Source organism: Lonsdalea quercina subsp. quercina, from assembly GCF_000688655.1.
In the GTDB taxonomy this organism is placed as follows: Bacteria; Pseudomonadota; Gammaproteobacteria; order Enterobacterales; family Enterobacteriaceae; genus Lonsdalea; species Lonsdalea quercina.
The window spans coordinates 57,672-262,852 of record NZ_JIBO01000015.1; the positions used below are offsets into that span (position 1 = coordinate 57,672).

At 55.8% G+C, this 205,181-nt stretch carries 180 protein-coding genes, 1 tRNA gene, 1 rRNA gene and 4 pseudogenes (1 of these 186 only partly in view); 97 read left to right on the forward strand and 89 right to left on the reverse strand.

The window, feature by feature from the left end; all coding sequences use genetic code 11:
* From aegA to RZ35_RS13550, 3 genes are all read right to left on the reverse strand, one after another.
* Positions 1–1,077, reverse strand: partial view of a formate-dependent uric acid utilization protein AegA gene (gene aegA, locus RZ35_RS13540; RefSeq protein ID WP_026743796.1) — the 5' portion only. Its footprint begins 930 nt before the window's first position; only the first 1,077 of its 2,007 coding nucleotides appear in the window; the start codon lies at positions 1,075–1,077; its stop codon lies off the left edge, out of view.
* Between the two features lie 459 nt (positions 1,078–1,536).
* Positions 1,537–2,637 carry an FUSC family protein gene (locus RZ35_RS13545; protein WP_026743797.1) on the reverse strand — a complete coding sequence of 367 codons (1,101 nt, stop codon included), beginning with the start codon at positions 2,635–2,637 and terminating at the stop codon, positions 1,537–1,539.
* A 450-nt stretch (positions 2,638–3,087) separates the two neighbouring features.
* Positions 3,088–4,011 carry a DMT family transporter gene (locus RZ35_RS13550; RefSeq protein ID WP_026743798.1) on the reverse strand — a complete coding sequence of 308 codons (924 nt, stop codon included), beginning with the start codon at positions 4,009–4,011 and terminating at the stop codon, positions 3,088–3,090.
* Between the two features lie 338 nt (positions 4,012–4,349).
* Between RZ35_RS13550 and RZ35_RS13555 the strand changes: the two genes are divergently transcribed.
* The 3 genes from RZ35_RS13555 to RZ35_RS13565 are packed head-to-tail and all read left to right on the forward strand — an operon-like array spanning position 4,350 to position 6,892.
* A complete protein-coding gene (locus RZ35_RS13555) occupies positions 4,350–5,192 on the forward strand; it encodes a transporter substrate-binding domain-containing protein (RefSeq protein WP_026743799.1) in 843 nt (280 codons plus the stop codon).
* 9 nt (positions 5,193–5,201) lie between these two features.
* Positions 5,202–5,906 carry a 5-oxoprolinase subunit PxpB gene (pxpB, locus tag RZ35_RS13560; RefSeq protein ID WP_051625587.1) on the forward strand — a complete coding sequence of 235 codons (705 nt, stop codon included), beginning with the start codon at positions 5,202–5,204 and terminating at the stop codon, positions 5,904–5,906.
* Positions 5,903–6,892: a 5-oxoprolinase subunit C family protein gene (locus RZ35_RS13565; RefSeq protein ID WP_026743801.1), complete on the forward strand. Its 990-nt coding sequence runs from the start codon at positions 5,903–5,905 to the stop codon at positions 6,890–6,892. The genes pxpB and RZ35_RS13565 overlap by 4 nt, the downstream gene beginning before the upstream one ends.
* 266 nt (positions 6,893–7,158) lie before the next feature.
* Here the strand turns inward: RZ35_RS13565 and RZ35_RS13570 are convergent, their stop codons facing one another.
* Positions 7,159–8,361, reverse strand: a complete 1,203-nt coding sequence (locus RZ35_RS13570; protein WP_026743802.1) for a pyridoxal phosphate-dependent aminotransferase — start codon at positions 8,359–8,361, stop codon at positions 7,159–7,161.
* 381 nt (positions 8,362–8,742) lie between these two features.
* Here RZ35_RS13570 and nac point away from each other — a divergent pair, with 381 nt between their 5' ends.
* The 7 genes from nac (at position 8,743) to RZ35_RS13605 (ending at position 14,259) form a co-directional block, all read left to right on the forward strand.
* Positions 8,743–9,666, forward strand: a complete 924-nt coding sequence (gene nac, locus RZ35_RS13575) for a nitrogen assimilation transcriptional regulator NAC (RefSeq protein WP_026743803.1) — start codon at positions 8,743–8,745, stop codon at positions 9,664–9,666.
* 253 nt (positions 9,667–9,919) lie between these two features.
* Positions 9,920–10,348, forward strand: a complete 429-nt coding sequence (locus RZ35_RS13580; protein ID WP_036153461.1) for an acetyl-CoA carboxylase biotin carboxyl carrier protein — start codon at positions 9,920–9,922, stop codon at positions 10,346–10,348.
* A 2-nt stretch (positions 10,349–10,350) separates the two neighbouring features.
* Positions 10,351–11,148 carry a 5-oxoprolinase subunit PxpA gene (locus tag RZ35_RS13585; protein WP_026743805.1) on the forward strand — a complete coding sequence of 266 codons (798 nt, stop codon included), beginning with the start codon at positions 10,351–10,353 and terminating at the stop codon, positions 11,146–11,148.
* A gap of 118 nt (positions 11,149–11,266) precedes the next feature.
* A complete protein-coding gene (locus RZ35_RS13590) occupies positions 11,267–12,019 on the forward strand; it encodes an SDR family oxidoreductase (RefSeq protein ID WP_026743806.1) in 753 nt (250 codons plus the stop codon).
* Positions 12,020–12,055: 36 nt separating this feature from the next.
* On the forward strand, positions 12,056–12,751 hold the full coding sequence (locus tag RZ35_RS13595; RefSeq protein WP_026743807.1) for an amino acid ABC transporter permease: 696 nt from the start codon (positions 12,056–12,058) through the stop codon (positions 12,749–12,751).
* Positions 12,752–12,755: 4 nt separating this feature from the next.
* On the forward strand, positions 12,756–13,511 hold the full coding sequence (locus tag RZ35_RS13600) for an amino acid ABC transporter permease (RefSeq protein ID WP_026743808.1): 756 nt from the start codon (positions 12,756–12,758) through the stop codon (positions 13,509–13,511).
* A gap of 10 nt (positions 13,512–13,521) precedes the next feature.
* On the forward strand, positions 13,522–14,259 hold the full coding sequence (locus RZ35_RS13605) for an amino acid ABC transporter ATP-binding protein (protein ID WP_026743809.1): 738 nt from the start codon (positions 13,522–13,524) through the stop codon (positions 14,257–14,259).
* 129 nt (positions 14,260–14,388) lie between these two features.
* On the opposite strand, the gene kdpC is transcribed toward RZ35_RS13605, so the two are convergent.
* The 4 genes from kdpC to kdpF form a co-directional block, all read right to left on the reverse strand.
* Positions 14,389–14,982 carry a potassium-transporting ATPase subunit KdpC gene (gene kdpC / locus RZ35_RS13610; RefSeq protein ID WP_026743810.1) on the reverse strand — a complete coding sequence of 198 codons (594 nt, stop codon included), beginning with the start codon at positions 14,980–14,982 and terminating at the stop codon, positions 14,389–14,391.
* A gap of 11 nt (positions 14,983–14,993) precedes the next feature.
* Entirely contained in the window at positions 14,994–17,042 is a 2,049-nt protein-coding gene (gene kdpB / locus RZ35_RS13615) for a potassium-transporting ATPase subunit KdpB (protein WP_026743811.1), read from the reverse strand.
* 30 nt (positions 17,043–17,072) lie between these two features.
* Positions 17,073–18,746, reverse strand: a complete 1,674-nt coding sequence (kdpA, locus tag RZ35_RS13620; protein ID WP_026743812.1) for a potassium-transporting ATPase subunit KdpA — start codon at positions 18,744–18,746, stop codon at positions 17,073–17,075.
* A complete protein-coding gene (kdpF, locus tag RZ35_RS17455) occupies positions 18,746–18,835 on the reverse strand; it encodes a K(+)-transporting ATPase subunit F (protein ID WP_071999802.1) in 90 nt (29 codons plus the stop codon). The genes kdpA and kdpF overlap by 1 nt, the downstream gene beginning before the upstream one ends.
* A gap of 162 nt (positions 18,836–18,997) precedes the next feature.
* On the opposite strand from kdpF, the pseudogene RZ35_RS18360 reads away from it, so the two are divergent.
* Positions 18,998–19,265: pseudogene (locus RZ35_RS18360) on the forward strand (helix-turn-helix domain-containing protein).
* Positions 19,265–19,543 carry a HipA N-terminal domain-containing protein gene (locus RZ35_RS13625; RefSeq protein WP_026743813.1) on the forward strand — a complete coding sequence of 93 codons (279 nt, stop codon included), beginning with the start codon at positions 19,265–19,267 and terminating at the stop codon, positions 19,541–19,543. Before RZ35_RS18360 ends, RZ35_RS13625 begins: the two are co-directional and overlap by 1 nt.
* Positions 19,544–19,640: 97 nt before the next feature.
* Here the strand turns inward: RZ35_RS13625 and mnmE are convergent, their stop codons facing one another.
* From mnmE to rpmH, 5 genes are all read right to left on the reverse strand, one after another.
* On the reverse strand, positions 19,641–21,005 hold the full coding sequence (mnmE, locus tag RZ35_RS13630) for a tRNA uridine-5-carboxymethylaminomethyl(34) synthesis GTPase MnmE (protein WP_026743814.1): 1,365 nt from the start codon (positions 21,003–21,005) through the stop codon (positions 19,641–19,643).
* Positions 21,006–21,087: 82 nt separating this feature from the next.
* On the reverse strand, positions 21,088–22,722 hold the full coding sequence (gene yidC, locus RZ35_RS13635; RefSeq protein ID WP_026743815.1) for a membrane protein insertase YidC: 1,635 nt from the start codon (positions 22,720–22,722) through the stop codon (positions 21,088–21,090).
* 2 nt (positions 22,723–22,724) lie between these two features.
* Positions 22,725–22,982 (reverse strand): membrane protein insertion efficiency factor YidD, encoded by a 258-nt coding sequence (yidD, locus tag RZ35_RS17465; RefSeq protein WP_071999803.1) that lies wholly within the window; start codon positions 22,980–22,982, stop codon positions 22,725–22,727.
* Entirely contained in the window at positions 22,946–23,305 is a 360-nt protein-coding gene (rnpA, locus tag RZ35_RS13640) for a ribonuclease P protein component (RefSeq protein WP_071999804.1), read from the reverse strand. The genes yidD and rnpA overlap by 37 nt, the downstream gene beginning before the upstream one ends.
* An 18-nt stretch (positions 23,306–23,323) precedes the next feature.
* A complete protein-coding gene (gene rpmH, locus RZ35_RS13645; protein WP_015842368.1) occupies positions 23,324–23,464 on the reverse strand; it encodes a 50S ribosomal protein L34 in 141 nt (46 codons plus the stop codon).
* 665 nt (positions 23,465–24,129) lie between these two features.
* On the opposite strand from rpmH, the gene dnaA reads away from it, so the two are divergent.
* The 5 genes from dnaA to RZ35_RS13670 all read left to right on the forward strand — a co-directional run bounded on the left by dnaA (position 24,130) and on the right by RZ35_RS13670 (position 32,043).
* Positions 24,130–25,530 carry a chromosomal replication initiator protein DnaA gene (dnaA, locus tag RZ35_RS13650; protein WP_051616362.1) on the forward strand — a complete coding sequence of 467 codons (1,401 nt, stop codon included), beginning with the start codon at positions 24,130–24,132 and terminating at the stop codon, positions 25,528–25,530.
* A gap of 4 nt (positions 25,531–25,534) precedes the next feature.
* A complete protein-coding gene (gene dnaN / locus RZ35_RS13655) occupies positions 25,535–26,635 on the forward strand; it encodes a DNA polymerase III subunit beta (RefSeq protein WP_026743816.1) in 1,101 nt (366 codons plus the stop codon).
* Positions 26,636–26,767: 132 nt separating this feature from the next.
* Positions 26,768–27,853 carry a DNA replication/repair protein RecF gene (recF, locus tag RZ35_RS13660; RefSeq protein ID WP_026743817.1) on the forward strand — a complete coding sequence of 362 codons (1,086 nt, stop codon included), beginning with the start codon at positions 26,768–26,770 and terminating at the stop codon, positions 27,851–27,853.
* Between the two features lie 18 nt (positions 27,854–27,871).
* Positions 27,872–30,286, forward strand: a complete 2,415-nt coding sequence (gyrB, locus tag RZ35_RS13665) for a DNA topoisomerase (ATP-hydrolyzing) subunit B (protein WP_026743818.1) — start codon at positions 27,872–27,874, stop codon at positions 30,284–30,286.
* A gap of 584 nt (positions 30,287–30,870) precedes the next feature.
* Positions 30,871–32,043 (forward strand): alginate lyase family protein, encoded by a 1,173-nt coding sequence (locus tag RZ35_RS13670; RefSeq protein ID WP_036153472.1) that lies wholly within the window; start codon positions 30,871–30,873, stop codon positions 32,041–32,043.
* Between the two features lie 124 nt (positions 32,044–32,167).
* On the opposite strand, the gene rsmJ is transcribed toward RZ35_RS13670, so the two are convergent.
* The 3 genes from rsmJ to RZ35_RS18470 form a co-directional block, all read right to left on the reverse strand.
* The gene (gene rsmJ, locus RZ35_RS13675) at positions 32,168–32,917 is read right to left on the reverse strand and encodes a 16S rRNA (guanine(1516)-N(2))-methyltransferase RsmJ (RefSeq protein WP_026743820.1); all 750 of its coding nucleotides are present in this window, start codon (positions 32,915–32,917) and stop codon (positions 32,168–32,170) included.
* On the reverse strand, positions 32,914–34,956 hold the full coding sequence (gene prlC / locus RZ35_RS13680) for an oligopeptidase A (RefSeq protein WP_026743821.1): 2,043 nt from the start codon (positions 34,954–34,956) through the stop codon (positions 32,914–32,916). The genes rsmJ and prlC overlap by 4 nt, the downstream gene beginning before the upstream one ends.
* A 92-nt stretch (positions 34,957–35,048) precedes the next feature.
* Positions 35,049–35,183, reverse strand: a complete 135-nt coding sequence (locus RZ35_RS18470; protein ID WP_268748631.1) for a hypothetical protein — start codon at positions 35,181–35,183, stop codon at positions 35,049–35,051.
* Between the two features lie 354 nt (positions 35,184–35,537).
* Between RZ35_RS18470 and RZ35_RS13690 the strand changes: the two genes are divergently transcribed.
* Complete coding sequence (locus RZ35_RS13690; RefSeq protein ID WP_026743823.1) at positions 35,538–36,983, forward strand: glycoside hydrolase family 32 protein; 1,446 nt, start codon at positions 35,538–35,540, stop codon at positions 36,981–36,983.
* Between the two features lie 264 nt (positions 36,984–37,247).
* The gene (locus tag RZ35_RS13695) at positions 37,248–38,090 is read left to right on the forward strand and encodes a 23S rRNA (adenine(2030)-N(6))-methyltransferase RlmJ (protein WP_026743824.1); all 843 of its coding nucleotides are present in this window, start codon (positions 37,248–37,250) and stop codon (positions 38,088–38,090) included.
* A gap of 40 nt (positions 38,091–38,130) precedes the next feature.
* Here RZ35_RS13695 and rnz read toward each other — a convergent pair whose 3' ends face one another.
* On the reverse strand, positions 38,131–39,045 hold the full coding sequence (gene rnz, locus RZ35_RS13700) for a ribonuclease Z (RefSeq protein ID WP_026743825.1): 915 nt from the start codon (positions 39,043–39,045) through the stop codon (positions 38,131–38,133).
* A gap of 19 nt (positions 39,046–39,064) precedes the next feature.
* Positions 39,065–40,648: an RNA repair transcriptional activator RtcR gene (rtcR, locus tag RZ35_RS13705; RefSeq protein WP_026743826.1), complete on the reverse strand. Its 1,584-nt coding sequence runs from the start codon at positions 40,646–40,648 to the stop codon at positions 39,065–39,067.
* 499 nt (positions 40,649–41,147) lie between these two features.
* Between rtcR and RZ35_RS13710 the strand changes: the two genes are divergently transcribed.
* From RZ35_RS13710 to RZ35_RS13725, 4 genes are all read left to right on the forward strand, one after another.
* Positions 41,148–42,284: a slipin family protein gene (locus RZ35_RS13710; RefSeq protein WP_026743827.1), complete on the forward strand. Its 1,137-nt coding sequence runs from the start codon at positions 41,148–41,150 to the stop codon at positions 42,282–42,284.
* A gap of 45 nt (positions 42,285–42,329) precedes the next feature.
* Positions 42,330–43,124 (forward strand): nucleotidyltransferase domain-containing protein, encoded by a 795-nt coding sequence (locus RZ35_RS13715; RefSeq protein ID WP_026743828.1) that lies wholly within the window; start codon positions 42,330–42,332, stop codon positions 43,122–43,124.
* A gap of 166 nt (positions 43,125–43,290) precedes the next feature.
* The gene (gene gorA / locus RZ35_RS13720; protein WP_026743829.1) at positions 43,291–44,643 is read left to right on the forward strand and encodes a glutathione-disulfide reductase; all 1,353 of its coding nucleotides are present in this window, start codon (positions 43,291–43,293) and stop codon (positions 44,641–44,643) included.
* 218 nt (positions 44,644–44,861) lie between these two features.
* Positions 44,862–45,362 carry a DUF1543 domain-containing protein gene (locus RZ35_RS13725; protein ID WP_026743830.1) on the forward strand — a complete coding sequence of 167 codons (501 nt, stop codon included), beginning with the start codon at positions 44,862–44,864 and terminating at the stop codon, positions 45,360–45,362.
* Between the two features lie 272 nt (positions 45,363–45,634).
* Here the strand turns inward: RZ35_RS13725 and RZ35_RS13730 are convergent, their stop codons facing one another.
* The 3 genes from RZ35_RS13730 to RZ35_RS13740 all read right to left on the reverse strand — a co-directional run bounded on the left by RZ35_RS13730 (position 45,635) and on the right by RZ35_RS13740 (position 47,653).
* Positions 45,635–46,897, reverse strand: coding sequence for a PTS ascorbate transporter subunit IIC (locus RZ35_RS13730; protein ID WP_026743831.1), 1,263 nt, complete (start codon positions 46,895–46,897; stop codon positions 45,635–45,637).
* Positions 46,898–46,929: 32 nt separating this feature from the next.
* The gene (locus tag RZ35_RS13735) at positions 46,930–47,196 is read right to left on the reverse strand and encodes a PTS sugar transporter subunit IIB (RefSeq protein ID WP_026743832.1); all 267 of its coding nucleotides are present in this window, start codon (positions 47,194–47,196) and stop codon (positions 46,930–46,932) included.
* A gap of 13 nt (positions 47,197–47,209) precedes the next feature.
* A complete protein-coding gene (locus RZ35_RS13740; protein WP_026743833.1) occupies positions 47,210–47,653 on the reverse strand; it encodes a PTS sugar transporter subunit IIA in 444 nt (147 codons plus the stop codon).
* 274 nt (positions 47,654–47,927) lie between these two features.
* On the opposite strand from RZ35_RS13740, the gene RZ35_RS13745 reads away from it, so the two are divergent.
* On the forward strand, positions 47,928–48,953 hold the full coding sequence (locus RZ35_RS13745) for a LacI family DNA-binding transcriptional regulator (RefSeq protein WP_026743834.1): 1,026 nt from the start codon (positions 47,928–47,930) through the stop codon (positions 48,951–48,953).
* Positions 48,954–48,990: 37 nt separating this feature from the next.
* On the opposite strand, the gene RZ35_RS13750 is transcribed toward RZ35_RS13745, so the two are convergent.
* A complete protein-coding gene (locus RZ35_RS13750; RefSeq protein WP_026743835.1) occupies positions 48,991–50,115 on the reverse strand; it encodes an aminotransferase class V-fold PLP-dependent enzyme in 1,125 nt (374 codons plus the stop codon).
* A gap of 341 nt (positions 50,116–50,456) precedes the next feature.
* Between RZ35_RS13750 and glk the strand changes: the two genes are divergently transcribed.
* Positions 50,457–51,425, forward strand: coding sequence for a glucokinase (gene glk / locus RZ35_RS13755; protein WP_026743836.1), 969 nt, complete (start codon positions 50,457–50,459; stop codon positions 51,423–51,425).
* Here glk and pdxR read toward each other — a convergent pair.
* The 3 genes from pdxR to RZ35_RS13770 form a co-directional block, all read right to left on the reverse strand.
* Positions 51,413–52,930 carry a MocR-like pyridoxine biosynthesis transcription factor PdxR gene (gene pdxR / locus RZ35_RS13760; protein ID WP_051625579.1) on the reverse strand — a complete coding sequence of 506 codons (1,518 nt, stop codon included), beginning with the start codon at positions 52,928–52,930 and terminating at the stop codon, positions 51,413–51,415. The two genes, glk and pdxR, sit on opposite strands and share 13 nt — an antisense overlap.
* Before the next feature lie 88 nt (positions 52,931–53,018).
* The gene (locus RZ35_RS13765; protein ID WP_026743837.1) at positions 53,019–53,753 is read right to left on the reverse strand and encodes a carbonic anhydrase; all 735 of its coding nucleotides are present in this window, start codon (positions 53,751–53,753) and stop codon (positions 53,019–53,021) included.
* Positions 53,754–54,270: 517 nt separating this feature from the next.
* Positions 54,271–56,469: an AAA family ATPase gene (locus tag RZ35_RS13770; RefSeq protein ID WP_455709714.1), complete on the reverse strand. Its 2,199-nt coding sequence runs from the start codon at positions 56,467–56,469 to the stop codon at positions 54,271–54,273.
* Positions 56,470–56,954: 485 nt separating this feature from the next.
* On the opposite strand from RZ35_RS13770, the gene RZ35_RS13775 reads away from it, so the two are divergent.
* A complete protein-coding gene (locus RZ35_RS13775; RefSeq protein WP_026743839.1) occupies positions 56,955–57,866 on the forward strand; it encodes a hypothetical protein in 912 nt (303 codons plus the stop codon).
* Between the two features lie 281 nt (positions 57,867–58,147).
* On the opposite strand, the gene RZ35_RS13780 is transcribed toward RZ35_RS13775, so the two are convergent.
* Positions 58,148–58,912, reverse strand: coding sequence for an SDR family NAD(P)-dependent oxidoreductase (locus RZ35_RS13780; protein ID WP_026743840.1), 765 nt, complete (start codon positions 58,910–58,912; stop codon positions 58,148–58,150).
* Positions 58,913–59,161: 249 nt separating this feature from the next.
* Between RZ35_RS13780 and RZ35_RS13785 the strand changes: the two genes are divergently transcribed.
* The 10 genes from RZ35_RS13785 (at position 59,162) to RZ35_RS13830 (ending at position 71,432) form a co-directional block, all read left to right on the forward strand.
* Positions 59,162–60,478, forward strand: coding sequence for an aspartate aminotransferase family protein (locus tag RZ35_RS13785; protein WP_026743841.1), 1,317 nt, complete (start codon positions 59,162–59,164; stop codon positions 60,476–60,478).
* A 259-nt stretch (positions 60,479–60,737) separates the two neighbouring features.
* Positions 60,738–61,571, forward strand: coding sequence for an ABC transporter ATP-binding protein (locus RZ35_RS13790; RefSeq protein ID WP_074728568.1), 834 nt, complete (start codon positions 60,738–60,740; stop codon positions 61,569–61,571).
* Positions 61,572–61,875: 304 nt separating this feature from the next.
* Entirely contained in the window at positions 61,876–62,442 is a 567-nt protein-coding gene (locus tag RZ35_RS18685) for an ABC transporter permease (protein ID WP_455709715.1), read from the forward strand.
* A gap of 488 nt (positions 62,443–62,930) precedes the next feature.
* Positions 62,931–63,533: an ABC transporter permease gene (locus tag RZ35_RS18690; protein ID WP_455709716.1), complete on the forward strand. Its 603-nt coding sequence runs from the start codon at positions 62,931–62,933 to the stop codon at positions 63,531–63,533.
* A 47-nt stretch (positions 63,534–63,580) separates the two neighbouring features.
* On the forward strand, positions 63,581–64,588 hold the full coding sequence (locus RZ35_RS13805; protein ID WP_026743845.1) for an ABC transporter substrate-binding protein: 1,008 nt from the start codon (positions 63,581–63,583) through the stop codon (positions 64,586–64,588).
* Between the two features lie 73 nt (positions 64,589–64,661).
* A complete protein-coding gene (locus tag RZ35_RS13810) occupies positions 64,662–65,354 on the forward strand; it encodes a TetR/AcrR family transcriptional regulator (RefSeq protein ID WP_026743846.1) in 693 nt (230 codons plus the stop codon).
* 489 nt (positions 65,355–65,843) lie between these two features.
* A complete protein-coding gene (locus tag RZ35_RS13815) occupies positions 65,844–67,268 on the forward strand; it encodes an NAD(P)-dependent oxidoreductase (RefSeq protein WP_026743847.1) in 1,425 nt (474 codons plus the stop codon).
* Positions 67,261–68,568, forward strand: coding sequence for an NAD-dependent dihydropyrimidine dehydrogenase subunit PreA (preA, locus tag RZ35_RS13820; RefSeq protein ID WP_026743848.1), 1,308 nt, complete (start codon positions 67,261–67,263; stop codon positions 68,566–68,568). The genes RZ35_RS13815 and preA overlap by 8 nt, the downstream gene beginning before the upstream one ends.
* Before the next feature lie 84 nt (positions 68,569–68,652).
* Positions 68,653–70,104: a dihydropyrimidinase gene (gene hydA / locus RZ35_RS13825; protein WP_026743849.1), complete on the forward strand. Its 1,452-nt coding sequence runs from the start codon at positions 68,653–68,655 to the stop codon at positions 70,102–70,104.
* 44 nt (positions 70,105–70,148) lie between these two features.
* The gene (locus RZ35_RS13830; RefSeq protein WP_026743850.1) at positions 70,149–71,432 is read left to right on the forward strand and encodes a Zn-dependent hydrolase; all 1,284 of its coding nucleotides are present in this window, start codon (positions 70,149–70,151) and stop codon (positions 71,430–71,432) included.
* 151 nt (positions 71,433–71,583) lie between these two features.
* On the opposite strand, the gene RZ35_RS13835 is transcribed toward RZ35_RS13830, so the two are convergent.
* Entirely contained in the window at positions 71,584–72,840 is a 1,257-nt protein-coding gene (locus tag RZ35_RS13835; protein ID WP_026743851.1) for a valine--pyruvate transaminase, read from the reverse strand.
* 391 nt (positions 72,841–73,231) lie between these two features.
* Between RZ35_RS13835 and RZ35_RS13840 the strand changes: the two genes are divergently transcribed.
* The gene (locus RZ35_RS13840) at positions 73,232–74,440 is read left to right on the forward strand and encodes an aldose 1-epimerase family protein (RefSeq protein WP_026743852.1); all 1,209 of its coding nucleotides are present in this window, start codon (positions 73,232–73,234) and stop codon (positions 74,438–74,440) included.
* 67 nt (positions 74,441–74,507) lie between these two features.
* Here RZ35_RS13840 and ghrB read toward each other — a convergent pair whose 3' ends face one another.
* Positions 74,508–75,473, reverse strand: a complete 966-nt coding sequence (ghrB, locus tag RZ35_RS13845; protein WP_026743853.1) for a glyoxylate/hydroxypyruvate reductase GhrB — start codon at positions 75,471–75,473, stop codon at positions 74,508–74,510.
* 318 nt (positions 75,474–75,791) lie between these two features.
* Here ghrB and RZ35_RS13850 point away from each other — a divergent pair, with 318 nt between their 5' ends.
* Entirely contained in the window at positions 75,792–76,535 is a 744-nt protein-coding gene (locus tag RZ35_RS13850) for a GntR family transcriptional regulator (protein ID WP_026743854.1), read from the forward strand.
* A gap of 83 nt (positions 76,536–76,618) precedes the next feature.
* Here the strand turns inward: RZ35_RS13850 and RZ35_RS13855 are convergent, their stop codons facing one another.
* The 3 genes from RZ35_RS13855 to RZ35_RS13865 all read right to left on the reverse strand — a co-directional run bounded on the left by RZ35_RS13855 (position 76,619) and on the right by RZ35_RS13865 (position 79,922).
* A complete protein-coding gene (locus RZ35_RS13855; protein ID WP_026743855.1) occupies positions 76,619–77,641 on the reverse strand; it encodes an ADP-ribosylglycohydrolase family protein in 1,023 nt (340 codons plus the stop codon).
* 110 nt (positions 77,642–77,751) lie between these two features.
* A complete protein-coding gene (locus RZ35_RS13860) occupies positions 77,752–79,023 on the reverse strand; it encodes a nucleoside permease (protein WP_026743856.1) in 1,272 nt (423 codons plus the stop codon).
* 338 nt (positions 79,024–79,361) lie between these two features.
* Entirely contained in the window at positions 79,362–79,922 is a 561-nt protein-coding gene (locus tag RZ35_RS13865; protein ID WP_026743857.1) for a DNA-3-methyladenine glycosylase I, read from the reverse strand.
* Between the two features lie 495 nt (positions 79,923–80,417).
* Between RZ35_RS13865 and RZ35_RS13870 the strand changes: the two genes are divergently transcribed.
* The 4 genes from RZ35_RS13870 to RZ35_RS13885 all read left to right on the forward strand — a co-directional run bounded on the left by RZ35_RS13870 (position 80,418) and on the right by RZ35_RS13885 (position 85,416).
* Positions 80,418–81,224, forward strand: coding sequence for a sulfite exporter TauE/SafE family protein (locus RZ35_RS13870; RefSeq protein WP_026743858.1), 807 nt, complete (start codon positions 80,418–80,420; stop codon positions 81,222–81,224).
* A 263-nt stretch (positions 81,225–81,487) separates the two neighbouring features.
* Complete coding sequence (gene glyQ / locus RZ35_RS13875) at positions 81,488–82,402, forward strand: glycine--tRNA ligase subunit alpha (protein WP_026738508.1); 915 nt, start codon at positions 81,488–81,490, stop codon at positions 82,400–82,402.
* Between the two features lie 6 nt (positions 82,403–82,408).
* The gene (glyS, locus tag RZ35_RS13880; RefSeq protein ID WP_026743859.1) at positions 82,409–84,478 is read left to right on the forward strand and encodes a glycine--tRNA ligase subunit beta; all 2,070 of its coding nucleotides are present in this window, start codon (positions 82,409–82,411) and stop codon (positions 84,476–84,478) included.
* Positions 84,479–84,705: 227 nt separating this feature from the next.
* Positions 84,706–85,416 (forward strand): DUF3053 domain-containing protein, encoded by a 711-nt coding sequence (locus RZ35_RS13885; protein WP_026743860.1) that lies wholly within the window; start codon positions 84,706–84,708, stop codon positions 85,414–85,416.
* Positions 85,417–85,492: 76 nt separating this feature from the next.
* Here the strand turns inward: RZ35_RS13885 and RZ35_RS13890 are convergent, their stop codons facing one another.
* The 3 genes from RZ35_RS13890 to fdhD form a co-directional block, all read right to left on the reverse strand.
* On the reverse strand, positions 85,493–87,385 hold the full coding sequence (locus RZ35_RS13890; RefSeq protein ID WP_081825730.1) for a methyl-accepting chemotaxis protein: 1,893 nt from the start codon (positions 87,383–87,385) through the stop codon (positions 85,493–85,495).
* Positions 87,386–87,667: 282 nt separating this feature from the next.
* A complete protein-coding gene (gene sodA / locus RZ35_RS13895; protein WP_026743861.1) occupies positions 87,668–88,294 on the reverse strand; it encodes a superoxide dismutase [Mn] in 627 nt (208 codons plus the stop codon).
* A 211-nt stretch (positions 88,295–88,505) separates the two neighbouring features.
* Positions 88,506–89,333, reverse strand: a complete 828-nt coding sequence (gene fdhD / locus RZ35_RS13900) for a formate dehydrogenase accessory sulfurtransferase FdhD (protein ID WP_026743862.1) — start codon at positions 89,331–89,333, stop codon at positions 88,506–88,508.
* A 337-nt stretch (positions 89,334–89,670) separates the two neighbouring features.
* Between fdhD and exaC the strand changes: the two genes are divergently transcribed.
* From exaC to argG, 3 genes are all read left to right on the forward strand, one after another.
* Complete coding sequence (gene exaC, locus RZ35_RS13905; RefSeq protein ID WP_026743863.1) at positions 89,671–91,221, forward strand: acetaldehyde dehydrogenase ExaC; 1,551 nt, start codon at positions 89,671–89,673, stop codon at positions 91,219–91,221.
* 146 nt (positions 91,222–91,367) lie between these two features.
* The gene (locus RZ35_RS13910; protein WP_026743864.1) at positions 91,368–92,360 is read left to right on the forward strand and encodes an acyltransferase; all 993 of its coding nucleotides are present in this window, start codon (positions 91,368–91,370) and stop codon (positions 92,358–92,360) included.
* Between the two features lie 349 nt (positions 92,361–92,709).
* Entirely contained in the window at positions 92,710–94,062 is a 1,353-nt protein-coding gene (argG, locus tag RZ35_RS13915) for an argininosuccinate synthase (RefSeq protein ID WP_026743865.1), read from the forward strand.
* Between the two features lie 313 nt (positions 94,063–94,375).
* Here the strand turns inward: argG and RZ35_RS13920 are convergent, their stop codons facing one another.
* A complete protein-coding gene (locus RZ35_RS13920) occupies positions 94,376–94,933 on the reverse strand; it encodes a helix-turn-helix transcriptional regulator (protein WP_026738497.1) in 558 nt (185 codons plus the stop codon).
* Here RZ35_RS13920 and RZ35_RS18015 point away from each other — a divergent pair.
* Positions 94,932–95,330 (forward strand): hypothetical protein, encoded by a 399-nt coding sequence (locus RZ35_RS18015; RefSeq protein WP_139171496.1) that lies wholly within the window; start codon positions 94,932–94,934, stop codon positions 95,328–95,330. The genes RZ35_RS13920 and RZ35_RS18015 overlap by 2 nt on opposite strands.
* A 46-nt stretch (positions 95,331–95,376) precedes the next feature.
* Positions 95,377–96,183, forward strand: a complete 807-nt coding sequence (locus RZ35_RS13925) for a 4'-phosphopantetheinyl transferase family protein (protein ID WP_235195122.1) — start codon at positions 95,377–95,379, stop codon at positions 96,181–96,183.
* A gap of 564 nt (positions 96,184–96,747) precedes the next feature.
* Here the strand turns inward: RZ35_RS13925 and RZ35_RS13930 are convergent.
* From RZ35_RS13930 to RZ35_RS13960, 7 genes are all read right to left on the reverse strand, one after another.
* Positions 96,748–97,683: a beta-ketoacyl-[acyl-carrier-protein] synthase family protein gene (locus tag RZ35_RS13930; RefSeq protein ID WP_026743866.1), complete on the reverse strand. Its 936-nt coding sequence runs from the start codon at positions 97,681–97,683 to the stop codon at positions 96,748–96,750.
* A 47-nt stretch (positions 97,684–97,730) separates the two neighbouring features.
* Positions 97,731–98,033, reverse strand: coding sequence for a hypothetical protein (locus tag RZ35_RS13935; RefSeq protein WP_026743867.1), 303 nt, complete (start codon positions 98,031–98,033; stop codon positions 97,731–97,733).
* A gap of 412 nt (positions 98,034–98,445) precedes the next feature.
* The gene (locus RZ35_RS13940; RefSeq protein ID WP_051625581.1) at positions 98,446–99,213 is read right to left on the reverse strand and encodes an EAL domain-containing protein; all 768 of its coding nucleotides are present in this window, start codon (positions 99,211–99,213) and stop codon (positions 98,446–98,448) included.
* Between the two features lie 336 nt (positions 99,214–99,549).
* Positions 99,550–100,194: a 3-keto-L-gulonate-6-phosphate decarboxylase UlaD gene (locus tag RZ35_RS13945; protein ID WP_026743869.1), complete on the reverse strand. Its 645-nt coding sequence runs from the start codon at positions 100,192–100,194 to the stop codon at positions 99,550–99,552.
* Positions 100,195–100,280: 86 nt separating this feature from the next.
* Positions 100,281–100,988 (reverse strand): L-ribulose-5-phosphate 4-epimerase, encoded by a 708-nt coding sequence (locus tag RZ35_RS13950; RefSeq protein ID WP_026743870.1) that lies wholly within the window; start codon positions 100,986–100,988, stop codon positions 100,281–100,283.
* 3 nt (positions 100,989–100,991) lie between these two features.
* A complete protein-coding gene (locus RZ35_RS13955) occupies positions 100,992–101,480 on the reverse strand; it encodes a PTS sugar transporter subunit IIA (protein WP_026743871.1) in 489 nt (162 codons plus the stop codon).
* Positions 101,481–101,517: 37 nt separating this feature from the next.
* Complete coding sequence (locus RZ35_RS13960) at positions 101,518–103,266, reverse strand: PTS ascorbate-specific subunit IIBC (RefSeq protein ID WP_026743872.1); 1,749 nt, start codon at positions 103,264–103,266, stop codon at positions 101,518–101,520.
* 534 nt (positions 103,267–103,800) lie between these two features.
* Between RZ35_RS13960 and ulaG the strand changes: the two genes are divergently transcribed.
* The 3 genes from ulaG to ulaR all read left to right on the forward strand — a co-directional run bounded on the left by ulaG (position 103,801) and on the right by ulaR (position 106,627).
* Entirely contained in the window at positions 103,801–104,868 is a 1,068-nt protein-coding gene (ulaG, locus tag RZ35_RS13965; protein WP_026743873.1) for an L-ascorbate 6-phosphate lactonase, read from the forward strand.
* A 24-nt stretch (positions 104,869–104,892) separates the two neighbouring features.
* Positions 104,893–105,765 (forward strand): L-ribulose-5-phosphate 3-epimerase, encoded by an 873-nt coding sequence (locus RZ35_RS13970; protein WP_026743874.1) that lies wholly within the window; start codon positions 104,893–104,895, stop codon positions 105,763–105,765.
* Positions 105,766–105,871: 106 nt separating this feature from the next.
* Complete coding sequence (ulaR, locus tag RZ35_RS13975; RefSeq protein ID WP_026743875.1) at positions 105,872–106,627, forward strand: HTH-type transcriptional regulator UlaR; 756 nt, start codon at positions 105,872–105,874, stop codon at positions 106,625–106,627.
* A gap of 168 nt (positions 106,628–106,795) precedes the next feature.
* Here the strand turns inward: ulaR and RZ35_RS13980 are convergent, their stop codons facing one another.
* Together RZ35_RS13980 and RZ35_RS13985 are read right to left on the reverse strand one after the other, a co-directional pair.
* On the reverse strand, positions 106,796–107,134 hold the full coding sequence (locus tag RZ35_RS13980) for a Dabb family protein (RefSeq protein WP_051625582.1): 339 nt from the start codon (positions 107,132–107,134) through the stop codon (positions 106,796–106,798).
* A gap of 168 nt (positions 107,135–107,302) precedes the next feature.
* Complete coding sequence (locus tag RZ35_RS13985) at positions 107,303–108,061, reverse strand: GntR family transcriptional regulator (RefSeq protein WP_026743876.1); 759 nt, start codon at positions 108,059–108,061, stop codon at positions 107,303–107,305.
* A 234-nt stretch (positions 108,062–108,295) separates the two neighbouring features.
* Here RZ35_RS13985 and RZ35_RS13990 point away from each other — a divergent pair, with 234 nt between their 5' ends.
* The 3 genes from RZ35_RS13990 to RZ35_RS14000 are packed head-to-tail and all read left to right on the forward strand — an operon-like array spanning position 108,296 to position 110,879.
* Positions 108,296–109,075, forward strand: coding sequence for an ABC transporter substrate-binding protein (locus tag RZ35_RS13990; RefSeq protein WP_026743877.1), 780 nt, complete (start codon positions 108,296–108,298; stop codon positions 109,073–109,075).
* A gap of 3 nt (positions 109,076–109,078) precedes the next feature.
* Entirely contained in the window at positions 109,079–110,056 is a 978-nt protein-coding gene (locus tag RZ35_RS13995; protein ID WP_026743878.1) for an SIS domain-containing protein, read from the forward strand.
* Between the two features lie 10 nt (positions 110,057–110,066).
* Complete coding sequence (locus RZ35_RS14000; protein WP_026743879.1) at positions 110,067–110,879, forward strand: PfkB family carbohydrate kinase; 813 nt, start codon at positions 110,067–110,069, stop codon at positions 110,877–110,879.
* A gap of 1,201 nt (positions 110,880–112,080) precedes the next feature.
* Here the strand turns inward: RZ35_RS14000 and RZ35_RS14010 are convergent.
* Complete coding sequence (locus RZ35_RS14010) at positions 112,081–112,554, reverse strand: CesT family type III secretion system chaperone (protein ID WP_026743881.1); 474 nt, start codon at positions 112,552–112,554, stop codon at positions 112,081–112,083.
* A 683-nt stretch (positions 112,555–113,237) separates the two neighbouring features.
* Between RZ35_RS14010 and RZ35_RS14015 the strand changes: the two genes are divergently transcribed.
* From RZ35_RS14015 to RZ35_RS18020, 3 genes are all read left to right on the forward strand, one after another.
* A complete protein-coding gene (locus tag RZ35_RS14015; protein ID WP_026743882.1) occupies positions 113,238–114,512 on the forward strand; it encodes an HlyD family secretion protein in 1,275 nt (424 codons plus the stop codon).
* The gene (locus RZ35_RS14020; RefSeq protein WP_026743883.1) at positions 114,505–116,616 is read left to right on the forward strand and encodes a peptidase domain-containing ABC transporter; all 2,112 of its coding nucleotides are present in this window, start codon (positions 114,505–114,507) and stop codon (positions 116,614–116,616) included. The genes RZ35_RS14015 and RZ35_RS14020 overlap by 8 nt, the downstream gene beginning before the upstream one ends.
* Before the next feature lie 560 nt (positions 116,617–117,176).
* On the forward strand, positions 117,177–117,323 hold the full coding sequence (locus tag RZ35_RS18020) for a hypothetical protein (RefSeq protein ID WP_157755385.1): 147 nt from the start codon (positions 117,177–117,179) through the stop codon (positions 117,321–117,323).
* 317 nt (positions 117,324–117,640) lie between these two features.
* Here RZ35_RS18020 and RZ35_RS14025 read toward each other — a convergent pair whose 3' ends face one another.
* Positions 117,641–118,276, reverse strand: coding sequence for a LysE family translocator (locus RZ35_RS14025; protein WP_026743884.1), 636 nt, complete (start codon positions 118,274–118,276; stop codon positions 117,641–117,643).
* Positions 118,273–119,007, reverse strand: a complete 735-nt coding sequence (locus RZ35_RS14030) for a YqcI/YcgG family protein (protein ID WP_099049274.1) — start codon at positions 119,005–119,007, stop codon at positions 118,273–118,275. The genes RZ35_RS14025 and RZ35_RS14030 overlap by 4 nt, the downstream gene beginning before the upstream one ends.
* 161 nt (positions 119,008–119,168) lie before the next feature.
* Here RZ35_RS14030 and RZ35_RS14035 point away from each other — a divergent pair, with 161 nt between their 5' ends.
* Positions 119,169–120,086 carry a LysR substrate-binding domain-containing protein gene (locus RZ35_RS14035; RefSeq protein WP_026743886.1) on the forward strand — a complete coding sequence of 306 codons (918 nt, stop codon included), beginning with the start codon at positions 119,169–119,171 and terminating at the stop codon, positions 120,084–120,086.
* Positions 120,087–120,346: 260 nt separating this feature from the next.
* On the opposite strand, the gene RZ35_RS17470 is transcribed toward RZ35_RS14035, so the two are convergent.
* The 3 genes from RZ35_RS17470 to RZ35_RS14045 form a co-directional block, all read right to left on the reverse strand.
* Positions 120,347–120,724, reverse strand: a complete 378-nt coding sequence (locus RZ35_RS17470) for a type II toxin-antitoxin system death-on-curing family toxin (protein ID WP_235195127.1) — start codon at positions 120,722–120,724, stop codon at positions 120,347–120,349.
* Between the two features lie 62 nt (positions 120,725–120,786).
* Complete coding sequence (locus RZ35_RS14040; RefSeq protein ID WP_051625583.1) at positions 120,787–120,969, reverse strand: type II toxin-antitoxin system Phd/YefM family antitoxin; 183 nt, start codon at positions 120,967–120,969, stop codon at positions 120,787–120,789.
* A 169-nt stretch (positions 120,970–121,138) separates the two neighbouring features.
* The gene (locus tag RZ35_RS14045; protein WP_235195123.1) at positions 121,139–121,411 is read right to left on the reverse strand and encodes a hypothetical protein; all 273 of its coding nucleotides are present in this window, start codon (positions 121,409–121,411) and stop codon (positions 121,139–121,141) included.
* Positions 121,412–122,388: 977 nt separating this feature from the next.
* Between RZ35_RS14045 and RZ35_RS18365 the strand changes: the two are divergent.
* Positions 122,389–122,625 (forward strand): annotated as a pseudogene (locus tag RZ35_RS18365) (hypothetical protein); the annotation flags it as partial.
* 14 nt (positions 122,626–122,639) lie between these two features.
* Here RZ35_RS18365 and RZ35_RS14055 read toward each other — a convergent pair.
* The 3 genes and pseudogenes from RZ35_RS14055 to RZ35_RS14065 form a co-directional block, all read right to left on the reverse strand.
* Entirely contained in the window at positions 122,640–123,563 is a 924-nt protein-coding gene (locus RZ35_RS14055) for an SIR2 family protein (protein ID WP_051625584.1), read from the reverse strand.
* Between the two features lies 1 nt (position 123,564).
* Positions 123,565–124,596: a DUF4365 domain-containing protein gene (locus RZ35_RS14060; protein ID WP_157755386.1), complete on the reverse strand. Its 1,032-nt coding sequence runs from the start codon at positions 124,594–124,596 to the stop codon at positions 123,565–123,567.
* 437 nt (positions 124,597–125,033) lie between these two features.
* Positions 125,034–125,467, reverse strand: a pseudogene (locus RZ35_RS14065) (recombinase family protein); the annotation flags it as partial.
* 67 nt (positions 125,468–125,534) lie between these two features.
* On the opposite strand from RZ35_RS14065, the pseudogene RZ35_RS17855 reads away from it, so the two are divergent.
* Positions 125,535–126,650, forward strand: a pseudogene (locus tag RZ35_RS17855) (IS3 family transposase).
* Between the two features lie 333 nt (positions 126,651–126,983).
* Here RZ35_RS17855 and RZ35_RS14075 read toward each other — a convergent pair.
* The 14 genes from RZ35_RS14075 to RZ35_RS14140 all read right to left on the reverse strand — a co-directional run bounded on the left by RZ35_RS14075 (position 126,984) and on the right by RZ35_RS14140 (position 141,152).
* Complete coding sequence (locus RZ35_RS14075; protein WP_026743891.1) at positions 126,984–127,307, reverse strand: helix-turn-helix domain-containing protein; 324 nt, start codon at positions 127,305–127,307, stop codon at positions 126,984–126,986.
* 103 nt (positions 127,308–127,410) lie between these two features.
* Positions 127,411–128,274, reverse strand: a complete 864-nt coding sequence (locus RZ35_RS14080; RefSeq protein ID WP_026743892.1) for a YicC/YloC family endoribonuclease — start codon at positions 128,272–128,274, stop codon at positions 127,411–127,413.
* A 243-nt stretch (positions 128,275–128,517) separates the two neighbouring features.
* Positions 128,518–129,426 carry a LysR family transcriptional regulator gene (locus tag RZ35_RS14085; RefSeq protein ID WP_026743893.1) on the reverse strand — a complete coding sequence of 303 codons (909 nt, stop codon included), beginning with the start codon at positions 129,424–129,426 and terminating at the stop codon, positions 128,518–128,520.
* Between the two features lie 406 nt (positions 129,427–129,832).
* On the reverse strand, positions 129,833–130,795 hold the full coding sequence (locus tag RZ35_RS14090) for an isoaspartyl peptidase/L-asparaginase family protein (RefSeq protein ID WP_026743894.1): 963 nt from the start codon (positions 130,793–130,795) through the stop codon (positions 129,833–129,835).
* A 91-nt stretch (positions 130,796–130,886) separates the two neighbouring features.
* The gene (locus tag RZ35_RS14095) at positions 130,887–131,708 is read right to left on the reverse strand and encodes a M55 family metallopeptidase (RefSeq protein WP_026743895.1); all 822 of its coding nucleotides are present in this window, start codon (positions 131,706–131,708) and stop codon (positions 130,887–130,889) included.
* Between the two features lie 10 nt (positions 131,709–131,718).
* The gene (locus RZ35_RS14100) at positions 131,719–132,777 is read right to left on the reverse strand and encodes a DmpA family aminopeptidase (RefSeq protein ID WP_026743896.1); all 1,059 of its coding nucleotides are present in this window, start codon (positions 132,775–132,777) and stop codon (positions 131,719–131,721) included.
* 10 nt (positions 132,778–132,787) lie between these two features.
* The gene (locus RZ35_RS14105) at positions 132,788–133,687 is read right to left on the reverse strand and encodes an ABC transporter permease subunit (protein ID WP_026743897.1); all 900 of its coding nucleotides are present in this window, start codon (positions 133,685–133,687) and stop codon (positions 132,788–132,790) included.
* A gap of 11 nt (positions 133,688–133,698) precedes the next feature.
* Positions 133,699–134,619, reverse strand: a complete 921-nt coding sequence (locus RZ35_RS14110) for an ABC transporter permease (protein ID WP_026743898.1) — start codon at positions 134,617–134,619, stop codon at positions 133,699–133,701.
* Positions 134,620–134,636: 17 nt separating this feature from the next.
* Positions 134,637–136,178, reverse strand: coding sequence for a glutathione ABC transporter substrate-binding protein (locus tag RZ35_RS14115; protein ID WP_026743899.1), 1,542 nt, complete (start codon positions 136,176–136,178; stop codon positions 134,637–134,639).
* 41 nt (positions 136,179–136,219) lie between these two features.
* Positions 136,220–138,097: an ABC transporter ATP-binding protein gene (locus RZ35_RS14120; protein ID WP_026743900.1), complete on the reverse strand. Its 1,878-nt coding sequence runs from the start codon at positions 138,095–138,097 to the stop codon at positions 136,220–136,222.
* A 20-nt stretch (positions 138,098–138,117) separates the two neighbouring features.
* Positions 138,118–139,083, reverse strand: coding sequence for an N-acetyl-D-Glu racemase DgcA (dgcA, locus tag RZ35_RS14125; protein WP_026743901.1), 966 nt, complete (start codon positions 139,081–139,083; stop codon positions 138,118–138,120).
* A 4-nt stretch (positions 139,084–139,087) separates the two neighbouring features.
* Positions 139,088–140,095, reverse strand: a complete 1,008-nt coding sequence (dgcN, locus tag RZ35_RS14130) for an N-acetyltransferase DgcN (protein ID WP_026743902.1) — start codon at positions 140,093–140,095, stop codon at positions 139,088–139,090.
* A 318-nt stretch (positions 140,096–140,413) separates the two neighbouring features.
* Complete coding sequence (locus tag RZ35_RS14135; protein WP_026743903.1) at positions 140,414–140,755, reverse strand: DUF202 domain-containing protein; 342 nt, start codon at positions 140,753–140,755, stop codon at positions 140,414–140,416.
* A 10-nt stretch (positions 140,756–140,765) separates the two neighbouring features.
* Positions 140,766–141,152: a YidH family protein gene (locus tag RZ35_RS14140; RefSeq protein WP_026743904.1), complete on the reverse strand. Its 387-nt coding sequence runs from the start codon at positions 141,150–141,152 to the stop codon at positions 140,766–140,768.
* Between the two features lie 188 nt (positions 141,153–141,340).
* On the opposite strand from RZ35_RS14140, the gene rph reads away from it, so the two are divergent.
* Positions 141,341–142,057 carry a ribonuclease PH gene (gene rph / locus RZ35_RS14145; RefSeq protein ID WP_026743905.1) on the forward strand — a complete coding sequence of 239 codons (717 nt, stop codon included), beginning with the start codon at positions 141,341–141,343 and terminating at the stop codon, positions 142,055–142,057.
* 357 nt (positions 142,058–142,414) lie between these two features.
* Positions 142,415–143,056: an orotate phosphoribosyltransferase gene (pyrE, locus tag RZ35_RS14150; protein WP_026743906.1), complete on the forward strand. Its 642-nt coding sequence runs from the start codon at positions 142,415–142,417 to the stop codon at positions 143,054–143,056.
* Between the two features lie 45 nt (positions 143,057–143,101).
* On the opposite strand, the gene slmA is transcribed toward pyrE, so the two are convergent.
* The 3 genes from slmA to coaBC all read right to left on the reverse strand — a co-directional run bounded on the left by slmA (position 143,102) and on the right by coaBC (position 145,473).
* The gene (gene slmA, locus RZ35_RS14155; RefSeq protein ID WP_026743907.1) at positions 143,102–143,698 is read right to left on the reverse strand and encodes a nucleoid occlusion factor SlmA; all 597 of its coding nucleotides are present in this window, start codon (positions 143,696–143,698) and stop codon (positions 143,102–143,104) included.
* Positions 143,699–143,804: 106 nt separating this feature from the next.
* Positions 143,805–144,263 carry a dUTP diphosphatase gene (gene dut / locus RZ35_RS14160; RefSeq protein WP_026743908.1) on the reverse strand — a complete coding sequence of 153 codons (459 nt, stop codon included), beginning with the start codon at positions 144,261–144,263 and terminating at the stop codon, positions 143,805–143,807.
* Positions 144,247–145,473 (reverse strand): bifunctional phosphopantothenoylcysteine decarboxylase/phosphopantothenate--cysteine ligase CoaBC, encoded by a 1,227-nt coding sequence (gene coaBC / locus RZ35_RS14165; RefSeq protein ID WP_026743909.1) that lies wholly within the window; start codon positions 145,471–145,473, stop codon positions 144,247–144,249. The genes dut and coaBC overlap by 17 nt, the downstream gene beginning before the upstream one ends.
* Positions 145,474–145,668: 195 nt before the next feature.
* On the opposite strand from coaBC, the gene radC reads away from it, so the two are divergent.
* The 4 genes from radC to mutM all read left to right on the forward strand — a co-directional run bounded on the left by radC (position 145,669) and on the right by mutM (position 147,905).
* Entirely contained in the window at positions 145,669–146,334 is a 666-nt protein-coding gene (radC, locus tag RZ35_RS14170; RefSeq protein ID WP_026743910.1) for a RadC family protein, read from the forward strand.
* A 238-nt stretch (positions 146,335–146,572) separates the two neighbouring features.
* The gene (gene rpmB / locus RZ35_RS14175; RefSeq protein WP_005290060.1) at positions 146,573–146,809 is read left to right on the forward strand and encodes a 50S ribosomal protein L28; all 237 of its coding nucleotides are present in this window, start codon (positions 146,573–146,575) and stop codon (positions 146,807–146,809) included.
* A gap of 11 nt (positions 146,810–146,820) precedes the next feature.
* Positions 146,821–146,988 (forward strand): 50S ribosomal protein L33, encoded by a 168-nt coding sequence (gene rpmG, locus RZ35_RS14180; protein ID WP_026738454.1) that lies wholly within the window; start codon positions 146,821–146,823, stop codon positions 146,986–146,988.
* 107 nt (positions 146,989–147,095) lie between these two features.
* On the forward strand, positions 147,096–147,905 hold the full coding sequence (mutM, locus tag RZ35_RS14185; RefSeq protein ID WP_026743911.1) for a bifunctional DNA-formamidopyrimidine glycosylase/DNA-(apurinic or apyrimidinic site) lyase: 810 nt from the start codon (positions 147,096–147,098) through the stop codon (positions 147,903–147,905).
* Positions 147,906–147,912: 7 nt separating this feature from the next.
* Here mutM and coaD read toward each other — a convergent pair whose 3' ends face one another.
* From coaD to rfaQ, 7 genes are all read right to left on the reverse strand, one after another.
* Positions 147,913–148,392, reverse strand: a complete 480-nt coding sequence (coaD, locus tag RZ35_RS14190) for a pantetheine-phosphate adenylyltransferase (protein WP_026743912.1) — start codon at positions 148,390–148,392, stop codon at positions 147,913–147,915.
* Positions 148,382–149,155, reverse strand: coding sequence for a glycosyltransferase family 2 protein (locus RZ35_RS14195; protein WP_081825734.1), 774 nt, complete (start codon positions 149,153–149,155; stop codon positions 148,382–148,384). Before RZ35_RS14195 ends, coaD begins: the two co-directional genes overlap by 11 nt.
* Complete coding sequence (waaA, locus tag RZ35_RS14200) at positions 149,155–150,432, reverse strand: lipid IV(A) 3-deoxy-D-manno-octulosonic acid transferase (protein ID WP_026743914.1); 1,278 nt, start codon at positions 150,430–150,432, stop codon at positions 149,155–149,157. The genes RZ35_RS14195 and waaA overlap by 1 nt, the downstream gene beginning before the upstream one ends.
* Before the next feature lie 620 nt (positions 150,433–151,052).
* Entirely contained in the window at positions 151,053–151,373 is a 321-nt protein-coding gene (locus RZ35_RS14205; protein WP_026743915.1) for a hypothetical protein, read from the reverse strand.
* Positions 151,374–151,485: 112 nt separating this feature from the next.
* Positions 151,486–152,595: a glycosyltransferase gene (locus tag RZ35_RS14210; protein ID WP_026743916.1), complete on the reverse strand. Its 1,110-nt coding sequence runs from the start codon at positions 152,593–152,595 to the stop codon at positions 151,486–151,488.
* A 3-nt stretch (positions 152,596–152,598) separates the two neighbouring features.
* Positions 152,599–153,729, reverse strand: coding sequence for a glycosyltransferase family 4 protein (locus RZ35_RS14215; RefSeq protein WP_026743917.1), 1,131 nt, complete (start codon positions 153,727–153,729; stop codon positions 152,599–152,601).
* Complete coding sequence (gene rfaQ, locus RZ35_RS14220) at positions 153,726–154,796, reverse strand: putative lipopolysaccharide heptosyltransferase III (RefSeq protein ID WP_394296488.1); 1,071 nt, start codon at positions 154,794–154,796, stop codon at positions 153,726–153,728. Before rfaQ ends, RZ35_RS14215 begins: the two co-directional genes overlap by 4 nt.
* 207 nt (positions 154,797–155,003) lie before the next feature.
* Between rfaQ and RZ35_RS14225 the strand changes: the two genes are divergently transcribed.
* Both RZ35_RS14225 and RZ35_RS14230 read left to right on the forward strand, forming a co-directional pair.
* Positions 155,004–155,963 carry a polysaccharide deacetylase family protein gene (locus RZ35_RS14225; RefSeq protein WP_026743919.1) on the forward strand — a complete coding sequence of 320 codons (960 nt, stop codon included), beginning with the start codon at positions 155,004–155,006 and terminating at the stop codon, positions 155,961–155,963.
* A complete protein-coding gene (locus tag RZ35_RS14230) occupies positions 155,964–157,079 on the forward strand; it encodes a glycosyltransferase family 9 protein (protein ID WP_026743920.1) in 1,116 nt (371 codons plus the stop codon).
* A gap of 79 nt (positions 157,080–157,158) precedes the next feature.
* Here the strand turns inward: RZ35_RS14230 and RZ35_RS14235 are convergent, their stop codons facing one another.
* The 7 genes from RZ35_RS14235 to envC form a co-directional block, all read right to left on the reverse strand.
* Entirely contained in the window at positions 157,159–158,010 is an 852-nt protein-coding gene (locus RZ35_RS14235) for a glycosyltransferase family A protein (RefSeq protein ID WP_026743921.1), read from the reverse strand.
* A gap of 110 nt (positions 158,011–158,120) precedes the next feature.
* Positions 158,121–159,503 carry an O-antigen ligase family protein gene (locus RZ35_RS14240; RefSeq protein ID WP_071999806.1) on the reverse strand — a complete coding sequence of 461 codons (1,383 nt, stop codon included), beginning with the start codon at positions 159,501–159,503 and terminating at the stop codon, positions 158,121–158,123.
* A gap of 133 nt (positions 159,504–159,636) precedes the next feature.
* Positions 159,637–160,605: a lipopolysaccharide heptosyltransferase RfaC gene (gene rfaC / locus RZ35_RS14245; protein WP_026743923.1), complete on the reverse strand. Its 969-nt coding sequence runs from the start codon at positions 160,603–160,605 to the stop codon at positions 159,637–159,639.
* Positions 160,602–161,654: an ADP-heptose--LPS heptosyltransferase RfaF gene (gene rfaF, locus RZ35_RS14250; RefSeq protein WP_026743924.1), complete on the reverse strand. Its 1,053-nt coding sequence runs from the start codon at positions 161,652–161,654 to the stop codon at positions 160,602–160,604. The genes rfaC and rfaF overlap by 4 nt, the downstream gene beginning before the upstream one ends.
* Positions 161,655–161,685: 31 nt before the next feature.
* A complete protein-coding gene (gene rfaD, locus RZ35_RS14255; RefSeq protein WP_026743925.1) occupies positions 161,686–162,618 on the reverse strand; it encodes an ADP-glyceromanno-heptose 6-epimerase in 933 nt (310 codons plus the stop codon).
* Between the two features lie 98 nt (positions 162,619–162,716).
* On the reverse strand, positions 162,717–163,670 hold the full coding sequence (locus tag RZ35_RS14260) for a divergent polysaccharide deacetylase family protein (RefSeq protein ID WP_026743926.1): 954 nt from the start codon (positions 163,668–163,670) through the stop codon (positions 162,717–162,719).
* Positions 163,671–163,672: 2 nt separating this feature from the next.
* Complete coding sequence (gene envC, locus RZ35_RS14265) at positions 163,673–164,950, reverse strand: murein hydrolase activator EnvC (protein ID WP_026743927.1); 1,278 nt, start codon at positions 164,948–164,950, stop codon at positions 163,673–163,675.
* A 302-nt stretch (positions 164,951–165,252) separates the two neighbouring features.
* Between envC and RZ35_RS14270 the strand changes: the two genes are divergently transcribed.
* The 6 genes from RZ35_RS14270 (at position 165,253) to RZ35_RS14295 (ending at position 170,100) form a co-directional block, all read left to right on the forward strand.
* Positions 165,253–165,687, forward strand: a complete 435-nt coding sequence (locus RZ35_RS14270; RefSeq protein ID WP_026743928.1) for a rhodanese-like domain-containing protein — start codon at positions 165,253–165,255, stop codon at positions 165,685–165,687.
* 123 nt (positions 165,688–165,810) lie between these two features.
* Positions 165,811–166,284, forward strand: a complete 474-nt coding sequence (gene secB / locus RZ35_RS14275; RefSeq protein ID WP_026738436.1) for a protein-export chaperone SecB — start codon at positions 165,811–165,813, stop codon at positions 166,282–166,284.
* On the forward strand, positions 166,284–167,300 hold the full coding sequence (gpsA, locus tag RZ35_RS14280) for an NAD(P)H-dependent glycerol-3-phosphate dehydrogenase (protein WP_026743929.1): 1,017 nt from the start codon (positions 166,284–166,286) through the stop codon (positions 167,298–167,300). The genes secB and gpsA overlap by 1 nt, the downstream gene beginning before the upstream one ends.
* A 110-nt stretch (positions 167,301–167,410) precedes the next feature.
* Positions 167,411–168,229 carry a serine O-acetyltransferase gene (gene cysE / locus RZ35_RS14285; RefSeq protein WP_026743930.1) on the forward strand — a complete coding sequence of 273 codons (819 nt, stop codon included), beginning with the start codon at positions 167,411–167,413 and terminating at the stop codon, positions 168,227–168,229.
* A gap of 303 nt (positions 168,230–168,532) precedes the next feature.
* Positions 168,533–169,069 carry a lipid IV(A) palmitoyltransferase PagP gene (gene pagP, locus RZ35_RS14290; RefSeq protein WP_235195125.1) on the forward strand — a complete coding sequence of 179 codons (537 nt, stop codon included), beginning with the start codon at positions 168,533–168,535 and terminating at the stop codon, positions 169,067–169,069.
* Between the two features lie 131 nt (positions 169,070–169,200).
* Entirely contained in the window at positions 169,201–170,100 is a 900-nt protein-coding gene (locus RZ35_RS14295; protein ID WP_026743932.1) for a carboxylate/amino acid/amine transporter, read from the forward strand.
* On the opposite strand, the gene metR is transcribed toward RZ35_RS14295, so the two are convergent.
* Positions 170,003–170,941 (reverse strand): HTH-type transcriptional regulator MetR, encoded by a 939-nt coding sequence (gene metR, locus RZ35_RS14300; protein WP_026743933.1) that lies wholly within the window; start codon positions 170,939–170,941, stop codon positions 170,003–170,005. The genes RZ35_RS14295 and metR overlap by 98 nt on opposite strands.
* 104 nt (positions 170,942–171,045) lie before the next feature.
* On the opposite strand from metR, the gene metE reads away from it, so the two are divergent.
* Positions 171,046–173,313 (forward strand): 5-methyltetrahydropteroyltriglutamate--homocysteine S-methyltransferase, encoded by a 2,268-nt coding sequence (metE, locus tag RZ35_RS14305; protein WP_026743934.1) that lies wholly within the window; start codon positions 171,046–171,048, stop codon positions 173,311–173,313.
* A 335-nt stretch (positions 173,314–173,648) separates the two neighbouring features.
* Here metE and RZ35_RS14310 read toward each other — a convergent pair whose 3' ends face one another.
* The gene (locus RZ35_RS14310; protein WP_026743935.1) at positions 173,649–174,659 is read right to left on the reverse strand and encodes a GntR family transcriptional regulator; all 1,011 of its coding nucleotides are present in this window, start codon (positions 174,657–174,659) and stop codon (positions 173,649–173,651) included.
* Between the two features lie 689 nt (positions 174,660–175,348).
* Between RZ35_RS14310 and RZ35_RS14315 the strand changes: the two genes are divergently transcribed.
* The 3 genes from RZ35_RS14315 (at position 175,349) to RZ35_RS14330 (ending at position 179,509) form a co-directional block, all read left to right on the forward strand.
* Entirely contained in the window at positions 175,349–176,095 is a 747-nt protein-coding gene (locus tag RZ35_RS14315; protein ID WP_026743936.1) for an SDR family NAD(P)-dependent oxidoreductase, read from the forward strand.
* Between the two features lie 1,840 nt (positions 176,096–177,935).
* On the forward strand, positions 177,936–178,694 hold the full coding sequence (udp, locus tag RZ35_RS14325; protein ID WP_026743938.1) for a uridine phosphorylase: 759 nt from the start codon (positions 177,936–177,938) through the stop codon (positions 178,692–178,694).
* Between the two features lie 32 nt (positions 178,695–178,726).
* Positions 178,727–179,509 carry a tyrosine-protein phosphatase gene (locus RZ35_RS14330; protein ID WP_026743939.1) on the forward strand — a complete coding sequence of 261 codons (783 nt, stop codon included), beginning with the start codon at positions 178,727–178,729 and terminating at the stop codon, positions 179,507–179,509.
* A 153-nt stretch (positions 179,510–179,662) separates the two neighbouring features.
* On the opposite strand, the gene ppc is transcribed toward RZ35_RS14330, so the two are convergent.
* On the reverse strand, positions 179,663–182,302 hold the full coding sequence (gene ppc, locus RZ35_RS14335; protein WP_026743940.1) for a phosphoenolpyruvate carboxylase: 2,640 nt from the start codon (positions 182,300–182,302) through the stop codon (positions 179,663–179,665).
* A gap of 528 nt (positions 182,303–182,830) precedes the next feature.
* Positions 182,831–183,982: an acetylornithine deacetylase gene (gene argE / locus RZ35_RS14340; RefSeq protein WP_026743941.1), complete on the reverse strand. Its 1,152-nt coding sequence runs from the start codon at positions 183,980–183,982 to the stop codon at positions 182,831–182,833.
* 206 nt (positions 183,983–184,188) lie between these two features.
* Here argE and argC point away from each other — a divergent pair, with 206 nt between their 5' ends.
* The 12 genes from argC (at position 184,189) to hemB (ending at position 195,934) form a co-directional block, all read left to right on the forward strand.
* A complete protein-coding gene (gene argC, locus RZ35_RS14345) occupies positions 184,189–185,193 on the forward strand; it encodes an N-acetyl-gamma-glutamyl-phosphate reductase (protein WP_026743942.1) in 1,005 nt (334 codons plus the stop codon).
* Positions 185,194–185,216: 23 nt separating this feature from the next.
* On the forward strand, positions 185,217–185,990 hold the full coding sequence (argB, locus tag RZ35_RS14350; protein WP_026743943.1) for an acetylglutamate kinase: 774 nt from the start codon (positions 185,217–185,219) through the stop codon (positions 185,988–185,990).
* A gap of 118 nt (positions 185,991–186,108) precedes the next feature.
* On the forward strand, positions 186,109–187,482 hold the full coding sequence (gene argH / locus RZ35_RS14355; protein WP_026743944.1) for an argininosuccinate lyase: 1,374 nt from the start codon (positions 186,109–186,111) through the stop codon (positions 187,480–187,482).
* A gap of 170 nt (positions 187,483–187,652) precedes the next feature.
* On the forward strand, positions 187,653–189,161 hold the full coding sequence (gene rmuC / locus RZ35_RS14360) for a DNA recombination protein RmuC (RefSeq protein WP_026743945.1): 1,509 nt from the start codon (positions 187,653–187,655) through the stop codon (positions 189,159–189,161).
* A gap of 158 nt (positions 189,162–189,319) precedes the next feature.
* A complete protein-coding gene (gene ubiE / locus RZ35_RS14365) occupies positions 189,320–190,075 on the forward strand; it encodes a bifunctional demethylmenaquinone methyltransferase/2-methoxy-6-polyprenyl-1,4-benzoquinol methylase UbiE (RefSeq protein WP_026743946.1) in 756 nt (251 codons plus the stop codon).
* 14 nt (positions 190,076–190,089) lie between these two features.
* Positions 190,090–190,698, forward strand: coding sequence for a ubiquinone biosynthesis protein UbiJ (ubiJ, locus tag RZ35_RS14370; protein WP_026743947.1), 609 nt, complete (start codon positions 190,090–190,092; stop codon positions 190,696–190,698).
* Positions 190,695–192,332 carry a ubiquinone biosynthesis regulatory protein kinase UbiB gene (gene ubiB / locus RZ35_RS14375; RefSeq protein ID WP_026743948.1) on the forward strand — a complete coding sequence of 546 codons (1,638 nt, stop codon included), beginning with the start codon at positions 190,695–190,697 and terminating at the stop codon, positions 192,330–192,332. Before ubiJ ends, ubiB begins: the two co-directional genes overlap by 4 nt.
* Positions 192,333–192,410: 78 nt before the next feature.
* Entirely contained in the window at positions 192,411–192,671 is a 261-nt protein-coding gene (gene tatA, locus RZ35_RS14380) for a Sec-independent protein translocase subunit TatA (RefSeq protein ID WP_026738417.1), read from the forward strand.
* Between the two features lie 3 nt (positions 192,672–192,674).
* Positions 192,675–193,208 (forward strand): Sec-independent protein translocase protein TatB, encoded by a 534-nt coding sequence (gene tatB / locus RZ35_RS14385; protein ID WP_026743949.1) that lies wholly within the window; start codon positions 192,675–192,677, stop codon positions 193,206–193,208.
* 3 nt (positions 193,209–193,211) lie between these two features.
* Entirely contained in the window at positions 193,212–193,973 is a 762-nt protein-coding gene (gene tatC / locus RZ35_RS14390) for a Sec-independent protein translocase subunit TatC (RefSeq protein WP_026743950.1), read from the forward strand.
* A gap of 139 nt (positions 193,974–194,112) precedes the next feature.
* The gene (gene tatD / locus RZ35_RS14395; RefSeq protein WP_026743951.1) at positions 194,113–194,907 is read left to right on the forward strand and encodes a 3'-5' ssDNA/RNA exonuclease TatD; all 795 of its coding nucleotides are present in this window, start codon (positions 194,113–194,115) and stop codon (positions 194,905–194,907) included.
* 4 nt (positions 194,908–194,911) lie between these two features.
* Entirely contained in the window at positions 194,912–195,934 is a 1,023-nt protein-coding gene (gene hemB / locus RZ35_RS14400; RefSeq protein ID WP_026743952.1) for a porphobilinogen synthase, read from the forward strand.
* 12 nt (positions 195,935–195,946) lie between these two features.
* Here the strand turns inward: hemB and rfaH are convergent, their stop codons facing one another.
* Positions 195,947–196,435 carry a transcription/translation regulatory transformer protein RfaH gene (rfaH, locus tag RZ35_RS14405; RefSeq protein WP_026743953.1) on the reverse strand — a complete coding sequence of 163 codons (489 nt, stop codon included), beginning with the start codon at positions 196,433–196,435 and terminating at the stop codon, positions 195,947–195,949.
* Between the two features lie 123 nt (positions 196,436–196,558).
* Between rfaH and ubiD the strand changes: the two genes are divergently transcribed.
* From ubiD to RZ35_RS14445, 8 genes are all read left to right on the forward strand, one after another.
* Entirely contained in the window at positions 196,559–198,055 is a 1,497-nt protein-coding gene (gene ubiD, locus RZ35_RS14410; RefSeq protein ID WP_026743954.1) for a 4-hydroxy-3-polyprenylbenzoate decarboxylase, read from the forward strand.
* 54 nt (positions 198,056–198,109) lie between these two features.
* Complete coding sequence (gene fre / locus RZ35_RS14415) at positions 198,110–198,811, forward strand: NAD(P)H-flavin reductase (RefSeq protein WP_026743955.1); 702 nt, start codon at positions 198,110–198,112, stop codon at positions 198,809–198,811.
* Between the two features lie 259 nt (positions 198,812–199,070).
* Positions 199,071–200,402, forward strand: a complete 1,332-nt coding sequence (gene pepQ, locus RZ35_RS14420) for a Xaa-Pro dipeptidase (protein ID WP_026743956.1) — start codon at positions 199,071–199,073, stop codon at positions 200,400–200,402.
* Positions 200,402–201,016 carry an IMPACT family protein gene (locus RZ35_RS14425; protein ID WP_026743957.1) on the forward strand — a complete coding sequence of 205 codons (615 nt, stop codon included), beginning with the start codon at positions 200,402–200,404 and terminating at the stop codon, positions 201,014–201,016. The genes pepQ and RZ35_RS14425 overlap by 1 nt, the downstream gene beginning before the upstream one ends.
* Positions 201,017–201,061: 45 nt before the next feature.
* Positions 201,062–202,513 (forward strand): Trk system potassium transporter TrkH, encoded by a 1,452-nt coding sequence (gene trkH, locus RZ35_RS14430; RefSeq protein WP_026743958.1) that lies wholly within the window; start codon positions 201,062–201,064, stop codon positions 202,511–202,513.
* A 20-nt stretch (positions 202,514–202,533) separates the two neighbouring features.
* Positions 202,534–203,076, forward strand: coding sequence for a menaquinone-dependent protoporphyrinogen IX dehydrogenase (gene hemG / locus RZ35_RS14435; protein ID WP_026743959.1), 543 nt, complete (start codon positions 202,534–202,536; stop codon positions 203,074–203,076).
* A gap of 372 nt (positions 203,077–203,448) precedes the next feature.
* Positions 203,449–204,990, forward strand: a 16S ribosomal RNA gene (locus tag RZ35_RS14440).
* A gap of 72 nt (positions 204,991–205,062) precedes the next feature.
* Positions 205,063–205,139 (forward strand) — tRNA-Ile (locus RZ35_RS14445).
* Positions 205,140–205,181: the final 42 nt, after the last annotated feature.

Genomic DNA, 205,181 nt, shown 5'->3' on the forward strand with positions numbered 1-205,181 from the left:
CTCGGGATGCCGATCGAAGACCACCGCTTTGACGCCGTTACGCGTGAGGACATCTGCACAAGCCAGCCCGGCGGGGCCAGCGCCGATAATCGCCGCCCGTTTACCGGTCGGCTTGACCTGATTCAGATCGGGTTTCCAGCCCATTTTCAGCGCGCTGTCTGTGATGTAACGCTCGATGTTGCCGATGGTCACCGCGCCATATGCTTCTTTTCCGAGCGTACAGGCGCCTTCGCACAGACGATCCTGCGGGCAGACCCGCCCGCAGATCTCGGGCAGACTGCTGGTGCGATGCGACAGCTCCACGGCTTCCATGATGCGGCCTTCTTTCGCCAGGCGCAGAAGTTCAGGGATGTTGTTATGTAGCGGGCAAGTCCATTCGCAGACGGAGTGCTGACCGCAGGTCATGCAGCGTCCGCCTTGATCCTGGACCTGCTCCGGCGTAAAGCCCAGGTAGATTTCATTGAACGTGGAAACGCGCTCATTTAGCGGTTTCTTGATGGCGTCCATCCGCGGCCAGCCTTTGCGTTTATTCAGCAGAGGGGGGCGCGAAGGGTTATAGGGCGGCGCGGCGCGCCAGTTACCGGGCGCGGAACGCAGAGCCGTCTCGCGTTGTTTTTCCTGACGCTGTTGCTTTAGTGTGTGCTCACTAACTAAATGCAGCGCTTGGGNGGGGCAGGCTTCAACGCAAGCCTGACCTTCGGCTCTGCCGATACAGAGGTCGCATTTGTGAGCGGAGGCGGTATCCGGCGTTTTTTCTGTTGTTTCCACGGATATCGCGCCAAAGGGACAGACGACGACGCAGGTCTTACACCCAATGCATTTCTCGGCGATAACCTGAACGCTGTTCTCTTTTTTCACCAATGCCTGTGTCGGGCACATGGCGGCGCAGGGAGCGTCTTCGCAATGATGGCAGGTGACCGCCGTATGTAGCTCGGCTTTATGAAAGACGTGAATACGAGGGGAAAAGTTTTCCGCGCTTTCAGGATAAGCGCCATGGTTATGGGTAATCACACAGGCAATCTCGCAGGCTTTACAGCCGATGCAGTCCTTGGCGTTTGCGACGATAAACCGATTCATATCTTCTCCCGATAAGATCGTGTTGAAGCAGGATACGGCATTGCTTTAAGGCCGATACCGCGTCTTACTTTATCTATAAAAAAGCAAAAAGTAAGCGCTTGCTTACTTTTTGGGTGACGACCGTCACACTTTTTAATCGCCCAGCCAGAGCGAAAAGCTTGGGGCAGGTGTGGAAGTCATATCAAGGATAGCGGCTTCGTGGTCTGGCATGGAATTTTTATCCTAGCGGCTACCCGCTAGTGCTATTTTGATATAAAACAGAGAATCAAAAAGAAGAATAATCAAATTTATTCAGTACGTTATCGTATTGAGAGTCATTATCTTGTACATCAAATCCGGCGCGTAAAAAAGAGAATGAGTGCGTAGAGACTTTCAAAGGTATTCTGCGTCTCTCGAGGTCGCTTAAGGTCTGGATGAGCCGCGTAGCCAGCCGCGGGCGCGGTCAGGAGGCGAAAAGCGTTATTCGGTGCGATTCCTGACGCGCAGGTGGACATGCCTGCGCTGCTGCGTCTTCATCGTGCTCAGCAGCATGGCCAACGCATCCAGCTTGTCGATAATCTGGGTACCCAGATAGAAATAGCCGTAAATTTTGTTCTCTATCGCGATGTCGTTTCCGGCGTGCTGATTTAGCAGCGTCGAACGCAGTTCCTCCATCACATCTTGTTCGAACTCTTTATGGTGGAATTTCTTTATGGCATCAGGATCGTTAATATCGTCGCGAATAAGCGCCTGTAAAAGTTTGAAGCGGTAATCGATCGCATAATTAGTCTTTTTCGACAGCGAAGAGGCACAAATAATATGGTGACTCACAGAACAATCCCAGAAGGCTTTTTCAATCAAATTCAGATAAGAGACGATATCGAGAATGGTTTCCTGCAATGAAGCATAAGTTTTTTTATCTATTCTGGTTTCTTTCTGGGCAGGTATGGAGAGTTTTAATATATTGGAGATGGCTTTTTTATTAATACTGTTAAGATTTTTTAATTCGGGCCGGTTGAATAGATTACGCGATAAGTTAGCGCAGTAAAGCTGATGCAGATTGGATATGAGTTTATACAGCTCTATATTCCAGTGAATACTCGCTTTATGCGGTAAAATACTGGAAAAAATGACGGCGATGACGCAGCCGATAAAAACGTCGGAAATTCGCCACAGCGCGATATCCAGATTCCCGCCCGACGCGCTGACGGTCACTGAAAGCGTAATACCAATCAGTATCCCGGCATAAGGGATTTTACTCAACGTCAAATAGCCGCAGGTAAATATACCGAGGGCGATGATCACAATCATGCCCGAAAAGGTATATTTCCCGGCATAAAACGAAAGAATACCGAAAATAATGCCAATCAAGGTGCCGGTCGAGCGCTGGATAGCCCGGGGATAGACGCTGCCTTTATAGGACATCGGGCCCATGATGACGACCATGGNGATCAGGATCCATGAGACGTCTTTGACCAAATCCAGTTTTGCCAATAGGAGTAAAGCGAAAATAAAAGAAATCGTTAAGCGCAGCGCATGGAAGGTGCGATAATATTTGTATTGTAAATTCTCTACTTTCATGGTCTTTTCTTTTAAAAGCACCCGCTAAATCACTATTAACCTCTATGTTATAAAGTTAATTGTCGATCGCGAAAACCCCTATTTCCACTGGTATGAAATGATGTCATCCAACAACGGATAGAGAGGATAGCATCTTTTTTAACTAAAGTTAACAACAGGCCGGCCTCCAAAAACCCAAGCTTATTCTTATAAGAAGATAAAACTCTCCAGTAGAAGTAATAAATTGTAAACTGATATTTTTCATACTCAGGGTGAATGAAATTATTTTTCGTTGAAGGGAGTGAGAATGACTTTAATGGGCGGAGCTGTAAATAAAAAAACAGTGATTACTCTTAAGAAGAATGATCCTGGGGTGAAAATATTATCAATACATTAGGTTGAGATGATTTCTCACCGCGGATCAATCAGCGTGGCGGGTAAAAAGAGGGAGATTATTTAATAAATTCACGACTAAACAACGGAGCGCCGAATGCCCGTTTTCTTCTGACGCCGTTCACACCAGACGGTGAAGATGCCGGCGCAGGCGATGATCGCCGCGCCGGCGATGGTCGAGCCTCCCGGCACGCTATCAAGGAAGAGATACCCTATCAGCATTGACCAGACCAGCGTGGTGTAATCGAAAGGAGCCAATAGCGAGGCGTCGGCGTAGCGCAGGCTCAGGGTAATCAGTATCTGCGCCATACCGCCGAAAAAACCGCAGCCAATCAGCAGGAGGAGCTGCGGAAACGTCGGCATCAGCCAGCCGAAATACAGTGTCCCCAGACCGATAAACATCGTCATCAGCGAGAAATAAAATACGATGGCTCCGGGCTTTTCCACGCCGTTGAGGAAACGAATTTGTATCGACGAAGCGGCGGTGCAGAGCGCGGCCAGCAACGCGAAAATGGCACCGATGGCTGAGCCGGTGCCGATGCCGGAGGTCGAAGCAAAGAGAGACCCGTTGGCGCCGAGATACGCCGACAGCATCACAAGAATGCCCGAGAAGCCGACCACGACGGCCAGCCAACGATAAAAGCGGACGATCTCTTTCAACAATATCGCCGCCATGATGACGGTAAATAACGGCGCGGCGTAGCTGATGGCGGTCACGTCCGCCAACGAAATATAGACCAGCGCCAGATAGTTGAAATACATACCGCCCGTGCCGGAAAAACCACGGATGAGATGGCCAAACAAATTGCGGGTTTTGATTAAATCGAGAATATTGCCTTGAAACTTGAGCCAGATAAGCAGGGGAAATAGCGCCACGAACGAACGAAAAAAAATGACTTCGCCGGTGGGGATCGCGCCGTTTAATCCTTTGACGCATGCCAGCATTAATGTCGCGCACAGCGCCGACATTATTTTCAGGAGTACGCCCATTCTGGAATTCATTGTCTATTTTCACTCTCTGGCTGCAATATCGGCTTTCGCTTTCCTGATGCGGGAAATCGTCCTTACCATAGAGTGACTGTCTTCGCGGCCGTTAAGATAATTTCGTTCTGTCTGGATAGTTTTTCCTTATATTTATCCCCGTCATACAAATTGCATATCACCACACACACTTTCCGTCTTATACATCGGCTTTCATCACTTCTATAGTCAGACTGCTGGAAGAGTCACGCGAAGTTTTAGCGGTTATCTCTTTATTTTTAATACCTTATTTCATATCGCTTCTGCCGTGCCTGCGCAGAAGAACACTGAAAATTAATTAAAATAGCGGGGAGCTCGTGATGAAATTGAAATTGCTTTCGGGTGCCGTATTGACCCTGCCTTTGTTGACGGTGTTGTCACCCGTCGCCCAGGCGGATTTACTCGCGGATATCCACGCTCGCGGCCAGTTAAACTGTGCGGTTTACTCCGACGTGCCGCCATTCTCTTCTCCCGATCCCAAAACGCGCCAGTTGGCCGGAATGGATGTCGATCTGTGTCATGCGCTGGCGAAGGAGATGGGGGTTAAGGCCAATCTGATGCCGACCTCGATTGAGGCGCGTATCGCCGTCATCGCCACCGGCCGCGCCGATGTGCTGGTCGCCAACCTGGCGTATACCAAAACGCGCGGCAACCAAATCCAGTTCAGCGACCCGTACTATGTGGCGAAAGAGATGCTGGTGGTGAAGAAGCCGAACGAAAATAAAACGCGGGCGGACTTTAAAGATAAACGCATCAGCGCGACCAAAGGCACCACCTCCGAACAATCCATCCATCTGGCGGGCGCGAAAGCCGTCACCTTCCAGGATGCGGCCTCCGCTTTCCTGGCGCTGGAGCAGAACAAGGTGGTGGGCTTCGTCACCAACACCATGACCGCCATCAAAATGATCTCCCAGGCGAAAAAAGACGGTATCGAGCTGGGTATGATTAAAGAGCCGATGGCGCTGGAGCCGATCGGCGTCGGCATGAAAAAAGACGAGCCTGCGCTGCTGGCGGAAGTGAATCGCAGCCTGAAGGCGATGGACGACGCCGGCGCTATCGATGCTATCTGGAATACCTGGATTGGGCCGAACACCGAGTACAAGATGGTGCGCGAAGAAAAAGTGCAGCCGCTTTCAAGTCTGAAATTCGAACCGCTGGAATAACTCATGACCATGCTGTCGCGCGACGTGCCGGGGCGCGTCTCCTTGACGCTCGTCAGTCAGGGCGAGCAGGTAAACGTGTCTACGATTGGCGGCCGGGCCTATCTGGTCGATGCGCCGGGCGAGTTCGACCTGCCGGCGCAAAGGCGCATCTGGGCGCTGGCTGCGTTACTGCGGCAGCGTGACGATATCGAATCGCTGATCCCCGGCGTGACCAACCTGCTGGTGCTGTTCAAGCACATCCCGCCGGAGCCGTCCACCGTCGTCCATCTGCTGCGGGACGGTTGGGATCGTGCGCGGGCCGTTGCCTCTCAGGGAAAACTGATTGAAATTCCTGTCTGCTACGGCGGGGAGCACGCGACGGATCTGGATGCCGTGTGCGCCTTTACCGGGCTGACGGCAAAAGAGGTTATCCGCCGTCACTATCAGGGCGAGTACACGGTTTTTGCGCTCGGCAGCGCGCCGGGATTCGGCTATTTGCATGGTCTGGACCCGGCGCTGGCGACGCCACGTAAAAAAGTGCCGTCGCTAAATATGTTGAAAGGTACCGTGACCATCGGCGGTGCGCAGACGGGGGTGTCGGCGTTAACCGGACCGAACGGCTGGAACGCGATCGGCTTCGCCGATCTGCCGCTGTTCGACCCTTGGGCGGAAACGCCTGCGGTCATGGCGCCCGGAGACAACGTCCGTTTTCTGCCTGAGAGGATTGAACTGTGATTGAGGTGATGAAAACCGGTCCGTTGAATACCATTCAGGATCTTGGACGCACCGGCTTTCGCCATATCGGCGTCTCGGTCAGCGGGGTGATGGATGCACTGGCGCTGCGCGTCGGCAATATTATGCTCGGCAATGACGAAAATGCGGCCGGGATTGAGGTTCAACTTTTCCCTTTTCGCGTCCGTTTCACCGCTGATGGCGCCATCGCCCTGACCGGCGCCGATTGCCGCGCCGCGCTGGATGGCAAAGCGCTGCCGCCCTGGTGGGCCTGCGAGGTGCAGGCCGGGCAGGTGTTGGAGATGTCCTATCCTCGCCGTGGCGCTCGGGGTTATCTGTGTGTGGCGGGGGGGATTGATGTGCCTGTGGTTATGGGATCGCGGAGCACCGCGCTGCGCGGCAACTTCGGCGGACTGGATGGCCGCCCGTTGACGCAAGGCGACCGTTTGCCGGCGGGAAACGCGACGTCGTGTTCGCTACCAACCGGCGGTATTGGCGCGGTGCCGCCTGACGAGGCCCTGGCTGATATCTTTCCTGTCAGCCCGGAAGGCGTCATTCAACTACGGGCGATCCCCTCCGGCGAATTCGATCTGTTTGCCCACGACGCCGCGCGGTTCTGGTCGCAGTCGTGGATCATATCCCGGCACAGCGACCGTACCGGCTATCGCCTGAGCGGCGAGCCGCTCGTCCCGTCCCGNACGGTGGAAATGCGCTCCTACGGGTTAATCCCCGGCATTGTGCAGGTGCCTCCGGCGGGAGAACCCATTATTCAGCTGAGCGACGCCAATACGGCGGGCGGCTATCCTAAAATTGCGGGCGTCATCGAAGACGACCTCTGGCGATTGGGCCAGGCGCAGGCGGGCGATCGCCTGCAATTGGTTGAAAGCGATGCCGCCGAGGCGATTGCCGTCAACCGCGCAGTGAACGCGTATCTGCTTGGCGTCTCCCGCTGTTGTCATCAGGTTGCTGCCGCGGCGCTGAACGGATAGATCGCCGCGGGTCAGCTTTTCATGCCGCGCAGCCGTCCATCAGGCCGCAGCACCACCGTTGGCGGGCTGCCGCCACGTCTTTTCGATGATCGTTTCTCCCTGCTTCCGCGCCGTGCTCCCCCAATGACTCCTTATAAATAACGCCGAGTCTGGCGGCATGACGTGCCGCTGAAAGGGATCCTGTGGGCGTCGGTTGCGACCTGCGGGCATAAAAAACGGGGCGCAAAATCGGCCCCGTTAATTTGTCGGCATCGTTGAAACGGCGTTTAACGCATCCCTTCGCAAAAGGTCGCCAGACGGTCGCAGCCTTTTTGCAGTATCTCCATGCTGGTCGCATAAGAGAGGCGGAAGAACGGACTCATGCCGTAGGCCGCGCCCTGTACCGTCACCACGTGGTGCTCTTCCATCAGCGCCATCACGAAGTCGGCGTCGTTGGCGATAAAGCGGCCGCCTTGGGTGGTTTTGCCGATAAACGCGGCGATGTTCACAAACAGGTAAAACGCGCCCTGAGGTTTGTGGCACAGCAGGCCGTGAATGGAGGTCAGGCGCTCCAGGACATAGTCGCGCCGCTGGCGATAAATCTCCGCGCGTTCTTTCAGCAGATCCTGCGGGCCGTTCAGGACCGCGACGGCCGCCGCCTGAGTAAGCGTGGTCACGCCGCCGGCGTTCTGTGTATTGACGTTGCTCATCGCTTTAATCAGAGCGCTCGGTCCGCCGCAGAAGCCCAGCCGCCAGCCGGTCATCGACCAGGCTTTTGAGACGCCATTGACCGTCAGGACGCGATCTTGCAGGCGGGGTTCGACTTCCGCCATCGTATAAAAAGTCACGTCGTCGTAAATCAAATGCTCATAAATATCGTCGCTCAGGATCCAAATGTCGGGATGTCGCAGCATGACGTCCGCGATGCCCTGCAAATCGGCCCGGCTGGCGACCGAACCGGTGGGGTTGCTGGGGTAATTAAGCAGCAGCCATTTGGTTTTCGCGGTGATGGCCGCTTCGATGTCTTCCGGGTAAGGCTTGAAGTTGTTTTCCTGCGGACAGGCCACGGAGACCGGAACGCCGCCTGCGAATTTCACGATATCGGCATAGCTGATCCACGACGGAGACGGCAGCAGCACTTCGTCGCCCGGATTGATCGTCGCCATAAAGGCGTTGAAGATTATCTGCTTGGCGCCGCCGGCGGTAATGATCTGACTGATGTCGTAGTCCAGATGGTTGTCGCGCTTGAACTTGCGCTGAATAGCCGCGCGCAGCGCCGGTGTCCCGTCGGTGGGCGGATAGCGGGTATCGCCCGCCAGCGCGGCGGCGTAGGCGGCCTCCGTGGCATGTGGCGGNGTGGGAAAATCCGGCTCGCCGGTCGATAAGCCAATAACGTGGATACCTTGTGCGGCGAGGTCCCGCGCTTTCTGCGTCATAGCCACAGAAGCGGAAACGGTGACATTTTTCAGGCGATCGGCAATTTCAGGCATGTGCGGAGATTCCAGTCAGTCAGGGGCGTCATGCCGGTGAGGCCTGCCACGGCAGGATCAGGCGAGCGGCACGGTGCGAAAGCAGGTCGATGAATGACCCAGGTCGGGAAGAGCATAAAAGTGAATTCAGCGCAGAGGCTAATAGCGCTTTGTTGTGGTGACATAACTTAACGCGATGGTTGTGCGTGCTGGGGCAACGGAAGGGGTTGCCGTCTTGCTTCACCATGGTGCAAACGGAGGGGCGGAGCGCGCAAAATACGGCGAGCCAATAGGGCCTAACCGGCTGAAACCCTGGTCTCTATCGCGCCTTGTGCACGGTCGTTCGCGTTGGCCCCAATCTTGCTTTGATTAAGGTCAAGATCCCGCAGTGAGGAAGCCACTATGAATCTCCGTCGACTTAAATACTTCATCAAGATCGTTGACGTGGGCAGCCTGACGCAGGCCGCCGATGTTCTTCATATCGCGCAACCCGCTCTCAGCCAGCAGTTGGCGACGCTGGAAGGCGAGGTCAATCAGCAGCTGTTAATCCGCACCAAACGCGGCGTCACGCCGACCGAAGCGGGCAAAATTCTTTACACGCACGCACAGGCGATCCTGCGCCAGTGCGATCAGGCGCAAGTCGCCATCGACGGCGCCGGGCTGACCATGTCGGGCAGCGTGTCCGTCGGTCTGGCCCCGGGGACGGCCGCCCAGCAGCTGGCGCTGCCGCTGATGAAGGAAGTGCATCGGCTGCATCCCGGCATCGTGCTGTATTTCAATGAAAACTTCGGCACGACGCTGAGTGAACTCATCATGAACGGGCGTATGGATATGGCGGTGATTTACGGTAGCCGCGAGATCCACGGCCTGCGCTTTATGCCGCTGATGAAGGAAGACCTCTATTTCGTCTGTCCGCACGTGCTGGACGCGCCGAAAAGCAGCATTTCGCTGGCTGACGTCGCGCGCTACGACCTGTTCCTGCCGCGAATCTACAATACGATGCGCAAGGGGGTGGACGATGCCTTTGTTCAGGCGGGCGTATCCTACAAGGTTAACTGTGAAATCGAGTCGCAAACCACGCTGAATGCCGCCGTGGGCGAAGGATTGGGCTGTACGATCATGCCCGAGTCCGCCGCCCGCGGCATGCTACAGGCCAGCAACGCCTGGATGGCGAAGATCGTCGATCCGAACATTCAGGTCTCCCTGACGTTTTGCATGTCGGACCATCTGCCGCTCTCGCAGCCCGCGAAAGTCGTCAAAGACATCCTGTTATCGCTGATGGTGAAACGCACCACGGACANCCGTCCGCTGGCGCTGGTGGGGTAATAAGTCTCCCTTATCGTCGCAAAGCGAAACCCTCTTACCGAATCAACCTGTCGCCACGTTAGAGTGCGGATATCCCCAGTAAGCCGGGGCGACGGGCGGTTGTCGGACGTCGGCGACAGGCGACGATTCCGGTCATATTGACGTGTTGCCTGCCAACGTCCTCCTTCCTGTAGTGACCGCCTGTCTGTCCAGCTATCCACGGGAAGCGCCCGTCGCGTGGCGTAATGATGTCGGACGAGTTGACAGGATATTTATGCAAAACAGCCCATTAGCACTCCGGGAGCTACGTGCGGTGGCCCACACGATGCGCCGCTCGGGGTTAACCCAGATAGAGTTCGGCGGCAGCGATTACCATGTTCGCCTGAGGTTTGAACCGGCTTGCGATGCCTCGGCTGCGATGTCCGCGAGCGCGCGGGCAGACGAAGAGGGGCCGCAGACGGAGATTCTGCGGGCCTGCCTGCCCGGCACGGTTTATTTGCAGTATCCGGGACGCGAAGAGACGTTTGTTTCGCTCGGCGCCTCAGTCCGGCAAGGCGCGCTGCTGGCGCTGTTGAAGGTTGGGCTGGCCTACCTGCCTGTGCTGAGTCCGGCCGATGGCACGGTAACGTCGATGCCGGTCAGACAAGGGGATGCGGTCGAGTATGACAGCGTCATTCTCACCCTGAGAAAAACAGAGGCTTAATGATGAAATCGATAGATTTGAATGCCGATATCGGCGAAGGCTTCGGCGATTATCAGATTGCGGACGATGCGGCGCTGATGCCGCTGATCACCTCGGCCAACGTCGCCTGTGGTTTCCATGCTGGCGACGCGGCGATCATGGCGAAANCCGTCGCGCTGGCCAAACAGCATCATGTCGATCTCGGCGCGCACGTCGGGTTTCCCGATCTCATGGGATTCGGCCGCCGCCGGATGCAGATTGAACACGACACGCTGGCGCATTACGTCACCTATCAGCTCGGCGCCCTGTCGGCGTTCGCGCACGCGGCGCGTTACCCGCTGACTCATATGAGCTTTCACGGCGCTCTCGGCAACATGGTGTCAGAGGATGAAGCGCTGGCGGACGTCCTGCTCCGTGCGGTCAAAACCTTTGATCCGAATATGATTATCAGCACGATGGCGGGAAATGCGGTGGATCGCGTGGCGCGACGCCTTGGCTTACGCGTGGTGTGCGTTTTTCTGGCCGATCGCGCCTATGAAAGCGACGGACTACTGGTCAGCCGCGCCAAGCCGGGCGCGGTCATTCACGATACGGAACAGGTCAAGGCGCGTGTTCGCCGTTTGCTGACGGAAGGCACCATTGAGAGCATCGATGGCGATACGCTGACGCTCGACGTCTCCTCGATTCTGGTGCACGGAGATACGCCTGAGGCGATCGAGATGGTCAAAACGCTGCGCGCGACGATTGAAGAAACCGGCCTGCGTATTGCGCCGGTCTCCGAGCAAATTCGCCAGCAGAGCTGGGAGCAAACCGCGTTATAAGTCGCCCTTATCGCCTCAAACCGTTTATGTCTTATGCTTGCTTGTCTTTACTGGATAGAGTCGAAAAAAGGGCCGGTCTCCCATACAGGAAGGCCCGCCGATGATCAGGAGAGTTGAAATGCCGTTTTCAGATTACAAAACCGCGCTGGTGACCGGCGCATCCGCCGGGATGGGCGAAGCGATTGTCGAACGTCTGTGTCAGGAAGGACTGACGGTGCATGCCGTGGCGCGTCGTGAAGAGCAACTGGCGGCGCTGGCCGCGCGTACCGGCTGTATTCCTCATGCTATCGATGTCAGCGACACGGACGCCCTGACGCGCCTGTGCAGTGAAATCCAAATCGATGTGCTGGTGAACAACGCCGGCGTTTCCCGGTCTGGTTCCATTCTGGATGCCGACGAAGAGGTGATCGACACGCTGGTGGACGTCAACCTGCGAGCGGTGCTGCACCTCAGCCGCCTGGTGGTGCCAGGTATGAAGGAGCGAAACTGCGGACACGTCATTAACGTCAGTTCTATTGCCGCAGTTTACAACTTCAACGGCAACTCCATTTATCACGCGACCAAAGCGGGCGTCCATGCCCTCTCTCGCCAACTGCGGTTGGATTGTTACGGCAAAATGGTGCGGGTAACCGAGCTTTGTCCCGGCCGTGTGGCTACCGACATCATCGGTATCGCGATGGGCGATATTGAAGACGCTCGCCGTCGCTACATTGATGGTTTCGATTTACCGACGCCGAAAGATATCGCGGATACCGTGGCTTTCGTCCTCTCCGCACCGGTCAACGTGAACTTCGGCCATATTGAAATTACGCCGACCACGCAGGTGATGGGCGGCTTGTCGACCATGCGTCCGGGCGATTCCGTCGAGTAAATATAAGTACTATCAGGCGCTGAGGGAGATTAAACGATGACGCTCGATTTTTCCGCTGTTTTCACCGGTCAATTTGGATCGATGCTCGGCGAGGGGGCCATCGTTACCCTGAAGCTAGCGCTGGGGTCCTGGCTGCTGGCCATGATGCTGGCGCTATTATTGGTCGTGATCCGCCTGACGCATAAGCGCACGGCGGTCTTCCTGGTGTCGGCCTACGTGTCTTACCACCGTAATGTGCCGACGCTAATTCAGCTGATGATGTGGTACTTCGCTATTCCCACGCTGTTGCCGGAGTCGGTGCAGATGTGGATCAACGACTTCAATGCGGAGTTCCTCTTCTCCATGTTCGCACTTGGCCTATGTCAGGCCGCCTATTTCTCCGAAGACATCCGCAGCGGACTGCGGGCGATCCCCGACGGGCAGAACGAGGCGGCGCGCGCGCTGGGCATGAGCTACGGTCGTGCGATGCGACTGGTGATCCTGCCGCAGGGGTTGCGCAATTCACTGCCGTCGTTAATCAATCACACCGTGCTGTTGTTTAAGAACACCAGTCTGGCGATGGTCATCGGCGTCGCGGAGCTGACCTACGTCACCCGAGATATCGAAAACCAGACGTTCCGCACCTTCGAATCCTATCTGGTGGCCTCTATCGGCTATTTGGTCTTCTCTTTGCTGCTGATGGGGGCTGGCGCTCTGCTGGCTCGCCATTTCCAGCGCGTCTATGCGAGGTAATCCCGTGGCTGATATCTTCACGATTTTGCACGACAACGGGATGCTGTTTCTGATGGGCCAGTATCCGAATGGTCCCCTCGGCGGCGTGCTGTGTACGTTATTGATCTCCGTGCTGGCGATGTTGTTCGCTTTCCCGGTCGGCATGCTGTTGGGCATGGCGCGCATTTCTCCTTTTCGCTGGATACGCTGGCCGGCGGCCTGCTGGGTCTACGCGCTGCGCGGCATTCCGCTGCTGATGGTGGTGTTCTGGACCTATTTCTGCGTCCCTTTGCTGATCGGCCATAACATCAGCGGCTTCGCGACGATGCTGTGCACGCTGGTGATTTATGAAAGCGCCTACATCGCCGAGATCATTCGCGGCGGCATTCAGGCGCTGCCGTCCGGGCAGTACGAAGCGTCCCGCGCGTTGGGCATGAGTTACGTCAAAACGTTCCGCATGGTGATCCTGCCGCAGGCGCTCTACAACACCTTGCCCAGTCTGGTGAGCCAACTGGTGTCCATCATCAAGGACAGCACGCTGGGCTATGTGATCAATGTGCCGGAGCTGACCTTTGCCGCCAATCAGGTCAACAACCAGCTGCTGACCAAGCCGTTTCAGGTGTTCGCGATTGTGGCGCTGAGTTACTACGTCATTTGTTTTAGCCTGACCTGGCTGGCTAACCGGCTGGAAGCGCGCGTGGCGCGCAAGCGACGTAATGAAACCCCCGCCGGCCCGCCAGCCCAGAAAACCGAATTATTGACCGAAACACCGTCGCTATAAGGAATGCATGATGAGACCGATGATTATGTTTAACCGGGTCAGCAAATGGTATGGCGATTATCAGGCGTTGACTGAATTGAATGCCGAGATCAAAAGCGGCGAGGTCGTGGTGGTCTGCGGGCCGTCGGGGTCTGGCAAATCAACGCTGATCCGGACGGTCAACCGACTGGAGCCGATTGAAAAAGGACAAATCCTGTTCGACGGCATTGATATACACGGCACCAGCACCCGTCTCAACCAGCTGCGCACCCGCATTGGCTTTGTGTTCCAGAATTTCAATCTGTTCCCGCATGTCTCGGTGATGGATAACATCATGATGTCGCCGGTGAAGGTGCTGGGCGTCAAACGTTCGGAAGCGCGCAAACATGCGGGCGAACTGCTGGAGCGCGTCGGGCTGTCGCACAAGGCGAATGCCTATCCGGCCCAGCTTTCCGGGGGGCAGCAGCAGCGCGTGGCGATAGCGCGCGCGTTGGCGATGAAGCCGCCGGTCATGCTGTTCGATGAACCGACCTCGGCGCTGGACCCGGAGATGGTGGGGGAGGTGCTGAACGTGATGCGCGGGCTGGCGCAGGAAGGCATGACGATGATGTGCGTGACCCATGAGATGAATTTCGCCCGCGAAGTGGCGGACACCGTCTGGTTCATGGATCAGGGGCAGATTCTGGAGAAGGCCGCGCCCGAAAACTTCTTCCGAACGCCGCAACATCCCCGCGCGCAGCGCTTTTTGAGCGATCTGCGCCAACACTAAGGTTCATCCATCGTGGAACGACATCGCGCCGTCGCGGGTTAATACGACGGCGCGATCCTGTTTCTTCTTTCGATTCTTCGCTTCCCCGGAGTTGCTCGATTCACGTCGCCGCGTGAGTTTCGTCCTATTTCACTCCCGTTTTTGAGTCGAATCTTTCTGCATATCGTCCAGCGCCATATTCAACGCCAGCACATTGACCACCGGTTCGCCCAGAAAGTCGGGGCGCGGCGGCTGCGTATGCTCATCCACCAGCCGCCGTACGTCGCTTGCCGATAGATGGCGGGCCGACGCCACCCTGGGGGCCTGCCATAGCGCGGCCTGCGGCGAGATCTGCGGGTCCAGACCGCTGCCGGAGGCGGTGACCAGCTCGACGGGAACCGGGCCGCCCGCCTGCGGATTGGCGGCGCGCAGGTCCGCCACGCGCTGTTTGATGGCTTCGTCCTGCGCCGGATTGCTCACCGCCAGATTGCTGCCGGAAGAGGCCAGCGGGTTGTACGGCGTGCCGACGGTTGCCGACGGGCGACCGTGGAAATAATCCGCCCGAGTGAAGTGCTGGCCGATCAGCGCTGAGCCTCGAAGCTGCCCGTCACGTACGATCAGCGACCCGCCGGCGGTGTCCGGAAAGGCCCACAGGGATAACGACGTCGTCAACAGCGGATAGGCTGCGCCGGTGATGACGGCCAGCAGGCAAAACAGGGTAAGCGTGGGACGTATCAGGTTCATACTTTGGCTCCTCAGCCCAGACCCAGAACGGTCAACAGCATGTCGATCAGTTTGATGCCGATAAACGGCGTCGCGAGTCCGCCCGCGCCGTAAATCCACAGGTTACGGCTCAGCAGCGACGCCGCGGACATCGGCCGGTAGCGAACGCCTTTGAGCGCAAGCGGGATCAGCAGCACGATAATCAGCGCATTAAAGATCACGGCAGAAAGGATGGCCGAGTTCGGCGAATGCAGTTGCATCACATTCAGCTTGTCGAGCGCCGGATAGGTCGCTGCGAACGCCGCAGGGATGATGGCGAAATACTTGGCCACATCGTTGGCGATACTGAAGGNGGTCAGCGAGCCTCGGGTCATCAACATTTGTTTACCGATACGCACGNCCTCCAGCAGCTTGGTGGGATTGGAGTCCAAATCCACCATATTGCCCGCTTCCTTGGCCGCCTGCGTGCCCGAGTTCATCGCCACCGCCACGTCTGCCTGCGCCAGCGCGGGCGCATCGTTGGTGCCGTCGCCGGTCATGGCGACCATGCGGCCCTCGGCCTGATATTGGCGGATCAGGGCCAGTTTGGCTTCCGGCGTCGCCTCTGATAAAAAGTCATCGACCCCGGCCTCGGCGGCGATGGCGGCCGCGGTCAGCGGGTTGTCGCCGGTGACCATCACGGTTTTGATCCCCATCCGGCGCAGTTCCGCAAAGCGTTCCCTGATGCCGCCTTTGACGATGTCTTTCAGCGCCACCACCCCCATCACGGCGTTATCCTCCGCCACGATCAGCGGCGTTCCGCCGGAGCGGGCGACCGACTCCACCTGCGCGTTGACCGCCGCGGGGAACTGCCCACCCTGTCTCTCGATGTGACGGCGAATGGCGTCGGCCGCGCCTTTACGCAATCTCTTCGAACCGATATTCACGCCGCTCATGCGGGTCTGCGCGGAAAAGGGGATGAACGTGGCGTTCAGGCTTTGCAGGTCGCGTTCGCGCAGGTTGAACTTCTGCTTGGCCAGCACCACGATGCTGCGGCCTTCCGGGGTTTCATCCGCCAGCGACGCGAGCTGAGCGGCGTTCGCCAGCGCCTCTTCCGTGATGCCGGGCGCGGGCAGAAACTGGCTGGCCTGTCGGTTGCCCAGCGTGATGGTGCCGGTTTTGTCCAGCAGCAGCACATCGACATCTCCCGCCGCTTCTACTGCGCGCCCGCTGGTGGCGATTACATTCGCGGCCAGCATCCGGCTCATTCCCGCAATCCCAATTGCCGACAGCAGCGCGCCGATGGTGGTGGGGATCAGGCAGACCAGCAGGGCCACCAGCACGATGACGCTGACCGGCGTACCGCTCCAGGCTGAGAAGGGGTAGAGCGTCGCGGTCGCCAGCAAAAAGACGATGGTCAGCGCGATCAGCAGGATGGAAAGCGCGATCTCATTGGGCGTTTTGCGACGCTTGGCCCCTTCCACCATCGCGATCATCCGGTCCAGAAAAGTTTCGCCGGGGTTGACGCTGCACTGGATCACCAGCCAGTCGGAGAGGATGCGCGTTCCGCCCGTGACGGAAGCGAAATCGCCCCCGGCCTCGCGAATAACGGGCGCGGATTCGCCGGTGATGGCGCTTTCATCCACGGAAGCACCGCCCGCCAACACTTCGCCGTCGCAGGGGATGATGTCGCCGGCTTCCACCAGCACCCCATCGCCTTTTCGCAGGCTTTCGGCCATGACCTGCTGGTTCGGCGCGTCGTGTTTCGGCTCCGCCAGTTTTTTCGCCCAGCGGGTGCGTTTGATGCCTTTCAGACTCTCGGCCTGCGCCTTGCTGCGCCCCTCGGCCAGCGCTTCGGCGTAGTTGGCGAACAGCACGGTAAACCACAGCCATAGGCCGATCGCCGCGGTGAACGTCAGTTCCCCCGTCAGCCAACCCATGCCCGTGCCGACGGCCAGCAGCGTCGCCAGAATACTGCCCAGGAATACGACAAACATCACCGGATTGCGATATTGCATCCGGGGGTCCAGCTTCCTGAATGACTCGACCAGCGCGGCGCGCCACAGCGGGTTGCGAGGCTGGGAAAGCGTGTTAAGTCCCATAAAATGTGTCTCCGGCAATGAATAACGCCATCACTGCAAATGTTCGATAATTGGCCCCAGGGCCAGCGATGGAATGAAGGTCAGCGCCCCGACCAGCAGCACGGTGCCGATAATCAGCCCGACAAACAGCGCGCCGTGGGTCGGCAGCGTCCCGACGCTGGCGGGCTGCGTAGGTCGACTTGCCAGTGAGCCGGCGATCGCCAGGACAGGGATAATGGGGGCGAAGCGGCCAATCAGCATGGCGGCCCCCAGCAACAGGTTGTAGAAGGGCGNGTTCGCGGACAGCCCGGCGAACGCGCTGCCGTTATTGTTAGCGACGGACGTGAGCGCATACAGCACCTCGGTAAAACCGTGGGGGNCGGGGTTGAATATGCCGGCTTGGCCTGCGTCGGTCATCATCGCCCACGCGGTGCCAAGCAGGACCAGCGTCGGGGCGATCAGGATGGCGATCGCCGTCNTTTTCATTTCCGGTACGCCGATTTTTTTCCCAAGATACTCCGGCGTGCGGCCAATCATCAGTCCGGCGACAAACACCGCCAGCAGCACGTTCATCAGCATGCCGTACAGGCCGGAACCTNCGCCGCCGAACACCACTTCGCCGATCTGCATCAGCCACAGCGGCACCAATCCGCCCAACGCGGNGAAGGAGTCGTGCATCGCGTTCACCGCGCCGCTTGAGGCCGCCGTTGTAATGACCGCGAACAACGCGGATTGCAGGATGCCGAAGCGGCTCTCTTTGCCTTCCCAATTCAGCGCGCTGTCCGCACCGTAGGCGGCCAGATGCGGATTGCCATCGACTTCGGCCCACATGACCACGGCGGCGGCGACCACGAACATCGNCAGCATCGCCCACAGCACGGTGTGCCCTTGTCGGGTATCGCGGATCGCCCGGCCAAACGCCAGACACAGCGCGGCGGGGATCAGCAACATCGCCAGCATTTGCACGAAGTTCGTCAACGCCGTCGGATTCTCGAACGGATGCGCCGAGTTGGCGTTAAACAGCCCCCCGCCGTTGACGCCGAGCATTTTGATGGCTTCCTGCGAGGCTACCGGCCCCATCGGCAGTGTTTGCTGCACGCCTTCCAGCGTAGTGAAGGTCAGATAAGGGCTGAGGTTTTGCGGCACGCCCTGACTGACCATCAACAGCGCCGTCAGCAGAGACAGCGGCAGCAGTACGAACAGCGTCGTTCGCGTCAGGTCGCGCCACGCGTTGCCCAGCTTGTCGGTGGCGTGACGGGCGAACCCGCGAATCAGCGCGAACAGCACCGCGAAACCGGTCGCCGCCGAGAGGAAGTTCTGCACGGTCAGCCCCATCATCGTGCTGAAGTGGCTGAGGGTGCTTTCCCCGGCGTAGGCCTGCCAGTTGGTGTTGCTGACGAAACTGATGGCCGTATTCAGCGCCAGATGCCACGACAGCCCCGACAGTCCTTGCGGATTAAGCGGTAGCGATCCCTGAAGCATTAGGATGGCGAACAACATGACGATGCCCAGCAGGTTGAACGCCAGCACCGCCGCCAGATATTGACGCCAGTTCATGTCGCCGTCCGAGATGCCGCACAGTCGCCAGATAGCACGCTCAGTTCCCGCCGTGCCCGGCAGCGTTCTGTCATGAATGAGTCCCGTCAGCAGGCGTCCCAGCGGTTGGGCCAATAGCAGCAGCGCCGTCAGGTAGACGGCGAGGAGTAAAACAGCGTCGGCGGCCATCACAGCGCCTCCGCATGAAACAGGGCGTAAAACAGGTAGCCCAGTAACAAAAAGACCAGCACGATGCCGGCGATGATTCCTGCGCTCACGGTGATTCTCCAGGTGTGAAGGGAACACGGAGGAGGGTAGAGAAAGGGACATAAAAATGTCGTCAAATTGCGGAAGGGCGGTATAAAAATTTTGTATAAATGGCGGAAAACCGGCGTTTCGCTGGAAGGATATTCACGCGCTAAAACCGGTAAGGTGAAATAATGAAGGTCACCAACAGTAAACAGCTCAGTTGTTATATGAAAGATGTCCGTATTACGCAGAAGCTTTCACAAGCGAAAGTGGCGACTAACAGTGGGCATTCGTCAGGATACGATATCCAGCCTTGAACACCGTCCGGACTCCACCAAGCTGGACACCTTCTTCAAGATACTGTCAGCATTAAATTCAGAACTCACCGTTTCCCCAAGAAATGCGGATGCTGCTGACGGGGTTTCTATTGCAACATCATCCTGGAAGGAAGAGTGGTGATGGCTTCTCACGATGTTTATATGAATGGCTACCGGGTGGGTGTTTTCACCAAAACAGGTAGTGGGGCGCATCATTTTTCTTATGACGAAAACTGGCTGGGATTATCGGACAGCCGCCCCATTTCACTTTCTATGCCATTACGTCATCAGGCCTATAAAGGGGACGAAGTTTATAACTTCTTTGACAATTTGCTGCCGGATAACCCGGATATCAGAAGACGAATTGTCTCTAGGCATCACGCAGATTCTATCCAGCCGTTTGACCTACTGGCGTGGTAATGACGGTCTTGAACAGTGGTTGAAGCGATAAAAAATCCCGCATAACAAGGCGCTGTGCGGGATGAGTGGAAGTAAGTGGACGCTTACGGACTTAGCGTTACTTGCCGATGCAGAAGCTGGAGAATATGCGGCCCAATAAGTCGTCGGAGGTGAATTCCCCGGTGATCTCGCTGAGCGCCTGTTGCGATAGCCTCAGTTCTTCCGCTAACAGCTCGCCCGCGTAAGCGCTGACCAGCTGTTCACGGCCTTGTTCGAGATGTTCGGCCGCGCTTTCCAACGCTTGTAGATGGCGGCGGCGGGCCAGAAAGCCGCTTTCAGTGCTGCTGGTAAAGCCCATGCTCTCTTTCAGATGATTGCGCAGCAGATCTACGCCCTCCCCGGTACGCGCCGACAGCCTGATGAGCGAGTGGGTGCTCATATCCTCGATACCGAGCGTTTCTCCGGTGATGTCCGCTTTGTTGCGCACCACGGTGATCGGCAACGTTTTCGGTAGGCGCGCCATAAACTCCGGCCAGAGGGCGGCAGGTTCGCTGGCCTCGGTGGTGGTGCCGTCCACCATAAACAGCACCCGATCGGCCTGCTCGATTTCCTGCCAGGCGCGCTCGATACCGATACGTTCCACTTCGTCGTTGGCATCGCGCAGACCGGCGGTATCGATGATGTGCAGCGGCATGCCGTCAATATGAATGTGTTCGCGCAGCACGTCGCGCGTGGTGCCTGCGATATCGGTGACGATAGCCGCCTCTCGGCCTGCCAGCGCGTTCAGCAGGCTGGACTTACCGGCGTTAGGGCGGCCGGCGATGACCACTTTCATGCCCTCGCGCAGCAGACTGCCCTGTCGGGCTTCGGCCCGGACGCCATTCAAATCGGCGATGACCGCGTTGAGCTGAGCCTCAATTTTGCCGTCGGAAAGGAAATCAATTTCCTCATCCGGGAAATCAATCGCCGCTTCAACATAGATGCGAAGGTGCGTCAACGCGTCGACCAACTGATGAATTCGACTGGAGAAAACGCCCTGCAGGGAGTTCACGGCGGAGCGTGCGGCCTGTTCTGAGCTGGCGTCGATCAGGTCGGCGATGGCTTCCGCCTGCGCCAAATCCAGCTTATCGTTGAGGAAAGCGCGCTCTGAGAACTCGCCCGGACGGGCGATGCGTACGCCCGGCAGCGTCAGGATGCGCTTCAGCAGCAGGTCCAGAATCACCGGGCCGCCGTGTCCCTGTAATTCCAGCACGTCTTCGCCGGTGAACGAGTTCGGATTGGGAAACCACAGGGCAATGCCCTGATCGAGCACGCTGCCGTCGGCGTCCATGAAAGGCAGGTAGTCTGCATAACGCGGACGCGGCAGTTTTCCCAGCACGGCTTGCGCCACGGCCGNCGCGGCGGAACCGGAAATACGCAGAATACCTACGCCGCCGCGTCCCGGAGGCGTGGCTTGGGCGACGATGGTGNCGGTATGGCTCATGATCATCTCTCTAAATTACATAAAAAAATAAGGCGGTCAGTGACCGCCTTACGTTAGAAATGAGGTTGGCAATCAGCCAGCGTTATTTCTTCTCACGGCTGTGTAAGCCCCGTTTCTCCAGCCCGCGGTAGATCAGCTGCTGCTGAGCGATGGTCACCAGGTTGCTGACGATATAGTACAGCACCAGACCTGATGGGAACCACAGGAAGAACACGGTGAAGATGACCGGCATGTAGGTCATGATCTTCTGCTGCATCGGATCGGTGACCGTCGTCGGCGACATCTTCTGGATGAAGAACATGGTCAGACCCATCAGGATCGGCAGCACGTAGTACGGGTCCTGAGCAGACAGGTCATGGATCCACAGCGCGAACGGCGCATGACGCAGCTCCACGGAGCCCATCAGCATGTAGTACAACGCCAGGAAGATCGGCATCTGAATCAGCAGCGGGAAGCAGCCGCCCAACGGGTTGACCTTCTCAGCCTTGTACAGCGCCATCATTTCCTGACTCATACGCTGTTTGTCGTCACCGATGCGCTCGCGCATCGCCTGCAGCTTCGGCTGCAGCATGCGCATTTTGGCCATTGAGGTGTACTGCGCTTTGGTCAGCGGGTACATGATGCCGCGCACGATGAAGGTGATGGCGATAATGGAGAAGCCCCAGTTACCGATAAAGCCGTGCAGGAATTTCAGCAGTTTGAACAGCGGCTGAGAGATGAACCACAGCCAGCCGTAGTCAACGGTCAAGTCCAGATGGGGCGCGACCGCGGCCATTTTGTCCTGAATTTCCGGTCCGACCCACAGCGTAGCTTGCAGCTGTTGCTGGCTGCCAGGCTGAACGACGACCGGGGCGGCTTTGAAGCCGATGGCCGCCTGACCGTTGCCCAGATTGGCGCTGTAGAACGTGTTGTTGCTGTTGGCCTGCGGAACCCACGCGGTGGCGAAATACTGTTGCAGCATGGCGACCCAGCCGCCCTGCGTCACGATGTTCAGCGACTCTTTCATATCACTGAAGCTGTATTTTTTGTATTTCTCGTCGCTGGAAGAGAAGGCGGCGCCGCGGTAGGTATGAAGCGCAAAGTTGCTGCTTCCGGTGTCGCGGTGCGAAGGCAGATCGATGGACTGCTTCAACTGGCCGAACAGCGCCAGCTCCAGCGGTTGAGCGCTGGCGTTGTTGACGCCGTATTCAACGCCCAGCGCATAGTCGCTGCGTTTAAGCACGAATGTCTTGGTGAAGGTCGCGCCGTTGGCGTCGGTATAGGTCAGCGGGATGCGAAGTTCACTCTGACCGTCGGTCAGTTCGAAATGATCCTGAGTCGCTTGATACAGAGGACGCGCGCCGTTCGCCGGATTGTCCGGACCATTTTTCCCGGTCAGACCGCTCTGCGCCTGATAGACGAAGGACGGTGTCGTTTCCAGCAGCTGGAAAGGCTCGTTGGAGCCCAGCGTTGCCGGGTAAGACAGCAGCTTGGCCTGCTCGATGTCGCCGCCGCGGGTGTTGATCGTCAGGGACAGTACGTCGGTCTTCACCGTGATCAGTTTACCCTGACCACTGGCGGGGACGCCCTGGTTGGCGGCATCGCCGACTGCATTGTTCGTAGACTGTTGCGTGGTCTGTGTTGTGGCCGGCGGATTTTTGTCCGTTTCCCAGGCCTGCCAGATCATGAACGTTACGAATAGCAGAGCGATGAGAAGAAGATTGCGTTGCGAATCCATCGTTAATGTTCTCTGTTATTGTCGGTTTTTGGCGGTACGGGGTCATCACCACCAGGGTTCAAAGGGTGGCATTTTAATACGCGTTTCAGCGCCAACCAACAGCCTTTTATCATGCCGAATCTGCGTATTGCCTCAATGCCATATTGGGAACACGTCGGGTGGAAACGACAGTGCGGTCCCAGCAGTGGACTGATAAAGCGCTGATATCCGCGTATCAACCCGATCAGCAGGCGGGAGCCAATCGACAGTGCCGACGCCATAATTTTTCCAACGCTTCCGTCAGCGCTCGGTTATCCAGGTCGGCCACGCCTTTTTTCGCGATGATGATAAAGTCCATGGCAGGCAACTGGTGCTGATGCAGGCGGAAACTTTCGCGCGTCAGACGTTTGATGCGGTTGCGTTCATGAGCCCGTTTAACATGCTTTTTGGCGACGGTAAGACCGATGCGGGGATGCCCCAGCGTATTCAGGCGGCCGAGAATGGTAATTTGCGGCGTGCCAGCCCGTTGAGGTTGCTGGAAGACGAAAGAGAAATGGCTGGGAGTTAACAAACGTAACTCCCTGGGAAAAGCGAGCTTAACCACTCGTTGGGTTAGCTTTTATTACTTAGAAACGGACAGACGAGCACGGCCTTTCGCACGACGGCGGGCCAGAACCTGACGACCATTTTTGGTGGCCATACGAGCACGGAAACCGTGGCTACGGTTACGCTTCAGTACGGACGGTTGGAAAGTGCGTTTCATGGCGATTTCTACCTAAACTTGATTAAAACTTCATAGTTAACGCGTTTGGCTACTCGGCGTGAAGAAAATGACCGACGCCTCAATCGCATATACATATATATAAAAAGAGGCGGGATTGTAATAATTGTACAGTCCCGAGTCAATTAACATCCGCGTTTCACCTACCCAATGTTTCCCGCTTAAGGAAACACCTCTGCCTAACCCAGCACAGCGTGCAGGCGCCACGCGCAGGGCGGGAATTATACGTACTCCATGGTAAAGCGCAAGGATCGAGCCTCGATCCTGGTGAGAAGATCATGATCTCCCTCACCGCCAATGGTGAAAAATACATCTATCCTTATAGACGCTTGGGGGCAGCCCGCCGGGTGTGGGTAACCTCAATCATGACCTCCGTACCTCAGTGTCCGGGCAGGTAGAGGGAATAAGGATAGCCTGTGGATAAAAAGGATCAAAACTGTGCAGAAGGGGAAGATCTCTGTGGGCGTTTAGGTTATGATCCGCCGTCCCGCTAGCGATCCTCCGTCGGGATCGTCACGGTATGCCGCATCAATGCGCGGCGCACGCTGGCTCTTCTGATCCGGGGAGCGGGTGCCAAAAATCATGAGTTACATAACTAACGATTCTGTTTCTTTTCTTTGTTTTATCTTGTTCGAGTGGAGTCCGCCGTGTCACTTTCGCTTTGGCAGCAGTGTCTTGCCCGTTTGCAGGATGAATTACCTGCCACAGAATTCAGTATGTGGATACGCCCATTGCAGGCGGAACTGAGTGACAACACTCTGGCGCTTTACGCCCCTAATCGCTTCGTGCTGGATTGGGTGCGTGACAAATATCTCAATAATATCAATGGACTGCTGAACGATTTCTGTGGTCTGGATGCTCCTCTGCTGCGGTTCGAAGTGGGTAGCAAACCGGCGATGGCAACGGTTGCTCCGGCGGGCAACGCTGCTGCTACCGTGATCCCCGCAGCTGCGCCGCAGGCTCGTCCGGTTTCTTCTCCGGTTCGTCCGAGCTGGGATGCGCCGTCCCTACATGCCGAGCACACCTATCGCTCCAACGTTAACCCGAAGCACACGTTTGATAATTTCGTCGAAGGTAAATCCAACCAGCTGGCGCGGGCCGCTGCGCGGCAAGTGGCGGATAATCCGGGCGGGGCCTATAACCCGCTGTTTTTGTATGGCGGCACCGGTTTAGGTAAAACGCACTTATTACATGCAGTAGGGAACGGCATCATGGCTCGCAAAGCCAATGCTAAAGTGGTCTACATGCATTCGGAGCGTTTCGTGCAGGATATGGTGAAAGCCTTGCAGAACAACGCGATAGAAGAGTTCAAACGGTACTACCGTTCGGTCGATGCGCTGCTGATCGATGATATTCAGTTTTTTGCCAACAAAGAACGTTCTCAGGAAGAGTTTTTCCACACGTTTAATGCGTTGCTGGAAGGAAATCAGCAGATTATTTTGACTTCAGACCGCTATCCAAAAGAGATCAACGGNGTGGAAGATCGCCTGAAGTCCCGTTTCGGCTGGGGGCTGACGGTCGCCATCGAACCGCCTGAGCTGGAAACCCGCGTGGCGATCTTGATGAAAAAGGCGGATGAGAACGATATCCGTCTGCCTGGAGAAGTCGCCTTCTTTATTGCCAAGCGCCTGCGTTCCAACGTACGTGAGCTGGAAGGGGCGCTGAACCGCGTCATCGCCAACGCTAACTTTACCGGACGTTCCATCACGATCGATTTCGTGCGTGAAGCGCTGCGCGACCTGCTGGCGTTGCAGGAAAAACTGGTCACTATCGACAACATTCAGAAGACCGTAGCGGAATATTATAAAATCAAAGTCGCCGATCTTTTGTCCAAACGTCGCTCGCGCTCGGTGGCTCGTCCACGTCAGATGGCGATGGCGTTGGCAAAAGAATTGACGAATCACAGCCTGCCGGAAATCGGTGATGCTTTTGGCGGTCGAGACCACACCACCGTGCTGCATGCCTGTCGCAAGATTGAGCAGCTGCGCGAGGAAAGTCACGACATTAAAGAAGATTTTTCCAATTTAATCAGAACATTATCTTCCTAATATCATGAAATTTATTATTGAACGCGAGCATCTGTTAAAACCCCTACAGCAGGTTAGCAGTCCCTTGGGAGGCCGGCCGACGTTGCCGATCCTGGGGAATCTGTTATTGCAGGTCAGTGAAGGTCGGCTGTCGCTGACCGGCACCGATCTGGAAATGGAAATGGTGGCGCACGTGGCGCTGACTCAGCCCCACGAAGCAGGCGCGACCACGGTGCCGGCCCGCAAGCTGTTCGACATCTGTCGCGGTTTGCCGGACGGCGCCGAAATCACCATTATGCTGGACGGCGATCGTATGTTGGTGCGCTCCGGGCGCAGCCGCTTTTCGCTGTCCACGCTGCCGGCGGAAGACTTTCCCAATCTGGATGACTGGCAGAGCGAGGTGGAGTTTTCTCTGCCGCAGGCCACGTTGAAGCGCCTGATCGAAGCAACCCAGTTCTCCATGGCGCATCAGGATGTGCGTTACTACCTCAACGGTATGCTGTTCGAGACCGAAGGGGAAGAGCTGCGCACCGTGTCGACCGACGGCCACCGTCTGGCGGTTTGCTCGATGCCGGTCGGTCAGCAATTGCCGTCCCATTCGGTGATCGTCCCGCGTAAAGGCGTGATGGAGCTGGTGCGCTTGCTGGACGGCGGCGATACGCCGTTGCAACTGCAAATCGGCAGCAACAACATTCGTGCGCACGTCGGCGATTTCATCTTTACGTCTAAGCTGGTTGACGGCCGTTTCCCGGACTATCGTCGCGTATTGCCGAAAAACCCCGACAAAACGCTCGAAGCCAGCTGCGATCTGCTCAAACAGGCGTTTTCTCGCGCGGCGATTCTGTCCAACGAGAAGTTTCGCGGCGTTCGTCTGTATCTGAACAAAGATCAGCTGAAAATTACCGCGAACAACCCGGAGCAGGAAGAAGCTGAAGAAATTCTGGACGTCGAATACGGCGGTACGGAAATGGAGATTGGCTTCAACGTCAGCTACGTACTGGATGTGCTGAACGCACTGAAATGCGAAGACGTGCGTATGCTGCTGACCGACTCCGTTTCCAGCGTACAGATTGAAGATAGCGCCAGTCCGGCCGCAGCGTATGTGGTCATGCCGATGCGTCTGTAGTTGCGCGATGGGTGGAAAACGGCCAGGCGCCGTTTTAGGTACGCCAGCGTGTCGGGCGGCATGCGGTTCGCAAAATGCGATCGTATGTCCCTGGCATCAGGCTGAAAGGCAGCGACGCTGAATGGTTGTAAAATGGCACTGACCCGTCTTCTCATCCGAGATTTTCGCAATATTGAATCTGCCGATTTGGCGTTGCTCCCCGGTTTCAATTTTCTGGTTGGCGCTAACGGCAGCGGCAAAACCAGCGTGCTTGAAGCGATTTACACGTTGGGCCACGGCCGCGCCTTCCGCAGTATTCAGGCGGGGCGGGTGATTNGTCATGAACAGCCAGAATTCGTGTTGCACGGCAGAATCGACGGCCACGAGCGAGAGCGCTCCGTCGGTCTGAGCAAGAACCGTCAAGGCGACAGTAAGGTTCGTATTGATGGCAGCGATGGTCATCGCGTCGCTGAACTGGCGCAATTGCTGCCGATTCAGCTGATTACCCCGGAAGGATTTACCCTTCTCAACGGCGGCCCGAAATTTCGCCGGGCCTTTCTGGACTGGGGCTGCTTTCATCAGGAGCCTGGTTTTTTCCACGCCTGGAACAATCTGAAACGTCTGTTGCGTCAGCGCAATGCAGCGCTGCGCCAAACCAGTCACTATGGGCAGATGCGGGCATGGGATCAGGAGTTAGTACCGCTGGCGGAGCAGATAAGCCAATGGAGAGCCGCATATAGCGACGCCATTGTGGACGATATCGGAGCCACCTGCGGCCAGTTTTTACCGGAGTTTTCCCTGAGCTTTTCCTTCCAGCGCGGCTGGGATCGGGAGAGTGATTACGCAGAGCTGCTGGAGCGCCATTTCGAGCGTGATCGAATGCTGGGCTATACCGCCTTCGGACCGCACAAGGCGGACTTCCGCATTCGCGCCGGCGGCGTCGCGGTAGAGGATATGTTGTCGCGCGGTCAGTTAAAGCTGTTGATGTGCGCTCTAAGATTGGCGCAGGGTGAATTTCTGACCCGCAACAGCGGACTCAAGTGCGTCTACCTCATCGACGACTTCGCCTCGGAGCTGGACAGCGCCCGACGACGCCTGTTGGCGGAACGGCTGAAAGCCACACAGGCACAGGTCTTCGTCAGCGCAATCAGCGCTGAACAGATAGGCGATATGGTCGGTGAAAATGGCAAGATGTTCCGCGTAGAACAGGGTAAAATAACCGTTCAATCACAGGACTAAAATGAGCGAGAAACGTTGATGTCGAATTCTTATGACTCCTCAAGTATCAAGGTATTAAAAGGGCTGGATGCAGTTCGTAAGCGCCCGGGTATGTATATCGGCGATACGGATGACGGAACCGGTCTGCATCATATGGTATTCGAGGTGGTGGACAACGCTATCGACGAAGCGCTCGCAGGCTACTGTAAAGNCATTATCGTCACCATCCATAGCGACAATTCCGTGTCGGTACAGGATGATGGCCGTGGGATCCCAACCGGTCTTCACGAAGAAGAAGGCGTGTCAGCCGCTGAAGTCATCATGACGGTGCTGCATGCCGGCGGTAAATTTGATGATAACTCCTACAAAGTTTCCGGCGGTTTGCACGGTGTAGGGGTTTCCGTGGTCAACGCCCTGTCGGAAAAACTTGAGCTGACCATTCGCCGCGAAGGCAAAATTCATCAACAGACCTACAACCACGGCGTGCCGTTCGCGCCCCTGAGCGTGGTGGGTGAAGCTGAAAAATCCGGGACTACCGTCCGTTTCTGGCCGAGCACCGAAACCTTCACCAACGTGCTGGAATTCGAATACGACATTCTGGCNAAGCGTCTGCGTGAGCTGTCGTTCCTTAATTCCGGTGTTTCCATCCGTCTGCGTGACGAACGTGAAAAAGATAAATCCGNCCACTTCCATTACGATGGCGGCATCAAAGCGTTTGTCGATTACCTGAACCGCAATAAAACGCCGATTCACCCGAACGTGTTCTATTTCTCCACGGTGAAAGACGATATCGGGGTGGAAGTCGCTTTGCAGTGGAACGACGGTTTCCAGGAAAATATCTACTGTTTTACCAACAACATTCCGCAGCGTGACGGCGGTACGCATCTGGCCGGTTTCCGCGCCGCCATGACGCGTACCCTAAACACCTACATGGATAAAGAAGGCTACAGCAAGAAAGCGAAAATCAGCGCGACCGGCGATGACGCCCGCGAAGGCCTGATTGCTGTGGTCTCGGTGAAAGTGCCCGATCCGAAGTTCTCTTCTCAGACCAAAGACAAGCTGGTTTCGTCGGAAGTGAAGACGGCCGTTGAGTCGCTGATGAACGAAAAACTGGTGGATTACCTGATGGAGAATCCATCAGACGCCAAAATCGTGGTCGGCAAAATCATCGACGCCGCGCGAGCGCGCGAGGCTGCTCGTCGTGCCCGCGATATGACGCGACGCAAAGGCGCGCTCGACCTGGCCGGTCTGCCGGGCAAACTGGCGGATTGTCAGGAACGCGATCCGGCGCTGTCTGAACTGTNCCTGGTGGAAGGGGACTCCGCGGGCGGCTCTGCGAAGCAGGGGCGTAACCGCAGGAACCAGGCGATTCTCCCGCTGAAGGGTAAAATCCTGAACGTGGAGAAGGCGCGTTTCGACAAAATGCTGTCGTCGCAGGAAGTCGCCACGTTGATTACGGCGTTAGGTTGCGGCATCGGTCGTGACGAATACAATCCGGACAAGCTGCGCTACCACAGCATCATCATCATGACCGATGCCGACGTCGATGGTTCGCACATCCGTACGCTGCTGTTGACGTTCTTCTATCGTCAGATGCCGGAAATCATCGAACGCGGGCATGTCTACATCGCTCAGCCGCCGCTGTACAAGGTGAAGAAAGGGAAGCAGGAGCAGTACATCAAGGATGACGAAGCGATGGATCAGTATCAGATCGCGTTGGCATTGGATGGCGCGACTCTGCATACCAACGCTCATGCGCCGGCAATGGCGGGNGAGCCGCTGGAACGACTGGTCGCCGAGCATTACGCCGTGCAGAAAATGATGGGTCGTATGGAGCGTCGTTACCCGCGCCCGCTGCTGAACGCGTTGATCTACCAGCCGTCCCTGACCGAAGCCACGCTGTCTGACCGCGAGCAGGTGCAGCACTGGATGGAAACGCTGGTGACGCGGCTGACCGAGCAGGAAAAACACGGCAGCACCTACAGCTTCGTGATCCACGATACTGAAGAAGGGCGTCACGAGCCGCGACTGCGTGTGCGTACCCACGGTGTCGATACCGACTATCCGCTGGATACCGCGTTTGTGACGGGTAACGAATACCGCAAAATCAATCAACTGGGCGAAAAGCTGCGCGGCCTGATTGAGGAAGACGCTTTCGTGGAACGCGGCGAGCGCAAGTTGCCTATCGTCAGCTTCGAGCAGGCGCTGGAGTGGCTGGTGAAAGAGNCTCNTCGTGGTCTGGCGGTTCAGCGCTATAAAGGTCTGGGCGAGATGAACCCGGAACAGCTGTGGGAAACCACGATGGATCCGGAAGGTCGTCGTATGTTGCGCGTCACCGTGAAGGATGCGATTACGGCCGACGAGTTGTTCACTACGCTGATGGGGGATGCCGTTGAACCCCGTCGCGCCTTTATCGAAGAAAACGCCCTCAAGGCGGCAAACATCGATATCTGATAGCGCTCAAAGGCAATCAATCTGTATACGAAAAAAGCTTCGCCCTGTGCGGAGCTTTTTTATTACCCCTCTCAAATGCGCATTTTGGGAAGACGGAAGATCGCCCCGACAAATTGATGGCCCGCATCTCCCTACACGCCAGAGGATTCGCCTCAGGCTCATGCCGGTAAGGCCAACTTGCCCTTACCGCAACGTTTCTTCTCTCAGCGTGTCGCAGTATTATTGGGAAACCAATGGAAACTTACTTGTTGTACCTGCGATCGCTTTGGCATCGGCGGATCCAAAGGATCGCCGTTTGAGGCGAAGGGGAGATGACAATGGCATCATTTCGATGACGTTATGTGGCATGAGCGAGATAGCGGCTGCGGGTTCTTTTATTGAAATAGACAAGAGCTTGGCTGAAAGTGGTTATTCCACGGGCGTTCATATCGGGCGAACCGTCGTTTTCTATTTATAATTGGTCACTCTCCTGAATTAGGGAATATTAAAAGCATAATTCCACGAATTACGGAGCATGAAATTATTATCTAATACTCGTGTGATATTCTTTTGATGAAAATAATATCACAGGGACGTAATTGCGTATGCTCATCAAAAACTCGGCAGGTTTACTGCTATCGTTCGCTATGTTGCTATCCCCTCTTTCCGGCTGGTCTGCGGAGATATTCAAACATCCGGGCATGCTCAGCACCAGCGACGATTTCGCCAGAATGGCGACGCAGGTGAATCAGCAGTCCGAGCCTTGGTTCAAGGGATTCCAGCAGCTGAAACTTTCGCTTGGCTGGCAGCCTCGCGCCGTCGACATCGTGTATCGGGGACGAAATAGCGAGCATAGTGAAAATTATCCTCAATTATACAGAGATATAGCCATCGCCTACTCCCATGCGCTGTACTGGAAGGTCACGGGTGATGAGGCTTACGCCAACAGCGCCGTCGCCATTCTGAACGCCTGGGGCAGCACGTTGAAAGCGATTAGAGGCTCCACCGATGCCGCGCTCGCGGCGGGAATTTATGGCTACGAACTGGCGAATACCGCAGAAATAATGCGGGACTATCCGGGATGGAGCGCAAGCGATTTCGACACCTTCAAAAAGATGATGGAAACGGTCTTTCTCCCTATTAATTTGGATTTTATCGCGCGTCATAACAATACGAAAATCGACCACTATTGGGCAAACTGGGATTTAGCGCAGTTAAGTTCCATTATGGCTATCGGTATTTTATTAGACAGAAAAGATCTCTACGACCGCGCCGTCGACTATTACAAAAACGGCGAGGGAAATGGCGCGATTGGAAAACTGGTCTGGATACTTTATCCCGAACAGGGCATGGGACAAATACAGGAAAGCGGCAGAGATCAGGCACACTCAATATTAGATATCGCGCTGGCGGGCGTGATATGCCAAATGGCCTGGAATCAGGGCGATGATTTATTCAGTTATGACGACAACCGGCTGATGAAGGGGGCGGAATATGTCGCGGCCTATAATCTCGGTAAATCGGTTCCCTACACAACCTACACCAATAGCGATGTGACCCAAACGCAAATTTCTGAGCGCGCAAGAGGCGAGGTCAGAGCGATTTGGGAACTGCTCTATAACCACTACATTGTGCTGAAAGGCCTCAACAGCCCCAATATCACCGAGATAGCGACCAACATTCGGCCTGAAGGCGGTCCCTGGTTCTATGGCGCATATCCGGGGAGCTTTGACCAGCTGGGCTATGGCACGCTGCTGTTTACGCTGGGAGAAGAGTAACGGCTCGCCGGGGCGCGGTTGGCACATCCCGGCGGCATCGAGTATCACGTTCCTTCGTCGTCCTGGCGTTTCCGTCGCTTTAGACCAAGGCAAAGAAATGCATATTGGGAAACCAGTTGGAAACTTAGTGCGTCGGCAGGTAGAAGTCGAAGCGATGGCTCTTTGTTTCCAGCATGGACTGCGCGGGAACGCCCGCGAGCGGCGGCGCATAGTCAGGGCGTTTGACCACCNCGCGCTTTTTCGCCAGTGAGCGTGCCGGGGCCAGCAGCGCGTCGGCATCGTCGTCGGCGCCGACCAGCGTCTGGAATACCCGCATTTCCTTTTTCACCAGCGCGCTTTTCTGCCGGTGAGGAAACATCGGATCGAGATAGACAACGTCGGGCGGCGGCTCGATGTCTTTCAGCCTCTCGGCGCTGGAAGCATGCAGCAGCGTCAGACGCTCCTTTAACCAGCCGCCGATTTCTCCGTCCTGATAACCGCGCCGAAGACCATCGTCCAATAGCGCCGCGACGACCGGGTGCCGCTCCACCATACGAACCCGACAGCCGAGCGAGGCCAGCACGAAAGCGTCGCGTCCCAGCCCCGCGGTGGCGTCCACGACATCAGGCAGATAGCCTTTCTTGATGCCGACGGCTCGGGCGACCGCTTCGCCGCGCCCGCCGCCGAAGCGGCGCCGGTGCGCCAACGTGCCGCCGACGAAATCCACGCAGATGGCGCCCAGCTTCGGCTCGTCCTGCTTACGCAGCTCAAGTCGTTCGGGCGTTAAGACCAGCGCGAAAGGCTGGCTGTCATCCTCTGTCAGTCCCCAGCGCGCGGCCAGAGCGTCGAGGGCGCCTTTATCGGCGCCCTCTTCGGTCATCAGGCCGATCTTCATCCCTTGATGCCGTAGTGTTTCAGCATGGCGTCCAGTTGCGGTTCACGGCCGCGGAAGCGTTTGAACAGCTCCATCGGCTCTTCGGAACCGCCGCGAGACAGGATGTTGTCGAGGAACGACTGGCCGGTGGTGCGGTTGAAAATGCCTTCCTCTTCAAAGCGAGAGAAGGCGTCCGCCGCCAGCACGTCGGCCCACAGGTAGCTGTAGTAGCCCGCGGCATAGCCGCCCGCGAAGATATGGCTGAAGGCGTGCGGAAAACGGTTCCAGCTCGGGCTGGGCATAACGGCGNCCTGAGCCTTGACGTCGGCCAGCGTCGGCAGGATCTGCGCGCCTTTCGCCGGGTCATATTCGGTATGCAGGCGGAAGTCGAACAGGCCGAACTCCAGCTGACGCAGGATAAACAGCGCCGCCTGATAGTTCTTGNCCGCCAGCATTTTATCCAGCATCTCCTTCGGCAGCGGCTCGCCGGTTTCGTAGTGGCCGGAGATAAACGCCAGCGCATCAGGCTCCCAGCACCAATTTTCCATGAACTGGCTCGGCAGCTCGACGGCATCCCACGGCACCCCGCTAATGCCGGTGACGCCCGCGGCTTCGACCAGCGTCAGCATGTGGTGCAGGCCGTGACCGAATTCGTGGAACAGCGTTGTCACTTCATCATGCGTGAACAGCGCCGGTTTGCCGTTGACCGGACGGTTGAAGTTACAGGTCAGGTAAGCGACCGGTTTTTGCAGCTCGCCGTTGGCGAGGCGCATACGGCTGACGCAGTCGTTCATCCAGGCGCCGCCGCGTTTGTTTTCGCGCGCATATAGATCGAGGTAGAAGCTGCCGCGCAGTTCGCCGCTTTCATCGAACAGATCGAAGAAACGCACTTCCGGATGCCAGACATCGACGTCTTTGCGCTCTTTCGCCGTGATGCCGTAGATGCGGTTGACGACTTCGAACAGTCCGTTGAGCACGCGCTCTTCCGGGAAATAGGGACGCAACTGCTCGTCGCTGATGGCGTAGAGATGCTGTTTCTGCTGTTCGCTGTAGTAGCTGACGTCCCACGGATTCAGCTCGTCCNCGCCATAATGTTGCTTAGCGAAGGCGCGCAGTTCGGCCAGTTCCTGCTCGGCCTGCGGACGTGCGCGTTTAGCCAGATCGGTCAGGAAGTCCAGCACCTGCTGCGGGTTTTCCGCCATTTTCGTGACCAGCGATTTATCGGCATAGCTCGAATAGCCGAGCAACTGCGCCTGTTCATGGCGCAGCGCCATTTTTTCAGCCATCACTTCGGTGTTGTCCCACTTACCGGCGTTCGGCCCCTGATCGGAGGCGCGGGTGGCGTACGCGCGATACATCTCTTCGCGCAGCGCGGCGTTGGAGCAGTAGGTCATGACCGGCAGGTAGCTCGGCATGTCGAGCGTCAGCAGCCAGCCGTCTTGTTCTTTGGCTTCGGCCTGCGCTTTGGCGGCCGCCAGCGCGCTTTCCGGCAGACCGGCCAGCTCATTGACGTCGGTGATCAGCTTGGACCAGCCCATCGTGGCGTCCAGCACGTTGTTGCTAAAGATTGAACTCAGTTCGGAAAGCCGCGCGGAGATTTCACCGTAGCGTTTCTGCTTCTCGGCGGGCAGCGCGATACCGGACAGTTCAAAGCCGATCAGCGCATTTTCCACGGCTTTTTTCTGTGCCGTATCCAGGGAGTCGAAATGTTCGCCGTCACGTAGATTGCGATGGGCGCGATACAGGCCGGCATGCTGTCCCACCCAGGTGCCGTATTCGGACAGCAGCGGCAGGCNCTGCTCGTAAGCGCTGCGCAGTTCGGGGCTGTTCTGTACCGCATTCAGATGGCCGATAGGGGAGAAGATACGCTCCAGTCGATCGTCGATTTCCGCCAGCGGCTGACAAAGATTCTCCCAGGTAAATGGACCAGGCTGCGCCACAACCTGTTCCACCGTTTTGCGACAGTCGTCCAGCGCGCTTTGGATTGCGGGAACAATATCGTCGGTTTTGATCTGAGAAAACGGGGGCAGGGTAAACGGGGTAAGTAATGGATTTGTCATGGCACGGTCCTGAATAGTAATGATGATCGATCCCTTGTCCCGGTGGCCGACAAGGCTGACATAATTTGCAGATTACATTCTAAGATGGGGTTTCAGGCCACGAAAATCAATGTTTGGGCAAGAATGGCGTAGTACCCGCGCCCGGCATAGGGAAACAGTGAAGAAGATTCGCGCAGAATGGTGAAAGCTCGGGCGGTGGCGCTATCGCAACCCTGCCAGGAATGCATAAAACCTGATCCCGATCGGTTCGCTGAATATCGCGTTTTTTGCTCGATGATATAACGAAAGGAGAGGGAGAGATAGCGTCAGGCCGCGCCTTTGTTGTGTCGAATGTTCCTTTTTATCAAGTTGATTTTTATGTCTAATTTGATTATTCCCTGTTGAAAACCGGGTTTATCTGCCACGCTTGATGAAAGGCGCCGCCCATTTTACCGGTTCCGCGTCCGCTTTTGTGTGCCGTGCCGAAATCGGCCTGACGAGCGGAGCGGAACGCGATGATTCAGGTCTGCCGCGATATCGCGTTCAGCGCGTCTCGCCGTCCTTACAGGCCGTCATGCAAGTCAGACAGAGTGAGAACAANAATGATTAATCCCGTCGATCGCGCCAGCGAGGCGCAGCCGGAATACGCCAACGTCAACCACACCTTTTATCCGACATTCCATCTGGCGCCACCGGCGGGATGGATGAACGATCCCAACGGGCTGATCTTCCATCAGGGGCGCTACCACGCGTTCTATCAGCATTACCCCTATGAGCCGAAATGGGGACCGATGCACTGGGGACACGCCACCAGCGAGGACATGATCCGCTGGCAGCACCAGCCCATTGCGCTATTTCCCGGCGGTGAGAACGAGCCGGACCGCGACGGCTGCTTTTCCGGCTGTGCCGTGGATGATGATGGCGTTCTGAGCCTGATTTATACCGGCCATGTCGTCCTGCCTTCCTCTCCCGAAGAGGGCGAGAAATTACGGCAGGNGCAGTGCCTCGCCATCAGCCACGATGGCCTGCATTTCGAAAAACAGGGCGCTATTCTGCTGCCGCCTCCCGGCATCATGCACTTTCGCGATCCCAAAGNGTGGCGTGAGAACGGCGTCTGGTGGATGGTCGTCGGTGCCCGCAACGAACAAGGTCAGGGACAGGTGCTGCTCTATCGCGGCGAGAGCCTGCGCGAGTGGACGTTCGACCGCGTGCTGGCGGAGAGCGACGGCGCGCTGGGTTACATGTGGGAGTGCCCGGACTTCTTCCCGCTGGGCGACGAGTGGCTGCTGATGTTCTCGCCGCAGGGCGTCTCGCCGAACGGTTATCACTATCGCAATTTATTCCAGAGCGGCTGTCTGCGCGGCCACTGGCGGCCGGGAGATGATTTCGACATCACGGAGCCGTTCGCTGAGGTGGACCTCGGCCATGACTTCTATGCGCCGCAGTCGTTTCTGGCCGCTGACGGTCGCCGAATTGTTCTGGGATGGATGGATATGTGGGAGTCGCCGATGCCCTCGCAGCGTGATCACTGGGCGGGCTGCATGACGCTGCCCCGGGAGCTGAGCCTCGAAGACGGGCAGCTGCGGGTGCGCCCGGTACGGGAGGTCGAGTCGCTGCGGCGCGACGGACGGGTTATCGAACCGCAATGGATCGACTCNCAGCCGCAGCCGCTAGCGGAACATAGCGATGTGCGGGAGCTGATGTTGCGCTGGGATCTGAACGACAGCACCGCCGAACGTTATGGTCTGATGCTCGGGGAGGGTATGCGCCTGTTTGTGGACACGCAGTCCGGGCGTCTGGTGCTGGAGCGCAATTACCCCGAATATGGCCTGAGCGGCTATCGCAGCGCGCCGTTGCCGGCGCAGTCCGAGCTATCGCTGCGGATTTTCATCGATCGCTCCTCGATAGAAGTCTTTGTCGGAGAGGGGGAACGCTGCCTGAGTTCGCGCATCTACCCGCAGCCGGACCGGCGTGAGCTACGACTGTTCGCCGATCATGGACGTGCGCATCTCGTCGGGGGAGACAACTGGTCTCTGCTAGGGGGGTAACGGTCTGAAGGGCGTCGGGCGTGTGGCCCACGCTGCGGTTCTTTCAGCTTCGGGAAAGGGAACCGGTTTTCAGGTGCCCGCCGGGCTGACCCTCACGATCCGCGCCGATAAACCCGTTAAGATCTTATCCAATGACCAGAAGAGGGCCAATCTGTTTTATACTCCCCCGCTGCACCCCGTTGTTTTTGCCGCGCTGCGGCGAGGGTGGGGGAAAGACGGCGCGTCGGCCCCACCCACGACTTAATCACTGGATAATCATTACCCATGCTCAGCTACCGCCACAGTTTTCACGCCGGCAATCACGCCGACGTGCTCAAGCACACCGTTCAAAGCCTGATCCTCAGCGCTCTGGCGGAGAAAGATAAACCGTTCCTGTACCTCGATACGCACGCCGGGGCAGGTCGCTACAAGCTGCAAAGCGAACACGCCGAGCGCACAGCCGAATATCAGGCGGGGATTGCCCGCATCTGGCAGCGGGACGACGTGCCTGACGAGCTGGAAGCCTATATGCAGGTGGTGCGTAACTACAACCCGCAGGGGCAGCTGCGTTACTACCCCGGCTCCCCGCTGGTCGCCCGTCATCTGCTGCGCGATCATGACCGCCTGAGTCTGAGCGAACTGCACCCGAGCGACTTCCCGCTGCTGCGTCAGGAGTTCCAGCGCGACAACCGCGCTCGCGTAGTGCGTGAAGACGGCTATCAGCAGCTGAAAGCCCAACTGCCGCCGCCGTCCCGCCGCGGGCTGGTGCTGATCGACCCGCCTTACGAGCTAAAAAGCGATTATCAGGCGGTGGTGAAAGGCATTCAGGAGGGCTACCGCCGCTTCGCCACCGGCGTGTATGCGCTGTGGTACCCGGTCGTATTGCGTCAGCAGATTAAACGGCTGCTGAAAGATCTGGAAGCGACCGGCATCCGCCGGATCCTGCAAATCGAACTGGCTGTGCTGCCGGACAGCGATCGCCACGGCATGACCGCCTCCGGCATGATCGTCATCAACCCGCCGTGGAAGCTGGAAGCGCAGATGAAAAGCGTGCTGCCGTGGCTGCATCAAGTGCTGGTGCCGGAAGGCACCGGGCACACGCGCGTAGAATGGGTCGTGCCGGAGTAACCTCGGCTGAGCCAATGCGCTGCGGGGCAATGGCGGTGAATCACACCCGAAAGCTCCCCAAGTCGGTGGCCATTTCCGTGGCCGGGAAAATCGCGCGGCACTCCGCCAGCAGCCGTTCGTTGTCTTCCTGACCGTATCGCGCGCTGATATGGGTGATAATCAAGCGTTTTGCGCCCGCGTCACGGGCCAGCGTCGCCGCCTGTTCCGTCGTGGAATGGCCGCGCTCGCTGGCGCGATCGGCCATACTGGCTTCCACCGTCGCTTCGTGCACCATCACATCCACCCCGGCGGCCAGCAAGCATCCCGCCTCCGAGGGGCGAGTATCGCCGAATATCGCGAGCGAACGGCCCGGCGTGGNCGGTCCGAGGTAATCGGCGCCGTTTAAGATNCGTCCATCCTCCAGCGTGACGGACTCGCCGCGCTTCAGTGTCTGAAACCATGAACCGGGGCGAATGCCCTCTTCCATCAGCCGCTCCACATCCAGCGCGCCGGGTTTGGGCCGCTCGTCGATGCGATAGCCGACGCAGGTTAACGTATGCGACATCGGATAGGCCGTCACCACGCGGTGTTCGTCCTCGCAAACCGGCCCGGAGGTGACCTCGACTACCTCCATTGGATAGGTGAGATAAGAGCCGCTCAGGCTCAGCGCATTGTCGACAAACGTTTTCAGGCCGGCGGGACCGTAGAGCGTCAGCGGCGCCTGACAACCGGCCATAGAGCGGGAGCACAGCAGGCCGGGCAGGCCAAACAGGTGGTCGCCATGCAGGTGCGTGATGAAAATTTTCTCGATCTTGCTGGCGCTTAAACGCGTATGCAGTATCTGATGCTGCGTGCCTTCTCCGCAGTCAAACAGCCAGAAGGCGGGGCGCGGGCCTTGCAGGTCCAGCGCCAGGCTGGCCACGTTGCGCGCTTTCGTCGGGACGCCTGCGCTGGTGCCCAAAAATATCAGTTCCATGGTGAAACACTCCGATCAATTAACGGTGTTTGACGTCATCCCAGCGTAAAGCGAACCGCGCCAGATACTTGCGCAGCCGGTCGGCGTCATTCGGCTGTTTTTTCTGCTGGCGAGAGACGGCGAAGAGCTGGCGGCCCGCTTCCGACAGGCTGCTGGCCTGACGGCAAACGTTCAGCACGCTTTCCAACTGGAGGCGGTCAAACAGATCGCATTCGCCGACGCTCTCAGGCAGCGGCGCGCTTGGGGCATCGCCGGGCGCCCACTGCCGCTGGAGACGCAGAATCTCTTCATCGACCAGCGCGCGTGTAATGCGGCCATTATCCGCTAATGTCGCCATTCTGACGACGCTGGCGCCCAATTCTCTAAAATTGCCGCGCCACGGGGCCTGCGGCGAGCAGGCGAACCCCAGAAAGCGCTGGCGCGCTTCACGGTCGAAACGGACTTGCAGCTGCTGGGTCTCTGCAAAGCGCTGTAGCTCAAAGTCGATATTAGGCTCGATATCTTCACGCCGCTCGGCCAGTCCCGGAAGGGGAAAGGTCCACATGTTGATGCGCGCGTAGAGATCGTCACGGAAACGGCCAGCCGCGACCCAGCGTGGCATATCGCGATGCGTACCGGCGATCAGTTGAAAATCGCTGCTGACTTCCTTATCCGAGCCGAAGGGAAAAAAAGTTTTCTCTTCAATCGCTTTCAGCAGCATGGCCTGTTCATCCAGCCCCAGCTCGCCGATTTCATCCAGAAACAGGATGCCGCCGTCCGCTTCCCTCAGCAGCCCGGTGCGCGCCTGCTGGGCGCCGGTAAAAGCCCCGCGAGCGTGCCCAAACAGCGTTGACATCGCATTGTCTCCCCGCAGCGTAGCGCAGTTAACGGCGACAAAGCGCCCGGAAACCTGATGGCGCGCGGCTTTTAATTCATAGATCCGCCGGGCCAGAAAGGATTTTCCCGCGCCGGTCGGACCGGTGAGCAGCAACGGNGCGGAGGAGCGCAGCGCGACGCGTTCGATTTGGTCGATCAACGCGTTGTACGCCGGATTCCGTGTCGCAATACCCGCTTTTAAAAACGAAGTCGAAGCCTGCTGCTCACGCTGAAAACGGCTCGTCAACGTGGCGTAGCGACTGAGATCGAGATCGATAATCGAATAAACGCCAGCGGGAGAAGGCGAGCCTTCTTTACGGGAGGCCGGACTGGTCTGCAACAGGCTGGCAGGCAGGTAGCGGGCCTCCGTCAGCAGAAACCAACAGATCTGTGCGACGTGGGTGCCGGTGGTGATGTGCACCAGATACTCTTCGTTTTCCGTGTCGAACGAATAACGGGCGGCGAAGTCAAGGTACGTGGTATAGACCTCCTCGAAATCCCAGGCATCCTGCAAATCGATGGCATGCAGACGCACCTCCGTGCCGGGCGAAAGCGCGTTGATATCCGCTTGAACCTGTTCCGCCAGACCGCTATTGCGCGGTTGGTACAGTAACTCCAGCCGGTCCACCGGCATGTCCGGTTGTTGGCATAGCGCGACGGTTGGCCGCCATTTGCTCCAGCGGTTGGCCCGTTTGCCGCGTTTATCCAATACGGTGCCTAGCGTGCCAATCACCACTCTACGTTTCATGTTTATCCTAATTTATAAATCCTTAGCTATAAGGATAATTCATCCGGGTTGTCCCGAACAGCACGACACGAGAAAAACAAAATAAAAACTCAATATTATCAGTATATTGAGTTTTTATTTTGCGGTTTCCTTCCTGTTGGCACGCATCTCGCAATACCTTTCCCGTCGATTCGCCAGTTTGCAGTGGTTCAGCACCACGCCGGCATTCAAGGAGCGGCTTCGTACCGCTTTCCTGTGGATGTTCCGTCAGGCATCGCAGACGCAATGAAAGGTTAACTCGGGTTCGAATCCCGAATATCGCACCTCGATATTGATAATGAAAAATAACCCTCCCGCCACCGGGACATTGACGGTGGCCTCACGGGAGACCGACCGACGCGCCGGGCGGCAGGCAGAAGGCTAACGCGTTCCATCAGGAACCCGTGCGCTTTCCCCCTGCGGCTTCGCCCCGACGTCCGTCTTCACGTGTGCCGGAGGGATCATCAGGAGAAAGAGATTCATGTTTAAGNCCATCACCATTCGTAAAGGTCAGTTGGGTTTGGTAAGCCAAGACGGCGATTACCTGCGGGTATTGGAAGCGGGTCGACACCGGCTTTCCCGTTGGTTCAACCGACAGAAAATCGACATTATTTCTTTGGATGGGGCTGAAGTGCTGGCGCCGCTGGACGACTATCTGCGCCAGTACCATCCGGAGTGGGTAAAACAGTATTGCCTGGACGTCGTGTTGCCGGAAGAGGCGATCGGGCTTCGCTACGATCACGATGTGTTGCAGGAAATCTTGCCGCCTGCCACGCGCCGACTTTACTGGCGTAAGGACGAGCATCAGCGCGTCGATCAGGTAAAAACCGACGACATCCGGGTGCCGGATGCGCTGGTGTCCGCCCTGTTGCAGCCGACGCTGCGTCAGCGACAGGTCATTGGGCATGCTGGCGTCTTGCTGGCGCAGGTTCCGGCCTGGCATTTGGGCCTTTTAAAAGTAGATGGCGCGGCGCAGGAACTGTTGCCGCCGGGCGTCAGCGGCTACTGGCGTTTTAATCACTGCGTGGAAGTGGAGCTGGTGGACACCCGCCAGCAGGCGCTGGAGGTGAGCGGGCAGGAGATTTTGACGCGCGATAAGGTCAATCTTCGGCTGAATCTGGTGGCCAACTGGCGCTACAGCGACATTTTGACGGCGTACGGTCAGTTAACGAAACCGGTGGATTCGCTTTACCGCGAACTGCAATTTGCGTTGCGTGAAGCCGTGGGCACTCGCACGCTGGATGAGCTGCTGGAAAACAAGCACACCATCGATGAACGGGTGAATGCCCTGGTCTGTGAAAAAATGGCCGGTTACGGCATCGACGTCGTTTCGCTGGGCGTGAAGGACATCGTGCTGCCGGGCGATATGAAAACCATTTTGTCTCAGGTAGTGGAAGCGGAAAAGGCGGCGCAGGCCAACGTGATACGACGCCGGGAAGAGACGTCGGCGACGCGTTCCCTGCTGAATACCGCCAAAGTGATGGAAAACAACCCGGTCGCCCTGCGGTTGAAAGAGCTGGAAACGCTGGAACGGGTGGCGGAACGCATTGATAAGATTTCCGTGTTCGGCGGATTGGATCAGGTGTTGAACGGATTGGTGAATTTAAAGGGCGCATAGCGTGCTGCGGGGCAGCGGCGATATGTCGAAAAGGAGAGCAGGGATATGACAGTAGTACCTCAGGGCGTTAGCGAAAAAATGAAACACCAAATCAAAGCGGCGCTGGACGAAGTGGAAAAGGAATTTGATGTCCGCATCCTGTACGCCTGCGAGTCCGGCAGCCGCGGCTGGGGATTCGCCTCGCCGGACAGTGATTATGATGTCCGATTCATCTACGTTCATCCGCCGGAGTGGTATCTGCGGGTTGAGCCGCAGCGTGATGTGATCGAACGTCCGCTGACGTCGGAGTTGGACGTGTGCGGTTGGGAATGGCGAAAGGCGTTGGCGCTATTGAACCGGGGCAACCCCACGCTGATCGAATGGCTGGACTCACCCGTGATCTACCGACAGGACGATGTCGCGACAGACCGGCTGCGCCAGTTAATCCCCGGCTGTTTTTCCGCGCTCAAGGCAAGTCATCATTACCTCTCCATTGCGCGTAAGAACTTTCGTACCTATTTGCAGGATGAGCGCGTGCGGCTGAAAAAGTACTTTTACGTCCTGCGCTCGCTGCTGGCGGTGCAGTGGATTGCCGAAGGGAAAGGGGCGCCGCCCATGCAGTTCGAGGTGTTGCTGAACGCGATGGTGACCGATCCGGCGTTGCTGGCGGAGGTTCGCGCGCTGTTGAAACTGAAATGCAGCGCGGTGGAAACGGATATGGTCGAGCGGCAACCGCATATCCATGCGTTTATCGCACGGTCGCTGGAGACCGCGATAGTCACATCGCAACCGGCAAAGGATGAACGCATCAATGCCGCGTTGGATCGCCTGCTGTTCGAAACCGTGATGACAGGCGTTTGACGTTGCGCGAGGCCCCGTAAGGCGGCCTCGCCTATTGCACTGATTTCAAAAATCTCCCCAAGGCGCTCGGCGTTTCTGACTACAATCATGCTGCGATCTTTGCCGGAATCAGATCTCTGGCGTTACACTCTCTATAACTTTTCATTCACACAACCTGGATTTCCCAATGACTAAACATTATGACTATCTCGCCATTGGCGGCGGCAGCGGCGGCATTGCCTCCATTAACCGTGCGGCCATGTACGGCAAGAAATGCGCGTTGATTGAAGCCAAATATCTGGGCGGGACCTGTGTGAACGTGGGCTGCGTACCGAAAAAGGTGATGTGGCATGCGGCGCAGATCGCCGAGGCTATCCATAACTACGGCCCTGACTATGGTTTTGACGTCACGGTTAACGGCTTCAACTGGGACACGCTGGTGAAAAACCGCAGTGCCTATATTGACCGTATTCATCACTCTTATGACAACGTGCTGGGTAAGAACCAGGTTGAGGTGATCCGTGGTTTTGCCCGATTTGTGGATGCGCACACGGTGGAAGTGAACGGCGAGGAGATCACCGCCGACCATATTCTGATCGCCACCGGCGGCCGTCCGACGTTGCCGGATGTGCCCGGTGCCGAATATGGCATTAACTCCGACGGGTTCTTTGAACTGGATGCGCTGCCGCGTCGCGTCGCCGTTGTCGGCGCAGGCTACATCGCCGTGGAAATCGCCGGCGTGCTGAACGCGCTGGGGGCGGAAACTCACCTGTTCGTACGTAAACATGCGCCGCTGCGCCAGTTCGACCCGCTGATTGTGGATACGCTGGTGGAAGTCATGAAGGCCGAAGGCCCGTCGCTGCACACGGAGTCGACGCCTAAAGCGGTGGTAAAAAATGCCGACGGCAGCCTGACGTTGCAGCTGGAAGACGGCAAATCGCAGACGGTGGACTGCCTGATTTGGGCCATTGGGCGTCAACCCGCCACCGATAACCTCAACCTTCAGGCGGCGGGCGTCGCGCTGGACGATCGCGGCTATGTGCAGGTCGATAAATTCCAGAACACCAACGTTTCCGGCATTTACGCCGTGGGCGACAACACCGGCGCGGTGGAGCTGACGCCGGTCGCGGTGGCGGCGGGGCGTCGTCTGTCGGAGCGCCTGTTCAACAACAAGCCGAACGAGCACTTGGACTACACCAACATTCCTACCGTGGTATTCAGCCACCCGCCTATCGGCACCGTCGGGTTGACTGAACCGCAGGCGCGCGAGAAGTACGGCGACGAGCAGGTCAATGTCTATCAATCTTCCTTCACCGCGATGTACACCGCCGTCACGCAGCACCGTCAGCCGTGCCGCATGAAATTGGTGTGTGTCGGTCCGGAAGAGAAAGTGGTGGGCGTTCACGGCATCGGTTTCGGCGTGGATGAAATGCTACAGGGCTTCGCCGTCGCGGTGAAAATGGGGGCCACCAAGCAAGATTTCGACAACACTGTCGCCATTCATCCGACCGGGGCGGAAGAGTTCGTCACCATGCGCTAACAAAACGCCGCGCGTCAGGCGCTGACGACGACTTCGTCATCATCAAAGCCGGGCTTCAGCGCCCGGCTTTTTGCCACCAAGACCGTGTAAAAATGCGGTTCTCGCCGTGTTGTGCAATGCTTTATCCCGTTTGGGATTTCAATGTTCGGGGAGAACGACGCGTCTGCCGATCACGCGCGTGATTGCCATGTCATCACTATCAGGGAGACCGGGATCTCATGCCCATGCTTTTTCTTTTCTACGTCGGCGGTAGCGCGCCAGGCGCCAATATCGAATTGCACGATGTTCAGTTTGCCGCGGTAAACCAACCGGAAGAGGCTTTCCCCCTCCTTAAGGCAGCCTGGTTCGGCGACAAAAAACAGATCCACGTCGACAGCTACACGCCGATTCCGTGGGCCAACGGCTATGACATCACGCTGAGCAAGACGCCCTCGACATCGACTCAGCGGCTCTGGTTCATCAATATGGGCGGCTACCTGCCGGGCGAGCCTGCGGAATTGCACCAGTTCGGCTTGTTTGTCGCCCCGACGGCGGATGAGGCGAAGATGCAGGCCAAAAAAGTCCTGTTGCAAGACACGTTCAAACAGCACAAAGACGACCTGCGGGATGTGGATGATTGCCTGCTGCTGCAACAGCTGAACGGATGGCATATCCATCTGACGCCCAACGCGCACGGCACCCCTGCCGCTCCGCTCTGGCAGGGGTATCTGCCGATTTAATACCCGATGCTGGCGCAGGCTAGAACGACTTGCGCAGGAGGGTTTTTTATCGTGGAGGATCTGCACATCTGCCTGTGCTATGACCCTCAAGGTGGGGCAGCGTTGATAGGGTGTGATGCGTTTGCGAAAAGCGGGATGATTCAGTTTTTTTTGAACTTAATCAGCCGGTTAACATGGCGGTAGAGCCGGGCTGCTCGGGCGGTGATGCGTATTATGTCTTCATGGAAAGGGAGCGGCGCAGACTGACACTGTCCACGCCGCCTGCGGCATGCTTAGTGGAACAGCGTAACCACGTTGCCGAGAATGATCCCCACAATGCCGAAGTCAGCGTCGCCGAAGGTGGTGGCCGCCAGGCCCAGCGAACCCATCAGCGGCAGCAGAATCGCGGGCAGGAAGGAGATCAGCAAACCTTGTACGAAGGCGCCGATCACCGCGCCGCGGCGTCCGCCCGTGATGTTGCCGTAAATTCCGGCGGTCGCGCCGCAGAAGAAGTGCGGGACCAGCCCGGGGACGATCACGCTCAGGCCGAACAGCGGGCAGAGGAACATGCTGATCAGACCGGCCAGGAAGCTACACAGGAAACCGATAATTACGGCGTTCGGCGCGAACGGGAACACGGTCGGGCAGTCCAGCGCGGGCTTGGCGTCTTTCACCAGTTTGTCCGCAATGCCCTTAAACGCGGGCACGATTTCCGCAATCACCATCCGCACCCCGGCCAGAATGACGTAGACCCCGGCGGCGAAGGTGATGGACTGAATAATGGCGAAGATCAGGTAATTCTGTCCGCCGCTCACCTGGCTTTCGGTGTACGCCTTGCCCGCAAACAGCGTCAGCACAATGAACAGAATCATCATGGTCAGCGAAATCGCTACCGAAGAGTCGCGCAGGAAGTTCAGGGTTTTCGGCACCTTCAGCTCTTCCGTGGACGGGCTGCCTTTTCCGACGACCTTACCCACCAGCGCGGCCAGCAGATAACCGGCGGAGCCGAAGTGGCCGATAGCCAAATCATCCGACTGGGTGATTTTTCGGGTAAAGGGCTGCAAGATGGCCGGGCTGATAACCATCAGCGCGCCGAGAATCAAAGCGCCTGTGGCGATCAGGCTGATGCCGCGCATCCCGCCGGTGGACAGAATCACCGCCAGCATCGCCGCCATATACAGCGTGTGGTGGCCGGTCAGGAAGATATATTTCAGCGGCGTAATCCGCGCCAGAATAATGTTCACGATCATGCCGAAGACCATGATCATGGCGGTTTCCGTGCCGAAATTGGCCTGCGCCAGCGCCGCCNCCACGTCGTTGTTGGGGACGACGCCGTGCATATTAAAGGAGTGCGTGAACAGCTGACTGAACACCGTCAGCGTGGAGGCAATGACATTGGCCCCGGCGATGAGAATCAAAAATCCCATGATGGTTTTCAGCGTGCCGGAAACCACCTCAGAGAACGGTTTCTTTTGCAGCATCAGCCCCAACAGGGAAAACAGCCCTACCAGGATAGCGGGCGTACCCAGCACATCCTTCATAATAAACTGCAACATAAGCGACTCCGTTAGCGCGACTGGGCGCGCCGTTACAGGTTGGCAGCCAGAATTTCTCTGATCTGGTTGTTATCCAACAGGTTGGTCAGGCCGAATATTTGGGCGTCGGAGCCTTGTATCTGTTCCACGATGTCCTTGGCGCCCAGAATGATATCCGGGTGTTCCGACTTGGCGGAGGTCAGATCGGTATGGCTCACTTCTGCTTCCTTACCCATTTCCGCCAGAAGNTTTTTGACGTTCATTTCGACAATAAAGCTGCTGCCTAGCCCGTTGCCGCACACAATAAGGATCTTTTTCATCACAAGCCTCGTCTCAATAGTTTTCGATAACCGCCTGAATAGCGGGAAGGGAAGAGGCGGTCAGCAGCTGTTGCAGACTTTCTTCGTCGCTGAACAGCGCCGCCAGCTCGGTAATCATCCTGATGTGTTCGTCTCCAGATAAGGCGCACAGCATGATCACGACCGTCACCGGATCGTTTTCCGCCGATTCGAAATTCACCCCCTTGCGGATACACAGCAAGGACAGCCCGTTCTTGCGGGCGCCCTGCTCGGGCCGCGCGTGGGGCAGCGCCAGTCCGGGCGCGATCACATAGTAGGGGCCTGACGTCTGATGGGTCGCGACAATCGCCTCGATATAGTCCTGAGTGATCGCGTCGTCGGCCAGCAGCGGTTCCGCCGCCAGCATGAGAGCCTCCTGCCAGTGGGAAACACGGTCCACGATGTGAATGGTCTTGGGCGTCAGCCATGTAGCGAGCATGTCTACCTCTTGACTCTGGGAAGGGGTGACTCAATGTAGGTGAAATATCGACCACCTTTCTGTGATAGGTTTCGCAAAGTTAGCGCTAACATTGTGGGGAAGAGGCGAATAATGCGCGTAGTGAGACGTCGCTGACGAATGTGACGACCAGGCCGGTTATCTCGCCCGTAGCGGTGTTACCCTAAGACCGAGCGCATCGGATTGAGGGGGCATTTCGGTTCCCAAGGGCGGCGAAGCGGCAACGACGGCGGACGAGAAAAGGGAGGCGGTAAGGATGAGAGAAAAGCGGCGNCGTAACACCGGGAAGAGCACGCTGGCCGATGTCGCCCGGCGGGTGGGCGTCAGCGCGATGACGGCGTCCCGGGCGCTGCGGATGCCGGAGAAAGTCTCGCCCGTGCTGCGCGAGAAAATCGCGACGGCGATCGCGGAGTTGGATTACGTGCCTAATCTGGCGGCGAGCGCGCTGGCTTCCGCCACGTCGCGACTGATCCTCATGGTGGTGCCCTCGTTCGCTACGCCAGGATGCGCGCAGGTGTCGGAAGCACTGCAAGCGGTCCTGAAAGAAGCGGAGTACAGCATGATGCTGGTCGAGGCGAACCACTCCGCCAGCGGCGAACGACAGCTCATCGAACGCCTGCTCGCTTACCATCCTGCCGCGATGGTGCATTTCAACTTTGACAGCACGGACGAAGGACGCCGACTGCTGATCAATGCCGGACTGCCGGTGATGCAGGTGGGAGCACTCCCTGCGCAGCCGCTGAATGTCGGCGTGGGCGTCGACTATGCAGAGGCGGTGGCGGCGCTGGCGCATCAACTGTCGCAGAGCGGCTACCGGCATCTGGGATTGTTGTGCAGCCAGACCAGCCCGACGATCCTCAAACAAATCATGCACGGCTGGCACAGCGCGATGCTGGCCGTCAATCATTCGCCGCATCGGGTTATCGCCGCCACGGAGCCGCCGACGTTCGCCACCGGTCATCAGCGGCTGCCGGAAATCCGCATGACCTGGCCGGAGCTGGACGCGCTGATCTGTACCACGGACGAAGTCGCCTGCGGAGTGATCATGGCCTGCCATGCGGAAGGGGTGGATGTGCCCAGCCAGCTGGCGGNGGCCAGCATCGGCGGCGGCGACCTTTCCGCCGTGTGCTCGCCGCCGCTCACCACGGTCGCGCTGCCGTATCGACAGATGGGCCGGTTGGCGGGTGAACAGCTGCTGGCGGCGTTGGCGGGGGAGGAGGTTGAGGCGAGGCAGCCGCTTCCGGCCTCGTTGGTGGTACGGGCCAGCACCCGCCAACGCTAGACGATGCGCTGTCTGGCATTGGCGGGCCGGGCGTCGATTAAGCGACGTTGAACTCGCCGCTGGCAATCAGAAAGTCGATCAGCGCGGTCAGTTTTTTCACATCGTCGAGCGCGATGTTATGGAACAGGGCGATACGCAGCTGGTTGCGTCCCAGCGCCCGATACCCCTCAATGCCATGCACCAGCCCTTGCTCGTCCAGATAGCGGGTCAGCTTATCGACGGAGACGGCGTCCGCCACGTCGATCGCCGCGACGGTGGTGGAGCGGAAAGCAGGATCTTCCACGTAAGGCGTCAGATAGTCTCTGTCGGTGGCCCACTGATACAGATGCTCCGCCTTGGCGGCGGCCTGACGCTGGACTTCGGCAAACCCGAGCGCGTTCATCCGCTTCAGCTGTTCGGCGAACAGAAATAACGTAACGGTCGCCGGCGTGTTGTAGGTCTGCTGCTGTTCGCTGTTGTTGAGCGCGATCTGCCAGTCGGCGAAGACGGGAATGTAGCGCGTCTTGTCGGNGGCAATTTCCGCGATCCGCGCTCTCGCTTTTGGCGACAGGATGGCGACGAACAGGCCGCCTTCGCTGGCGAAGACCTTCTGCGGGGAGAACAGGAACACGTCGACGCGCGACAGGTCGCAGGCGATCTGACCGGCGCCGCTGGTCGCATCCACGGCCAATAGACAATCATCACCCACTTCGGGCAGCGTGGTGTTCATCACGCCGGTGGAGGTCTCATTCAGCGTACAGGTCACGACGTCGGCGTCAGCGGTGCTGAACTCGTGGTGTCCTTGCCCGTAAGGCACCTCCAGGCTGGCCGCCTCAATCCACGGAATGCGCTTGGACGCTTTAAACCATTTCCCTGAGAACTCACCGCAGACGTGGNGAACGATTCGCTGCTTCACCATTCCCAGCCCGACCATATCGAACAGTAGCGTTGCGCCGCCGTTGCCCAGCACGATGCTGTAGTCGTCCGGGACGGACAGCAGGGAACGCAGTCCTTCCTGAATGTCGCCGCACAGTGCGCGAACCGGCGCTTTACGGTGGCTGGTGCCGAGCAGGTGGGGACCCTTGTCCATCAGGCGCGTTAAATCATCAAGGTGAATGAGCGAAGGGCCGCAGCCGAAGCGAGGATCGGCGGGGATAAGGGCCTCCGGAATGGTGAGCGTCATGCGTATCTCCTTAGGGAATGAGCTAATTTTTCTTTTAAATGAAGATACGCAGGATGGGCGTAAAGCGATACGGAAATTTTATCGCGGCGCAGCGGAGTCGGACGTATCCGGCTAGATTTGTGTCAAGGGGCGAGATAACCTTATCGAAACGTATTCCGTCGTGAAACCGGTACCTATTTGCGGAGACGCTGAGCGTCCATCTTATTGCTTCGCGCAGAATGCGTCTTTCTGCGCTCAGGCCTTCTCCCCGCAAGAATCGCGGCGTTTCGCTGCGCTGCCGGGTTATCGGCCAGCCATTTTCCCGCCGGGATACGCAGGCATCTAATCGGAGAATAGAAAATATGCACCAGTATGCATTGGTGGGTGACGTGGGTGGAACAAACGCCCGCCTGGCGCTTTGTCAGTTGGATGACGGGGCGATTTCGCGCAGCAAACAGTATTCGGTCAACGACTTTCCGAGCCTGGAAGCGGTGATCAACGATTTTCTGTCGGAGCATAGCGAACTCACGGTCAAAAGCGGCTGTATCGCCATTGCCTGTCCGGTCGTCGACGACTGGGTGGAGATGACCAATCATGACTGGGCCTTTTCGATAGTCAAACTGCAACAGCAGCTAGGGTTCGACCGTCTGGATGTCATCAATGATTTCACGGCGGTCAGCATGGCGATCCCGGTGCTGCGGGAAGAGGACGTGATCCAACTCGGCGGCGGTAGCGCCGAAGCGGGCAAACCCGTGGCGGTGTACGGTGCGGGAACGGGACTGGGCGTGGCTCACCTCTTGCCGGTCGCAGGTCGGTGGATTAGCCTCCCCGGCGAAGGCGGCCATGTGGACTTCGCCCCGAACAGCGAAGAAGAAGATGCCATTCTGTCCGTGCTGCGCCATGACATCGGTCACGTGTCGGCGGAACGGGTGCTTTCCGGTCCGGGTCTGGTCAATATCTACCGCGCGGNGGTGAAGTCCGACGGCCGTACGCCGGAGGAACTGAGTCCGAAGGCGGTGTCGGAGCGGGCGCTGGCGGACGACTGTCTGGATTGTCGTCGTGCGCTGTCGCTGTTTTGCGTGATGCTGGGGCGCTTCGGCGGCAATCTGGCGCTGACGATGGGGACGTTCGGCGGCGTCTATATTGCGGGGGGAATAGTGCCTCGCTTTATGGAGTTCTTCCGCCACTCCGGCTTCCGGGCGGCCTTCGAAGACAAGGGGCGCTTCAAAGACTATCTTGCGCCGATCCCGGTCTTCATGATCTCCCATAAACAGCCCGGCCTGCTGGGTGCCGGCGCCTATCTGCGTCAGCAGTTGGGCTACACCCTCTGAAGCTTGCTGGCCGCGATATCGGGGTCGCCCAACGTGCGGAAAGTTTCCGCCAAACGGGCGATGCCCGGCGCGATCTGCACCTCATCGATAGCGTGAAAGCCTAACCGGAAAAAGTTGTCTGGCGCATTGGAACCCAAAAAATGTGCCTGTCCCGGTTCAATCAACACCCCCCTATGCGCAGCCCGCCACGCCAGCTGATGCGTATCGACACCCTCCGGCGCCTGTAGCCAAAACGCGTTGGCATGTTCGCTCCCGTCCATTCGACGACAGGCGGGCAAGTCATGCTCCAGCGCTTCGTTCAACCTGTGCCACCGGCGCGCGGAGTCTTCGCGATAGCGGTGCAGATAGGCCTCGTAATAGCCCTGCGCCAGAAAATGGGCCATCTGATGTTGAATGTTGGTCGGCGGATGACGGTAGGACAGGCGACGCAGCGCCCGCAGCTCGTCAATCAGCTCCGCGGGAGCCACCAGATACCCCAGCCGTAGACCGGGCGATAGCGACTTGGACAAACTGCTGACGTAAATCACCCGGTTATGCACATCGCTGGCCTTCAGCGCGGCGCGCGGCTGCGGGTCAAGGTTGGTTTCCGAGTCGTAATCATCTTCGATAATGATCCGATCGTGCAGTCGCGCATACTCCAGCAGCCTGGTACGGCGCGCGTTGCTCATCCGAATGCCGGTGGGCGCCTGATGGCTGGGCGTGACGTAAAAGTAGTCGCAGCCGTCAGAGGCGGCGTTCAATTGCAGGCCTTCGTGGTCCAGGCTATGCGGCACGATCTGCGCGCCCTGGAGCGCAAAGGTGTTCACCGCTTCGCGAAAAACAGGATTCTCCACCGCCACACGCGTGCGGTGGTTAAACAGCAGCTGCGACAGCAGCGAAAGCGCGTTTTGCGAGCCGAGGGTGATCAGGATTTCATCGGCTTGGGCGATGATGCCGCGCTTGGGCAAAATCCGCTGTCGAACCTGTTCAATCAGCAGCGGCACGTCCTGATCGATATGGTCGTACAGCCAGCGATGGTCGCGGTGCAGGCCGGTGATGCGACGGGTGGTTTCACGCCACTGTTCGAGCGGAAAAAGTTGGGTATTCGGCTGGCCGTAGATAAACGGGAAGGGGTAGTCCATCCAGAGCGCCGGTTTCATGATGGCGAAAAAACCGCTTGGGCTGACGTTGAGCCGTTTGCTCCAGTCAGGCGACTGCTGTATTTCGTCAGGGGGCGTCTGTTGGCGGCGGATCTCGGCGAGCGTCTCGGGCTGGTGATAGTCCGGATGCAGAAAATAGCCGCTACGGGGGCGGCTGACCAGATAGCCGTCGTTCAGCAGGCTTTCATACACCAGCGCCACGGTGTTGCGCGAAATGGCGAGCTGGTTCGATAGCTTCCGACAAGACGGCAACGCCTCTTCAACTGGGAATACGCCCGTGAGAATGGCGTCTATCAGCTTTTCGCGCAGCTGCTCTTGCAGGCTCCGGCTGGCGACAAAATCGATATGCAGACAGCGATCGATCATCCTGTGGTCCTCATGGGTCTGAACGGCCTTAGAATGAAAGTAGCAATATCCATACCGACTCGCTCGCCGCGGCGGAGCCTGCCCGGAATTAATCGATCACGACACGTCCGTGCAGCGGCTGAGGCGGACGATTATTGTGATGATGCATGACGGCGCTAAAGCGTTGGATCTGCTGTTCGGAGACGGTTTGCGGATGTTTTAGCACCATCCAGCGCACGCCTTCGGTGCAGGGCGGGGTGGTCAGCGAGCCGCTATAGCGGTAGTAGCTCAGATTCTGCGGAAGCAGCTTACGCAGCTGAATATGGGCGGTCAGGGCGTTTTCGTGAGCCACCTCGGTCGGCATCTGCTGCCAGATTTTGTCCAGCTCCGGGTTGGGTGCGCCTAAGCGATACATGACGGCGACGACAACCGCTTCGCCCTGAGCGTTGGTATGCACGAAGTGCCCTTCAAACGGAAAGGCTTTCCCATCAATTTGATTTTCACTTGGTGAGTGAAAATGAAACTGTTGCAGGGTAAAGGCTTCGCCGTCGACCGTTAAGGTGTCGCCTTTTTTATCTTCGACTTCGATCGTATGGCCGTTATTAATCACGCGCAGGCTGTCTTCCGGACTGAAATGCAGCTGCAACGGCTTCTGATGCGTATGCTGAACGCTGGTGATATTAATGGGCGATTGATACATACCGTCGCCGCAGGTATGGAAATCAGCGCCCCAATGAGCCGGATCGTGTTCCCCTTCGTAAGACCAATGAGCATGCTCTGCGCTCAATACCGGTGATGAACAGGCCAGAAATAAGCTGGCTGTAAATAATGGGATATATTTCATTAACAACTTTAACCTTATCATAAACTTATGGGGCTAAATTATACTGCGTTGTTAATCATGGGGTTAGTGATAAATCCTTATTATTTGTATGCCCTTAAGCCAAGGGGTAAACCGCTTGAGGCAACGGGATAATGGGGACGGTAGATTTGTTCCGAGTGTGCTCTATATCCGGTAATAGTTTTGGCCGTGCTTATAGCTCTCTGGCTGTAGATCTTTATACGGACCACATTGCAAAGAGGAAATCGAGAAAGTGGCCCTAATAAGAATAGGCTGCATCAGAAAAATTATTACGATATTTAATATTACGCTCCGTGACTGAACATAATGGTTATTTCGATGGCCTATATGTTTGTTTTTATCTGAGTGCTCATAGAAATATACGCGATCTTAAGGGCCGCTAAGTGCCAGGAGCGGACGATGCTGACGTCGTTCTGTGTTAATTTAGGGTAGCAGTTCATACCCTCACAAAGGGATCTAAAAACTGGCTCATACCAAGAAAATGAGCCAGTTGAGATGATTACTTCAGTGCAGCGTTTATAGCATTTATGAGATTCGTGCAGCCTTGGATCTCATTAGCAGATAGGTCAGTGATCGAATGATTTCGAGACCATCTCAAGAAAGCCTTAGCTAATTTATACTTGGAAAAATCCTTTCCAATTTCATTTTGAAATAAATTAATAATAGGCTTACCCTCAGCACTTGCCACCGCTGTGGTTAAGTCCCAGTTTAGTTCCGACTTTGCTATATCTATTAATGTATCTCTGAGGAGATCTTCGATTTCTGCCTTTTCAATTTTAGGAACTGTAAAATCTGATGTTCGAAGGATTCTTTTATTGCTAAGGCGATGGACCAGAATTTCCTGATTTGCTGCTTGATCACCAGCATTATCTGAGTCAAGTAATGCTGCGACCTTTAAGTTGTGTGAAGTAAGAATTGTCGCGAAGTAAACGACTTTGCTTGCTGTGTTGGCTGGTACAAGCGCGATCTTTTCGTGCAGGAATGTTTTTCCTCCATCCTTAAGTAGGCCGGATATGGCTTCGACATACCAATAATCTGTCAAACCTTCTAAAATCAAATTACGCTGGTTTGCAAATAGACTCTGAGCTAAATCATACCCAAGCGCTTCCTGTAACGGTAAAAGTGCTGCAGGATCACTGGAGGACACAGTTGTGTGTACTTTCGTACCAACAGTCCTATCAGTCAGTTCAACAACTCTAACAATATCGAGTTCATCCGGGCCAACTAGAAATGGTGAATGAGTTGAGTACAAGGTCTGATTTTTATCGGCAAGTAATGAGATAGTTTTTCTAAACTCTCTTTGCTTCAGGGCATGGAGGCTAACTCCTGGCTCATCTAATAGGAGTATCGTATTCTTATGTTTACCTTTTGCCTCAGCAAAGAAAACTATGAAGAACGATACTAGCCACTGAAAACCCTCGGAGCGCTGGTCGAGTTCAACCTCAACGCCTATATTGTCTTCGACAACTACTTTAAGATATTGTCCGTCGGCAGTCAGCTTGAGCCTGCTTGCCTCTGCTTTGTTATCATCAGGATTCCATACTCTGATTACTTGCTGGGTTAATTCAACACTGGCTGCATTGAGCTCATAGCTACGCTGGTCCAGCCTTTCTCTGAAAACTTCAAGATCTGTCGAAGTGTGGCTTNGATCGGTTGCTTTTCCGAGTTCAGAAAGTTCCTGTGCAGTAAAACCAAGCAATCTGAGCAGACAACTGTTGCCGTAATCATATGCATCATCATCGAGACTATTAGATTCGAGCCGTTTAGCGAGATTTCCTAAATGGATGATAGGCTTCACTCGGAAGTAATTGCTGTAAAGTACAAATACAGGTTTATTCTGGTCTAAATATTCAAGAAAACTGCGGATGCCAATTGATAAATTCAGTTTTGACTCAATCATTTCCCAACGTTTTAATTCTTTTTCATCTTCTTCATCAATAAATGGAAGCTTTTCCTCCAGCCACTTCTTTAAAATCTCAGAGTCAGCGTTTAAATATTTATCCTGTGCCCAGCCATTCGTTATTTTACTAAGACTTTCTGAATGCGGCTTTGCTTCACCCGTAGCACTCGATCTATCTAAATGAGCAGTTAGCCTTATTAGGTCATTTTTTATATCATTATAAGTTGGAGATTCGAAACCTATTAAACTATGACTGGCATTATTGTTTAAATACCGAGTAAAAGTGTAACTGATTGAACTGCCTTTGATTTGATCTGGTGCATGCTCTAAATCAAAGTCTTCAAGGTCAAAGACTGCGGTGACGACTTTCACCTTATTCGGATCTAGATCCCCTCGGCTGATTTTTGTATATTGAGCTCTCGGGTAGTCGCGTAGGGGTTTGAATTTTTTTGTACCTACTGGTGGATTAATTTGTTGTATCGCTTGAAGAATTGCTGTTTTACCTGCTTCATTTGGGCCAACTAGAATTGTTTTAAGCCTTTCAATATCAAACTCACCGGTATCTAGGATGCTCCGATAGTTTTGCACTCGAACTTTACTTAAACGCATAGCCAATCCTTTTGAAGTGTGTGTATTAATTCTTACAGTAAAATCTTGCTTTACCCGTAATAATAAAATAAGCAGCTGAGAATTTGTCTTAATATGACGGATTAAACTGTTCAACACTGAATAGCTGCGCTTAATACCGCTAAACCTGCCGTTTACTGATAGGTGGAATGTTGCGTATGGGCAACACATTTCAAGCCCTATGCAGCACGGTCAGGCAGAGGAAACAACGCTGATACCTTGCCCTGTAAGGGGTGGCCGAAAGTGGAGCACTATTCCGCGCAGCTATCTAGTCGCTATGACTTATAGTAATTGTAATGGACAATTCAAGCTGTTGAAACCGCAGAATCGCTTTAGCTTCGATATTTTTTTAATGAGTTGATATGAATATCAATCATATGTGTCAAGGTCCGCTCCTCGCTCATAGCCGCCTGTTAATGCGGGACTGAGCGGCTGAGTACTATAAACGGTCGTTGCTTACATCATAGATGATATTATCTCGGACGTCAGTTCACTAGTTAACATTAAATCGGTAAAATATAATGACGTTAAGCTTATTAAAATATTAAAGGTATTCTTTAATTTTTCGAATGGTGATGCTTTAGAATGGGCTGGTCCGCAATAATTCACGTACTTATCATCCCAACTAAACTAATTAGCTTTCATAAAGGAACGTGATGAAAATTAATTATAAAGAAATCCTTAATAATCAACTTGATGAATTTTATAACAAGATAACTCATCTGAAGAACTTTCAGGCGGTAATCAGGGGGAATACGGCCAGTCTTTTAAGCAACTTAAGTGAGAAAAAGAAGCGTATTGAAGATAAGAAGAATGATCCTGAAATTGATGAATCCATAAAAAGCTTTTTTGGGTTACAACTACGTTGTTTTTCCTTTCCGTCCCCTTACTCAGGGATCCGTGAATTTATTGGTCATCGAAATGATGCTGTTGAGGAGCAAACCTATCTACTCTTACTTCATAAAAATAAGCAATATCAGTGGCTATTAGTAGAAGCTTACGAGGTTTTTGAAGATTTCATCAAATCGATATATGGATGTGTTGGTTATATCAATCCTTCATTTTGGCCTGCCAGTGACTTCGGGGATATTGCTATTAAAGATATTCCCTCACAGAATCTGAAGTGGTTTAATGTACAAGCAACAAAAAAGAAAAAGGCACCCAAGAGTATCTTGAATCAATTCCGAGAAAAACTACCAGCACTTGTAGATATCGAGATAAACAACAAAACGTCTACTAACTATCGGCTTGCTGTGACAATGATAGAAAATTTTAGACATGTCATTGTCCACCGAAATGGCAACTTTGGAGATAAAGAAGAATTTATTAGACAAGTTATAGCCTGTTCAGGTGTGCCTAAAAAAAATCACGAAGCAGCGATTCAGTATATCCTCAAGTACACAAGAAAATTGAAAGACGTTGATGTTATATATCTCCTTGAAAAAGAAGGGCCATATCCATTTATCTTTTATGACGTATTGGATCAACTAATAGATGTTTTACTCGCGTATGCTTTTATCATTAAATGTGAACTGGACAAATATCTATTATCAACAATAGATGATTAATAACACAAAAATTTTCTAATAAATATCATTGTGAAAATAACATTGGGATACATTTGGGAGGAACTTATTTAGTACAAAGATACAGGTTATAATTTTTAATCACCTTCAATGTATGCACCAAATATCAGGTCAAAGTCTCATCCACACAAAAACTTCAACACTATATCCCTGTCGAACCGCAACTTCCCCTCCAATAAACATCAAAACGCCGCATTAACTGTCTACACTCACCTGAAAGCTTCCCCCGCGCCATCCCATACAGCAAGGGGGAAACCCCACCGTCAGCTGGGATCGCGGTCAATAGCGAACGCGGACCAGGCCTGACGCACTGGCATCACTTCCACGCGGTTGATATTGATATGGTCCGGCAGCGTGGCGATATAGAAGATCTGCTCTGCGATATCTTCCGCCGTCAGCGGCGTGGTGTTGCGGTACAGCTGGTCGGAGGCGGCCTGATCGCCCTTGGTCCTGACCAGCGTGAATTCGGTTTCGGCGATGCCGGGGGCCAAATCGGTGACGCGCACGCCGGTGCCTTGCAGGTCGCAGCGCAGGTTATAGCTGAACTGTTTTACAAACGCCTTAGAGGCGCCGTAGACGTGGCTGCCGGGGTAAGGCCATTGGCCGGCGATGGAGCCGAGATTGATGATGCTGGCCCCTTTGCCGGTGTTGATCAGCGTCGGCAGCAGCGCGTGGGTGACGTTCACCAGCCCTTTGACGTTGGTGTCGATCATGGTGTGCCAGTCTTCCAGCGCGACCGTCTGGGAAGGCTGCGGGGCCAGCGCCAGCCCGGCGTTATTGACCAGCGTTTTCNCCGCCTTGAAGTCGGCGGGCAAGTTGTCCACCAGCGCCTGAACGGCGGCGGCATCGCGGACGTCCAGCGTCGCGATATAGGTCGGCGTTTTCGGGGATAGCTCGTCGTACAGCGTTTGCAGGCGCTCCGCCCGACGCCCGGTGAGGATCAACGACCAGCCCTGCGCGGCGAAGTGGCGGGNGGCGGCCTGTCCGAATCCGGAGGTGGCGCCGGTGATAAAAACAATGTTTGGCATGAAACGTTTTCTCCCCTCAATCAAATGGTCCGTGGGCCAGCGGTGCGCGCCACGGCGAAAAAATGACTTTACGAATCCCGGCGGCGGCGTCATAGGGCCAGTTGGGAAAAAGCGCCGGGACACCTTCTGACCCGACGATTATCCGTAACTGGCTCTATCGCATCCGCCGGATTTGTTTTTAGTCTGCCAGAGAGAGAACNATCCCTATAGCCGCCGACCGTAAAAAGGGTCGCAGAGGAGGATACGAAGATGACTGCACCATCAAACGCCACGGTCCGTCAGCTCGACAGACAGTATGTTTTTCACTCCTGGTCGGCGCAGGGCGGCTTAAACCCGCTGGTGATTGCGGGCGGCGAGGGCTGCCGCCTGTGGGATTACGACGGGAAGACCTACCTGGATTTCAGCAGTCAGCTGGTGAATACCAATATCGGCGCTCAGCATCCAAAAGTCGTGGCCGCCATCAAAGCGCAGGCGGATCAGCTGACGACGATTGCGCCCGCGACGGCCAATCTGGCACGCGGCGAGGCGGCGAAACGCATTGTCTCGCTGGCGCCGGAGAACTTCAGCAAGGTGTTCTTCACCAACGCGGGTGCCGACGCCAATGAGAACGCCATTCGTATGGCACGTCTGTTCACAGGAAGGGACAAGATTCTTTCCAGCTACCGTTCCTATCACGGCAACACCGGCAGCGCGATTGGCGCCACCGGCGACTGGCGGCGGTTGCCGAACGACTATTTCCGCGGCCATATCCACTTTTTCACGCCGTACCTGTACCGCAGCGAGTTTCACGCCACCACCGAGGAAGAGGAGTGCCAGGCGGCGCTGCATCACCTGCGCCGAATTATCGAGTGCGAAGGCCCCGGCACCATCGCCGCCATTCTGCTGGAAACCATCCCCGGCACGGCGGGAATTTTGATGCCGCCGCCGGGCTATCTGGCGGGCGTGTCCGCACTGGCGCGCGAGTTCGGCATCCTCCTGATTATGGATGAGGTGATGGCCGGGTTCGGTCGTACCGGTCGCTGGTTTACCTTCGACCACTACGGCATCACGCCGGATCTGATCACCTTCGCCAAGGGCGTGAACTCCGGCTATGTGCCTGCGGGCGGGGTGATCATTTCCGATCCGATCGCTCATTTCTTCGATGACAGAGTGTTTCCCGGCGGGCTGACCTACTCCGGGCATCCGCTGGCGATGGCGGCGATTGTCGCAACGTTGGACGCGATGGTGGAAGAAGGCATTGTCGATAACGCCGCGCAGGTGGGCGAAACCGTGCTGGCACCAGGATTGCGCCATCTGGCGGAAAAATACGATATCGTCGGCGAAACGCGCGGAAAAGGCGTGTTCCACGCGCTGGAATTGGTGACCGATCCGATAGCCAAAACGCCGATGCCCGCCGACAAAATGGCGCAGCTCAAGGCCGACCTGTACGCGCGCGGCTTGCTCGGTTTTCTGGCTGAAAACCGCGTACACGTTGTGCCGCCGTGCGTGGTGACGGCCAACGAGGCCCGGCAGGGGCTGGCGATTATTGACGACGCGCTCGCCGCACTGACCGCAACCCTCGACTGATCTCTACCGCTTATCCCGCTGCTGCGTCGCAGCGGGGTATTCCGGCTTCCCGCACCGTGTTCTCTTGCTCTATATCAACGCAAATGTGCCGCTATTTGCACCAATTTAGCCATAAATTATCGATATATTGCCGACAACGTCAGCAATCCTGCGTGTTTCGTAAGGTTATCCGGCGTGGAGAGATAATGGCACGGAAATCGCATGCATTCGCAGTGGAAAAGCTAACCACCCGGTCAACATTGCCAGAGGGAGAACCGCCATGAGCCAATTTCTGTCCGCTGAGGAACCCTCCGTTTTGACGCTGAAGTCCGCGACGGCCAGACCCGCCGTGGTGGTGCGCGACGCCAACATCATCTATCCCTCGGTCGATCGGCCAGTGCATGCGCTAAAAGATATCAATCTGACCATCCGGCAAGGCGAGTTTGTGTCGTTTATCGGGCCGTCCGGCTGTGGGAAAACCACGTTGCTGCGCGCCATCGCCGATCTGGAACCGTTGACTTCCGGCGAAGTGCGGGTCAACGACATGACGCCTTCCGAGGCGCGGCAGGCAGGCGCCTACGGCTACGTGTTCCAGTCGCCGGTGCTGCTGCCCTGGCGCACGGTGCTGGCGAATGTAATGCTGCCGCTGCAAATCCAGGGACGTCCGCCCGTCCAGAGCGAGGCCATCGCGCTTGAACAGCTGGCGCGGGTCGGGCTGGCGGGTTTCGAGAAGAAATTTCCGTGGCAGTTGTCCGGCGGGATGCAGCAGCGCGTCTCCATCGCCCGCGCGTTAGGGTTCTCACCGCAGATCCTGATGATGGATGAGCCGTTCGGCGCGCTGGACGAACTGACGCGCGACAACCTCAACCAGCAGCTACAGCAGCTGTGGTACGCCGAACAGCGCACGATGGTCTTCGTTACCCACTCGATCGCGGAAGCGGTCTATCTCTCTACCCGCATCGTCGTGATGTCGCCGCGTCCCGGCCGCATCGTCAACGTGCTGACGTCGCCGCTGCCGCCTGAGCGAGATCTGTCGCTGCGCGACACGCCTGAATTTATTCGTCTGGCGCAAGAGGTGCGGGAAGCGTTGGTGGAGGGGCACCATGAACATTAACGCGTTGCGTTATCACGCGCTGCCGATAGGCGTGGTTCTGGTCGCCGCCGTGATCAGCTGGTATCTGCTCGCCATCGTCCTCAATGCGCCGGGCGCGATTGAACGCACGCTGGCGCCGAAGGGCGACTGGGTCTGGCGCGATCTGGTGAGCGTCACGTTGTCCATGTCGCGTCCGGTGCTGCCCGCACCGCATCAAATCATCGCGGATATCTGGACCAGCCTGACGCGCTGGCCGGTCACTTCGCCGCGCAACCTGCTGCTCCACACCTGGGTCACGGCCAGCGCCGCGCTGACCGGCTTTGCGATGGGGATCGTGCTGGGCATGGTGCTTGCGGTGTGTATCGTCCNCTCCCGTACGCTCGATAAAGCGCTGCTGCCGTGGATTGTGGCGTCGCAAACCGTGCCCGTGCTGGCCATCGCGCCCATCGTGCTGATTATTTTGGGCAGCATGGGGATGACGGGACTGCTGCCGAAAGCCGTCATCGCCATGTACCTGTGCTTTTTCCCGGTGACGATCGCCGCCGNTCAGGGACTGCGGTCGCCGCAGAAAATGGAGATGGAGCTGGTGCGCACCTATGCCGCCAGCCGGGTCGACACCTTTTGGATGGTGCGGCTGCCGTCGTCGCTGCCGTATTTGTTTCCCGCCTTTCGCGTCGCCATTGCCAGCGGGCTGGTGGGTACGATGGTCGCCGAGCTGCCGACCGGCGCGCAGGCCGGACTGGGCGCACGTTTGCTGACCGGTTCTTACTACGGCAACACCATCCAGATCTGGTCGGCGCTGGTCATGGCGTCTTTGCTAGGACTGGCGCTGACGGCGTTGGTCGGCCAGACAGAGCGTCTGGTGATGACGTCGCGCAAGGGGGGACGATGAAAGCCAAAGCGATATCAGGCGTGGTGATGCTGGTCGCCGCGCTGACGATGGTGCTGTTGGCGTTCAGTCAATGGCTGATGACCGGCGATGTCGCCGACCGTTACCTTCTGCTCGGCGTGATCGTGTTTGCGCTGACTGGCGTGCTGCTGGGACTTTCTCCGTCATCGTCGCTGTGGCGCTGGCTGCTGCTGATGGTGCCTGTCGAGGGCGCGGCGGGCTGGCTTATCGTCCAAGGCGGCGGCGGTGCCGCCTACTGGCTTGCGCTGACGGCGGNCGCGTTGCTGGCGTGTTTAAGCGTACAGCGGCTGGCGGGCGTCAGCGACGTCGCCCTACCGTCCAGTCTGGTGGCGACGCTGTTTGGCCTGTGGGTGCTCTACTTCTGGCAACTGCTGGTGACCGTATTCGCCGTGCCGCAGGTGCTGCTGCCCACGCCGCTGGATATTGCGCGTGCGCTGTATGAGGGCGCGGATCTGCTGGCGGGCGACGTGATGCAGACGGTAGTGAAATCGGTGCTGATTGGCTATGCGCTGGGCTGCGGACTGGGTTTCCTCGTCGCCCTGATGATCGACCGGCTGCCGTTTTTACAACGCGGGCTGCTGCCGCTGGCCAATCTGACCAGCACTATTCCGCTGGTGGGCGTTGCGCCTATCGCCGTGATGTGGTTCGGCTTCGACTGGCCTTCGAAGGCGGCGGTGATCGTGCTGGTGACGTTCTTCCCGGCGCTGGTCAGCACACTGGCGGGGCTGCAGGCCAGCGGGAAAATGGAGCGTGAGCTGATGTATTGCTACGCCGCGAGTCCGCGTCAGNCGCTGTTTTCATTGCGTTTGCCCGCCGCGCTGCCGTTCATTTTCGGCGCGCTGAAGGTGAATGCCACGCTGGCGCTGATCAGTGCGATTGTGGCGGAATTTTTCGGCTCGCCGACGGCCGGACTGGGGTTCCGCATCTCGACGGAGGCGGCGCGCATGCATATGGCGACCGTTTGGGCGGCGATTGTCGTGGCGTCGGTCGTCGGGTCGCTGGCGTATGCTCTGCTGGTCAGGCTGGAGAAAAAAATCAATTTCTGGCACCCCGCCGTACGCGGTATGTCGTAGTCGCGGTGCGGCCGCTGTGTGTTCACTTAACGCTGAGGATACCTCTGATGATCAAACGTTCTGCTATTCGTCGTGGACTGTGGTTGACCGCATTGTCTCTATGCGGCTNTTTGTCGGCGTATGCCGCCGAGAAAGTCACGCTCCAGCTGAAGTGGGTGCCGCAGGCGCAGTTTGCGGGTTACTACGTTGCGCAGGAGAAGGGCTACTACCAGGATGAAGGGCTGGATGTGGTCATCAAAGCCGGCGGTACGGATATCTCGCCGGTGCAGGTGATCGCCGGCAAGTCGGCGGACGTGATCGTCAACTGGATGCCGGATGCGCTGGCGGCGCGTGAAGCGGGCGTGCCGCTGGTCAACATCGCGCAGATATTCGACCGCTCCGGCATGATGCTGACCTGCAAAAAATCGAGCGGCGTGAGCACGCCGGCCGATCTAAAGGGGAAAACGCTGGGCGTCTGGTTCGGCGGCAACGAGTACCCGTTCTTTAACTGGATGAACAAGCTGGGCTACAAGCCCGATGTGGATATCAAGGTCCTGAAACAAGGGTTTAATGTCGATCCGCTGCTGCAAAATCAGGCGGCCTGCATTTCCACCATGAACTATAACGAGTACGGGCAGCTGATTGACGCGGGCATGAAACCGGACGATCTGGTCACGTTCCCGTATGAGGATCAGGGCGTTTCCACGCTGGAGGATGGCCTGTACGTACTGGGACCGAGCCTCGGCGATCCGGCGTTCGTCGCCAAAATGGCCAAATTCCTGAAGGCATCGTACCAGGGCTGGAACTACGCGGTATCTCATCCGCAGGAAGCGGCGGAGATTATCGTCGAGCAGGATGCGTCGGGCGCGGCCACGGTAGAAGCGCAACAGCGTCAGATGGAGAACGTCGCCAAGCTGATCACGCATGCCAACACACCGCAAATCGGCTACCTCGACCCGGCGGCCTATCGCCGTACGGNGGACGTGCTGCTCAACAGCGGCGGCACGCCGGTCATCAAAAAAGATCCGGGCGATGCCGCCATGAGCCATGTCGTGTGGGACGCCGCGGCGAAATAGCGAAGGTGACTCAGGACGGATTGTCGCCGCCAGGGATGGCGGTCGTTGCAGTATAGCCGTGGGAACGTGAATGATGTGGAACAGTAAAGTGTCAGACGAACACACCTCCTCGCGTCCGATAGGGTCGCGAATCGCCGAACGCGGCGAAGACACGGAAAAAGGGCGCATCCGGCAGGATAATGAGGCCATCATTTTGCAGGCGGCGGAGCGGATCTTCGCGCGCTTTGGCTTCAAAGGGGCCACGATGTCGCTGATTGCCGAGGCGGCGGGTTTGCCCAAGGCCAACCTGCACTACTACTTCGGCAACAAAGAAACGCTGTATGACAGAGTGCTGGATGGCACGCTGCATGACTGGCTGGCGCCGTTGGATGATTTTCACCCGCAGGCCGATCCGAAAACGGCGATTGAACACTACATAATTCATAAGATTCGCTTTAGTTTTGAACATCCCGAGGCGTCGCGGCTGTTCGCCAACGAAATCTTGCAGGGCGCACCGAGGGTGCAGGCGCGTTTGCAGACGGAGCTGCGCCAGTTGGTGGACGAGAAAGCGGCGGTGCTGGAAGGCTGGATCGCCGCCGGGCGTATGAAGTCGCTGGATGCCCGTCNCTTCTTTTTCTCCGTCTGGTCGATGACGCAGACCTACGCGGATTTCTCGGTGCAGATCGCCGCCGTGATGGGCGAAAACGTGGGATCTGCCGCCGCGCAGCAGCGCGCCACCGATCATGTGCTGAGCTGCGTATTTCGCATCTGCGGGCTGGAGGCCTAGTGCTGTCCTTCTTTTGCAGCAGTTTTGCAGATTAAAAACACTTCGCTGAATACCCTGTGCTGGACGGGTCGATGCGTTGCCGTCAACCTGTCGTTATTTTCCACGAACATCGCTTTTTGTAACCTTCCCACGCTCTTCGTTTAATTGCCCCCCCCGAAAGATCGTAGTTGACCNCTTTTGCTGCAAAAAAGGGGGTAAATGCACCAAATAGAGACGATCAAGTCGCCATCGTGAAAAGTTATGGCTTGATAACCCCTTGTTTTGCACGGATTAGCCTCTTGGGCAAAAGCTGGCACATAAATCGCATCATTTATTTAGAAAACCTAACCAGTTGGTCAGGATTTATTCTCGCGCCGTGGCGCGCCAGCGACGCCGCTCTGTTCTCTCAAGGGTCATGACGATCACGAGGCAACCCGGCGATAGCGCGCGCCAGCTTAGAACATTGCACGCCCCTGTTTCCGACAGGGATTGGACAGAGGAGTTCGACGCATGAAAAACCAGACCCCTGTGGGGGTAAATACCCCCGGCATCCGAGCTGAACGGCTCAGGCGGGAGGAGTACGCTCGCCAGTTTGGCGACAGCGCACCGCCGCTGACCGCCACTCAGGCCGTGATTGAAGCGGACCGCTGTTACTACTGCTTCGACGCGCCCTGCACGCGCTCATGTCCGGCGGATATCGACGTACCGAGTTTCATTCACCGCATCGCGCAGGACAACGTGCGTGGGGCCGCCGAGGCCATTTTGCGTGAGAACGTGCTGGGCGGCATGTGCGCCCGGGTCTGTCCGACGGAGACGCTGTGCGAACAGGCATGCGTGCGCCACGATCAGGACGGCAAACCGGTGAAAATCGGTCTGCTGCAACGCTTCGCGACCGACGCCTACTTCGCCAATCCGGGGCGGCCGCTATTTATGCGCGCCGCCGCCACTGGCAAAAAAGTCGCGGTGGTGGGGGCGGGACCGGCCGGATTGACCGTCGCCCATCGGCTGGCGGTGAGCGGTCATCACGTGGTGATCTTCGACGCCCGGCCCAAACCCGGCGGCCTGAACGAATACGGGTTGGCGGCGTACAAGACGACCGACGACTTCGCCCAGAAAGAGATCGCCTGGCTGCTGTCCGTCGGCGGCATTGAGCTGCGTCTCGGCCAGCGGCTGGGTCGCGACATGACGCTGGAGCAGCTGCGCGCCGGGTTCGATGCGGTGTTCCTTGGCATGGGGCTTGCGGGCGTTAATGCGCTGGGTATCCAAGAAACGCCGCTGTCTGGCGTGCGGGAAGCGGTCGACTTTATTGCGGAGCTGCGTCAGGCCGCCGATTTCAGCCGGGTGCCCGTTGGCCGTGAGGTGGTGGTGATTGGCGGCGGGATGACCGCCGTCGATGCGGCGGTGCAGGCCAAAAAGCTGGGCGCTCGCGAGGTCACGCTGGTCTACCGCCGCAGCGAGGCGGAGATGAAAGCCTCGCCCCACGAACAGGCGTGGGCCAAACAGTGCGGCGTCACCCTGCGTTTCTGGTCTGCGCCGCAGGCTATCCACGGTGAAAACGGCGTGGTGACGGGCGTGTCGTTCACCGTGATGCAACGGGAAGACGGCAAGCTCGTCGCCAGCGGGGAAACCTATACGCTGCCCGCGGACATGGTCCTGAAGGCGATCGGGCAGACCTACGACCCGGCGCCCGCCGGTGACGCTATTCGGCTCATAGATCGGCGCATCGCGACGGATGACGCGGGGCGAACGTCCCTACCGGGCGTCTGGGCGGGCGGCGACTGCTGCGCGGGCGGACTGGATCTGACGGTGGATGCGGTACGGCAGGGCAAAATCGCCGCCCGCGATATCGATTTGGCCTTAACCGTGTCGGGGCGCCAGGTCGTCAACGACGCATCGATTTCTGTATTGCTGGACCGGGGGTGCGCGCATGGCTGATCTCAGTACCGAATTCCTGGGCATCAAAAGNCCGAATCCTTTCTGGCTGGCGTCCGCGCCGCCGACGGACAAAGAGTACAACGTGGCGCGGGCGTTCGAAGCCGGCTGGGGCGGCGTGGTGTGGAAAACGCTGGGTATCGACCCGCATGTGGTCAACGTCAGCGGCCCGCGCTACGGCACCTTGCTGGGGGCCGACCGGCGGGNGCTCGGCCTGAATAACATCGAGCTGATCACCGATCGCTCGCTGCACGTCAATCTGGAAGAGATCGCCCGTGTGAAGCGCAACTGGCCGGATCGCGCCGTGATTGTGTCGATTATGGTGCCGTGCGAAGAAGCGTCCTGGAAATATATCCTGCCGCTGGTGGAGCAAACCGGCGCAGACGGCATTGAGCTGAACTTCGGTTGCCCGCACGGCATGAGCGAGCGCGGCATGGGGGCCGCGGTGGGGCAGGTGCCGGAGTACATCGAGCAGGTGACGCGTTGGTGCAAGCAGTACTGTAGCCTGCCGACCCTCGTCAAACTGACGCCCAACATTACCGATATCCGCTATCCGGCTCGCGCGGCCCGGCGCGGCGGCGCTGATGCGGTATCGTTGATTAATACCATCAATTCGGTGATAGGGGTGGACCTCGATCAGATGAGTATTCACCCCAACACCGGCGGCAAAGGCTCACACGGCGGCTATTGCGGCCCGGCGGTAAAGCCGATTGCGCTCAACATGGTGGCGGAAATCGCCCGCGATCCGGACACCGTGGGATTACCCCTCTCCGGCATCGGCGGCATTTCCACCTGGCGCGACGCCGCCGAATTCATCTCGCTGGGCTGCGGCACGGTGCAGGTGTGTACGGCGGTCATGGTGCACGGCTTCCCAATCGTGCGCGACATGATCAACGGGTTAAGCCACTTCATGGATGAGAAGGGCTACCGCACGCTGGAGGACTTCCGCGGACGCGCCGTGAGCAGCGTCACGGACTGGCGCTATCTCAATTTGAACCACGTCGACAAGGCGGTGATTGATCAGTCGAAGTGCATCAAGTGCGGGCGCTGCCATCTGGCCTGTGAAGATACCTCCCATCAGGCCATCACCCACACGAAAGAGGGCGAACGCCATTTTGAAGTCAAAGAGGCAGACTGCGTGGGCTGCAACCTGTGCGTCTCTATTTGTCCGGTGGAAGGGTGCATCACGCTGCGCAGCCTGGCGCCCGGCGAGGTGGATGAGCGAACCGGCCACGTCGTCAGCGAGCAATACGCCAACTGGACCACGCATCCCAATAATCCGATGGCGACCGAGGCGCTCTGACCCGCCGCGCGCGTTTTCATCACTGACGGNGGCGGCTTCCGCGGCGAGCGGGTGCGATCACCGGCGAAAAAGAGGGAGATAACGATGAGTCACACTCTGTTGATTAAAGGCGGCACCGTCGTCAATGCCGACCGCCAGTTCCGCGCCGACGTCCTGTGCGTCGACGGCGNGATTGCGGCCGTGGGCGATGCGGCCCAATTCGATGTGCCGGCGGGTGCCGAGGTGGTGGACGCTGGCGGCCTGTACGTCATGCCGGGGGGCATCGACCCGCATACGCACATGAATTTCCCATTTATGGGCACCGTCACGGTGGATGATTTTTACAGCGGCACGGCGGCGGCGCTGGCGGGCGGTACGACCACCATCATCGACTTTGTGATCCCGAATCCCCAACAGTCGCTGATGGAAGCCTACCGTCAGTGGCGCGGCTGGGCGGAAAAATCGGCGGCCGACTATAGCTTCCACGTGGCGATCACCTGGTGGGACGAAAGCGTGCGCCGGGATATGGGTACGCTGGTGCGGGAAGAGGGCGTGAACAGCTTCAAGCACTTTATGGCCTATAAGAACGCCATCATGTGCGACGACGAAACGTTGATGAACAGTTTTCGCCGCGCGCTGGAACTGGGGGCGATGCCGACGGTGCACGCCGAAAACGGCGAGATGGTGCATCTGTTGCAACAGCAGGTCTTGTCGCAAGGGATTGTCGGGCCGGAAGGACACCCTCTGTCGCGACCGCCGGAGGTCGAGGGTGAAGCCGCCAATCGCGCTATTACCATCGCCAACGTGCTGGGCGTGCCGATTTACGTGGTGCATGTTTCCTGCCAGGAGTCGGCGGAGGTCATTGCCCGCGCCCGCGCACGAGGTCAGCGGGTCTACGGCGAGGTGCTGGCCGGTCACCTGACGATCGACGACAGCGTGTACCGCGACCCGGACATTCGCAAGGCGGCGGCGCACGTCATGAGTCCGCCGTTTCGCCCCAAAGGCCACCAGGAGGCGCTGTGGCGCGGCTTGCAATCCGGCCAACTGCACACGACGGCGACGGATCACTGTACGTTTTGCGCCAGCCAGAAAGCGGCGGACGGCGGCGATTTTACCAAGATCCCCAACGGCTGCGGCGGCGTGGAAGAGCGTATGGCGGTGGTGTGGGACGGCGGTGTTAACAGCGGGCGTCTGACGCCCAGCGAATTCGTGGCCGTCACCTCCGCCAACACCGCGCGGCTGTTCAATCTCTATCCGCGTAAAGGCTGTGTGACGACGGGCGCGGATGCCGATCTGGTGCTGTGGGACCCGAACGGCAGCAAAACGCTCTCCGCCAAGACCCATCACTCCCGCAACGATTTCAACGTGTTTGAAGGGCGCACGGTGACCGGGATACCGGCGTACACCATCAGCCAGGGCGTTGTGGTCTGGGCCGATGGCGACCTGCGGGCGCAGGAAGGGGCCGGTCGTTACATCAAGCGTCCGGCATTGGGTCCGGACTTCAGCGCGGCCGCCGCATGGGAAAAAGCCCGCGCGCCGCAGAGCGTTCAGCGCTAACGGCTGAACAGAAACAGTGAAGCATTGACCGTGAGGAAGCGACGATGAGTAATGACATATTTACGGTAGCGGACACCGTGACGACGGCCGACATGCGGGTCAACGGCGAACGCCTGTGGGAATCATTGATGGAACTGGCGCAGATTGGCGCAACCCCGAAAGGCGGCGTGTGCCGTCTGACGCTGACCGACCTCGACCGGCAAGGCCGCGATCTGCTGGTGAGCTGGGGCAAGGACGCCGGACTGTCGGTGGTGGTGGATAACATCGGCAACGTCTTTATGCGCCGTCCCGGACGCAATAACGCGCTGCCGCCGATTGTCGCCGGCAGCCATATCGATACTCAGCCGACCGGCGGCAAGTTCGACGGCAACTTCGGCGTGCTGTCTGCGCTGGAGGTCATTCGCACGCTGAACGATCAGAAAATTGAAACCGAAGCGCCGGTCGAGGTGGTGTCCTGGACCAACGAAGAAGGCTCCCGCTTCGTGCCGGTCATGATGGGGTCAGGGGTGTTTGCCGGGGTATTCCCGCTGGAATACGCTTATGCCGCCACGGACGTGGACGGCAAGACGGTCAAGGACGAGCTGGAGAAAATCGGCTACGTCGGGCCGCAAACGCCGGGCGATCATCCCATCGGCGCCTACTTTGAAGCGCATATCGAACAGGGGCCGATTCTTGAGGATCAAGACATCGACATCGGCGTCGTGCAGGCGGTGCTGGGGATTCGCTGGTATGACTGCGTGGTGACGGGCATGGAGTCTCACGCGGGGCCGACGCCGATGGCGATGCGCAAAGATGCGTTGCAGGTTGCCACGCGCATCATGCAGGAGGTGATCAACATCGCCGACCGCTTCTCGCCNCACGGCCGCGGCACGGTCGGGATGGTGCAGGTGCATCCCANCAGCCGTAATGTGGTGCCCGGCAGCGTGAAGTTTTCCATCGATTTCCGCAATATTGACGATGCATCGGTGGCGCAGATGGATGAGGCGCTAAAAGCCTATATCGAGAGCCTGATGACGGAAACCGGTCTGGATATTCAGCTGACGCAGGTCTCGGATTATCCCGCCGCGCCGTTCCATCCGGAATGTAAAGACGCGGNACGGCGTGCGGCGCAGGCGCTGGGCTATTCGCATATGGATATCGTGNCCGGCGCGGGCCACGACGCGGTTTACATGAGTATGCTGGCGCCGACGGGCATGATTTTCATCCCGTGCAAGGACGGTATCAGCCACAACGAAATCGAATACTCTTCGCCTGAGCAGGTGACGGCGGGCGCTAATGTGCTCTTGCATGCGGTGCTGGAGACGGCGGGCGTTGCAGGGCGCGGTTAAGCGTCGGCGCGGCATAAAAGATTCAGCCCACGGCGGCGAGAGCCTGTGGGCTGAACGGGCGCCTGGATGGCGAGTATATGCGAACGTGCTCTGCAATACGCGTGATGACGCACGTGACGCAACCCGGCGACAGCGCCGAGCGCGCGCGTATTTACACCACCGTTTCCTGCATGGCGCGTTCTACTTCTTCCGCCAGAACCGCGATCCCCTGCTCAATCTTCTCCGGCTCCGGCACATAGTTCATGCGCAGACACTGGTAAGCGTGCGGCCACTCCTGCGCCAGTCCGGGGAAGAAGNGGTGGCCGGGAACCATCAACACGCCGCGTTGCTTCAATCTCTGATACAGCGACTCGGTGGTGATGGGCAAATCTTTGAACCACAGCCACAGGAAAATCGCCCCTTCCGGCTTGTGGATCAGACAGCGATCCTCCGGCAGATAACGGCGGATAATCTCGATGGTGTGCTTAACGCGCTGTTGATAAAACGGACGCACGACGTCGTTAGACAGNCTTAGCAGGTCGCCGCGCTGGATCATTTCATGCGCGATGGCGGGGCCGATAGAGCCGGGCGCCAGGTTGATGATGCCGTTCATATTGCTCATCGCTTCAATCACCTCTTCGGCCGCGATGACGATACCGCAGCGCGAGCCGGGCAGGCCCAGTTTGGAGAGGCTCATGCACAGAATGATATTCTGGTTCCATAGCGGCGTGGCGTCGCTGAAGATGATGCCGGGAAACGGGACGCCGTAGGCGTTGTCGATAATCAGCGGGATTTCATGCTGGCGGGCCATCGCGTCCAACTGACGCAGTTCGTCGTCGGTCAGCACATTGCCGGTCGGGTTGGTCGGGCGTGAGACGCAGATCGCCCCAATATCGTCGGTAATATGCAGCTGTTCGAAATCGACGTGGTATTTGAACTGGCCTTCCGGNAGCAGCTCTATCTGCGGGCGCACTGAGACGAACATGTCTTCGTCCAGGCCGGAATCGGCGTAGCCGATATACTCCGGCGCCAGCGGAAACATCACCTTGCTGCGGCTGCCGTCGCTTTTTTGTCCGCCAAAGAGATTAAATAAGTGGAAAAATGCACTCTGACTGCCATTTGTCAGAGCAATATTCTGTGGGCCTATCTCCCACCCCAACGTCTCGCGCAGCAGGTCGGCCAGCGCATTCAGGAACGTATCTTTTCCCTGCGGGCCATCATAGTTGCATAGCGCATCGGTCAGTCTGCCCTGTTCCAGCAGGTCGCCGCACAGGGATTTGAAGTAGTCATCCATGGCCGGAATATGTGCGGGGTTTCCGCCGCCAAGCATGATGGCGCCGGGCGTGCGCAGCCCATTGTTCAGGTCGTCCATCAGTTGAGTAATACCGGAGCGGCGGGTGAATTTGTTGCCAAAGACGGAAAAGTTCATAGCTTGTCAATAAATGCTGAAACACGAATGAGGCCGCCACCTTACCCCGTGTATTATCCCGGTGCAACGCGGGATGCATATCGCTTTCTTCGTTTATTCCAGTGATATTTCTTATGGCAGCATAAAATATCGTCGCGTTTAATTTAGCTTTGTGGTCGTTCCTGAGTGTGATGCTGGAGGCTGAAACCGCGTCAGCAACGATCGGTTTCACCTCCCACTTTTAGTGCAAAAAATTCAAAAACACTTAACAATTCTGTGACTCCTTCGGCAAATCCATGCCAAAAAAACGGCATAACGACACGCAGTGATAGCAATCACATTTTGGCCGGTTCGGCATTTGTAGTCTTCACTGGTAAGAGCTAAATCAATTCAGCCACTGAGGATGCATAGCATGAAAAAGTTATTGGCTTTGGGCGTGTCCCTGGCGTTGGTGTCCTGGCAGATTTCCGCGCAAACGTTTGTGCTGACTGATGCTGAAGCTAACGTCGAAAAGGGCAACTGGAAGGTCGGTAGTGATACGCTGAAGGGGAAGGGTTCGGCTTTCAGCATTGAGCAGAAAGTGCTGCACGGAGGGCGTCAGGAGGGCAGTAAAATTATCACTATCACCAGCCCTGACGGACTGCAAATTACGCTAAGCCCGACGCGCGGTATGGATTTGCTGCATGTGACGGGCAAAAATATCCGCCTTGGGTGGGATTCGCCGGTCGATGAGGTCGTCAACCCGAATACAATCACGCTGGAAAGCCGCAACGGATTGGGGTGGCTTGAAGGTTTTAATGAAATGATGGNGCGCTGCGGTTATGAATGGACCGGCCACCCGGTGACCAGCGACGGCATGCTGTATACCCTGCACGGTCGCGCAGGCAATACGCCCGCATCCAAGGTGGTGGTGGACATCGACGACAAGGCGCCGCATACGATTGTTATACGCGGCCTGCTGAAAGAAAACAGCTTCAAGAAATCCAATCTGGAGACATGGACTGAACTGCGTTATGTTCCCGGCAGTGAGTCGTTTACTATCCATGATGTGTTGACCAATAAGGCGGATTATCCGCGCGACTACCAAATTATCTATCACAGCAACTTCGGCAAGCCGATTCTCGAACAGGGCGCTCGCTTTGTCGCGCCGGTTAAAGAGATCTCTCCTTTCAACGACTATGCAAAGCCCGGTCTTAAAGATTGGGCGACCTATCAAGGTCCGACCAAAGACTTTGATGAGATGGTGTTTAATGTATCCCCTTATGCGGATAAAGATGGCAAGACGCTGGCGGCACTCGTGAACAAGGCGGGTGACAAGGGGGTATCGATTGCGTTCGATACCCGCCAACTGCCGGTGTTGTCTCTATGGAAGAATACGGATACCGAAAAGCAGGGCTATGTGACTGGTATTGAGCCAGGCACCAGCTATGCCTATCCGGTGACCGTCGAGCGTAAAATGGGTCGCGTCAATCAGTTGCAACCTGGGCAAAGTACGACGTTTGAACTGACTTATAGTTTGTTGAGCAACGCGGATGCGGTGCAGAAAACAGAACAGCGGGTAAAAGAGATCCAGGGGAGTCAACCGACGGCGGTCACGGAGACGCCGATGGCGGTGGAATAATTTCTGCGGTTTTGGTTCTTCTGACATCCCCGGTCAGCGAAAGCTGCCGGGGATGTGGACATTCAGGTCATGAACGTGACGAGGGCGGATTGACGCAGTTTTCTTTTACGTCGCTGGTCAGCGCGGCAATCAAGTTATCCACTGCACAGGCGGCCATGGCATAACGGGTTTCGTGGGTGGCGGAACCGATATGCGGCAGCGCAACCACGTTGGGCAGCGTCAGCAGCGGCGAGTCCGCCGGCAGCGGTTCGGTTTCGAAGACGTCCAGGCCGGCGCCGCGCAGTTGGCCGTTACGCAGCGCGTCGATCAGGGCGGCTTCATCGACGACGGGACCACGCCCGATGTTGATCAAGATGGCTCCAGGCTTCATTTTCGCCAGTCGTTCGCGATTGAGCAGGTGGCGAGTTTGCGGGGTTAGCGGCAGCGTGATGCAGAGGAAATCTGACTCGGCCAGCAAGGTCTCTAACGTGTTGTATTGGGCGTTGAAGCGCTGTTCGGCTTCAGGATGATGATGGCGGGCGTGATAACGGACAGGCATGTTGAAACCCAGGTGGGCGCGTTGCGCGACCGCCATGCCGATGCGGCCCATGCCCAGTATGCCTATTGTTTTGTGATGAACATCTACGCCGAACCAGTCGCTGCCGATGCTGCGTTGCCACTCTCCGGCTTTGACGCGTTCTGCGGACTCGAGTGCACGCCGGGCGGTCATGAGCATGAGGGCGATTACCGTATCCGCCACGGTATCGGTCAATACGGTAGGCGTGTGCATCAGCAGCGCATTTTTTTGATTTAACGCGGCGACGTCGATATTGTCATACCCGACAGAGACGGTCGAAACCGCTCTCAGGCGCGGCAGGTGGGAAAGGAACGCTTGATCGATTTGACCGCCGGCCCCGATCAGCCCTTCAGCGTTTGCCAGGGCCGGGTGGCCAGTCGGTGGAAGGCTCTGAAACTCATTGACTGTGAAGTGAGACGACAGGCGAGCGTGTAAATCTTCGGGGATGCGACTGTATAGGATAATTTCAGGTTTCATGATTTAGCTCCGCTATGACGGGGGATCGTCGAAAGATTGGAGAAATAACCCGTAGAAGGGGACTGAGTCTTAAAGAATACTGCAAATTTAGTGAATCAAATTAAAAGAAATAGTGTCGTATGATCAGTACCGCGCTCGTCATGGTTTTACAATAGGTTGACCTTTTGCCCATTTTTTAGGGCATTACATTTGTTAGGAGGTGGGAGAGAAGCAAGGAATACACAGCTGGCTGGATGGCTAAGCTTTTGAGTTACAAGGGACTATTTAACAAGGAAAGCGTCGATGACGCTTTATCCNCCATGGATATAGGAGGAAGAAATGGACACATATTCAGCCCTGGTAGAGCGGTTGCAGCACCGTTTACAGCAGAGGGACCATACGCCCCTCTACGTGAAATTCAGTGATGCTTTGCAACAGGCTGTTCAAAATGGCGATTTGCGCGAGGGAGATTTTCTACCCAGCGAACGTGAATTCTGCCGTCTGCTAGGCATTTCCCGCATCACCGTACGCAACGCATTGAAACTACTGGAATCACGTAACGTAGTCGTGCGGACGCGGGGATACGGTACCTACATCAATTTCCAAATGGAATATCAAATCGGGAGCGCCGCCAGCTTTAGCTGTCAGGTGACGGGTAAGGGTAAAAATCCGGGTACGATGTGGCTGGAAAAGAAGGTGGTGCCGTGTAACGAAGAGGTGGCGGAACAGCTGGCGCTACCGCCGGATACGCCGGTTTATTGCCTGCTACGCCATCGTTTCATCGAAGACGAACCCGTTTCAATCGTGACATCCTATGTCCCTACCACGCTGATAGGCGATCCGGAAGAGATCGGGGTTTCACTCTATGCCTACTTTAAAGCTCAGAATATTTCGCCGCAGCATACGCGTAACTGGGTGACAGCCAAGGCGTCGGATGAGCACTTCATTTCTGTGATGAATATTAAGGCATCCGTACCGATGCTGGTGCTCAAACAGCAGGTCTGTGACAGGGCAGGCGTACCTATCGAGTTCAGCATTAATCATTGTCGTGCCGACCGATACGTCTTCGTGTCCGAGCAGTAACGACGAACCTGACGATCTGAGTCATCGTCGATAAACGCCGATAGCGGGACCGGTGATTGACCGTCCCGCTATCGAATGTTCCCTTAAACGTCCTTCCTCTTTTCCCGTTGCAAGCGCAGCGTCAGTAATTGGCGAGCATAAGTGTTGATATTGCAATGATTGACGTCATCAAGTTGATGACGCCATTGCGGATCGATCGCCTCCACGCCATGCAGCGCGCCGCAAATCGCGGTCGCCATCGCCCCGATTGTGTCGGTATCGCCACCCAGATTAGCGCACAGCACGGCGCAGCGATTGGGCTGCGTTCCGGCTAGTTCCAGCATGGCGATGGCCGCCGGGACCGAGTCCAGAATATCGCTGGTCGTGCCCAGCAGCTGGTAAATGCGATCCATCTTACTTTCCGTCCCACCGGAGTCTTTGGCAATACTCAGCGCCAACTCGATACGCGCGGCCATAGACGCATGATAGGTTGTCACCCGCTTTTCCTGGGCCGCTCTCGCGACGGCCGGAAGTTGGTCGCGCAGCATTTCCCAGCGGACGCCATCCACCGCCTGAGAGACCGCCCAGCCGATGACGGTTGCGCCTGCGATAGCGACATCGGATTTATGCGTCGGGCTGGAAGCGAGTTCGACCTCGGTAATAAAGCGATCAAGCGAGTGAGCCGGCACCACGCATCCTAGCGGCGAGATCCGCATGGCTGAACCATTAGTGACGCCGTTGTTTTCCAGATCGCGGATAGCTTGTCCATTTTTCAGCGCCGCTAGGGCGATTTTAGAGCTGGGTCCAAGCATGACTTTGCTATAGGCATCCACCCGGTCAGCCCAGGCGAGGATGTGCGCGGCAATGGCATCAGGCACCACTTCACCCTGGCATTCAATCAACGCATCCGCTAACGCCAGTGCCATGGCAGTGTCGTCAGTGTACTCGCCGGCTTTAAAGTAACGAGCGACGATATTGTCCTTAGGGCCGTCTAAAAANCGATCTATCCAGCCAAAGTGTGCCTTGACGCGCGTACGAGGCCAAAGTTCAGAAGGCATACCCATAGCATCGCCCAGCATCTGGCCGTAGAGCGCCCCTGCGATGCGATTTTCTTTTTTATTCGACATGATTATTCCTTCCGCGTCTCCCTGTTCAAAACAGGATAGCGTCTTTCCGCNCTGCGGAAAGACGCTATCTTCTGTGAATTCTTTAAATGTTAATGTACGGCGGGGTTATGTCATGGTTTTGCCCGCCCATTTTGACTTTGCTTGATCTCGACCGGTTTAACGCCTTGCGCAGGCTCTCTGAACAGTGCGAGAAAGGCGATAAAGATGATGGCAATCATGGCGCTGCCAAAACCCCAGATACCAGCCCAGTGGAAGGTCAAACCCTGTACCGGTTCGGGGTAGGCGAACCATTTTTCCATCAGCTGTCCCCCCAGCCGATATCCCAACAGACTGCCGATTCCCTGGCATCCCAACGTGATCAGCCCCTGCGCCGCCGTGCGCATGTAGACCGGCGACTTTTTATCGACGTAGATGTAAGCGGTGACAAAGTAAAAGTCATAGCTGACGCCGTGGAGCAGGATGCCGATAAACAGCAGGGCGTAGGTGAACAGCTGTTCGGTGCCGCCGAAAATAAAAAGCAGATAGCGAAGCAGCGCGGTCGCCAGACCCAGAATCAACACGTATTTGATGCCGAAGCGCTTGATGAAGAAAGGCAGCGCCAGCATGAAAAAGATTTCCGAGAACTGTCCCAGCGTCATCCAGCCGGTGGCGTTCGGCATACCGATTTCAGTGAGATAGCCGTTGGCGAAGATGTAATAAAACGAGAGCGGCATGCTGAACAGGAATGAGCAGATGAAGAAGACCAGAAAACTGCGATCTTTCAACAACACGCGCGCATCCAACCCTAGCATGACGGAGAGGCTGAGTTTTCCGTGGCCTTTCGGCGGGGTGTGCGGTAGACACAAGGCGAACAGCCCGAGCACGGCGGAGCTGGCGGCGGCAATCAGAAGCGGTATTTTGGTGGCGGTGATATCGCCGTAGCCCAGCAGCGTAGGGAGAAATCCGCAGGCGATGCCCGCGGCAATCCACCCCAAGGTCCCCATGACGCGTATCTGCGGATAGTCACGCTCGACGTCCGCAACGTTGGAAAACGCGATGCTGTTGGTTAACGCGATGGTCGGCATATAGGTCAGGCAGTAGGCCAGCAGCAGCGGAAAGAAGCTGTTGAAATGGGTTTGTTGCGCGGTGAAAAACATGAGGGCCGCCCCGACCAGCATCAGCAGCGCCAACACCTTTTGCGCCGGGAAAAAGCGATCGGTCAGCGATCCCACCACGATAGGCGAAATGATGGCTGCAATGGCGGTGCAGGAGTAGCACCAGGCAATTTGAGTGGGAGTGAAACCGTGATGATTGAGAAAAGGCCAGAGCGTGACGAACCAAGCGCCCCAGATGAACCATTCCATCATCATCATAAAGGCCAGTTTAGCCATGGTTTTATTCATACAATATTCCTTTATTGTCGTTAACGTAAAACACCCAATACGGACCAGCACTGACGCACTCCTGGTCCGTATTTCTTCCCGTCGTCACACATCAGCGATGGCTGAGATACCGCCGCTGATGTGAGCCATGCCTACAGCGTGACGGCCCGAGGAAAAAAGCGGCGGCCAGCGCGATAAGCAAAACCGTAAAATGCGAGGCAATCCTTTCCTGCATTATTTCAACCTACATTATCACGTCAGTATGACATCAAAAGAGGGAGATTTCGCCCCTGCGGGACTGACCCGTTTATCTTGTCCGGCTTTGCCGCGATGGCCTCTGTCGTTGCCCTTGGTGCGTGTTAACGCTTTCCCGTGTGGAAAATACAGTCTGTCGTATGGTCGTTGACCAGTCCCACCGCCTGCATGTAGGCGTAACAAATTGTGGGCCCGATGAATTTGAATCCGCGTTTTTTGAGCGCCTTCGACAGGCTCTCCGAGGTGGGCGTCTGAGCAGGCACATCGGCCTGGGTTGCGTAGAAGTGAGTCACAGGGCGGTGGTTGACGAAAGACCAGATGAAGTCAGAAAAATTTTCGCCCTGGGCTTCCATCGCTAAACGCGCCCGGGCGTTAGCGATGATCGCCTCGATTTTGAGACGGTTGCGGATAATGCCCTTGTCTTGCATGAGTTGGGCAATATCGTCTTCGTTCATGGCGGCAATCTTAACCGGGTCAAACTGGTGAAAGCAGTGGCGATAGCGTTCGCGCTTTTTTAGTATGGTTATCCAGGAAAGGCCCGCCTGCTGTCCTTCCAGACAGAGCATTTCGAATAGCTTGTCGCAATCGGTGCAGGGTTTGCCCCACTCTTCGTCATGATAGGCCACATATAACGGGNCGGCCGTCACCCAACCGCAACGATTCATGGAATGCTCCTCTGTTGATTTTCGCTAACATTCGTCATGGATTCATGACCCCAGCCCCTCGTGAATAACGCCTGCTTGCCGCACGGTATGCCCCGTGAACCGCCGTATCATCACATGCCAAATACTGTATGGGCAACCATGCCTTTGTGGGGCCGATCGCAAAAGGTAAAGATAAACCGCGTTAAAGTTCAGCGATGACGCCCGATGGCAGGGATTTGTGGTGGCGGAATTCAATATTTAAGCGTAAATGAATAATGAACATGCAATATATACCGTTGAATTGGCTGACTGCGCAACAGAACCTATTGGGTATTGGCGGCGGTTAGCGCCTGACTTAATCTCTAATGCGGAATCCGTCGTATGCAGTTTAAGGGGCTGATTTAGCCAGCGGTATCATCAGGGCCTGACTGAAAGCGGCAATCCGTCCGTGGCTACTGTATTTCATTGAAATTTAAAAACTATTAATCAAAAATATTCTATGTCAGGGGTGAAGGGATGGCTGTAGAGTGGATTATCGCTTATCTGGCGCTTGGTGCCGTCGTTGGATTTATGGCGGGATTATTAGGTATTGGCGGCGGCGGCATCATGGTGCCGATATTGACCGCCATGTTTGCTGCACAGGGCGTACAAAACGAGCATCTGGTCCATCTGGCATTGGGAACGTCGATGGCCTCCATCGTGATTACCGCCGTGTCCAGTCTGCGCACGCATCATCAGCATCAGGCCGTGTTGTGGCCGGTCGTTTGGCGTATTACGCCGGGAATTCTGGTGGGCACATTCTGCGCCACCTGGCTGGCCGCATTATTGCCGACTCAGGCGCTGGCGATCTTCTTTTCCTGCTTTATGGCCTATATCGCGTTTCAGATGGTGACGAACTTCAAGCCAAAACCCAATCGTCAACTGCCCGGCACGGTCGGAACCTCGCTGGCGGGGCTTGGCATTGGCGGTATTTCGGCGCTGGTGGCGATTGGCGGCGGTTCGCTGACGGTGCCGTTTCTGACCTGGTGCAATGTGCGTATTCAGCAGGCAATTGGTACGTCGGCGGCGGTTGGGCTGCCGATCGCGCTGGCAGGTGCGTTGGGTTATATGGTCAATGGTTGGGATGCCCCCGGACTGCCGCAGTATAGCCTGGGCTACGTATCGCTNCCCGCCGTGCTGATGATCTCGCTGGTGAGTTTCTTCACGGCGCCGGTCGGCGCTCGACTGGCGCACCGTCTGCCGGTCGCGACGCTGAGAAAGATTTTTGCGGCGCTGCTGCTGTTGCTGAGCCTGAAAATGCTGCAAACGGTGTTTTTCGGTTAACGTTCTGCTTCCCGCCCGTTTCGCATTGATTGGCGGGAGTGAGGGACGGCGGCGAATGCCGTAAGCCCTTTCCGCAGTCCGATCGGAAACTATGGGTTTTGGCCCGGATTGCCGTCGCGTTCGGGCTGAAAAACCGCGTCCCGCCCCGCATGGTAAATTCGTCCGGATATGAACTTGTTGCCGCATTCCGGCTGTATATCTTGCACTCAGAGGGTATACTGGCGCATTCATTGTCAATCCACTTGTATCGCGTGCGAATCCAAATGCAAAAGTTTGATACCAAGACCTTCCAGGGCCTCATCCTGACGTTACAGGATTATTGGGCGCGCCAGGGCTGTACCATTGTTCAACCGTTGGACATGGAAGTTGGCGCGGGAACCTCTCACCCCATGACCTGCCTGCGGGCGCTCGGCCCAGAGCCGATTGCCGCCGCCTATGTCCAGCCGTCACGTCGTCCTACCGATGGACGCTACGGCGAAAACCCCAACCGTCTGCAGCACTACTATCAGTTCCAGGTGATCATCAAGCCTTCGCCGGAGAACATTCAGGAGTTGTATCTCGGCTCGCTGAAGGCGCTGGGTCTTGACCCCACGATCCACGATATTCGCTTCGTTGAAGACAACTGGGAAAACCCGACGCTGGGCGCCTGGGGTCTGGGTTGGGAAGTGTGGCTGAACGGCATGGAAGTGACGCAGTTCACTTACTTCCAGCAAGTGGGCGGTCTGGAATGCAAACCGGTCACGGGTGAGATCACCTACGGGCTGGAGCGTCTGGCGATGTATATCCAGGGCGTGGACAGCGTCTACGATCTGGTCTGGAGCGACGGGCCTCTCGGCAAAACCACCTACGGCGACGTGTTTCATCAGAATGAAGTGGAACAGTCGACCTACAACTTCGAACATGCCGACGTCGATTTCCTCTTTACCTGCTTTGCGCAGTATGAAAAAGAGGCTCAGGAATTGCTGGCGCTGGAAAACCCGCTGCCGCTGCCTGCCTACGAACGTATTCTGAAAGCCGCCCACAGCTTCAACCTGCTGGACGCGCGCAAGGCGATTTCCGTTACCGAACGTCAGCGTTACATTTTGCGCATTCGCACGCTGACCAAAGCGGTAGCCGAAGCCTACTACGCCTCCCGCGAGGCGCTGGGCTTCCCGATGTGTAATAGAAAAGAGAGCTAACAGGCCATGACTGATAAAACTTTTTTGGTGGAAATCGGCACGGAAGAGCTGCCGCCGAAGGCTCTCCGTCAGCTAGCGCAATCTTTTGCCGCCAATTTCAGCGCTGAACTGGATGCGGCAGGCCTGACCTACCAGGCGGTGAACTGGTTCGCCGCGCCGCGTCGTCTGGCGCTCAAGGTGACCGCGCTTAGCGCGTCTCAACCGGATCGTGAAGTTGAAAAACGCGGGCCAGCCATCTCGCAGGCGTTCGACGCCAGCGGTCAGCCGACTAAGGCGGCCGAAGGATGGGCGCGTGGTTGCGGTATTACCGTCGATCAGGCCGAACGACTGACCACCGACAAGGGTGAATGGCTGCTGTTCCGTGCGCAGGTCAAAGGCCAGGCGGCGCAAACGTTGCTGCCGGGCATGGTGAGCGTGGCGCTCGGCAANCTGCCGATCCCGAAACTGATGCGCTGGGGCAATTCAGACGTGCAGTTCGTCCGTCCGGTTCACACCGTGACGATGCTGTTGGGTGACGAGCTGATCCCCGGCACCGTGCTGGGCATCGAATCTGCTCGCACGCTGCGCGGGCACCGCTTCATGGGCGAAGCCGAATTCACCATCGACAATGCCGATCACTATCCTGAAATTTTGCTCGAACGCGGCAAAGTGGTTGCAGACTACGAAGCGCGTAAAGCGATGATCAAACGCGATGCGGAACAGGCCGCGCAGAAGATTGGCGGAAAAGCCGATCTGAGCGAAAGCCTGCTGGAAGAAGTGGCGTCTTTGGTCGAATGGCCGGTGGTGCTAACGGCGACGTTCGAAGAAAAATTCCTGGACGTGCCTGCGGAAGCGCTGGTGTATACCATGAAAGGCGACCAGAAATATTTCCCGGTTTACGATGACGCGGGCAAGCTGTTGCCGCACTTCATCTTCGTAGCCAATATCGAGTCGAAAGATCCGCAGCAGATTATTGCGGGTAACGAAAAAGNGGTGCGTCCGCGTCTGGCGGATGCCGAATTCTTCTTCAATACCGACCGTAAAAAACGTCTTGAAGACCATCTTCCGCGTCTGGAAACCGTTCTGTTCCAGCAGCAGTTGGGTTCTCTGCGCGATAAAACCGACCGCATTCAGGCGCTGGCCGGATGGGTGGCGGAGCAGATTGGCGCCGACGTCAATCATGCAACGCGTGCGGGCCTGCTGTCCAAATGCGATCTGATGACCAACATGGTGTTCGAATTCACCGATACGCAGGGCGTCATGGGCATGCACTATGCGCGTCATGACGGTGAAGACGAAGATGTCGCAGTCGCCTTGAACGAGCAATATCAGCCACGTTTCGCTGGCGACGATTTGCCTTCATCTCCGGTTGCGTGTGCGTTAGCTATCGCTGACAAAATGGATACCCTCGCTGGGATCTTCGGCATTGGTCAGCATCCGAAAGGCGATAAAGATCCGTTCGCGCTGCGCCGCGCCGCGCTGGGCGCTCTGCGCATCATCGTAGAGAAACAGCTACCGCTGGATCTACAGACGCTAACGGAAGAAGCCGTGCGTCTGTATGGCGACAAGCTGACTAACGCCAATGTCGTTGATGACGTGATTGAATTCATGTTGGGCCGTTTCCGCGCCTGGTATCAGGAAGAGGGTCATACGATAGATACCATTCAGGCAGTGCTGGCGCGTCGTCCGACCCGTCCGGCCGACTTCGATGCCCGCGTGAAGGCCGTCAGTCACTTCCGCACGCTGGAACAGGCGGTTGCGTTGGCGGCAGCCAACAAACGCGTGTCCAACATTCTGGCGAAGTCGACCGAAAGCCTGAATGACAGCGTGCAGGCCGCGCTGCTGAAGGAAAAAGAAGAGATTCAGCTGGCGACCTACGTGACCGCATTGAACAGTAAACTGGCCCCGTGGTTCGCTGAAGGGCGTTATCAGGAAGCGCTGGTTGAGCTGGCGCAGCTGCGTGAGCCGGTGGATAGCTTCTTCGACAAGGTTATGGTGAACGCGGAAGAGCAGGAGGTGCGAATTANCCGCCTGACGCTGCTCAACGAACTGCGTAACCTGTTCCTGAAAGTGGCGGACATTTCGGTGTTGCAGTAAGAATGGGTGCTCGCTGTATGACGACAGGGCCTTGATGGCCCTGTTTTTTTAGGTGGGTGCGGTTGAGTGTGACATGGGCTGCGTTGCGGTATCTCACCGCAGCCTCTACGAGGAGAACAGCCAGATTTTGCGCGCTGTTTTTTATCTTGCGGGAAAGCCGTTCGGCTATGCTTATCAGGGGAACCTTCTATGAGCAAGACGGCGAAACAAAAACAGGAGTAGTAGATATGTTGGCGGATATCCGTTCGCGCTGGCTGATGCCGGTGATTATGGTTTTGATGACGCTGCAACTAGCGGCCTGTGGTGATAAAGACAAAGAGCAGCGCCAGGCGTTCAACGCATTCTTGCAGGGTGTGGAACAGGAACCGGGGCGTCAGCTGCCGGGATTGACGGACCAGCAAAAGCAGAGTTTCGGTCGTTATGCGCAGGATTACGCGATTCTGACGGGCTTTAGTCAGCAGTTGGATCAGGCGCTGGCGGGCAGCTTAACGCCGATGCTGGAGCAGGTCGCACGCATTCGCGTGCCGCAGGATTACCTGACTGAGCGGGAAAATCTGCGTCAAAGTACCGGCGCTTTGAATCTGCTCAGTCAGCAGACGCAGACCGCCAAAGTGCAGGCGGACAACGCCCGGCGCGCGCTGAAGCAGCCGGAAGACGTTCAGGCGGTTTATAACCGGGTGTATGAGCGTGTGGTGACGAAGCCAGCGACGGCCGTTGCTGCGGTGGTGCCGGTCAGTCTTTCCTTTGCGCAGACGTTGGTGCAGGTCGGCGACTATTTGCAAACGCAGGGCGCTCAGGTGACGTTCAACGGCAATGGCGTGCAGTTCCAGACGCAGGCGCAGGTCGACCAATACAACGGCATGATGACTCAGCTTTCTTCGCAGCAGCAGAATCTGGCGACGATCTTGAAGGCGCAACCGCTGATTGCCGTGCGTTAGGTGTAAATGACGGGCTGAGAAGTTTCTCTTAGCCCGTCGAAGTGACTTGCGCTTCCGGCGTCGCCGGAGCGTGATGTTACGGGTTGTAGGTCAGCTGCTGTGCATGATCGCTGGTCAGCGCCTGCTGCCCATTGTTTTCCCGATCCTGCGTACTGGAGAGACGGAAGACCGCAATGGCGTTGGACAACACAATCGCCTGCTCTTCAAGCGAGCTGGCGGCGGCGGTGGACTCCTGAACTAACGCGGCATTCTGCTGTGTGCTGCTGTCCATATCCACGATGGCTTCATTAACCTGCGCAATCCCACGGCTTTGCTCATCCGAAGCAACCGTAATTTCGCCCATGATGTCATGGACGTGCGTGACCGACGTCACGATGTCGTGCATCGTTTTCCCTGCATCGTTCACCAGTCTCGCGCCGTGCCCGACCTGATTCACGGAGGTGGAGATCAGCCCTTCAATCTCTTTCGCCGCTTGAGAACTGCGTTGCGCCAGATTACGCACTTCGCCGGCGACCACGGCGAATCCTCTGCCTTGTTCACCGGCGCGAGCGGCTTCGACCGCGGCGTTGAGCGCCAAAATATTCGTCTGGAAAGCGATGCCGTTGATCACGGAAGNGATTTCAGCAATGCGTTTCGAGCTGCCTTCTATTTCAGACATGGTCTTGACCACTTCTTCCACCAGTTTGCCGCCGGACTGCGCGGTCTGGGTGGCGTCCAGCACCAGTTTATTGGCGTGATGGGCGTTGCCGGCGTTCTGTTTCACGGTCGACGTCAGCTGTTCCATGCTGGCGGCGGTTTCTTCCACGGCGGCCGCCTGAGACTCCGTGCGGGAAGAGAGATCGTCATTGCCTGCGACAATTTCGCGGGCGGCGGTGTTGATCTGGCTGACGCCCAGACGGATATCGTCAATGATGTTGTGCAGATTGGCTTTCATCTTCGCCATAGAACTCAGCAGCATCCCAAGTTCGTCGCGACGGCTCGTGGTGATTGGCATGGTCAGGTCGCCGGCAGCAATGCTTTCGGCGATACCCACGGTCTGGTTTAGGGGCTGTGTAATCTGGCGAGAGATATACAGGGCGATGCCGATGCCGAGCAGCAGCGTGACCAGTGACGTCAAAGACAGCCACAGCGTGGCTTCGTTGATATCTTTTTGGGTCGCGTGAGTTTCGTTCTCCACCATGCCGGTGATCTGTGAAATCAGGTTATTGGCCTGAACGCCGAGCAAATCAACTTGTTTCAGCTCCTCCCGGTAAGCTGGAAGGTAGGCCAGCACCTCAGATTTGTAGCTCGACAGCGATGTGAGGATCGGCGTCAGCTGTGATTGACGTTCTACGGGCAGCGAATGAAGCAACTGGTTTAGCGTTTGTTCGGTGTCTTCCACTGCGGCGATAAGCGGTTTCTCCGCATCCTCATTCAGAGCGAGCAGCAGGCCGCGGGCCTGGTAGCGGATGTAGGTGAGTTTTAGATCCAGATCGGCTAATTGAAGTTGAAGCGGAAAATTACCCTCATTTTTAGTCTGTTGTTCAAACGCATTTAATGCGGTTTGCGTGTCTGAAATATTCCAACTTTGTCTTACCTGATCTTTTTTATTTACAGCATCCACATAATCTTTTTGTTTCTTCTGATATTCGACTATGGCATCAGATATTTTTTCTAAGCGGTCTTGGTAATCTAAATACCAGGACTTATTTTTCGCTTCGCTGACTAAATTGACGATATTGTTAATATGTTTGCCATTGTTTTTAATGGCATCGGGGTTGTACCCTGCGCTGTAGAGAACGCGATAATAGCGGGCTTGATTGACTTCATCGTTGATTTGGGCGCTAAAAGTCGCTTTATCGAAGCGATCCTTCAGCGTCCCGATGTACATCATCCCAACCGCAGCTATAAGGAGGGTCAGCGCTAAAATTAGAGAGAAGCCTAATCCTAACTTCTTACCTACCTTTATATTTTCTATTTTAATCGCCATTTTACTCTTCCATTATTAATGAACTCAGTCATTAAGGGAGATCCCTAATGTGTTGATTTGCTATTTTTTTTAGCCAGAAGAATATCTCCCCCGGCCAGTACAGGATGGGGGAAAATAATCAAAGAGGACTCGAGAAAATTATCGGCATGGTAAAGAAAAGCTTTACTGCTTACTTCGGTATTGAGGGATGAAATGCGGAAATAAAAAACCCGGAATAATTAAGGTTATTCCGGGTTGAGGCATAAGCTCGCGCTTAGCGGGGCAGGCTATCTGTCTGGCGGATTATTTTTTTGCTTCTGCAAAGCGTTTTGCGGCTTCGTCCCAGTTGACGACACTCCAGAACGCTTTGATGTAATCCGGGCGGCGGTTCTGGAATTTCAGGTAGTAGGCATGTTCCCACACATCAAGAGCGATGATCGGGTAGCCGGATGCGCCGGAGATGGCTTCACCCATCAGCGGGCTATCCTGGTTAGCCGTTGAAACCACCGCCAGTTTGCCGTCGTCTTTCAGCACCAGCCAGGCCCAGCCGGAACCGAAACGCGTTGCCGCTGCTTTCTCAAAAGTTTCTTTGAAGGCGTCAACGCTGCCGAAANCGCGTTCGATGGCGGTTTTCAGATCGCCGGTTAGCGTGGTGTTCAGCTTCAGGCCTTTCCAGAACAGGCTGTGGTTAGCATGGCCGCCCACGTTGTTGCGCAGCGCCGTTTTCTTATCAGCCGGGACCTGATCCAGTTTGGTGATCAGCTCTTCCGGAGACAGTTTCGCGAATTCCGGCAGAGATTCTAACGCGGCGTTGCTGTTGTTGACGTAGGTCTGGTGATGTTTGCTGTGATGGATTTCCATCGTTTGCTTGTCGAAATGCGGTTCCAGTGCGTCATAGGCATAGGGCAGGGATGGCAGTGTGTAACTCATATTTTGCATCTCCATAGTTGGCGTGCATTGATATTGATGGAGCGGCACTTGGTTTGTTAGTCCCGCGTAAGCATGAAGTTCATTATAGTTAATTAAATGATATTGAAAATGGTTATTCTTGGCTTTCTGCCGTTCCGCTCTGATTTTAATCCTTTTTCAACAGTCACTTATAAGAGAATAGTTGGGCCTAACAACCAATTGGTCTAAGCGGTTAGTCGCGCAGGCGCTGGGGATGGGTGTAGACCGTCGCGCGCCCCGGCCGACAAAATCCCACCAGGGTGAGCTGACTGCGTTGAGCGACGTCGACGGCCAGCGCGGTGGCGGCGGAGACGGCGAAGAGAATTTCCNCGCCGCAAAGCGCGGATTTTTGCACCATTTCATAGCTGGCGCGGCTGGACACCAACGCTGCGCCTTGCTGCCAGGGCTGACGAGCGCGCANCCCCAGCAGTTTATCCAGCGCGACGTGTCGGCCGACATCTTCACAGCCACCTAACAGCGAGCCTTCCGGCGAAATCCACGCGGCGGCATGGGTACAGCCGGTCCGTTGTCCGACAAGCTGAATATCGGGCAACCGGGCCAGTGCGGACGCCAGCCGCGACAGTGAAAACGTCTGGGTGAAGGGGAGCGGCGCTATCGGCCTGCCGATCTCCTCCAACTGCTCGACGCCGCAGACGCCGCAGCCGGTGCGGCCTTCCATGGCGCGCCGTCTGGCTTTCAGCCCGGCAAAGCGACGGCTGGAAAGCTCAATCTGAACTTCGATGCCGTGACAGGCTGGCACGACGTCGATGCCGTAGATGTCCTTCGGTGACTGAATAATGCCTTCCGACAGGGAAAAACCCAGCGCGAATGCTTCCAGATCTTTGGGCGAGGCCATCATCACCACGTGTGATATGCCGTTGTAGACCAGGGCTACCGGCACCTCTTCCGCCAGCCAGTCGCGACGAGGCTTCGCCAACGCATCCTGATGCCAGATGGTGCGCTGACTGGCCCCGATTAAGGGAGCCTGCGTATCTTCACGCTGAGAATGGTCGTTTTTCACCCGTACTCCTGCGGTCCTAGTGTGACGTCATGAATGAGTATTTCACCGCGCGCGGCGAGATGCGACTGTTATCGCCTTTCGCAGGGCGACGAATAGGCGTGGCATCATCGGATGCGTCGTTTCTAATTGGGTTCCGGTCGTTGTCTAAAACTGAGCGCTGAATCGAATCCCAGCGTTTTTCAGACCGGTTGCAGCTATCACAATTGATTAACATCCTCTAGGATGGGTCCAATAATTTTCTGTTTAGGTAAACCTACCATTCTGTATCGGGTGGCCGGGCGTCGTCACTGCTAATACCGCGCTCAGTCCGCAGCATCAGCATACAAAGGAGACAGAAATGACCTATGACACTTCTTCCAACTCTAGCTCAAGCCGTGTTTCGCCTGGAGCCTACGGCTTCGATGTCAGCCTGAAAAAACGTTACGAAAACTTTATCGGCGGCACCTGGGTTCCTCCTTCCAGCGGCGAATATTATGTCAACCTGACGCCCGTTACGGGGAAACCGCTATGCGAAGTGGCCAGCTCAAATACCCGCGACGTGGATTTGGCGCTGGATGCTGCGCATAAAGCCAAAGCCGGCTGGGCCGCGCTGTCGGCTGCCGAACGCGCGCAGATCCTGAACCGTATTGCCGATCGCATGGAAGAAAATATCGATCTGCTGGCGAACGCCGAAACCTGGGATAACGGCAAACCGATCCGCGAAACCCGCAATGCCGACGTCCCTCTCGGCATCGATCACTTCCGCTACTTCGCCGCCTGTATCCGGGCGCAGGAAGGCGCGATCAGCGAAATCGATCACGACACCGTGGCCTACCATTTTCACGAGCCGCTCGGCGTGGTCGGGCAGATCATTCCATGGAACTTTCCGCTGCTGATGGCGTGCTGGAAAATGGCGCCGGCGCTGGCGGCGGGCAACTGCATCGTACTGAAGCCTGCAAAGCTGACTCCGCTATCCGTCCTGTTGATGATGGAGATGATTCAGGATCTGCTGCCGCCGGGCGTGATCAACGTGGTTAACGGCGCGGGCGGACAGATCGGCGAGTATCTGGCGACGTCGCCGCGGATCGCCAAGGTCGCCTTTACCGGCTCGACTGAAGTCGGCCAGCAGATCATGGGCTATGCGGCGAAGAACGTCATTCCGGTGACGCTGGAGCTGGGCGGAAAATCCCCCAATATCTTCTTTGCCGACGTCATGGACAAAGAAGACAGCTTCTTCGACAAAGTGCTGGAAGGGTTCTCTCTGTTCGCCTTTAATCAGGGCGAAGTCTGTACCTGTCCGAGTCGGGCGCTGGTACAGGAGTCTATCTACGAGCGCTTTATGGAGCGCGCCATCAAACGGGTGGAATCCATCCGCGTCGGCAACCCGCTGGACGCCAATACCATGATGGGCGCGCAGGTGTCTTCCGGACAGCTGGATACCATCCTCAACTACATCGACATTGGCAAGCAAGAGGGCGCACAGGTGCTGACCGGCGGACGTCGCAAGTCGCTGAACGGCGATCTGACCGAGGGCTACTATCTGGAGCCGACGGTGTTGCAGGGCAAAAACAATATGCGGGTCTTCCAGGAAGAGATCTTCGGGCCCGTGCTGGCGGTGACGACGTTCAAAACGCTGGATGACGCATTGGAAATCGCCAACGACTCCCCCTATGGTCTGGGCGCGGGCGTATGGAGCCGTAATGCGAACATCACTTACCGCATGGGACGCGGCATTCAGGCCGGACGAGTCTGGACCAACTGCTACCATGCCTATCCGGCGCATGCCGCGTTCGGCGGTTACAAACAGTCCGGCATTGGGCGGGAAAACCACAAAATGATGCTGGAACATTATCAGCAGACCAAATGCCTGTTGGTCAGCTACTCCGACAAACCCATGGGGCTGTTCTAGGCAACAAAGGGTGCGACGTTAAGTGCACAGGGCTGCCTCGGCGGCCCTGTTGTTTATCTGCCCACATTTCCCCGTAATCACATTGAGTTGCTGCGGGGCAGCCTATAAGCTGTTTATTATTGTATAAAAATAGGGCGAGGGCGTGGATGACCGACAGGATCGGCTGGGTGGATAACCTGCGGGCGATAGCGTGCTTGATGGTGGTGATGGTCCACAGCGCCGCAGGGTATGTCACCGATGGCAGTGCGGTGGGGAAGGTCTATTGGGACGTCGCCAATCTGCTGGATTCCGCTTCTCGCGTCTGCGTGCCGTTATTTTTCATGATTTCAGGCTACCTCTTTTTTGGAGAGCGACAAGCTCAGCGTAAACACTATCTGCGCATCGGCTGCTGTCTCCTGTTCTACAGCCTGTTGGCGCTGTGTTATATGGCGTGGCTCACTCCCATCAATCCGTGGCTGGCGCTCCGAGACAGCCTGCAAAAACCCGTGTTTTATCACCTGTGGTTCTTCTATGCCATCACCATCATTTACCTGTTTTCTCCGCTGATTAAAGTGCGTCAGGCGTCGGGTTATGCGCTGACGGCGGCGATCGTACTGCTGGCGGTGGTCGCCAATCCCAATATGCCCGCGCTGATGAACGGTCAGCATCTGATGCTGCCGGTGAACCTGTATATGTTCGGCGATACTATCTATTACCTGCTGTACGCCATTACCGGCAGGATCGTCGGGATGATGACGATCCCTCGCTGGGCGGCGCGCGCGGCGTTCGGCGTCTTTGTGTTAGGAACAGCGCTGGTGACGCTCGGGACACGCCATCTGACGCTCATCAACGGCGACTTCGATCAGACCTATTATCTCTACTGCGGACCGCTGGTGTTCGTGGCTGCCTCCGGTTTATTGGTCAGTGGAAAATACTACCTCAACGCGGCGCCTTTGCCGGTATTGACGCTGATAGCACGCCATTCGCTGGCGATTTACGGCGTTCACGCACTGGTAATCCACTATTTGCGCACGCATCAACTGGCGCTCGAAAGCGCCCCGGTGGCGGATATTTTTTACGTCTTTACGATGGCGCTGGGGATAGGCCTGCTGTTTTCGTTGGGGCTACAGCGCATCGACCGTCGCCGACTGGTGAGCTAGGCCTGACGCGACTGAGCCTGGCGCAGCCGGCGCGCCGAAGAGAAGCCAGCCAGCAGCGCCGCTTTTTCCATGCTGACGCCTCGCCGTAAAACTGGTGCAAGTCCAGATTCAATTTTTTGTCGAAATTCTAACGAGTCTCTTCCTGTCCGACTGAAAAGATGTTTAAATTATAAATCACATATTCTGCATAAATATTCATTATGGAGTGCGCGGGTAAAATGCCGTCGACCGCGTGAAGCGCCGCGATCTTCTTCTGCATTTTGTCCAATATAGCGCGACGTAACCTACGTAATTCGGCGTTGGAGTGGTTACACTCAATGTCATCTAACTCGAGCAGGGATTAATTGTTATGACGACGATTTTGAAGCATCTTCCGGTTGGTCAACGTATCGGCATCGCTTTCTCCGGTGGGCTGGACACCAGCGCCGCGTTGCTGTGGATGCGTAAAAAAGGCGCGGTGCCTTATGCTTACACTGCGAACCTGGGTCAGCCGGACGAAGAGGACTATGACGCAATCCCTCGTCACGCCAAGGAGTATGGCGCGGAAAACGCGCGTCTGATCGACTGCCGCAAGCAGCTGGTCGCAGAGGGTATCGCCGCGATCCAGTGTGGTGCTTTCCATAACACTACCGCTGGTATGACCTACTTCAATACCACGCCGCTGGGCCGCGCCGTGACCGGCACCATGCTGGTAGCCGCGATGAAAGAAGACGGCGTGAATATCTGGGGCGACGGCAGCACCTATAAAGGCAACGACATCGAGCGTTTTTATCGCTATGGCCTGCTGACCAACGCGGAACTGCAAATCTACAAACCCTGGCTCGATACTGACTTCATCAATGAACTGGGCGGCCGTCAGGAGATGTCTGAGTTTATGGCCGAGGCGGGCTTCAGCTACAAAATGTCGGCGGAAAAAGCTTATTCCACCGACTCCAACATGCTGGGCGCGACACACGAGGCGAAGGACCTGGAGTTCCTCAACTCCAGCCTGAAAATCGTTAATCCGATCATGGGCGTCAAGTTCTGGGACGAAAACGTGAAAGTGCCCGCGGAAGAGGTCACCATCCGCTTTGAACAAGGGCATCCGGTCGCGCTGAACGGCAAAACCTTCGCTGACGACGTCGAACTGATGCTGGAAGCCAACCGCATCGGCGGCCGTCACGGTCTTGGGATGAGCGATCAGATTGAAAACCGCATCATCGAAGCGAAAAGCCGGGGCATCTATGAAGCGCCTGGAATGGCGCTGCTGCACCTCGCCTACGAGCGTCTGGTCACCGGGATCCACAATGAAGACACCATCGAGCAGTATCATGCTCACGGCCGTCAGTTGGGGCGCCTGCTGTATCAGGGACGTTGGTTCGATCCGCAGGCGCTGATGCTGCGTGATGCGCTCCAGCGTTGGGTCGCCCGTGAAATCACCGGCGAGGTCACCGTTGAGCTGCGTCGCGGCAACGACTTCTCTTATCTCAATACCGTGTCTGATAATCTGACCTACAAGGCTGAGCGTCTGACGATGGAAAAAGGCGACTCGGTCTTTTCACCGGATGACCGCATCGGCCAACTGACCATGCGTAATTTGGACATCACCGACACGCGTGAAAAGCTGTTCAGCTACATGGAAAGCGGTTTGTTGATTACGGGCAACGCCGGTGTGCCGCAGGTGGAAAGCGGTGAACTCTTGCAGGACAAAAACAAAAAATAATCGGCGGACCGCCGCCCGATGTAATAAAAAGGCATACCGAGGTATGCCTTTTTTGTCGCTGTCGTCTTCTGGCGCCTCCGCCCCTCTGATTTTCGAGATGAATCGCGATGAGCGGCGGCGGAGCGGCAATCAGGGATAAAAACGACCTCTGTTTCTTGGCAAATGACGTATCAACGTGAAGGATTGTGTCAAAGGCAGGGTACCTTCGTCGAATGGGACGGCGCCTCCGATTCCGAACCTGACTCACCGTCGTGCCTGCCTTTATCAATAAAAGTTCCGTGAAGGACTTTTTTCGTATACTCGAATAAGATTGTTAATTAGACAAATTGTGGATGTTATCCAGCAATACATGGCGAGAAAACAGATGACGTTGTTTTCCGAAAATAATATCGAAGCTCATATTGCTAATAAAACGGGGCGGCTCGCGGTCTGACGAGACGGTTTTCCGGTATTTCAGCGGCGGAATATTATACGTTTTCGTAAAGCAGCGGGAAAAATGAGGCAACGAGGAGAAACCACACGCATAGCAAATATCGGTCAGAGACCAGTTAGGCGAAATATGAATAATCTCTCTCGCCAGCGTGACGCGTACGCGCCAGATCCATCGCATGGGCGTAATATTATAGACCTGATTAAATAATCGGCAGATATCGAACTTCGATTTGCCACTCACGGTTTCGAGTTGTTCCAGCGTGATGTTATCGCCGATATTCTCAATGATATAGTCGATGATTCCTACCAGCCTGGTTGCTTTATTATTGTTTTCCAAGGTCTTTTTTAGGTTAGGGTGACGACGATACATATCTTGAATAAGATTATGGTTGAAGCTTTCATTATCCAAGGTGTGGGGGTAGGCATTATGTAGATTCATGGTGTCATCCAAAAATGTATTTACCGTGCCTGGAGCGGTTAATAAAAATGCTAAAAACGGCGTTGGTATTGGGTTGTTAATTATTGTCATTGCTGTCATTGACAGGATGACTCACGCAAATTGTGTGCCATATTTGGAATGCCCTTTTTCAGAGGGATATGTAACGGTTTTTCCACTCAGCATTCCATTTTTGGGATGGCGACATTTCGTTATTGGGATTATTCGTCTCGAAAATGGTCAGCGTTCTAAGCGTGATCGGGATTTAAATAACAAGACTTCGTTAAGACTTGTTTCTAAAGGTCATGCCGTAAAATCCACGCATCGATCTGTGATCAAAAAGAGAGAAATGCTCGCGGTGAAGCGTTGCCATGTATGCGCTTCCATCAGGCGTGCGTGATCTCGACCTGATGACTGTCAGCCGATGTGACCCGCAAGGATGGAAAATGGACAAGATGGATAAGGAAAGCGCGATAAATTGGGCGCAGAGAGTGAAAATGAGCCAGGAAAATTCGTTGGATTTTTGTGGTAGCGCTGAGCATAGCGTGAAACAACTTTCTGGCCCGCAGTGTATTTTGGTCTACCGGAAGACGTTGGATCGACCGGAAATATCTGCCAAGGCGCGATTGGCCTGTGGGCTGGCGCCGCACGATACGCTCACCGCCAGCAAACTGGCCGAGGGCATTCTACGCGGCCTGCTGGCGCCGCTGTGTCGCGTGTTGCCGCATAAGCTGACGTTTGCTCGTACCCCATTAGGTAAACCGTTCCTGCCTCGACATCCCCAGCTTCATTTTAACCTCTCCCACACCGAGGCTGCTTTTGCGTTCGCCATCGCACAGGATGGCGCGGTGGGGGTCGATGTCGAGGGAAATCGCGGGCGTGTCGAGCATAAACGCGGCGTGGCGAAGCGCTTTTTCCATCCCGATGAAGCCTGCTGGCTGGATCAGTATTGCGATGAAGAGGCGTATATACAGGCATTTATTCGGCTATGGACTCGCAAAGAGGCCTATTTGAAGGCGCTGGGACTTGGTCTGAGCAAGCCGTTGGACTCGTTCAGCTGTCTGGCGCGAGAAAACGGGCGGATTCAGGTAGTGGATGACTCGCGCCCCGCGAACGCGCAGATGAAGGAAGTTTGGTTTGACGAAGCGGACATGGCGCTCAACTGCTGCATTTTGTCGTCCAAGGAGACCACACTGAGCTGGCGGTTTACCACCCTGACGGAGTGGGACGCGTTAACGGACTGGCTGGGGTAATGCAGGCAGCAGTATTCAGTCAGGGGAGGAGTTCGTCCGCGATCAGCCGGGTTGCGGGCCAGTTCAAAGGTTTTTAGCAGAGAGAATAGGGCAATGTTTGCGTCTTTTTCCCGTCACTGACGAGAAAGAGAAGAAGGCGCCCTTTGCCGATATCCTGATCCTTAAAGGGCGTAGCATCCGTGGTTTTCTCCGGTATCGACGCACAGACCACCATAAGAGGTATGCACGCAGAGTATCAGCAGAGAAAGAAAGCGTTTCCATCCCGATTTTCATCTCCCGTCATCCCGCTGGAGCATGAGAATAACTGGTACGGGCAGACAAATAACATCCATGCTGATAACGCGACGTTCCGTCTTCATCCCTGTTCGAATAGCGCAATCCTGCGCTGTGACCGTGACGTTATTACATCCTTGTATATTTTCGCCTGCTTACGCCAGCGAAAACGCTTCCTTAAAAGAATTATGCCCGGTGCCCGCGGGCATTGTTGTCTGAAATTGTGGGATAGAAGAATAATTCCAATGTGCCTGAGCAACGCCGTGCAAGGGGGTAAGAAGTTCCGACCGTTTATTGTGCGCGGAAGTAAACGGAGCAGCTGCCATAAGCGGCTCCCAGCCCGATAGACAGCATCACGTGCGGTTGCCCATTGCGGATGGCGGGCATCGCGGCAGGCAGCAGCAGGAGCGGGTCCACGGCGCAGCAGTGGCCGATATCCGGCAACAGGCCGAGAGAGACGGCCTCACGCGGCAGCGGGTAGCGGCGCACAAAGCGGCGCCAACTGAGACGGTTGATGTTGTGGGGCAGCAGCGACAGGCTGTCGGGATCGCCCGCCTGTGCGCCTGCCAGAGCCTCCCTGACCATGTCGTCGTGGGCCTGATAAAAGGCCGTTTTCGCTTCCCGCCCGCTATTTAGTCCATCATCAAAGCTCAATCGCTGGCCCAGAAAGGGTTTTCCCAACCGTAAACCAGCGCCTTCGCGCTCCAGCAGCAACGCGGCGAATGCATCTCCCATCAGCGTGTATCCCGGCACGTATCGCCGTGATGTCCCTAAGGGCGACAACGTGTCACCGGCGATGATGGCGACGCGTTTTGCCTGCTTGTCTTCCAATAGACGATGGGCGCGCGCCAGCGCCCAGAACAAAGTTGCACAGTGCTGCTGGTCCAGTTCATAGCAGCGCGCCGTGTCGCTGACGAACGGATGACTCTGTTTTAGTCGCGCAAGCCACGCCGGCTGTTCGCCATGTGGCTTTGGCATGCCGTGCACATAAATGAGTGCGTCGATGGGGACGTCAGGCCCGGAGGATTGCTGCATCAATTGGCTAATGAGTTGATAGAAGACGCCATAAAGAGAGACAGAGGCTTCCAGCGCGGCAATGCGGCGAAAGCCGTACAGCTGGCAGAACGTGTGGGCTTCGCGGGGGCTATAGCCCGTTTGAATAATGATGTCCTCGGCGCTGAGGCGAGCCGATGGAACCCAGGTGGCTAAGGTATTGATGTGTAACATGCATCCTCCGTCCTGATCGCTGCGGGAGTCGGTCATCAATTAACATGTCAGGTTTTTTCGTGCAGAAAATGCGTCAGACTATCGAGGGTGTGAAATGCGTCGAAAACGTTTTCATCCATGAGATCGAACAGATCGCCCGTTAGCGTCTCATTCGCTTCATAGTGGTCGCTGAGTACGGCAATCAGGCTGATGAGATTGACGGAATCCAGCAGGCCGTCATGGGCGTACATCGGCGCGCCCTGAAATATGGCGTCGATACGTCCCTGATCGATACCAATGGCTTTCAACAGCTCGCGTACGAGTAATTGTGTTGCATCGTCACGGCGATGCCCAGATTCTGAGTGCTTCATACCAACTCTCCGACACGCTGTAATTGTGCGCAGTATAACGGCCGCTTAGGGGGCAACTTGTTCTAAATTGCATATAGCGAACGAGGGGTTTTTGTGTACACATTCAAGATAAATGTGTGTTTTTCAGGTCTTTTTACCCGATGATAGCGACGTTTGTTCTTGTCGAGGAGCGAGGGTTTCCAGCGGAAAGTAAGGAGAGGCAGATGAAAGGTAAGCGGTACCATCAAAAAGCCCGCCGTACTGTAAATTGCCGGTGCGTTGGCAATGTATATCTACCCGAATCGCTAACTTGAGTCAGCTCATCGGGATTCACTCTCTTGCCGACTTCCTGTAACCCGAATGATCTAACCTCTCTGCGGTAAAAGCCGGTTTAGCGGGTGTGGCATTGACGTGAAACGCCTCGTCTGCGGCGCTAAATAAGGGTTGTATCGACCTCTGGCAGAGACTCGAAGCCGGGTCTGGCAAAATAATATCCTTGAGCGAGGTGAATCCCGATTCCTTTAAGAAAACGATNCTCCTCCTCCGTTTCAATGCCTTCTCCCAGGACCCTGATATTTAACGCTTTCAACATTTCGACGCAGTGGGTGACGATAGTCTGGCGTGTTTTATCCTGATCGATGCCGCGGATCAGCGCCATGTCCAACTTGACGATATCAGTTTGAAAATCCGCCAGCAGATTCAGCCCGGAATAACCCGAGCCGAAGTCATCAATCGCCGTTTTGAAGCCCAGTTTTTTGTAACATTCAATAATTGACTGTATACGCTTACTGTCTTTCGCCTCCTCGTTCTCGGTGAACTCGAACATAATGTTCTTGATAGGAAACTGGTATTTTTTGGCCGCTTCCAGCGTAGTGCGAATGCAACGTTCGGGGCGATAAATCGCATTGGGTAGAAAGTTGATGCTCAGCATGCCGGACAGCTTCAGTCTCGTTGCAAGCGCGATAGCCTTGATTCGGCAGAGCTGGTCGAAGCCGTAGCGCTTATCGTTGCTGATCTGAGAAATAATACTGAAGGCAGACTCGTTATTGCAGCCTCTGACCAGGGCTTCATAGCCGAATATGCGTTTGGACACGCAGTCTACGATGGGCTGGAACGCCATGGTGAAGTCGAGACCCAAATTATGGCTGTCCGCGCAGTGAGCACAGCGCGACGACATAAAAAGGGGCGATTGGGATGTCATGGTTAACAAATTCCTGGATGATGGAAAAAATGGACGCGTTCACCCGCTGTCAGCGAGGCGATAAGATCGTGACGCCCTCTATTAAATGTATAGCTCGTAAGCGGATGAACTGCGCTCACTTGGCCATTTATCGGCAATATTCAGGTAAGAATTAAGGGTAGTTGACCAGAGGGGGCATAAAAAGAAAGACACGGCAGGTTATCTGGATGATAAACATCGACACATCCCAAACAGAGCGGGAAAGCGCTTTCCGGCGGAAGTGTGCGGGAGCGGTTCGCCGTCTCGGGGAGCGGTGCCCGCCCGTGGATGAAAGCATAAGGGCGGACACCGAGGCCGTTACCAGTAACGGGCGATTTCCTGGCGCAGTGCGTCGGCGATGACGCTTCCGTTTTCGCCGGCCAACGCCCGTCCGGCGATAAACGTTTTGGCGTTAATCCCCCGGAAATGCTGCAACGCCTCAGGCACGATACCGCCGGTGATAGACACCTCAAATCCCATCTCCGATAAGGTATGCATGCGTTGGATGTCTTCTGGCGTCCAGCCGACACCGGCCAGCTCCGCGTCTCGCGAGCGATGGTAGATTGCTTGCGTGATGCCCAGTTTTCGCCAGGCCTGCGCGTCTTCCCACGTCCAGTGGCCGTAGAGTTCCATTTGGATTTCTCCGTGGTATTCGTCCGCGATGCCTTTGCAGGCGGTAATCGTGGCGATGTGGGCCGCGGCTGACACCGTGATCCAGTTCGCGCCTGCGGCAAAGGCCATCTTTGCCAGAATGGCGCCCCCGTCCGTGGTTTTCATATCGCAGACCAAAATATGGTCGGGATATTGCTGGCGCAGCGTGCGGACGGCGTTCATTCCTTCGGCGAAGGCCAGTATGGTGCCGACTTCTATGACGTCGACATACTCCGCGACGCTGGCGGCGAGATCGACGGCGGTGTGCAGGTCAGTAGAGTCCAGCGCAATCTGTAACAAGGGTTGAGTCATGGTATGAGAATCCTTTTTCAGTGTTGAGACGGCGGCATGCGCCGTCAGGGTCATGATGAGCGGTGAAACGGCTTATGCCGCGAGCATCATTCCATCGTGGCGTCAGTCTGACCGTAGTAAGCGTCAGCGCCGTGTTTGCGGAAATAGTGTTTGTCGGACAGCGTCTGCGGGAGGCGAATATGGTCATTCAGCCGCCGCGTCGCCAGCGCCATCGCCGCCACTTCTTCCAACACGACGGCGTTACGCACCGCTTCCTCGGCGTCTTTCCCCCAGCAGAAAGGGGCATGGCCATAGGCAACCACGCCCGGCACGGCAATGGGGTCGATGTCCCGTCGGCGAAAGGTTTCCACGATGCTCACTCCCGTGTTCTTTTCATAGTCGTCGGTAATTTCCTCTGATGTCAGCGGGCGGGAGCAGGGGATATCGCCGTAGAAATAGTCGGCGTGGGTGGTGCCCAACACCGGTATATCCATACCAGCCTGCGCCCATATCGTCGCATGGCGAGAATGGGTATGGACGATGCCGCCGAGACGAGGGAACGCCTGGTACAGCACCAAATGCGTGGCGGTATCGCTGGAAGGTCGAAGCCGCCCCTCGATGACGTTGCCGTCCAGATCGACGATGACGATATCGTCAGCTGTCATGGCTTCGTAGCTCACGCCCGACGGTTTGATGGCGATCAGCCCGTGTTGACGATCGATCTGCGAGACGTTACCCCAGGTCAGGGTGACCAGCTGGTAGTGCGGCAACTGTTGATTGGCGGCCAGCACCGTTTGTTTCAAGTCGCTCAACATTCGTTATCTCTCCTCTTTCGCCGCCTGCGCGAGCGCGTTGTCGATCGCGCGATACACCTCGTCTTTGCTGCGGCATGTGCGCAGTCTGTCGAGGTTGATACCGGTAGGGCTATTCTCGTCCTCCAGCATCTGGGTGACTTCCATCAGGCCGTCGATATGCTCATCGGACGTACTGCCTGCCAGGGTGATCAGCACATCAACAGGTTCTTCCTCGCCTTCGAAGAGTACGGGGGTAGCGAGCGTCACCAGCGCGAAAGCCGTCCGTTTCACCCCGTCTTCTGGTCTGGCGTGCGGCAACGCAAGGCCGGGGGCGATGACGAAGTAGGCGCCCATCTTTTCAATGCTGCGGATGATCGCGGCATGATAGCCAGGCTCTACCGCGCCGGCGGTCTCCAGCATGCCCGTACCGATCCTAATCGCTTCCCGCCAGTCGGCCGCATGGGCCTGAAGTCGGATAGTGTCGTTGTCTATCAGTGATTGCTTGAAGTTCATGGTGTGCTCCTTTCTCGGCTGTTCCTTCAGCCGGACGTTAGCGGGAAAAATGCGTTCTGATTAGGTCGAGCAGTTCGTCGCCAAATGACTGGGGGTTGAGCATGTTCTGCACGGCCAGTACGAATTTTCCCGCCCCCGGATCTATCTCTCCCGCGAGGNGGCGTGAGGCGACGATGATGTCGGTCATCGCGAGCTTCGATTTGTAGTCCGCCACGGCGCACGACTCCATCACATGCGGTATGCCCCGTTGTTCCAGGAACTTGGCGATTTTCATTTTCATCATCATGGATGACCCCTGCCCATTACCGCAGACGGTCAGAACGCGCACGGCCCGTTCCGCATTGACTGGCTCGGGCTCGGCGAGAGGAGGCGTGGCGGCCGCAGGCAGATCCGACGTCGGCGCCGTGGCATCTTCTTCCGCGCGCAAACGTCGGGCGGCGAAAAACATATAGGTGGCGGCGCCGAGCAGGAGTACGCACAGAAACAGCGGTGACCAGGACAACCCCTGCATGATGGGGGGGAACAGCAACGCCCAGTCGGCCATGCCCATCCAGCCATTGAGCGGCGTGCCGTGGTGGGCGAACAAGGCAATCGCCCAGGCCGAGCCCAGCACTTCAATGACGCCCATTACGAAGCAAATCTTCATTACGGCTTTCCAGCCGCCGAAATGGTTGGCGAAGACGCCAATGGTGGCGTTAGAGAAGAACATGGGCACAAAGCCGGGAATGATGACGATGGGCGATTGAAAGGCGAGCAGCAACAGTAACGCGGCGAACTGACCGGCGGCGCCCCACATAAAACCAAACACCATGGCGTTTGGCGAATAGGCGTAGATGGCCGCGCAGTCGATGGCGAGCACTGCATTGGGAATGACCCGCTCCGAGATGCCCTTGAACGCCTCCGACAGTTCCGCGACGAACATGCGGACGCCGACGACGATAATCTGAATGGCTACGGCGAATTTCAGGCCGGTTTCCAGAATATAAATACTCCAGTGGGTGGAACCGGCCATCGTCTGCAGGNTCTTCAGGCCAAAGGAGAGCAGAATAATGCCGAAGAACACGGTCATGACGATGGCGGTCGCGGCGATGCTGTCGTGAAAGATGTTCAGCCAGCGGGGAAGNTTGAGGTTATCGACGCTCTCTTTGGGGTCGCCCAGCCGGTGGGCGATTTTGGTCGCGATCCACGACGCCGCCTGCTGTTGATGACCGATGGAGAAGCCCGCGCCGCCGGTGACGGCCTCCGTCGGCTTGAACATGATGTTGGAAAAGATGCCCCAATACAGCGCGATGATGACGGCGGAGGCGATAATGGTTTCCCACATTGTGGCGCCTAGCACCAGATAAAACATCGCTATCAGCCCGGCCTGCTGAAACATGATGTGGCCCGTTAGCATAATCGTGCGAATACCGGTATAGCGGCGCAGCACCACCATCAGGATATTCAGGGCGAGCGCCAGTAGAACGGTGTAGCCCACCCAGGCGTAGCGATCCCCCATGACGGACATCGTCGCCATCATGGCGGTGTAGGGGTCAATGACCGAGCCGCTGAGGCCATGATATTCGGCGATCTTTTCTATCACCGGTTTGAACCCCGCGACCAGCGTATCGGCGCCCACCTGGACCAGCATGAACCCGATGATGGTTTTGAGCGTCCCTTTGAGGACCGTGGAGATATCCCGCCGTAGCAGCAGATACCCAATCAAGGTGACCAGTCCCAACAGCAGTGGCGCTTTGGTCATAACCTGGCTGTAGAAGATGTGAAAAATAGCGTATAGCGTTTCCATGATGCCGCTCCGTATCGGTAAAGGGCCATATGCCCGACGGTGATAACTCAATCCCTGTTACCTGCGTCCTTTCCTGCCAACGAGTGATTTANCTTCGCCTGCTGTTATGTCTAACCGAGAGAAATCACGAGTATTCATAAAATGATTTATTTGTGATCTTTTAAATCATCATAAACAAGCGGCGGCGAAGATCAAGCTGTGCATTGTGATTATCACGTTAGTTTACTTGTATTCGCCTGTTGGTACTGAAAATGTAATATAAATAACGAGTTAATATCATTTTTTTGTCGGTTTTTGTGAGGGGCGATCGGTTTTTAGGGGGGTTAAACCATCAGATTGGCTCGTCAAGAGGTGCGAAAAGTAATCATTGATAATCATATTTGTGATTGATATAGTCATTTTAAATCACCGTGAACGCGTTTTTTGTGATGAGCGCCTGGGGCAAACGAAAAGCACGGGGCGGGGGTGACAGAGTCTGCGACCCGTGGAAATCGGTCGACGGCGGTTGTTGTAATCATGAAAAAGGATAAAACGATGAGCAAAGTAACTGACATAACCCGGGAGTCATGGATATTGAACACGTTCCCCGAATGGGGGACCTGGCTCAACGAAGAGATCGAGCAGGAGGAGGTCGCCGCTGGAACGTTCGCCATGTGGTGGCTGGGCTGTACCGGCATCTGGTTAAAGTCTGCGGGCAACACGCAGATCGCCATTGACTTCTGGTGCGGCACCGGCAAGAAAACCCACGCCAATCCCTACATGAAAAAACAGCATCAGATGATGCGTATGGGCGGCGTACGCAAGCTGCAGCCCAACCTGCGTACATCGCCGTTTGTGCTCGACCCCTTTGGTATTAAGAAGATAGATGCGGTGTTGGCGACGCACGATCATGCTGACCACATCGACATCAACGTGGCGGCGGCGGTGCTGCAAAATGCGGGCGATCATGTGAAATTCATCGGTCCTGAAGCCTGCGTCGAGCTTTGGACGGGATGGGGCGTACCCGCCGAACGCTGCATCGTGGCGCAGGTCGGGCAAGAGATTTCGATAGGCGATATCACCATCAAAGTGCTGGATGCCTTTGACCGTACCGCGCTAGTGACGCTGCCCGAGGGCGTGTCTTCCCGCGATAAAAGCATTCTGGACGGAATGGACCGGCGCGCGGTGAACTATCTGGTGAAGACCAGCGGCGGCAACGTGTATCACTCCGGCGACTCGCATTACTCCAACTATTTCGCCCGGCACGGCAACGACAATGCGATCGACGTGGCGCTTCTCTCCTATGGCGAAAACCCTCGCGGCGTGACCGACAAAATGACCTCTTCAGATATTCTGCGTGCCGCGGAGTCGTTGAATACGCAGGTGGTGATCCCCTTCCATCACGACATTTGGGCGAATTTCCAGAGCGATCCCGGTGAAATTGAGCTGCTATGGCACAGGAAGAAAGATCGTCTGAATTACGGCTTTCAGCCATTCTTCTGGCAGGTGGGGGGAAAATACGTCTTCCCGACGGACAAGGCCAAAATGCATTACCAGCATCCGCGCGGGTTTGACGATATCTTCACGGATGAACCCGAGCTGCCGTTCCGCTCGTTCCTCTAACGTTCTCTGTTCACGAGGTGCGCGATGTATCATCTGAATAGCGCGTTGCGGCTGGGCGTGTATGAAAAGGCCATGCCGGCGTGGCTGGATTGGGAGCATAAGATTCAGGCTGCCAAAGCGCTGGGGTTCGACTTTATTGAAATGTCCGTCGATGAGTCCGACGAGCGCCTGCAACGCCTGGACTGGGGCGACGAGGAGATCTTTGGGTTGCGCCGTTTGTGCGAGCATTACGGCCTGCCGCTGCACTCCTTGTGCCTGAGCGCGCACCGTCGTTTCCCGTTTGGATCGGCCGATCCCTCGGTGCGGGAGCAGGCGGGCGTCATCATGCGCAAAGCCATCGGGCTGGCCTATAAACTGGGCGTACGCTGCATTCAGCTGGCGGGCTACGACGTGTATTACGAACCGCACAGCGAGGCCACGCACCAACGGTTTATCGACGGCATGCGCGAGAGCGCGCGTCTGGCTGAGCGGGCGGGCATCATGCTCGGCGTGGAGATTATGGATACGCCTTACCTGAATTCGCTGTGCAAGTTCGAGGTGCTCAAGAAGGCGGTCCCTTCGCCATACTTTATGGCCTATCCCGATGTCGGCAATATCACCGGCTGGAATTACGATACCTGTACCGAGTTGCAGATGAGCGGCGAACATATTGTCCAGATCCACCTCAAAGACACGCTCCGTGTGAGCGCCGAGTCTCCGGGACAGTTCCGCGACCTGTGCATTGGAGAAGGGGAGGTAGACTTCCCCGCCGTTTTTCGCACGTTGGCCGGAATGCGCTATTCGGCGCCGCTGGTCATTGAAATGTGGGCGCAGGATGAGCATTGGGCCGACCATCTGCGGCAAGCGAGGGCGCGTTTGGCGACGATGGCGCAGGAGGCAGGATTGGCATTGAATTGACGAAAGGACAAGCGGGTGGGGCTGCGGCTCCGCCCGGTGCTTTGATTTTTGAAAACAGCGTTATACAATCACAAGACATCATAAATAATCATAAATCAGGCATGAAATGACAGAAACACAACGACACAGCGCCATTCTGGCTCTGCTGAATGAGAAGCGCCATCTGACCGTGGCCAGCCTGACGCAAGCGTTCTCAATTTCTCCGGCGACGGCGCGTCGCGATATTAATAAGCTGAATCAAGCCGGACAGGTGCGCAAGGTGCGCAACGGCGCGGAGGCGCTGATGCCGACCAGACGGCTATGGTCGCCGCTGGACAGTCAAAGCACCTCGACTCACGATCAAAAAGTACGCATCGCTCAGGCGGCGGCCCGGCTGGTGCAGCCGGGTGAGAGCGCGGTCATCAACTGCGGGTCGACCGCCTTTCTGCTAGGGAAGGAAATCTGCGGGCGGGACGTTCAGGTCATCACTAACTACTTTCCTCTGGCCAACTATCTGATTGAGCAAGAACACGACGGCGTCGTCATCATCGGCGGGCAGTANAACAAGAGCCAGTCCATCACCCTGGCGCCGCAGGATGAGATTTCGTCCCTGTACGCCGGACATTGGATGTTCACCAGCGGCAAAGGGCTCACGGCCGAAGGGTTGTACAAAATGGATATGCTGACGGCGATGGCGGAACAGAAAATGTTGGATCACGTCGGCAAACTGGCGGTGTTGACGGACAGCAGCAAACTCGGCCAGCGCGCGGGTATGCTGTTCTGCAACGCCGAACACATCGATGTGCTTATTACCGGCCGCGATGCCAACCCGGAGGTCATTCAGCAACTGAAGGAGAAAGGCGTCGAGGTGATGCTGGTCTAGCGCCATGCGGGCGACGGGGGCGTGTTCAGGCGATGAGGTTCACGCCGGACTCTGTCCACTTCCCCATTTCCCCACGTCCCCAGCGGGTCTGATTATCCTCTTCGGTGTTCTAGATTCTTCAACCGTCAGACGAGTTCGTGGTTTGGTGACCGCAAACGCGTCCCGTGGTTATCGTGGGGCGGTAACCGGCTGCGGGGCTTCCTGAGACGTGAGTATCGGATAGTCCAGCACGATGAGGTTAGCCAGAATCGGGCGGAAAACCGCTTTCAATGCGTCGTGTTTTGGGTGGGGCAAATAGCGCTGGCGCGCCGCTTCGTCTTCAAACGTCATCATCACGCAATGCGTAAAGCCCTCATTTTTCCCTTCTGGACTGTCGTTACATCCCCACTCAACGCTGACGATGCCGTCGATGTCGGCCGGCATCTGCAAAAAAGCCGATTTCACCCGCTCGATGTCGGCTTCCGCGGCCTCCTCCGTGAAGGTGATAAATAAGATATGGCGTATCATTGATGACTCCGTTATTCATGTCCTGCAAAGAGCATAGTCCTTTACGCGGCGAGTTTCATGGCGGGTGCCGCGCCGCTGAGCGCGGTATGCCAGCGTTGTGTTTCTCCGCCATGCCCAGCCAAAGTCCGCCGCGCGCACTCCGCTTGCCACTCCGAAAACATCGCCGTTTCAGCGCTCGGCGTTAGGACGATGGCTGATACGAAACGAGACCCGCTGCGGATGGTTGACCGACACCAGATATTCCACCGGCTGTTGAAAGCGGTCGGCGATCACGCCGCGATAGATCAGGGCCGGGCTGTCCGGCGAGGCGTTCAGCAGCGCCTGCTCTTCTTCATTCATGACCCCAACCCGAATGGTGCCCTCATCGGAAACGCCGAAGAGGCGGTAGCGTTCCGCCAGCAGCCGGTACAGCGACCCGCTCTCCTCCAGCATCTCAGCCGTCAGATCCGGCATCAGCGCACGGGGCAGATAGCTGGTTTCTAAGCAGAAAGGTTCGCCGTCCCCCAGCCGCAGTCGCTTGATCATCACCACCGGATCGCCCGTTTCAATGCTGAGTAAAGGGGCGATCCGGGGGCTGGCGACGGTATCTTGAAAATAGATTAAGCGGCTGCCGGGCACCGCGCCGTTCAGCTCGGTGATCTTGCTGATGCCCTGCTCGATAGCCTGCGTCAGCGGTCGTTCAATGGCCGTCTGAGTCAGCCAGGTGCCCTGATTGCCGCGTCTCTCCAGCAATCCGGCTTCGACCAGTTCATCGATGATTTTACGCAGCGTCATTCGGCTGATGCCGAGCAGTACGGCGAGATCGCGCTCGGCTGGGATCTGATCGCCCTCGTTGTATTCCGGCGTCTTCAACATATTCAGCAAAGCCTGTTTGGCTTCCAGATACGCTTTACGGGGACGGCGTTTTCCTGTGTTCGTCTTGTTCATGGTCTGTTTTCTGGTCCGATTCATGCCGAAGAAAGCGCGATTGTCGCCAAGGTGTGCGCTTGTTTTATCATCAGTTATACCGTTTTTTCGCCGTATTATCCCCTCCGTGCTAACCAGACCACAACACCCTAACACACTGTTATAATTGAATAATATGGATAAATTCGTTGCCCGGCATGTGTGATCGGCGTATATCTCTAATGGTATATTTTACGGTATATTTATAGGGAGTGAATGATGAAAACGCTTGCCTGGGTTTCCCTGAGTCTGGTGATGACGCTCCTCTCCGGCCCGGTTTTCGCGCTGCAACAAATTCGTTTCGGCACCGATGCCACATTTCCGCCGTTTGAGTTCAAAGCGGCGGACGGGCGGCTGCAAGGTTTCGATATTGATTTAGGCAATGAGATCTGCGCGCGTCTGAAGGCTCGATGCGTTTGGGTGGAAAGCAGCTTCGACGGCCTGATCCCCGCACTACATGCCCGCAAATTCGACGCAATCCTCTCTTCGCTCTCCATCACGAGTGAACGACAGAAGGCCATCAACTTCTCCCTCAAATTATTCAACACGCCGGCGTATCTGGTCGCGGCGAAAGACAGCGGGCTGAAGCCGATCGCCGAGTCGCTGCGCGGTAAACGCGTCGGCGTGCAGCAAGGATCGGTATTTGAAATCTACGCCCAAAAGCACTGGCGAGATGAGGGCGTTGAACTGGTGTCCTATCCCAGCGCCGAAGCGGTCTATGCCGACCTGGTCGTCGGACGACTGGACGCCACGCTGGATGATGCCACGGTGGTGACCGAGGCGTTGCTCAGTAAGCCCGAGGGCAAAGGGTTCAGCCTGATCGAACCGCAGGTCAAAGACGATGCCGTTTTTGGTCCGGGCACCGGCATTGGCGTCCGCAAGCAGGATACGCCGCTGTTGCAACAGCTTAATGGCGCCATCACGGAGATCCGTCAGGACGGCACGTACGACAAGCTGGCGAAAAAATATTTCACTTTCAATGTCTATGGCGACTAATTCATGAATACAGCAACGATGATCTCCTCCTTTATCGAACAGCGTTTCCGCCCGCAGGGCGGCCTGCGACAGGTCTTTCTGGTGGCCTGCGGCGGGTCGCTGGTGGATATGTATCCGGCGGACTATTTCCTGAACAGCGAATCCACAACGCTGCACAGTCATATGATGACCGCTAACGAATTCGTCCACGCGCCTCCGAAAAGGTTGGGTAAACAGTCGCTGACCATTGTTTGTTCTCACGGCGGCAACACGCCGGAGTCGGTGGCCGCGGCGGAGCTGGCTCAGCGGCGCGGCAGCGTGACCGTCACGCTGACCCATAACGAGGCCGCCCGGCTGAGCGACTTTTCGGACGGCAATCTGCTGTATGCCTGGGGGAACGACAGCCAGGTCGTCAATAATCCGATGGCGCTGATCCTGAGCCTGAGCGTTGAGGCGTTGCAGCAGGCCGAAGGCTTTGATGGCTACGCCGACTTTCAGGCGGGCATGGCGCAGATCGACGAGATTATCGACCAGGCGCGCCAGCAGGTGCAGGCGCCTGCGGCGGCGTTTGCCGAACGCTATGCGGAAGAGTCGCTGTTTTACATCCTGTCCAGCGGTGCGTCTTACGGTCACGCCTACGGCTTCGCCATCTGCTCGCTGATGGAAATGCAGTGGCTGAACGCCGCTTCCATTCACAGCGGCGAATATTTCCACGGGCCGTTCGAGGTCACAGACCACAGCACGCCCTGGATCCTGATGATCAACGAGGGTCGCACCCGTCCGCTGGATGAGCGCGCGCGCGACTTTCTGCACCGCTATGCCGACAAGGTGGAAATTATTGATGCCAAAGCGCTGGGGTTGGGCGTGATCCCGGCTGGCGTGGTGGAGTATTTCAATCCGATACTGTTCTATAGCGTCATGTGCCAATACCGCGCGGCGCTGGCGAAGGTGCGCCAGCATTCGCTGGAGACGCGGCGTTATATGGGTCAGGTGGATTACTGAGGTAAGGATGATGAAAGTCCTGGGACTTGGCGATAATGTCATCGATCGATATACCCATACCGGCATCGGCTATCCGGGGGGCAACGCGCTGAATTTCAGTGTCTACGCGCGAATGTTGTCGGCAGAAGCCGCTTATCTGGGCGTGTTTGGCGACGATTGTGCGGCGGAGCACATTCGCCGCGTGCTCGAACGGCGCGGTATTGGTCTCGAACATTGCCTGACGGTCTCCGGCGAAAGCGGCCACGCCAATCTTACCCTTGAGCAAGGGGAGCGCGTGTTCCTCGGCTCCAATGCGGGCGGTATCCGTCAAAGCACCTCTATGCGTTTCGTGCTGGAGCACCTCTCGTGGCTGGGCCATTTCGACCTGATCCACACCAGCGCCTACAGCTATATCGACATGCAGCTGGCGGATCTCGCCGGGCTGCCCGGCCGGTTATCCTACGACTTTTCGGATGATTTTGACGCCAGACGGGCGCAGGCTCAGTGCCGCTGGCTNGATTACGCCTTTTTCTCTTGTGCGGGCCGCACGCTTGATGAAACCCGTCGGCTGCTGCTGGCGGCTCACGACGCAGGCTGCAAGTGGGTTATCGCAACGCGTGGCGCAGAGGGCGCGATACTGTTCGACGGCCATCATTGGATCAGTCAGCCACCGGAGCCGATCGCTCCCGTCGATACGCTCGGCGCGGGAGACGCTTTCATCACCGCATTCCTGCTGGCCCACCTTAACGGCAAAACGCTATCCGCCAGCTTGCGACAGGGCGCCAACTTTGCGGCGCGCATCTGCATGATTGAAGGCGCCTTCGGTGAGGGAATGCGCTATTGATGGGATGTGTGGCCCGGTTTCGGCCGCTGCGCTAGCTGAAAGCCAGCCATCGTCGCTCTATCCTCCGCTCTTAGCGTGCTGCCTTCTGTGCCACATCGCGGCTGCAAAGCGTTCAGCGCAACCGGGTCGTTTGCACATCTGATAAGGGGCCTGCCTCGTTCAAGGGGGCGCATCGATATGCGGTCGGCCTCTACGTAACTTTCGCGGAGAGCGCCGGCAGCCGCACGGCGAAACGTCGCTACCGGTCGGACAACAAATAGTCGACACTCTGGCCCCGGTGGCTGGCACTATCGCTATAGGTCGTGGAAGGATCGGTGGCGACGCGCACATCGAACCGATTAAACGAATCATCGTTCAACGCATGTCTGACCAAATCGTCGGAATGTAAGGACGGCAGCCCGGCTTTCGCCAATTTTCGCTGCAACTCCTCGGAACTGAGCGGTACGACCTCCCGAAGACGTCGGGTATCGCTCCGGTTGGCGGAGTCGGAGGNATCCCAAAGCAAATGGTTATGTGTCGCCATCAGCTCCGTCATCGGCGCATGCGTGTCGCGTTGCATATCGTGCAGCACCGATTGGTCCAGCGTGCATGCGCTGGGATGTGTCGGCCAGGCATCCACGACCACCGTATTGCGTTCGCCCCACGTAGGGTCGCGAGGGTCGCCCAGCATAACGAACTCGTGGCTGTTATTTTCCGGAAGCTGGAGACGTACACGGCATATGGGCTGCGACACGTTGCGTTCTTTCAACGCGGCGACGGCGACGGCGGCATGTACCGCACAGTTGCCCCCCTGGAATTTCTGCGCCCGTTTGATCTGATTTTCGATTCCACCATGAGGAAACTTTTGGTATGCCAGATGCATCCTCGCCCAGCTCTCTCCCGATGAGGCCCGGACATCCTGCCGCTGATTTCCCGCCCCGTGCGGGAGCATATTTTTGACGACGCGGTTCGCCCAGCAGGCGTCGGCCAGTGCCGACAGGGTGCCGGATTTCACGACGACATTTTTGTGCTGATAGCCTGACAACCCCAGCTGACTGGCGCTGCGGGTATCATGCACTTTACTGCCGGTATCATAATTCTCGACAATCGCGCTATACGTTGCAGAGGAAGAGGATCCGCGGAAAATGTTAAACCTAGGCATCATCGCCTCCTAAATCTGAAAGGGGTGTCCCCAGCAGGAATACAACCCAGGACTATCCCCTTACTCCCTTTTGGAAACGGGGTGTAAGCCCGCGTGAGGGGGAGAAAGGGTTTCCTGGGACTGATTGGCCGTGGGGAGAGACTTCCCGCAGCAGTATGAATCCGCCCGCATCAGAAAATCATGAAACGTCTTCACAGCATGCTCTGCGGAGAACTCGTCTAACGGCTGACGAACGTACAGCACCAGTTTTTTGCTCTGGCTGTCGTACCCCAGCGTGATAGCCGGATGACGCAGGCTGAACAGGTTCTCCGCCAATAACGCCTGAAAACCCTCGAGTGTCCGCCACGCGTGCGGGGCAATGAACGTCGCGACGATATTCAGATACCCTGGTTGGCTACCGATTAAATGGATATGCAGATCGTGGTCGAAGACCAATCGATAGATATCTTCCTCTGGACGCGGCGGCGGCAGCTCGCCGGGCTGATATCTCTGGATAATGGCCCGAGAAATAACATGAAATTTTTCATTCAACATAACCGATGCTCACGTGACTGGGTGTTAGTGAGTGGCATCAGNGGGGGAAGGGTTCCCGGGTGTTGTGATGATTTGTTTTCCATTGTCGTCGAGAAGCCGCCGCGTTCTATTTCCGCAAGCCTTCGTTCAGCGCCATCGACCCGACGCGACTCGGGGGGATCCCAGGCCACCCCCGCAACTGAAAAGTGAAAAATGAAAGGGGGAAAGCCCTAATATCAGGAAAGATTTGATAAAAATGTATTATGACAACCGCCTGAATAAAAAAGAGGAATGGTCAGATTAAGTTTCATCTAATACATATATATAACCAATGAATGTCACTCAGAGAATTTTATAGTCGCAATCATCTGTAAAACGTTAATTTTTACATTCGCCATCAGGAAATATTAAATCACTATTTTGATCTCACTGGTTTTTATGGCTGACTCGGTCATTTGATAGGGTCAATGTTACTTAAGGCGACGCATTTCCGGAGGAAATATAGCATTTTCCTATATTGTGAAAATTAGATAACGAAAAATGGCAAATCGATAGGTAATAATGAGTCGTAATGGAATAATAACAAAATGGAATTAAAATTTATTTCGTCACCTACTTGCGAATAATCTTTAATAATGAAATCATAATCACCTATTCCAAAATATTGGACGCCTTTCTCAGTAGTTATCGGTGAGGGTTTTTTCTTGTTCAGGCAGGAAGCATTAGACAACAAGAAACTGAAATGGCAAGGAAGCGCTATTTTACTTTCAGGACTTTCACCTTGGGTGATTATGATTATTTGCGCTCTTTTTATCGCAATGTTTATGATCTTCATCACCCAAGGTAATTATACGCGCCGGGCTAACGTCAGCGGTGAAATATCAACTTGGCCGCACACCGTCAGTATTGGCTCCGGCGTACAGGGATTTGTCGTCAAGCAGTTTGTGTCGGAAGGGCAGATAATAAAAAAAGGCGATGCGATTTATCAAATCGATGTCAGTAAAAGTACCGTTGACGGCGTAGTCAGCGATAATCAAAGGCAAGATATCGAAAGCCAACTGGTGCGCATTGACAATATTATCTCCCGGCTGGAGCAAAGTAAAAAACATACCCTGGAAATGCTGGAAAAACAAAAATCACAATATATCAATGCATTTAAACACTCTTCAGATATCGTCCGCCAATCAGAGGAAGGTTTAAAAAAAATCAAACAGTACATGGACAGTTACCAGCAGTACCAGGCCAAAGGGTTAATCAATAAAGACCAATTAAGCAGCCAGGTGGCGTTGTATTATCAACAGCAAAATGACTTATTAAGCCTCAGCGGACAAAATGAACAGAATGCTTTACAGATTACCAGTCTGGAAAGCCAGATTCAGACCGAAGCGGCGGAGTTTGATAACCGAATATACCAAATGGAACTTCAGCGCTACGATTTGCGAAAGGAGCGGGTGAATACCAATGTGGGCGGAGAGATCATTATTCGTGCCTCATCGGAAGGAATAATCGATTCATTGAGCGTCACCCTAGGGCAAATGGTCAATCCTGGCGACAGCTTATTACAAATTATTCCGAGCAAGATAAAAAGCTATTACTTGGTGGCCTGGGTGCCCAATGACGCAATGCCTTATGTTTCGGTGGGCGACAACGTCAATGTGCGTTACGAGGCGTTCCCCGTCGAGAAATTCGGCCAGTTTGCTGCAACGGTCACTATGGTATCGAAAACGCCGGCGTCTCCGCAGGAAATGCAAACCTATCAGGGCGCGCCAAAAAGTACTCAAACGGCGTCGGTTCCCTACTATAAAGTCGTGGTGAAGCCCGAAAAAAAGAGCGTCCGTTATGACGGCAAATCGTTGTCCCTCGAGAATGGTATGAAGGCGGAGATCACGCTCTTCCTGGAAAAAAGAAAAATATATCAGTGGATGCTTTCGCCATTCTACGACATGAGGCAGAGCGCGGCGGGGGCGGTCAATGAATAAGGCATTATTCAAATCGATCCTCGGCAAAATAGATTTAACGCTGTGCCGCCGAATTCCGCTGGTGCATCAGACCGAGGCATCGGAATGCGGACTGGCCTGTCTGGCGATGATCTGCGGGTATCATGGAAAGAATATCGACCTGATTGCCCTGCGGCAGCGCTTCAACCTTTCCGCACGGGGCGCCACTCTGGCCGGAATCAATGACATCGCCGAGCAGTTGGATATGTCCACGCGGGCGCTGGCGCTGGATCTTGATGATATTAGCGCATTGAAAACGCCGTGCATTTTGCACTGGGACTTCAATCACTTCGTGGTACTGGTCAGCGCCAGACATCGTCGCTTTGTGCTTCACGATCCCGCGCGCGGCCGCCGGACGGTCGGGCTTGCCGAGATGTCGCAGTATTTTACCGGCGTCGCGCTTGAGCTTTGGCCCAGCAGTCAATTCACCGCCGAAACGGTGAAAAACAGGGTGCGTCTGGGAACGTTGATTCGCAGTATCTCCGGTATTAAAGGGGCGCTGACTAGGATTTTCTGCTTCTCGTTGGTGATTGAAACCATCAACTTAGTGGTGCCGATAGGCACGCAGCTGGTCATGGACCACGCCATTCCGGCGGGCGATAAGGGTTTACTGACGCTGATATGTGCCGGTCTGCTGTTTTTTATCCTGCTGCGCACGGCGATAAGCACGATGCGGTCCTGGTCGTCGATGATCATGGAGACGCTGATCAATGTGCAGTGGCAGGCGGGGCTATTCACTCATCTGATGCACCTGCCGCTCAGCTTTTTCGAACGGCGCAAACTGGGAGATATTCAATCCCGTTTCGACTCCTTGGACAAGCTGCGCAAAACGTTTACCACCAGCCTGGTGGGAGCGATCATGGATGGCATTATGGTGGCGTGCGTCCTGGTCATGATGGTGTTGTATGGCGGTAATCTGGCAGTGGTCGTGCTGGGATTTAGCGCGGTGTATGTCCTTATCCGCCTGCTCACCTACGACCGCTATCGCCAGCTGTCGGAAGAGTCATTGATTCGGGGCGCGCGGGCCGGTTCCTTTTTTATGGAAACGTTATATGGAATCGCCACCGTCAAAATGCAGGGGATGAGCAGTCGACGAAGCAGCCACTGGCTCAATCTGGAAATCGATACCATTAACACGGGAATCAAGGTGACTAAAATGGACCTGCTTTTCGGGGGCCTGAATACCTTTATTGCCTCCTGTGACCAGGTGATGATTCTGTGGCTGGGAACGAGTCAGGTCATTGATAACCAGATGACCATCGGGATGTTCGTGGCGTTTGGCGTATTCAGGGAGCAGTTCTCCGAACGGTTGGCGTCGTTGNCCCACTTCCTGCTTCAATTACGCATGATGAGCCTGCATAACGAACGCATCGCCGATATCGCCTTGCACCCGCGAGAACCCCACAAGATGGGGATTGGCAATAAAGTTGAAGGGCGGCCGATTTTGCTGGAAACCCGTGATTTGAGTTATCGCTACGACAGCCAATCCAAAGCGGTATTCAGCGAACTGAGCCTTCATATCGCCCCAGGGGAAAGCGTGGCAATAACCGGGCCTTCCGGCGCTGGGAAGACGACGTTGATGAAAGTATTGTGTGGTCTGTTCGAAGCGGAGTCTGGCTGCGTGCTGGCCGACGGCGTGGACATACGGCAACTTGGTGTGAACAACTACCATAAAATGATCGGCTGCGTGATGCAGGACGATCGGCTATTTTCCGGTTCGATAATGGAAAATATCTGCGGATTTGCAGAGGATATCGACGCCGAATGGATGGTGGAATGCGCCAAAGCCAGCTACATCCATGACACCATCATGGAGATGCCGATGGGCTACGAGACGCTCATCGGCGAATTGGGTGAAGGACTTTCCGGGGGGCAAAAACAACGCATTTTTATTGCCCGNGCGCTGTATCGCAAGCCGGGAATGCTATTCATGGATGAAGCGACCAGCGCGCTGGACAGCGAAAGCGAGGATTATGTAAGTCAGGCCATTAAACAGCTGAATATCACACGCATCATGATCGCACACCGGGAGTCGACGATTAACGCTGCAGACAGAGTCATCACGCTGCAGGCGACGCAAGCATAAATTAATAATGATGAATTTCATTTATATTTGAAATTAAATAGAGTCATATTATTTGATTGTTAGAGCGGTCATTATTATCTCTTTGTTAAAGATATAATAAAAGAAATAAAAAATCAGATTAAAAAACTGATATGCAATAGAGAAAGAGATTAAGTCATTTATTATCTTGCTTCAATTAAGATTGTGGTATAGAAATAGATAAACGCGACAAATAGTAAAAATAAAAACCAGAAAGTAAAAGCACGGCGTTTATGTAACTATCAACTTCAATATTTGAAAGTATTTATAATAAACAATTAATAACCGCGCGTAAGCATTAAGTGGTATCAACATTACATTCTACGTTCACTCGAAGTCTTGATAATTTGAATAAAAGTGTGTTTGTGGGTAAGAAAATCAATAGATCCCACAAATGTATTTAATGAAGATATGAATTTAAATTCCAAGTTTCAACCTCAGTCGTATTTTATGGCTGATTNAAAAACTGTTCATGACCTGTAGAAATGGGTTAAGGACAAAGTTATAGCAAGATCATTTTTTCATCTTAAAGGAGATACAAAATGAAAAAGCAAAATAAACTGCGTGAGTTGAACGCTAAAGAAATGAAAGCCGTAGCTGGTGGTGTTGGTGCTCGCTGGGGAACCGTAAAAGGGTCCAATGGCGGTTACATTCAGGTCTTCATGGGGGCAAAGCCGGGTAAAGGCTGATCCTCTAAATATTTGTAATATCGAATTATAAATATTAAACAAAAACCGCTCTTTATTCGGCCTCTTCTCACCGAAATAAGGGCGGNTTTCTTGCTTTCAGAAAAAATCGTCAAAACTATCCTCTTGTTTCCGGGTAATATCTATTTCAATGGTTTTTTTGAGCGTCATGTAGCTCTTCGTTTAAGGTTGATTGGGATTTCATGGGCGCGTTTGGTGTATTTATTCACGAAGACGTCGATATTTGGTTCATTTCCGGCTGCTGATGAACCTATGTGACAGGGCAACCGAGCGTATTGAGCCGTGACCGGTCTGTCATGTTAAAGAAGCCGATGGGGGGCTAGCTCTGACACGTTATAAATCACGCCACAGCAGGCAACGGCAAGGAGAAAAAGCGAAGAGATCATTTCAATTTTTCGCGCGTGCATTGCAGGCATCCACTTTCTGACTGTCAGGATATAGAGCGTCAGTATGGAGAAATCGAAAGCGATCCAGACGGCACAGAGAGTCAGAATACTGGTGCTGAAATCCTGCGTAACGGCAATAAACTGCGGAAAGAAGGAAACAAAAAACAGTATGTCTTTGGGATTGGAAAGGCCTGTGATGAAACCGCGAATAAACCCTCCTCTTGAAGCCTGTTGGAGAGGCTGCGTGGTCTCCGTGCCGCTCCGGGGCAACGTCAAAAGACTTTGAATAGCGGTGTAACCAATATACACCGAGCCTGCCAGCCCTAGCACACTGAGCCATAGCGGTGAAATTGACACGATGCCTTTCAGCATGAGCGTCGCCAGCGCAATCAGTACCAGAGAGGCTCCATTAGTTCCGAAGGCTGTGGCAAAAGCGTTGCGGTATCCGTAACGCGCTGCTGTTCCCGTAATCAGTGCCACCACGGGGCCAGGGGTCAGCAGCAGCATCATGATTGAAAGCATGTAAGCGCCAAGCAGTGTCATATTCATTTCGAGGATTTGTCCTTATGTATATGGAGCGGACAGCGCGCAAGATGCGGCGTCCCCGGCTCGTTGAGCAGATACTGCTTCCATTCCAGGCTATCCTCCTGGCCGTAAAAACCAAGCTCAGAAGGCACATAACCATCGTTGTAGCGCCAAACGCGCGTGCGAATTGTCTCTCTGATTTTGATCCCTTTAGAGTCTTTCTGGCTGGCGAGAATGTCAAAGTGTGCTCTGGGGTTAACGATAAAAACAGCGCGTTTACCCAGGTTGCGGCTACGGAGCCGTGAGTAGGCCGGGCCGCTGACATTGAAAAAAAGCTCAACACCGGCAAAACAGAATGACCATGCGCTTTCTTCCGGGTCGTCAGGAATATTGTCAGGCCAGGCATGGGTGTCATAATCATGCAGGCGCTGTAACTGTTGCCATGCAAACCTTTGTGCCTCATCAAGAGAGTCCAGCCCGGCACGCTCAAAGATCAATACCAGAGGACTGTATAGTCTTTCTTCCACCGGCGCTTTTTGCGTCCGTTCTGTAAAACGCTGCATGACGGCAAGCATATCGGCGGCGGTATTGCCCTCNCTGATAAGACCAAAGAGCAGCGTTTTTGATTTCCAGGCATGGCGCGCGAACAGACAGGGAAACGCTCTGTCATTCAGCCGCGCGGCTATGTCCCGAAAGCCGTCAATTTGCCATTCTTGAACCGGGCAAACCTTTCCGGCGTTGCTGCTAAGTCTCATCAAATCAGACTGCCCGATAATGGTGCCATTTCGCAGTAATGTGTTGTTCACAAGAGTCCCTCCGTTTTACTTGCGCGGAAGGATTATTCATCCCGGAAAGGCCATTGAAAAACGTATAAAAATCGCGCTTAATGTGATTAATACTCACAATGGAGACGGTTATGTCATTACCACCTCTTTATGCACTGCGCGCGTTTGAGGCTGCTGCTCGAATGGGGTCTTTCAGTAAGGCGGCCGTAATACTCAATATCACTCCGGGTGCCGTGAGCAGGCATATCCGCACACTGGAAGCGTGGTTTGACTGTGAACTGTTCGAAAGACATGGTCCGAGAGTCAGAGTGAATGACGCTGGCACCGTCCTGGCGGCGCAACTGACGGAAGGTTTCATGAGCATAGAGAGGGCTTGTCTCGCATTCAGAAGTAACAGTCACTCTCTTCGCCTGAAAGCGCCGTCAACGCTCACTATGCGATGGCTTCTCGATGTGCTTAATGCTTTCCGGGAGCGTTATATTAAGCCTGACATCGAGATCACCAGCGTCTGGATGGACACGGATACCGTTGATTTCAGTCGTGAACCCTATGATTGTGCGATCCTGCTGGGTAACGGTGATTTCGGCAAATCAACCGACAGCAGATTGCTGTTCCGGGAATGGCTTGTCCCCATCTGCTCTCCTTCAATGCTCAACGCCGCCCAAACATCGCTTCCTGAATGCGATCTTATTCATCCCTCACCAGACCGGCGAGATTGGAGGCGATGGTTGAAAAGAACAGGTCTTTATCCGGGACTCAACGTGAACGGAGGAAAGGTCTTTGACACGTTGGAACAGGGAAATTTGGCCGCGCTGAGCGGACATGGCGTCTCAGTCGGCGACCTGCTGCTCAGCCTGGCGGCAATCGATAGCGGGCTCCTCGCTCTTCCATTCAAGGAGGCGATCGCAACAGGAGACGGTTATTACCTCGTCTGGCCCGAAAACTCGTCTAAAAACAAAAATATCGCCTTCCTCTTGGACTGGTTGAAACTCAATGCGCCACAGTTGCCAAATTTCGAGCTGAGGTATCATGACGGCCACGAAGAATAATATCGTCTGAGCGGAAATAGATATGGTTATTCGAATCATCACCGTTTCATTCAATCCGTTTCTCGTACACAGCGGGGGATGGGCTGGCCTCTGTCAGAAGCAAGCATTGCTAACACGAAAGGGGATGTACATTGAGGGACGGGGTCACTCGTTGTTTAAACATGCACGGGNGNGTGGGTCAATGTGAAGCCAGTTCAGTTCAACCCGATTAGCCATGTTGGGGAGATTTGTTAGTTAAAACGGTAGGCAATGCGTGTTAATCAACGGGGAAGTAGACTGGTAGAAATGGCGTTATCCATCAAATCCCGTAGATGTTGGGCTAACGGGATAACGGTTTTTTCTCCCGTGGCGGCTTCTACGGTTAAATTTTCCAACGCATTATCGTTATCACGTATTTTGACACCATTACGGTAGAGAAAGGTCATGGTAACGAAAAACGCGGTTCGTTTATTACCATCATTAAAGATATGACCCCGAGCGATAGCTATCCTGTAAGTGGCCGTAAGCTCAAAGATATCCGTTATGCCTTCACAGTCCGCGCGATTCTGTACCCGATAAATGAGTGCTTCGGCCCTACCGGGATCAGCAATGCCCGCGACGCCGGGAAGCCGTTGTAATATTCGGTCATGGAAAGCGATAACTTCCTAAGCGCTAATCCATATCATCTGTTTGTCAGTGCCTCTACCGTGTGGCCATGACGTTACATAATCTCTTCGAACTCCGCATCTAATTTAGCGTTCTGGTATGCCTCGAATTCAGTTTTGCTGATGACCACAGCTGAACTGCCATCGCGACGAGTAATTTCAACGGATTCGCCATGAGTGGCTGCATCTAGTACTTCTGAAATGTTGGCTCTAGCCAGAGTTGAGGTGTAAGTTCGCATGATGTGTCTCCTTAAATGTATATCTCAACTGTACATTTCATGCTGCTTTATACAAATGAAAAAATATCTCAATAAGATCATTTTTTGTCTATGCAACACCTAACGTAATATTAATAAATTCACAAAAAAACAGGGCTAACCTGTGTATGCTCCGTATAAAAAAGATTATTTATCTAACCTTTTTAAAAATAATTAGAATCAATATTACACTAATCGGAAAGCCAATTAATACCACCGAACGCATAGAGTCCATAGACTCCCTCATATCCGCTAATATCGCAAAATGATATTCAACTGATACTGTTTTATCAGATAAAAAAACCATCCTTTCTTTATCTTGAACATGCCCAAAAGAAACAAGAGCGATACTGATAAAATAAAAAAAAGAGACAAGAAGAATACTGCCCCATCGAATCAAAGCCTTGCATTTAGTTGTTAACATCATAAGCTCCATCGAATAATCCACCGACAGTTCCACCGGAATAAGGTGAAATTTCCCCTATCCCAGAAACGACTTCAGATACGCCCCTTAAAATGACATCTTCACTCACTGGTGTATAGTTATCAGTATTAGGATATTGTTTTTTGAATTCATTCGTCATATCGACAACAAGCATGGAGTTCTCTTTACTCTTACTTACTAAATACCTTCGAAATGATACTGGAATTGAAAAATCTTCTTCATAATTAACATTTATCTGAGAGTTAGTGGTATATCCACCCTTAAAGATTTGTGTTCCCGCTATTTTCACGCCTTTTGTTGCATGAGTAGTACAATTAACCCCTGTGACGTCATATTGATCTATTGTTCGACCATTTATTTTAGTATTTTCTCCCATTTTTATGGTTTCTTTCNCTTTACTTCCTGAACGCCATAATTTCTCAAAGTACATCCTTGCAATCACTGGATCCGCATCTGTAATGAGAAAAACCTTAGCTTCCGTTTGGTATAGTTCTTCTCGATAATATCTTCTGGCATCTTCAAACTGCAAAAAATTAAGAATACCATCTCCGACAACCCCAGCAACACCAGACCGCCTACCAAATCGGCCATAAGTGAAAACAGAAGCATTATTCCGCTCGTGAACAGAAACAAATGCGTGTCCCGTCCCTTTAATCTCGGTCCAGACAAAAACACCATTTTCTAACGGATTATGTTCTTTTTCACATTCCTGAATCGGGTCAATCCACTCCCCTTTTGGTGGCGTTAAGTAAACCGGGTCATCCCTAAAGTAGCTTTGGGGTTCGGGCTTAATATTTTCCCGTGGATTCTGCCACAATCCTAATACGGCCATACTGCATAAACTTTTCATGCTCCACTAAACCGACTCCATCTGGTTTGATTGCCATGGAATTCTGCCACAAGTGGATGATTTATCATAACCCCCACAGCCTGAATCGTCCCGGTGACCTTCTTCCGTAAAAAAGTGCAAACAGGTAATGTATGAAAAAGCGACAATTTGGCATGTGTGGAAGGAAAGAGAAACGCAGCCAGTATTCAACATCTACCTCTGACATGACGAAAACGAACGAACTATTCAAATGTTCGGACAACAAGCTAAAGCAATTAACAGTCTTAGGATACAAACACCGCTTCAGTATTTTTGTGTTTTCAACGCCAATACCGGGGAAGTAATCGCAGCTTTATTTGAATGAATTAAGCAACCTGCTCATAATATTTCGAACCACTTTTCAGTAAAAACAATATCATTTAAGGGGTTGATAATCTCTATTGATGCCGAAGGCCAAAGAAATTTGGCCTCATCAACTTTTGGAAAAGGATCTATCAAAATTACCTTTTTTAAATTTGAGCCATTTTCCCTTAGTAGATTTAGCAAAGCATTATCATACGCATTAAAAGAAAAGCCAAAAACAATTAAGACTTTGCTATTCGCTAATGCATTCCTAGCAAATGACCAAACATCTAGCAATTCAAGCGGAGGTTCTTTTTCAGGAGCAGGGGGGACAATTAGAGATTTCCCTGTCCTACCAGGTTTTCCGCTGGTGTATTTATTATATTTGTCCCACGATAAAGAGCCATGTAATTTAGCAAGCAGGATCTCGCCAGTAACTCTCACATCTGAATTTTGCCAAGGAAATTGTGGATTTCTTCCTCTTCCAACTAAAATTTCATTTTTTATACCATAATTAAACCCAGAGCAACCCAGGGTATACTCGACAATATTATCATAATTACAAGTGATGATATTTTTTAAACCAACCCCCTCTAACTCAGTAAATAAATTACGTAAAAAAACTATCCTTTGATTTTTTTTCACAATCTTTTCATCGAACATAGCAGCAGAATACCCACCGCGAATCCTTGTAATGAATGGTTCAGTTAATCTTCTATTAACATACCAAACAACTCTACTCCTACGATGAGAAGATTTATTAACACACCAATAAACAAAATTCTCGTATGTTGCTTCCGGATTTTTTTGTATCCAGGCAGACCAATCCTCCTTAATTAGATGGAGTTTTTTCTCTTCTGAGGCAGTAAGGTAAGAAATGTTAAAATCAAAAAGCTGACTTACCAGTGGCAAATCGAAAGCCCATTTAGAAAAACCGGCCCCTAAAAATAGGGAAATCATATTACAACAACCTCTTATTACTAATCATGTCCCATAAATCTTGACGTTCATATTCGGATAAAGATTCAATCAATTGAATAGCAACAACATTCACATCATTACTCAAGTTATTATTGAAAACAATACTTTCTAACCTTAAATATATGTCGGGAATATGTCTCATTATATCACATATATGCTCTGCCACATGCTCACAACAATCATCCAATGCAACTTTCACTGAAAATATCATTTTGATTAACTGGACATCATTAAGCAAAGACAATCTTTTTATTAGGTATTGATAGCGAAAATCACTTTTTCCCTCGGGGAAATATAAACTTAATCTATAACCAGCACCGGCAACAATTCTGTCATCATAAAGAAGGGAAAGAAAAGTATCTAAGAGTTCATCCCATGCAGTATGAGATGAGATGGTGCTCAAATTTTTAAAGGAATCTTTCTCTTTATTTTTATTCGGTTGAGGCATGGTTAAGTAAGAGAATTTAATAAAATCTTTTTTAATTCTTGTTAATTCAGCGCTATCAATAAGTGTTTGCAAGCTGTCAGAGTCTAATGAGTGTTCTTGAATCGAAAGATTAATTACCCATGGCCCTTTATTGGTAAGCCTGTCCTTAGCTATATCGCTCAAATTAACCCAAACACCTTTTTCATCCTCAGGATCATAGACGACACCTATGATAGGTAAAGTGCATCTAGACCAATATTCAAAATGAGCTTTATCACTTTTGAAAGAATAGCGACCTGAACTTGTTTTAAAACTTTTCCCTGTTTTTATTTGAACTCCTATCATTGCTCCTGTAGCAATATTTCCCACTTGGGGCTCAATAAATGCATCTATACCAACATCAAAAATCCTAACTGGACGGTAAATTACTTCTTGTTTGCTACATAGATATTGTAAAAAAGCTGAGCCGAGCTCACCAATGTGGGATTCAGAACTTACTCTTGTCATAAAAAAATACCTAGCAGAATTTAATTTTTTGATAATTACTTCTACAAACCTCACATTCACTTTGGTCTCTTTTTTCATTAGTCGTTCTATATGAAACTCCATAATGATAAAAGTTCTTGACCTGACCACATTTTGGACATAACTTGAGAATCTCTCCATTTAGAGTCCCACATAGATTGGTTATTCTCAGTCCTCTACCTTCATTTTCATGTGAAGAGTCATAACCATTCACCTTTATTGGCATCCCAGACAAATCAAAAAAATCATAATTACCAGTTAGACAAAAATCTGATAATTGAGTTATCGAAAACGAATCATTTTCGTTCGAAATTAATATTTCGCTATCTAATCTCACAGGAAGAACAATCGACATTTACACCTCCTATAATAATTACTATGCTCTTATCTCATTATGACGATCATGAGCTACTCAGTAAATCTACAGCACCATCATAAATGGCATCAATCTCATCCCTCTCATGTTGTGACGCCCTGCTCCCGTTTAAGGGCATGTTTGACGCTATAGTCGCTCTAGTAACGCCATATTCTCGTGCTAACGCACTGACACTTGGATCCGCCATTTTTTCTCTAAAATCGCGCCACGGTCTTCCCANCTTCTGCCTTCCGCTTTTGCTCGTGACAGCCCCGCCTGAGTGCGTTCTATTAGCAAGTCACGCGCCATCTCCGCAACTGCGACCAGCATAGACAGTAGCAGCTTACCAGTAGTTGAGGTGAGATCCGTATTGCCAAGCTGGTGGAAGATCACCTTGATGCGGTGATCAGATAACAGTCGGACGGTCTGGAGCACATTAATAGCATCGCGCCCCAAACGATCGAGTTTTGCAACAACCAGCGTTTTGCCTGTTCGAATTTTGCCAAGCATTTCAGCAAACACCTTACGCTGAATTGCCGGAACTTTCCCACTGACCACATCAGTAAACCAAAAGTCGTGATCCTAACCAGCAATAGTGGACACGCGACTAAGTGAGTAAACTCTCAACCAGCGGTGATTACTCGTGGCAAAACTAGTATCAACCACTAAACCGTCCCGTAAACTGTACACACCCGAATTCCGCGGTGAAGCTCTCAAACTTGCTGTGCGCATTGGTATGGCTGTCGCTGCCCGCGAACTTAGCCTGTATGAATCGCAACTCTATAACTGGCGCAGCAAATGACGTTTTCCGACAGGGAAAACAAGCAGGCCGCTGAAACTGCCCACCTGAAACGCCAACTGGCAGAGCGCGATGAAGAACCGTCTATTCTCAAAAGGCCGCGACATACTTCGCGAAGCGCCTGAAGTGAAGTATGTCTTTATCGATAAACATCAGGTTGAGTTTAGTATCAAAGCCATGTGTTGGGTGCTACGTGTGGCCCGCAGCGGCTGGTATGCATGGCAAAATCGGCGCACCGTGACAGCGTTCGTCGGCAGTTCAGGAGCCGCTGTGACAGCAGCCGTGCATGAAACTTTCTGGCAGGCAAAGCAACGCTACGGCGCTCCCTGTCTGGCCGATGAACTGCATGCTCAGGGTTACTGCTACAACATGAAAAGCGTGGCTGCCAGCCTTCGCCTTCAGGCCCAGCGGGCAAAAGCTGCACGCCGGTTCAGCCCGGTCAGTTATTGTGAGCATGGTCTGCCTGTATTGGAGAATCTACTGGAACAGGATTTTTACGCCAGCGGTCCTAATCAAAAATGGTCGGGTGATATCATGTACTAACGTACTGATGAAGGCTGGCTTTATCTGGCAGTCGTCATCGATCTGTGGTCGAGGGCCGTTATCGGCTGGTAATGTCATCAAGGATGACAGCACAACTGCGCCTGCAGTGCATTACAAATGGCGTTGTGGCGGCGTAAACGGACGGAAACTGTCATCGTCCACACAGATCGCGAAGGGCAGTACTGCTCAGCGGATTATCAGGCATTGCTGAAGCGGCATAACTTGTATGGGCTTAAAAGGTTGTTGCTACGATAACGCGTGTGCGGAAAGCTTTTCCACTCACTGAAAGTAGAATGTATCCACGGCGAGCGTTTTATCAGCCGGGAAATAATGCGGACGACGGTATTTAATTATATTGAATGTGATGACAATCGCTGGCGTCGTCACAGTGCTTGTGGCGGTCTCAGCCCGAAATAATTTGAAAACCAGAACCTCGCTTAGGACTGTGTCCACATTACGTGGGTAGGATTAACTTACCTCGACACCTTAGGCCTGTATCCCGTTTTTTCTGCGTGAAGCAACGGCTTTTTGCAAGTACAACACTCCTATAAGCTGGCGCAATCGTCTGCGGCCTTCAATTGTTAACGAATGCCTCCATGATGCATTAGTTTCACTTCATACAGCGCTTACGTGATAGCAATGTGGTGCTGGTGGGAAAATAACCGGGAGCTGCGTAATGGCTGATTTGAGCCGTAGTCTGTTTTTTATTAGCCGAGGGAAAGGGGGAGGAAAAAACAGCCTTTAGCGACGCTATTCAGCCCGGCTTTTTACCATCGCCAGGATCTCTTGTTTTTCCTCATTGGGTAACGCCTGAAACGCCAGTATCAGTTCGGCCAGCTCGTCATCGGCGGTATAAAAATAAGCGACCGGTAATTCCAGCACCTCTGCCAGCAATTGGATCGTCTCAATGTTGGCCTGATGTATGCCTCTTTCATAGCGATTGATGCGCGTACTGGCGACAAACTCATCTATCCCGGCATCAATACCAAGTTGTTTTTGCGAAAGTCCTTTGGCATTGCGCGCCTGCTTAAGCCGTTGACAAAAAATGTCCTGATAATTAAGTCTTGTTTTCATGACTACGAAAATCGTAGTTTTTGCCTGAGCTGGATACTACGAGTATCGTAGTATCCATGTCGTTGGTATCTTTGGAGTGGCAGTCAGTAGAACAGGGTGGAAATTACTCAATATTCTGAATCTGTTCCCGCATCTGCTCGATCAGCACCTTCAGCTCAATGGCGGAGGCAGTGATGTCGGCGTTGATGGATTTGGAGGCCAGCGNGTTGGACTCGCGGTTGAACTCTTGCATCATGAAGTCCAGGCGGCGGCCGACGGCTTCGTGCTTGTTGAGTATTTTGTAGGTTTCCTTCACGTGCGCTTCTAAACGGTCCAGCTCTTCAGCGACGTCGACGCGTTGCGCCATCAGCACCAGCTCCTGCTCCAGCCGGTTGTTCTCCAGCTGCNCCTGCGCGTCTTCCAGTTTGCTGACCAGCTTTTCACGCTGCCATTGCAGGATGTTCGGCATATGCGCGCNAACTTTGGCGACTTCGGCGCTAACGCCCGCCAGACGCTGTTCGATCAGCGCTTTCAGCGCGTTGCCCTCGCTTTCACGCGCGGCGATGAAGTCATCCAGCGCGGCGTTCAGCGCCTGCATCAGTTCGGCGCTGATGGCGTCCAGATCCTGCTCTTCCGCCGCCATCACGCCCGGCCAGCGCAGGATATCGACCGGGTTGATTTCCCCTTCGTCGCTCTGCATCTTGACCCACTGCGCGGCTTCAACCAGCTGTTTCGCCAGTCGTTCGTTCATAATTAACGAACCCTGCGCGCGGGGATCCAGTTCAAAACGCAGGTTGCATTCGATTTTGCCGCGCGTCAGCCGGTTGCGGATACGTTCGCGCACCACGGGTTCCAGACTGCGGAACTGCTCCGGTAAACGGATGTAAGTTTCCAGATAACGTTGGTTGACGGAACGCAGCTCCCAGGCTGCGCTTCCCCACTCGCCTTTAATTTCTCGCCGTGCGTAAGCGGTCATGCTACGGATCATCGGTGCATACCTGTCAGAAAAATGATGGAAGGATTATAACGTCGCGGGATACGGCATGATAGCAAAAGCGGTCCGGCGTGAAGGAACAGGGCGGGTTCGCGGGAAATGCGAGAGGGCCTCTCCCTGGCGTCAGATGGGCGCGTCAGTCGCCGTACAGCGAAATAAAGCCGGTGAATAACAGGCTGATCCACCGGCGCTTTTGCGGGTACATACTGCGTTATGAGATAGCGTAGGCAAGAAAACTTACGCCGCGAGTAGGAAAGAGGCGCACTGATTGGCCAGCTCGGCGCATTTGTGTTTCAGCACCTGTTTTAGCTGTAGCGCCTCACGTGACTGCGGCGTGTCGCGACGGCTGATCATCATCACCTCGAACGGCAAGGGCTGAATAATCGGGACAATTTTCAGTTGGTCGGTGTAACGGCGCGCGGTGAACAAATCCACAATCCCGGTGCCGCCGCCAGCCAGCACCATATCGGCGATGACGGAATAGGTTTTGATAAACAGGGAGGCGGCGGGTTGCAGGCCACGGTCGTTGAGGGCGCGATGAACCACCCGGCCCAACGGGTCTTGCTGCTGCATCATTAATAAGTTGTTCTGACACAGCCACTCTAGCGAGACGGGGCCTTGGTGCGGGTTATCTTTCGGCAGTAACGCGACCATCGTGGACTGGCACAGCGGTTCGGCGACCAGATCGGACGGCACCTGCTGACCGAAGACCAACGCCAGATCCAACTGATGTTGCTGGATCTCCTGACACAACGTGCTGAAGTGTTCGGTCACCAGCTCCACGTTCACCCGCGACGACTGTTGATGAAAGGCCACCATCGCCGGCGCGACAATCATCTGGCCGAACGCATGCGCCGCGCCCAGACGCACCGTCTGACTTTGTCCTTTGCGAATTTGTTCCGTCAGGGCATTGATGGACTGGAGCTGTTCATGCAGCGCCTGTACCTGCGGGATCAGTCGGTGGCCTTCGTCCGTGACGACCATGCCTTGCGTGCGGCGCTCGAACAGGGCAAAGCCAAGCTGTTGCTCGGCGTGGTTCAGCACCCGGCTGACGTTCGGTTGGGAGACATTCAGTAAGCGCGCCGCGCCGCTAATGGTGCCGGCCTGAAGAATGGCCTGAAAAACTTCGATATGGCGTAGTCGCATAGTCTGAACCTTAAGTCATTTTGCCACGTGTGGCGGGNGGAAATCGAACCGTCGGAGGCGAAACGCATCAAACTGACTGTTGCAAATGCAACAATTACGCCATGTCGTTATGACTTAGGATAGAAAAGGGCGAAGGCCAGCGATGAAGGGAAGGGATCAAAGAGGGCGGCGAGCGGGCGTCGTCGGTAGGGCGTGTTGATTTTCTCCATGATGGTGCGGCTTTACTGACTGACAGCACGGTTTGCACCAAAATGGTGAATTCAGTTGGGACTGATGTCATCGGAGAAGTAGGCAGGCATGACTATGCTATTTGCCCCGCTATTTTTCGGCTGTTGGGCGGAAGACGGATGCTACCGGCTTCCTGACGGATGAACGCGCTCGCCCCATCGGGGGCGAGCATTTACATTCACCGATAGATCTCGACCACCGGTTCTGCGCCGACGTAGCCATAGCCGCGGTACATCCCTTCGCTGTTGAAGGTCAGCGCGATATTGCCCGCATGGTCGACGGCGATCAGGCCGCCGCTACCGCCGAGCGCCAGCACTTTATTCATCACGACCCGTTCGGTTGCCTGCGCCAGCGGCAGCCCGGCGTACTCCATCAGCGCGGAAACGTCGTAGGCGGCTACCGTCCGCATAAACACTTCGCCGGTGCCGGTGCAGGACACGGCGACGGTCCGATTGTTGGCGTAGCAGCCCGCGCCGATGACGGGGGAGTCACCCACGCGGCCGATCTGCTTGTTGGTCATGCCGCCGGTGGATGTCGCGGCCGCCAGATTGCCCGCCGCATCCAGCGCCACGGCCCCGACCGTCCCGTATTTATGGTGCGGATCAATCGGATCGCCGCCGGATAGGTTGCCTGCACCGTCATGATCCAACACGATCCCCCCGCCGTTCGCCTGCGCCTGTAGCAACTGCTCATAGCGGTCGTCGGTGAAGAAGAAGTCTGACTCGACCATCTCCAAACCGTGCTGCTGGGCGAAGCTTTCCGCGCCTTCGGCGGTAAACATGACGTGCGGACTGTGTTCCAGCACCTTGCGCGCGGCCAGTATCGGGTTGCGGATGTGGCTGACGCCCGCCNCGGCGCCCGCGTCCAGCGTCCGCCCGTCCATGATGCTGGCGTCTAGCTCGTGTGTGCCTTCGTGGGTCAATACCGCGCCTTTGCCGGCGTTAAACAGGGGGCACTCTTCCAGCCGCCGTACGGCTTCGGTGACCGCATCCAGCGCGCTGCCGTTGTGAGCCAGCACGGCCTGACCGCTGCGGACGATCTCCTGCAACGCGGCGCGATAGCGCTGTTCTTTCTCACTGTTCATCGCGGCACGGGCGATAGCGCCAGCGCCGCCGTGGATCACAATCACCGGTTTCATGATGTTCCTCGTCGGGAGCCGGAGCGCGTTGTGATTTGCCCGCGCTCCCTGTCTGCGTATCGGCCTGACGATGTCGTCAGACCGAGCGTTGGATTTAGTTCTGGGTCGAGGCCAGATAGGAGAATGCGCACAGCAGATTGATGATCTCCGCCATATTAGGCGCGCTGTAGCTGACGGTGATCGCATCTACCCGCTCGACGTGGGGGATCAGGCAGAATAGGTCGGCCATCACCGGCTTCGCCNCCATAATCTCCAGACGATAAGGCGGCTGTAGACGCGTCGTTTGCTCCTGATGCGCCTGCTGGACGGCGTGGGTCGCCGCCTGGCTAATGGCGTTGCGGGCTTCTTCCGGACTCAGGGACTCGGCCGCCGTCTGGGAAATAGCGCGTTTCACACAGGCGTAGCCGGTCGCGGGGTAGTAGCGTTTAATCCACTGCTGCAAGACGTCGTCGCCGCTAACCAGCCACAAAGGCGTATCCAGCTCTGCGCCCGCTGCGGCGTAAATATCGCTTTCTCCCATCACTTCGCCGTTGATTTTGACGCGGTAGAAGGCCCGGCTGTTGATGGTGTGCGCCAATACGCCGAGCTCCCCGGCGGCGCTGTGATAGCCGATGAACATCAGCCCGTCGAACGGACTTTCCTGTAGACCTTCCACCATTGACAGTCCGCGCGGTTTGCCCTGCACCAGACGGGCGCGTGGGTCGATATTGTCCGCTCGCAGGTTGGTCATGGACGCATGGCTGTCGGCGACCACCACTTCGCTGGCACCGCCGGCGAAGGCGCCTTCGATGGCGGCATTGACTTCCTGTTCCATCAGCGCGCGCGCCAGCGCATATTCCGGGTGGCCGGGGCTGCACTGCTCCGGGCGCATCACGCCGGCAACGCCCTCGATATCCGCTGAAATAAAGACTCTCATGATAATTTCCTCACTCAAAAATGTGTTGCGCCAGCTTGTCCAGCACCTGCGGTAGCGCCGGGCGGAAATGGTCGCGGAAGCCGGTGACGGGCTCTGCCTGTAACAGCGCGTCCAGCACCGCATGTTCGGTGGCGTCCGCCGCCGCGCTGAGCAGCGGCTCCAGCCGTTCGTCGTCGGGCGGCTCCGGTGTCGCACAGGTAGAAAATGCGACGGCGATATCGCCAGAGCCGTGACCCCAGTAACTGCCCAGCCGTCCCAGACCCGCGCCCGCCCGTTTGGCGATACGGCTGAGCTGACGAGCGTCCAGCGGCGCGTTTGTCGCCATAATAATGATGATAGATCCCGCATCGCGCTGTGGCGCCAGTTCGGGCAGGAGCGGAGCGATAGCTTGTCCCATCGGGACACCGTCCAGCGTCAGCGAGGCGAGGGTGCCAAAATTCGCAAGCACCAGCACGCCGAGCGTTGCGTCCAAATCGATGATGTATCGCGATGCTGTGCCGATGCCGCCTTTGAGGCCGAAACAGCTCATCCCGCGTCCGGCCCCGACGCTGCCACGAGCGAAGGCCGTAGCCGCATCGTCGAGCGCCGACTGCGCCATCGCTTCGGTCACGGCCAGCGCCTGAATATCATTGAGCCAGCCGTCGTTGCACTCTAGTGCGAGCGGATTGACGGTCGGCAGTGAACGGCCCAACTCGGGGTTGCGGCGGATGGCGTCGCGCACCAGCGTGGTAAACAGCGTCCCGACCGCCAGCGTGTTGCTCAGCAGGATCGGGGTGTGCAGCTGTCCCAGCTCTTCTATTTGCACCAATCCCACCGGTTTGGCGAAGCCGTTAAGCACCGCCGCGCCGCAGGGTAGGGGATGGACGAACAGGTTGCCGCCGGGCGGCACGATGGCGGNGACGCCGGTTTGTATCTCGCCCTGCGCCAGCGTGCTGTGGCCAACGCGAACGCCGGGCACATCGCTGAGCGCATTGTGCGGACCGCTCATAAATCGCGGGGTGCCCAGTTGGCGTTCATCCCGCCAGCGCTGTAGCAGCGCGTTCAGCCGCGCCTGTTGATAAGCGCTCATATTCGCCTCCTCACCCGTTGAGTTTGGGGTCAAGCGTGTCGCGCAGCGCATCGCCCAGCAGGTTGAATGCCAGCACCGAGAAGAAAATGGCGAGGCCGGGGAATACGCTGACGTGCCACTGTCCGGCCATCATCATGCTGCGGCTCATCGCCAGCACGTTGCCCCACTCGGGGACATCCGGTTCCGGTCCCAGACCGATGAAGCTCAGGCTGGCGGCGGTCAGAATGCTGGTGCCGATGCGCATGGTGAAATAGACGATCACGCTGGACAGCGTGCCGGGCAGGATGTGGCGCAGCAGGATAATGCGGTCAGGCGCACCGGCGCAGCGCACCGCTTCGACGTAGGCCGCCTGCTTCAGTGACAGCGTCGAGGCGCGCACGATACGGGCGAAGACCGGCACGCTGAACACGGCGACGGCGATAATCACATTGTTCAGCCCCGGCCCGAGGATGGCCACGACCGCGATCGCCAGCAGCATACCGGGAAAGGCGAACAAAACGTCCGAACCGCGCATGATCAGCATGTCGACCCAGCGGCCGTAGTAGCCCGCCAGCAGACCCAGCGCGATGCCCGCCAGCATGCCCAGCGTGACGGAGAAAATACCGATATAGAGCGAGATGCGCGCGCCGAAGATAATGCGGCTCATCACATCGCGGCCCAGATCGTCCGTGCCCATCCAGTGGCTGGCGGACGGGGGAGAGGCTAGCGCCATCCAGTCCGACTCCAGCGGGTTGTACGGCGCGAGCCAGGGCGCGAATACCGCCACCAGCACGAGAAACAGGATGAATCCGCCCGACAGCATCGCCATCGGATTGCGCCGTACGGCTTGCCAGAAGTCGCGCCACGGCGAACGAATGGTCGACGGGTCCACGGGGGAGGCGGCTACGGCAGGTTCAGTAGGCAGTGTCATGGTCGTCGCTCCTAACGCAGGCGGATGGCTGGGTTGACCACCGCATACAGCAGGTCGACCAGCAGGTTAATCACAATGAATTCAAAGACGAACAGCATCACCAGCGCCTGAATCACCGGCTGGTCTTGCGTCTTGATGGATTCGATCAGCAGCCAACCGAGGCCGGGCCAGCTGAATACGCTTTCCNCCACGATGGAGCCGCCGAGCAGGAAACCAAACTGTAGCCCGAGCATGGTAATGACCGGGATCAGCGCATTGCGCATGACGTGTTTCCAGACGATCAGTCGGCTACGCAGCCCTTTGGCTCTGGCGGTGCGCACGAAGTCTTCCTGCATCACCTCCATAAAGGCGGAGCGGGTAAAGCGGGCCATCACCGCCGCCACCGACGCGCCCAGCGTCAGCGCCGGAAGGATCAGGTCGGACGGCTGGTTAAAGCCGCCGACGGAAAAGACGCCGAACGGCATGGCGACGAACTGGATCAGCAGCAGCCCGAGCCAGAAGGGGGGCATCGAAATGCCGCCCACGGCCAGGCTCATCAACGACCAGTCCTGCCAGCGGCCGCGCTTCAGCGCCGACAGCACGCCGATCAGCAGACCGAGCACCACCGACCAGGCGAATCCGGCTAACGCCAGATACAGCGTCGGCATGAAACTCTTTTGAATGACGCTAAGTACCGGCTGCTGGGTGCGGTAAGTCACGCCCAGGTCGCCGTGCGCCAAACCGCCGAGCCAATTGAGATACTGCTGCGGCAGCGGATCGTTAAGCCCCAGATGCTGGCGGGCGGTTTCCACCGCTTCTACCGTGGCGTCGGGACCGGCGTAGAGCCGTGCCGGATCGCCCGGCAGCAGCTTGATAAAACCGAACACCAACAGGGAGACCACCAGCAGTACCGGGATCATTTCCAGCAAACGTCGAATTAAATAGGCAAACATGGCGCTCCCCTGTGTGATTACTTGAACTGAGCCTGATCAAAGATCAGCGAACCATCGGCCAGCATGTAAACGCCAGACAGATTTTTGGCTTTACCGACCAGATTGTCCGGCGCGCCCAGGAAGACGACGGGCGCATCTTTCCAAATCAGCTTCTGCGCTTCGGCGTAAGCGGCGGCGCGTTTGCCCGCATCTGCGGTGGCCAGACCGTCGGCGATAGCTTTATCCGTGGCCGGGCTGCTGTAGTAAGAGACGTTGTAGGACGTCGGCACCCAGGATTCGGTGGCGTACAGCGGACGCAGCGCCCAGTCGGCATCGCCGGTAGACGGAGACCAGCCGTTGTAGAACAGGTCGTATTCGGCTTTCTTCGGATCGGTCACGCCCCACAGCTTCTGGTCGCGCATCCCGGAGTCCATCGGCGTGACGGTCACTTTGACGCCGACCTGCTCCAACTGCTGCTTGAAGAACTGTGCGCTGCGGATGTAATCGGTGCGGTTGGTGGTCCACAGTTTCAGCGTCAGGCCGTTGCCGTAGCCCGCTTCCTTCAGCAGCGCCTTGGCCTTGGCCGGGTTATAGCTGTAGTTGGTTTCGGTCTGCGGCTGGAAGAACTGCACGTTCGGCGCCATCGGCGACTGGGCGGTCGTTCCCAAACCGGCGAAGCTGACTTTCAGCCAGATATCGCGGTTGATGGCGTAGTTAAGCGCCTGACGCACGCGGACGTCTTTCAGCACCGGGCTTTGGTTGTTCATCGCGATCCAGTACAGGTAAATTCCGGCGTCGCTCTGAATGGCCAGCTTGCTGTCGCTTTTCACGGTATTCACCAGATCGGACGGTAGCGGATAGGCCACGTCGGTCTGACCCGCTTTCAGCGAGGCCACGCGGGTAGAGTCTTCCGGCGCGGGGTAGAAGGTTACGCTGTCGACTTTTGGCCAGCCCTGTTGCCAGTAGTGGTCGTTTTTCACCAGCTTGACGTCTTTGCCCTGCTGCCATTCGCTGAATTTGAACGGGCCGGTCCCGACCGGATGTACGCGCAGCTGGGCTTCGTCGGGATACTGTTTCAGCGCCGCCGGGCTGTGCATAACGGCGGACGGGTGCGCCAGCGTGTTGATGAACGCGCCGAAGGATTCGTCCAGCTCGATTTTGACTTGCGACGGCGAGAGCACCGTCACGCTTTTGATCATCTTGAACAGGCTGTTGCGTTTCAGGCCTTTGCTTTGGTCGCTCAGGCGATCCAGGTTGGCTTTTACGGCCTCGGCATTAAACGGCGTGCCGTCCTGGAAGGTCACGCCGTCGCGCAGCGTAATGGTGAATTCGGTCGCGTTGTCGTTGCTGGTATAGCCAGTGGCGAGTCTAGGCACCAGTTTCATCGCGCTGTCGAACTGGAACAGGCGCTCAAAGATGCCGCTTTGTACGGAGTAGCTCAGCGTATCGGACGTATCGTGCGGATCGAGCCCGGTGATATCGGCATACATGGAGACGCGTAAATCCTGCGCCTGGGCGGCGGCCGCCAGACACAGGGATAGCCCGAGTGCGACGGTGGAACGGCGAAGTCGTAGTTGCATGGTGTCTCTCCTGCGTGATGTTGTGATTCGAATAAGCGTTTTTATGCGTTGTTTTCGTGAATACTGACCCAGTGGTGCGGCGCGACCCGGCGATACGTCGCCTTGGCGACCTTCTCGCTGGCTTTTTTCAGCGGGGAAGGCATTTCGCTGTCGTCCCACTGACGTTCGCTGCGTCGCAGGGGATCGGCCACCGGCACGGCGGACAGCAGGCGGCGGGTATAGGGGTGCTGCGGGTGATTAAACACGGACTGCCGGGGTCCGATTTCCACAATCTGCCCGAGGTACATGACTGCGNCGCGGTTGGCGATACGCTCCACCACCGCCATATCGTGGGAGATAAAAATCCACGACACGCCGGTCTTCTGTTGTAAATCCATCATCAGGTTGACGACCTGCGCCTGAATGGACACGTCGAGCGCGGACACCGCCTCGTCGGCGATGATCACTTCCGGTTGCAGCGCCATGGCGCGGGCGATGGCGATGCGCTGGCGCTGTCCGCCCGAAAATTCATGCGGATAGCGCTGGGCGTGCTCCGGCTCCAGACCGACGCTTTTCAGCAGCGCCTGCACCTGCGGCGTCGCCTCTTCCAGCGACTTCACCAGCCCGTGCAGCATCAGCGGTTCGGCGATAGTAAATCCCACGGTCAGACGTGGGTTGAGCGAGGCGTAGGGATCCTGAAACACCATTTGCATCTTGCGGCGCAGCGGTTGAAACGCTTTGTCCCGAATCAGCGACACCTCTTTGCCCTGAAACTGAATGCTTTCGGATTCGCTGTCGACCAGCCGCAGCAGCGCGCGTCCGGTGGTGGATTTGCCGCAGCCGCTTTCGCCGACAATCGCCAGCGTTTCGCCCGGCCAGACGCTGAAGTCGATCTGCTCCACCGCGTGGACGTGGTGCGTGACGTGGGACAAGATGCCGGTGCGTACCGGGTAGTAAACCTTGAGGCCGCGGATATCCAACAGCGGCGGCGCGTCGTAACGCGCGGTGATGTGGNCGCTTTCAGGCGTTTTCTGGCTCTGGCCCAGCAGCGGGAAGCGGCGCGGCCAGCGGCTGTTTTCCATGTCGCCCAGTTTCGGAACGGCGGCCAGCAGCGCCTGGGTGTACGGGTGCTGCGGCGCGGTGAAAATGGTTTCGACCGTCCCCTCTTCGACCACTTCGCCCCGGTACATCACCACGACCCGGTCGGCGATTTCCGCGACGACGCCCATGTCGTGGGTGATAAACAGGACGGCCATGTCGCTTTGCTGTTGCAGGTCGCGCAGGATTTGGAGAATGCGCGCCTGCACGGTGACGTCCAGCGCCGTCGTCGGTTCATCGGCGATCAGCAATTGCGGATCGCAGGCCAGCGCCTGCGCGATCATCACCCGCTGACGCATGCCGCCGGACAGCGAATGCGGGTAACTGTTCATCACCCGATCGACGTCGGCGATACGCACCTTGCGCAGCAGCGCCCGGGCCTTGCCGTCGGCGGCGGCCGCATCGCAGATCTGATGATCTAATAGCGCTTCGGTCAGTTGATCCCCCACCTTAAGCACGGGGTTCAGGGAGGTCATCGGCTCCTGAAAAATCATCGCCATTTCCCGGCCGCGCAGTTGGCGGCGAGCGTCGTCTTTCATGGGCAGCAGCGAGNGCTGCTCGCCGCCGCGGGTGGTGAAACGAATATCCCCCCGCTCGATGCGCGCAGAGGGGGCCAGCAGGCCCATGACCGTCAGCGAGGTCACCGATTTACCCGAGCCGCTTTCACCCACCACGGCCACCACTTCCCCCTTGTTGAGCGTGAACGAAACGCCTTTCAGCGCCAAATGGTTGCCGGATCGGCCGTTGAAACTGACGCTCAGGTCGTTGATTTCCAGCACCGGACGCGGTGCGCTGCCGGATGCTATGGCGGTGGTCGGCTTTGTGGACTGGGTATCCGTCATCGTCACTCCGGTGTATGCGGTTATAGCCAAATGCGGCCGAGGTTATAGGTCAGGTAAGGGGCGCTGTCCGCCGCCAGCCAGATGGGGCCGTCCAGATCAACATGGATGGCGCTGAGCGTGACCGGTAGCGCGGCTTCCATCGCCAGCGAGGAGCCGAGCATGCAGCCGATCATGATGCGCAGACCGCACCGCTTGGCTTCATTGACCATCGCCAGCGCTTCGGTCAGGCCGCCGCACTTGTCGAGCTTGATGTTGATCATCTCGTAGCGATCGCGCAGCGCGGCGATATCTCCGCCGTGATGGCAGCTTTCATCGGCGCAGATCGGAATGGCGTGGATGAAATCCGCCAGCGCGCCGTCTTCTCCGGCGGGCAGCGGTTGTTCCACCATCGCGACACGGCAGGCGGCGAGCTGCTGAAGCAGCGGCCCCAGATCGTGCTCTCCCCAGGCTTCGTTGGCGTCGACAATCAGCGTCACGTTGGGCGCCACCTGACGAATGGCCGCCACTTTCTCCACAATTTGCTCGGCGTTCAGCTTGATTTTTAGCAGCAGCGCGCCGCGGGATACCGCGTCAGCTGCGGCCTTGACCATGTTTTCCAGCGTGTCGAGGCTCAGCGTTTCGGCGGTGATGACGGACTGCGGCGACTGAATGGCCAGATGCTGCCACAGCGTCTGTTTGTTCAACGCCGCGTTGAGCCGCCACAGCGCGCAGTCAATCGCATTGCGCGCCGCGCCCGGCGGCAGTAAAGATTGCAGGTCGGTCAGTGAAACGCCGCGTTCTACGGCATCCCGCACCGTTTCCAGCTGCCGGACGACGCCTTCAGGCGTTTCCTGATAGTGGGCTGTCGGGGTGCATTCGCCGCGGCCGATAAAGCCGCGTTCTTCCAGCGTGACCCGCACTACGGTGACCGCCGTGCGCGTACCGCGAGAGATGGCGAACGGACGAGCCAGGGGCAATTCCACGGTTTCGATCTGCATCTGTCGCATTGGCTTACTCCTGCTCTTTCAACAGCGCGGCGATGTCCTGCATGCCGAAACGGACGGAGTCGGTCGCCGGCACGCCAAAGCGTCGACTGATCTCCTGGCAGTACTCACGCGCTTCCTGTTCAGTGTAGTGGGAGGTGTTGATGGCGAAACCGGCCAGCTTCACCTCCGGGCTGGTGACGCGCGCGGCGCGCAGGTTGGCATCCACGCACTCCTCCAGACTCACCATCGGCTGGTGCGGCAGATGACGCATGTGCGGACGGCCCATTTCGTGGCACATCACCAGCCAGTGCGGCTGCGCGCCGTGGATCAAGCCGGTGCTGACGCCCGCGTAAGAGGGGTGGAACAGGGAACCCTGACCTTCCACGATATCCCAGTGATCTTCGTCGTTGGCGGGGGACAGCGCTTCGGCGGCTCCGGCGATGAAGTCGGCGATGACCGCATCAATCGCGATGCCTTCGCCTGCGACCAGCACGCCGGTCTGGCCGGTGGCGCGGAAGTCCGCCTTCATGCCCAGATCGCGCATCGCCGCTTCCAGCGCCAGCGAGGTGTACATTTTGCCGACGGAGCAGTCGGTGCCAACGGTCAGTATGCGTTTACCGCTGCGTTTTTCACCGGAGCCGACGGACAGTGCCGGACGCATGTGGCGGATGTCGAACAGCTGTACCTGATGCTGCTCTGCCAGCGCTTGCAGGCCCGGGACGTCAACCAGACGCTGGTGCAAACCGTTGGCGACATTCATGCCGGCCTCAATCGCGGCGCGTACGGTGTCCAGCCAGTGTGGCGGCAGAAAACCCCCGGCATTGGCCGTGCCGAGCACCAGCGTTTTAGCGCCTCGCTCAGCGGCGGCGGCGATATCCAGATCGNCCAGACCCAGCGAAAGGGTGCTGCCCGGCAGGCGCAGTTGGCCAACGCACTGCTCCGGACGCCACGCGTGGATGCCGCGTGCGGTTTTAATCGCCAGAGGGNCGGTCACGTCGCCAAGGAAAAGCAGGTAAGGNTGAGGGATCAGCATCATGTCGTTTCTCATCGTTAATGGAATAGGGCAGAACCTTCGGGGCTCGGGGGATGTCGACGCGAACCGGTTTCCATCCGGCGAACCGCTTGTGTACCGTGTCGGCCCGACGTTGCGCTGTTGTCATCTTCTGCGTCGTTCGTGCCTGCCGGGAGCCAGTTCTCTGCCTATGACTATTTCACGATGCCTGCGTGGTGACGAATACTTGTTTGTCGGTGGGGTATAGCCTGAGGGTATAGGTGAATTTTTATCTAATTAATTGTTTTTGAGAGATAAATAAGACGTTTGGGTGCGACTGCGGCGCGTGATAATTCCGTGTTATAGGGCCAAAAGCAGAGAAAATGACGCATGCCCGGCAATCAGCAAGGCGATCAAAATCAAGGTCAGCGTGAATCCGCGCATGAGGATCGTAGGTGGTATGCTGTGGGTCTGCGGCGCGCGCTGGATGGCGCGCAGGCGCAACGGAACCCAGATGAAAATCGCCAGCGACGCCAGCAACAGCAGAAGACCGGCGGCCAGCAGCAGCGGTTGGGTGCTCAATGTTCCGGCCTTCAGCAACAGGGCCGTGTTGACCAGCAACAGGATGGCGGTACGCGACCACGCCAGCACGGTGCGTTCCGGCTGAACGCCTGGGTCGCGCGGCGACGGGGGAGACGGCATCGTCGGCACCCTACAGCTGCACGATCAGCAGCGCCAGCGCGATGGCTACCGCGCCAAGTCCGCAGGCGAAGACGACCAACATAGAAGTGTAGGGTAGGGGAAGGCCGTTGCGCATCGCCCGTTCGTTGCCCGCCCAGCGCCGGTAGGCCATTCCCGCCATCAAGGCCGCGGCCAGAGCCAACAGCACGGCAATCCCCTGTCGTACGGCAGGGGACGCTAGCGTCGTCGTAAACTGGTCGATGGCGACCGCGCCAGCCAGCAGGGCCAGCGCGGTGCGGATCCAGGCGAGGAACGTGCGTTCATTGGCGAGAGAGAAACGGTAGTCCGGGGCCGTTCCCTGCTGCTGCCAGGGGAGTGGGGTGTTAGGATCTGGGTCAGTTTGTCGCGCGTCACGCATGGCGTAAATTCACTGGCTGATGAAAAGTCGAGCTAACAGTTTACATGCCGAAAGCAGGTCGCTCCAGCCGTTCGGGCCGCCGTCGCTGGCGCTCTTCGCGCCCGTTTTAATCCGCCGGGCCGGTAGGCAGGGCCGGGTGAAGTCCGTATAATGCGCGCCAGTCAACATTCACCCGCCGGAGAGAAGCCATGCGCCCTACAGGCCGAAGTGCACAACAGATACGCCCGCTCACGTTAACCCGTCATTACACCAAACACGCGGAAGGTTCCGTCCTCGTCGAGTTCGGCGATACCAAAGTGTTGTGTAACGCCACGGTGGAAGAAGGCGTACCGCGCTTCCTGAAAGGGCAGGGCAAGGGATGGGTTACCGCAGAATACGGCATGCTGCCGCGTTCGACGCACACCCGTAACGCACGCGAAGCCGCACGCGGCAAACAGGGCGGACGTACGCTGGAAATTCAACGTCTGATCGCCCGTTCTCTGCGTGCTGCGCTCGATCTGAAAGCGCTGGGCGAATATACCATCACGCTGGATTGCGACGTCTTGCAGGCCGACGGCGGCACCCGCACCGCCTCCATCACCGGTGCCTGCGTGGCGCTGGCAGATGCGCTAAATGCGTTGGTTGCTAAAGGCAAGCTGAAGAAAAACCCGCTGAAAGGCATGGTGGCCGCGGTCTCCGTCGGTATCGTCAACGGCGAAGCGCTCTGCGATCTGGAGTATGTCGAAGACTCTGCCGCAGAAACGGACATGAACGTGGTCATGACCGAAGACGGTCGCATGATTGAGGTGCAGGGCACCGCAGAGGGTGAACCGTTCAGCCACGACGAGCTATTGGCGCTATTGGCGCTGGCTCGAGGGGGCATTGAAACGATTATCCAGGCGCAGAAAGCGGCGCTGGCGGAATAAAGCGTCTTGAAGAAGCGGCCTGGAGGGTCGCTTTTTTTTCGTCGGAATAAAACCGCCGGCGATGTGGATCACCGCGCTTGACGTTTGGGCACGATCATTCACTGTGCGGCATCGTAGGTTCATCCCTGAATATGCAATGTTGGCGGGTTGTAGCCCTTTGCGGCAGCGCGATGTGCCCTGCGTCAGGCGCGGAGTTGAGATGTTATCCGCTGAGGGGAGCAAAACGCCGAGTGTTTTTTGTCATCATAAGGTTACGTCAGAGGGTATTTCTCAGTCGACGGCAAAGGTCGGTTGGCTGAAGGGCGCGGTTTTCGGTTTGTCGCCGGGTATTCATCCATCATCACAGGAGAAGTTGTCATGAAAGCCTATCAACGCCAGTTTATTGAATTCGCACTCAGCAAGCAGGTATTAAAGTTCGGCGAATTCACGCTGAAATCCGGGCGCACCAGCCCCTATTTCTTCAATGCCGGGCTGTTTAATACCGGGCGCGATCTGGCTTTATTGGGGCGTTTTTATGCCGCGGCGCTGATGGATGCGGCTATCGAATTCGACGTGCTGTTCGGGCCAGCCTACAAAGGCATTCCTATCGCGACGACGACGGCGGTGGCGCTGGCGGAACATCACGATCGCGATCTGCCCTACTGCTTCAATCGGAAGGAAGCCAAAGATCATGGCGAAGGCGGCAGTCTGGTCGGCAGTCCGCTGGAGGGGCGCATCATGCTGGTGGACGATGTCATCACGGCGGGCACGGCAATCCGTGAGTCGATGGATATCATTTCCGCGCAGGGCGCGTCGCTGGCAGGCGTTTTGATTGCGTTAGATCGTCAGGAACGTGGGCGCGGCGAGCTTTCCGCGATTCAGGAAGTGGAACGGGATTATGCGTGTCAGGTGATTTCCATCATCACCCTTAAGGATCTTATCACCTATCTGCGGGAGAAGCCGGAGATGGCGGAACATCTGACCGCAGTGCAGACCTATCGCGATCGTTACGGCGTTTAACCATGTGGCAGCGCCGCCGGTGAGCGGTGCTGCCAGCGTTTGACGTTAGGCGAGCTGGGCGGCCAACATCGGCCAGCGCAGGTCGAATTCCTGGGTGGGGAGGAAGCGAAACTCCGAACGGGTATAGCGGGACAACATGCCTTCGCAGAAGGCTAACAGTTGGCTGGCAAGCAGCGTTTCATCGTTCTTGAACGGTTCACCGCCGCGCATTTTGTGTTCCCGTAGAACCTGCTTGATCTGAGATTCAATACGGTCGAACAGCTGGTTGATTCTTCCCTGCAGGCGATCCTGCTCAAACATCAAGGCATGTCCGGTCAGGATACGAGTCAATCCCGGATTTTTTTCGGCAAATCCTAAAATCAGCAGCAAAATCAGACGAAGACGATTAAATGTCTCCTTTTCATCCTGCAAAATCAGGTTGATACGGGTTGTCAGGCTGTCTTCGATAAATTCGATCAGGCTGTCGAACATCCGGGTTTTACTGGGAAAGTGCCGGTAAAGTGCCGCTTCAGATACGCCGACGTTTGCAGCCAGTTTCGCGGTAGTGATCCGTTGACTGCCGTCGCTGGATTGCAGCATCTGCGCCAGTGCCTGCAAGATTTCCTCGCGACGGTTCCTTTTCGTATTTTCTTTCTCTGCCATGTCTGAAAAGACCCTTGATAATGATTCAACTGCCCACACCAGATAGCGCCACAGTCGCGTTAGTTACGCTGTGGCTAATAGGTTTTTTCGAAAGAATAGATGTGGATCAGTGACGGCCCGAGTGACCGAAACCCCCTTCTCCGCGTTCACTGTCGGTGAATTCGTTAACCAGATTGAATTCAGCCTGAACGACCGGCACAAAGACCATCTGCGCGATGCGCTCGCCGGGTTCGATCGTAAACGGCGTCGAGCCGCGGTTCCAGACGGACACCATCAACTGGCCCTGATAGTCGGAGTCAATCAGCCCGACCAGATTGCCCAGCACCACACCGTGCTTATGGCCCAAACCGGAACGAGGCAGAATCACCGCCGCCAGCGAAGGGTCGCCGATGTGAATGGCCATACCGGTCGGCAGTAAGGTGGTTTCGCCCGCGCCAAGTTCTACGGCGCTATCCAGACAGGCGCGCAGGNCCAGACCAGCGGAACCCGGCGTGGCATACGTCGGCAACGGGAATTCCTGTCCGATGCGGGGATCGATAATTTTTACGTCAATTTTTTTCGTCATATCGGCTGACAATCTCGTCAATTAGCTGTTGGCCCAGGAGACGTTTGCTGCCGAGCGGCAACTGTTTGTCTCCCCCGTGCCAGAAAAGGTGCAACGCGTTGGTTTTCGCATTGAATCCGCGGTCGGCTTGGGACACGTCGTTTGCGCAGATTAAATCCAGTTTTTTGCTGGCCAGTTTCTNCCGCGCGTATTCTTCCACATTAGTGGTTTCGGCAGCAAACCCGACAACATAAGGCCGATGAGCCTGAATCGCTGCAACGTCGGCGATGATATCCGGATTTTTTATCAGGGTGACAGTCATTTCATCGCCCTGCTTTTTGATTTTTTCACTCTCCACATTTTTTGCCCGATAGTCCGCTACGGCGGCGCAGCCGATCACGATGTGCTGTTCGGGGGNGGCGGACATGACCGCTTCATGCATTTCCAGCGCGCTGGCGACGTCGATACGCCGTACGCCGTTGGGCGTGGGCAGATCGACCGGGCCGGCCACCAGCGTGACCGCCGCGCCGCGCGCCGCAGCCGCTTCGGCAATGGCGAAACCCATCTGACCGGAACTGTGATTACTGATGAAACGGACCGGGTCCAGCGCTTCTCGCGTCGGCCCTGCGGTAATCAAGAAGTTCAGGTGCTGCAGATCGGCGGTTTGCGCGAAAAATTGCTTCGCCTGTTCCACGATATCCATCGGGTCAAGCATTCTGCCGGGGCCGACGTCGCCGCAGGCTTGGCTGCCGCTGTCCGGCCCCCAAACATGCACGCCGCGTTCGGTCAGCCGCGCGAGGTTGTCCTGCGTCGGCAGAGCGCGATACATCTGTTGATTCATCGCCGGCGCGACGGCCAGCGGCGCGGCACTGGCCAGACAGGCCGTCGTCAGCAGGTCGTTGGCCATACCGACCGCCAGTCGGGCGATAACGTCAGCCGATGCGGGGGCGACAATCACTAAATCCGCCCATTTCCCGATCGCGATATGCCCCATCGCGGCTTCAGCGGCCGGATCCAGTAAGTCGTCCGCCACCGGATAGCCGGAGACGGCCTGAAGTGTGAGCGGCGTGATGAACGCTTTAGCGGCAGGNGTCATCACTACGCGTACCTCCGCGCCTTCATCCCGTAGGCGGCGGACCAGCTCGGGGCATTTGTAGGCGGCGATGCCTCCGCTGATACCCAGTACGATATGTTTGCCGGCGAGCGCGAGCAGACTGGAGAGTTCCGTCATCGTTGTGTCCGAGTGTGAGCTAAAGAAAGTGTCGGGCATTTTACCATAAGCGTCCAAAGGAAACGGAATCTTGTCATGGAGGAGCTTGTTGCAATGACCGATTGCGTATTGCCTCGCATCTTTCCCTCCGGCCCCTCGTTCACCCCCAGTCCGCATGCCAGAATGCCCCCAAGACTCAGGGAGGGAGACACTATCATGATGTGGTTAAACGGGCAGGCACCAAGGGAAAAACTGATACGGAATGGGGCCTGTGCATTGACGGATACGGAACTGCTCGCCATTTTTTTGCGTACCGGATTGCCGGGAACGCATGTTATGCAGTTGGCGGAAAATCTACTGAACCAGTTTGGGTCGCTGCATCAGTTAATGACGGCGGAACAGACCCAGTTTTGCAGAGCTCGCGGTATCGGGCTGTCCAAATATACGCAGTTGCAAGCGGTGGGAGAGCTGTCGCGGCGGCTGTTTGCCTCACGATTAGCGCGCGAAGACGCCCTGATCAGCTCGGAGGTGACGCTGCAATATCTCCAGTTGTTGCTGGCGCATCGTGAACGCGAAGTTTTTTTAGTCCTTTTTCTAGACAATCAGCATCGTGTCATTCGCCATCAGGAGATGTTTGCTGGTACGATTAACTGCGTAGAGGTGCACCCGCGAGAAATTGCTCGTGAGGCGCTGAAGGCGAATGCAGCCGCGTTGATTCTGGCGCACAACCATCCGTCGGGAAAGGCAGAGCCCAGTCAGGCTGACCGCGCCATTACGGAACATATCGTCAAAGTATGTCAATTGCTGGACATCCGCGTGCTTGATCACCTGGTTATCGGGCACGGTGAGTACGTCTCTTTTGCTGAGCGCGGGTGGATTTAAGGCATATTTCGACGATCCTGAGGGATCTTTAGCTGTTCGGGACTTGAGCGCATACGCTTCAGAGCGTATACTACGCCNCCTTTGAGAATCTTGGGTGTGGCGTTAAGAGCCTATCTCAGCAGGTTTCCCCTGATGACAGAGTCTTTTCAGTGAAGTTGCTGAGATGGGCTCTAGAGCCTGACGAGGCGGCCAATACCCTATACGAAGCTCGAGCTGATTTGATTTTTGGAGAATAGACATGTCCCGAGTCTGCCAAGTTACTGGCAAGCGTCCGGTGACGGGTAACAACCGTTCCCACGCACTGAATGCGACCAAACGCCGTTTTCTGCCGAACCTGCACTCACACCGTTTCTGGGTGGAAGGTGAGAAGCGCTTTGTTACGCTGCGCGTATCTGCTAAAGGTATGCGTATTATCGATAAAAAGGGTATTGAGGCGGTTCTGGCCGACTTACGTGCCCGTGGTGAGAAGTATTAAGGAACTGAATCATGGCTAAAGGTGTTCGCGAGAAGATCAAGCTGGTTTCTTCTGCTGGTACTGGTCACTACTATACCACTACGAAGAACAAGCGCACTAAGCCGGAAAAACTGGAACTGAAGAAATTCGATCCCGTTGTCCGTCAGCATGTGATCTATAAAGAAGCTAAAATCAAATAATTTTAGTGGATTATCAAAAACCCGGCCTCGGCCGGGTTTTTTTGTGTCTGCAATTGGCGAATACGGCTGTGGTAGAGTGTTGACCATGACTTTTCACGGGAGGAAACATGCCTGAATTACCAGAGGTGGAAACCAGTCGCCGGGGTATCGAACCTCATCTGGTCGGACACACCATTTTGCATGCGGAAGTGCGCAACGCGCGCCTGCGCTGGCCGGTATCCCCTGAAGTTATGTCATTGAGCGATGAAGCGGTGCTCAGCGTACAGCGTCGCGCTAAATACCTGTTGATCGAGCTGACTCGCGGTTGGATTATCGTCCATCTCGGTATGTCCGGCAGTGTGCGCGTGTTGCCTGAATACATGGAACCCGGTAAGCATGACCATGTTGATCTGGTTCTGGATAGCGGCAAGGTGCTTCGCTATACAGACCCGCGACGCTTCGGCGCCTGGCTGTGGAGCGCGGATCCGGCGACAAGTTCCGTGCTGGCTCATTTGGGTCCGGAACCGCTCAGTGATGCGTTCAGCGGCGACTACCTGTTCGAGAAATCGCGGGGCCGCAAGACGCCGATAAAGCTTTGGATCATGGATAACAAGCTCGTGGTCGGCGTGGGTAACATCTACGCCAGCGAATCCCTGTTCAGCGCGGGTATTTCGCCGGAGAGAGCCGCAGGCTCATTGAGCGAGGCTGAGTTCCAACTCTTGGCGGTCACCATCAAGAAAGTGCTGCTACGTTCTATCGAGCAAGGCGGAACCACGCTGCGTGATTTTTTGCAGTCAGATGGCAAACCGGGCTATTTCGCGCAGGAACTGCAGGTCTATGGCCGTTGCGGCGAACCTTGCCGCCACTGCGGGACGTTGATCGAAAGTTTGAAACAAGGGCAGCGCAGCACGTTTTATTGCCGCACCTGCCAGCGCTGACGGCGCGTCAGGCCAGCTTTTTCCGCAGGGCCGCCGAGATGGGCGGAGGAAGAAACGGATCGATGTCGCCGCCGTGCCGGGCGACCTCTTTCACCAGTGTGGACGAAATAAAGGACCATTGCTCCGCAGGCATCAGGAACACGCTCTCCAGTTCGGGCATCAGATGCGTGTTCATCTTCGCCAACTGCCACTCATATTCGAAGTCCGATACCGCCCGCAGTCCGCGCACCAAAATAGTCGCCTGATGCTTCTGGGCAAAATGCGCCATCAGTTCGCTGAATCCCATGACTTCCACGTTGGTCAGATGGCTTGTCACTTCGCACGCCAGCGCAACGCGTTCTTCCAGCGTGAACAGCGTATTTTTGCTGGGACTGGCGGCAATCGCCAGGATGAGATGGTCGAACATCCGGGCGGCGCGGGTCAGCAGGTCGAGATGGCCATTGGTCAATGGGTCGAAGGTGCCGGGATAAATCGCTCTAGTCGTCATGATGTTTACGCTGGTTATTCAGTGCCCACAAGCCAGTATATTTATTAAACGTATACTGCGCATTGACTATCGCCAGCAGCAGTCCGCGCTTGCCGTCCAGAAAGCCGGCGCGCAGCAGCCAGGTCTTGGCGAAAGCGCCGAGCGTATGGGTCAGGATGGAAAGGTAGCTACAGCGTTTACCCGCCTCAAAACGCGACTGCGCCCAGCTGGTAGCGTAGTCGAATTGCTTTTGCTGAAACGCGAAAAAGTCCCGGCAAGTGAGATGTTCTAGATCGCCTGCCAGCGAAACGACGCGCGCGTCGCCGTAATCCAGCGACTCATGCNCCGCGTTATCGTTGTAGCGATAGTGGCGCGGGTAGAGGCGGATCACCTCATCGGGATACCAGCCGCTGTGGCGCATAAACCGACCTAAAAACAGATTGCGGCGCGCGCAGCGGTAGACGGTTTTTCCATCGGGCGCCGCGAGCACTTGCTCGATCGCGAGTTTCAGCTCGGGTGTGACGCGCTCATCGCAGTCGATCATGAAGATATAGTCGCCGCTGGCGTAGCTTTGCGCCCGTTGTCGTTGTCGGCCGAAGCCCGGCCAGTCGTGATGCTGGAACACCTGTGCGCCGTACTGACGGGCGNTCGCCTGCGTATCGTCGCAGCTGCCGGAATCCAGAACGATGATCTCGTCCGCCCAGGAAACAGAGGCGAGGCAGTCCGGCAGCAGCTCTGCTTCATTACGGCTGATGAGCACAACAGACAGGCGAGGATGGCTCATTATTGTCTCCGCGGCGGTAGATAAGGTTCCAGTAGTTTTAGCAGACTTTGCAGCGCGCCCTGATTTTTATGCAGCACCTGTACCGCGTGACGGCCGTAATACTGGCGATAGTCATCGTCGGAGAGAAGATTGCTGACCTGTTCGACCAAGGAGGCGGTGTCCGTCACCGTGATCAGACCATCGGACTGCTGCAATCGGGCGCAGATATCTTTGAAATTGAACGTATGCGGTCCCATCAGTACCGGGATGGCATGCGCCGCTGGCTCCAGTGGGTTATGGCCGCCGCGTCCAATCAGGCTGCCGCCGACAAAAGCCAGGTCGGCGATGCCGTAGAGCAGCATCAGTTCGCCCATTGTATCGCCGATGACCACCTGCGATGAGGCCGGCGGGATAGCACCCTCGCTGCGCATGGTATAATCGAGACCGGCCTTGCTGACGATGGTTTTGGCGTCGTTGAAACGCTCTGGGTGGCGCGGCACCAGAATCAGCAGCAGGTTAGGGAAGGTCTTCAGCAGTTCGCAGTGTGCGTCGACAACGATCTTCTCTTCGCCGTCATGGGTGCTGGCGGCAATCCACACCGGGCGTTGGGAAGCCCATTGACGCCGTAACGTCACCGCCTTCGCCGCCAGCTCCGGTGTCACGGAGATATCAAATTTAAGGCTGCCGGTGACGTTCAGCTGTTTGCGCTTGAGGCCCAGCGAAATAAACCGTTCGCCGTCTTCCGCATTCTGAACGGCGATCAGGGTGATACGTCGTAGCAGGGTGCGCATCAGCTTGCCCAGCTTTTTGTAACCGGCGGCGGAGCGTTCGGAAAGACGTGCGTTGGCGATGACCAGCGGAATATGGCGCTGATGCAGGGCATCGATCATATTGGGCCAAAGTTCGGTTTCCATCACAATGACCAGCCGTGGCTGAACGTGATTTAAAAATCGTTTCATCGCGCCCGGTAAATCATAAGGGAGATAGACGTGGTACACGTCTTTGCCAAAGGCGGATTGCGCGCGTTCCGAGCCGGTCGGCGTCATGGTGGTCACGGTGATGGGCAGCGACGGATAGCGGTAGCGTAACGCTCTCACCAGCGGGACGGCGGCCAGTGTTTCTCCCACGGAAACGGAATGCAGCAGGATACCTTCCGGTTTTACGGTGTCTTTGTAAAAGCCATAACGTTCGCCCCAGCGTTTGCGATAGGCAGGGGTTTTACGGCCGCGTAGCCAAAGACGAATCCAGATCAGAGGCTGGATGAGGTAAAGCAGAACGGTATACAGCAGCTGTAACATAAGTATCTATATTTAAGTCAGAGATAGCGAATTCTATATATTTATAGACGCTAAATCTATCATTTACGATAACGGAGGCCGGGATATCCCTTTTCTTGGGGCCTGGGTGTAATACGCGTTTAATCAATATGTTGCAACTCATGCGTCGTGTCGTCATCTGGACGTAACTCGCTGTAATAACTAGTCTTTAAGGTAAGTGGCGCCATGCATTTACCCATAATGGCGTTGTGCAAAAATCATATGATTTATGTAAATAAAAATTGAAAAAAGAGAGCGAAATGACATCCTCAATTAATAACCTCATACGGGTGTTATCAAGTCTCGTCATTATTAACAAAAGGCTAAATAGCCGGTGAATATATTCTCTGTTTTTTGTCTTATCGCATCGCTATTTACTATTTCAGTGAATATTCTCTGCGTTAATTAATTATTCGAAATAAAGTATCGAAACTTTTGGGTATTTATTTTCTTTTCGTCCTCGCATCGCGGTAGCCAGAGATACCCATGACGGCATAGCTCCTTTGTCGATGAGTCAAAGAAAATTATATTACAGAAGACAACCAATTGAATTATAAGGATAATGTTTCATATGTTGCTTATTGCATCGAGCCGGTTCCGTTTCAATGTGGCACGGGCGTTTCGCGAAAATATCGCGTAGTAATACCGGCGAATGGGCCTTGATTCTTCGCGGTGTATTCCTGTTTTCTCGACGTTGCGCTTATTTGGTAGAGAAGCTCGATGCGAAGAACAGAGTCAGGATTATCTCCCCCGGCGTTATTTTCTTTGATAGCCCATTTTCTTCCGATGAAAAAAACGAAACAGAATTGTGCGTATTCGCCTATTTTTCTGTGAACAATGGAGGATACCGGTTCGTTGTTGTCGTCTCCGGCGGGCGTTTTATCCCGCTCTTTCAGATAAATTCCGACAGCCTCGTCGTGCATACGAGGTATAGCCGGAATGTTAATAAACACGCGGGAGGCATTTTGTCTCCCGCTGCGGATGCGGTAGCGCTGAAAAGCGTGTCAGGGCCGCACTGCCGTAAAATCGCGGCGGTCAGTGAGCCGATTGACGCTCTGCAAGCGCGAGATAGGCCGCGCATATCGATTCGATGCGGTAGCGCTCCAGCTGGGACTTGTCGATTTCCGGCGGAGACGCCAGAACCGACTTCAGCGCCGCTGCCAGCGAGTCGTCGGTCAACGCCGCGAGACCCTGAGCCAATGGGCCGGTCAGGATCTCTTCCGGCCCTCCGGGACAGCGGGTGCTGACGACCGGCGTTCCACAGCTCAACGCTTCAACCAGCACGTTGCCGAAGCCTTCGCTGTCGGAACTCAACACCAGCAGTCGGGCATGGCGGATATAAGGGTAGGGGTTGTCGCAGAACCCTTGGAAAATAACGCGATCGGCCACGCCCAACTCGACGGCCAGCTGTCGTATGCGCTGTACTTCCTCGTCCCGGCCTTTACCCAACAAGACCAACGGCATCTCGATGCCGCTCAGCGCATAGGCACGAATCAGACGGTCGTGACGTTTGTTGGGATGGAAACGACCGACGTGCACCAGATAATCCGTCCCGGCGCGTTCGCAGGGCTGGTCAGCCAGTACGGCAATCGCCGCAAAATCAAACGGGTTGTTAATGACTGCCGCGTTGGAAGGCCGTACCTGAAAGGCGCTTTGTAAATCCGACAGCACCGCTTGAGACACCGCAACGATGTTGCGTTGCTGGTAGACCCGTTGAATTTTGGCGCGTTTCAACCAACGGGATAGACCGGTTCGATGGCCGAGATACGACGGGGAGAACATGCCGTGCAGGCAGAACCAGACGTTGTCGGGATTGAGCGCCCGGCTGCGGGCCACAATGCGGTCGGTCTTGTGCAGATTTGACAACACCAGATCAAACGGTCCCAGCTGCGCTTGCGTACGTTGGATCGCCGCATCCAGCATTGCGGCGCGGCGGCGAAGTTCGGTGAGCTTGCGCCAGGGCGCTCGGCTGTGGTCGGCGATCGTCTGATAATCCACGCCTTCTGGCACAGGGTATTCGCAGACGTCGCGCAGCGAAAATAGCGAAACTTGATGGCGCTGAGCCACAAAGCCTGCGGCCAGCGTCAACACCACTTTTTCTGCGCCGCCGCCAGGCAGACCGTCGATGATCATCAAGATACGCATGTGTTATTCGTCCAATAGGGTTCGATAGAGCGAGATAAGCTGCTGAGAAAGCTTTTGCGGCGACGCATCGATAATGCGCGCGCGCGCCGCGTCGCCCATGCGGCTGCCGGGTGCGGCGACGGGCAGCGCCATCACGGCATCGGTCAGCGCCGGGATATCGAGCGCATCGCAGACGAAACCATTTTCACCGGCCCGGATGAATTCCGATCCGCCGCAGGTCGTGGTCGTGATGACCGGCAGTCCGCAGGCCATCGCTTCCAGAATCACGTTGGGGAAGGGATCGTAGAGCGTCGGCAGCAGCAGGCCGTCAGCCGCATGATAGTAAGGCTGCGGATCTTTCTGCATACCGGTAAACCGGATACGCGATTCGCATCCCAATGAAGCCGCCAGCGCCCGGTATTGACGTTCCGCTTTATCCTGCCCGACGACGATGAGGTAGCGGTTCGTTCCGGCGACAGCCCGGATGGCGGCCGCTAGCCCTTTGCGCTCGAAGCCGGAGCCGACGTAAACCATCACGCAGGCGTCTTGCGGCAGCGTCAGCGCGGTGCGCATCGCCCGGCGCTGCGACTCTTCCGCGGGTAAAAAGCGCGTGCTGTCGATAGCGTTATAAATGACGTGGATCTTATCCGCGCTGAGACCAAACTCTTCGATAATTTCCTGCTTAATCAATTCTGCGTTGCAGATGACCGCTTTCAGCTGCGGCGCCCGATACATATCGCCTTCGGCCTGCATGATGTAGCGATGGAATCGGTTGGAGAACAGTAACGGTTTGCGCCAGGCGGGAAGCAGACGCGCGCGCTGCATGAGCCAGCGACGATGAACGCCGTCGCCCGCGCGATAAATGTCGCATCCTGCGATACGTTCGTGGCTCTGCACCAAATCGAACTGCTCTTTCTGCCACAGGGCGCGGGCAGCGTCGGCGAATCCGCGTTCACGCCCGACTCGGGTCCAGTAGCGGGGATGACACAGGTGCAAATGCCAGTCCGGCTTCTTTTCACCCTGCCNCTGACGCGTAATAACGTTCAGCTGTAAATCTTCATCTTCCAGCGCTTCCAGCGCGCGGCTTACAAAGCGTTCGGCGCCGCCGTCCGGCCGATATTTCTGCCGCACGATGGCGAGGCGAAAATGACTCATGATAGTTGTCTCCGTACCGCGGCCGTTACCGCCTCGACGGGGATCAGGTCGAGATAGCGTTGTTGTGTGCCGGTATCGATATCATCCGGATCGGGTAGCGTGCCGTAATCACCGGCCCAGATCACCTCTCCCGGCGCCTGCCAGGGACGCCAGAAGTGCAGTTTGGAAGGACCGAACAGGGCGATGCTGGGCGTTTGCAGGGCGGCTGCCATATGCATGGGGACGGAATCTACGCCCAAAAACAGGCGTGCATGGTCGATAAGCGCCGCCAGCTGGCGCAATGTTAGCTGGCCGGAGAGCGAGACCACGCCGTGGGTCGGGCAGTGGGCGAGAATATCGGATACCATCTTCTGCTCTTTGACATCGGGTCCGGATGTCACGACGATCGTGTGCCCGTCCTGCCTCAGTGCAGAAATCGCCGCCGCCATTTTCTCTTCGCTCCAGCATTTGAAGAGCCAGCGGGAGGTCGGCTGGACGACGATGTAGGGACCGTCAACCTGCTGCTGCCGCAGTTTCTTCTGACACTGCGCCCAGTCTTCAGCGGTATACCCCATCGTGACTTGCGTGCTGACGGAAGGAATGCCCAGTGGTGAGAGGATGGACAGGTTTTGTTCCACGGTATGCTGCTGCCCATGCTGCTCGGAGCTGACTAAATCGCTGTGGCAGTATCGCCAGAGCGGGTGTTGACGTTTCTCAAAGTCGAAACCCAACCGCACCGGCGCGCCGGTCAGTTTCGCTATCAAAGCGCTTCGCCACTGATCGGCCAGGTTAATGACGAGGTCGTAGCGCTGATGACGCAACTGGCCGATCAACTGCCACTCTTTGCTGAGCTGGGTCCGCAGTCCTTGTTTCTTCCATTGGCGATCGATGGCGAAAATGCGATGGATGCGTGGATTGGCTACCAGCATGTCCTGCGTTTCGAGGTACAGCAGCACATCGATTTCGGCATCTGGATAGGTTTGACTCAGGGTGTTGATGACCGGAGTGGTTAACAGCATGTCGCCATGATGGCGAAATTTTATCAGCAGAATATGCCTGACGGCATGGGCTGTGGTGTGATTCATCAGCGACGTTTCTCATTGCAAGCAGAGGGCGATTTTAGATGACATCGCCAAGAGTGGCTACTATTGATCCCCGACGAACTGTGTTCTCCGTTTTTACCTGCGTAGCAACATCTTCAGTTACAATAATGACTTTTCAGGGTGACGGTAGCGGTTTAGGCTGCCCACGTCACCGACGTACTTTACGTCCTAAGATTATCAGGCGCAATTTCCATGTGTAAACCAGCATTTATCATCACGATCGACACGGAAGGAGATAATCTTTGGCAGAATAATGACAAGATTTCGACAAGAAATTCTCATTATTTGCCACGATTTCAGCAGCTCTGTGAAAAATACGGTTTCAAGCCCACCTGGTTGACGAATTACGAGATGGCGCTGGATCCCGCTTATATAGAGTTCGCCAGGGACGTCATCGCCCGAGACCAAGGCGAGGTTGGGATGCACCTACATGCCTGGAACAATCCGCCTGAGTTTGATCTGACCGGGAATGATTGGCGCTATAAACCTTATCTGATCGAATACCCTAAGGCGTTGATGCGACGGAAAATTGAGTACATAACGTCGTTACTCGAAGATACGTTCCAGCGTAAAATCCGCAGCCATCGCGCTGGCCGCTGGGCGTTGAACGAAGAGTACGTTCAGCTGTTGATGGAGTATGGCTATGAGATTGACTGTTCCGTCACGCCGCTGGTGAACTGGCGGTATTCGCAGGGCGACCCGAACGGGCAGGGCGGCACAGACTATAGCCGCTTCCCACACCATGCTTACTTCATGGACCCGAATAATATTGCGCAGCCGGGGAACTCCACATTACTGGAAGTGCCGATGAGCATTCAGTATAAGCACAGTGGGCTACTCAACGCGATGACACGGATATACGATTGCCTGCGCGGAAAACAGCGCAGCGCTTCCGTGAATTGGGTGCGGCCGAAAGGCGGCAACCTGCGTCAGATGGAATCGGTGGTCGAAAAGATGTTGGCCGATGGCAGCGACTACGTGGAGTTCATGCTCCACTCGTCCGAATTTATGCCGGGAGGCAGCCCTACGTTCACTACCGAGCAAGATATCGAAATGCTGTATCGCGACCTAGACGCGTTATTCGCTTCGCTCGCGGAAAAAACAGAGGGCAAAACGTTGTCGGAATTTTATCAGGGAATTAAGGCTGATTAGATGAAGAAAGGCTGGAAATTTAAGCTCGTTGATCTGTTTTTGCGTCTGTACACTCGCGGCAAGGGGCGGCTTCAGCCTTCGCAGCAGCTCGTTACGGAGAGCGCGTTCTCCCATATCGTCATTTATTCCACGACCGCGCTGGGCGATTTGATGTTCAATACGCCGGCGATCCATGCGGTGCGCCAGCGCTTCCCCCAGGCGAAGATCACGCTGGTCGTGCACAAGAAGCTGGAAGCCTTTGTTGAAGACGGGGACGATTGGCAGCATGTCGTATGCTGGAATACCAAAATCAAAACGGTTCCTCAGCTGGTGCGGGACATTCAACAGTTCGGTATGCCCGACTTGGCCATCATTCTGCATTCACACGATCCTTATGATTATCTAAGCGCGGTGATGTCAGGGGCGAAATACGTGTTGCGCGATAACTATGTCGACGGCATTACGCCGATGGATCGCTGGCTGGCGGGATATGTCATCGGATTTCGCGGACATGTTATTCAGCGCAAGCTGGCGCTGGTCTCTATGCTGGGGGCGGACGTCAGCGATATCAGCATGCGCATCCCTTTTGCGGTGGCACCTGTCGACAAAGCGGGGCGCGGCACGGTGATTGGTTTTCAGATGGGAGCCTCAACGTCTGAGCGCTGCTGGCCGGTTGAGTATTTCGCCGCGGTGGCCGAGCATTTTCTTGCCACGGACCCGACCTGCCAGATTGCGCTGACGGGGTGGTCTGGGGATAGTCCGTTGGCCGAGTCGCTGCTGCGGCAGGTCGATCCGGCGCTGCATTCTCGCATCGTTAACCATATCGGTTCGTCCAATCTGAAAGAGCTGGTGGGGCTGATCAACGGTATGGATGTGCTGGTGACCGGGGATACCGGGCCTCTGCATATTGCGATAGCGCTTAAGGTGCCGACGGTGAGTTTGTTTGTGACCGCGGAGCCGCACAGTACCGGACCCTATCAGGATCCTGACCTGCACGATGTGATTTATGGCGCCACCAACAACCTCGCTATCCAGCAAGGTCATGTGATGGAGGCGATTAAGCCGCAGCAGGTGATTGACCGGGTCGCGCATCGTATCGAACGGATAAAGACGCAAGCGGAAGGTATGCTTCGCTGAGGCTGTACCGCTATATCTTTGACGGCCTGTCTGATTGAGCTAGTAAAAACGCCCTTGCCGAAAGGCAGGGGCGTGTTGTTTAGCGGGCCAGAAAACCGAACAGGTATCTGAACCACCACATGGGTTTCCAGAGCGTGTTTTTCTTACGCGCAGGCGGCGTACGGTGGACGTTTTTTACGATTTTCCAGCTGAAGTTTAGAAACATTCTGCTGTGGCCGAACTCATCGCCGTAGGTTTCTATCTCATGTTTCTTTTTATCATCGACGGGCGTATTGGCGGAGAGATCGCGGTCCAGCGTGTGATACGACTTATTGCGGTTCACATTCCTTTCTGAACAAAGGTATTTCTTCGATAAATAACGCTGAATGGATCCGTGATACTTCTGGTATTTCACGAAGCGATAATCTTCCGCTCCGTAGTTGCCCGCAAACTCCTCATCGTAGCCGAAGAAGCGCATGAATCGGGCGCGCGACATAAAGAACAGGTTGGAGTGGCCTTTGTAGATTTTCTGCGGGTTTTCCGGCGAGTTGCGATAGAGCTTGAAGAAGGTGCGTCCCGGATTACGCCTTTCCGTCATGTAGCGCAGCGTATTCTCATGGATGATGTGGTCGAGATCGGTCATGACGATTTTGTCGGACTTGGCATACAGCACGCCGAGGTTCCGTGCGCCGGCCTGGTTCCACGGAATGTTCTCGTTAATCTTGAGCCAGACAAGGTTCAGGTTGAATTCTGGAATCTCATAGCTGACCGGGGAGCCGTCGTCGACGATGACGAACTGGATGACGTCCAGCAGATCGGGGGAGTACTGCTCGTACTCGCGCAACAGCGAGATAACGGACTCGATATCGCTTTGGTTGCAATAAAAGTGGGTGACGTAGCTTAGTTTGATATGTGACTTATCAACCCTGTTAATTTCTAGAATGTTTTCCATGACGGCCTATAAGTAAATAATAATTAAACTAAAGTTATTATATGGTTGAATACACTGTATGCAATAAAAAACGGAATACCATCATGACGTTGATGATATTCCGTGTAACTTCAACCGTTCGCGATTTTCGTGGACGGCACCGGTTTATAGGCAAGAATCCCCAAGAGTAGCCCGCTCAGGAACATATATTCTTCCATATAATGATCTAATAATATTCTGTCTACCATTGACCGGAAGAAAAAACCACTCGAAAGGAGTAATAGCACTACGCCAACGGTTTTGTTTTCTTTAAAGAATGCCCGAATGGATATTTTAAATATCATAAGGTTGTAAATGATCCACAGTAGCATTCCTAGAACGCCGTATTGCAAACCATATTCCAGAAGACCGCTATGACTATGGCTGATATCGATCAGCGGATTGCGATATTTCTCATGCAATCGTTGTAGAAAAGCGGNTTTGCTGGTGCCAATTCCCAACGGATGTTCCACGATAAATTTCGTTGCCTGGTGGACATAGGCGATACGACAGGCGTTAGAATGGCTGACCGGCGTGCCATCTGCGTGCAGCGGAATTACGCGTTCCGGGCTATTGAAAATAAAACAAAAGCTGTTGCTGGGGGCATTCCAACCAATTTCTACATCTTCTACGATGCTTTTCCAGCGAGGATCTTTTTCATAGGAAAACAGGCCGACGCTCATTACCGTACAAACTATAAGCAGCGAGTATAGGCTTAATTTCCCCAAATTAATGGCGTTGATTTTTCTAATAATAAAAATCAGGCTGATGGAAGATATTCCGAAGATCATGCCGACCGTGCCCCACCGGGTATTTGCAAGACCGGTAGCGATGACGTTGAAAATAACTAGCGTGACGACAATCCAGGTATTCAACGTCAGCAGTCGGCGGTTTTCCAATAGGCGCAACAGCAAATCAGAGAAGATGATGATGCTTATCAGGTTGATTTGAAAGCTGAGTTCCAGACGCGATGGGAAGATATAGGTTTCTCCCCACATGATAGCGCCGGACTTAAAGTAAATATAAGCAATCGTCAGAATATGGAGGAAGATCGGCGCCCAAAAGCTCAGAATGATGGCGGTAATCAGTTTTTTATAGCTCAAGTTTGGAAAATTAAACGCAATTATCGAATAAAAGACCAGGCCATAAACAAATAACATCAGCGGCCTCATCCATTGACTGTGCCAGGCCCTTAACGTCTCGTGCAAGTGGTGTGAAAATAAGAGTGAACATGACAACGTTACGACGGTCATTATGCCTAATATCATCAGCACATTTTTTAACTTTGCTGCGTTGAGATTTTGCAAAAAGCGTCGGTCTTTGAAAAAAAGTAACAAGGAAAAGACGAAGGCGCTATAAATAAGTAAATTCCGATGGAAGGGCAAAAGTTTGCTGGGAATAGCCCAAAAAGAGCACAGCAATAACGTTATTACCAGTAAAAATAGCGCAATGGGTTTATGGATCGATATCGACATATTTACCTTCTGGGAAGAATCTCCAGCTCCCTATTCTGTATTTTGTATGCTTCATATCATCAAGGTTAAACATGACATCAAAGTATCCCATTGATGAGATGGAATATTCTTATTTGTCTTTTTGTCGTTAGAATCATGTTTTTTGATCAAGCGGCAAGCGGGAAAAAATATCAGCGCTGGTGATTGAACACATCGTTTTATCTGGGGATACGACGGCGGTCTGATTTTTCCCGTATCCACCGATGAGTCCCGGATCCGTCGGGCCATAGAGCGTAATATTCGGCCGATCGAGCGCCGCCGTCAGGTGACTCAGCCCGGTATCCACCGATACGACGGCCTTTGCGCCGGCCAATACCCTGGACACCTGTTCCAGATTCAGCCGCGGCAGAACGTCCACGTGGGGGAAACCTTTCGCGAGCCGTAGCGCGCGCTGGTGCTCATGATCCGCTCCCCACGGCAGTTTGATGCGTAGGCCGCTCGGTTGCGTCAGCGCGATCAGTTCGCGCCAGTGATCTTCCGGCCAGTGCTTCTCGTCGCGGGTGGTGGCGTGCAGGAAGACCAGATAACGCCCGGCGTCTTCCGGGGGGGAGGTCAGGAATTTGGCTGCAATTGAAAAATCCCCGGCTTCCGTAGGTCGGCGATAGTTCAGGCTGATTGAGAACAGTTCACGAATGCGCTCGACGGCATGCTGCTCGCGCGCCACTCGGTGACGGTATTGATAAAACCAGCTGGCCAGCGGTTCGCGGGCGCTCTTCCAGTCCAGCCCGTGTTTATTACCACGCGCCAGGCGCGTGACCAACAGCGCGCTTTTGATCAGTCCCTGCGCGTCGATGATCGCATCGTAACGTCGGGAACGCAGCATTTGTTTAAACGTAGAACGCTCCTGGCGAACGGCGGGGCTGAACCAGCTTTTGCGCCAGCGGCGAATTGCAACTGGGATGACCCGGTCAACGGCCGGATGCCAGCCAGGGATTTGGGAAAATCCCTCTTCCACCACCCAGTCGAATTGGATGCCGGGCACGGCATGCATCGCGTCGGTTAATGCGGGTAGGGTGTGCAGGACATCTCCCATCGAGGAGGTTTTCACAATCAGCACTCTCATGCCTGTGCTCCTCGCACATTCACATGTTTTTCCAACGCGTTCAGCACCTGTTCCGGATGAATGTCGATCAGGCTCTGATGATACCCCTGTTCCGCATCGCCTTTGCGTACACGATGGTAGCCGCTGATCAAGCGGATCACTTCCGCGTCGTTGGAAAGCGGCGGAGTGAAGTCGGGACTGCTGGGACCGTAGAGGGCGACGAGCGGCCGATTCAGCGCGGCGGCGACGTGCATGAGACCGGAGTCGTTGCTGACCACGGCGCGGCAGGCGGCGAGCAGCACGACCGCCTGATCCAGCGTGGTATTGCCTGCCAGATTGAAGCAATCGGCCTGAGCCTGTGTTGTCAGGGCGTTGCGAATGTCTTCGCCTGCCTGACGGTCGTTGGCTGAACCGAACAGCGCGACCTGATAGCCGCGTTCGATCAGCGCTTGAGCCAGTGCGCCGTAGTGGTAATGCGGCCAGCGTTTGGCCGGACCGAATTCCGCGCCGGGACAGAACCCGATCAGCGGCCGGTCGCCCGGCAGGCTGAACTCGGCGAGTGCCGCTGAGATTTCGGTCTCGGAGACCTGTAACTGCGGCCACGGCAGTGAGGCGGGCAGATCGTCCGCGCTGTTCATCGCCTTCGCGTCATAGCCGAGCGCAACGTATCGTTGCACCATCAGCGGAAAGGCCGCCTTGTCCAGCACGCGAACGTCATTCAGCAATCCATAGCGCATTTCGCCGCGCCAGCCGGTGCGCTGGGGTATCTGCGCGAAAAACGGCACCAACGCGGATTTGAATGAGTTAGGCAGGACGTATGCACGATCGTAGCGCTGAGGCCGAAGTGCGATGCCCAGACGGCGACGCTCAGCCAGCTGGAGCGCGCCGTGGCCCAGCGGCATAGCCAGCGCTTGATTCACTTCCGGCATGCGAGCCAGCAGCGGACGACACCAGGCCGGCGCCATCACGTCGATGACAGCATCCGGGAGTTCGGTCCTAAGCGTGCGATAAAGACTGTGCGACATCATCATGTCGCCAACCCAGGATGGACCGATTACCAGAATTTTCATACCGTTCGATATCCCCTACGGTAACGCAGGATTACGCGTCGCGGTTAAGCCAGGCCATGTAGTCGGCTACGCCTTCAGCGACGGTGTGGAACGGCTTGTCATAACCGGCCGCGCGCAGTTTGGTCAGATCCGCCTGAGTGTAGGACTGATAGCGGCCCTGCAGTTTTTCCGGGAAGGGAATGTACTCAACGCTGCCGGTCTTGTGATACTCGAGCACGGCGTCGGCGACGGCCTGGAACGACTCAGCCCGGCCAGTCCCGCAGTTGAAAATACCGGAGACGCCCTGTTTCCAGAACCACAGGTTCACGGCGGCGACGTCGGCGACATAGACGAAGTCGCGCTTGAAGCTTTCGCTGCCGGAAAACAGCTTCGGATTTTCGCCCTGATGGATTTGCTGATTCAGGTGGAATGCCACGCTGGCCATGCTGCCTTTGTGGCCTTCACGCGGCCCGTAGACGTTGAAATAGCGGAAGCCGCAGACCTGCGAGCCTGCATGCGGCAGGATTTCACGCACGTACTGATCGAACAGGAATTTGGAGTAACCGTAGACATTTAGCGGCTGTTCGAACTGACGCTCTTCCACGAAATCCTTGCTACGTCCGCCATAGGTGGCGGCGGAAGAGGCATACAGGAAGGGGATGCTGCGTTCCAGGCAGTAATGCAGCACCTCTTTGGAGTACTGATAGTTGTTATCCATCATGTACTTGCCGTCCCACTCGGTGGTGGAAGAGCAGGCGCCCTCGTGGAAAATCGCTTCGATGTCACCTAAATCGTCGCCGGCGACGATATTGGCGATGAAATCTTCTTTGTCGATGTAGTCGGCGATATCCAGATCCGCCAGGTTGACGAATTTGGTGCCGTCTTTCAGGTTATCAACTACCAGAATGTCCCGGTAACCCTGGTCATTCAAGGCTTTCACGATATTGCTGCCGATAAAGCCGGCGCCGCCAGTCACGATAATCATGGGAGTTACCCTTGCTAAGCTGTTAGGTGAGGCACCGCGCCTCACGCTATCTATTGGGCGCTATCATAGCATTTCATTTTCCAGCGGACAGCTTGGCATTAGTTTTCGACAGGCGATGTCCCGGTGAAGGGGGCGCCCATCCAGGNTTGCCAACGTTGCTTGAGATAGACGACGGGAACGCTGTTGCCCATGTTCTCGCTAAGCTGGCTAAGCACCTGTGGTTGAGGCATCGGCGGCAGCTGATGTTTAGCGCGGCACTGCTGCGGCGCGCGGAACGCGTTTTTCGATGCGGTGTAAACCGGCACCGTCCGGTAATGCTGCGGTTCCTGAGGCTCGTTCAATAACTGGCTAGGCCGCNCCAGCACGATATCGGGCGGCAGCGTGGGCAGCATCTGTTGAAGTACGCGAAGGGTGTTCGGATGCGGATGCCCGATGGCGATGGCGGAACCGTTGCGGCGGGCCAGCTCGACGGCCCGGTTGAATTGTTTGCGAATGTCGTTTTCGTTCTGACTATCGTCCAGAAAAACCCTGCGCTTGACGACTTTGACGCCGGTGCCTTCCGCTGCGCGGCTGGCCTGACTGCTGCCGATTGTCATGCTGTCCAGAAAGNAGAGCGGGTATGCGGTCATGGCCTGCATGACCTTCTGCATTCCCGGCAGACTGGCGGTCATGGCGCTGCCCATGTGATTATTCAGCCCGACGGCATAGGGGACTTTGCTGACTGCCTCGCGCAGAATGCGCTGAATCTCTTCGCTGCTCATGTCCGGACGCAAAGTATCNCGCTCCAGCGGCTGCTTACTCATCGGGGCCATGGGCAGATGGATCAGGACTTCGTGGCCCTGCTGGTGGGCCTCCGTCGCCATTTCTCGCGCGTTAGGCGCGTTCGGCAGCACCGCGACGGAAATTGCCGTCGGCATAGCCAGCACCTGTCGTTCATCGTGGAGGCGGTAGCCGAAGTCGTCGATAACGATGGACAGTTTGCCGGCCCAGGCTGGAACAACCAGGCCACACAGGGCGATAGCCGAGATAACGCGAGAAATGAATGGACGCAAAACTACCTTCCTAACCAGGGGAGTGGGTTAACGGCCTGACCTTGACGTCGAATTTCAAAATACAGCGCCGGTTGGCTTTGTCCGCCGCTGGTGCCGACGAGCGCGATAGGTTGTCCTGCCTTGACCTTGTCGCCGACGGATACCAGTGCGCTCTGGTTATATCCATACAGGCTCATGTCGCCTTTACCGTGCTCAACCACGACCATTAGACCGTAGCCTTGCAGCCAGTCGGCCATCAGCACGCTGCCGTCGGCGATAGCCTTGACCTCGGTGCCTTCCGGTGCGCCGATCACGAGTCCTTTCCAGCGAAGTTCGCCCTGCAATGGCTCGCCGTAACGGTGCAGGGTTTGGCCGCGAATCGGCCAGAAGGCCTGTCCATCCGGTCTTCCCAGTCCGCCGGTGCGCGCCATCAAAGAACGTTCGCTGTCGGTGGGGGTATAGCGGGTGCCGCTGCGTTTGGCCTTGTCTTCTTTCTCTCTGACGCGCGCAGCCTCCCGGGCTTCTCGCTCGGCGCGCGCGCGCGCTTCCCGTTCTGCGCGGGCGATTTTGTCGCGCAGGCGCGCTTCGTTCTGGCGTAGTTCAGTCAGTTGCTGTTGGTCTTTTTCCAGCGTGCTTTCCAGCGTGCTCAGCGTTTTCTGGCGTTCGCCCTGGGCCTGTTCGAGAGTTTTCTGCTGCTGCTGTTGTTCGCTGAGCAAACTTTGCTGACGCGCCAGCCGGTCTCCCAGCGCCTGTTTTTGCTGTGCAAGGTCGGTGCGCGTTTGCTGCAGATGGGCGATAGATTCCTGACGGGCCTGATTTAGATAGCCGAAATACGCCAGAATACGTTCGCGACGCTGGCTTTCCTCGCCGCTCAGAATGAGTTGAATCCCGCTGTGCTGACCCTGACGGAAGGCGGCATCCAGCTGTTGTGAGAGCAGTTGCTCCTGCGCTTTCTGTCGCGACTGCAGTTTGGTGATGGAGGCGTTGAGCGCCTTGATTTCCTGCGCGAGACTCTCCAACGTGCCGCGCGTTTCCCGCAGTTGGCGGCTGGATTGTGAAATCGACTGTTCCTGCCGTTTCAACTGCTCCAGCAGCGCGCTGCGCCGCTGTTGCTGCTCTCGCACGCTCTTTTCTTTAGCCGCAATATTCTGCTGCAAAGATTTGAGCTGTTGCTGGCTGTCGTCGGCCGCGCTGCAAAACGGCAATAGCAAAGCGCCAATGCATAATGCACTGGCGCAGCGAAGTCGCCGACGTTGGCGGCCTGTTGTCCGTAACGGTACAGAAAACGCGCTTTTATTCATGATGATGGATTATTCCACGATGCACAGCCGCTGACCAGTTGTCTCACTCAGGGTTTCTATTACTAACTGTGTGCGAGAGGCGTCGGCGCAGGCTGCAATGACATCAATAATAGATAAGTAGAAGGCTCTCCGCATAAAATGATCGTTCGCGGCGCTTTATGGCGGGTTTTTATGTAGCTACGCGCAGATTCGCTCGGCGATATTGGCTTTCAGGCTGTATTTGCCCTATCGCGCAGGTATACTCAAACACCTCAATATTGATTGCTTAACTGATTCCGGAGTCGTTACACCTCATGCAAGACATTATGCAAGAGATTATGCCATTCGTTAGCAGACACCCGATCCTCAGCCTGGCCTGGGTTGTGTTGCTTGTTATGGTCATTGTGCTTACGTTTAAAAGTAAGTTTTCGAAGGTGAAGGAGGTTGCTCGTACAGAAGCAATCCGACTCATCAATAAAGAAGATGCGGTCGTTGTGGATTTGCGTACGCGCGAAGAGTATCGCCGTGGACACATCGCCAGTTCCATCAACCTGTTACCTAACGATATTAAAAACGGTAGCCTGGGCGAACTGGAAAAACACAAGGCTCAGCCTGTCATCGTGGTTTGCGCTAACGGGATGTCTTCTCGTCAGCCGGCGGAGCAGCTCTTCAATGCGGGCTTTACCCACGTCGTGATCCTGAAAGAGGGTCTTACGGGTTGGAGCGGCGAGAACCTTCCACTGGTCCGCGGCAAGTAACCCGGACGGCCGTTCGTCGCGCCTGCGGCAATGATTGACCGGGCGCGGGCCCTTAGCGATGGCGTTGACTTTCCGCAGACAGGGAAGCGCGTCAAGGAAATCTAACAAAAGGTATTTTTAACTATGTCCGAACACAACAACGTCGAAACTTCATTCCAAATCCAACGTATCTACACTAAAGATATTTCTTTCGAAGCGCCGAAGGCACCGCAGGTGTTTCAGCAGGAGTGGAGCCCAGAGGTCAAACTGGATCTGGATACGGCGTCAAGCCAGCTGGCCGATGACGTCTATGAAGTGGTACTGCGTGTCACGGTGACTGCGCTGCTGGGTGAAGAAACGGCGTTCCTGTGTGAAGTTCAGCAGGCGGGTATTTTCACCGTTTCCGGTCTTGAAGGTCCGCAGCTGGCTCATTGCCTGGGCGCTTACTGCCCGAACGTACTATTCCCGTATGCGCGCGAATGCATCACCAGCCTGGTTTCCCGCGGTACTTTCCCGCAGTTGAACCTAGCACCGGTCAACTTTGATGCTCTGTTCATGAACTACCTGGAACAGCAAGCTTCCGAAGAAGGCGCCGCCGCGCCGCAGCTGGATGCCTGATGAACATGCCTGATGCTTCCATGACCGTTATCGGCGCCGGCTCCTACGGCACCGCACTGGCGATCACACTGGCGCGCAACGGCCATGACGTGGTGCTCTGGGGTCATGATCCTGTCCACGTGCAGGCGTTGCAGGATGCCCGGTGCAACCAAGCGTTTCTGCCGGATGTGCCTTTTCCGGATACGTTGCTGCTGGAGAGCGATCTGACGCGTGCCGTGGCCGCCAGCCGAAATATTCTGGNGGTGGTGCCGAGCCATGTCTTTGGCGACGTCTTGCGCCAGATCAAGCCGCATCTGCGCGCGGATGCGCGCATCGTTTGGGCGACCAAGGGGCTGGAAGCTGAAACGGGGCGTCTCTTACAGGACGTGGCGCGAGAAGCGTTGGGCGACGCAATACCTTTGGCGGTGCTGTCGGGGCCGACATTCGCCAAAGAGCTGGCTGCCGGCCTGCCTACCGCTATCGCGCTGGCGTCGACGGACAGCCAGTTTGCCGATGACCTGCAGGAACTGCTGCACTGCGGCAAGAGCTTCCGGGTTTATCGAAATCCGGATTTTATCGGCGTGCAGCTGGGCGGTGCGGTTAAAAACGTTATCGCCATTGGCGCGGGCATGTCTGATGGGATGGGCTTCGGCGCGAATGCCCGTACGGCATTGATTACCCGCGGCCTGACGGAAATGACTCGCCTTGGCGTTGCGCTGGGGGCGGACCCTTCGACGTTTATGGGGATGGCCGGATTGGGCGATTTGGTTCTGACCTGTACCGACGATCAGTCGCGTAACCGACGTTTTGGCATGATGCTGGGGCAGGGGATGAGCGTCGATGCGGCCCGTGACCAGATTGGTCAGGTCGTGGAAGGTTACCGTAACACAAAAGAAGTCATGGCCCTTTCCAAGCGTCTTAACGTCGAGATGCCGATTACCGAACAGTTGTGGCAGGTGNTTTACTGCGGCAAAGATGCACGAGAAGCCGCGCTGAGCCTGCTGGGCCGGTCGCGTAAGGACGAGAGCGCCAGCTAATCCCTTTTCAAGGATAACGGGTATTCGCCGACTGATGGCGCCTATCGCGTTTTGTCCTGCAGAGAGAAGACATGACTTTAGTACGCGATGGACTTCGGAGGACGGTTGCAATGTCTAATGATGAATTAGAGCTGGTCTGGAAAAACATCAAAGATGAGGCGCGAAGTCTGGCCGAGGGCGAACCCATGCTGGCCAGCTTTTTTCATGCGACGTTACTGAAACATGAGAATCTGAGCAGCGCGATGAGCTACATGCTGGCCAACAAGCTGGCCAGCTCCACCATGCCCGCCATTGCCATTCGTGAAGTGCTGGAAGAGGCCTACGGGGCCGATCCTCAGATGATTGTCTCCGCCGCGCGCGATATTCAAGCCGTCTGCCTGCGCGATCCCGCGGTGGATAAGTATTCTACGCCTTTACTCTACCTGAAAGGGTTTCACGCGTTNCAAGCCTATCGCATCGGTCATTGGCTCTGGTTACAGGATCGCCGGGCGCTGGCGGCCTACTTTCAAAATCAGATTTCAGTGTCCTTTGGGGTGGATATCCATCCTGCGGCGAGCATCGGCTGCGGCATCATGCTGGACCATGCGACGGGGATCGTCATCGGCGAGACCGCTATCGTGGAAAACGATGTGTCGATTCTTCAGTCGGTCACGCTGGGCGGAACCGGTAAAACGTCCGGCGATCGCCATCCCAAAATTCGTGAAGGGGTGATGATCGGCGCTGGCGCCAAAATTTTAGGAAACATTGAGGTGGGACGTGGAGCCAAAATCGGCGCCGGCTCCGTGGTGCTGCAACCGGTTCCTCCTCATACCACCGCCGCCGGTGTGCCGGCGCGTATCGTGGGTCGACCTGAAACAGATAAACCTTCCATGGATATGGATCAGTATTTCAACGGCGCTCGCGGTTTTGAATACGGAGACGGCATTTGAGCGCCGTCGATCTTGATGCTCTCAAGCGCTCTGGAATGAGGCCGCACTCTCGGGCGAAACGCTTTGCGTCGCCTGTCCTCGTGGTGTGATCTTCCTGAAGAGCAACGCGATTTTTTTGCCTGAGACCACACATGTTATTTCTATCTTTCCCCATCGCCGCACCCTCTGAAAAGACACCGCCTTGACAGCGGCTGTGCGGATTTTATGAGTAATTGAGAACTGGATATGTTGTTGAAATTAGCTGTACCTTCTCGGTGTTTACCCCTTTTGACCGTACTCTCGGCCCCGGTGATGGCTGAAGATATGGCTTCCAAAAACGCTTCCATAAATGCGGAAGAGCAGGAAACGACGGCGTCGGAGGCGGGGTTTTGGCAACGGGCCAAAACCAATCTGTCCACGACCTGGAGCGCGCCGCAGTCTTACGATCTCTACGTACCGACAATCACCTGGCATAACCGCTGGACCTACGACAAGGAAAAGACCGATCGCTACAATGAGCGTCCATGGGGCGCGGGCTTCGGCGTGACGCGGTTTGATCAGGACGGCGACTGGCATGGCCTGTATCTGATGGCGTTCAAGGACTCATTTAACAAGTGGGAGCCGATTGGAGGCTACGGCTATGAAAAACGCTGGCAGCCGACGGTCAATGGCGATTTCCATCTGGGGCTGGGCTTCACGGCGGGCGTAACCATGCGGGATAACTGGAACTACATCCCGATTCCGGTGCTCCTGCCGCTGGCCTCGATCAACTATCAGCGTTTGTCTTTCCAGGCAACCTACATTCCTGGAACATACAACAACGGCAACGTCTTCTTCGCCTGGCTGCGCTGGCAATTCTAAGTTGTTAACGTGAAATGCGGCTGACAATCGCGCTTTATTTGTTCGGTTGTCAACCGCATTGGTGAAAAATCCCGCGTAGAACTCATTTACAATAGTGGTTCCTGTTGAGCGCTATTTGAGTGAGTCACCCCGTGCTATTACTGATCGTTACGACTATCCTATGGGCCTTTTCCTTCAGCCTGATTGGCGAATACCTGGCGGGTCACGTCGACAGCTGGTTCTCGGTGCTGGTGCGCGTCGGGCTAGCCGCCCTCATCTTTCTGCCTTTCCTGCGCTGGCGGGGCTATGCGCCGCGGGCGCTGCTGCTTTATCTGCTGGTGGGCGCCTGTCAACTGGGCATCATGTACCTGTTCGCTTTCCAGGCCTATCTCTATCTCACCGTGCCGGAGTTCCTGCTGTTTACCGTCATGACGCCGCTATATGTGACGTTGATTTACGATCTGCTAAAACGGGAACCCTTGCGTTGGGGCTACGCGCTCAGTGCGCTGCTGGCCGTGGCGGGCGCGGCGGTGATTCGTTACGACGGCATCAGCGGACAGTTCTGGTGGGGCTTGTTGTTGGTGCAGGCGGCCAATATCTTCTTTGCCATCGGACAGGTTGGCTACAAGCGGCTGATGGAGGTCTACCCCATGCCGCAGCACAGCGCATTCTCCTGGTTTTATCTGGGGGCGCTGGGCGTTTCGGTGGCGGCCTGGCTGCTGTTCGGCGACGCGCATAAGTTGCCGNCCACTTCTGTGCAGTGGGGCGTACTGGTATGGCTGGGAATTGGGGCGTCCGGCATCGGTTATTTCATGTGGAACTATGGCGCGACGCAGGTGGATGCCGGAACGTTGGGAATTATGAACAACTTTCACGTTCCGGCAGGCCTGTTGGTCAATTTCGCGATTTGGCAGGAACGACCGCATTGGCCGAGCTTTATCGTCGGCTCGGCCGTTATTCTATCGTCGTTGTGGGTACATCAGCGCTGGGTTGCGAAGCGTCCCGCACGAACGGCAGATGCGAACAGGCGTGCTGACGCGCCGAACGAATAAAAGCGTCAATCACCGGCTGACGCTGCTCGCCATCGCGCACTGCGGCGTACAGCCGGCTCCACAATCCTTTCCCCAGCGTTTTAGTGACGACCAGTCCCTGACGTTCGAAACTCTCCACCACCCAGTGCGGCAGCGCGGCGATCCCCATGTGGGCCGCCNCCATTTGGATCAGCAGCAGCGTATTGTCCACGCTCTTCAGCGCCGGGCTGACGCCCGCTGGTTGCAGGAAGTGGCGCCAGATATCCAGGCGCTGGCGCTGCACGGGGTAAATCATCAGCGTTTCCTCACTGAGATCTTCCGGGTCGATCTGTTCTTTGGCCGCCAGCGGATGGTCGGGGGACAGCACCAGTCGGACTTCGAAGTCGAACATCGGCGAGTAGTGCAGACCGCTACGCGGCAAAATATCTGAAGTCATCACCAAATCCAGCGTTCCTTGCTGCAAAGCCGGCTGCGGGTCGAACGTGACGCCGGACTTGAAGTCCATGGCGACCTGCGGCCAGCTCTGATGAAAATTTTCCAGCGCTGGCGTCAGCCACTGAATGCAGCTGTGGCATTCAATGGCCAGACGCAGCGTGGCCTGGTGAGGTTCGTGGCAGGCCTGCAGCGCCNGTTGGATCTGCGGCAGCACCNGCTCCGCCAACTGCAGCAAAATATCTCCTTGTGGAGTGAATCGTAGCGGTTGGCTCTTACGGACGAATAGCCGGAATCCCAAACGTTGCTCCAGATCGCTAAATTGATGCGATAGCGCGGATTGCGTTTGATGGAGCTGTGCGGCGGCGGCGGCTAACGATCCTGTATTGCGCAGCGCCAGCAGCGTCCGTAAGTGTTTTAGTTCGATCATGAGAGTCCTTCACAGTGACAATGAATAAATTGCGCTTGTGCTTACTACACTACCTGCGGATTATGGATGTGTAAACATCTGGACGGCTAAATGGGAATTCAAGCATGGCAATTGTAAATCATACTCTCGGTTTTCCTCGCGTCGGCTTACGTCGTGAGTTGAAAAAAGCGCAGGAAAGCTATTGGGCAGGAAACACCACCCAGGAAGAACTGCTGGCTGTCGGTCGCGATCTGCGCGCTCGTCACTGGCAGCAACAAAAGGATGCTGGCGTGGACCTGCTGCCGGTGGGCGATTTTGCCTGGTACGATCATGTATTAACCNCCAGCCTGCTGCTCGGCAATGTGCCGGCGCGTCACCAGAATGCGGATGGCTCCGTCGATCTGGATACGCTGTTCCGCATCGGTCGTGGCCGTGCGCCCACCGGCGAACCGGCTGCCGCAGCGGAAATGACCAAGTGGTTTAATACCAACTACCACTACATGGTGCCTGAATTTACCCAGGGTCAGCGTTTCAAACTCACCTGGACGCAGTTGCTGGACGAAGTCGATGAAGCGTTGGCGCTGGGTCATAAAGTCAAGCCCGTCCTATTGGGACCGGTCTCCTATCTGTGGCTGGGTAAAGNGAAAGGCGCGGCGTTCGATCGCCTGTCGCTGCTGAACGATATCCTGCCGGTGTACAAACAGGTTCTCGGTGAACTGGCGAAACGCGGTATCGAATGGGTGCAGATCGACGAGCCGGCGCTGGTGCTGGAACTTGAAGACAAATGGCTGACGGCGTTCAAACCGGCGTACGACGCACTGCAAGGGCAGGTGAAACTGCTGCTGACCACCTATTTCGATAGNATCGGCCAGAATCTGAATACCATCAAAGGGCTGCCGGTTCAGGGGCTGCACGTTGACCTGGTGCACGGCAAAGACGACGCCGCGACGCTGAACGCACAGCTACCGGCGGATTGGGTACTGTCTCTCGGCGTCATCAACGGTCGTAACGTCTGGCGTGCAGATCTCAGCACCTGGTATGAACGCCTCCAGCCGCTGGTCGGGAAACGTACGCTGTGGATCGGTAGCTCCTGTTCTCTTCTGCATAGTCCTATCGACCTGAGCGTAGAAACGCGTCTCGATGATGAAGTGAAAAGCTGGTTCGCGTTCGCGCTGCAAAAATGTAGTGAGCTGTCACTGCTGACCACCGCGCTGAACAGCGGCGACGGTAAACCGCTGGAAGTCTACAGCGCGCCGATCCGCGCTCGTCGCACCTCCACCCGCGTACATAATGCGGCGGTGGAAAAACGTCTGGCCGCCATTGTGGCGAAAGACAGCCAGCGCCAGCATCCTTATCCGCAGCGTGCGGAAGCCCAACGCGCTCGCTTCCAACTGCCGTCATGGCCGACGACGACCATCGGTTCATTCCCGCAAACCACCGAAATCCGCAGTTTGCGTCTGGACTTCAAACAGGGGCGTCTGGATGGACAGCACTATCGGACGGGGATTGCCGAACATATCAAACAGGCGATCACCGAGCAAGAGCGTCTGGATCTGGATGTGCTGGTGCATGGCGAAGCCGAGCGTAACGACATGGTCGAGTATTTCGGCGAACATTTGGACGGTTTCGTCTTCACGCAGAACGGCTGGGTTCAGAGCTACGGCTCCCGCTGCGNGAAACCGCCCGTGATCATCGGCGACATCAGCCGTCCGGAACCGATTACCGTCGAGTGGGCGAAGTACGCGCAGTCGTTAACCAGCAAGCCGGTGAAAGGCATGCTGACTGGTCCGGTGACCATCCTGTGCTGGTCATTCCCGCGTGAAGACGTCAGCCGTGAAACCATCGCCAAGCAGATTGCGCTGGCGTTGCGCGACGAAGTGGAAGATTTGGAGAAAGCCGGCATTGGTATCATCCAAATCGACGAACCGGCGCTGCGTGAAGGTCTTCCGCTGCATCGCTCCGACTGGAAAGCCTATCTGGAATGGGCGGTGGAAGCATTCCGTCTGAATGCCGCGATTGCTCAGGACGACACGCAGATCCACACCCACATGTGTTACTGCGAGTTCAACGACATCATGGATTCCATCGCCGCGCTGGATGCTGATGTCATTACCATCGAAACCTCGCGTTCCGACATGGAGCTTCTGGAGTCGTTCGAAGAGTTCGAATATCCGAACGAAATCGGTCCCGGCGTCTACGACATCCACTCGCCGAACGTCCCGAGCGTGGAATGGATTGAAGCGCTGCTGCGCAAGGCGGCGGAATACGTCCCTGCCGATCGTCTGTGGGTGAACCCGGACTGCGGTCTGAAAACTCGCGGTTGGCCGGAGACGCGTCAATCACTGGCCAACATGGTGCAGGCGGCCAAACGTCTGCGAGAAACGCAGGCCTGATCGCTGACGAGAGAGCCGTCCCGTCAGTGTCCCGGCGCTTCGCCGGGACGTATCAGTCCGCAGGCATGAGCCACCCGCAGGCTCATTGATGTCTCAACGGGGGAACGAGAGTTTCCCTGTTTTTTATTGCGCGTTCTCCCGGTTTTTTCACTCGCTTTTACTCTTTTATCGTCTGAGGCGGCAGTGTCGCGACAGCCGGTCAATAGGCGTGTTTCAGCCTCCGCTGCCGAAGACGGCGACGGGGCGTTTGAATCGCTATGGGACGATGTCTTTGCGGAGAGTCTCTTCATATCGCTGCGATAAAGGCGTTCTTTGCTGCCTGAAAGTGCCGACGGTCAGCTGAGGCGTTGCAGATAGGGGGGGAGCGTGGGTTCCGGGAGTACGGACAGGACTTTTAGCTTTTTCAGCGTTCGATTCTGAGCATTCGCCAGGTGCTCATCCAGGGTCTGTGCTGCGAGGTCCCAGTCCCCTTCAAGCAGTTGTTCGTAGATCACCTGATGCTCGTTTACCATAGCTTCATCAACGGGCAGCGAGAGCGTTTCATGGAAGATGCGCGCGATAGTCAAGGTAGAGTGACTTTGCCGAAGAATATCAACCAACGTGCGGTTGCCCGCAAACTCCAGGCTGAGCAGATGAAGATCGTCTTCTACCTGCTCGAGTTCGGCTCCCGTGCTGACTTTACTGGTTCGAATACGCTCGATATGCGTCAGACTGGCATCGATATGTCTCTGAGGGATAAGGGGGCCTGCCCGACGCAGAGCGGCGGGTTCAAGACTGGCTCGTACTTCATAGTGCTCGCGGATTTCACGGGCGGTCAGCGGTCCGGCCAGCCATTGAGAGTAAGGCTCTTTCTCTACCAGACCGCGATCGCGCAGTCGCATCAGACTTTCGCGGATGACATTGCGGCTAACGTGGTAAAACTCGGCCGCATTGGCCTCGTTGAGCTGGTAATGACCGAAGACCATACAGGTAGACAGCGCTTCATGCAGGTCGCTGAGCACTTTCTCACCGGTGCTGCGCGTGTCCACCAGCTCTTGCTGCTGATCAAACCCCAGCATGGTGCGGTTGAGCGGCATACGCACAGGTTCGATTTCCTGAGCCTCCGCCGCGACGATGAAACCACGGCCTTCGAAGCGGCGAATCAACCCTTCTTCATGCAAAAGCCCAAGAGCCCGCCGGACGGGAACGCGACTGGTACCGAACAATTCGGCAAGCGGTCCTTCCAGCATGACCAATCCGACAGGCAACGTGTTTGCCTTGATGGCCTGCTGCAATACCTGATGGATCATTTCGTAACGTGCTGTGCCACGAATGTCCGGTTTTTTATTATCGTGTGTAGTTAACATCCTTTATGACATCGTCTCCTGCCATGCGCATGACGCCATTATCGCACACCTCTGCGGCGATGTGCGTGACTGATGGCGGTTAAAAAACAGTCTAATTGGATATTTCACGCTCGATAATGGATGTTTTAATATAAGATACGTTTATGGATAATACTCATCGAAGGCGTGATTTTTTAGGTGTATATGTCGGTGTGTTATTGTTTTTCAATATTTTACGAGATATTTATCTGATATTTTTGTTATTGGCGATAATCTTTTGTTTTTTTTGGGTCTCAATCGCCCATATTACTGGCGAATAGTGACGCGCCAATTAAATAGAAAGCTATCTATTTTAGGCGCTTTATGGCGTTTTCGACGGATCAAACGCATTTTGTGTGGAAAAACAGATGACTGAAGAGATCCTCGGTGTCCGGCGTTGGCGGGATAGGGGAAAGACCTCCTCTATCCGCTGGTCGTGCTTTGGCGAAGGATAATGACAGCCCATGAGCGTGATGACCCGGAGGTTGTGCTCGCGGTTATTGCTAAACATCGTGGGATAAAATCCCGCATTCGCCGGTGGGATCGCTTTTTTCGTCTGATTATCTGCTATTTATATTTTATGTGCTGGCTATACGCATAGAACGCGCCCTAGCCAGCGCTTTGATTATCGACGACGGTCTCTCCACAGCGGCCGGATTAGGGAGGATGTAATGTCATTACAGGAAAAACGCGTTGTTATCACCGGCGCGGCCAGCGGTATAGGGTTCGCTATCGCCGAACTTTTCTCACACTATGGCGCGCGCCTGCTATTGTCCGATCGCAATGCGGAAGGGCTGGAATGCGTCGTCGAGCGTTGTCGCCAACGCGGGGTTGAATGCTATGGCAGCGTCGTGGATGTTGGGACGCCGTCGGGAGCGCAGCAAAGCGTTGATGACTGCGTTCGGNACTACGACGGTATCGATGTACTGATTAATAATGCGGGGCTGTTGACGCAGGCGCCCTGTGAGGCGATCACGCTGGAGATGTGGGAGGAGATGATGGCGGTAGACCTGCGCAGCGTATTTCTCTCTTCCCAGCGGGCGCTGCCGTGGATGCGGCGTCAGCGTTGGGGGCGCATCATCAATATCGCCTCTCAGCTCGGTATCAAAGGCGGAGCCGAACTGTGCCATTATGTGGCGGCGAAAGCCGGCGTCATTGGATTTACTAAATCGTTGGCGCTGGAGATGGCGCCGCACAACGTGCTGGTCAATGCCATCGCTCCCGGCCCGATAACAACGCCGATGATTGACGGTATCAGCAGCGATTGGAAAAAGGCCAAAGCCGCCGAGCTGCCGTTAGGGCGGTTCGGAAACGCTTGCGAGGTAGCGCCGGCCGCGCTGCTGCTGGCTAGCGATCCCGGCGGCAACCTCTTCGTCGGTCAAACGCTGGGGCCGAATTCCGGCGACGTCATGCCGTGATCCGTCAAATGCCGACGTTGAGTTCGGGCGACGCTCCCGCTAACGGCCTCGGTTGATGATTGCGGTATCGTCGATTGTAGGCAAGGGTGCCACAATAGCGTTCTCACCGGCTCACGCGCGCTTTCACGAAAGATTTTCAGGGCTGTTTAACGGTGTGCCTATTGATGGTGACGTCGGTATGGCCCGTCTCAATTGAGTTTTAAAGGTATTATTATTGTGAAAAAAAAGCACNTCCCCGCCATTCTCCGGGGATCTTTTCTCGTTTCTCCCCGTCAGTACCTCGGCGAACAGCCAGTGATCTCTCCGCGCCCTTGCGGCGAGGGAACATCATGAGGCGGGGAAANTGGCTTTCAAAACGCGAAAGCGGCATGGGTCGCTTTCAGACTACCTTGATCATGAAAAGCGGTGGTCAATGATGAAGAGCAGCGGTGTGACCTTACGAGTACTGGGAACCTCAGTGACGCTGCTGGAGCTGTTGCGAAAGCAGGCCGAGCAGGATTTAGGCATGTGTATCGACTATCAGGTATGCAGCGTTAAAGAAGCGCAGCGCATCGCCGTTATGCACCCCGAAAGTTACGATCTATACGACCAGTGGTTTCACAATATCGACTTTGTCTGGCCCGCACAGGCAATCCAGCCGCTTGAGATCGCCAAACTACAGTATTGGGATGAAATTAACGACCTCCCGAAGCGAGGCAGGCTGTTGCCCGGCCAAGCGCTGAGCCGCGGCAGCGAACCCTCGCATCGCCTGTATGTACAGGATAATGGCGAACTGGGCGCTCACCCTACCGATAAAATCAGTATGCTTCCGCTGACGCACAACACGGACAGCTTCGCCTATCAGGTCGAGAGGCTGCCGGCTTCACTCGTCGGTAAGGAGGAGAGCTGGGGATGGTTGGTGGATCCCGCATTCTTTGGTCAGGTCGCGTTACAGGATGAAGCCTCAATGGGCGTGTTGGACGCCGTGCTGGCGGTGCAAGCGCGTGGACGGCTCAAGTTCGGCAACGTGGGAAACCTGACGCTGGAAGAGATCGACCGGCTGGCCGACGTATTGGCTGGCCTGCGCCGGCAAGGACATTTTGCCGCGTTGGGTTCTACGCATGATGAGGCCAGCAANCTTATTGGCAATCAGCTGGTGTGCATACAGAGCCTGTGGGCGCCGACGTATTTTCGTCATCACTTCCGCCAAAAAGGGTTCAAGCTGGCGGTGCCGCGCGAGGGCTATCGCGCCTGGTACGGCGGTTTGTCGATGTCGCGCTGCGTCAGCGGGCGCGTAAAAGAGGCCGCCTATGATTATCTTAACTGGTGGCAGTCCGGCTGGCCGGGGGCGGTCATGGCGCGGCAGGGCTACTATATTTCCAATCCGCAGCGTACGCGCACCTATCTTTCTGACGCCGAATGGGATTTCTGGTACGGCGGCAAACCCGCAGCCGAAACGCTGCCGGATGCCCACGGCAATCCTCTGATTATGCCGGGCGAACTGCGCGACGGAGGCAGTTACGAGCAGCGCATGGGGCATATTGCCGTCTGGAATTCGGTGATGGATGAACACAACTATCTCGTGCGGCGTTGGCAAGACTTCGTCCATGCCTGATCGCTCATACGCGGATAAGCCCGTCTGGCGTACGCGATGTTGGCGCATGACTCCTGGCGCGCTGACGTGTCTCATGGACTGAGCGACCTCGTCGACCTTATCGCATTACAAAAAAATCTATTCATAATAGTGTGGTAGCAATAAATGATTATCCCTTTCGGGATCGATCGAATTCACTGAGTTGCCGGGTAAGCGACGCTAGGTCAAGGCGATGCCCTCTGATTCACTACATCGATGGAGAGCGATATGTCTGACGTATTTCATCTGGGATTAACCCAGGAAGATGTTCATGGTGCTGAACTGGCGATTGTGCCGGGCGATCCGGCGCGGGTAGAGAAAATCGCCCTTCTGATGGAGAAACCGGTCTTTCTGGCATCTCACCGCGAATTCACGTCCTGGCGCGCCGAGCTGGCGGGTAAGCCGGTGATCATCTGCTCGACCGGCATCGGCGGGCCTTCCNCGTCGATAGCGGTAGAAGAACTGGCGCAATTGGGCGTTCGCACGTTTCTGCGCGTCGGCACGACCGGGGCTATCCAGCCTCATATCGCCGTCGGCGATGTGCTGGTGACGACGGCGGCGGTGCGTCTCGATGGAGCCAGCCTGCATTTCGCTCCAATGGAGTTCCCCGCCGTCGCGGACTTCGCCTGTACGGCGGCGCTGGTGGAGGCCACCCGCGCCGCCGGTCATACGCTGCATGTCGGCGTCACCGCCTCTTCCGACACGTTTTATCCGGGGCAGGAGCGCTACGATACCTTCTCGCGCCGGGTGGTGCGCCGTTTCCGTGGGTCGATGGAGGAGTGGCAGAGCATGGGGGTGCTGAACTACGAAATGGAGTCCGCAACGCTGCTGACGATGTGCGCCAGCCAGGGGCTGCGCGCGGGGATGGTCGCGGGCGTTATCGTAAATCGCACTCAGCAGGAAACTCCCGACGCCGCCACGATGAAACTGGCCGAAACCGCGTCGGTGAACGTGGTGCTGGCGGCGGCGCGCATGCTGCTCTCCTGAATCCCTTCATTTACACTCATTAAAGGAACGCTATGACGTTAGCCAAGACGCTGCATCCTTCCGTCCTGCCGCTGAACGGCGGGATCAATTTTCGCGATCTGGGCGGGCTGGCCGCAGCCGACGGTCGGCGTGTGCGCCCCGGCAAGCTGCTGCGTGCTGGCGCGCTGGATGAACTGAGCGATCAGGATCGCACGTATCTGGCCGGTATGCCGGTCGCGCATGTGGTCGATTATCGCGATATCTCGGAGGCCGCGCTGCGTCCGGATCGGCTGTGGGCGGGTGTCAGCTATCATGGCGTGCCGGCTAACCCTCCAAGTCATGAGGTGACGGCCAATCTTGAATCGTTGGGACCGGAGAAACTGGCCGAGCTGGACGCACGCGCTTTCATGCTCACCGTGTACGAACGGCTGCCGTTCGACAACCACGCCTACCACTGCTTGGTCCAGTTGATGCAGGCGCCGGACCAGGGCGCGTTGGTACAGCATTGTGCGGTCGGCAAGGATAGGACGGGCGTCGGCGTCGCGCTGGTGTTATTCGCGCTGGGGGCGGATGAACAGACGGTAATGGACGATTATCTCCTGACAGAAACCACGTTGGAGCCGTTCCGCCAGCGTCTGATCGAGGAGCTGACGCCCGTGCTCGGCGAGGCGGCAATGCGGCCGTTCGCTTTTATTTTGTCAGCTCGAGAGGAGTTTCTGCAGACGGCGCTGCGGACGATACGTGAGCGGCACGGCTCGATAGACAACTGGNTGATGCGGGATTACGGATTGGATGCGTCAGCGCGGGAACGCTTGCGCGAACGCTATTTAGATTAAGCATGCTAGCAAAACAACGGGCCGATCTTGCCGCACGATCGTGGCAGGGTCGGCCCGCAGGTGGAGAAAAGGCCTGGGCCGAGACGACGGCGTAGAACGCGTTGTCTCGGTCAGACGGGCGGGAAGGTTCCACCCTCTTTCAACTCGCCGGAATCAACCGGTATTGCGCATCCCCGCGGCGACACCGGCGACGGTGATCATCAACGCCTGCTCGACATCGGGGTCCGGCGTCTCCTGCTGGCGGCAGCGATGCAGCAGTTCGGCCTGCAGGACGTTGAGTGGATCGGTATAGACGTTGCGCAGCGAGATAGACTCCGCGATCCAGGGCAGATCCGCCATAAGATGGTCGTCGTTGGAAATGGTCAGCACGGCTTTGATGTCTTTTTCCAACTGCGCGCGCAGCTGATGGCCCAGCGGCCATAAATTCTCCTGCACCAATCGCTGATCGTAATATTCCGCCAACCACAGGTCGGTTTTAGAGAACACCATTTCCAGCATGCCGATACGAGNGGAGAAGAACGGCCAGTCGCGGCACATCGCTTCCAACTGATCCTGTTTGCCGTCATCCATCACCTTCTGCAAAGCCGCGCCCGCGCCCAGCCAGGCCGGCAGCATCAGACGGTTTTGCGTCCAGGCGAAAATCCACGGGATGGCGCGCAGGCTTTCCACGCCTCCGCTTGGCCGACGTTTGGCCGGGCGGGAGCCCAGCGGCAGTTTGCCTAACTCCTGTTCCGGCGTCGCCGCGCGGAAGTAGGGGACGAACTCTGGATTTTCGCGGACGTAGTAGCGGTACATTTCACAAGAGGTGCGAGCCAGCTCGTCCATGATGTGATGCCACTCGTTCTTCGGCTCCGGCGGCGGCAGCAGATTGGCTTCCAGGATGGCGGAGGTATACAGCGACAGGCTGCTGATGGTGACTTCCGGCAGGCCGAATTTAAAGCGGATCATTTCGCCCTGTTCGGTGACGCGCAGACCGCCCTTCAGGCTTCCCGGCGGCTGCGACAACAACGCGGCATGCGCCGGGGCGCCGCCTCGGCCGATAGAGCCGCCGCGACCGTGGAATAACGTCAGCGCCACGCCATATTTCTCGAAGGTTTTGATTAGCGCATCCTGCGCGCGGTATTGAGCCCAAGAGGCCGCCATCACGCCCGCATCTTTGGCGGAGTCGGAATAGCCGATCATGACCATCTGTTTGCCCTGGATCACGCCGCGATACCAGTCGATATCCAGCAACTGCGTCATCACGCTGTCGGCGTTGTTCAGGTCGTCCAGCGTTTCGAACAGAGGAGCCACCGGCAGTGTATAGGGGCAACCGGCTTCCTTGAGCAGCAGGTGGACGGCCAGAACGTCGGACGGCGTGCGGGCCATCGAAATGACGTAAGACGCGATGGCGTTCTGCGGGGTTTGTGCAATGACCTGACAGGTATCCAGCACTTCCTGCGTTTCAGGGCTTGGCTGCCATTGGCGCGGCAGCAGCGGACGTTTGGAGTTGAGTTCTCGGATCAGGAAAGCTTGTTTATCGGCTTCCGACCAGCTCTCGTAGTCGCCCAGTCCCAGATAGCGGGTAATTTCGGCGATCGCTTCGGTGTGATTCGTGCTCTCCTGACGGACGTCGATGCGGACCAGCGGTACGCCGAAGCAGTGTACACGGCGCATGGTATCCAGCAGCCGCCCGTCGGCGATGATGCCCATGCCGCAGCTGTGCAGAGAGCGGTAACAGGCGTACAGCGGATCCCACAACTGCTCGTTACAGACCAGCAGGTCCTGCGGCTCGGGGGCGGATTTCCCTTCGAGCTGGGTATCGAGATAGTTTAGCGTCGCGACAAGCTGCGCGCGCATTTTCTTCATCAACTCGCGATACGGCTCCTGTACGCTGTCGCCGCCGGCCAGCTGCTGCAATTCGGGCGTACACATAGACATCGACAGCTCGGAAACCAGCTCCTGCACGTCGTTCAAAAACAGCGCCGCCGCTTTTCGGCGACCCAGCAGCAGCACGCGACGAGTGATCGTCGCCGTGACGTTAGGGTTGCCGTCGCGGTCTCCCCCCATCCATGAGGTGAATCGGACAGGCGTTGCCTCCACCGGCAGACGATAGCCGAGTTCCCGCTCCAGCTGTTCGTCCAGCTCGCGCAGAAAGGCGGGAACGCCCTCCCACAGGCTGTTTTCAACCACGGCAAAGCCCCATTTGGCTTCATCGACCGGCGTGGGGCGTTCTTTACGTATCTCGTCCGTGTGCCAGTACTGAGCGATGAGCTGACGGAGTCTGCGCATGATCTGATGGCGCTCATAATCCGCCAGATCGTCGTGATCGAGCTGTTTCAGGCAGTGGTTTACCTCACCCAGTTTGTGAATCAGGCTACGACGGGTAATTTCAGTCGGATGCGCGGTCAGGACCAATTCAATGGAGAGCGATTCCACGGCCTCGCGGATCTGATTTTCGTCCAGTTTGTCGTTGTCTTTCAGACGGCGAATGGCCAGCGCCAGCGTTTCGGGGTTACTGGCCGCTTCTCCGTGCGGGGAGATGGTGTGATATTGCTCGGCGGTATTGGTCAGGTTGAGAAACTGGCTAAAAGCGCGTGCAACGGGCAGAAGTTCTTCGTTAGAAAGGTTTTGCAGCGTATTTAGCAGCTGTTGTCGATGTTCATTGCTGCCTGCGCGGGAGGCTTTGGAAAGTTTTCGAATGGTTTCAACACGCTCAAGTATGTTTTCTCCCAATGCGTCTTTGATGGTGTCCCCAAGCAGTTTGCCGAGCATACTGACGTTGCCGCGCATTGCGGAATATTGTTCATTCATATTTGTCCTGACCCGTCTCTCGTTGTCCTGTGAAAATATTACGCTTTAAACGTGGAGTGATGTTTTTGTCTGGCAATAGAGGATCGCGCCCGTCTGTGGTGAGCACTATCTTTACAGTTGTACCCGTTTCTGTAGGGAAAAGGCAATTTGCGAAATTTCATCACCTGATCCCTAAGATAAGACTAGCTTATTAAGGCCAGACAAACCCAGATAGGACAAGGGTTGATGAGATGTTCCCTAGGGGTAAAAACCCGTAAAAAAGCAGGGTTTTTGTGTTTTCACGTAATTAATCGTGCCGCCTTGGGCGTATTTTGTGGTTTTTTATTTCACATATAGTCCGCTCTGATAGCGTCCATCACTGCTTATTTAGTGATTATTCAGAATAAATTTTTACATGGAGATCTGTTGGAAGACGCTGAAGCTAACGCTTCCAGGCCGCGAGCGGTGAGGCGCAGAGGTAAACCGTGAAGAATTACCGATGTTGAAGGGAACGCGTCTTGCCTATCGATGACAGGCAAGACGGAGAGATTAATGCTGGCAGAAACGATGAATCAGCTGTGCGATCAGCGTACGTGTCGGCTTGATGAACGACGTATCGATGTACTCATCCGGCTGATGTGCCTGATTGATGGAACCGGGGCCGAGCACCAACGTTGGGCAAAGCTGCTGGATAAACGGCGCTTCGGTACAGTAGTTCACTACCTCCGTCGGTTGTCCCAACAACTTTTCCACCACCTGCGCCAGAGGGCTATCGGCCTGACACTCATAGCCGGGAATGGGCGGATGCAGTTCGTTGATGGTCAAGCGTCCCGGCCAGCGGGAACTGACCGGCTCCAGCGCCTCGGTCACGAGGCCGTTGATATCGTTCAACGCCATGCCGGGCAGCGGGCGGATATCCATATGCAGTTCGCAGCAGCCGCAGATGCGGTTGGCCGCGTCGCCGCCGTGAATATGCCCGAAGTTCATTGTCGGGTAGGGGATGTGGAATGCGGGATTGTGATAGCGCTCTTGCAGGGTATTGCGCAATTTCATCAGGTGAGTGATGGACTCGTGCATCAATTCAATGGCGTTGACCCCGCGCGCCGGATCGCTGGAGTGACCAGACTGACCCTGAACGCGTATCGCTTTGGACATATGGCCTTTGTGCGCGCGCACCGGTTGCAGTGAGGNCGGCTCGCCGATGATGGCGCAATCCGGCCTGATGCGCGTGGATTCGGAGAAATATTTGGCGCCTGCCATCGTGGTCTCTTCATCGGCCGTCGCCAGAATATAAAGCGGTTTGGTTAGCGTGGCCGGATCGATGTCGCGCAGCGTATCCAGAATGAAAGCGAAGAACCCTTTCATGTCGGCGGTACCCAGACCGTAAAGCCGGTTGTCGTGTTCGGTCAGGGTAAAGGGATCGCGCGTCCAGCGCCCGTCGTCAAACGGTACGGTATCGGTATGTCCTGCCAGCAGTAGGCCGCCGCTGCCTTCTCCCCGGCGCGCCAGCATGTTGAATTTATGACGCGTGCCGGGTACCGGCTGGACTTCAACGTGAAAGCCCAGATCGGTAAACCAGCCTGCCAACAGGTTGATTAAGTTTTCATTACTTTGGTCCAGGTCGCTATCGGTGGCGCTAATGGATGGCGTAGCGATCAATGCCCGGTACAGCTCAATAAAAGGGGGTAAATTCATCTTCACTGTTGACAGCCTCTGGTTTGAATAGTATCAATATTCATGCATTTATTTTGAATAAAAATACAGTATTGCCAGGTGAAAGAAAATCACAAACTGCGGCGCGGACCGCGCTTATGCTTTTTTCTGGCATCGTGGGGGGAGCGGCTTATCCGCATCAGTCCCCGGCTCTCGTCTCACCGATCGCGATATAACAAAGGTACACGGATCTCATGTTGAATACGTTGATAGTAGGTGCAAGTGGTTATACCGGCGCGGAGCTGGCACTGTACCTGAACCGTCACCCTCAGATGAACATAACCGCTTTGGCGGTTTCAGCGCAAAGTGTAGATGCGGGAAAATCACTCTCCGAACTGCATCCCCAGCTTAAAGGCGTTATCGACTTACCTGTCCAACCGCTCACCGACGTTGCCGATGCGGCCAAAGGCGTCGACGTGGTGTTTTTAGCCACTGACCACAAGGTGAGCCACGATCTGGCGCCGCAATTTTTGGCGGCGGGCTGCACCGTGTTTGACTTGTCCGGCGCCTTCCGCGTGCAGGACGCCGATTTTTACAGCCGCTATTACGGCTTCGACCATCAGCACGCCGACTGGCTGGCGCAGGCCGTGTATGGGCTGGCCGAGTGGCAGGCTGATGAGATCAAACAGGCGCAGCTGATCGCCGTGCCGGGTTGCTACCCCACGGCCTCTCAGCTGGCGCTGAAGCCGCTGGTGGAAAGCGGTCTGCTGAATATCGACCAATGGCCCGTGATCGACGCCACCAGCGGCGTCAGCGGGGCCGGACGCAAGGCCACCATGACCAACAGCTTCTGCGAGGTCAGCCTGAAGCCCTACGGACTCTTCACCCATCGGCATCAGCCCGAAATCGTCGCTCATCTGGGGATTCCGGTGATTTTTACCCCGCACCTGGGTAATTTCCCGCGCGGCATTCTGGCAACGATTACCTGCCGTCTGCGTCCCGGCGTGACCGCACAGGATGTGGCTGAAGCCTACTACAACGCCTACCACGACAAGCCGCTGGTCCGGATCTACGCTAAAGGTGTTCCGGCGTTGAAATCCGTGGTCGGTCTGCCATTTTGCGATATCGGTTTCTCGGTGCAGGATGAACATTTGATCGTCGTATCCACCGAAGACAACCTGCTGAAAGGCGCGGCGGCGCAGGCGGTACAGTGCATGAATATTCGTTTTGGTTTCCCTGAAACCCAGTCCTTACTCTGATTATTTCTGAGGCGCAAAGACCCATGAATCCGTTAATTATCAAGCTAGGTGGCGTATTGTTGGATAGTGAAGAGGCGCTAATGCGTTTGTTCGACGCGCTGGTTGAGTATCGTCAGCAGCATCAGCGCCCTCTGGTCATCGTGCACGGCGGCGGTTGTCTGGTCGACGACCTGATGAAAAAGCTGTCGCTGCCCGTCGTGAAAAAACAGGGTCTGCGCGTTACGCCTGCGGATCAGATCGACATCATCACCGGGGCGCTGGCGGGTTCCGCCAACAAAACGCTGCTGTCATGGGCGGTAAAGCACGGCATTCAGGCCGTCGGGCTGTGTCTGGCTGATGGCGGCAGTACGGTGGTGACGCGGCTGGACGACGAGTTGGGTCATGTCGGCAAGGCGGAAGCAGGTTCTCCCGCTTTACTCACAACGCTACTGGGGGCCGGTTATCTGCCCGTCATCAGCTCCATCGGCATAACTGCGGAAGGTGAACTCATGAACGTCAACGCTGACCAGGCGGCGACGGCGCTGGCTCAAACGCTGGGCGCGGACCTGATTTTGCTCTCTGACGTCAGCGGTATTCTGGACGGCAAAGGCCAGCGTATCGAAGAGATGACGGCGGAGAAGGCCGAGGCGTTAATTGCCCAAGGCATCATCACCGACGGCATGGTGGTCAAGGTCAACGCCGCGCTGGAAGCCGCGCGTGTATTGAGGCGGCCCGTGGATATCGCCAGTTGGCGTCATGCCGAGCTGCTGCCGACGTTGTTTAACGGCGTCTCTATCGGCACGCGTATTTCGGCGTAATGCCGCATTTATCTACACCGGATTCGCCCGTGCCGGGCGAGTCGGCGTAAGACAGTCTTTCTGGCGGGCGATGGAGCGCCATCCGCTCGTCATCATTTGAATACCAGGAGTTAAAGTTATGGCTTTGTGGGGCGGACGGTTTAGCCAGGCAGCAGATCAACGTTTTAAACAGTTCAACGATTCACTGCGGTTTGATTACCGTTTGGCGGAACAGGACATCACGGGCTCCATCGGGTGGTCTAAAGCGCTGGTGACGGTCAATGTCCTGAGCGAACAGGAACAGCAGCAGTTGGAGCAGGCTTTAACGGCCCTGTTAAAGGAAGTTCAGGCCGATCCTCATGCCATTTTGCAAAGCGATGCCGAAGATATTCACAGTTGGGTGGAGCAACGCCTGATTGAGAAAGNGGGCGATCTGGGTAAAAAACTGCATACCGGCCGTAGTCGTAACGATCAGGTCGCGACGGACCTTAAGCTATGGTGCAAAGCGCAAATTGGTGAACTGACGGAGACCCTTCGGCATCTGCGCGAGGCGCTGGTGGCGACGGCGGAGGCGAATCAGGATGCGGTCATGCCGGGTTACACCCATCTCCAGCGCGCTCAGCCGGTAACGTTTGCTCACTGGTGTCTGGCCTATCACGAGATGTTGGCGCGTGACGAAAGCCGTTTAGCCGATACACTGGCTCGTCTGGACGTCAGTCCGCTGGGCTGCGGCGCGCTGGCGGGGACGGCCTATCCTATCGACCGTGAGCAGTTGGCCGGCTGGCTTGGCTTCGCCTCCGCGACGCGCAACAGTCTGGACACGGTGTCTGATCGCGNCCATGTTCTGGAGTTGTTGTCCAACGCGTCTATCGGCATGGTGCACCTGTCTCGTTTCGCGGAAGACCTGATTTTCTTCAACAGCGGGGAAGCCGCATTCGTGGAGTTGTCCGACCGCGTAACTTCCGGCTCTTCCCTGATGCCTCAGAAGAAAAATCCGGATGCGCTGGAGTTGATCCGCGGTAAATGCGGACGCGTACAGGGCGCGCTGGCGGGCATGATGGTCACTTTGAAAGGGTTGCCGCTGGCTTACAATAAAGACATGCAGGAAGACAAAGAGGGTTTGTTCGATGCGCTGGATACCTGGCATGACAGCCTGATGATGGCCGCGCTGGTGCTGGAAGGCATTCAGGTTAAGCGTCCTCGTTGCCAGGAAGCGGCAGAGCAAGGCTATGCCAACGCCACCGAACTGGCGGACTATCTGGTTGCTAAAGGTGTCCCGTTCCGTGAAGCGCACCACATCGTGGGCGAAGCGGTGGTGGAAGCCATCCGTCAGGGAAAAGCGCTGGAAGCACTATCATTGGCCGAATTGAAAACGTTCAGCGGAGTCATTGAAGACGACGTGTACCCCGTGTTGTCGCTGCAATCCTGTCTGGATAAGCGCGCGGCGCAAGGCGGCGTGTCTCCGCAGCAGGTGGCTGCGGCTATCGCGGTTGCCAAACAAAGCCTATCCTGATGCATCAAGGAGGCGGATGCTTTCCGCCTCCGTTTCACTCCACACCTGAATCCGTATCGCATTTTCCCCTTTTTTTCTTTCAAATCACGGTAATGACCTGAATCCGTTCTGGACATCCATACAGCATGCTTTTACCTTGACGGGCAGCGGCAAGAGAACCCGGAGGCGGTGTGGCAATCACCCTTTTTTACGGCATTGGCGGAAGCGTGGTCGGTCTGATGATCGGCTGGCTGGTGGCGAGTTTGTTACAGCAGCAGCGTCATGCGCGCTATGAAACCGAACGTCAGTTGCAGGAGCAATCTTTGCAGCAGGCGCATCAGGCCCTGAGCGAGAGCCGAGAGGCGCGTCAGCAGGATCAGACTCGGTTAAACGATCAAGAACGCGAGCTGCGGCTTTTACACGGTCAGTTGGCGGCAGGTCAGGAAAAACTGTTGCAGATGACGGCGCTGCGAGCCGAGTGCGAACAGCTTAATCAGGAGCTGCGCGCGCTGCGAGAGGCCAACGGCGCGCAGGAAGCGGAGCTGCGGGAGGTGACGATCCGGCTGGAAGAGACGCGGCTGGCGGCGGAAGAGAAACAGCGCCTGTTGATCAACAGCGAGCAACGCCTGTCGGCGCAGTTCGAAAATCTGGCCAATCGTATTTTCGAGCAGAGCGGTCGCAAGGTTGACCAGCAAAACCAGTTAAGTCTGGACCGGCTGCTGACGCCGCTGCGGGAACAACTTGATGGNTTTCGCCGTCAGGTACAGGACAGCTTTGGCGAGGAAGCGCGCGAGCGCCATACGCTGGCGCACGAAATCCGCAATCTTCAGCAGCTCAACGCCCGCATGGCGCAGGAAGCCGTCAATCTGACTCAGGCACTGAAAGGCGACAACAAANCGCAGGGAAACTGGGGCGAAGTCGTTCTGAGCCGAGTGCTGGAAAGCTCCGGGCTACGGGAAGGGCACGAATATCAAACGCAGGTCAGCATACAGACGGGGAGCAACGGCAGGATGCAGCCGGATGTTATCGTCCGTTTACCGCATGGGAAAGACGTCGTGGTCGACGCCAAGATGTCGCTGGTGGCGTACGAACGCTATTTCAATAGCGAAGACGAACTTGAGCGGAGCGCCGCGCTCAATGAACATCTGGTTTCCATTCGCAGCCACATACGGTTGCTGGGCAGTAAAGATTACCAGCAGCTTCCGGGCTTGCGTTCGCTTGACTATGTGCTGATGTTTATTCCGGTGGAGCCTGCTTTTCTACTGGCCATAGACCGGCAGCCGGAGCTGATCACCGAGGCGCTTAAAAACAACATCATGCTGGTCAGCCCGACGACGCTGCTGGTGGCCCTTCGCNCCATCAATAACCTGTGGCGCTACGAGCAGCAGAGCCGTAATGCGCAGCAAATCGCAGAGCGAGCCTCCCGTCTATACGACAAACTGCGGTTGTTCGTCGACGATATGACGACGTTAGGACAGAATCTGGACCGGGCTCAGAGCAGCTATCATCAGGCGATGAAAAAAGTGGCGTCCGGCCGCGGAAATCTGATCGGCCAGGCCGAGGGATTTCGTTCGCTCGGCGTGGAAGTGAAACGGCCCATTAAAACGTCGCTGATGTCGGATACGGACGTGATGAGCGTGGAGTGCCATACCGACGAGGACGCGCCGAATGAAACGTTTGATGACGAAAAATCCGGTTAGCGCGCCTATTCAGGCGGTGTAAACTTCCGGCGTTGAGCGGGATCACGCCCACGCGCGACAGCCCGCGGCGGCAAAGAAGGGCAGTGGCTTTTAATCTGGGTCTGTTACACTCTTGGTAAGTGGGGAAACCCGGATTTTGACAATAGCAGGCGGATAACATGGCAGACGATTCGGAGAAAACAACGCACTTTGGTTATCGCACCGTGGCGAAAGACGATAAAGAAACCATGGTGGCTGACGTTTTCCATTCTGTGGCGGCAAAGTACGATTTGATGAATGACCTGATGTCTTTCGGCATCCATCGTATCTGGAAACGCTTTACCATCGAATGCAGCGGCGTACATCGCGGTCAACGTGTATTGGATTTGGCTGGCGGCACCGGCGACCTGACGGCGAAATTCTCGCGTCTGGTGGGGGAGGAAGGGGAAGTGGTACTGGCGGATATCAACGCCTCCATGCTGCAAGNCGGACGGGAAAAGCTGCGCAACAAAGGTGTCATCGGCAACGTCAGCTATGTGCAGGCGAATGCGGAAGCCTTGCCGTTCCCCGACAACACGTTCGATTGCATCACCATCTCTTTCGGCCTTCGCAACGTGACTGAAAAAGAGCAGGCGCTGCGCTCCATGTTTCGTGTACTGAAGCCGGGCGGTCGTCTGCTGGTGCTGGAGTTTTCCAAACCGACGACGAAAGCGTTGAGCAAAGTCTACGACCTCTACTCCTTCCACGTGCTGCCGCGCATCGGCGAAATGGTGGCGCGCGACGCGGGCAGCTATCGCTATCTGGCCGAGTCCATCCGCATGCATCCGGACCAGGACACGTTGAAGTCCATGATGGCCGACGCTGGTTTCGACAACGTCAATTATTACAATCTGACCGGCGGGGTGGTTGCCCTGCATCGCGGGTTTAAATTCTGAGTTTGAACATGCCAATGCGGATAATGCCTGTACTGACGGCTGCGCTGGAAACGGCGCTCAATCAGTTACTGTTTCGTGATCGAAGCATGAAGGCGGCCCGTCAGCGCCTGCATGGAAAAACGCTGCGTATTGATATCGCCGAGCTGCGTGCGCCGCTGGTGCTGATTTTCAGCGAACAGCGGCTGGATGTTGTCAGCCAATGGGCGTCGACGCCCGACTGCCGGCTGGTGACTCAACTGTCCGCACTGATTCAACTGCGCGACCGTCAGCAGCTGTCCGCGCTCATGCGCAGCGGCGAGCTGACATTAGAAGGCGATATCCAGGTGGCTCAGCAATTTATCGCGCTGCTCGATCTGGCGGAAATCGACCCGGCTGAATGGCTGTCCCCTTACCTGGGCGATATTGCCGCGGAAGGGCTGAGTCAGACTGCGCGTAAAACGGTCAGCGCCGTCAGCGGTTTCCTGTGCCGCCAACGGCACTATCTGTCGGAAACGCTGACTGAAGAGTGGCGTCTGCTTCCGGGAAAACTGGAGGCAACGTGGTTTGGGGATGAAGTCGAGGCGTTAGACCGCGCGGTGGATGCATTGTCTGAAAGATTATCAAAACTGGAGGAAACGCGATGACGCCGGGGGAATTGATTCGCCTTTATCGTATTGTCTGGGTATTGCTGAGCTACGGACTTGACGAACTGATCCCACGTGTGCCGCTAACCCTCCCCGTCCGTTTCGTACGGCGCCTGTTGTTCTGGTTGCCTAATCGGCATCAGGAGCAGCCGTTGGGTGAACGTCTGCGTCTGGCTCTGCAAGATCTGGGACCGGTCTGGATCAAATTCGGCCAGATGATGTCTACCCGGCGCGATCTGTTTTCTCCCGCCATCGCCGATCAACTGGCGAAACTGCAGGACCAGGTCGAACCTTTCGACGGAGAACTGGCGCGCCAGCAAATTGAAAAGTCGATGGGCGGCAAGTTGGAAAACTGGTTCGACGACTTCGACGCCAAACCGCTGGCCTCGGCTTCCATCGCCCAAGTGCATACGGCGAAGCTGAAATCGACGGGCAAAGATATCGTCATCAAGGTGATTCGCCCGGATATCCTTCCCGTCATCCAGGCGGACATCAAGCTGATGAAACGGTTGGCCAGCTGGCTGCCGCTACTGATGCCGGACGGCCGTCGCCTGCGTCCTCGCGAAGTGGTGCGCGAATATGAAAAAACGCTGCTGGATGAGTTGAACCTTCTTCGAGAAGCCGCCAACGGCATACAGCTGCGACGCAACTTCGAAAACAGCGGGCTGCTTTACGTGCCGGAAGTCTACTCGGACTATTGCACCGAACGGGTGCTGGTGATGGAGCGGATTTATGGGATCCCGGTGTCGGATATGGACGCGTTGAAAGCACATGGCGTGAACCTGCCGCTGCTGGCGGAACGCGGGGTTCAGGTCTTTTTCACTCAGGTTTTTCGCGACAGTTTCTTCCATGCCGATATGCATCCCGGCAACATTTTCATTAGCTACGAACACCCTGAAGATCCCCTGTATATCGGCATCGATTGCGGCATTGTCGGTTCCTTGAACAAGGACGATAAACGCTATCTGGCGGAGAACTTTATCGCCTTTTTCAACCGCGACTACCGCCGCGTAGCCGAGCTGCATGTCGATTCCGGTTGGGTGCCTGCGGACACCAATGTCGAAGAGTTCGAGTTCGCGATTCGTACCGTCTGCGAGCCCATATTCGAAAAGCCGTTAGCGGAAATTTCTTTCGGTCATGTATTATTGAACCTCTTTAACACGGCGCGTCGCTTCAATATGGAAGTGCAGCCGCAGCTGGTCTTGTTGCAGAAGACGCTGCTGTACGTCGAAGGTATCGGGCGTCAGCTCTATCCGCAGTTGGATTTATGGAAAACGGCCAAGCCGTTTCTCGAAACCTGGTTGAAAGATCAGGNGGGTATACCCGCCATGGTGCGGGCGTTCAAACAAAAGGCCCCGTTTTGGGCGGAAAAGTTGCCTGAAATTCCTGAACTGCTCTACGACGGACTTCGTCAGCATAAAAAGCTGCGAGAGAGTATGGAACATTTAGCGGATGAGCTGCGTGTTCAGCGGGTGCGGCAAGGCCAGTCGCGTTATCTTTTGGGCGTTGGCGCGGCGCTGCTGGTGAGCGGTACCGTGTTGCTGGCCAGCCACATCGAAGCGAACATTGTGCCCTCCGGTATGATCGCCGCCGGGATTGTCGCCTGGATCGTAGGATGGCGTTGTACGCGTTGAATAAGATCGTAATCAGTAGCATGATTGCCGTTATAAAACACGGTAGTTTGATAATCCCCTTGCATAAGAGGTAGTGACATGGGCGGTATTAGTCTCTGGAATTTATTGATCATCGCAGTCATCGTGGTGTTGCTGTTCGGGACCAACAAATTAAGAACGCTGGGTTCGGATCTGGGCGCTTCCATTAAAGGCTTCAAGAAAGCGATGAGCGACGATCAAACGTCTGCCTCGGATGAAAAGGCTCAGCAGCAGGATGCGGATTTCAACACGAAAACCGTTGCTGAACAGCAGCCGGAAACGAAGCAGGAAGAAAAGAGTCAGTCAAAAGAGCGGGTGTAATCGGTGTTTGATATCGGCTTTAGCGAACTGCTGTTGGTGATGGTTATCGGACTGGTGGTATTAGGTCCGGAGCGTCTTCCCGTGGCGGTAAGAACGGTGGTGGGCTGGATTCGCGCTTTACGCTCTCTGGCGTCATCGGTGCAAAACGAACTGGTTCAGGAAATGAAGCTGCAAGAGTTGCAGGATAGCCTGAAGAAAGNGGAACAGGCCAGCAACCTGCAGAATCTCTCGCCTGAGCTAAAAGCGTCTATGGATGAGCTAAAGGAAGCAGCGGACTCCATGAAGCGGACGTACACGTTGGAACAACTGGGCGAAGAAAAGAAAGACGACACGCCTAGCCAGCCGTTGAACGACCCCGAGGCCGCCCATGATGGGGTTATCGAGCATGAAACGACGACGGCGTCCCCTGCGATGGAAAAATCCGCCGTGGCCTCAAGCCTGACAGCTGATAACACCGCCGGCGAGTCCGGCAAGGTAAAAACCCCTTTGCCCGCCGCGACATCCTCGTCTCCCTCTCAACCACGTGATGATCTTTAATCTATGGCCGTTGATGAAACCCAGCCGCTGATCAGCCATTTGATCGAGCTTCGTAAGCGGTTGTTGAATAGTATTCTTTGTGTTCTGGCAGTCTTTGTCGTGTTGGTCTACTTCGCGAATGATATCTATCAGATTGTCTCCGCACCGTTAATCAAACAGCTTCCCGCTGGCGCCAGCATGATTGCGACCGATGTTGCCTCGCCATTCTTTACCCCCATCAAACTGACCCTGATTGTTTCGGTGTTTGCCTCCGCGCCGCTGGTGCTATATCAGGTTTGGGCCTTTGTGGCGCCGGCGTTGTACAAGCATGAACGTCGTCTGATGATGCCGCTGTTGTTCTCCAGCAGCTTGTTGTTTTATCTCGGCATGGCCTTCGCTTATTTCATCGTCTTTCCGCTGGCATTCAGTTTCTTTGCCCAGACTGCGCCTGCCGGCGTGATGATTGCGACCGATATCAACAATTATCTGGATTTCGTCATGGCGCTGTTTATGGCGTTTGGCGTGTCGTTCGAAGTGCCGGTGGCGATTGTGCTGCTGTGCTGGAGCGGTGTGGTGACGCCGCAAGAGCTCAAGCAGAAACGCCCTTATGTACTGGTTGGCGCATTTGTCGTCGGTATGCTGCTGACGCCGCCGGACGTATTTTCCCAAACTCTCCTCGCGATACCGATGTATCTGTTATTCGAGATAGGGGTCTTTTTTGCCCGCTTCTACGTTGGCAAAGGACGTCGAAATGACGAGGAAAATCCTGAAGAGCCTGCGCCGTAACGGCGGCGATGACTGGAAAGCCCGGCGCCGCCGCAGCGCGGTCAAAACGTCATATTGGACACCTCTCGCCGAGAGGTGTTGTTTTTTGAGCGTCTCGAGACACATGGGACAACAGATGTGAACCGCAGGACTGACGTCGATGTTTGATATTGGAGTTAACCTCACCAGCTCACAGTTTGATAAAGATCGCGCACAGGTGGTGCGGCGTGCCCGCGAGGCTGGCGTCACCGGCCTGTTGATTACCGGCACCAGCGCCGAAGAAAGCGAACAGGCGCTGGCATTGAGCGAAGCTGTTCCCGATTACTGCTGGTCGACCGCCGGCGTTCATCCACATGACGCCAGCACCTGGACAGAAACAGTGGCTGAGCGAATTCACCGGTTGGGTCAGCGCGATAAAGTCGTCGCTATTGGCGAATGCGGTCTGGACTTTAATCGCAACTTCTCTTCCCCCGAGCAGCAGGAATACGCATTCAGTGCCCAACTGGCGCTGGCTGCCGAACTGTCTCTGCCAGTGTTTCTGCACTGCCGTGACGCGCACGAACGCTTCATGGCGTTGCTGCAACCGTGGCTGGATAAAGTGCCCGCCGCCGTGGTTCACTGCTTTACGGGCGATCGTCAGGCGTTAAGCGACTGCCTGAATGCCGGACTGATGGTTGGCATCACCGGCTGGGTCTGCGATGAACGCCGAGGTCTGGCGCTGCGCGAACTACTGCCGCACATTCCGGACGAGCGGCTACTGTTGGAAACGGATGCGCCTTACTTGCTACCGCGGGATTTAAAGCCTAAACCCACTTCCCGACGTAATGAACCCTGTCATCTTCCCCATATTGTCCGGCAGGTAGCCGCCTGGCGCGGACAAGACGCCGTTTGGCTGGGCGCGATGACGGATGACAATGCCCGCCGGATTTTCCGGCTGGCTTCGACTGGAGAATAATTCTATGAGCACTGCTTTTCCCGGCGCATTCCCTGGACGACGTCTGCGCCGACTGCGTCGTCATGACTTCAGCCGCCGTCTGGTGGCCGAAAATCAGGTGACCGTAAACGACCTCATCTACCCTGTGTTTGTCATGGAAGGCAAAGCGACGCGTCAGGAAGNGCCATCTATGCCGGGCGTGTATCGCCTGACGATAGACGAACTGGTGAAAGAGGCGGAAATCGTCGCCAAACTAGGTATTCCCGTATTGTCGCTCTTTCCCGTGATCGAAGCGGATAAGAAGTCGCTTCACGCAGAAGAGTCATACAACCCGGACGGGTTGGTACAGCGCGCGGTGCGTGCGTTGAAGGCTGCGGTGCCTGAGCTGGGACTACTGACTGACGTGGCGCTGGACCCTTATACCACTCACGGGCAGGATGGGATCATCGACGACGACGGCTATGTCGTAAACGACATCACGAAAACCATCCTGGTTCGCCAGGCATTGTCTCACGCGGATGCAGGCGCGGAAATCGTTGCCCCCAGCGACATGATGGACGGTCGCATCGGCGCCATTCGTAACCAACTGGAAACTCAGGGGCTGGTGAATACCCAGATAATGGCGTATTCCGCTAAATATGCCTCCTGTTTTTACGGACCTTTCCGCGATGCGTTGGGTTCCTCCGGCAACCTGAAAGGCGGTAACAAGAAGACCTATCAAATGGATCCAGCGAATGGTGCGGAAGCGCTTCAGGAGATCGCCCAGGATCTGCAGGAAGGCGCAGATATGGTGATGGTGAAGCCGGGAATGCCGTATCTTGACGTGGTCCGTCAGGTGAAAGATACCTTTGGCGTGCCGACGTTTGCCTATCAGGTGTCCGGTGAATATGCGATGCAGATGGCGGCGATTCAGAATGGCTGGCTGCAGGAGCAACCGGTGGTGATGGAGTCCCTAATGTGCTTTAAACGCGCCGGAGCGGATGGGGTGTTGACCTACTTCGCGAAACGTGTGGCGCAGTNGCTGCGTGAGGAGTCTCTGCAGCGCTGACGGCAATGGCCGTCAGCATTTTTTGAACTGGCGGTTATCAATACTCTGCTTAACCTGTTTATTCAGCAGGTTAAGCAGCAGCATGGACCGCGCCTCACCATCTGGCTCCGCATAGATGGCTTCCAACCCATTGAATGTCCCTTCCGTAATCGTCACGGTGTCGCCTGGCTGCGGGGTTTCCGGGTCCGTCACTACTAACGTCGGGTTCAGGGCTAGTTCGTCAATCACCCCCTGAGGCACCGTCGCGGGCAGCGCGCCAAAACGGACGAAGTGGCTGACGCCGCGCGTCGCACTAATCGTGGTGGTGTGAATGTGTTCGGGATCGAAAGCGACAAACAGATAATTGGGAAACAGCGGTTCGCTGACCTCGGTACGTTTTCCGCGCACAACCTTTTCAATGGTAATCATCGGGCTCAGGCAGTTGACAGTCTGACGTTCCAGATGCTCTTTTGCCCGCAATAGCTGCCCGCGCTTACAGTAAAGTAGATACCAGGATTCCATAATTTCACTAATCTATTGCAATTTTCGGCAAGAATAACAAAAGCGGCACGGGATAAATAGCGCCCGCAGGAAGCGACAGTTTGTAGAAGAAACTTTATAATGACTGCACCACCGAACGTCCTGATGAACAGCATGAAATACCGTGATTTACGTGAATTCCTTTCCCGTCTCGAAGAGAAGGGCGAGCTAAAACGCATTACCCAGCCCATCGATCCTCATCTTGAAATGACCGAGATTGCGGATCGTACTCTACGAGCCGAAGGCCCGGCGCTGCTGTTCGAAAACCCGATCGGCTACGACATGCCGGTCCTGTGCAACCTGTTCGGCACGCCAAAACGCGTCGCGTTGGGGATGGGCCAGGATGACGTCAGCGCATTGAGGGATGTCGGTCGACTGCTGGCATTTTTGAAAGAGCCTGAACCTCCGCGCGGATTCCGTGACTTGATGGACAAGCTTCCCCGCTTTCGTCAGGTACTGAATATGCCGACGAAGCGCGTGTCCTCCGCCGCCTGTCAGGAGAACGTATGGCAGGGCGACGATGTGGACCTGACGCGCATTCCTGTGATGCATTGCTGGCCTGGCGACGCGGCACCGTTGATCACCTGGGGACTGACGGTCACCCGGGGTCCGTTTAAGGAGCGGCAGAATCTGGGGATCTATCGCCAACAGGTACTGGGTAAAAATAAGCTGATCATGCGCTGGCTGTCTCATCGGGGCGGGGCGCTGGATTTCCAGGAGNGGTGCCAGGAACATCCTGGTGAACGTTTCCCCGTCGCCGTGGCGCTGGGAGCCGACCCGGCGACTATTCTCGGTGCGGTGACGCCGGTACCGGATTCGTTATCCGAATATGCCTTTGCCGGACTGCTGCGCGGCCATAAGACCGAGGTGGTGAAATGTTTATCCTGCGATTTGGACGTGCCAGCCAGCGCGGAGATTGTGCTGGAAGGGTATATTGAACCGGGAGAGGTGGCGGAGGAAGGTCCTTACGGCGATCACACCGGCTACTATAATGAGGTCGATCAGTTTCCGGTCTTCACGGTGACGCACATAACCCAGCGGCAGAACGCTATCTACCATTCAACTTACACCGGCCGTCCGCCGGATGAGCCGGCGGTATTGGGCGTGGCGTTGAACGAAGTTTTTGTGCCGCTGTTGCAAAAGCAATTTCCGGAGATCGTCGACTTTTATCTACCGCCTGAGGGGTGTTCTTACCGTCTGGCGGTCGTTACTATGAAGAAACAGTACGCTGGGCATGCCAAACGGGTGATGATGGGCGTGTGGTCGTTTCTGCGGCAGTTTATGTATACCAAATTTGTTATCGTCTGCGACGATGATATTAACGCCCGTGACTGGAAAGATGTCATTTGGGCGATCACGACGCGAATGGACCCGGCGCGAGATACGTTGTTAGTGGAAAATACGCCCATCGACTATCTGGACTTTGCTTCACCGGTTTCCGGGCTTGGCTCCAAAATGGGGCTGGATGCCACTAATAAATGGCCGGGCGAGACCCAGCGAGAATGGGGACAACCGATAACCAAAGATCCACAGGTCGTGGCTCGTATCGATGCCATCTGGGATGAGTTAGCCATTTTCGATGACAGCGAAAAGCGGCGCTAATCGACCGTAACTGTCATTCCCCATTTCGTTTTGATGACCCTACAGAGGGAACGCATGACAACATTGAGCTGTGAAGTAACATCAGTAGAAACGATTACCGATACGGTTTATCGGGTCCGTTTATTACCTTCAGCCCCGTTTTCCTTCCGTGCCGGCCAGTATCTGATGGTAGTGATGGATGAGCGGGATAAGCGCCCGTTTTCTATCGCATCGACGCCAATGGATACCGACTTTATCGAGCTGCATATCGGGGCGTCGGACATGAATCTTTACGCGATGGCCGTCATGGACCGCATCCTGAAAGAAGACACTCTGGAAGTGGATGTTCCACATGGCGAGGCCTGGTTGCGAGACGATAGCAATCGTCCTTTGATTTTGGTCGCGGGCGGCACCGGCTTTTCCTATGTCCGTTCGATTTTGCTGACCGTGCTGGCTCATCAGCCGCAGCGTCCAGTCTCTATCTACTGGGGCGGGCGTGAACCTCAACATCTCTATGATTTAAGTGCGCTGGAGTCGTTGGCGGAACAACACCCCAATCTGCAGGTTGTGCCAGTGGTTGAACAGGCGGAAGACGGCTGGCGAGGTCGTACCGGTACGGTGCTGAGCGCGGTGCTGCAAGACTTTGGCTCGCTGGCAGGCCATGACATCTATATCGCCGGTCGTTTCGAAATGGCGAAAGTCGCGCGGGAACGCTTCTGCAACGAGCGTGGCGCGCAGCAAGAACATCTGTTTGGCGATGCATTTTCCTTCATTTAAGGTCCTCCTTTCGCAATATCCGGCTCTGTATATCACGGGGCCGGTTTGCCATTTATCGCTTACGTACGTGCGTGTAAATCGCTTCTGATTGTCCATTATTCGGCGTATCTATCGGGCCGTTTTTTGTTCTCTCTGTTATTAAGATTGATTGCGAGAGCGAGGAAAGACTCGCCGTTGTTTGACCTGCGTCGGGGGTGACACTGCCGGATCCCCAGCGCTGTGTTAACATAAAAATACGCTGTGATAGATGGAGATACTGATGGAATCGCTGGCCCCTTTGTATCATCAACATGTCGTGACGCTGCAAGAACGCACGAAGACTGCGCTTGAACGCGGCAATCTGGATGCGTTGCTGATCCACTCCGGGGAGCTGATGACGCTGTTCCTGGACGACCACGACTATCCGTTCAAAGTGAATCCGCATTTCAAAGCGTGGCTGCCGGTGACGCGGGTGCCGAATTGTTGGCTATGGGTCGACGGAGTGAATAAACCGCGGTTATGGTTTCATTCTCCCGTTGATTTTTGGCACAGCGTCTCTCCGCTGCCGGATAGCTTCTGGACGAAAGAGTTCGACATTCAGGTGTTTCAAGAGGCTGACGATATCGGACACGTGCTGCCTGCGCCGCGGCAGAATGTGGGCTATATCGGCAGCGCCATACAACGTGCAGCTGAACTCGGCATGACGCCTGAGCACATCAATCCCCAAAGCGTGTTGAACTACCTTCACTATTACCGCGCCTACAAAACCGATTACGAGCTGACTTGCATGCGCGAAGCGCAGAAAACCGCCGTCTCGGGTCACCGCGCCGCGCTGGAAGCATTTCAATCCGGGATGAGCGAGTTTGATATTAACCTTGCGTACCTCACGGCGACCGGCCACCGCGATAGCGACGTGCCTTATGACAACATTGTGGCGTTGAACGAGCATACCGCAGTGTTGCACTACACCCAGTTGAAGCATCATGTGCCTGGGGAAGTTCGCAGTTTCCTGATTGACGCCGGCGCGCAATACAACGGATATGCCGCGGATATCACTCGTAGCTATGCCGCTCAGCGTGACAGCGATTTTGCGGCGTTGGTCAAAGACCTTAACCAGGAACAGCGAGCGCTGATTGAGACGATGAAATCGGGCGTGCGCTATACCGAATACCATGAACAGATGCATCGCCGGCTTGCCGGACTGCTGAAGCGCCACAAGCTGGTGGGCGGCCTTAGCGAGGAAGCAATGGTTGAACAGGGGCTGACTCGGCCGTTTTTGCCCCACGGACTCGGGCATCTTCTGGGGCTGCAGGTCCATGACGTCGGCGGGTTTATGCAAGACGATGCGGGCACCACGCTGGCCGCGCCCGAGTGCTATCCTTATTTGCGTTGCACACGAATGCTTGAGCCACGAATGGTGGTGACGATCGAGCCCGGACTCTACTTCATCGNCTCCCTGCTGGAACCTTGGCGCGCCAGCGCTCTTCGTCAGCATTTCAACTGGCAGAAGATTGATGCGCTGCGACCTGCGGGCGGTATCCGCATCGAAGATAACGTCGTCATCCATGACAAGCGCATTGAAAACTTAACTCGCGCGCTGAATCTGGACTGATGTCTTCTTATCCGGTACCCGCTGAGCAGGTCAGCGTCAGCGAAGAAATAAAAAAAAGTCGTTTTATCAGCGTGATAAGTCCTGCCTGCGGCGTAGAGGCGGCTAAAGCCTTTATTCTTGCCCAGCGGGAGCAGCATCCTGCGGCTGTTCATCACTGCTGGGCCTATGTGGCGGGCGCGCCCGCTGATTCCCAGCAATTGGGGTTCTCCGATGATGGTGAACCGGCGGGCACGGCGGGCAAACCGATACTGGCACAGCTCATGGGCAGCGGTATCGGCGAGGTGGCGGCTGTCGTCGTCCGATATTACGGTGGCGTCAAGCTTGGCACTGGCGGGTTGGTACGAGCCTACGGCGGCGGTATACAGCAGGCGTTGAAGCAAGTCACGCTTACACGGCGGGTATTGCTACGAGAGTATCGACTTCAGTGTGATTATCCCTTATTGGCGCCTGTCGAAGTCATCGTACGTCAGTTGGAAGGGCAGATTGTCTCGACGGAATATGGCGCTGACGTCAGGCTCCAACTGGCGTTGCCTTTACACGCCACCGATGAGGCCGATCGCCGATTACGAGATATTAGTCGCGGTGCGTTGCAATTACTGCCAATTTCACAATAATCCCAGCGCGAACTCACTGAACTTTTTGTTAAGGAAGGCCCCGTAATGCACTTGCGCGCCATAACCCGCATCGTTGGCCTGCTGGTCATCCTCTTTTCTGGCACTATGTTTATACCTGGCCTGGTGGCGCTCATCTATCGCGACGGCGCGGGTAAAGCCTTTACTCAGACATTCATCGCCGCGTTGATTATCGGGCTGGTGCTCTGGTTCCCCAACCGCAAGCACCGGCACGAGCTTAAAGCGCGGGAGGGCTTTTTGATCGTGGTGCTATTCTGGACGGTGCTGGGAAGCGTCGGGGCGCTGCCTTTTCTGTTTACCGACCGGCCAAACTTAACAATAACGGATGCGTTCTTCGAATCCTTTTCCGGACTGACGACGACCGGGGCGACGACACTGGTTGGTTTGGATTCGATGCCTAAAGCCATCCTGTTCTACCGTCAGATGTTGCAGTGGATGGGCGGGATGGGGATTATCGTGCTGGCGGTGGCCATCCTGCCGATTTTAGGTGTCGGGGGCATGCAGCTCTATCGCGCAGAAATGCCCGGCCCGCTGAAAGACAACAAAATGCGGCCTCGTATTGCGGAAACGGCGAAAACGCTGTGGCTGATTTACCTGTTGCTGACGGTGTTGTGCGCGTTGTCACTGTGGTTGGCGGGAATGCCGGTCTTTGATGCCATAGGCCACAGTTTTTCGACGATTGCGATAGGGGGCTTTTCTACGCATGATGCGAGCATCGGCTACTTCAACAGCTCTACTATCAATACCATTATTGCGATTTTCCTACTCATTTCAGGCTGTAACTTCGGCCTTCATTTCGCCGTATTAAGTGGACGCAGCCTGAAAGTGTATTGGCGCGATCCCGAATTCCGCATGTTCATTTTTGTCCAGATGTCTTTGGTGGTCGTTTGTACAGTCGTACTGTGGTTCCATAATGTGTACAGCTCGGGGATCGATACGCTGAATCAGGCGTTTTTCCAGGTGGTTTCGATGGCGACGACCGCCGGGTTTACAACGGACAGCATATCGCATTGGCCGTTGTTCCTGCCGGTGTTGCTTCTGTGTGCAGCCTTTATTGGTGGTTGTGCAGGTTCAACGGGCGGTGGACTTAAAGTTATCCGTATCTTGCTGCTGTTCTTACAGGGTTCGCGTGAACTTAAGCGACTGGTTCACCCCAATGCGGTCTATACCATTAAGCTGGGGCAGCGCGCGTTGCCGGAAAGAATACTGGAAGCCGTATGGGGGTTCTTTTCTGCCTATGCGCTGGTATTCATCGTCAGTATGTTGGCCGTTATCGCGACCGGCGTTGACGATTTTTCGGCGTTTGCCGCCGTTGCAGCTACGCTAAACAATCTTGGTCCCGGTCTAGGCGTGGTGGCGGACAACTTCACCTCAATGAACGATGCTGCAAAATGGATACTCATATTGACGATGCTGTTTGGCCGTCTCGAAGTATTCACGCTGTTGGTGCTGTTTACGCCGACCTTCTGGCGGGAATAACAAAAAGAGGTTTCCTTAGAATGAAAGCATTGATCCTGTTTTCCAGTACAGATGGCCAAACAGAGGCGATAGCTAATGTCATTGCCGATGAACTGAAAGAAACGCAAGTATGCGATGTCGTCAATATTGACGATGCCGATAAGGTCGAACTTACCCAGTACACGAAAATTCTCTTGGGGGCATCCGTACGCTACGGACATTTTGCACCTGCGCTGGACCAGTTTATTCAGCGCAACCTGGCTTTACTGCAAAATAAGCCGAGCGCTTTCTTTTCGGTGAATCTCACAGCGCGCAAACCTGAAAAAAGCACGGTACAAACCAATGCTTATACGCGCAAATTTTTAATGCGTTGTCCCTGGAAACCCGATTTGGGCGCGGTATTCGCCGGGGCGCTGCGTTATCCTCGCTATCGATGGTTTGACCGCATCATGATTCAGTTGATCATGCGAATGACGGGTGGGGAGACGGATACCTCGCGTGAGATTGAATATACTGACTGGCATCAGGTCCGAGACTTTGCCCAGCAATTCGGTCAATTAACGCTGAAAAAAAAGGCGCAATGAAGATTATTACAGCGTATTGACCGAAAAAAACTCGTTTGAATATCTTTTTTCATTTAGCGCTTGTCAGCCTGAAATAACTCCCTATAATGCGCTCCCACTGACACGGCGCAGCGGACAACGCAACGCGGTGGCAGTCGAAGAAAGACGAAGAAAGTCGTTGACTTCAAACGCGGAATCCGTAGTATATGCGGCCCGCGGCCACTGAAAGTGGCGCTGCTCTTTAACAATTTAATCAGACAATCTGTGTGGGCACTCACAAGACACTATCGCAATCAGATACGAAAAAGTCTTGAAGAGTGAACAACAGTTAATTCATTACGAATGAACAGTAAATTCTTTGAGCATCGCTATTAACTTAGCAAATCAAGCTTTTAATTGAAGAGTTTGATCATGGCTCAGATTGAACGCTGGCGGCAGGCCTAACACATGCAAGTCGAGCGGCAGCGGAAGGAAGCTTGCTTCCTTNCCGGNGAGCGGCGGACGGGTGAGTAATGTCTGGGGATCTGNCCGATGGAGGGGGATAACTACTGGAAACGGTAGCTAATACCGCATAACGTCGCAAGACCAAAGTGGGGGACCTTCGGGCCTCACACCATCGGATGAACCCAGATGGGATTAGCTAGTAGGCGGGGTAAAGGCCCACCTAGGCGACGATCTCTAGCTGGTCTGAGAGGATGACCAGCCACACTGGAACTGAGACACGGTCCAGACTCCTACGGGAGGCAGCAGTGGGGAATATTGCACAATGGGGGAAACCCTGATGCAGCCATGCCGCGTGTATGAAGAAGGCCTTCGGGTTGTAAAGTACTTTCAGCGGGGAGGAAGGCAGTGAACTTAATACGTTCGCTGATTGACGTTACCCGCAGAAGAAGCACCGGCTAACTCCGTGCCAGCAGCCGCGGTAATACGGAGGGTGCAAGCGTTAATCGGAATGACTGGGCGTAAAGCGCACGCAGGCGGTTTGTTAAGTCAGATGTGAAATCCCCGAGCTTAACTTGGGAACTGCATTTGAAACTGGCAGGCTAGAGTCTTGTAGAGGGGGGTAGAATTCCAGGTGTAGCGGTGAAATGCGTAGAGATCTGGAGGAATACCGGTGGCGAAGGCGGCCCCCTGGACAAAGACTGACGCTCAGGTGCGAAAGCGTGGGGAGCAAACAGGATTAGATACCCTGGTAGTCCACGCTGTAAACGATGTCGACTTGGAGGTTGCGGTCTTGAACTGTGGCTTCCGGAGCTAACGCGTTAAGTCGACCGCCTGGGGAGTACGGCCGCAAGGTTAAAACTCAAATGAATTGACGGGGGCCCGCACAAGCGGTGGAGCATGTGGTTTAATTCGATGCAACGCGAAGAACCTTACCTACTCTTGACATCCAGAGAACTTGGCAGAGATGCCTTGGTGCCTTCGGGAGCTCTGAGACAGGTGCTGCATGGCTGTCGTCAGCTCGTGTTGTGAAATGTTGGGTTAAGTCCCGCAACGAGCGCAACCCTTATCCTTNGTTGCCAGCGATTCGGTCGGGAACTCAAAGGAGACTGCCGGTGATAAACCGGAGGAAGGTGGGGATGACGTCAAGTCATCATGGCCCTTACGAGTAGGGCTACACACGTGCTACAATGGCGCATACAAAGAGAAGCGAACTTGCGAGAGTGAGCGGACCTCATAAAGTGCGTCGTAGTCCGGATTGGAGTCTGCAACTCGACTCCATGAAGTCGGAATCGCTAGTAATCGTAGATCAGAATGCTACGGTGAATACGTTCCCGGGCCTTGTACACACCGCCCGTCACACCATGGGAGTGGGTTGCAAAAGAAGTAGGTAGCTTAACCTTCGGGAGGGCGCTTACCACTTTGTGATTCATGACTGGGGTGAAGTCGTAACAAGGTAACCGTAGGGGAACCTGCGGTTGGATCACCTCCTTACCAAAGTGAAGTGCTAGTGAAGTGCTCACACAGATTGTCTGATGAAAGAAGAACGAGNAGAAATACCTTTATAGGCTTGTAGCTCAGGTGGTTAGAGCGCACCCCTGATAAGGGTGAGGTCGGTGGTTCAAGTCCACTCAGGCCTACCAAATTTTCTCTTATGCTGCGTTATGCTCAGGCTTGTTTACAAG

What these genes read in the sequence shown, in the direction of transcription:
- ulaG (WP_026743873.1), top strand. Translation starts at nt 103,801, where the DNA reads ATGAGCAAAGTAACTGACATAACCCGGGAGTCATGGATATTGAACACG.
- RZ35_RS14235 (WP_026743921.1), bottom strand. Translation starts at nt 158,010, where the DNA reads ATGGAAAACATTCTAGAAATTAACAGGGTTGATAAGTCACATATCAAA.
- glyQ (WP_026738508.1), top strand. Translation starts at nt 81,488, where the DNA reads ATGCAAAAGTTTGATACCAAGACCTTCCAGGGCCTCATCCTGACGTTA.
- RZ35_RS14060 (WP_157755386.1), bottom strand. Translation starts at nt 124,596, where the DNA reads ATGAAAAAAGAGACCAAAGTGAATGTGAGGTTTGTAGAAGTAATTATC.
- RZ35_RS13930 (WP_026743866.1), bottom strand. Translation starts at nt 97,683, where the DNA reads ATGTTACACATCAATACCTTAGCCACCTGGGTTCCATCGGCTCGCCTC.
- RZ35_RS14025 (WP_026743884.1), bottom strand. Translation starts at nt 118,276, where the DNA reads ATGAATATGACACTGCTTGGCGCTTACATGCTTTCAATCATGATGCTG.
- exaC (WP_026743863.1), top strand. Translation starts at nt 89,671, where the DNA reads ATGACCTATGACACTTCTTCCAACTCTAGCTCAAGCCGTGTTTCGCCT.
- RZ35_RS13850 (WP_026743854.1), top strand. Translation starts at nt 75,792, where the DNA reads ATGGACACATATTCAGCCCTGGTAGAGCGGTTGCAGCACCGTTTACAG.
- RZ35_RS14425 (WP_026743957.1), top strand. Translation starts at nt 200,402, where the DNA reads ATGTCTTCTTATCCGGTACCCGCTGAGCAGGTCAGCGTCAGCGAAGAA.
- tatC (WP_026743950.1), top strand. Translation starts at nt 193,212, where the DNA reads ATGGCCGTTGATGAAACCCAGCCGCTGATCAGCCATTTGATCGAGCTT.
- RZ35_RS14230 (WP_026743920.1), top strand. Translation starts at nt 155,964, where the DNA reads ATGAAGAAAGGCTGGAAATTTAAGCTCGTTGATCTGTTTTTGCGTCTG.
- RZ35_RS13550 (WP_026743798.1), bottom strand. Translation starts at nt 4,011, where the DNA reads ATGAATTCCAGAATGGGCGTACTCCTGAAAATAATGTCGGCGCTGTGC.
- rfaC (WP_026743923.1), bottom strand. Translation starts at nt 160,605, where the DNA reads ATGAGAGTGCTGATTGTGAAAACCTCCTCGATGGGAGATGTCCTGCAC.
- RZ35_RS13815 (WP_026743847.1), top strand. Translation starts at nt 65,844, where the DNA reads ATGAAAAACCAGACCCCTGTGGGGGTAAATACCCCCGGCATCCGAGCT.
- pdxR (WP_051625579.1), bottom strand. Translation starts at nt 52,930, where the DNA reads ATGATCGATCGCTGTCTGCATATCGATTTTGTCGCCAGCCGGAGCCTG.
- ghrB (WP_026743853.1), bottom strand. Translation starts at nt 75,473, where the DNA reads ATGAAACCTGAAATTATCCTATACAGTCGCATCCCCGAAGATTTACAC.
- rph (WP_026743905.1), top strand. Translation starts at nt 141,341, where the DNA reads ATGCGCCCTACAGGCCGAAGTGCACAACAGATACGCCCGCTCACGTTA.
- RZ35_RS14045 (WP_235195123.1), bottom strand. Translation starts at nt 121,411, where the DNA reads ATGTTAACAACTAAATGCAAGGCTTTGATTCGATGGGGCAGTATTCTT.
- RZ35_RS13995 (WP_026743878.1), top strand. Translation starts at nt 109,079, where the DNA reads ATGAATACAGCAACGATGATCTCCTCCTTTATCGAACAGCGTTTCCGC.
- RZ35_RS14075 (WP_026743891.1), bottom strand. Translation starts at nt 127,307, where the DNA reads ATGAAAACAAGACTTAATTATCAGGACATTTTTTGTCAACGGCTTAAG.
- RZ35_RS13625 (WP_026743813.1), top strand. Translation starts at nt 19,265, where the DNA reads ATGGCTTCTCACGATGTTTATATGAATGGCTACCGGGTGGGTGTTTTC.
- pyrE (WP_026743906.1), top strand. Translation starts at nt 142,415, where the DNA reads ATGAAAGCCTATCAACGCCAGTTTATTGAATTCGCACTCAGCAAGCAG.
- RZ35_RS14115 (WP_026743899.1), bottom strand. Translation starts at nt 136,178, where the DNA reads ATGCAACTACGACTTCGCCGTTCCACCGTCGCACTCGGGCTATCCCTG.
- RZ35_RS14035 (WP_026743886.1), top strand. Translation starts at nt 119,169, where the DNA reads ATGTCATTACCACCTCTTTATGCACTGCGCGCGTTTGAGGCTGCTGCT.
- RZ35_RS14040 (WP_051625583.1), bottom strand. Translation starts at nt 120,969, where the DNA reads ATGCGAACTTACACCTCAACTCTGGCTAGAGCCAACATTTCAGAAGTA.
- RZ35_RS13765 (WP_026743837.1), bottom strand. Translation starts at nt 53,753, where the DNA reads ATGAAATATATCCCATTATTTACAGCCAGCTTATTTCTGGCCTGTTCA.
- RZ35_RS18470 (WP_268748631.1), bottom strand. Translation starts at nt 35,183, where the DNA reads ATGCATTCCTGGCAGGGTTGCGATAGCGCCACCGCCCGAGCTTTCACC.
- pagP (WP_235195125.1), top strand. Translation starts at nt 168,533, where the DNA reads ATGGCTTCCAAAAACGCTTCCATAAATGCGGAAGAGCAGGAAACGACG.
- RZ35_RS13955 (WP_026743871.1), bottom strand. Translation starts at nt 101,480, where the DNA reads ATGAACTTCAAGCAATCACTGATAGACAACGACACTATCCGACTTCAG.
- secB (WP_026738436.1), top strand. Translation starts at nt 165,811, where the DNA reads ATGTCCGAACACAACAACGTCGAAACTTCATTCCAAATCCAACGTATC.
- argB (WP_026743943.1), top strand. Translation starts at nt 185,217, where the DNA reads ATGAATCCGTTAATTATCAAGCTAGGTGGCGTATTGTTGGATAGTGAA.
- RZ35_RS13945 (WP_026743869.1), bottom strand. Translation starts at nt 100,194, where the DNA reads ATGACTCAACCCTTGTTACAGATTGCGCTGGACTCTACTGACCTGCAC.
- dgcA (WP_026743901.1), bottom strand. Translation starts at nt 139,083, where the DNA reads ATGCGACAGATGCAGATCGAAACCGTGGAATTGCCCCTGGCTCGTCCG.
- RZ35_RS13985 (WP_026743876.1), bottom strand. Translation starts at nt 108,061, where the DNA reads ATGAACAAGACGAACACAGGAAAACGCCGTCCCCGTAAAGCGTATCTG.
- RZ35_RS13920 (WP_026738497.1), bottom strand. Translation starts at nt 94,933, where the DNA reads ATGAATCTACATAATGCCTACCCCCACACCTTGGATAATGAAAGCTTC.
- hemG (WP_026743959.1), top strand. Translation starts at nt 202,534, where the DNA reads ATGAAAGCATTGATCCTGTTTTCCAGTACAGATGGCCAAACAGAGGCG.
- RZ35_RS13970 (WP_026743874.1), top strand. Translation starts at nt 104,893, where the DNA reads ATGTATCATCTGAATAGCGCGTTGCGGCTGGGCGTGTATGAAAAGGCC.
- slmA (WP_026743907.1), bottom strand. Translation starts at nt 143,698, where the DNA reads ATGGCAGAGAAAGAAAATACGAAAAGGAACCGTCGCGAGGAAATCTTG.
- RZ35_RS13590 (WP_026743806.1), top strand. Translation starts at nt 11,267, where the DNA reads ATGCCGTTTTCAGATTACAAAACCGCGCTGGTGACCGGCGCATCCGCC.
- pxpB (WP_051625587.1), top strand. Translation starts at nt 5,202, where the DNA reads ATGCTGTCGCGCGACGTGCCGGGGCGCGTCTCCTTGACGCTCGTCAGT.
- RZ35_RS14140 (WP_026743904.1), bottom strand. Translation starts at nt 141,152, where the DNA reads ATGCGTGACGCGCGACAAACTGACCCAGATCCTAACACCCCACTCCCC.
- tatA (WP_026738417.1), top strand. Translation starts at nt 192,411, where the DNA reads ATGGGCGGTATTAGTCTCTGGAATTTATTGATCATCGCAGTCATCGTG.
- RZ35_RS18015 (WP_139171496.1), top strand. Translation starts at nt 94,932, where the DNA reads ATGGTGTCATCCAAAAATGTATTTACCGTGCCTGGAGCGGTTAATAAA.
- RZ35_RS18020 (WP_157755385.1), top strand. Translation starts at nt 117,177, where the DNA reads ATGAAAAAGCAAAATAAACTGCGTGAGTTGAACGCTAAAGAAATGAAA.
- RZ35_RS13555 (WP_026743799.1), top strand. Translation starts at nt 4,350, where the DNA reads ATGAAATTGAAATTGCTTTCGGGTGCCGTATTGACCCTGCCTTTGTTG.
- RZ35_RS13950 (WP_026743870.1), bottom strand. Translation starts at nt 100,988, where the DNA reads ATGTTGAGCGACTTGAAACAAACGGTGCTGGCCGCCAATCAACAGTTG.
- rfaD (WP_026743925.1), bottom strand. Translation starts at nt 162,618, where the DNA reads ATGATTATCGTGACTGGCGGCGCCGGCTTTATCGGCAGCAATATCGTG.
- gorA (WP_026743829.1), top strand. Translation starts at nt 43,291, where the DNA reads ATGACTAAACATTATGACTATCTCGCCATTGGCGGCGGCAGCGGCGGC.
- envC (WP_026743927.1), bottom strand. Translation starts at nt 164,950, where the DNA reads ATGAATAAAAGCGCGTTTTCTGTACCGTTACGGACAACAGGCCGCCAA.
- argC (WP_026743942.1), top strand. Translation starts at nt 184,189, where the DNA reads ATGTTGAATACGTTGATAGTAGGTGCAAGTGGTTATACCGGCGCGGAG.
- RZ35_RS13790 (WP_074728568.1), top strand. Translation starts at nt 60,738, where the DNA reads ATGAGCCAATTTCTGTCCGCTGAGGAACCCTCCGTTTTGACGCTGAAG.
- RZ35_RS13925 (WP_235195122.1), top strand. Translation starts at nt 95,377, where the DNA reads ATGGACAAGATGGATAAGGAAAGCGCGATAAATTGGGCGCAGAGAGTG.
- RZ35_RS13935 (WP_026743867.1), bottom strand. Translation starts at nt 98,033, where the DNA reads ATGAAGCACTCAGAATCTGGGCATCGCCGTGACGATGCAACACAATTA.
- RZ35_RS13775 (WP_026743839.1), top strand. Translation starts at nt 56,955, where the DNA reads ATGAAAATTAATTATAAAGAAATCCTTAATAATCAACTTGATGAATTT.
- RZ35_RS13910 (WP_026743864.1), top strand. Translation starts at nt 91,368, where the DNA reads ATGACCGACAGGATCGGCTGGGTGGATAACCTGCGGGCGATAGCGTGC.
- RZ35_RS14010 (WP_026743881.1), bottom strand. Translation starts at nt 112,554, where the DNA reads ATGTTGAATGAAAAATTTCATGTTATTTCTCGGGCCATTATCCAGAGA.
- RZ35_RS14210 (WP_026743916.1), bottom strand. Translation starts at nt 152,595, where the DNA reads ATGCGTATCTTGATGATCATCGACGGTCTGCCTGGCGGCGGCGCAGAA.
- RZ35_RS14205 (WP_026743915.1), bottom strand. Translation starts at nt 151,373, where the DNA reads ATGCACGACGAGGCTGTCGGAATTTATCTGAAAGAGCGGGATAAAACG.
- RZ35_RS14225 (WP_026743919.1), top strand. Translation starts at nt 155,004, where the DNA reads ATGTGTAAACCAGCATTTATCATCACGATCGACACGGAAGGAGATAAT.
- RZ35_RS13740 (WP_026743833.1), bottom strand. Translation starts at nt 47,653, where the DNA reads ATGCTCGCTACATGGCTGACGCCCAAGACCATTCACATCGTGGACCGT.
- RZ35_RS14055 (WP_051625584.1), bottom strand. Translation starts at nt 123,563, where the DNA reads ATGATTTCCCTATTTTTAGGGGCCGGTTTTTCTAAATGGGCTTTCGAT.
- rfaF (WP_026743924.1), bottom strand. Translation starts at nt 161,654, where the DNA reads ATGAAAATTCTGGTAATCGGTCCATCCTGGGTTGGCGACATGATGATG.
- rfaH (WP_026743953.1), bottom strand. Translation starts at nt 196,435, where the DNA reads ATGGAATCCTGGTATCTACTTTACTGTAAGCGCGGGCAGCTATTGCGG.
- RZ35_RS13785 (WP_026743841.1), top strand. Translation starts at nt 59,162, where the DNA reads ATGACTGCACCATCAAACGCCACGGTCCGTCAGCTCGACAGACAGTAT.
- RZ35_RS13695 (WP_026743824.1), top strand. Translation starts at nt 37,248, where the DNA reads ATGCTCAGCTACCGCCACAGTTTTCACGCCGGCAATCACGCCGACGTG.
- RZ35_RS13980 (WP_051625582.1), bottom strand. Translation starts at nt 107,134, where the DNA reads ATGATACGCCATATCTTATTTATCACCTTCACGGAGGAGGCCGCGGAA.
- RZ35_RS13990 (WP_026743877.1), top strand. Translation starts at nt 108,296, where the DNA reads ATGATGAAAACGCTTGCCTGGGTTTCCCTGAGTCTGGTGATGACGCTC.
- rpmB (WP_005290060.1), top strand. Translation starts at nt 146,573, where the DNA reads ATGTCCCGAGTCTGCCAAGTTACTGGCAAGCGTCCGGTGACGGGTAAC.
- waaA (WP_026743914.1), bottom strand. Translation starts at nt 150,432, where the DNA reads ATGTTACAGCTGCTGTATACCGTTCTGCTTTACCTCATCCAGCCTCTG.
- rpmH (WP_015842368.1), bottom strand. Translation starts at nt 23,464, where the DNA reads ATGAAACGCACTTTCCAACCGTCCGTACTGAAGCGTAACCGTAGCCAC.
- dnaN (WP_026743816.1), top strand. Translation starts at nt 25,535, where the DNA reads ATGAAATTTATTATTGAACGCGAGCATCTGTTAAAACCCCTACAGCAG.
- RZ35_RS13860 (WP_026743856.1), bottom strand. Translation starts at nt 79,023, where the DNA reads ATGAATAAAACCATGGCTAAACTGGCCTTTATGATGATGATGGAATGG.
- radC (WP_026743910.1), top strand. Translation starts at nt 145,669, where the DNA reads ATGATGTGGTTAAACGGGCAGGCACCAAGGGAAAAACTGATACGGAAT.
- coaD (WP_026743912.1), bottom strand. Translation starts at nt 148,392, where the DNA reads ATGACGACTAGAGCGATTTATCCCGGCACCTTCGACCCATTGACCAAT.
- yidC (WP_026743815.1), bottom strand. Translation starts at nt 22,722, where the DNA reads ATGGATTCGCAACGCAATCTTCTTCTCATCGCTCTGCTATTCGTAACG.
- RZ35_RS14105 (WP_026743897.1), bottom strand. Translation starts at nt 133,687, where the DNA reads ATGACACTGCCTACTGAACCTGCCGTAGCCGCCTCCCCCGTGGACCCG.
- ubiJ (WP_026743947.1), top strand. Translation starts at nt 190,090, where the DNA reads ATGCGGATAATGCCTGTACTGACGGCTGCGCTGGAAACGGCGCTCAAT.
- kdpC (WP_026743810.1), bottom strand. Translation starts at nt 14,982, where the DNA reads ATGAACCTGATACGTCCCACGCTTACCCTGTTTTGCCTGCTGGCCGTC.
- RZ35_RS13670 (WP_036153472.1), top strand. Translation starts at nt 30,871, where the DNA reads ATGCTCATCAAAAACTCGGCAGGTTTACTGCTATCGTTCGCTATGTTG.
- RZ35_RS13605 (WP_026743809.1), top strand. Translation starts at nt 13,522, where the DNA reads ATGAGACCGATGATTATGTTTAACCGGGTCAGCAAATGGTATGGCGAT.
- tatD (WP_026743951.1), top strand. Translation starts at nt 194,113, where the DNA reads ATGTTTGATATTGGAGTTAACCTCACCAGCTCACAGTTTGATAAAGAT.
- fre (WP_026743955.1), top strand. Translation starts at nt 198,110, where the DNA reads ATGACAACATTGAGCTGTGAAGTAACATCAGTAGAAACGATTACCGAT.
- RZ35_RS13885 (WP_026743860.1), top strand. Translation starts at nt 84,706, where the DNA reads ATGTTGGCGGATATCCGTTCGCGCTGGCTGATGCCGGTGATTATGGTT.
- mutM (WP_026743911.1), top strand. Translation starts at nt 147,096, where the DNA reads ATGCCTGAATTACCAGAGGTGGAAACCAGTCGCCGGGGTATCGAACCT.
- rpmG (WP_026738454.1), top strand. Translation starts at nt 146,821, where the DNA reads ATGGCTAAAGGTGTTCGCGAGAAGATCAAGCTGGTTTCTTCTGCTGGT.
- RZ35_RS13580 (WP_036153461.1), top strand. Translation starts at nt 9,920, where the DNA reads ATGCAAAACAGCCCATTAGCACTCCGGGAGCTACGTGCGGTGGCCCAC.
- argG (WP_026743865.1), top strand. Translation starts at nt 92,710, where the DNA reads ATGACGACGATTTTGAAGCATCTTCCGGTTGGTCAACGTATCGGCATC.
- trkH (WP_026743958.1), top strand. Translation starts at nt 201,062, where the DNA reads ATGCACTTGCGCGCCATAACCCGCATCGTTGGCCTGCTGGTCATCCTC.
- RZ35_RS13725 (WP_026743830.1), top strand. Translation starts at nt 44,862, where the DNA reads ATGCCCATGCTTTTTCTTTTCTACGTCGGCGGTAGCGCGCCAGGCGCC.
- RZ35_RS14310 (WP_026743935.1), bottom strand. Translation starts at nt 174,659, where the DNA reads ATGTTAACTACACACGATAATAAAAAACCGGACATTCGTGGCACAGCA.
- RZ35_RS14085 (WP_026743893.1), bottom strand. Translation starts at nt 129,426, where the DNA reads ATGCGACTACGCCATATCGAAGTTTTTCAGGCCATTCTTCAGGCCGGC.
- RZ35_RS14135 (WP_026743903.1), bottom strand. Translation starts at nt 140,755, where the DNA reads ATGCCGTCTCCCCCGTCGCCGCGCGACCCAGGCGTTCAGCCGGAACGC.
- yidD (WP_071999803.1), bottom strand. Translation starts at nt 22,982, where the DNA reads ATGGCGTCGGCACTGTCGATTGGCTCCCGCCTGCTGATCGGGTTGATA.
- RZ35_RS13595 (WP_026743807.1), top strand. Translation starts at nt 12,056, where the DNA reads ATGACGCTCGATTTTTCCGCTGTTTTCACCGGTCAATTTGGATCGATG.
- RZ35_RS13715 (WP_026743828.1), top strand. Translation starts at nt 42,330, where the DNA reads ATGACAGTAGTACCTCAGGGCGTTAGCGAAAAAATGAAACACCAAATC.